The 227,736-nt window shown below is 60.5% G+C and carries 211 protein-coding genes, 1 tRNA gene and 1 pseudogene (2 of these 213 cut by a window edge); 92 read left to right on the plus strand and 121 right to left on the minus strand.

What is annotated here, in order from left to right; translation table 11 throughout:
- The 23 genes from ACZ5VE_RS09200 to ACZ5VE_RS09310 all read right to left on the minus strand — a co-directional run.
- Positions 1–93, minus strand: partial view of a DUF2818 family protein gene (locus tag ACZ5VE_RS09200; protein WP_464454890.1) — the start only. 210 nt of this gene lie to the left of the window's left edge; the window shows 93 of its 303 coding nt (coding positions 1–93); its start codon is at positions 91–93; its stop codon lies beyond the left edge, outside the window.
- A 10-nt stretch (positions 94–103) separates the two neighbouring features.
- Positions 104–1,591: an NADH-quinone oxidoreductase subunit NuoN gene (gene nuoN, locus ACZ5VE_RS09205; RefSeq protein ID WP_464454891.1), complete on the minus strand. Its 1,488-nt coding sequence runs from the start codon at positions 1,589–1,591 to the stop codon at positions 104–106.
- A gap of 50 nt (positions 1,592–1,641) precedes the next feature.
- Positions 1,642–3,117, minus strand: coding sequence for an NADH-quinone oxidoreductase subunit M (locus tag ACZ5VE_RS09210; protein WP_464454892.1), 1,476 nt, complete (start codon positions 3,115–3,117; stop codon positions 1,642–1,644).
- 22 nt (positions 3,118–3,139) lie between these two features.
- The gene (gene nuoL / locus ACZ5VE_RS09215) at positions 3,140–5,167 is read right to left on the minus strand and encodes an NADH-quinone oxidoreductase subunit L (RefSeq protein ID WP_464454893.1); all 2,028 of its coding nucleotides are present in this window, start codon (positions 5,165–5,167) and stop codon (positions 3,140–3,142) included.
- Positions 5,168–5,174: 7 nt separating this feature from the next.
- A complete protein-coding gene (gene nuoK / locus ACZ5VE_RS09220) occupies positions 5,175–5,483 on the minus strand; it encodes an NADH-quinone oxidoreductase subunit NuoK (RefSeq protein WP_108287861.1) in 309 nt (102 codons plus the stop codon).
- Entirely contained in the window at positions 5,483–6,118 is a 636-nt protein-coding gene (locus ACZ5VE_RS09225; protein ID WP_464454894.1) for an NADH-quinone oxidoreductase subunit J, read from the minus strand. Before ACZ5VE_RS09225 ends, nuoK begins: the two co-directional genes overlap by 1 nt.
- Positions 6,119–6,155: 37 nt before the next feature.
- A complete protein-coding gene (nuoI, locus tag ACZ5VE_RS09230) occupies positions 6,156–6,656 on the minus strand; it encodes an NADH-quinone oxidoreductase subunit NuoI (RefSeq protein WP_019428578.1) in 501 nt (166 codons plus the stop codon).
- Positions 6,657–6,678: 22 nt separating this feature from the next.
- Positions 6,679–7,761 carry an NADH-quinone oxidoreductase subunit NuoH gene (nuoH, locus tag ACZ5VE_RS09235; protein ID WP_464454895.1) on the minus strand — a complete coding sequence of 361 codons (1,083 nt, stop codon included), beginning with the start codon at positions 7,759–7,761 and terminating at the stop codon, positions 6,679–6,681.
- A complete protein-coding gene (nuoG, locus tag ACZ5VE_RS09240; protein ID WP_464454896.1) occupies positions 7,758–9,866 on the minus strand; it encodes an NADH-quinone oxidoreductase subunit NuoG in 2,109 nt (702 codons plus the stop codon). The genes nuoH and nuoG overlap by 4 nt, the downstream gene beginning before the upstream one ends.
- The gene (gene nuoF, locus ACZ5VE_RS09245) at positions 9,859–11,259 is read right to left on the minus strand and encodes an NADH-quinone oxidoreductase subunit NuoF (protein ID WP_464454897.1); all 1,401 of its coding nucleotides are present in this window, start codon (positions 11,257–11,259) and stop codon (positions 9,859–9,861) included. The genes nuoG and nuoF overlap by 8 nt, the downstream gene beginning before the upstream one ends.
- On the minus strand, positions 11,259–11,747 hold the full coding sequence (nuoE, locus tag ACZ5VE_RS09250) for an NADH-quinone oxidoreductase subunit NuoE (protein WP_464454898.1): 489 nt from the start codon (positions 11,745–11,747) through the stop codon (positions 11,259–11,261). The genes nuoF and nuoE overlap by 1 nt, the downstream gene beginning before the upstream one ends.
- The gene (locus ACZ5VE_RS09255) at positions 11,744–12,997 is read right to left on the minus strand and encodes an NADH-quinone oxidoreductase subunit D (RefSeq protein WP_464454899.1); all 1,254 of its coding nucleotides are present in this window, start codon (positions 12,995–12,997) and stop codon (positions 11,744–11,746) included. The genes nuoE and ACZ5VE_RS09255 overlap by 4 nt, the downstream gene beginning before the upstream one ends.
- A 1-nt stretch (position 12,998) precedes the next feature.
- Positions 12,999–13,607: an NADH-quinone oxidoreductase subunit C gene (locus ACZ5VE_RS09260; protein WP_464454900.1), complete on the minus strand. Its 609-nt coding sequence runs from the start codon at positions 13,605–13,607 to the stop codon at positions 12,999–13,001.
- 13 nt (positions 13,608–13,620) lie between these two features.
- Positions 13,621–14,100: a NuoB/complex I 20 kDa subunit family protein gene (locus ACZ5VE_RS09265; protein ID WP_019428571.1), complete on the minus strand. Its 480-nt coding sequence runs from the start codon at positions 14,098–14,100 to the stop codon at positions 13,621–13,623.
- 43 nt (positions 14,101–14,143) lie between these two features.
- On the minus strand, positions 14,144–14,503 hold the full coding sequence (locus ACZ5VE_RS09270; RefSeq protein WP_464454901.1) for an NADH-quinone oxidoreductase subunit A: 360 nt from the start codon (positions 14,501–14,503) through the stop codon (positions 14,144–14,146).
- A 65-nt stretch (positions 14,504–14,568) separates the two neighbouring features.
- Positions 14,569–14,653 (minus strand) — tRNA-Leu (locus ACZ5VE_RS09275).
- Positions 14,654–14,796: 143 nt separating this feature from the next.
- Complete coding sequence (secG, locus tag ACZ5VE_RS09280; RefSeq protein ID WP_464454902.1) at positions 14,797–15,183, minus strand: preprotein translocase subunit SecG; 387 nt, start codon at positions 15,181–15,183, stop codon at positions 14,797–14,799.
- A 38-nt stretch (positions 15,184–15,221) separates the two neighbouring features.
- Positions 15,222–15,968 carry a triose-phosphate isomerase gene (gene tpiA / locus ACZ5VE_RS09285; protein ID WP_464454903.1) on the minus strand — a complete coding sequence of 249 codons (747 nt, stop codon included), beginning with the start codon at positions 15,966–15,968 and terminating at the stop codon, positions 15,222–15,224.
- 5 nt (positions 15,969–15,973) lie between these two features.
- Positions 15,974–16,984 (minus strand): NAD(P)H-quinone oxidoreductase, encoded by a 1,011-nt coding sequence (locus ACZ5VE_RS09290; protein ID WP_464454904.1) that lies wholly within the window; start codon positions 16,982–16,984, stop codon positions 15,974–15,976.
- Between the two features lie 51 nt (positions 16,985–17,035).
- Positions 17,036–19,141: a polyribonucleotide nucleotidyltransferase gene (pnp, locus tag ACZ5VE_RS09295; protein WP_464454905.1), complete on the minus strand. Its 2,106-nt coding sequence runs from the start codon at positions 19,139–19,141 to the stop codon at positions 17,036–17,038.
- A 209-nt stretch (positions 19,142–19,350) separates the two neighbouring features.
- Positions 19,351–19,617: a 30S ribosomal protein S15 gene (gene rpsO / locus ACZ5VE_RS09300; RefSeq protein WP_019428565.1), complete on the minus strand. Its 267-nt coding sequence runs from the start codon at positions 19,615–19,617 to the stop codon at positions 19,351–19,353.
- A 224-nt stretch (positions 19,618–19,841) separates the two neighbouring features.
- Positions 19,842–20,624, minus strand: coding sequence for a DUF4344 domain-containing metallopeptidase (locus tag ACZ5VE_RS09305; protein ID WP_464454906.1), 783 nt, complete (start codon positions 20,622–20,624; stop codon positions 19,842–19,844).
- 20 nt (positions 20,625–20,644) lie between these two features.
- Complete coding sequence (locus tag ACZ5VE_RS09310; protein ID WP_464454907.1) at positions 20,645–21,835, minus strand: pyridoxal phosphate-dependent aminotransferase; 1,191 nt, start codon at positions 21,833–21,835, stop codon at positions 20,645–20,647.
- A 101-nt stretch (positions 21,836–21,936) separates the two neighbouring features.
- Here ACZ5VE_RS09310 and ACZ5VE_RS09315 point away from each other — a divergent pair, with 101 nt between their 5' ends.
- Positions 21,937–22,218 (plus strand): hypothetical protein, encoded by a 282-nt coding sequence (locus ACZ5VE_RS09315; protein WP_464454908.1) that lies wholly within the window; start codon positions 21,937–21,939, stop codon positions 22,216–22,218.
- Positions 22,219–22,309: 91 nt separating this feature from the next.
- Here the strand turns inward: ACZ5VE_RS09315 and recD are convergent, their stop codons facing one another.
- Genes recD through recC form a run of 3 tightly spaced genes read right to left on the minus strand, consistent with a single transcriptional unit; the run spans position 22,310 to position 31,661 of the window.
- Positions 22,310–24,427 (minus strand): exodeoxyribonuclease V subunit alpha, encoded by a 2,118-nt coding sequence (gene recD, locus ACZ5VE_RS09320; protein ID WP_464454909.1) that lies wholly within the window; start codon positions 24,425–24,427, stop codon positions 22,310–22,312.
- On the minus strand, positions 24,424–28,095 hold the full coding sequence (gene recB, locus ACZ5VE_RS09325; RefSeq protein WP_464454910.1) for an exodeoxyribonuclease V subunit beta: 3,672 nt from the start codon (positions 28,093–28,095) through the stop codon (positions 24,424–24,426). Before recB ends, recD begins: the two co-directional genes overlap by 4 nt.
- Positions 28,092–31,661, minus strand: a complete 3,570-nt coding sequence (gene recC / locus ACZ5VE_RS09330) for an exodeoxyribonuclease V subunit gamma (protein WP_464454911.1) — start codon at positions 31,659–31,661, stop codon at positions 28,092–28,094. Before recC ends, recB begins: the two co-directional genes overlap by 4 nt.
- Before the next feature lie 358 nt (positions 31,662–32,019).
- Here recC and ACZ5VE_RS09335 point away from each other — a divergent pair, with 358 nt between their 5' ends.
- Together ACZ5VE_RS09335 and ACZ5VE_RS09340 are read left to right on the plus strand one after the other, a co-directional pair.
- Positions 32,020–32,424 carry a 5-fold beta-flower protein gene (locus ACZ5VE_RS09335; protein WP_464454912.1) on the plus strand — a complete coding sequence of 135 codons (405 nt, stop codon included), beginning with the start codon at positions 32,020–32,022 and terminating at the stop codon, positions 32,422–32,424.
- 65 nt (positions 32,425–32,489) lie between these two features.
- Positions 32,490–33,125, plus strand: a complete 636-nt coding sequence (locus ACZ5VE_RS09340; protein ID WP_464454913.1) for a flavin reductase family protein — start codon at positions 32,490–32,492, stop codon at positions 33,123–33,125.
- 17 nt (positions 33,126–33,142) lie between these two features.
- On the opposite strand, the gene ACZ5VE_RS09345 is transcribed toward ACZ5VE_RS09340, so the two are convergent.
- The 3 genes from ACZ5VE_RS09345 to ACZ5VE_RS09355 all read right to left on the minus strand — a co-directional run bounded on the left by ACZ5VE_RS09345 (position 33,143) and on the right by ACZ5VE_RS09355 (position 37,170).
- The gene (locus ACZ5VE_RS09345; RefSeq protein ID WP_464454914.1) at positions 33,143–33,730 is read right to left on the minus strand and encodes a restriction endonuclease; all 588 of its coding nucleotides are present in this window, start codon (positions 33,728–33,730) and stop codon (positions 33,143–33,145) included.
- A 148-nt stretch (positions 33,731–33,878) separates the two neighbouring features.
- Positions 33,879–36,080 carry a TRAP transporter permease gene (locus tag ACZ5VE_RS09350; protein ID WP_464454915.1) on the minus strand — a complete coding sequence of 734 codons (2,202 nt, stop codon included), beginning with the start codon at positions 36,078–36,080 and terminating at the stop codon, positions 33,879–33,881.
- A 136-nt stretch (positions 36,081–36,216) separates the two neighbouring features.
- Complete coding sequence (locus tag ACZ5VE_RS09355; RefSeq protein ID WP_464454916.1) at positions 36,217–37,170, minus strand: TAXI family TRAP transporter solute-binding subunit; 954 nt, start codon at positions 37,168–37,170, stop codon at positions 36,217–36,219.
- A gap of 171 nt (positions 37,171–37,341) precedes the next feature.
- Between ACZ5VE_RS09355 and ACZ5VE_RS09360 the strand changes: the two genes are divergently transcribed.
- A complete protein-coding gene (locus ACZ5VE_RS09360) occupies positions 37,342–38,553 on the plus strand; it encodes a D-amino acid dehydrogenase (RefSeq protein ID WP_464454917.1) in 1,212 nt (403 codons plus the stop codon).
- A 21-nt stretch (positions 38,554–38,574) separates the two neighbouring features.
- On the opposite strand, the gene ACZ5VE_RS09365 is transcribed toward ACZ5VE_RS09360, so the two are convergent.
- From ACZ5VE_RS09365 to ACZ5VE_RS09375, 3 genes are read right to left on the minus strand one after another with little or no spacing between them, the layout of a single operon-like run.
- Positions 38,575–39,555, minus strand: coding sequence for a Bug family tripartite tricarboxylate transporter substrate binding protein (locus tag ACZ5VE_RS09365; RefSeq protein ID WP_464454918.1), 981 nt, complete (start codon positions 39,553–39,555; stop codon positions 38,575–38,577).
- 29 nt (positions 39,556–39,584) lie between these two features.
- Entirely contained in the window at positions 39,585–40,412 is an 828-nt protein-coding gene (locus ACZ5VE_RS09370) for a beta-keto acid cleavage family enzyme (protein ID WP_464454919.1), read from the minus strand.
- Between the two features lie 32 nt (positions 40,413–40,444).
- Positions 40,445–41,398, minus strand: coding sequence for a 3-hydroxyacyl-CoA dehydrogenase family protein (locus ACZ5VE_RS09375; RefSeq protein ID WP_464454920.1), 954 nt, complete (start codon positions 41,396–41,398; stop codon positions 40,445–40,447).
- Positions 41,399–41,486: 88 nt separating this feature from the next.
- On the opposite strand from ACZ5VE_RS09375, the gene ACZ5VE_RS09380 reads away from it, so the two are divergent.
- Positions 41,487–42,407 carry a LysR family transcriptional regulator gene (locus ACZ5VE_RS09380; protein ID WP_464454921.1) on the plus strand — a complete coding sequence of 307 codons (921 nt, stop codon included), beginning with the start codon at positions 41,487–41,489 and terminating at the stop codon, positions 42,405–42,407.
- Positions 42,404–42,751: a TIGR03643 family protein gene (locus tag ACZ5VE_RS09385; protein ID WP_464454922.1), complete on the plus strand. Its 348-nt coding sequence runs from the start codon at positions 42,404–42,406 to the stop codon at positions 42,749–42,751. Before ACZ5VE_RS09380 ends, ACZ5VE_RS09385 begins: the two co-directional genes overlap by 4 nt.
- 15 nt (positions 42,752–42,766) lie before the next feature.
- Here the strand turns inward: ACZ5VE_RS09385 and ACZ5VE_RS09390 are convergent, their stop codons facing one another.
- The 3 genes from ACZ5VE_RS09390 to ACZ5VE_RS09400 form a co-directional block, all read right to left on the minus strand.
- Positions 42,767–43,894 (minus strand): stealth family protein, encoded by a 1,128-nt coding sequence (locus ACZ5VE_RS09390; RefSeq protein WP_464454923.1) that lies wholly within the window; start codon positions 43,892–43,894, stop codon positions 42,767–42,769.
- Positions 43,895–43,993: 99 nt separating this feature from the next.
- On the minus strand, positions 43,994–44,860 hold the full coding sequence (gene cho, locus ACZ5VE_RS09395) for an excinuclease Cho (RefSeq protein ID WP_464454924.1): 867 nt from the start codon (positions 44,858–44,860) through the stop codon (positions 43,994–43,996).
- 167 nt (positions 44,861–45,027) lie between these two features.
- Positions 45,028–45,921, minus strand: a complete 894-nt coding sequence (locus ACZ5VE_RS09400) for an MBL fold metallo-hydrolase (RefSeq protein ID WP_464454925.1) — start codon at positions 45,919–45,921, stop codon at positions 45,028–45,030.
- Between the two features lie 90 nt (positions 45,922–46,011).
- Between ACZ5VE_RS09400 and ACZ5VE_RS09405 the strand changes: the two genes are divergently transcribed.
- Positions 46,012–46,689, plus strand: a complete 678-nt coding sequence (locus tag ACZ5VE_RS09405) for a transglutaminase domain-containing protein (RefSeq protein WP_464454926.1) — start codon at positions 46,012–46,014, stop codon at positions 46,687–46,689.
- A gap of 6 nt (positions 46,690–46,695) precedes the next feature.
- On the opposite strand, the gene ACZ5VE_RS09410 is transcribed toward ACZ5VE_RS09405, so the two are convergent.
- The 3 genes from ACZ5VE_RS09410 to tsaD all read right to left on the minus strand — a co-directional run bounded on the left by ACZ5VE_RS09410 (position 46,696) and on the right by tsaD (position 50,671).
- The gene (locus tag ACZ5VE_RS09410; RefSeq protein ID WP_464454927.1) at positions 46,696–47,934 is read right to left on the minus strand and encodes an MFS transporter; all 1,239 of its coding nucleotides are present in this window, start codon (positions 47,932–47,934) and stop codon (positions 46,696–46,698) included.
- A 76-nt stretch (positions 47,935–48,010) separates the two neighbouring features.
- On the minus strand, positions 48,011–49,282 hold the full coding sequence (locus ACZ5VE_RS09415) for a branched-chain amino acid ABC transporter substrate-binding protein (protein WP_464454928.1): 1,272 nt from the start codon (positions 49,280–49,282) through the stop codon (positions 48,011–48,013).
- Between the two features lie 345 nt (positions 49,283–49,627).
- Entirely contained in the window at positions 49,628–50,671 is a 1,044-nt protein-coding gene (tsaD, locus tag ACZ5VE_RS09420) for a tRNA (adenosine(37)-N6)-threonylcarbamoyltransferase complex transferase subunit TsaD (RefSeq protein ID WP_464454929.1), read from the minus strand.
- A gap of 88 nt (positions 50,672–50,759) precedes the next feature.
- On the opposite strand from tsaD, the gene ACZ5VE_RS09425 reads away from it, so the two are divergent.
- The 11 genes from ACZ5VE_RS09425 to ACZ5VE_RS09475 all read left to right on the plus strand — a co-directional run bounded on the left by ACZ5VE_RS09425 (position 50,760) and on the right by ACZ5VE_RS09475 (position 64,395).
- On the plus strand, positions 50,760–51,449 hold the full coding sequence (locus ACZ5VE_RS09425; protein WP_464454930.1) for a substrate-binding domain-containing protein: 690 nt from the start codon (positions 50,760–50,762) through the stop codon (positions 51,447–51,449).
- A 38-nt stretch (positions 51,450–51,487) separates the two neighbouring features.
- A complete protein-coding gene (locus ACZ5VE_RS09430) occupies positions 51,488–52,114 on the plus strand; it encodes an ANTAR domain-containing response regulator (RefSeq protein WP_464457466.1) in 627 nt (208 codons plus the stop codon).
- A 268-nt stretch (positions 52,115–52,382) separates the two neighbouring features.
- Positions 52,383–53,642, plus strand: coding sequence for a CmpA/NrtA family ABC transporter substrate-binding protein (locus ACZ5VE_RS09435; protein WP_464454931.1), 1,260 nt, complete (start codon positions 52,383–52,385; stop codon positions 53,640–53,642).
- A gap of 11 nt (positions 53,643–53,653) precedes the next feature.
- A complete protein-coding gene (gene ntrB / locus ACZ5VE_RS09440) occupies positions 53,654–54,562 on the plus strand; it encodes a nitrate ABC transporter permease (protein ID WP_464454932.1) in 909 nt (302 codons plus the stop codon).
- On the plus strand, positions 54,559–55,365 hold the full coding sequence (locus tag ACZ5VE_RS09445) for an ABC transporter ATP-binding protein (RefSeq protein ID WP_464454933.1): 807 nt from the start codon (positions 54,559–54,561) through the stop codon (positions 55,363–55,365). The genes ntrB and ACZ5VE_RS09445 overlap by 4 nt, the downstream gene beginning before the upstream one ends.
- 10 nt (positions 55,366–55,375) lie before the next feature.
- Positions 55,376–57,844, plus strand: coding sequence for a nitrite reductase large subunit NirB (nirB, locus tag ACZ5VE_RS09450; protein ID WP_464454934.1), 2,469 nt, complete (start codon positions 55,376–55,378; stop codon positions 57,842–57,844).
- Between the two features lie 126 nt (positions 57,845–57,970).
- On the plus strand, positions 57,971–58,360 hold the full coding sequence (nirD, locus tag ACZ5VE_RS09455) for a nitrite reductase small subunit NirD (RefSeq protein ID WP_464454935.1): 390 nt from the start codon (positions 57,971–57,973) through the stop codon (positions 58,358–58,360).
- A 101-nt stretch (positions 58,361–58,461) separates the two neighbouring features.
- Entirely contained in the window at positions 58,462–61,323 is a 2,862-nt protein-coding gene (locus tag ACZ5VE_RS09460; RefSeq protein WP_464454936.1) for a nitrate reductase, read from the plus strand.
- Between the two features lie 54 nt (positions 61,324–61,377).
- Complete coding sequence (gene ybiB / locus ACZ5VE_RS09465) at positions 61,378–62,277, plus strand: DNA-binding protein YbiB (RefSeq protein WP_464454937.1); 900 nt, start codon at positions 61,378–61,380, stop codon at positions 62,275–62,277.
- The gene (gene cobA / locus ACZ5VE_RS09470) at positions 62,274–63,059 is read left to right on the plus strand and encodes a uroporphyrinogen-III C-methyltransferase (protein ID WP_464454938.1); all 786 of its coding nucleotides are present in this window, start codon (positions 62,274–62,276) and stop codon (positions 63,057–63,059) included. Before ybiB ends, cobA begins: the two co-directional genes overlap by 4 nt.
- 103 nt (positions 63,060–63,162) lie before the next feature.
- On the plus strand, positions 63,163–64,395 hold the full coding sequence (locus ACZ5VE_RS09475) for a BaiN/RdsA family NAD(P)/FAD-dependent oxidoreductase (protein ID WP_464454939.1): 1,233 nt from the start codon (positions 63,163–63,165) through the stop codon (positions 64,393–64,395).
- On the opposite strand, the gene ACZ5VE_RS09480 is transcribed toward ACZ5VE_RS09475, so the two are convergent.
- The gene (locus tag ACZ5VE_RS09480) at positions 64,385–66,661 is read right to left on the minus strand and encodes a patatin-like phospholipase family protein (RefSeq protein WP_464454940.1); all 2,277 of its coding nucleotides are present in this window, start codon (positions 66,659–66,661) and stop codon (positions 64,385–64,387) included. The two genes, ACZ5VE_RS09475 and ACZ5VE_RS09480, sit on opposite strands and share 11 nt — an antisense overlap.
- Positions 66,662–66,929: 268 nt before the next feature.
- On the opposite strand from ACZ5VE_RS09480, the gene rpsU reads away from it, so the two are divergent.
- Both rpsU and ACZ5VE_RS09490 read left to right on the plus strand, forming a co-directional pair.
- A complete protein-coding gene (gene rpsU, locus ACZ5VE_RS09485) occupies positions 66,930–67,142 on the plus strand; it encodes a 30S ribosomal protein S21 (protein WP_019428257.1) in 213 nt (70 codons plus the stop codon).
- 109 nt (positions 67,143–67,251) lie between these two features.
- On the plus strand, positions 67,252–67,713 hold the full coding sequence (locus ACZ5VE_RS09490) for a GatB/YqeY domain-containing protein (protein ID WP_464454941.1): 462 nt from the start codon (positions 67,252–67,254) through the stop codon (positions 67,711–67,713).
- A gap of 22 nt (positions 67,714–67,735) precedes the next feature.
- Here ACZ5VE_RS09490 and ACZ5VE_RS09495 read toward each other — a convergent pair whose 3' ends face one another.
- A complete protein-coding gene (locus tag ACZ5VE_RS09495; RefSeq protein ID WP_464454942.1) occupies positions 67,736–68,626 on the minus strand; it encodes a DMT family transporter in 891 nt (296 codons plus the stop codon).
- 13 nt (positions 68,627–68,639) lie between these two features.
- Positions 68,640–70,118 (minus strand): metalloprotease PmbA, encoded by a 1,479-nt coding sequence (gene pmbA / locus ACZ5VE_RS09500; RefSeq protein WP_464457467.1) that lies wholly within the window; start codon positions 70,116–70,118, stop codon positions 68,640–68,642.
- Positions 70,119–70,140: 22 nt separating this feature from the next.
- Here pmbA and yjgA point away from each other — a divergent pair, with 22 nt between their 5' ends.
- From yjgA to ACZ5VE_RS09515, 3 genes are read left to right on the plus strand one after another with little or no spacing between them, the layout of a single operon-like run.
- Positions 70,141–70,797 carry a ribosome biogenesis factor YjgA gene (yjgA, locus tag ACZ5VE_RS09505; protein ID WP_464454943.1) on the plus strand — a complete coding sequence of 219 codons (657 nt, stop codon included), beginning with the start codon at positions 70,141–70,143 and terminating at the stop codon, positions 70,795–70,797.
- The gene (gene mog / locus ACZ5VE_RS09510; RefSeq protein ID WP_464454944.1) at positions 70,790–71,386 is read left to right on the plus strand and encodes a molybdopterin adenylyltransferase; all 597 of its coding nucleotides are present in this window, start codon (positions 70,790–70,792) and stop codon (positions 71,384–71,386) included. Before yjgA ends, mog begins: the two co-directional genes overlap by 8 nt.
- A gap of 15 nt (positions 71,387–71,401) precedes the next feature.
- Positions 71,402–72,295: an ion transporter gene (locus ACZ5VE_RS09515; RefSeq protein ID WP_464454945.1), complete on the plus strand. Its 894-nt coding sequence runs from the start codon at positions 71,402–71,404 to the stop codon at positions 72,293–72,295.
- A 92-nt stretch (positions 72,296–72,387) separates the two neighbouring features.
- Here the strand turns inward: ACZ5VE_RS09515 and ACZ5VE_RS09520 are convergent, their stop codons facing one another.
- Positions 72,388–72,510, minus strand: a complete 123-nt coding sequence (locus ACZ5VE_RS09520) for a hypothetical protein (protein ID WP_464454946.1) — start codon at positions 72,508–72,510, stop codon at positions 72,388–72,390.
- Positions 72,511–72,593: 83 nt separating this feature from the next.
- Between ACZ5VE_RS09520 and rpoD the strand changes: the two genes are divergently transcribed.
- Complete coding sequence (gene rpoD / locus ACZ5VE_RS09525) at positions 72,594–75,107, plus strand: RNA polymerase sigma factor RpoD (RefSeq protein ID WP_464454947.1); 2,514 nt, start codon at positions 72,594–72,596, stop codon at positions 75,105–75,107.
- A 68-nt stretch (positions 75,108–75,175) separates the two neighbouring features.
- Here rpoD and ACZ5VE_RS09530 read toward each other — a convergent pair whose 3' ends face one another.
- The 4 genes from ACZ5VE_RS09530 to ACZ5VE_RS09545 all read right to left on the minus strand — a co-directional run bounded on the left by ACZ5VE_RS09530 (position 75,176) and on the right by ACZ5VE_RS09545 (position 79,076).
- On the minus strand, positions 75,176–75,580 hold the full coding sequence (locus ACZ5VE_RS09530; protein ID WP_019430691.1) for a YkgJ family cysteine cluster protein: 405 nt from the start codon (positions 75,578–75,580) through the stop codon (positions 75,176–75,178).
- Between the two features lie 25 nt (positions 75,581–75,605).
- Entirely contained in the window at positions 75,606–77,651 is a 2,046-nt protein-coding gene (gene paaZ, locus ACZ5VE_RS09535; RefSeq protein WP_464454948.1) for a phenylacetic acid degradation bifunctional protein PaaZ, read from the minus strand.
- Positions 77,652–77,867: 216 nt separating this feature from the next.
- Positions 77,868–78,713 (minus strand): class III extradiol dioxygenase family protein, encoded by an 846-nt coding sequence (locus tag ACZ5VE_RS09540; RefSeq protein WP_464454949.1) that lies wholly within the window; start codon positions 78,711–78,713, stop codon positions 77,868–77,870.
- Positions 78,714–78,728: 15 nt separating this feature from the next.
- The gene (locus ACZ5VE_RS09545; protein WP_464454950.1) at positions 78,729–79,076 is read right to left on the minus strand and encodes a protocatechuate 4,5-dioxygenase subunit alpha; all 348 of its coding nucleotides are present in this window, start codon (positions 79,074–79,076) and stop codon (positions 78,729–78,731) included.
- 85 nt (positions 79,077–79,161) lie between these two features.
- Here ACZ5VE_RS09545 and ACZ5VE_RS09550 point away from each other — a divergent pair.
- From ACZ5VE_RS09550 to maiA, 7 genes and pseudogenes are all read left to right on the plus strand, one after another.
- A pseudogene (locus ACZ5VE_RS09550) lies at positions 79,162–79,311 on the plus strand (helix-turn-helix domain-containing protein); the annotation flags it as partial.
- A gap of 349 nt (positions 79,312–79,660) precedes the next feature.
- A complete protein-coding gene (locus ACZ5VE_RS09555; RefSeq protein ID WP_464454951.1) occupies positions 79,661–80,074 on the plus strand; it encodes a LysR substrate-binding domain-containing protein in 414 nt (137 codons plus the stop codon).
- A 103-nt stretch (positions 80,075–80,177) separates the two neighbouring features.
- Positions 80,178–81,386 (plus strand): 3-hydroxybenzoate 6-monooxygenase, encoded by a 1,209-nt coding sequence (locus ACZ5VE_RS09560; protein WP_464454952.1) that lies wholly within the window; start codon positions 80,178–80,180, stop codon positions 81,384–81,386.
- Positions 81,387–81,404: 18 nt separating this feature from the next.
- A complete protein-coding gene (locus ACZ5VE_RS09565; protein ID WP_464454953.1) occupies positions 81,405–82,442 on the plus strand; it encodes a cupin domain-containing protein in 1,038 nt (345 codons plus the stop codon).
- A 228-nt stretch (positions 82,443–82,670) separates the two neighbouring features.
- Positions 82,671–83,372: a fumarylacetoacetate hydrolase family protein gene (locus ACZ5VE_RS09570; RefSeq protein WP_464454954.1), complete on the plus strand. Its 702-nt coding sequence runs from the start codon at positions 82,671–82,673 to the stop codon at positions 83,370–83,372.
- Positions 83,373–83,478: 106 nt separating this feature from the next.
- Entirely contained in the window at positions 83,479–84,810 is a 1,332-nt protein-coding gene (locus ACZ5VE_RS09575; protein WP_464454955.1) for an MFS transporter, read from the plus strand.
- A 27-nt stretch (positions 84,811–84,837) separates the two neighbouring features.
- The gene (gene maiA / locus ACZ5VE_RS09580) at positions 84,838–85,473 is read left to right on the plus strand and encodes a maleylacetoacetate isomerase (RefSeq protein WP_464454956.1); all 636 of its coding nucleotides are present in this window, start codon (positions 84,838–84,840) and stop codon (positions 85,471–85,473) included.
- 23 nt (positions 85,474–85,496) lie between these two features.
- Here maiA and ACZ5VE_RS09585 read toward each other — a convergent pair.
- Positions 85,497–86,758 (minus strand): IS3 family transposase gene (locus ACZ5VE_RS09585; RefSeq protein WP_464454957.1). Its coding sequence is split into 2 segments (ribosomal slippage): positions 85,497–86,401 and positions 86,401–86,758, totalling 1,263 coding nucleotides; the frame shifts between segments, so codons are not numbered across the junction.
- A 386-nt stretch (positions 86,759–87,144) separates the two neighbouring features.
- On the opposite strand from ACZ5VE_RS09585, the gene ACZ5VE_RS09590 reads away from it, so the two are divergent.
- From ACZ5VE_RS09590 to ACZ5VE_RS09600, 3 genes are read left to right on the plus strand one after another with little or no spacing between them, the layout of a single operon-like run.
- Positions 87,145–87,831, plus strand: coding sequence for a GntR family transcriptional regulator (locus tag ACZ5VE_RS09590; protein WP_464454958.1), 687 nt, complete (start codon positions 87,145–87,147; stop codon positions 87,829–87,831).
- 51 nt (positions 87,832–87,882) lie between these two features.
- Positions 87,883–88,701 carry a phytanoyl-CoA dioxygenase family protein gene (locus tag ACZ5VE_RS09595; RefSeq protein ID WP_464454959.1) on the plus strand — a complete coding sequence of 273 codons (819 nt, stop codon included), beginning with the start codon at positions 87,883–87,885 and terminating at the stop codon, positions 88,699–88,701.
- Entirely contained in the window at positions 88,698–89,564 is an 867-nt protein-coding gene (locus ACZ5VE_RS09600) for a phytanoyl-CoA dioxygenase family protein (protein WP_464454960.1), read from the plus strand. The genes ACZ5VE_RS09595 and ACZ5VE_RS09600 overlap by 4 nt, the downstream gene beginning before the upstream one ends.
- 402 nt (positions 89,565–89,966) lie before the next feature.
- Here ACZ5VE_RS09600 and ACZ5VE_RS09605 read toward each other — a convergent pair whose 3' ends face one another.
- Complete coding sequence (locus tag ACZ5VE_RS09605; RefSeq protein WP_464454961.1) at positions 89,967–90,398, minus strand: DUF4148 domain-containing protein; 432 nt, start codon at positions 90,396–90,398, stop codon at positions 89,967–89,969.
- Between the two features lie 209 nt (positions 90,399–90,607).
- On the opposite strand from ACZ5VE_RS09605, the gene ACZ5VE_RS09610 reads away from it, so the two are divergent.
- Positions 90,608–91,558, plus strand: coding sequence for a LysR family transcriptional regulator (locus tag ACZ5VE_RS09610; protein ID WP_464454962.1), 951 nt, complete (start codon positions 90,608–90,610; stop codon positions 91,556–91,558).
- Positions 91,559–91,658: 100 nt separating this feature from the next.
- Here ACZ5VE_RS09610 and ACZ5VE_RS09615 read toward each other — a convergent pair whose 3' ends face one another.
- Positions 91,659–92,252, minus strand: coding sequence for a TetR/AcrR family transcriptional regulator (locus ACZ5VE_RS09615; RefSeq protein WP_066692010.1), 594 nt, complete (start codon positions 92,250–92,252; stop codon positions 91,659–91,661).
- 93 nt (positions 92,253–92,345) lie between these two features.
- Here ACZ5VE_RS09615 and ACZ5VE_RS09620 point away from each other — a divergent pair, with 93 nt between their 5' ends.
- From ACZ5VE_RS09620 to ACZ5VE_RS09640, 5 genes are all read left to right on the plus strand, one after another.
- On the plus strand, positions 92,346–93,764 hold the full coding sequence (locus tag ACZ5VE_RS09620; RefSeq protein WP_464447234.1) for a TolC family protein: 1,419 nt from the start codon (positions 92,346–92,348) through the stop codon (positions 93,762–93,764).
- A gap of 1 nt (position 93,765) precedes the next feature.
- On the plus strand, positions 93,766–94,734 hold the full coding sequence (locus ACZ5VE_RS09625) for an HlyD family secretion protein (RefSeq protein ID WP_464454963.1): 969 nt from the start codon (positions 93,766–93,768) through the stop codon (positions 94,732–94,734).
- 7 nt (positions 94,735–94,741) lie between these two features.
- Positions 94,742–95,914, plus strand: a complete 1,173-nt coding sequence (locus ACZ5VE_RS09630) for an ABC transporter permease (protein ID WP_464447236.1) — start codon at positions 94,742–94,744, stop codon at positions 95,912–95,914.
- A 1-nt stretch (position 95,915) separates the two neighbouring features.
- Positions 95,916–97,055 (plus strand): ABC transporter permease, encoded by a 1,140-nt coding sequence (locus ACZ5VE_RS09635; RefSeq protein WP_464454964.1) that lies wholly within the window; start codon positions 95,916–95,918, stop codon positions 97,053–97,055.
- Between the two features lie 336 nt (positions 97,056–97,391).
- Complete coding sequence (locus tag ACZ5VE_RS09640; protein ID WP_464454965.1) at positions 97,392–98,015, plus strand: tyrosine-type recombinase/integrase; 624 nt, start codon at positions 97,392–97,394, stop codon at positions 98,013–98,015.
- A 190-nt stretch (positions 98,016–98,205) separates the two neighbouring features.
- Here ACZ5VE_RS09640 and ACZ5VE_RS09645 read toward each other — a convergent pair whose 3' ends face one another.
- Positions 98,206–99,102 carry a LysR family transcriptional regulator ArgP gene (locus ACZ5VE_RS09645; RefSeq protein WP_464454966.1) on the minus strand — a complete coding sequence of 299 codons (897 nt, stop codon included), beginning with the start codon at positions 99,100–99,102 and terminating at the stop codon, positions 98,206–98,208.
- Between the two features lie 73 nt (positions 99,103–99,175).
- On the opposite strand from ACZ5VE_RS09645, the gene ACZ5VE_RS09650 reads away from it, so the two are divergent.
- Complete coding sequence (locus ACZ5VE_RS09650; RefSeq protein WP_464454967.1) at positions 99,176–99,823, plus strand: LysE/ArgO family amino acid transporter; 648 nt, start codon at positions 99,176–99,178, stop codon at positions 99,821–99,823.
- 12 nt (positions 99,824–99,835) lie between these two features.
- A complete protein-coding gene (locus ACZ5VE_RS09655) occupies positions 99,836–100,489 on the plus strand; it encodes an FMN-binding negative transcriptional regulator (RefSeq protein WP_464454968.1) in 654 nt (217 codons plus the stop codon).
- 367 nt (positions 100,490–100,856) lie between these two features.
- Here the strand turns inward: ACZ5VE_RS09655 and vapC are convergent, their stop codons facing one another.
- The 6 genes from vapC to ACZ5VE_RS09685 all read right to left on the minus strand — a co-directional run bounded on the left by vapC (position 100,857) and on the right by ACZ5VE_RS09685 (position 108,153).
- Entirely contained in the window at positions 100,857–101,267 is a 411-nt protein-coding gene (vapC, locus tag ACZ5VE_RS09660) for a type II toxin-antitoxin system tRNA(fMet)-specific endonuclease VapC (RefSeq protein WP_464454969.1), read from the minus strand.
- Positions 101,267–101,500, minus strand: a complete 234-nt coding sequence (gene vapB, locus ACZ5VE_RS09665; RefSeq protein WP_464454970.1) for a type II toxin-antitoxin system VapB family antitoxin — start codon at positions 101,498–101,500, stop codon at positions 101,267–101,269. The genes vapC and vapB overlap by 1 nt, the downstream gene beginning before the upstream one ends.
- Positions 101,501–101,698: 198 nt before the next feature.
- On the minus strand, positions 101,699–102,703 hold the full coding sequence (locus ACZ5VE_RS09670) for an aldo/keto reductase (protein WP_464454971.1): 1,005 nt from the start codon (positions 102,701–102,703) through the stop codon (positions 101,699–101,701).
- Between the two features lie 71 nt (positions 102,704–102,774).
- The gene (locus ACZ5VE_RS09675; RefSeq protein ID WP_464454972.1) at positions 102,775–106,392 is read right to left on the minus strand and encodes a DUF748 domain-containing protein; all 3,618 of its coding nucleotides are present in this window, start codon (positions 106,390–106,392) and stop codon (positions 102,775–102,777) included.
- 127 nt (positions 106,393–106,519) lie between these two features.
- Positions 106,520–107,890, minus strand: coding sequence for a helix-turn-helix domain-containing protein (locus ACZ5VE_RS09680; protein WP_464454973.1), 1,371 nt, complete (start codon positions 107,888–107,890; stop codon positions 106,520–106,522).
- A 44-nt stretch (positions 107,891–107,934) separates the two neighbouring features.
- Positions 107,935–108,153, minus strand: a complete 219-nt coding sequence (locus ACZ5VE_RS09685; protein WP_464454974.1) for a hypothetical protein — start codon at positions 108,151–108,153, stop codon at positions 107,935–107,937.
- A 744-nt stretch (positions 108,154–108,897) separates the two neighbouring features.
- On the opposite strand from ACZ5VE_RS09685, the gene ACZ5VE_RS09690 reads away from it, so the two are divergent.
- The 5 genes from ACZ5VE_RS09690 to ACZ5VE_RS09710 all read left to right on the plus strand — a co-directional run bounded on the left by ACZ5VE_RS09690 (position 108,898) and on the right by ACZ5VE_RS09710 (position 118,927).
- A complete protein-coding gene (locus ACZ5VE_RS09690; RefSeq protein WP_464454975.1) occupies positions 108,898–113,049 on the plus strand; it encodes a beta strand repeat-containing protein in 4,152 nt (1,383 codons plus the stop codon).
- A gap of 250 nt (positions 113,050–113,299) precedes the next feature.
- Positions 113,300–114,628, plus strand: a complete 1,329-nt coding sequence (locus tag ACZ5VE_RS09695) for a TolC family protein (protein ID WP_464454976.1) — start codon at positions 113,300–113,302, stop codon at positions 114,626–114,628.
- A gap of 4 nt (positions 114,629–114,632) precedes the next feature.
- Positions 114,633–116,912: a type I secretion system permease/ATPase gene (locus ACZ5VE_RS09700; protein ID WP_464454977.1), complete on the plus strand. Its 2,280-nt coding sequence runs from the start codon at positions 114,633–114,635 to the stop codon at positions 116,910–116,912.
- 17 nt (positions 116,913–116,929) lie between these two features.
- Positions 116,930–118,156: a hemolysin secretion protein D gene (locus ACZ5VE_RS09705; protein ID WP_464454978.1), complete on the plus strand. Its 1,227-nt coding sequence runs from the start codon at positions 116,930–116,932 to the stop codon at positions 118,154–118,156.
- A 21-nt stretch (positions 118,157–118,177) separates the two neighbouring features.
- Positions 118,178–118,927 (plus strand): class II glutamine amidotransferase domain-containing protein, encoded by a 750-nt coding sequence (locus tag ACZ5VE_RS09710; protein ID WP_464454979.1) that lies wholly within the window; start codon positions 118,178–118,180, stop codon positions 118,925–118,927.
- 58 nt (positions 118,928–118,985) lie between these two features.
- Here the strand turns inward: ACZ5VE_RS09710 and ACZ5VE_RS09715 are convergent, their stop codons facing one another.
- Positions 118,986–120,071, minus strand: a complete 1,086-nt coding sequence (locus tag ACZ5VE_RS09715) for a TadG family pilus assembly protein (RefSeq protein ID WP_464454980.1) — start codon at positions 120,069–120,071, stop codon at positions 118,986–118,988.
- 11 nt (positions 120,072–120,082) lie between these two features.
- Positions 120,083–120,514, minus strand: coding sequence for a TadE/TadG family type IV pilus assembly protein (locus ACZ5VE_RS09720; protein WP_464454981.1), 432 nt, complete (start codon positions 120,512–120,514; stop codon positions 120,083–120,085).
- A gap of 299 nt (positions 120,515–120,813) precedes the next feature.
- Here ACZ5VE_RS09720 and ACZ5VE_RS09725 point away from each other — a divergent pair, with 299 nt between their 5' ends.
- From ACZ5VE_RS09725 to ACZ5VE_RS09765, 9 genes are all read left to right on the plus strand, one after another.
- Complete coding sequence (locus ACZ5VE_RS09725; protein ID WP_464454982.1) at positions 120,814–120,993, plus strand: Flp family type IVb pilin; 180 nt, start codon at positions 120,814–120,816, stop codon at positions 120,991–120,993.
- Between the two features lie 29 nt (positions 120,994–121,022).
- Complete coding sequence (locus ACZ5VE_RS09730; protein ID WP_464454983.1) at positions 121,023–121,565, plus strand: A24 family peptidase; 543 nt, start codon at positions 121,023–121,025, stop codon at positions 121,563–121,565.
- Positions 121,566–121,593: 28 nt separating this feature from the next.
- A complete protein-coding gene (cpaB, locus tag ACZ5VE_RS09735) occupies positions 121,594–122,406 on the plus strand; it encodes a Flp pilus assembly protein CpaB (protein WP_464454984.1) in 813 nt (270 codons plus the stop codon).
- A 183-nt stretch (positions 122,407–122,589) separates the two neighbouring features.
- A complete protein-coding gene (locus ACZ5VE_RS09740; protein WP_464454985.1) occupies positions 122,590–124,164 on the plus strand; it encodes a type II and III secretion system protein family protein in 1,575 nt (524 codons plus the stop codon).
- A 14-nt stretch (positions 124,165–124,178) separates the two neighbouring features.
- Complete coding sequence (locus ACZ5VE_RS09745) at positions 124,179–124,502, plus strand: hypothetical protein (protein ID WP_464454986.1); 324 nt, start codon at positions 124,179–124,181, stop codon at positions 124,500–124,502.
- Between the two features lie 11 nt (positions 124,503–124,513).
- On the plus strand, positions 124,514–125,692 hold the full coding sequence (locus ACZ5VE_RS09750; RefSeq protein ID WP_464454987.1) for an AAA family ATPase: 1,179 nt from the start codon (positions 124,514–124,516) through the stop codon (positions 125,690–125,692).
- Between the two features lie 64 nt (positions 125,693–125,756).
- Positions 125,757–127,121, plus strand: a complete 1,365-nt coding sequence (locus ACZ5VE_RS09755) for a CpaF family protein (RefSeq protein WP_464457468.1) — start codon at positions 125,757–125,759, stop codon at positions 127,119–127,121.
- 3 nt (positions 127,122–127,124) lie between these two features.
- Positions 127,125–128,099: a type II secretion system F family protein gene (locus tag ACZ5VE_RS09760; RefSeq protein WP_464454988.1), complete on the plus strand. Its 975-nt coding sequence runs from the start codon at positions 127,125–127,127 to the stop codon at positions 128,097–128,099.
- Positions 128,100–128,139: 40 nt separating this feature from the next.
- Positions 128,140–129,084, plus strand: coding sequence for a type II secretion system F family protein (locus tag ACZ5VE_RS09765; protein WP_464454989.1), 945 nt, complete (start codon positions 128,140–128,142; stop codon positions 129,082–129,084).
- Positions 129,085–129,128: 44 nt separating this feature from the next.
- Here ACZ5VE_RS09765 and ACZ5VE_RS09770 read toward each other — a convergent pair whose 3' ends face one another.
- From ACZ5VE_RS09770 to ACZ5VE_RS09845, 16 genes are all read right to left on the minus strand, one after another.
- Positions 129,129–129,359 (minus strand): ATP-binding protein, encoded by a 231-nt coding sequence (locus ACZ5VE_RS09770; protein ID WP_464454990.1) that lies wholly within the window; start codon positions 129,357–129,359, stop codon positions 129,129–129,131.
- Entirely contained in the window at positions 129,340–130,461 is a 1,122-nt protein-coding gene (locus tag ACZ5VE_RS09775; RefSeq protein ID WP_464454991.1) for an HPP family protein, read from the minus strand. The genes ACZ5VE_RS09770 and ACZ5VE_RS09775 overlap by 20 nt, the downstream gene beginning before the upstream one ends.
- A gap of 111 nt (positions 130,462–130,572) precedes the next feature.
- Positions 130,573–131,454 (minus strand): sugar phosphate isomerase/epimerase family protein, encoded by an 882-nt coding sequence (locus ACZ5VE_RS09780; RefSeq protein ID WP_108312966.1) that lies wholly within the window; start codon positions 131,452–131,454, stop codon positions 130,573–130,575.
- 12 nt (positions 131,455–131,466) lie between these two features.
- The gene (locus ACZ5VE_RS09785; RefSeq protein WP_464454992.1) at positions 131,467–132,342 is read right to left on the minus strand and encodes a 4-hydroxyphenylpyruvate dioxygenase; all 876 of its coding nucleotides are present in this window, start codon (positions 132,340–132,342) and stop codon (positions 131,467–131,469) included.
- A gap of 107 nt (positions 132,343–132,449) precedes the next feature.
- A complete protein-coding gene (locus ACZ5VE_RS09790) occupies positions 132,450–133,283 on the minus strand; it encodes a shikimate dehydrogenase family protein (RefSeq protein WP_464454993.1) in 834 nt (277 codons plus the stop codon).
- Positions 133,284–133,307: 24 nt separating this feature from the next.
- Positions 133,308–133,748, minus strand: a complete 441-nt coding sequence (gene aroQ / locus ACZ5VE_RS09795; protein ID WP_464454994.1) for a type II 3-dehydroquinate dehydratase — start codon at positions 133,746–133,748, stop codon at positions 133,308–133,310.
- 31 nt (positions 133,749–133,779) lie between these two features.
- Positions 133,780–134,826 (minus strand): Gfo/Idh/MocA family protein, encoded by a 1,047-nt coding sequence (locus tag ACZ5VE_RS09800; RefSeq protein ID WP_464454995.1) that lies wholly within the window; start codon positions 134,824–134,826, stop codon positions 133,780–133,782.
- A gap of 78 nt (positions 134,827–134,904) precedes the next feature.
- Complete coding sequence (locus ACZ5VE_RS09805; protein ID WP_464454996.1) at positions 134,905–135,909, minus strand: DctP family TRAP transporter solute-binding subunit; 1,005 nt, start codon at positions 135,907–135,909, stop codon at positions 134,905–134,907.
- A gap of 91 nt (positions 135,910–136,000) precedes the next feature.
- Positions 136,001–137,278: a TRAP transporter large permease subunit gene (locus ACZ5VE_RS09810; protein ID WP_464454997.1), complete on the minus strand. Its 1,278-nt coding sequence runs from the start codon at positions 137,276–137,278 to the stop codon at positions 136,001–136,003.
- Between the two features lie 17 nt (positions 137,279–137,295).
- Positions 137,296–137,841, minus strand: a complete 546-nt coding sequence (locus ACZ5VE_RS09815) for a TRAP transporter small permease (RefSeq protein ID WP_464454998.1) — start codon at positions 137,839–137,841, stop codon at positions 137,296–137,298.
- Between the two features lie 100 nt (positions 137,842–137,941).
- Complete coding sequence (locus tag ACZ5VE_RS09820; RefSeq protein WP_464454999.1) at positions 137,942–138,634, minus strand: TetR/AcrR family transcriptional regulator; 693 nt, start codon at positions 138,632–138,634, stop codon at positions 137,942–137,944.
- Between the two features lie 109 nt (positions 138,635–138,743).
- Entirely contained in the window at positions 138,744–139,577 is an 834-nt protein-coding gene (gene aroE, locus ACZ5VE_RS09825; protein WP_464455000.1) for a shikimate dehydrogenase, read from the minus strand.
- A gap of 14 nt (positions 139,578–139,591) precedes the next feature.
- Positions 139,592–140,821: a CaiB/BaiF CoA transferase family protein gene (locus tag ACZ5VE_RS09830; RefSeq protein WP_464455001.1), complete on the minus strand. Its 1,230-nt coding sequence runs from the start codon at positions 140,819–140,821 to the stop codon at positions 139,592–139,594.
- Positions 140,821–141,306 (minus strand): MaoC family dehydratase, encoded by a 486-nt coding sequence (locus tag ACZ5VE_RS09835; RefSeq protein ID WP_464455002.1) that lies wholly within the window; start codon positions 141,304–141,306, stop codon positions 140,821–140,823. The genes ACZ5VE_RS09830 and ACZ5VE_RS09835 overlap by 1 nt, the downstream gene beginning before the upstream one ends.
- Positions 141,307–141,317: 11 nt before the next feature.
- The gene (locus tag ACZ5VE_RS09840; protein ID WP_464455003.1) at positions 141,318–141,731 is read right to left on the minus strand and encodes a VOC family protein; all 414 of its coding nucleotides are present in this window, start codon (positions 141,729–141,731) and stop codon (positions 141,318–141,320) included.
- A gap of 21 nt (positions 141,732–141,752) precedes the next feature.
- Entirely contained in the window at positions 141,753–142,679 is a 927-nt protein-coding gene (locus ACZ5VE_RS09845) for a ketopantoate reductase family protein (RefSeq protein WP_464457469.1), read from the minus strand.
- Between the two features lie 95 nt (positions 142,680–142,774).
- Here ACZ5VE_RS09845 and ACZ5VE_RS09850 point away from each other — a divergent pair, with 95 nt between their 5' ends.
- The 3 genes from ACZ5VE_RS09850 to ACZ5VE_RS09860 are packed head-to-tail and all read left to right on the plus strand — an operon-like array spanning position 142,775 to position 144,681.
- Positions 142,775–143,698: a LysR family transcriptional regulator gene (locus tag ACZ5VE_RS09850; protein ID WP_464455004.1), complete on the plus strand. Its 924-nt coding sequence runs from the start codon at positions 142,775–142,777 to the stop codon at positions 143,696–143,698.
- Between the two features lie 53 nt (positions 143,699–143,751).
- Positions 143,752–143,901 (plus strand): hypothetical protein, encoded by a 150-nt coding sequence (locus tag ACZ5VE_RS09855; RefSeq protein ID WP_464455005.1) that lies wholly within the window; start codon positions 143,752–143,754, stop codon positions 143,899–143,901.
- A 6-nt stretch (positions 143,902–143,907) separates the two neighbouring features.
- The gene (locus ACZ5VE_RS09860) at positions 143,908–144,681 is read left to right on the plus strand and encodes an IclR family transcriptional regulator domain-containing protein (protein WP_464455006.1); all 774 of its coding nucleotides are present in this window, start codon (positions 143,908–143,910) and stop codon (positions 144,679–144,681) included.
- A gap of 3 nt (positions 144,682–144,684) precedes the next feature.
- Here ACZ5VE_RS09860 and ACZ5VE_RS09865 read toward each other — a convergent pair whose 3' ends face one another.
- From ACZ5VE_RS09865 to ACZ5VE_RS09895, 7 genes are all read right to left on the minus strand, one after another.
- Complete coding sequence (locus ACZ5VE_RS09865; protein WP_464455007.1) at positions 144,685–145,434, minus strand: ABC transporter ATP-binding protein; 750 nt, start codon at positions 145,432–145,434, stop codon at positions 144,685–144,687.
- Between the two features lies 1 nt (position 145,435).
- The gene (locus ACZ5VE_RS09870; protein ID WP_464455008.1) at positions 145,436–146,182 is read right to left on the minus strand and encodes an ABC transporter ATP-binding protein; all 747 of its coding nucleotides are present in this window, start codon (positions 146,180–146,182) and stop codon (positions 145,436–145,438) included.
- A complete protein-coding gene (locus ACZ5VE_RS09875) occupies positions 146,179–147,153 on the minus strand; it encodes a branched-chain amino acid ABC transporter permease (protein WP_464455009.1) in 975 nt (324 codons plus the stop codon). Before ACZ5VE_RS09875 ends, ACZ5VE_RS09870 begins: the two co-directional genes overlap by 4 nt.
- Positions 147,150–148,025, minus strand: a complete 876-nt coding sequence (locus ACZ5VE_RS09880) for a branched-chain amino acid ABC transporter permease (protein ID WP_464455010.1) — start codon at positions 148,023–148,025, stop codon at positions 147,150–147,152. The genes ACZ5VE_RS09875 and ACZ5VE_RS09880 overlap by 4 nt, the downstream gene beginning before the upstream one ends.
- 123 nt (positions 148,026–148,148) lie before the next feature.
- Positions 148,149–149,279, minus strand: coding sequence for an ABC transporter substrate-binding protein (locus ACZ5VE_RS09885; RefSeq protein ID WP_464455011.1), 1,131 nt, complete (start codon positions 149,277–149,279; stop codon positions 148,149–148,151).
- 181 nt (positions 149,280–149,460) lie between these two features.
- Entirely contained in the window at positions 149,461–151,206 is a 1,746-nt protein-coding gene (locus ACZ5VE_RS09890) for an FAD-dependent oxidoreductase (protein WP_464455012.1), read from the minus strand.
- 1 nt (position 151,207) lies between these two features.
- On the minus strand, positions 151,208–152,014 hold the full coding sequence (locus ACZ5VE_RS09895; RefSeq protein ID WP_464455013.1) for a shikimate dehydrogenase family protein: 807 nt from the start codon (positions 152,012–152,014) through the stop codon (positions 151,208–151,210).
- Positions 152,015–152,111: 97 nt separating this feature from the next.
- Here ACZ5VE_RS09895 and ACZ5VE_RS09900 point away from each other — a divergent pair, with 97 nt between their 5' ends.
- The 5 genes from ACZ5VE_RS09900 (at position 152,112) to ACZ5VE_RS09920 (ending at position 159,438) form a co-directional block, all read left to right on the plus strand.
- Complete coding sequence (locus ACZ5VE_RS09900) at positions 152,112–152,945, plus strand: IclR family transcriptional regulator (protein ID WP_464455014.1); 834 nt, start codon at positions 152,112–152,114, stop codon at positions 152,943–152,945.
- A gap of 15 nt (positions 152,946–152,960) precedes the next feature.
- Positions 152,961–155,390, plus strand: a complete 2,430-nt coding sequence (locus ACZ5VE_RS09905) for an FAD-dependent oxidoreductase (protein ID WP_464455015.1) — start codon at positions 152,961–152,963, stop codon at positions 155,388–155,390.
- Between the two features lie 104 nt (positions 155,391–155,494).
- The gene (locus tag ACZ5VE_RS09910; protein ID WP_464455016.1) at positions 155,495–156,307 is read left to right on the plus strand and encodes a sugar phosphate isomerase/epimerase family protein; all 813 of its coding nucleotides are present in this window, start codon (positions 155,495–155,497) and stop codon (positions 156,305–156,307) included.
- Positions 156,308–156,333: 26 nt separating this feature from the next.
- Positions 156,334–157,494 (plus strand): acyl-CoA dehydrogenase family protein, encoded by a 1,161-nt coding sequence (locus tag ACZ5VE_RS09915; protein ID WP_464455017.1) that lies wholly within the window; start codon positions 156,334–156,336, stop codon positions 157,492–157,494.
- Between the two features lie 369 nt (positions 157,495–157,863).
- Positions 157,864–159,438, plus strand: a complete 1,575-nt coding sequence (locus ACZ5VE_RS09920) for an acyl CoA:acetate/3-ketoacid CoA transferase (RefSeq protein WP_464455018.1) — start codon at positions 157,864–157,866, stop codon at positions 159,436–159,438.
- An 85-nt stretch (positions 159,439–159,523) separates the two neighbouring features.
- Here ACZ5VE_RS09920 and ACZ5VE_RS09925 read toward each other — a convergent pair whose 3' ends face one another.
- The 10 genes from ACZ5VE_RS09925 to ACZ5VE_RS09970 form a co-directional block, all read right to left on the minus strand.
- Positions 159,524–159,961 (minus strand): acyl-CoA thioesterase, encoded by a 438-nt coding sequence (locus ACZ5VE_RS09925; RefSeq protein WP_464455019.1) that lies wholly within the window; start codon positions 159,959–159,961, stop codon positions 159,524–159,526.
- A 7-nt stretch (positions 159,962–159,968) separates the two neighbouring features.
- Complete coding sequence (locus ACZ5VE_RS09930; protein ID WP_464457470.1) at positions 159,969–160,958, minus strand: Bug family tripartite tricarboxylate transporter substrate binding protein; 990 nt, start codon at positions 160,956–160,958, stop codon at positions 159,969–159,971.
- Positions 160,959–161,004: 46 nt separating this feature from the next.
- Positions 161,005–161,838 (minus strand): shikimate dehydrogenase, encoded by an 834-nt coding sequence (aroE, locus tag ACZ5VE_RS09935; protein ID WP_464455020.1) that lies wholly within the window; start codon positions 161,836–161,838, stop codon positions 161,005–161,007.
- A gap of 68 nt (positions 161,839–161,906) precedes the next feature.
- A complete protein-coding gene (locus ACZ5VE_RS09940; protein WP_464455021.1) occupies positions 161,907–163,079 on the minus strand; it encodes an MFS transporter in 1,173 nt (390 codons plus the stop codon).
- 12 nt (positions 163,080–163,091) lie between these two features.
- Positions 163,092–164,048 carry a Gfo/Idh/MocA family oxidoreductase gene (locus tag ACZ5VE_RS09945; protein ID WP_464455022.1) on the minus strand — a complete coding sequence of 319 codons (957 nt, stop codon included), beginning with the start codon at positions 164,046–164,048 and terminating at the stop codon, positions 163,092–163,094.
- A 106-nt stretch (positions 164,049–164,154) separates the two neighbouring features.
- Entirely contained in the window at positions 164,155–165,033 is an 879-nt protein-coding gene (locus ACZ5VE_RS09950; protein WP_464455023.1) for a class III extradiol dioxygenase subunit beta, read from the minus strand.
- A 2-nt stretch (positions 165,034–165,035) separates the two neighbouring features.
- On the minus strand, positions 165,036–165,473 hold the full coding sequence (gene ligA / locus ACZ5VE_RS09955) for a protocatechuate 4,5-dioxygenase subunit alpha (protein ID WP_464455024.1): 438 nt from the start codon (positions 165,471–165,473) through the stop codon (positions 165,036–165,038).
- A 3-nt stretch (positions 165,474–165,476) separates the two neighbouring features.
- Entirely contained in the window at positions 165,477–166,415 is a 939-nt protein-coding gene (locus ACZ5VE_RS09960; protein ID WP_464455025.1) for an amidohydrolase family protein, read from the minus strand.
- 10 nt (positions 166,416–166,425) lie between these two features.
- Positions 166,426–167,109, minus strand: coding sequence for a 4-carboxy-4-hydroxy-2-oxoadipate aldolase/oxaloacetate decarboxylase (gene ligK / locus ACZ5VE_RS09965; protein ID WP_464455026.1), 684 nt, complete (start codon positions 167,107–167,109; stop codon positions 166,426–166,428).
- A gap of 132 nt (positions 167,110–167,241) precedes the next feature.
- Entirely contained in the window at positions 167,242–168,270 is a 1,029-nt protein-coding gene (locus ACZ5VE_RS09970) for an amidohydrolase family protein (protein WP_464457471.1), read from the minus strand.
- A 167-nt stretch (positions 168,271–168,437) separates the two neighbouring features.
- Between ACZ5VE_RS09970 and ACZ5VE_RS09975 the strand changes: the two genes are divergently transcribed.
- Complete coding sequence (locus ACZ5VE_RS09975; protein WP_464455027.1) at positions 168,438–169,349, plus strand: LysR substrate-binding domain-containing protein; 912 nt, start codon at positions 168,438–168,440, stop codon at positions 169,347–169,349.
- An 18-nt stretch (positions 169,350–169,367) separates the two neighbouring features.
- Here ACZ5VE_RS09975 and ACZ5VE_RS09980 read toward each other — a convergent pair whose 3' ends face one another.
- The 10 genes from ACZ5VE_RS09980 to ACZ5VE_RS10025 form a co-directional block, all read right to left on the minus strand.
- Positions 169,368–170,321, minus strand: coding sequence for an AEC family transporter (locus ACZ5VE_RS09980; protein ID WP_464455028.1), 954 nt, complete (start codon positions 170,319–170,321; stop codon positions 169,368–169,370).
- Positions 170,322–170,331: 10 nt separating this feature from the next.
- Entirely contained in the window at positions 170,332–171,312 is a 981-nt protein-coding gene (locus ACZ5VE_RS09985) for a Bug family tripartite tricarboxylate transporter substrate binding protein (RefSeq protein ID WP_464455029.1), read from the minus strand.
- A gap of 107 nt (positions 171,313–171,419) precedes the next feature.
- Positions 171,420–171,728, minus strand: a complete 309-nt coding sequence (locus ACZ5VE_RS09990) for a 2Fe-2S iron-sulfur cluster-binding protein (protein ID WP_464455030.1) — start codon at positions 171,726–171,728, stop codon at positions 171,420–171,422.
- The gene (locus ACZ5VE_RS09995) at positions 171,725–172,777 is read right to left on the minus strand and encodes a Rieske 2Fe-2S domain-containing protein (RefSeq protein ID WP_464455031.1); all 1,053 of its coding nucleotides are present in this window, start codon (positions 172,775–172,777) and stop codon (positions 171,725–171,727) included. The genes ACZ5VE_RS09990 and ACZ5VE_RS09995 overlap by 4 nt, the downstream gene beginning before the upstream one ends.
- A 24-nt stretch (positions 172,778–172,801) precedes the next feature.
- Positions 172,802–173,533, minus strand: a complete 732-nt coding sequence (locus ACZ5VE_RS10000; RefSeq protein WP_464455032.1) for an ABC transporter ATP-binding protein — start codon at positions 173,531–173,533, stop codon at positions 172,802–172,804.
- Positions 173,526–174,293, minus strand: coding sequence for an ABC transporter ATP-binding protein (locus ACZ5VE_RS10005; RefSeq protein ID WP_464455033.1), 768 nt, complete (start codon positions 174,291–174,293; stop codon positions 173,526–173,528). Before ACZ5VE_RS10005 ends, ACZ5VE_RS10000 begins: the two co-directional genes overlap by 8 nt.
- An 8-nt stretch (positions 174,294–174,301) precedes the next feature.
- Entirely contained in the window at positions 174,302–175,282 is a 981-nt protein-coding gene (locus tag ACZ5VE_RS10010) for a branched-chain amino acid ABC transporter permease (RefSeq protein WP_464455034.1), read from the minus strand.
- Between the two features lie 13 nt (positions 175,283–175,295).
- Complete coding sequence (locus ACZ5VE_RS10015; RefSeq protein ID WP_464455035.1) at positions 175,296–176,171, minus strand: branched-chain amino acid ABC transporter permease; 876 nt, start codon at positions 176,169–176,171, stop codon at positions 175,296–175,298.
- Positions 176,172–176,365: 194 nt separating this feature from the next.
- Positions 176,366–177,532, minus strand: coding sequence for an ABC transporter substrate-binding protein (locus ACZ5VE_RS10020; RefSeq protein ID WP_464455036.1), 1,167 nt, complete (start codon positions 177,530–177,532; stop codon positions 176,366–176,368).
- Between the two features lie 36 nt (positions 177,533–177,568).
- Positions 177,569–178,360, minus strand: a complete 792-nt coding sequence (locus tag ACZ5VE_RS10025; RefSeq protein WP_464455037.1) for a GntR family transcriptional regulator — start codon at positions 178,358–178,360, stop codon at positions 177,569–177,571.
- 238 nt (positions 178,361–178,598) lie between these two features.
- On the opposite strand from ACZ5VE_RS10025, the gene ACZ5VE_RS10030 reads away from it, so the two are divergent.
- Complete coding sequence (locus ACZ5VE_RS10030) at positions 178,599–178,976, plus strand: hypothetical protein (RefSeq protein ID WP_464455038.1); 378 nt, start codon at positions 178,599–178,601, stop codon at positions 178,974–178,976.
- Positions 178,976–180,331 carry a chromate efflux transporter gene (gene chrA / locus ACZ5VE_RS10035; RefSeq protein WP_464457472.1) on the plus strand — a complete coding sequence of 452 codons (1,356 nt, stop codon included), beginning with the start codon at positions 178,976–178,978 and terminating at the stop codon, positions 180,329–180,331. The genes ACZ5VE_RS10030 and chrA overlap by 1 nt, the downstream gene beginning before the upstream one ends.
- A gap of 120 nt (positions 180,332–180,451) precedes the next feature.
- Here the strand turns inward: chrA and ACZ5VE_RS10040 are convergent, their stop codons facing one another.
- The 3 genes from ACZ5VE_RS10040 to ACZ5VE_RS10050 are packed head-to-tail and all read right to left on the minus strand — an operon-like array spanning position 180,452 to position 182,927.
- Complete coding sequence (locus ACZ5VE_RS10040; RefSeq protein ID WP_464455039.1) at positions 180,452–180,922, minus strand: acyl-CoA thioesterase; 471 nt, start codon at positions 180,920–180,922, stop codon at positions 180,452–180,454.
- 24 nt (positions 180,923–180,946) lie between these two features.
- The gene (locus ACZ5VE_RS10045; RefSeq protein WP_464455040.1) at positions 180,947–181,930 is read right to left on the minus strand and encodes a Bug family tripartite tricarboxylate transporter substrate binding protein; all 984 of its coding nucleotides are present in this window, start codon (positions 181,928–181,930) and stop codon (positions 180,947–180,949) included.
- Positions 181,931–181,940: 10 nt separating this feature from the next.
- Positions 181,941–182,927: a Bug family tripartite tricarboxylate transporter substrate binding protein gene (locus ACZ5VE_RS10050; protein WP_464455041.1), complete on the minus strand. Its 987-nt coding sequence runs from the start codon at positions 182,925–182,927 to the stop codon at positions 181,941–181,943.
- 74 nt (positions 182,928–183,001) lie between these two features.
- On the opposite strand from ACZ5VE_RS10050, the gene acnA reads away from it, so the two are divergent.
- The 4 genes from acnA to ACZ5VE_RS10070 are packed head-to-tail and all read left to right on the plus strand — an operon-like array spanning position 183,002 to position 188,371.
- On the plus strand, positions 183,002–185,641 hold the full coding sequence (gene acnA, locus ACZ5VE_RS10055) for an aconitate hydratase AcnA (RefSeq protein ID WP_464457473.1): 2,640 nt from the start codon (positions 183,002–183,004) through the stop codon (positions 185,639–185,641).
- 40 nt (positions 185,642–185,681) lie between these two features.
- Positions 185,682–186,578 (plus strand): GntR family transcriptional regulator, encoded by an 897-nt coding sequence (locus tag ACZ5VE_RS10060; protein WP_464455042.1) that lies wholly within the window; start codon positions 185,682–185,684, stop codon positions 186,576–186,578.
- Positions 186,575–187,309, plus strand: a complete 735-nt coding sequence (locus tag ACZ5VE_RS10065; RefSeq protein ID WP_464455043.1) for an ABC transporter substrate-binding protein — start codon at positions 186,575–186,577, stop codon at positions 187,307–187,309. Before ACZ5VE_RS10060 ends, ACZ5VE_RS10065 begins: the two co-directional genes overlap by 4 nt.
- Before the next feature lie 9 nt (positions 187,310–187,318).
- The gene (locus ACZ5VE_RS10070) at positions 187,319–188,371 is read left to right on the plus strand and encodes a lactonase family protein (RefSeq protein WP_464457474.1); all 1,053 of its coding nucleotides are present in this window, start codon (positions 187,319–187,321) and stop codon (positions 188,369–188,371) included.
- Between the two features lie 185 nt (positions 188,372–188,556).
- Here ACZ5VE_RS10070 and ACZ5VE_RS10075 read toward each other — a convergent pair whose 3' ends face one another.
- From ACZ5VE_RS10075 to ACZ5VE_RS10130, 12 genes are read right to left on the minus strand one after another with little or no spacing between them, the layout of a single operon-like run.
- Complete coding sequence (locus tag ACZ5VE_RS10075) at positions 188,557–189,525, minus strand: Bug family tripartite tricarboxylate transporter substrate binding protein (protein ID WP_464455044.1); 969 nt, start codon at positions 189,523–189,525, stop codon at positions 188,557–188,559.
- Between the two features lie 24 nt (positions 189,526–189,549).
- Entirely contained in the window at positions 189,550–190,884 is a 1,335-nt protein-coding gene (gene gudD / locus ACZ5VE_RS10080) for a glucarate dehydratase (protein ID WP_464455045.1), read from the minus strand.
- A gap of 25 nt (positions 190,885–190,909) precedes the next feature.
- Positions 190,910–192,382 carry an aldehyde dehydrogenase (NADP(+)) gene (locus tag ACZ5VE_RS10085; protein WP_464455046.1) on the minus strand — a complete coding sequence of 491 codons (1,473 nt, stop codon included), beginning with the start codon at positions 192,380–192,382 and terminating at the stop codon, positions 190,910–190,912.
- A gap of 29 nt (positions 192,383–192,411) precedes the next feature.
- Positions 192,412–193,533 (minus strand): L-talarate/galactarate dehydratase, encoded by a 1,122-nt coding sequence (locus ACZ5VE_RS10090; RefSeq protein WP_464455047.1) that lies wholly within the window; start codon positions 193,531–193,533, stop codon positions 192,412–192,414.
- Between the two features lie 9 nt (positions 193,534–193,542).
- The gene (locus tag ACZ5VE_RS10095) at positions 193,543–194,520 is read right to left on the minus strand and encodes a Bug family tripartite tricarboxylate transporter substrate binding protein (RefSeq protein ID WP_464455048.1); all 978 of its coding nucleotides are present in this window, start codon (positions 194,518–194,520) and stop codon (positions 193,543–193,545) included.
- Positions 194,521–194,576: 56 nt separating this feature from the next.
- Complete coding sequence (garD, locus tag ACZ5VE_RS10100) at positions 194,577–196,154, minus strand: galactarate dehydratase (RefSeq protein ID WP_464455049.1); 1,578 nt, start codon at positions 196,152–196,154, stop codon at positions 194,577–194,579.
- Positions 196,155–196,167: 13 nt separating this feature from the next.
- Positions 196,168–197,463: a glucarate dehydratase family protein gene (locus ACZ5VE_RS10105; protein WP_464455050.1), complete on the minus strand. Its 1,296-nt coding sequence runs from the start codon at positions 197,461–197,463 to the stop codon at positions 196,168–196,170.
- A gap of 9 nt (positions 197,464–197,472) precedes the next feature.
- Positions 197,473–198,762 carry a TRAP transporter large permease gene (locus ACZ5VE_RS10110; protein WP_464455051.1) on the minus strand — a complete coding sequence of 430 codons (1,290 nt, stop codon included), beginning with the start codon at positions 198,760–198,762 and terminating at the stop codon, positions 197,473–197,475.
- 2 nt (positions 198,763–198,764) lie between these two features.
- Positions 198,765–199,253, minus strand: coding sequence for a TRAP transporter small permease (locus ACZ5VE_RS10115; protein ID WP_464455052.1), 489 nt, complete (start codon positions 199,251–199,253; stop codon positions 198,765–198,767).
- Between the two features lie 56 nt (positions 199,254–199,309).
- The gene (locus tag ACZ5VE_RS10120; protein ID WP_464455053.1) at positions 199,310–200,272 is read right to left on the minus strand and encodes a TRAP transporter substrate-binding protein; all 963 of its coding nucleotides are present in this window, start codon (positions 200,270–200,272) and stop codon (positions 199,310–199,312) included.
- Positions 200,273–200,328: 56 nt separating this feature from the next.
- Positions 200,329–201,240, minus strand: coding sequence for a 5-dehydro-4-deoxyglucarate dehydratase (gene kdgD, locus ACZ5VE_RS10125; protein WP_464455054.1), 912 nt, complete (start codon positions 201,238–201,240; stop codon positions 200,329–200,331).
- A 57-nt stretch (positions 201,241–201,297) separates the two neighbouring features.
- Complete coding sequence (locus tag ACZ5VE_RS10130; protein WP_464455055.1) at positions 201,298–202,101, minus strand: NAD-dependent epimerase/dehydratase family protein; 804 nt, start codon at positions 202,099–202,101, stop codon at positions 201,298–201,300.
- An 89-nt stretch (positions 202,102–202,190) separates the two neighbouring features.
- On the opposite strand from ACZ5VE_RS10130, the gene ACZ5VE_RS10135 reads away from it, so the two are divergent.
- A complete protein-coding gene (locus ACZ5VE_RS10135; RefSeq protein ID WP_464455056.1) occupies positions 202,191–202,937 on the plus strand; it encodes a FadR/GntR family transcriptional regulator in 747 nt (248 codons plus the stop codon).
- A gap of 36 nt (positions 202,938–202,973) precedes the next feature.
- On the opposite strand, the gene ACZ5VE_RS10140 is transcribed toward ACZ5VE_RS10135, so the two are convergent.
- Entirely contained in the window at positions 202,974–203,978 is a 1,005-nt protein-coding gene (locus tag ACZ5VE_RS10140; RefSeq protein ID WP_464455057.1) for an SMP-30/gluconolactonase/LRE family protein, read from the minus strand.
- Positions 203,979–204,072: 94 nt separating this feature from the next.
- Between ACZ5VE_RS10140 and ACZ5VE_RS10145 the strand changes: the two genes are divergently transcribed.
- Entirely contained in the window at positions 204,073–204,411 is a 339-nt protein-coding gene (locus tag ACZ5VE_RS10145) for a zinc ribbon domain-containing protein YjdM (RefSeq protein WP_464455058.1), read from the plus strand.
- A 69-nt stretch (positions 204,412–204,480) separates the two neighbouring features.
- Here ACZ5VE_RS10145 and ACZ5VE_RS10150 read toward each other — a convergent pair whose 3' ends face one another.
- The gene (locus ACZ5VE_RS10150) at positions 204,481–204,963 is read right to left on the minus strand and encodes a DUF4148 domain-containing protein (protein ID WP_464455059.1); all 483 of its coding nucleotides are present in this window, start codon (positions 204,961–204,963) and stop codon (positions 204,481–204,483) included.
- A gap of 147 nt (positions 204,964–205,110) precedes the next feature.
- Here ACZ5VE_RS10150 and ACZ5VE_RS10155 point away from each other — a divergent pair, with 147 nt between their 5' ends.
- Both ACZ5VE_RS10155 and ACZ5VE_RS10160 read left to right on the plus strand, forming a co-directional pair.
- A complete protein-coding gene (locus ACZ5VE_RS10155; protein WP_464455060.1) occupies positions 205,111–205,452 on the plus strand; it encodes an ATPase with chaperone activity in 342 nt (113 codons plus the stop codon).
- A 39-nt stretch (positions 205,453–205,491) separates the two neighbouring features.
- Entirely contained in the window at positions 205,492–206,853 is a 1,362-nt protein-coding gene (locus tag ACZ5VE_RS10160; protein ID WP_464455061.1) for an MATE family efflux transporter, read from the plus strand.
- Positions 206,854–206,866: 13 nt separating this feature from the next.
- Here the strand turns inward: ACZ5VE_RS10160 and ACZ5VE_RS10165 are convergent, their stop codons facing one another.
- Together ACZ5VE_RS10165 and ACZ5VE_RS10170 are read right to left on the minus strand one after the other, a co-directional pair.
- Positions 206,867–207,223 (minus strand): hypothetical protein, encoded by a 357-nt coding sequence (locus tag ACZ5VE_RS10165; protein ID WP_464455062.1) that lies wholly within the window; start codon positions 207,221–207,223, stop codon positions 206,867–206,869.
- Positions 207,224–207,349: 126 nt separating this feature from the next.
- Positions 207,350–208,222, minus strand: a complete 873-nt coding sequence (locus ACZ5VE_RS10170; RefSeq protein ID WP_464455063.1) for an amidohydrolase family protein — start codon at positions 208,220–208,222, stop codon at positions 207,350–207,352.
- Positions 208,223–208,482: 260 nt separating this feature from the next.
- Between ACZ5VE_RS10170 and ACZ5VE_RS10175 the strand changes: the two genes are divergently transcribed.
- The 11 genes from ACZ5VE_RS10175 to ACZ5VE_RS10225 all read left to right on the plus strand — a co-directional run bounded on the left by ACZ5VE_RS10175 (position 208,483) and on the right by ACZ5VE_RS10225 (position 220,930).
- Positions 208,483–209,232 (plus strand): crotonase/enoyl-CoA hydratase family protein, encoded by a 750-nt coding sequence (locus ACZ5VE_RS10175; RefSeq protein ID WP_464457475.1) that lies wholly within the window; start codon positions 208,483–208,485, stop codon positions 209,230–209,232.
- Between the two features lie 21 nt (positions 209,233–209,253).
- Positions 209,254–211,104 (plus strand): feruloyl-CoA synthase, encoded by a 1,851-nt coding sequence (locus tag ACZ5VE_RS10180; protein ID WP_464455064.1) that lies wholly within the window; start codon positions 209,254–209,256, stop codon positions 211,102–211,104.
- 101 nt (positions 211,105–211,205) lie between these two features.
- Positions 211,206–212,456 (plus strand): thiolase family protein, encoded by a 1,251-nt coding sequence (locus tag ACZ5VE_RS10185; RefSeq protein ID WP_464455065.1) that lies wholly within the window; start codon positions 211,206–211,208, stop codon positions 212,454–212,456.
- Positions 212,457–212,571: 115 nt separating this feature from the next.
- Entirely contained in the window at positions 212,572–213,336 is a 765-nt protein-coding gene (locus ACZ5VE_RS10190; RefSeq protein ID WP_464455066.1) for an SDR family NAD(P)-dependent oxidoreductase, read from the plus strand.
- A gap of 9 nt (positions 213,337–213,345) precedes the next feature.
- On the plus strand, positions 213,346–213,765 hold the full coding sequence (locus ACZ5VE_RS10195; protein WP_464455067.1) for an acyl-CoA thioesterase: 420 nt from the start codon (positions 213,346–213,348) through the stop codon (positions 213,763–213,765).
- Positions 213,766–213,842: 77 nt separating this feature from the next.
- Positions 213,843–214,976 (plus strand): ABC transporter substrate-binding protein, encoded by a 1,134-nt coding sequence (locus ACZ5VE_RS10200; protein WP_464455068.1) that lies wholly within the window; start codon positions 213,843–213,845, stop codon positions 214,974–214,976.
- 90 nt (positions 214,977–215,066) lie between these two features.
- Complete coding sequence (locus ACZ5VE_RS10205) at positions 215,067–216,107, plus strand: branched-chain amino acid ABC transporter permease (RefSeq protein ID WP_464455069.1); 1,041 nt, start codon at positions 215,067–215,069, stop codon at positions 216,105–216,107.
- Between the two features lie 2 nt (positions 216,108–216,109).
- On the plus strand, positions 216,110–217,891 hold the full coding sequence (locus tag ACZ5VE_RS10210; protein WP_464455070.1) for a branched-chain amino acid ABC transporter ATP-binding protein/permease: 1,782 nt from the start codon (positions 216,110–216,112) through the stop codon (positions 217,889–217,891).
- 1 nt (position 217,892) lies between these two features.
- Positions 217,893–218,621 (plus strand): ABC transporter ATP-binding protein, encoded by a 729-nt coding sequence (locus tag ACZ5VE_RS10215; RefSeq protein ID WP_464455071.1) that lies wholly within the window; start codon positions 217,893–217,895, stop codon positions 218,619–218,621.
- A gap of 15 nt (positions 218,622–218,636) precedes the next feature.
- Positions 218,637–220,355 carry an acyl-CoA dehydrogenase family protein gene (locus ACZ5VE_RS10220; protein WP_464455072.1) on the plus strand — a complete coding sequence of 573 codons (1,719 nt, stop codon included), beginning with the start codon at positions 218,637–218,639 and terminating at the stop codon, positions 220,353–220,355.
- A gap of 32 nt (positions 220,356–220,387) precedes the next feature.
- Positions 220,388–220,930: a MarR family winged helix-turn-helix transcriptional regulator gene (locus ACZ5VE_RS10225; RefSeq protein ID WP_464457476.1), complete on the plus strand. Its 543-nt coding sequence runs from the start codon at positions 220,388–220,390 to the stop codon at positions 220,928–220,930.
- A 47-nt stretch (positions 220,931–220,977) separates the two neighbouring features.
- Here ACZ5VE_RS10225 and ACZ5VE_RS10230 read toward each other — a convergent pair whose 3' ends face one another.
- Positions 220,978–221,628 carry a YiaD family glycine zipper/OmpA-like lipoprotein gene (locus ACZ5VE_RS10230; protein WP_464455073.1) on the minus strand — a complete coding sequence of 217 codons (651 nt, stop codon included), beginning with the start codon at positions 221,626–221,628 and terminating at the stop codon, positions 220,978–220,980.
- Between the two features lie 200 nt (positions 221,629–221,828).
- Here ACZ5VE_RS10230 and ACZ5VE_RS10235 point away from each other — a divergent pair, with 200 nt between their 5' ends.
- From ACZ5VE_RS10235 to dnaJ, 6 genes are all read left to right on the plus strand, one after another.
- Positions 221,829–222,998 (plus strand): fumarylacetoacetate hydrolase family protein, encoded by a 1,170-nt coding sequence (locus ACZ5VE_RS10235; protein ID WP_464455074.1) that lies wholly within the window; start codon positions 221,829–221,831, stop codon positions 222,996–222,998.
- A gap of 79 nt (positions 222,999–223,077) precedes the next feature.
- Positions 223,078–223,428 (plus strand): FKBP-type peptidyl-prolyl cis-trans isomerase, encoded by a 351-nt coding sequence (locus tag ACZ5VE_RS10240; protein WP_464455075.1) that lies wholly within the window; start codon positions 223,078–223,080, stop codon positions 223,426–223,428.
- Between the two features lie 11 nt (positions 223,429–223,439).
- Positions 223,440–224,171, plus strand: a complete 732-nt coding sequence (locus tag ACZ5VE_RS10245; protein ID WP_464455076.1) for a hypothetical protein — start codon at positions 223,440–223,442, stop codon at positions 224,169–224,171.
- A gap of 75 nt (positions 224,172–224,246) precedes the next feature.
- A complete protein-coding gene (gene grpE, locus ACZ5VE_RS10250) occupies positions 224,247–224,795 on the plus strand; it encodes a nucleotide exchange factor GrpE (RefSeq protein WP_464455077.1) in 549 nt (182 codons plus the stop codon).
- A 95-nt stretch (positions 224,796–224,890) separates the two neighbouring features.
- On the plus strand, positions 224,891–226,819 hold the full coding sequence (dnaK, locus tag ACZ5VE_RS10255) for a molecular chaperone DnaK (RefSeq protein WP_464455078.1): 1,929 nt from the start codon (positions 224,891–224,893) through the stop codon (positions 226,817–226,819).
- Positions 226,820–226,965: 146 nt separating this feature from the next.
- Positions 226,966–227,736, plus strand: partial view of a molecular chaperone DnaJ gene (gene dnaJ / locus ACZ5VE_RS10260; protein WP_464455079.1) — the 5' portion only. Its footprint extends 372 nt past the window's final position; the window shows 771 of its 1,143 coding nt (coding positions 1–771); its start codon is at positions 226,966–226,968; the stop codon falls past the right edge of the window.

Raw genomic sequence — 227,736 nt, forward strand, 5'->3', positions numbered from 1 at the left:
ACCGACCCACAAAATGCGCTGATTGGCAAATGGCAAGTTGGCCGCCAGCAATGCCAGCACCATCAAGAAACCAATTTGCCAAGCGGAGATCATGTGCTTGTGATCAAACAGCCAACATGCGGGCAATGGCGTCTGCACACAGGGCCATCAAGGCACCCGGCACGATGCCCAACACCAACACCAACAACCCGTTCACCGACAAGACCACGCGCACATCGGTGGTGGCTGATACGGTGGTGGCCGTGACGGGTTCGTCAAAGTACATCACCTTGACCACACGCAGGTAATAGAAAGCGCCGATCAAGGACATGATCACGGCGAAGATGGCCAGACCGATGTAGAAGCTCTGTCCCGACACGATCAAGGATTGCAGCACAGACAACTTGGCGTAGAAGCCCACCATCGGCGGGATACCGGCCATGGAGAACAGGCAGATCGCCATCACGCCCGCATACAGCGGGCTGCGCTGGTTCAAGCCAGCCAGGTCGGTGATTTCTTCGCTCTCAAAGCCTTGACGCGCCAGCAACATGATCACGCCAAAGCTGGCCAATGTGGTCAACACATAAGAGACGATGTAGAACATGGCCGAGCTGTAGGCGTTGGCCGCCAGTGTGGTCTGGCCGTTGATCACGCCAGCCACAAAACCGAGCAGCACAAAGCCCATTTGCGCGATGGTCGAATAAGCCAACATGCGCTTGAGGTTGGTCTGTGCAATCGCGGCCAAGTTACCCACCACCAAGGAGCCAATGGCCAGGAATGACAACATTTGCTGCCAATCAAACGCCAGAGGCAACAAACCTTCGACCAGCAAACGGACCATGATGGCGAATGCGGCCAACTTGGGGGCACCACCAATCATGAGGGTGGCTGCGGTTGGGGCACCTTGGTAGACGTCGGGAATCCACATGTGGAAAGGCACTGCACCGATCTTGAAGGCCAAGCCGGCCACGATGAACACCAAACCAAACACCAGCACCTGGTGGTTCACATGACCAGACGCAACGGCCTTGAAGACAGCCGACAGTTCCAGGCTGCCCGTGGCACCGTACATCATGGACATGCCGTACAGCAAAAAACCAGAGGCCATGGCACCCAGCACAAAGTACTTCATGGCCGCTTCGGTGGCTTGGGTGTGGTCACGGCGGAGCGCCACCAAGGCATAGCTCGACAAAGTCAACAGCTCCAGGCCCAGGTAAATCACGATGAAGTTCTGACCCGAGATCATGAAGCTCATGCCCAGCAAGGCGAACATGCTCAGGCTGAACATCTCGCCACCACGCAACATGTCGCGGTCTGCCGCATAAGGGCGCGAATAAACCAGGGTGACCATGACGGCGATGGCGGCAAAACACTTGAGCCAATGGCCCATCGGGTCACTGACCACTAAGCGGCCAAAGCCGTAAAGCGTCTGGCCTGCGTCGGCGTACATGGCGTGCAGCCAGGCCACACCGCCCAGTGACAACAAGGTCAGGGCATAGGTGGCTGTGCGCTTGGGGCTTTTCACGAAGAGGTCGGCCAGCGCAATCACGCAGGCCATGACCAGCAACACGATCTCCGGATAAATCGTCATCCAGCTGGAGGTGTCCATCATGTGTGTTCTCTCAATTCTTCTAATCAGGCGAAACGTTCAATGTCGGTTGCTCAAGGCAACTTGGACATGGCAACGTGCTTGAGCAAGTCGGCCACCGAAGTGTCCATCACGTCGGTGAAGGGTTTGGGGTACACGCCCATGTACAGCACGGCAGCAGCCAACAAGGCCATCACCAGGAACTCGCGTGCATTGATGTCGGTCAAGGCCTTGACGTCGTCGTTGGCCACAGGGCCGAGGTACACGCGCTTGAACATCCACAGGGTGTAGGCAGCGCCAAAAATCAGGGCCGATGCCGACAAGGCACCGATCCAGAAGTTGAACTTGACCGCGCCCAGAATGACCATCCACTCGCCCACGAAACCAGCGGTGCCTGGCAAGCCGCAGTTGGCCATGGAGAAGAACAAGGCAAAGGCGGCAAACTTGGGCATGGTGTTGACGACGCCGCCGTAGCTGGCGATTTCACGCGAGTGCACGCGGTCGTACAACACGCCGATCGACAAGAACATGGCGGCCGACACAAAGCCGTGCGCGATCATTTGCACAATGCCACCGGACACGCCCAGCGGGTTGAAGATGAAAAAGCCCAAGGTGACAAAACCCATGTGCGCCACCGACGAATAAGCCACCAGTTTCTTCATGTCTTGTTGCACCATGGCCACCAGACCCACGTAGACCACGGCCACCAAAGACAACACGATGATGAACATGCCCCACTCGCGCGCCGCATCGGGTGCGATAGGCATCGAGAAACGCAAGAAACCATAAGCCCCCAGCTTGAGCATGATGGCGGCCAGCACGGCAGAGCCGCCTGTGGGCGCTTCGACGTGCACGTCGGGCAACCAGGTGTGAAATGGCCACATGGGCACTTTCACAGCAAAGGCCGCAAAGAAGGCAAAGAACAACAGTGTTTGCACGGTGCCCGACAACTGCAGTTTGTGCCAAGTCAGGATGTCAAAGCTGCCATTGGAGGCGGTGTACAGGTAGATGAGCGCAATCAGCGTGAGCAAGGAGCCCATCAAGGTGTACAGGAAGAACTTGAACGCCGCGTAAATCTTGTTTGGGCCACCCCAGATGCCGATGATCAGGTACATCGGGATCAAGGTCGCCTCGAAGAAGACATAGAACAAGATGCCGTCCAAAGCACTGAACACGCCGATCATCAGACCCGACAGGATCAGGAAGGCGGCCATGTACTGGTTGACTTTGCGCGTGATGACTTCCCAGCCTGCAATGACCACGATCACGTTGATGAACGCCGTCAACAACACAAGCCACAGCGAAATGCCATCCACACCCAGGTGGTAGTGCACATTGAAGCGCTCGATCCACGACGCTTTTTCGACGAACTGCATGGCCGAAGTACCGAGTTTGAAACCCGAATACAAAGGCAATGTGACCAGGAAACTGACGACGGAGCCGATGAGGGCCAACCAGCGCACGGCGCGGGCTTGGCTGTCACGACCGAAGGCCAGCAAGACGACGCCGAAAGCAATCGGCATCCAGATGGCAAGGCTTAACAATCCCATTTTTATATCGTCCTCAAAATCGTTAAGCGAGCCAGACGAAATACGTCATCAGCACAAACACACCCAGGATCATGACCAGGGCATAGTGGTACAAGAAGCCCGACTGGAACCAGCGCACCACGCCAGACACCATGCCCACGACTTTCCAGGAACCATTGACGAAGAAGCCGTCGATGATGGCGCGGTCACCCACCTTCCACAGACCCAGACCCAGACCTCGGGCCCCTTTGGCCAGGATGTTCTCGTTGATCCAGTCCATGAAGTACTTGTTTTCCATGACCACGATCAGCGGGCGCAATGTGCGGGCAAAGAATGCCGGCACTTTGGGGTTGACCAAGTACATGTACCAGGCGGTCACCACACCGGCCAAGGCCAACCAGAATGGTGCAGTCGTCAGCGCGTGCTTGGCCATGGCCACAGGGCCGTGGAAAGCTGCGGCCATTTCGACCATCACCGGGTGCTTGTCGGCGTTCACAAAGATCACATCTTTGAAGAAGTCGCCATACAGCATGGGCTCGATCGTCATGTAGCCAATCAGCACCGACGGGATGGCCAGCAGGACCAAGGGCACCGTCACCACCCAAGGCGACTCGTGCGGTTTGTCGTGGCCATGGTCATCGTGACCGTGGTGGTCATCGTGGTGCGCATCAGGGTTCTGGTCGTAACGCTCTTTGCCGTGGAAAACCAGGAAATACATGCGGAACGAATAGAAGGCGGTCACAAACACACCGGCCAGCACGGCGAAGTTGGCAAAGCCAGCGGCGGCCAAGTGGCTTTCGTGCACGGCTTCGATGATGCTGTCCTTCGAGTAAAAACCCGAGAAGAACGGCGTACCGATCAGGGCCAACGAACCCAGCAAGGACGTGATCCAGGTGATGGGCATGTACTTGCGCACGCCACCCATCCAGCGGATGTCTTGGTTGTGGTGCATGCCCATGATGACGGAACCAGCCCCCAGGAACAGCAAGGCCTTGAAGAAAGCGTGCGTCATCAGGTGGAACACCGCCACCGAGTAAGCCGAGGCGCCCAGCGCCACGGTCATGTAACCGAGCTGCGACAAAGTGGAGTAAGCCACCACGCGCTTGATGTCGTTTTGAATGATGCCCAAAAAGCCCATGAACAAGGCGGTGATGGAGCCGATCACCATGATGAAGTTCAAGGCCGCATCGGACAACTCGAACAGAGGCGACATGCGGGCCACCATGAAAATACCGGCCGTCACCATGGTGGCTGCGTGGATCAAGGCAGAGATGGGCGTTGGGCCTTCCATCGAGTCAGGCAACCACACATGCAGCGGGAACTGGGCCGACTTGCCCATGGCACCGATGAACAGGCAAATGCAGATCACGGTGATCAACATGCCGTCCAAGCCAAACACATACCAGGGGAAGTTGATGGCGGCCAGCTCGTTGGCCTTGGCAAACAACTCGGTGTAGTTGAGCGTGCCGGTGTAGGCCACGATCAGGCCAATGCCCAGAATGAAGCCGAAATCACCCACACGGTTGACCAGAAACGCCTTCATGTTGGCGAAGATGGCGGTGGGTTTGTTGTACCAAAAACCGATCAGCAAATAGGACACCAGACCCACGGCTTCCCAGCCGAAGAACAACTGCAGCAGGTTGTTGCTCATGACGAGCATCAACATGGAGAAGGTGAACAGCGAGATGTAAGCGAAGAAGCGGTTGTAGCCTTCGTCTTCTTCCATGTAGCCGATGGTGTAGAGGTGCACCATCAGCGACACGAAGGTCACGACGCACATCATCATGGCGGTGATGCTATCGACCAAAAAGCCAACTTCCATCTTCAGACCGCCAACCACCATCCAGGTGTAGAGGGTCTCGTTGAAGCGGGCACCGTCGATGACGCTCTTGAGTGTCATGGCCGACAGGATGAAGGCCACCAGCACACCCAGAATGGTCAGCGTGTGTGACAGACGACGGCCAATCCAGTTGCCACCGAATTGGGTACCGAGGACACCGGCCAGCACCGAGCCCACCAGGGGCGCGAGGGGCACAACCAGCAGCGTGCTTGCGTTGAGGGTTTGACTCATATTCTTATTAACCCTTGAGCGAATTGAGTTCGTCCACGTTGATGCTGTTCTTGTTGCGGAACAACAGCACGAGGATGGCCAGGCCGATGGCCGATTCAGCCGCCGCCACCGTGAGGATGAAGAACACGAACACTTGACCGTGCATGTCACCCAAGTAATGCGAGAAAGCCACAAAATTCATGTTCACGGCCAGCAACATCAATTCGATGGCCATGAGCAAAACGATCAGGTTTTTGCGGTTCAGGAAGATGCCGATCACGGCCAATGCAAACAGCATGGCGCCGAGCGACAGGAAGTGTCCCAAGGTCAGTGTCATCATTTGCTTTCCTCCACAGGTGCCACAGGCGCGGGCGCCGGTTGTGTGGCATCCATCTTGACCAATTTCATGCGGTCTGCCGCACGCACTTTGACCTGGATGGACGGGTCAATCGCCTTGCTGTCCTTGCGCTCGCGCAATGTCAGGGCAATCGCCGCGATCATGGCCACCAGCAAGATGGAGGCAGCGATCTGGATCGGCATCAGGTATTCGGTGTAGAGCAAGATGCCCAAAGCTTTGCCGTTGTCGACAGGCAAAGCACCCGCAACCATCGCCGGGGCTTGCGCCAAACGGAAACCCGACAAGAGCACGGCCGCCATTTCAAGGGCCACGATGGCCCCCAAGGTTGCCGCCAGCGGGAAGTTTTTCCAGAAGCCCTTGCGCATGGTGTCGATGTTGATGTCCAGCATCATCACCACGAACAGGAAGAGCACCATCACGGCGCCCAGATACACCAGCACCAGCACGATGGCCAGGAATTCGGCGTTGAGCAGGAACCACACCGCGGAGGCTTGTGAAAAAGCCAGCATGAGGTACAGCACAGCGTGCACGGGGTTGCGCGCAGTCACCACCCGGAAGGCTGCAAACAGCAGCACCACCGAGAAGAGGTAGAAGAAACCGGTCTTGACGTCCATAGGTCTGTCTTTTTAAATGTTCAGGACTGCGTGGCGTTCAACGGTAAGGAGCATCGGCAGCCTTGGCGGCGGCGATCTCTTTTTCGTAACGGTCGCCCACGGCCAGCAACATGTCCTTGGTGAAGTACAGGTCACCGCGTTTTTCGCCGTGGTATTCAAAAATGTGCGTCTCGACGATCGAGTCCACCGGGCAGCTTTCTTCGCAAAAGCCGCAGAAGATGCACTTGGTCAGGTCGATGTCATAACGCGTGGTGCGGCGTGAACCGTCTTCGCGCTGACCGGCCTCGATGGTGATGGCCATTGCAGGGCAAACGGCTTCGCACAGTTTGCAGGCGATGCAGCGCTCTTCACCGTTGTCATAACGGCGCAGGGCGTGCAGGCCACGAAAACGTGGCGACAGCGGTGTTTTTTCTTCCGGGAATTGCACCGTCACCTTGCGGGCGAAAGCGTAGCGTCCGGTCAGGGCCATGCCCTTGAGCAACTCCACAAGCATGAAGCTCTTGAGGAAGTCCTTGATCGAGAAGGAGGAAGCAGTCATTGTTGTCATGGTCGTGAGCCGCTTATTTCCAGATGTTCCAGGGTGAGAACAGCCAAGCGCCCACCACCAGCAGCCACACCAAGGTGACCGGAATGAAAATCTTCCAGCCCAGACGCATGATCTGGTCATAACGGAAGCGCGGGAAGGTGGCACGGATCCAGATGAACATGGACACGACCAGGAAAGTTTTCAGGCCCAGCCAGATCCAGCCCGGAATCATGTTGAACAAGGCGCTGTCGATCGGGGACAACCAACCGCCCAGGAACATGATGACGGCCAGGATGGACACCAACCACATGCTGGCGTATTCGGCCAGGAAAAAGATGGCAAAGCCCATGCCCGAGTATTCGACCATGTGGCCGGCCACGATTTCGGCTTCGCCTTCGACCACGTCAAACGGGTGACGGTTGGTTTCGGCCACGCCAGAGATCAGGTAGACGACAAAGATCGGCAGCAGAGGCAACCAGTTCCAGGACAAGAAACCCAGACCCATGTGGGCCATCTGGCCCTTGCCTTGTGACAAAACGATTTCGGTCAGGTTCATGCTGCCCGACACCATCAAGACCACCAAGAAGCAAAAGCCCATGGCGATTTCGTAGCTCACCATCTGGGCCGATGCACGCAGCGCACCCAAGAAGGCATATTTGGAGTTGGACGCCCAACCCGCAATGATCACGCCGTACACCTCGATCGAGGTGATGGCCATCACCAGCATCAGGCCGGCATTGATGTTGGTGAGCGCCACTTCAGGGCCGAAAGGAATCGCCACCCAAGCTGCCAAGGCGGGCATGATGGCCATGATTGGACCCAAGCGGAACAAGCCGAGGCTGGCTGCAGATGGGTTGATCAATTCCTTGGTCAACAACTTGAGCGCATCGGCAATCGGTTGCAGCAGACCCATGGGGCCCACGCGGTTGGGACCGTGGCGCACTTGCATGAAGCCCAGCAGCTTGCGCTCCCAGAGCGTCAGATAAGCCACAGCACCCATCAGCGGCGCGAGGATGGCGACGATCTTGAGCAGGATCCACAACACAGGCCAGACCAAAGTGGCCCACCATGTGGCAGCAACCAGGTTCAGGCCGCCGTTGTACAGAGCGTCAATCATGGGGCCACCTCCTGGCGTGCGTCTGCGGTCAACTGCAAAGACGGTGCGCGGCGCACGATGCCATCCAGTTGGTAAATGGCGGCGACCGCAGGCGTACCCGCTGCTGCAGCCACATTGATCGCAGCGCGTGTGGCGTTGGATGCCGTCAGCGGCTTGGCTGTGGCACGGACCAACACCTCTTGCGAAGTCTCAAAAGCCACGCCCGGAATCTCGAGCAAATTGGCCAAGACGCGCAACACTTTCCAGGCGGGACGGGTTTCAGCCAAAGGCTTGACCACCGCATGGAAGCTTTGCAGACGGCCTTCGGCATTGACGAAGCTGCCCGATGTTTCGGTGAACGGTGCGGTCGGCAACAACACGTCGCTGAAAGCCATATTGGCTTTGAATGGACTGAGCGTGACAACCATCTCGGCCTGGCCCAAGGTCTGCGCAGCGGCAGCACCTGCGGCGCTGTCGAACTCAGGTTCAGTGTTCAGCAAGATCGCGGCTTTCAGGCCACCGGCCAGCATCTGACCTGCATGCTTGCCACCGGTCTGAGGCTGTGCGCCGACCCACTGAGCCCCCACGGTGTTGGCCGCTTCGGTCAGGTAACCCACGCTGGCACCGGTTTGCTCGCCGATCCAGTTGGCCAGGGCCAACAAGGACGAAGCGTTGGCGTGGTGCGCTGCGGCATTGCCCAGCAACACGGCTTTGCGCTCACCGCCCAACAAGGACTTGGCGATGGCTTGAGCCTGCGTTGTTGCATTACCAGCAGCAGGTGCTGCAACGCCCTTCTCTGCTGCAATCGCGGCGGCCACATCGGCCAGGGTTTGAGCCCAAGCCGAAGCATCGGCCAGCACCGCTTGTGCCACGGGCATGGCCCAGGCGTCGGCGTGGCTGAAAGCCGCTGGCGATGTGATGACGTTGAGCTGAGCGCCATGGCGCACGGCGTGGCGCACGCGCAGGGCAAACAGCGGATGGTCTTTGCGCAGGTTAGAGCCCACGACCAGCACGCGTTGCAATGTGCTCAGCGATGCGATGGACGCGCCCAGTGTGCGGATACCTTCGGCAGCGCCAAACTCGGCGTTGCGCAAGCGGTGGTCAATGTTGTCAGAACCCAGGCCGCGCACCAAAGCGCCTGCCAGATACAACTCTTCGACGGTGCTGTGCGGGCTGACCAATGCGCCGATGCTGTTGGCACCGTGGTCGCGCTGGATGTTGCGCAAGCCATTGGCCACGTATTCAAGCGCGGTCTGCCAGTCGACTTCTTTCCACTCGCCGCCCTGCTTGAGCATGGGTTGGGTCAAACGGTCAGAGCCGTTCAAGGCTTCGTAAGAGAAACGGTCGCGGTCGGCAATCCAGCACTCGTTGACGTCTTCGTTCTCGAGTGGGACGACGCGCATGACCTGGTTGTTCTTAACCTGCACGATCAGGTTGGCACCCGATGAATCGTGTGCGGCGACCGACTTGCGGCGCGACAATTCCCAAGTGCGGGCGTGGTAGCGGAAAGGCTTGCTGGTCAAGGCGCCCACAGGGCAGATGTCGATCATGTTGCCCGACAACTCGGAGTCGATGGTCTGACCCAGGAAGGTTTCAATCTCGGCATGCTCACCACGGTGAGACATGCCCAGCTCCATGGCGCCAGCCACTTCTTGGCCAAAGCGCACGCAGCGTGTGCAGTGGATGCAGCGGCTCATCTCTTCCATCGAGATCAGCGGGCCAACTTCCTTGTGGAACACGACGCGTTTTTCTTCTTCGTAACGCGATTGTGTGCCGCCGTAACCGACGGCCAAGTCTTGCAACTGGCACTCACCGCCTTGGTCGCAGATGGGGCAATCGAGTGGGTGGTTGATCAGCAAAAACTCCATGACCGACTTCTGAGCGGCAATCGCCCGGTCGCTCTTGGTGCGCACGATCATGCCTTGCGTCACGGGCGTGGCGCAGGCGGGCATGGGCTTGGGGGCCTTTTCGACCTCGACCAGGCACATGCGGCAGTTGGCCGCGATGGAGAGTTTCTTGTGGTAGCAGAAATGCGGGATGTAGGTGCCGGCTTTTTCAGCGGCATGCATCACCATGCTGCCTTCGACAACTTCCACTTTCTGACCGTCGAGTTCTATTTCAACCATGGGTCTTCACCGTTGACACATCGGCACCGACCATGCAGGTCTTGTGTTCGATGTGGTGTACAAATTCGTGACGGAAATGCTTGAGCATGCCGCGCACCGGCATGGCCGCTGCGTCGCCCAAGGCGCAAATCGTGCGGCCCATGATGTTGCCGGCCACGCTGTCGAGCATGTCGATGTCGCTGGCACGGCCCTGGCCGTTTTCAATGCGGTCCACCATGCGCCAGAGCCAGCCTGTGCCTTCGCGGCAAGGGGTGCACTGACCGCAGGATTCGTGCGAGTAGAAATATGACAGTCGGGCCAAGGCCTTGACCATGCAGCGCGTCTCGTCCATGACGATCACGGCGCCCGAACCCAACATCGAACCGCCCTCTTTGGCGATGCTGTCGTAGTCCATGGTCAGTGTCATCATCAAATCGGCAGGAACGACCGGCGAAGACGAACCGCCAGGGATCACGGCCTTGAGCTTGCGGCCACCGCGCACGCCACCGGCGAGTTCGAGCAGCTTGGCAAACGGTGTGCCCATGGGCACTTCGTAGTTGCCGGGGCGCTCCACATCACCGCTGACCGAGAAGATCTTGGTGCCGCCGTTGTTGGGCTTGCCACATTCCAGATACGCCTGACCACCGTTGCGGATGATCCAGGGCACGGCCGCGAAGGTTTCGGTGTTGTTGATCGTGGTGGGCTTGCCGTACAGGCCAAAGCTGGCCGGGAATGGCGGCTTGAAACGTGGCTGGCCTTTTTTGCCTTCCAGCGATTCGAGCAGCGCGGTTTCTTCACCGCAGATGTAAGCGCCAAAACCGTGCGATGCGTGCAGCTGGAAGCTGAACGACGAACCCATGATGTTGTTGCCCAGATAACCTGCTGCACGGGCTTCTTCCAGAGCCGCTTCAAAGCGCTCGTAGGTGTGGAAGATTTCGCCGTGGATGTAGTTGTAGCCCACGCTGATGCCCATGGCATAAGCGGCGATGATCATGCCTTCGATCACCGTGTGGGGGTTGTACTCCATGATGTCGCGGTCTTTGCACGTGCCCGGCTCGCCTTCGTCCGAGTTGCAGACCAAATACTTTTGACCGGGGAACTGGCGGGGCATGAAGCTCCACTTCAGACCCGTGGGGAAGCCCGCACCGCCGCGACCGCGCAGGCCGGATTCCTTGACGGTTGCGATCACCTGGTCTTGGGTCATGCCCGCCACGCCAGTTTCGGCGTTCGGCGCACTGCCATCTTTGCCCAAGATTTTGCGCAAAGCGGCATAACCACCGCGCGCTTCGTAGTCTTTGATACCCCAGTTCTGACCGTTCAGACCGGCATAGATTTGCGGGTTGATGTGACGGTCATGGAAGCAGGTTTCCACGCCCGTGGCCTGGAATTGGCTCAGGATTTGTTCGACTTTCATCAGGCGGCCTCGGCTTTCTTCAGGCTGTCGACGAGCTGGTCGAGCTTTTCGTGGCTCATGAAGCTGCACATGTGGCGGTCATTCACCAGCAGCACGGGCGCATCGGCGCAAGCACCTTGGCATTCGCTGGGCTGCAAAGTGAACAGGCCATCGGCCGTGGTTTCACCGGCGTGCACGCCCAGTTTGCGCTCCAGATGTGCCAGCGCCTGGGCACCGCCACGCAACTGGCAAGGCAAGTTGGTGCAGACGTTCAGCTTGAACTTGCCCACCGGCTTCTGGTTGTACATGTTGTAGAAGGTGGTGACTTCGTGCACGGCCATCACGGGCATACCCAACACCTCGGCCACGACTTGCTCACTGTCGGGGCTGACCCAGCCGAGTTCTTGCTGCACGATCGACAGACAGGCCATGACGGCCGACTGCTTTTGATCCGCAGGGAACTTGGCGACTTCACGCGCAAAGCGTGCTTTGGTTGACTCAGAGATCATCGGTCAATCTCTCCAAAAACGATGTCCATGGTCCCGATGATCGCGACCGCATCGGCCAGCATGTGGCCACGGGCCATTTCATCGAGGGTGGCCAGATGGGCAAAGCCCGGGGCACGAATTTTCAGGCGGTACGGCTTGTTGGCACCGTCGCTCACCATGTAGATGCCGAACTCACCCTTGGGGTGTTCGACAGCGGCATAAGCCTCGCCTTCGGGCACATGAAAACCTTCGGTGAAGAGCTTGAAATGGTGGATCAAGTCTTCCATGTTGGATTTCATGCCTTCACGGGCAGGCGGTGCCACCTTGTGGTTGTCGGTGATGACCGGACCAGGGTTGGCGCGCAACCAGGCCACGCACTGCTGGATGATGCGGTTCGATTCGCGCATCTCAGCCATGCGAACGAGGTAACGGTCGTAGCTGTCGCCCGTCTTGCCCACGGGCACGTCGAATTCGACTTTGTCATACGCGTCGTAAGGCTGCTTCTTGCGCAAGTCCCAGGCGAAGCCGGAGCCACGCAGCATGGGGCCGGTCATGCCCAGGTTCAAGGCACGCTCGGGTGGCACCACACCGATGCCCACGGTGCGTTGCTTCCAGATGCGGTTGTCGGTCAACAGGGTTTCGTACTCGTCCACGCATTTGGGGAAGCGCTGCGTGAAGTCGTCAATGAAGTCCAGTAAGGAACCATTGCGGTTGCTGTTGAGCTGCTCGATGGCCTTGGCGTTTTTGATCTTGCTGACCTTGTACTGCGGCATGCTGTCGGGCAGATCGCGGTACACACCACCGGGACGGAAGTAGGCTGCGTGCATGCGGGCGCCGGACACGGCTTCGTACATGTCGAACAGGTCTTCACGTTCACGGAAGGTGTAGATCAAGATGGTAGAGCTGCCGCAATCGTTGCCGTGCGAGCCGAGCCACATGAGGTGGTTCAAGATGCGGGTGATTTCCGAGAACATCACGCGGATGTACTGGGCGCGCATGGGCACTTCCAGACCCAGCATCTTTTCGATGGCCAGGCAGTAAGCGTGCTCATTGCACATCATCGACACGTAATCCAGGCGGTCCATGTAAGGCAGCGACTGGATGTAGGTTTTGCTTTCGGCCAGCTTTTCAGTGGCACGGTGCAACAGGCCAATGTGCGGATCGGCGCGTTGCACCACTTCGCCGTCCAACTCGAGCACCAGACGCAGCACACCGTGCGCGGCCGGGTGCTGGGGTCCAAAGTTCAGCGTGTAATTCTTGATTTCGGCCATATCAGTTCAGGCCTCCATAGTTGTCTTCGCGAATGATTCGCGGCGTGATTTCGCGTGGCTCAATGCTCACGGGTTCATAAATCACGCGCTTGCGCTCGGCGTCGTAACGCATTTCAACGTGACCCGACAGCGGGAAGTCTTTGCGGAACGGGTGCCCAATGAAACCGTAATCGGTCAGGATGCGGCGCAGGTCGTTGTGGCCTTCGAACACGATGCCATACAGGTCAAACGCTTCGCGTTCGTACCAGTTGGCCGAGTTCCAAAGCTCATTGACCGAAGCCACCAAAGGAAGATCATCGTCAGGGCACAGCACTTTGACACGCACGCGCTGGTTCAGGCTGACCGACAACAAGTGCACCGTGACGCCAAAACGGGGGCCGTCGGTGCCGACGTCGCGGTAAGTGGAATAGTCCACACCAGCCAAGTCGATCAATTGTTCAAATTGGCAACCAGCAGCATCGCGCAGGATCTGCATCACGCCAAGGTATTGGACTGCACTGACATGCGCTGTCACTTCACCCAAGGCGATGGTGATGCTGCTCACGCGGTCACCCAAAGCCGCAGCCAGGGTGTCTTGCAGGTCTTCGGGGCGAATGGCGAAATCGGTCATCGTCTTCTTTCCCTCAAGCACGCGCAATGGTGTGGGTGCGGCGGATTTTTTGCTGCAACTGGATGATGCCGTAGATCAGCGCTTCGGCTGTCGGCGGGCAACCCGGCACATACACATCGACCGGCACAATGCGGTCGCAACCGCGCACCACGGAATAGCTGTAGTGGTAATACCCACCGCCATTGGCGCATGAGCCCATCGAGATCACCCAACGCGGCTCAGACATCTGGTCGTAAACCTTGCGCAAAGCAGGTGCCATCTTGTTGCACAAGGTACCGGCCACGATCATCAGATCGGCTTGACGGGGGCTGGCACGGAAGACCTCGGCACCGAAACGGGCCAAGTCATAACGGGCTGTCGCCGAGTGCATCATCTCAACCGCGCAGCAAGCCAGACCAAAGGTCATGGGCCAGAGCGAGCCGGTTTTGGCCCAATTCACCACCGAGTCGTAACTCGTGGTGATGAAGCCTTCTTTCATCACGCCTTCAATCATTTTGAGTCCTTAAGCAGGCTGAATGCTGTTGTGTGTACCACGATCATTCCCAGTCCAGGGCGCCTTTTTTCCACTCGTAGACAAAGCCCACGACCAGAATGGCCAGGAAAATCACCACGGCAACAAAGCCCGCCACACCCACCTCCTTGAGCGCTACAGCCCAAGGGAACAGGAAAGCGATTTCCAGATCGAACAAGATGAACAAGATGGCCACCAGGTAGTAGCGCACATCGAACTTCATGCGAGCGTCTTCGAATGCTTCGAAGCCGCATTCATAGGGGGAATTTTTTTCCGCGTCAGGTTTGTTGGGGCCGAGGATATAGCCCAAAACCTGGGGAATGATGCCGACAGAAATGCCGACCAAAATGAACAAGAGAATGGGGAGGTATTGTTCGAGGTTCATCTTGAGACTGACGGTATCACCGAATGAATAGCCCAGGCCTTGCAACCTGGGCTTTTCTGTTTGTCTGGTGCCGTCGGCGAGACTCGAACTCGCACAGCTTTCGCCACTACCCCCTCAAGATAGCGTGTCTACCAATTTCACCACGACGGCAGGATACTTTTGCCCAGGTTGCATGAGGCGCATCAAACGATGCATTTAGCTCTCCGGACAATCCCGTAGTTTACTCTGAAAACCCTGCCATTTCCTTTCAGAAAACGGGAAATTTGTGCAGAGCAGCAAAGCTGAATGTCAGCTTACTTGACAGGTGCCGGAGGCACGCTGTTGTCAGGCTTGGCTGTGGGGGCATTGCCCGGAATTTGCGCTGCAGTGCTGCTGTCCGCAGGCGCTGCGGGTGCAGTCACGGCAACACCTTCCAGAACGCTGCCTGTGGGCGCCGCTGGACGGACATTGCTGAAATAAGCCAACAACAAAGTGCACACAAAAAACACCGCAGCCAAAACGGCCGTGGTGCGCGACAGGAAGTTGGCACCACCGGTGGCACCAAACAGGCTGCCCGAGCCGCCACTGCCAAAGGCCGCGCCCATGTCAGCACCTTTGCCGTGCTGGATCAGGATCAAACCGATCATGGCCAAAGCCGACAACATCTGCACCACCAAAATCAAAGTCAACACCATGCTCATCTGTATCTCCAAAAATCAATAAAAAGTGAGCCAAAGAATCAGCGCGAAGCTGTCTTCAACATGGACAAAAAGTCAGGCGCTTTCAGCGCTGCGCCACCGATCAGGCCGCCATCCACATCGGGCAGGGCCAACAATTCGGCAGCGTTGGCGGCATTCATGCTGCCGCCGTACAAAATCGACACGCGATCCGCATGTGCCGTGGCCGCTTGCAACTGTGCCCGCAAAACCGCATGCACGTGTTGCGCTTGCTCTGGAGTGGCCGTCAATCCAGTGCCAATGGCCCAAACCGGCTCGTACGCCACCACGATTTCACTGATGCAATGACCATTGGCATGGATTACCGCAGCCAACTGGCGCTTGACCACCGACTCGGTCTGACCCGCTTCGCGCTCTGCCAGGCTTTCGCCAACGCAGACGATCGGGGTGATGCCCGCAGCCAATGCGCGTTGCACCTTGGTGGCCACCAGCAGATCCGATTCGGCATGGTACTGACGGCGCTCCGAGTGACCCACGATGCAGTAACGCACCGCAAAATCACGCAGCATATCGACGGACACCTCACCTGTGTAGGCACCCACGTCATGAGCCGACACATCTTGCGCACCCACATCGATGGACGAGCCCGCCAGCAAGCTTTGCAGTTGCGCCAGATAAACCGAAGGCACACAGACAGCCGTGCGGCACTTGACAGTGGCCATGCCCGCCAAAATATCGGCGACCAAAGACGCATTGGCAGCCAAGCTGCCATTCATCTTCCAGTTGCCGACCATCAACTTGGCTAACATCGTGGTCACCAGGTCATCACCAATTTGCCCACATGCTGGTTGGTCTCCATCAGGGCATGGGCTTGCGCCGCACCCGAGGGCAAACCACCACCCGCCTCCACCGCGCCAAACACGCTGTGGATAACCGGCTTGATGCGGCCAGACTCGATCCAGGGCCAAACCGTTTTGAGCAACGATTGGGCAATGGCCGCTTTGAAAGCCACCGGACGTGGCCGCAGCGTGGAGCCGGTTATCGTCAAACGGCGGCGCAACACCATACCGGCATTGAACTCGCTCTTGACACCACCTTGCACCGCGATGATGACCAAGCGGCCATCTTCGGCCAAGGCCTCGACTTCACGCGCCACATAGTCGCCCGCAACCATGTCCAAAATCACATTCACACCCACGCCGCCCGTGAGGCGCTTGGCCTCGGCCACGAAGTCGGTGGTTTTGTAGTTGATGGCGTGGTCTGCACCCAATGCCAGGCAAGCCTGGCATTTGTCGTCCGAGCCAGCCGTCGCAATCACGGTCGCGCCTGCAGCCTTGGCCATCTGGATGGCCGTGACGCCGATGCCGCTGGTGCCACCCTGAATCAACAAGGTCTCACCCGCTTGCAAACGCCCACGGTCAAACACATTGCTCCAGACCGTGAAGAAGGTCTCGGGCAGCGTCGCAGCCTCGGTGTCGGTCAGGCCTTTGGGCACTGGCAAACATTGGGCCACAGGGGCTACGCACAACTGCGCGTAACCACCACCGGCCACCAAGGCGCACACACGGTCACCCACGGCCAAGCCGGCTTCGGCCATGGCTGCTGCATCACCCGACACCACCACACCGGCCACTTCGAGGCCCGGAATGTCCGAGGCACCCGGTGGCACGGGGTAATTGCCCGTGCGTTGCAGCACGTCGGGGCGGTTGATGCCACTGGCTGACACGCGAATCAGCAACTCCCCTGCCCCGGCCACTGGGTCGGGACGGGAGCCAGGCACCAACACCTCGGGGGCGCCGTAGCTTTGGATTTCAATGACGTTCATGGTGAATCCACGTGACTTCGGGTGATCGCTGACCACCCGAAGCAGCGCTGTTTAGCCCTGGGCTGGACGGTCCAACAAAGCCTTCATCGACAGCTTGATGCGGCCTTTTTCGTCGGTTTCCATGACCTTGACTTTGACGATCTGGCCTTCGCTCAGGTAGTCGGTCACTTTTTCGACGCGCTCGTGGGCGATCTGGCTGATGTGCAGCAGACCATCCTTGCCGGGCAGCAGGTTGATCAGAGCACCGAAGTCCAGAATCTTGGTGACCGGGCCTTCGTAGACCTTGCCGATTTCGACTTCAGCCGTGATCTGCTCGATGCGTTTTTTGGCTATTTCGGCCTTGTCACCGTCGGTGGCAGCGATCGTGATCGTGCCGTCTTCGGAGATATTGATCTGGCAACCAGTTTCTTCGGTCAAGGCACGGATGGTGGCGCCGCCTTTGCCGATCACGTCACGGATTTTCTCGGGGTTGATCTTCATGGTGAAAAGCTTGGGCGCGAAATCAGACACTTCGGTGTTGGCTTCGCTCATCGCTTCTTGCATCTTGCCCAGAATGTGCATGCGGGCTTCTTTGGCTTGGGCCAAAGCGACTTGCATGATTTCTTTGGTGATGCCCTGGATCTTGATGTCCATCTGCAAAGCGGTGATGCCGTTGGTGGTACCGGCCACTTTGAAGTCCATGTCACCCAGGTGGTCTTCGTCACCCAGGATGTCGGTCAACACCGCAAAGCGGTTGTCTTCCTTGATCAGGCCCATGGCGATACCGGCCACGTGGGCTTTCATCGGCACACCAGCGTCCATCATCGACAGGCAGCCGCCGCAGACCGAAGCCATGGACGAGGAACCGTTCGATTCGGTGATTTCAGACACCACACGCAGGGTGTAAGGGAACTCTTCTTTGCTTGGCAACACAGCGGCCAAAGCACGCTTGGCCAGACGGCCGTGGCCGATTTCGCGGCGCTTGGTGCTGCCCATGCGGCCCACTTCGCCTGTGGCAAAGGGAGGCATGTTGTAGTGGAACATGAAGCGGTCTTCAAACTCACCAGCCAAAGCATCGATGCGCTGTGCATCGCGCTCGGTGCCCAAAGTGGTGATGACCAAAGCCTGGGTTTCGCCACGTGTGAACAGGGCAGAGCCGTGTGTGCGGGGCAGCACGCTGTTGCGGATTTCGATGGGGCGCACAGTGCGTGTGTCGCGGCCGTCGATGCGGGGCTCACCGGCCAGGATCTGGCTGCGCACGATGCGCGCTTCGATCTCGAACATCAAGCCGTCGAGCTTGACGCTGTCGAATGCAACACCTTCTTCAGCCAAAGCCACTTTGACCGAAGCGTAGGCTTCGCGGCAAGCGTGTGTACGGGCTTGCTTGTTGCGGATCTGGTAAGCAGCACGCAGCTTTTCTTCAGCCAAAGAAGCCAGCTTGGCTTCGAATGCCAAATCGCGGGCAGGCGCTTGCCAATCCCACACCGGCTTGCCAGCTTCGCGCACCAACTCGTGGATCGCATTGATGGCAATGGCCGATTGCTCGTGGCCATACACCACACCGCCCAACATGATTTCTTCGGACAGTTGCTGGGCTTCGGATTCGACCATCAACACAGCGGCTTCGGTACCGGCCACCACCAAATCCATCACGCTGTCTTTGCGCTGGGTCTGGCCAGGGTTCAGGACGTATTCGCCATTGATGTAGCCCACGCGTGCGGCACCGATGGGGCCGTTGAACGGGATGCCCGAGATGGACAAAGCGGCAGACACGGCGATCATCGCGGCGATGTCGGCGTCAACTTCAGGGTTCAAGGACACGGTGTGGATGACCACGTGCACGTCGTTGTAGAAACCTTCAGGGAACAGAGGACGGATCGGACGGTCGATCAGGCGGCTGGTCAGGGTTTCGTGTTCGCTGGGCTTGGCTTCACGCTTGAAGAAGCTGCCGGGGATCTTGCCTGCGGCGTAAGTCTTCTCGATGTAATCGACTGTAAGCGGGAAAAAGTCTTGACCGGCTTTGGCGATCTTGGAACCCACGACGGTGGCCAGCACCACGGTGCCTTCCATGTCGAGCAGCACAGCGCCGCCGGCTTGGCGAGCGACTTCGCCGGTTTCCATCTTGACCGTGTGCTGGCCCCACTGGAATGTTTTGGTGACTTTATTGAAAATAGACATGTTCAGAACTCCTGAAAACAAAAGCGCATGAGGCTGCACTGTGGGCCCGGAAGATGACTTTCTGAACTCGATGCCATTCCACAAAACCTTGACTTAAAAGCCTTGTGGAATGACACAGCGCGGGTTCGTAAGGACAAATTCCGACTAAAAAAAGAATAAAGCGCCTGAGCTAGTGAACTAACTCAGGCGCTTTTCATCTGGAGAGACGATTACTTACGCAGGCCAAGCTTGGCGATCAGCGCAACGTAACGGTCAGCATCACGGGACTTGAGGTAGTCCAACAGTTTGCGGCGACGGCTCACCATGCGCAGCAAACCGCGACGACCGTGATGGTCTTTGGCGTGTGTTTTGAAGTGAGGTGTCAGCTCGTTGATACGGGCTGTAAGCAAAGCCACTTGGACTTCTGGGGACCCAGTGTCGTTGGCTGCACGTGCGTTGGCCTTGACGACCTCTGCCTTGATTGAAGATGCAATCATGGTATTTCCTTGTTGTTTCGCTGGTGTTCAGTGACGAATTTCAGCGGGTTAATGACTTGCGCCAACTGCCGGAAAAGCGGATGGCGTGCGCTTTGCAAATCGCAAAACAGGCGGATTATAGCCCGAAAGCGGACGCAATCCGCAACTAGACGTTGGAACTTTCGAATGAGAACAGTGTGTGTACTCGAACAATCGAGGCGTCATTTTTAATTAATTTTTTGCAGTCATCGAGTCACGCTTCGCAACAAATCACGGACGGAACGTTCTAGTTGGGCATACTCGTCTGCACAGCGACTTGCCCGCTGGTTCGAAACACGAGCAGCGTGCATTGCCCAAACGAATCGAGCAGGGGCTTTTCCGTAGGCTGCACAGGCGAGATTGACCGCTCGTTGCGGGTTCAACCCGTGCTCATCCGACAAATGACGCTGGCTAAAAAATCCAGGAATTAACGATGTCGGTTTGCCAAAAAAGAACATTCCTCCAGCGATACCACTGTCAGCCAGCGCGGGCTCCTGAAGAATCAAGTAAGTAGAGATCATGTCCGCAGCATCTTCATTACGCCCAAGAACCGGCAGCCTCTCGATATCAATGATTGCGTGCCCGAGTTCATGAAACACAATAAAAACCAATGCCCCTGCAACAGTGTTATTTAAAGTTTCTCGATCGAGCCGTGCACCGCGCTCTCGAACTATCCGACTCACAAGATCTGGGATCAGTTCAAGACACAAAACAATCGCTTGTTTATCCGGTCGATAGAACGCATTGGACGCACCACATTCACCAAGTCCAATTTTCAGAGGTTTACTCAACGTGAACTGACGTGAAAGTTGATTGGTCAACCCCTCAAGCAGCTGATTACGCTGCCAATCCTGCTGCAATTGCTTTAACTCAACACTCCGAATTTGGGAAATTGGTTGATAAGACGCTGAAAAGCTTTGAGCAACAGCAGAGCCAGTCAGAATAAGTAAAAAAGAGAAGCGTATTAAAAATGACATCTTGAGTTGCATCCTAAATCAATATCTTTAGGCTATTTCGCCAGCCAAGCAGTCAATCTATCTACTCCCTGCGAGAGCCGCGACAGGTCTTTGGACGCGAAGCACCAGCGCAGCCAACCTGCTGCTTCGGGCGCAAAGGCTTCACCGGGAGCCAGACCCAAGCCCGCTTCGGCCACCAGCCGCTTGGCGGTTGCCACCGAATCGGGGTGCCCTTCGAGCCTGAAAAATGCGTACATGCCCCCTTTGGCCGGGGCCAATTGGACACCGGGCACGGCCTGCAGCAAAGGCACCAGGGTGTCGCGGCAGGCTTTCAGGTGCGCCACCACCCGGGGCGTGATGTCGGCGGTGTTTTGCAAGGCCACCACCCCGGCGCGTTGGGTAAAAACCGAAGCACACGAGGTGTTGAACTCGATCAGTTTGCCCATGTGGGGCGTCATGGCAGCGGGCATCACCAGCCAGCCCAGGCGCCAGCCGGTCATCAAAAAGCTCTTGGAAAAGCTGTGCACCACGACCAAGCGGTCGTCCGGCTCGGCCACATCCAGAAATGAAGGCGCGCAGCCATTGGCCGTGTCGGTTTCATAATACAAACGCTCGTACACCTCGTCAGCCAGCACCCAGGTGCCGGTGCTGCGGCAATGCGCCAGGATCTCGGCCTGCTCGGCACGGCTGAGCGTCCAGCCCGTCGGGTTGTTGGGCGAATTGACAATCAACATGCGCGTGGCGGGCGTGATCGCGGCTTTGAGCGCGGCCATGTCCAGCTGCCACTGGCCATTGACCGGGCGCAGTGACAGGCATTTCAAATTCGCGCCCATGACCAGCGCCTGAGCGGTCAGGTTGGGCCACACGGGTGTCACGGCGACCACTTCGTCGCCTGCATTGATCAGCGCTTGCGCGGCCAGCATCAGGGCATTCACGCCGCCCGAGGTGATGGCCAGCCGGTCCACGCCTATCGCTTGGGTTTGGCCATGCAAAGCCGACATGTAGTCGGACACCGCTTGGCGCAGCTCGGGCAGGCCCAGGTTGTGCGAGTAAAAGGTTTCGCCTTTTTGCATGGAATCGATGGCCGCCTGGCGCACGATGTCGGGCGTGACCTCGTCGGATTCGCCAAACCAGAAAGCCAGCACATCGGGCCGGCCCATGCCCGCGTTGGCAACTTCGCGGATGCGGGACTCTTCCAGGTCCATGACGGCCTGGCGCATGAAAGGAGCAGTATTGGATTTCATGCCGCCATCCTAACGGCTGACCTGAGCTGCAGGTGTCACCCCTTGCACAAGCGCTGCGCCTGCCTATGATGAACGGCACAACAACAGACAGGGAGACCGCCATGACATCACGGTATTTAAGGTCAACGCTCGCCAGCGTGGGATTGGGGCTTTGCTTGCTGGCCATGCCGCCCGCCAGCGCAGCAGCAGACAACTTCACAGCTGTTACCGCCGCAGACAAGCCCGAAAAATCTGCAAAGCCAAAAAAACCGAAACAAGCCAAAGCGCCCAAGCCGCAGGTCAACCCCAGCACGGGTGAAAGCAAGGCCGAGCGCGACAAACGCCTTTTGCGCGAATGCCGGGGCAAGGCGAATGCGGGGGCTTGCGAGGGCTACGCCAATTGATGCACCGCTTTGCAGGCGCCAGTCTGCTGGCGATGGGGCGCTTGCGGTCTGCAAGCCATCGCTTGCAGGCAAGCTCCTACAAAGAAGTTATTTATTCAGCCCACCACTGCGCCAGGCCACTGGCCCGCACGCTGGGCTTGGCGATGGCCGCTTCGAGCAAGCCCTCTTCAGCCTCGACCAAGGTGAACTGCTTGCGCGCCCGGGTGATGCCCGTGTAGGCCAGCTCGCGGCTCAGGACTTCGGCACCGCCCGGTGGCAGCACCAACGCGGTGTGCTCGAACTCCGAGCCCTGGCTCTTGTGCACCGTCATCACAAACGCCGTCTCGACCTGCGCCAGACGCATCACGCTGACGGAACGCAAGGCCTCACCATCCAGGAACCAGACCTTGAGCTTGCCCTCGGTGTTGGGCAACACCACGCCCACGTCGCCGTTGAACACGCCCAGCTGCGCGTCGTTGCGCGTGACCATGACCGGGCGCCCGGCAAACCATTCGCCTGTGACTTTGAGCAGGCCCTTGTCGGCCAAGGCTTTTTGCACGGCGGCGTTGAGCCCTTGGGTTCCCCAGTCGCCTTGGTGCACCGCACACAGAATGCGAAAGCGCTCAAAAGCCTTGAGCACGCTGGACACCCAAGCGCTGTGGGGTTCAGCGTCCTGGACTGCGGGGCCGGTTTGCATGAGGCGCAGGTAATCGGCGTAAGACGGCTTGCCTGATGCGCCAAGCGCCAGGTCGCAGACGGCCTGGGGGCTTGAGGGTTGGAGCGCGAGCACGGCGCTGGGTTCGTTGGGGCTGGCGTCTTCGGCGGGCATTCGCGAGCGAGGGCTCGCTCCCACAGAAGTCAGGAGGGTTGCGCGGGCGGCAACGGCGTCACCCCGGTTCACGGTCAAGGCCAATTGGCCGATGGCGCCATCAAAGCGGCGGCTTTTGCGCAGCATCACGGTTTGTTGGGCGAGCACGGGTGTAGCGCCCGTAGACAGGTATGGCGCGGGCAAGGTCTGCCCTGCCACGGTCTGCACAAACTGCGCGGTATCCGCGCTGTAGCGGCCTGCTGCGGCGTCGCGACACAAATCGCCCAGCACCGCCCCGGCTTCGACCGAGGCCAGCTGGTCCTTGTCGCCCAGCAGCACCAGCCGTGCCGTGGGCGGGAGCGCCTGCAGCAGCGCGTCCATCATTTCAAGGTGCACCATCGAGGCTTCGTCCACGATCAGCACATCCACATCGAGCGGGTTGGCCGCGTGGTGGCGGAACTGGCGTGTGTCGGGCCGCGCACCCAAAAGCGAATGCAGCGTGCGCGCCGGGCCCATGCGGGTGATCAGTGCGTTCAAGTCCAGGTCGCCGCCTTCGGGCACCTGCTTTTGCAGGCCGGTCAGTGCGTTGTCGATGGATTGCTTGAGCCGCGCCGCCGCCTTGCCCGTGGGTGCCGCCAGCGCCACGCGCAGCGGGTTTTCGCCTTCGTGCAGCGCCAGCAACAAGGCCAGCAAGCGTGCAGCGGTGTAGGTCTTGCCCGTGCCCGGTCCGCCCGTGATGACCGACAAGCGCGCACGCAGCGCCACGGCACAGGCCACTTTTTGCCAGTTGGTGTCGGCAAGTGCCTCAGCGTTGGGCACAAAGAAGCGGTCCAGCCAGCGGCGAGCTGCCGCAGCGGGCACAGCCAGCGGTTCGCTGGCCCGCTGCAGCAAGCCCTTGCCCACGCGCTGTTCGTAGCCCGCATAGCGGCGCAGGTACAAAAGCGGCGCATCCGCAGTGCCGCCCAGCACCAGCGGCTGACCTTGATCGGGTGCATCGCTCAGACGCCAACATGCACTGGAGGTGTTGCCTTGCAAAGCGGCTTGCCAGTCGGCCAGCGTGGCGGGCAAGTGCGCCCAAAGCGCTCGCAAACCTTGCGGCCCGTCCACTGCCACGGCGGGCCAGCCCAGCAGCGCCACAGTGGGGTCGCACAGGTCGGCCAAGGGCAGGCAAGTGTGGCCACGCCCCTCCATTTGCGCGAGCAGCGCTGCGGCCACCAACAGCGCGGGGCTGGCTTGGCCATCGAGCCTCAGCAGCTGTGCCGCGAGGGCGCTGTCGATGTGGCGCAACAGGCCTTGCTCGGTCCACAACTTCAGCCATTGCAGCGTTTGCGCGGCACTCAGGCCTTGGGCTGGCAGGTCGTTGAGCCAATCCATTTGGGCGCTAGAAACAGACAACATGCGCGAGGGCTTTTTGAAACTCATGCTTTCACCTCGGCATTGAGCATGGCGTCCAAACCGTCAAGCAATTCGATCGGCGCAGGCAAGGTGCAGCAACCGCCCGCTGGTCCGTCGATGCCGCGCAAAAACAGGTACACCGCACCGCCGAGTTGCTGCACAGGATCGTAGGCACTGCCCAGGCGGGCGCGCAGCAGACGGTGCAGCGCCAGCATGTAGAGCGCGGCCTGCACCTCGTAGCGGTGATGGACCATGGCAGCATCGAGCGCCTGCGAGGTGTAGGCCGCGTCATCTGCACCCAAGTGGTTGGATTTGTAGTCGAGCACCCAGTAGCGGCCCTCGTGCTCGAACACCAGATCGGCAAAGCCCATCAGCATGCCGTGCAGCTGCGCGTCGGGCAGTTGTGGGCGGCTCACGCCGGGCAGCAGATGGTGCTGGCACAGGGCATCCACCTCACGGGCGTGCAGCCGCTCGGCAGGCAGCCAGAACTCCATCTCGGGCAGCAAGTTGCCCAGCGCGTTCAGCGGCGCACCGGGTCCGCGCAGGGGCTGCGCCACCACACGGGTGAGCCACTGCACCACGTCGCCCGCCTGGGCGGTGTAGCCTGCGTTGTCGCAGCGCTTTTTCAGGCGCTCGGCCTTGGGTGCGTCGAGCACGAAACCATCGGCGGCCAGCCATTCAAGCTGGTCGTGCAAAAAGTTGCCTGCGCTCGGGCCTTTGGCAAAGCCATGCCAGGGGGCCAACGAGCCCATGGGGGTAGTGGTTGCGGACAGCGCCTGCACGTCTTCGGGCGGCTCATCGTCAGCCGGACGCGGCGTGGCCATGTGCATGCTCATTTGTGCAAGAGGCTGCGAAGACAGGTCACGCGTCAGGCGCGAGAAGCTCGCGATGGTCCACGACTTGTCGATGCGGGCGGTGCAACTCAGCGCTTCGCGCAGCTCGGTGGTGTGGGCGGGCCGCAGCCAAACAGTGAGTGGCACGTCGTCGCTTGCAAGTACGAGCTGCACCGACAAGCGCTGCTCTTTCGCATTTTTTTCAAGCGCTTGCAACTTGGGCAACCAGCCCGCTTCGTCCATGGCTTCACCGCCGCCCAACAAATGGCCCGCTGCGCTGTCGTGGTTCACACAGCTTTTGCCCGAGCCCCGCGTGACCGGGCTCCAGCCCACCCACAGCGCATGGCGCGCACGCGTGAGCGCCACATACCAAAGACGCAAGTCTTCGCGCAGGCGGTCACGGTCGGCCAGCTTCGTGTCGTCTTTGTCAAAGCCCAGCGTCCAGTGGCGCTCGCCCTCGCCTTCATCCCGTTGCAGCACCGGGGTTTTGTGCGCTTCCATCATGCGGTGGCTGTGCGCAAAGGGCAGGCACACCACCGGGTATTCCAAGCCCTTGCTGGCGTGGATGGTGATGACCTTGACCAGGTCTTCGTCGCTCTCCAGCCGCACGGTCTGGTCTTCACTGTCGCCTGCACTGCCCGACTTCACCTCGTCGATCTGCTGGGCCAGCCAGCGGATCAGGGCCTGCTCGCCATCGAGCTGGCTGCTGGCGGTTTGCAGCAGTTCGGCCAGGTGCAGCACATTGGTTAGGCGGCGTTCGCCGTCGCTCTGGCCACGCCAGCGCCCGGCCAGTTGCAAGACATGCAGCGACTGGCGCAGCATGGCCAACACGCCCTGACCCTCCCATACCGAATGCAAATCACGCATTTGCTCGGCACGTTGGTCCAGCAACTCATCTTGTGTGGCCAGCTCGTACAACTCGGCCAGCGACAGGCCCACTGTGCGCGTGCCCAAAGCAGCACGCACGCGGCGCATGTTTTGGGGCTCGGCCACGCCACGCAGCCACAGGCACAGGTCCTGCGCTTCGTCGCTGGCAAACACCGAGTCGCGGTCCGACAAGTAGACCGAGGCCACGCCCCGCACACGCAAGGCGTCACGCACGGCAGAGGCCTCTTTGCCTGTGCGCACCAGCACGGCGATGTCTTTGGGTTGCAGCGGCTTGTCGCCCTTTTGTGGATCAACAAAACGGGCCTGCGAATCGCTCAACCAGGCCACGATCTGCTCGGCGCACAGGGCCGACAGGTGCGTTTGCGCATCACGCTGGCTGCGTAAGGTGGCGTCGTGCACCAGGGTCATGGCGCTCACAGGGCCACTGCTGAGCTGCAGCACTTCGCTGCGGCCCTTGGCCTCTACGGGCTTGAAAGGCAACGGGTCATCGCCCTCCTGGCGGTAACCAAAAGCATCGTCTGAAATTTCAAACCAGCGGTTGACCACACCGACCACCGCCTGAGTCGACCGGTAATTGGTGTCCAGCACATGGTGGCGGCCTGCGGTGGCACGGCGTGCGGCCAGGTAGCTGTGGATGTCGGCCCCACGAAAGCCGTAGATCGATTGCTTGGGATCGCCGATCAGCAGCAGCGCAGTGCCAGGGTCGTTCGTGACCGTGCGGTAGATGCGGTCAAAAATGCGGAACTGCAGCGGCGAGGTATCCTGGAACTCGTCGATCATCGCCACCGGGAATTGATCGCGCAGACGCTGCGCCAGGCGCTCACCCGCTTCGGGGTCGGCCAGCGCCACATCCAGGCGCTGCAGCATGTCGGCAAAACCAAACAGGCCGCTGCGGCGCTTGAGATCGGCCATGCGCTGCAGCACATGGGTGCGGGCGTGCAGGCGGGCGGCCTGAGCGGGTTCGGGCAAGGCGTCCAATCCTTCCAGCAGTTGCGCGTAAGCCTGGCTCTCAGGAGGCAAATCCACCACATCGCCGTCTTTGCGGCACGCCAGAAGACCTTCAGGCGTGAAGCGGTTCCAACCACTGCCCATGGCCTCTTTCAAAGCACTGAAATCCCCATTGTTTTGAGCCCAGGCTTTGAGTGCATTCAGCCAGTTTTCAGAACGCCCCAGCTGGAGCAGCCGTCCATTCCAGCCGTGTTTTTTCGGAACCAGTTGGTCTTTGACCCATTTCAACAAGTTGTCGGCTTTATCGTCCCAGCCCTGCTTAAGCGCCGAAAGCTGCGCATCGCGCTCGGCCAGCGCCGCGCTGAAGACCTGCGCCAGCGTGCCGGGCGCGGCGTCTGCCAGAGGCACCGCCATCAGGGCGCGCATGTCTTTTTCGAGCGCGGGCACATCGTGCCAGACGCTCTGCACCTGCGCCACCAGCGGTGTGGCCATGGGGTAGAGCTGCTGACGCCAATAATCCTGCACAGCTTCGAGGCGCAACGCGGCTTCGTCGCCCACCAGGTTTTCTTCAAACAGGCTGCCACTGTCAAAAGCGTGCTCGCGCAGCATGCGCTGGCACCAGGCGTCGATGGTGTAAACGGCCGCGTCGTCCATGGCCTGTGCGGCCAGCGCCAGCCGATACGCCGCTTGTTCGCGGGGCTCGCCTTCGTCGTATTCGCTCTTGAGTTGCTGCAGGAAGGCGTCGTCGGTTTCGGCGATGCCCCGAAACACCTGCGCCGCCTCGGTCAGGCGGGCACGGATGCGGTCTGACAGCTCGCGGGTGGCGGCGCGGGTGAAGGTCATCACCAGCACGTCTTGCGGCAGCATGGGGCGCACGGGTGCAGTGCCTTCGCTGCCATGGCCCAACACCAGGCGCACATAGAGCGCGGCAATCGTCCAGGTCTTGCCCGTGCCTGCGCTCGCCTCGATCAGGTGGCTGCCGCGCAGCGGAAAACTGTGGGCATTCAGGGCGTGTGCGGTGCTCATGCCTCATCTCCTTCATCATCTGCGGAGGCATCGGGCAAGGTCTCGACTTGCGCCTGCGCCGCCCAAGCTTTGAGCGGCGCATACACCGCCTGGGCCAACCGATCAAGAGCGCCAGTGGCAAGCAAATCTTCCAGCGTGGGGTAAGTGCGGGCCAGGGCCGGGTCTTTGTCTTTTTCTGCACTTTTGAAGTCGCTGCCCTCGTAGGCATCGGCCAGCGCGTTGAGGTTCTTTGGGTCCTTGAGCCACTGCATGGCCACGCCGGGCGGCAATGGCAGCGGCCAGCGCATGCCCTCGGCCCAGGTTTCCAGCAGCACCTGCAACTGGGCGCGGGCGGCGTCAGGGTCTTGCTCTGGCACCCGCACCACAGCGTTGCGGCCCAGCACCACACAGCGCAGCGGCTGGTCCATGGCGGCAGCGGCCAGCGACTGAAGCCAGATGTCGATCAGTTTTTCAGGCAGTGCCGTCGCCTTGCCCGCTTTAGAAATGCTGACCAGCTTGTTGGCACGCAAGCTCAAGAGGAGTTGCCCGCCCTCGCCCGTGAGCACGCCGCCCAGGGCATCCTGCAGGCCGACCTGCGGGTGCGCTTGGTCGACCAGCACGCGCTCGGCGGCATCGGGGTAGGCCTCGCGCTCGCGCAGCGCAGCAGCCAGCTGGGTCTGCAGGATGTGGGTGAGCTTTTGCGCTTCGAGCGTGCCCACACCCGCCAGCGGCAAGGCCCCGGCCTGGCGCAGATGCTGCACCACGCGCGCGGCATGGGCAGGCAATTCGTCTGCACTCAGCTGCGCAGGCACATGCTGCAGTTCGTGGTCGAGCAACTGGTACAGATCCAGCCCGCCCAGACCAAACAGCTCTTCATCGTGCAATTCGCTGCGCTCGTCTTCCAAGTGCACCTGCAGCCGCTCGCGGAAGAACGCACCCACGGGTTTGCGCAAGAAGCGCGCGAGTTGGGCGAGCGAAATGACGGGCGTGCCCTGGGCCGACTCCAGGGGCGGCAACAAGCCAAGGCCCTCTGGACCCGCTGAACCTGTGGGAGCGAGCCCCTGCTCGCGAATGTATGCAGGGGCCATTGAAGTCGGGGATTCGGCCGCAGGGGCAGCCTCCCACTGAAGCCCGAACTGTGAAGATCGCTCTATTTGCGCTGCCCGCCACTCCTTGGCATAGGTCTGCAAACCACTGCCCGCTTCAAAGTAAGCTCGGCTGAAGGGTTGCAGCGGGTGCACGGTGGTCAAGTTCTTGGCGGTGTCTTTGCCCCAAAGCAGGTCGATCTCGTCGCGCAGCTGCGACACCAGCACCGAGGGTGGTTGCTCGCTGTTGTCGCGCACGCTGCGGCCGCTCCAGCTCACGTACAGCACCTGCCGGGCCGACAGCAGGGCTTCGAGCATGAGCTGGCGGTCATCGTCGCGGCGCGAGCGGTCGCCGGGGCGCGTCATGCCCGGCAGGCCCATCAGATCGAAGTCGGCACGCGGGCTGCGGCGTGGGTAATCGCCGTCGTTCATGCCCAGCAGGCACACCGCCTTGAAGGGGATCGCCCGCATCGGCATCAGCGTGCAAAACGTCACACCGCCCGCGCGAAAGCGCTGCTCCAGCCGAGGTGCCTTCAAGGCTTCGAGCCAAGCAGATCGGGCCACGGCCAGCGGCACGGCCTCGGCAAAGCCCGCTTCGTCGCAGGCACGGACCCAGTCGCTCAGCGCCTGGTCGAGCGCCGCCAACGCGTTGCGGTCGTTGTCGTCACGCGGCTTGAACAGGGCCGCCAGCAAGGCACGGCAACGCTCGGCCCACTGTGCGGGCGTGGCGCTTTGTGTGCAGGTTTGCCACCAGTCAATCAGGGCCTGCAGCAGGTGCGCGAGCGACCCTGCCAGCTCGGCGTCGAGCCCGCCCACCTCTGCATAAGGCGACACGCCCGATGCAACGCCATCTGCATCAACAGGGTCAGCCCCGCAGGCGTAGCCCATGAGCATGCGCTGCACACCAAACAGCGCCGAGTTGTCGTCGCCACACACGCCCAGCCCCAAGCCCGCACGGTGGTCGGCCGACAGGCCCCAGCGGATACCCGAGCCTGCCATCCAGCGCGTGAGCGTGGGCAGGTGTTCGTCTTTCAAACCAAAGCGGGCTGCGAGCGCGGGCACTTCGAGCAGCTCGACCAGCTCGCTCATGCGGCTGCGCTGCTGCGGCAGGGCCAGCAGCCATTCGACCGCGTGGATCAGCGGGCTGATGGCCTGCGCGCCCAGATCGGCAATGTCATACGGGATGAAGCGTGCATCGCTGCGCTTGTATTGGCCAAACACAGCGCGGATCGCCGGGGCCATAAGCTCGATGTCGGGCACCATGACCACCACGTCGCGCGGCGATAACGGCTCGCCGGGTGGCGTGTGGAACCATTGCAGCAGCTGGTCGTGCAGCAGTTCGAGTTCGCGCACCGGGCTGTGCGCCACGCTGAACGTGACCGAAGCGTCACCCTTTCGAAAAGGCTGGACTGGAGTCCCGCCGCTCGACGGCTCCAGGTCGCGGATGCGCCGCTGCAGCTGCGCCAGCAAGCGGGTGCCGTCTTCACCAGGCACATCGTCAAAAAAATCCAGCCGATTCAGCTGCGTGAGCGTCAATGCCGCCTGCACATCGTCAAAGGCGTCGAGCTGGCGGATGAAGTCGCGCCCCTGTCGCCCCCAGGCAGCCAGCAGCGTGGGCGCATGCGTGTGCATTTGCGCCAACTTCACGTCAGAAAGTGCTTTCCCTTGGCTGGGCTTGCCTCGGACATGCAGTCGCTTGAACAATTCGCGCCCGTCGATGATGTCGCCCCAGTGGTACTGGCAAGGATTGGGCACGGCCAGCAGCACCTGGCTGTGTGCGGACAGCGCCGCCAGCATCTCCAGCAGCTGCCCGGGCATGTGGCTCATGCCGAACACCGACACGCGCCGCGCCACGGGGCTCGCCAACGGCTGGCCCGACTGCAGGTGCGCCAGCGCCCGTGCATGCAGCGCCGGGCGGGTGGCTTGGCGTTGGGTGTCGTCGAGCGTGGCAAGCACGCGCCGCCAGAGTTCGGCCTGCCACAGCTGGTCTTCGCCCAGCTCATCTTGCCCAGCGGCCCAGTCCTGCAACCAATCGGGGCGGTAAATCTGGTACTGGTCAAACAGGTCGGCCAGACGGCTGGCCAGTTGCAGCAGGCGGTCAGGTTCCGGACCTGCCTCTGAATTCCCGCGCAAAAAACCCGCTACGGGTTTGAAGACAGGGTCTTGCAAGCAGCCGGGCAACAAGGCCATCAGCCGCCAGGTCATGGGCAATTTGTCGAGCGGCGAATCGGGCGGCACGTTGTGCGTGCCGAGCACCTGCCGGTAGGTGCGCCACAAAAAGCGCGAGGGCAGCTCCACCCGCGTGGCTGCGCATACGCCGCCTTGGCGGGCGAGTTCGATCTTGATCCACTCGGCCATGCCGTTGCTCTGCACCAGCACGACTTCGCTCTCGAGCGGGTGCAGAGGGTGCGCACGCAGCCAACCCGTGAGGGTGTCGGCCAGCACCTCGGAGCGGTGGCTGTGCAGGGCGATGAAGCCCGGAGCGATCAAGGAGGTGGTCATGCGGTCAGCGGTCAGGGCATCCACCCTGAAAAACAAGGCGTCGAAAGAGCGTGCGAAGCAACAAGAATAGCCGCAAAACAAGGCCTCAAAGACTGAATCGAAGTGCTTGAACCGAACAAAGCAACTGCTGCTTTTTTAGGCACACGCCGCCAGCCCAGCAGGCATGCGCCCTGACAGGCTTGTTCAAGGACTTATCCACAGCTTTGGGCACGGGGTTTGGGGATACCCTGATGGGCCCTCACCGAGGGTCAACGAGACGGGGCCTTTCGCCACCCATCACCGTCATCGTCCACCTGAGCCACGGCACATGCAAAATGAGAGACGTCTCTGCTCTGATATCCACTGAACGAGAATCACCATGATGCAACTCCTCCACCGCTTCACCACCGCCCTGCTCCTTCTAATCCTGCTCCTCCCGGCCGCCTTTGCCCAACGCATGTACGACGGCAGCGGCAGCCCGATTGGCCGAGTGGACGGGGAGCGTTATTACAACGCCTCTGGCCAACCGATTGGCCGCGTGGACGGTGAGCGGGTCTATGACGGCTCCGGGCGGCCGCTGGGCCGCATTGATGGGGATCGGGTTTACAACGCTTCGGGCAGCCCGATCGGTCGCATCGATGGTGATCGCCTGTACAGCGCTTCGGGCTCGCCCATGGGCCGCATGGATGGCGAACGGCTCTACGATGGGTCCGGACGCCCGATTGGCCGCGCCGATGGCCTGCGGCGCATGCAGATGGTCGTTTTCTTCTACTTCTTCATGTGAGCCGCCCAGGGGGCTTTGTCATGCGCATGACTGGCGTGGCACCGGCCTCACTTTAAAGTGCAGCCATGATGCATTTCTACGAACCCCACCTGGGCCATGGCCTCAAGCACGACCCATTCAACGCCATCGTGGGGCCCCGCCCCATTGGTTGGGTGTCGAGCCGCAGCGCCAGCGGGGTGCTGAACCTTGCCCCGTACAGCTTTTTCAGCGCCTTCAACTATGTGCCACCCGTGATCGGTTTTTCGAGCATCGGGCGCAAGGATTCACTCAACAACATCGAGGCCACGGGCGAGTTTGTGTGGAACCTGGTCACGCGCGATCTGGCCGAGGTGATGAACCAGACTTGCGAGGCCGTGCCGCCCGAGGTGAGCGAGTTTGACCTGGCCGGGCTGACGCCCGAGGCATCACGGGTGGTGGGCGTGCCGCGTGTGGCGCAAAGCCCGGTGAGCTTTGAGTGCCGCTGCACGCAGATCCTGCAGTTGCAAGACCTGCAAGGCCAGAAGATCGAAACCTGGATGGTGTTTGGTCAGGTGGTGGGCGTTCACATTGACCAGCGTTTGCTCAAGGCAGGGGTGTACGACACGGCCAACGCAGGGCACATTTTGCGTGGCGGTGGCGCGGCGGATTACTTCAGCATCGGGCCGGAGCAGCTGTTCAAGATGTACCGCCCCGAGAGCGGCGCACGCGATTTGCCCAAATAAGCATTGGGGTCAGCAGATCAACGACCCAGCGATGCACCCTGGGCATTGGCCCCATCGTGCATGAGTTGCGCGATGTTGGCCGAGCCCAGCAACTGAATGGGGCTTTGGTGCGCCAGATCAATCGCGGCCTGGCTGAAGATGCCCAGGCTCATGCAGGTGCATGAAAAGGCTTGCTGGCTTTCTCGAGCGGCCAACAGTTCGCGCAGGTGCTCTGCGCCCACTGTGGCGGCTTTCCAGCGTTTGGCACTGACCAAGGTGATGCGGCCATCCTTTTCAATCTGAAAATCTGCCGGGCCGTTGCTGAGGCGGCTGACCTCAAAGCCTTGTTGGCGCAAAGCTTCTTCGACCAGGATGGCAAAGTCCCGCCAGGCCATGGTGCGGGCTTGCTCCACCAGCGCAGCGATGCGGTCTGCAGAAATGGCGTTGCGCTGTCGCCAGGCGGCCATGATGCCGATCACCAAAAATGGAAACGCACCCAGCATGCCGGGGATTTTGTAGGCATCGGGCAGCAGGGCCCCAGCCACCAAAGCCACGGCCAGCATCAACAAAAAGCTCACCCACCAAGGGGCGCGCAACAAAGCCGCAAACAGCGACCTTTCAGACATTTTGAATTTCATGAACAGTCAAAAATGAAAGTGCGCCCCGATCGGCAACGGGGCCACACCAAATGTGGCTGGGAATCAGCGCCCGCCAGTGTAGTGGTTCACACCACCCCTGCAGAGCAGGGTGCGCAAAGCACCCTGCTTTTTCCTGTCATGCCGCTGCAGTTGCCCCCGCGGCCTTGCGCGCGGCCCACTGGTTCACCAGCACGGGCAGCATCAACACAACACCGAGCAAACTGATTTTTAGGCCCGGCGCAATCAGGCACAGGGCACCCAGGGCGCACAGCGTGCGTTCCCAGCGCTTCATCTCGGCCATCAGGTATCCGCTGAGCGCGGCCGCCAGCGCCACAATGCCCAACACGCAGCCGATGAAGGTGACCGCAAAATCGCCCCAGTTGAAGCCTTTGGCCACCAACAACAAGGAGGGAGAAAACACGAACACGAAGGGCACCAATGCTTTGGCCAGCCCCAACCTGAAGGCCATGTTGCCGGTTTTGAACGGGTCACTGCCAGCCATGCCCGCAGCCGCATAAGCGGCCAGCGCCACGGGTGGCGTGATGTCGGCCAGCACCCCGTAATAAAACACAAAGAAGTGCGCCACCAAGGGCTCCACACCCAATTGCACCAAGGTGGGGGCAGCCACGGTGACCATGATGATGTAGTTGGCCGTGGTGGGGATGCCGCAGCCCATCAAAATGCAGACAATGCCGGTCATGAACAGCGCCGCCAGCAGCGTCAAGGACTTCGCATCGGCCATGAAAGCGGGCAGCCAGTCCATCATGAAGGCGGCGATCACTTGCGCCCAGCCGGTGATGATGAAGCTGATCTTGAAGCCCACACCCGTGAGTGTGACCACGCCGATCACGATGCCCACAGTGGCCGCTGCTGCGCCCACGGCCAGCGCGTATTTGGCCCCTGTCTCAAAGGCCTCCAGCAGCACGGCGTTGTCGATCCGACCGATCACGCCCAGCCACTTTTGCCCAGCCCAGACGGCCGCCACGCCCAAAGCCAAAAAGCCCAGTTTGATGGTTTCGCCGTCACCGCCCCAATCGACAAACGCGATCAAGGCCAACAGCACATGCAGTCCGATCATCAACACCCAATTGGCGCTGCGGTTGCCGCGCACCGAGGTGCTCAAGCCCACAATCATGCAAGAGGTGATGCCGGTGAACGCCGCCAGATAAGGGGTGCGGCCGGACACCAAAATGGTGATCAACAAAAACAAGGGAATGAGCGTGGGCCAGCGCTGCTGCAAGGACTCGCGCAGTTTGGGCATTTCTTCTTCAGTCAGGCCACGCAGGCCGTAGCGCTTGGCCTCGAAGTGCACCTGCATGAACACACCAAAGAAGTGCATAAAGGCCGGAACAATGGCCGCAGCCACGATGGTCTGGTAGGAGACGTTCAAAAACTCCACCATCAAGAAGGCTGCCGCGCCCAGCACCGGCGGCGTGATCTGCCCCCCGGTGGATGAAGCGGCTTCGACCGCGCCTGCAAACTCGCGGCGGTAGCCCACCCGGATCATGGCCGGGATGGTGAGCGAGCCCACTGTGACCGCATTGGCCACCGACGAACCGCTGAGCATGCCGAACATGGCCGAGCCGAAGACACTGACCTTGGCCGGGCCACCGGCATAACGCCCGGCCACCGTAGAGGCAATGTCCAGAAACAACTGGCCCAAACCAATGCGCGTGGCCAGCACGCCAAACAACACAAAGTGGAAAACATAGGTGGCCACCACGCCCACTGCCACGCCATAAATGCCTTGGCTGGTCAGGTACTGGTGGTTGATCATCTGGCTCCAGTTGGCCCCCGCGTGCTTGAGCAAACCCGGAAAGTAAGGCCCCGCCAACGCGTAGGCGGTGAAGCCCAGCGCAATCAAGGGCAAAGGCCAGCCCATGGAGCGGCGGGTGGCTTCGAGCAAGGTGATGAACAGGATCGAGCCCATGACCACATCGATCGTGTCCGGATTGCCGACCCGGAAGGCCAGATCGTCAAACACATAGGGGATGTACATGACGCTGGCCGCACAGGCCAGGCCCAGCAACCAATCCACCAGCGGTACGCCGCCGATGCTGAAGCGGCCATTGGACACCTTGGTCTCTGCGTCGGATTTGAAGGCCGCAAACACCAGAAAAATCAAGCCCAGCACAAAGGCCAGGTGCACACCCCGGTGGGTGGTCTCGCGCAACAGGCCAAAGCCCGCCGTGTAGTAATGGAAGCCCGACAAGATGATGAGCAGCCATTTCACGATCACCGACGCTGGGGGCAGCGTGGGTCTGAAACGCATTTCGGGGTCGAACTTTTCTTCGAGTTCCTGCAAATCGCGCATGTCGCGCTCGCGGGCTTCGGTCATACCTGTCCTTCAAAAAACACAGCGCATGGGCGCTTTGTTCAAAACACAGGGCGCAGATGCGCCCTGTTGAAACTTCAGGCGCTCACGCGCCTTTCAAAAACCCACACAGAACGCCGCAGCGCCCCATGTGAAGCCATCACTTCAGCACACCGGCTTCTTTGTAGAATTTCTCGGCACCGGGGTGAAAAGGAATGCCCACGCCCTTGACGGCGTTTTCCTTGGTGATGAATTTGCCTTTGGCATGACCGGCCGCCAAAGCATCCTGAGCGGCTTTGCTGTAAAGCGCCTTGGTGATCTGGTAGACGGTTTCGGTGTCGGCCTTGGCGCTGGTCACCCATTGGGCACCCATGGCCATGGTCTGCACCGCTGGCACGTCCTTGTAAGTGCCGGCAGGAATGGTGTCGACCGCCAAATAAGGGTTGGTCTTGCGCAAGGCCTCGGCCTGCGGACCGGCCAAAGGCACCAATTCGATGCCTGCGCCGCTGGAAGCCAGCTCGGCAATCGCACCCGCTGGGGCACCACCCACAAAGAAGAAGGCGTCCAATGCGCCATCTTTGAGCTTGTCACCGGCCTGGTTGGGCTTGATGTATTCGGGCTTGATGTCGCTTTCTTTCACACCATAGGCTGCAAGCACCGTGCGGGCATTGACCAGGGTACCCGAGCCCGGCTCGTCCAGCGCCACGCGCTTGCCCTTGAGGTCGGCCACCGACTTGATGCCCGACCCTTTTTTGACCACGAGGTGGATGCTCTCGGGATACAGGTTGGCGATCATGCGCAGATCGGCGACTTTGGGTTTGCCTTCGTAAACGCCGGTGCCGGTGTAGGCCCAAGTGGCCACATCCGACTGCGAAAAGCCCGACTCCATGGCACCACCGGCCACGCCGTTGACGTTGGCCACAGAGCCGTTGGTGGCCTGTGCGGTGGCCACGATCTTGCCGGGTTGGCTCACCGCGTTGGCGATCATGCCGCCCACAGGGTAATAAGTGCCAGCGGTACCCCCGGTGCCGATGCGGAAAAATTGCTGTGCTTGCACGGGTGCTGTCATGGCTGCAGCCAAACCCAAGACCCAAAACAGATTGCGACGCTTCATGTGATTCCTCGTTGAAGGGTTGAAAAAACCAGACCTACTGTGTAGCACAACTTGTGCCTGATTTGCCCCTGAATCGGGTCAGGCTCAGGGTAGACTCTGATATCGATGCCCCTAATGACACGGGTCAGGCGCCTGTATAAACCGGGGCATTTCACTGCACAAAGGAAACCCATGCACGTGTGCGTATTGGGCGCTGGCATCATCGGCCTGAGCACCGCTTATGAGTTGACGCAACGGGGTCACCAGGTCACCGTGGTCGACCGCACGGCACCTGCCGCAGGCGCCAGCGGGGGCAACGGTGCACAGCTCAGTTATTCCTATGTGCAGCCTTTGGCCGACCCGGGCATCTGGGCGCAATTGCCCAAACTGCTGCTGTCGCCTTCTTCTGCACTCAAGATCCGCCCCCAATGGGACACGCGCCAGTGGATGTGGGTTTTGCAATTTCTGCGCGCTTGCAATGCGCAACAGTCACAACACACCACTTCGCAGCTGCTGACCCTGGCCGCGCAAAGCCGGCAGGTATTTGACGCGCTGCGCGAACGCGAAAACATCCACTGTGATTTTGCGGCATCGGGCAAGCTGGTGCTGTTTCGCACAGAAGCCTCGTTTACTGCCGCACGGCAGCAGATGGTGTTGCAAAAGCAATTGGGAGGCGCTGCACAACGGGCGGTCACAGCGCCTGAGGCCTGCGCCATCGAACCCGCTTTGGTGCATCAACAGGAACCGTTTTCGGGCGCGATTTACACCGACAGCGAATGCGCGGCCGATTGCAAACAAGTGTGCGAGGCCTTGGCGCAGATCTTGATCACACGGGGTGTGGCCTTGCGCTTCGGTCAAGACATCCAAGGCTGGGTCAACTCGGGCGACAAAGTCGCTGCAGTCAGCCTGGCCAATGGCGACGAAATTTCGGCCGATGCTTTTGTGCTGTGCACTGGCCACAATGCACCTGTGCTGGCCGCAGCGGCAGGCGTGCACTTGCCGGTTTATCCACTCAAGGGTTACAGCATCACGGTTGCCACCGATGGGCAAGGCTTGGCACCCCAAGTCAGCATCACCGACAGCACCCGCAAGATTGTCTTTGCACGCTTGGGGCAACGGCTGCGGGCAGCGGGCATGGTGGAGTTGGTGGGACAGGATGCCCGCGTTCAGGCCCGCCAGATTCAAACTTTGCAGCAAGCCACGCAAGCCCTTTTCCCGGATTGCTCGCGCTACACCGACATCCAGCCTTGGGCGGGCATGCGACCAGCCACGCCCACAGGCCTGCCCATCATCGGCCACCAAGCCGCAGGGCCGCGCAATCTATTCATCAACGCCGGGCAAGGCGCCTTGGGCTTCACTTTGGCGTTTGGGTCTGCGGTTCAACTGGCAAACGCGCTCAGCTGAACCGCTGCTTTGCGGGGGCGATCAATCCACCGTGACGCCCGCGTTTTTGACCACTTGACCCAAACGCGTTGTTTCTTTGCGGATCAACTCGCCAAACTGCTGGGCTGTGCCGCCCACCACCGGGGTGCCAATGGCTTCCCATTTCTTCTTGAACTCCGGCTCACTGAAGATGGCGTTCAAGGTGGTGTTGAGCTTTTGCACGATGGGTGCGGGTGTGCCCGCACGCACCGCAATGCCGTGCCAGCCCGTGATTTCATAACCGGCAATGCCCGCTTCCATCATGGTCGGGATGTTGGGCAACGAGGGATGGCGCTTGGCCGAGGTCACGGCCAGGGCCTTCAACTTGCCGCCCTGAATGTGCGGCAAGGAGCTGCCCAAAATGTCGAACATCACCTGCACTTGGCCGCCGATCACGTCGTTGAGCGCAGGGCCTGCACCGCGGTAGGGAATGTGCGCGATTTTGGTGCCCATCTGGGTGTTGAAAATCTCGCCCGCCAAGTGCTGTGGCGTGCCATTGCCCGCCGAGGCAAAGGCCAGTTTGCTGTCTGACTTTTGGGCCAGGGCGACCAGATCCTTAACGGTATTGACCGGCACGCTGGGGTGCACTTCGAGCACCAGCGGGAAAGACGAAATCTGGATCACGGGTGCCAGATCGGTCATGGGCGCAAAAGGCATGCTACGGTAGAGCGTGGGGTTGACCGCCATGGGGCCACTGGCCGCCAGCAGCAAGGTGTAACCATCGGCGGGGGCTTGTTTGGCCACATCGGCGCTGCCCAGGTTACCGCCTGCGCCGCCTTTGTTGTCGATGATCACCGTGACGCCCAAGCGGGTGCTCAGTTCACTTTGCAGCATGCGGGCCATCAGGTCGGTCGGACCGCCCGGTGGGTAAGGCACGACAAAGCGGATGGTTTTGCTGGGGTAGTTGTCCTGGGCCAGCGCAGGCAAAGCGGTGGCGGCCAAAAGGGCGGCTGAGAGTGCTGCGACGAATGTGCTGCGTTTCATGATGTTGTCTCCGGTAAAAATAGGAAGGCTCAAGCGGCAAAAAATGCTTCTCGCGCCTGCTGCGCGGTGTAGAGGCTGCGGCCCAGCACGCGGGCCGAATCGGCCACCTGACGCACCAGCGCGGCGTTGTCGGGGGCGACTTGCCCGTTGTTGAGCAAGAGGTTGTTTTCAAAGCCCACACGCACATGGCCGCCCAAGGCGGCGGCGGTGGTGGCGCAGGCGTGTTCGCCCGCGCCAAAGGCGCACATGGACCAAGGCTCTTGGCCGGTGTGGGCCATGACAAAAGGCAATAGGTCTTTGGCTTCCGACGTTTGCCCCACCGAATAACGGCCCAACACAAACAAGAGCGACCAGGGCGCATCCGGGATAACGCCTTTTGCACGCAGGGCTTGCCAACGCTGCAGGTCGGCCACGTCGTACACGATGACCTGGGTCATCACGCGCTCTTTGGCCAGCCAGCCAAAGAACTGCGCCAGCCCCGCTTCGCCGATCTCGGGCTGGTCCACTTCGCGCAGGCCCACCGACACAGCTTCGGGTTGGAGCGCGGTGACCATGGCGATTTGCTCGGGCGCTTTGTACACACGGGCGGCTTCGCTGGTGACTTGGATGATCATCTCGTCGCCCACTGCGGCCTTGACCGCCTGCTGCGCGTCGCGGTAGCCCTGCACGTCCAGGCTGTGGCGGCCTTGTGCATCGCGGATGTGCATGTGGATCATGGCCGCGCCGGCATCGAGGCACAGCTTGGCGGTTTGGCCCAGCTCGGACGTTGTGATGGGCAAAGCCGGATGGTCAGGCCGCTGCTTGTAGGCGCCATTGGGCGCGACGGTGATCAACAGGGGATGCGAAAAAACAGCCATGGGATGCCTTTTAAAAATCAATCGGGAGGGAGTCAATCGAGGGGATGAAGGGGCGGCAACTCAGACGCCAACAAATCCAGCCCCTGACGCAGCAAGCGGTCGTAGCGCTCGCGCTCGGCCTTTTGGGTTTCGGGTGTCCAGCTGAAAAAGCCCTGCCCGGTCTTCATGCCCAAGTCGCCCCGGGCCACGCGCTCTTGCAGCACGCGGGCGGGCTCGGCGTTCACCGCCAGGCTGGGGTACATGCTGGCAGCCGCCGCCGTGTGCACCTCCAGGCCCGCGTGGTCGCGCTGCATGACCGGGCCTGCGGCCAGAAATCGAAAGCCAAAACCAAAGCGCACAGCCGCGTCCACGTCTTCGGGCGAGGCCACGCCTTCGTCGATCAGGGCAAAGGCTTCGCGCGCCAGGGCGTGCTGCATGCGGTTGGCCAAAAAGCCCGGCTTGTCCTTGCGCACCAGCACCGGCACGCTGCCGCAGCCGCGCATGAAGCCGCACAACTGCTCGGCTTCTTGCACATCCGTCTTTGGCCCCAGCACCACCTCGACCAGCGGCACCAAATGCGCGGGCATGAAAAAGTGCAGACCCAGCATGCGCTCGGCCGTGGGCAGGCCTTGGGCGATGGCGCTGATCGGGAAACTGGAGCTGTTGCTGCACAGCAAGGTATCGGGCGCGGCCAACTGCGCCAGTTGCGCAAACAGGGCCTGCTTGAGGGGCAGTTTTTCAGGGATGCACTCGATCAACACGCTCACACCGGGCCAGGCCACATCGGCCAAGTCGGCCACGGATTGCACGCGCTCGGTGCGGTGGGCCATGCCCAGAGCATCCAGGTTGTGACGCACATGGGCGGCCAGCGCTTGGCGTTTAGTAGCATCGGGCTCGACCACAGTGACCTGGCTGCCGCCACGGGCCAGCACGATGGCCACGTCCATGCCCATGGTGCCGCCGCCCACCACCACGGTGCGCGCTTGAGAAGGGTGAGAAGAAATCATGGTTCCTGCCGCCATCAAAGAGAATGAGCCGAGTCTAGAAAGACCCCATTGCTTCGTCCAGCCGTATTTTTCTATAAACTGATCTGATATGCAGATCAATGCGCAACCCAACTGGACGCCCCGCGACCTGGACATTTTTTTGGTGCTCGCCGAAACCGGCAGCTTCAGGCGCACCGCCACGCAGGTGCATTTGTCGCAATCGGCCGTGTCCGGGGTGATTGCCCGGCTTGAAGAGGCTCTGGCCACGCGCCTGTTTGACCGCACCACCCGCAGCGTGCACCTGACAGCCGCAGGCCAGGTGTTTGTCGAGCAAGCCAAACTGCTCAACGCCCAAACGCAAGAAGCCGTGCAGCGGGTGCAGCACATCACGCAGGTGCAGACCGGCAAAGTGAGCCTGGCGGCCCTGCCCTCGCTGGCGGCCACGGTGGTGCCACAGGTCATGGCCCGCTTTGCCACGCAGTACCCGCAGATTGCGCTGCAATTGCACGACACTTTGTCTGGCCCGGCGTTTGACCTGGTGCGCGCTGGCACGGTGGACTTTGCGCTCACCGCTGCCAACCCCGACTACGCCGATCTGGACTACACGCCGCTGTCGGCCGATGGTTTTGTGCTGCTGATGCCGCTGGGCCACCGCTTGGCCAAGGGACGAGGCGCTTTGAACTGGCTAACCGTGGCCGAGTTGACCCACATCTCCATGCCGCTGCCCGCCAGCGTGCGGCAATACGCCAACGCCGCTTTCATGGAACACCGCATCGCGTTCCAACCCCGCTATGAAGTCGAGCACATCGCCACCATCCACGCCATGGTCAAAGCCGGTTTGGGCGTGGCAGCCCTGCCCGAGCTAGCCGCCGCCTTTGTGCAACAAGATGGCGTGGCCACCCGGCGCCTGACCGGCCCCGACATCCAGCGCCCCATTGGCGTGGTCACTCGGCGCAACCGCAGCCTGTCGCCCGCCGCACAAGAAATGGTGCGCATGCTGAGACAAGAAACCACCGCCTTGCTGCCATGACCTCCAAACACAGCCCACACAGCGCACTGTCCGAAGCCGATGCATCGGCCATCATGGCCATGGCCTGGCAAGACGACACCCCGTTTGAAGCCATTGCCCAGCAATTTGGCCTGCAAGAGCCCGAGGTGATTGCCTTGATGCGCACGGCATTGAAAGCCCGGTCATTCCGGGTCTGGCGCATGCGGGTTCGCGGCCGCACGGCCAAACACCAAACTCGGCAGCAGAGTAAGCACCGCGTTCAAAACCACGAGGCGTCGGATGCCACCCTCACGCAAGCGCTGTCGGACGCACAAGCAGAGTTTCCCCTGCCCCCTTCACCGCTCACGCCCCAATCGTTGCGCTGAGGACAGGCGGGTCACTCAAGCTCGTTGCTGCAGACCCGATGCATTGGTAGGGTGCAGCGCATCAGCAGGACTTGAATGCGCCTTGAAACCGGACAAGGCCGCTGGATCGGATGGCACCGTTGCAGGCGTGCCCGACACCGCAGCCCGGTTTTCAAAGCACGAGGGCGTGGGCAAGATCGACTGCAACACGCTCAGCACGTTTTGCAGACGCGGGTCGTTGGTGTGTGCATCGTCGGTGGTGTCATTGATGCAAAAAAATTCGAGCGAGCCGAACTCGGCCACCAGCGCTTGCAGCTGCGCGTTTTGATCGGCCTCGCCCGTTGACACATAGCGGTGGCGATAAGTCCGGATGCTGGCCACGCCATGCGCCAAGGCCCAGCGCAGCACGAAGTCCGACACGATGGTCGGCTTGTCCCAGCTGCGAAACACCGTCGACCGGACAGCGGCAAACAGCTCGGGGGCTGTTTCTTCCAGCTCCAGCAGGATCGACTTGAGCATGGGCCGGGGCGAATGCGCAAACGTGCGGAAGGTGCTCTGGTACAGCGGGTCTTGCTCGCGCAGGGCGGGCGTGCCTGAGCGGGCTTTGTCGGTGAGCCACTGAATGGACAGGCGACAGGCGTTTTCGAGCGACGTGGCGTCCATGCGCATGGCTTCGTCGGTGACCACCGGATCGTCCGACCAGGTGACATGGAAGCCATCGTAATGGAACCAGTCATCGACGCTGACCGGGGCACCAAAGAACACATCGTCGTTGAAGTAAAAGTAACGCTCGGACAAGCCGGGAATGTGGTGAATCCAGGACTCGATGTGCCCGGAATCAAAGGTGGGCAAGGATGCCTCGGGGATCAGTTCGCGGTGGTCCACCAGCGTCAAGCGGTCCGAGGGGCGCAGCCAGTCGGGGGCCTGGGCATCGGTGACGATGTAAACATGGCCGTGGTCTGGGAAAAACTTCTCCAAGGCCCGCAGGCTGTAACGCAGCTCGTGGTTGTCCCGAAACCGGCCTTCCACATTGCTGTAGCGGGCCATGGCGGCACTGGAATCGCTGGGGAGTTGCTGCAGGGCGGCCTGGCGTTTGGCCCGCCAGGTCGAATCATTCCCGTCAACCCACAAATAAACGATGTCGATGGGCGAATCGTGAGGCATGTCTGCGTTGGATTTTTTGAAGAGGCTGAGTCTAGCAGTGGGTCTGCGCAAGCGTTGGCAATAACCGCCTTGACCTGAGGGCCACTGAGGGGCCCGGTGTCAGGCGGCGGACAAAACCTGAACTTCCACGCTTTGTGTCAGCAGCGGTCGGCACAGGATCTTGTAGCCATCGGCGTCAAAGCCTGAAGCCACCTGACTCAGTTGGCGAGCTTCGCCGATGGTGGGCGCGCTGCCCAGGTAGCACCAATGGTTGACCACATGGATTTGCGTGAAGGCTTCGTCGCGCTCGACCAAACCCACCGCACCGGGGTAAGGCCAGCACGCCACGCGCTGCGCCAGCAGGCTGCTGAACAGCCGTTCACGGTGCTCGGCTGGGCTTTCATCCCCCCGGCACACGCCCGCACATTGGCGGATGGCGGCCCGAAAGCAGGCTTTGCCGGGTGGCAGTTTTTCGAGGCCCAACGGGCCATAGCAGAGCTTGTTCTGGTCGGCGATGGCCCTCAGGGCATCGAGCGCGGCGTGGCGGCTGGCAAACAGACCATACAAATCAGGCTCGCTCGCAAAATCAATGTCCTTGGAATAAACCACTTGGGGCACATCACCCGCCATTTGCAAGCTGCACAGCTGTTTGTTGCGGCGCAATTTCTGGTTGAACAGCGGGTGTTGGGCTTTGATCATTTGCGCTTCCAGCAGCAAAGCCCCGATCTCGCCCGCCGTGCGGATGTGGCTGATGCGCTGGGTCTGGCGCAGCATGCGGGCTTCGTCGGGCGTGCGCAAGTGCGACAGCAGCCGGGCGCGGATGTTGATGCTTTTGCCGATGTACAGCGGCAAGTCGCCGTCTTGGCCATGAAAGGTGTAAACACCTGCTCCGGTGGGGGCGTCTTCGATGGCTTCGCGCAAGTGCTGCGGGTATTCGTAAACCCGACTGTCTTCAAAGTCATCGCGGCGGCGTCTTGGCAAAGGCATGGCGTTCAATGGGTGGGCAAACTCAGAGGGGTGCAAAGTACTGTTTATATTTACAGTATACTGATCTGGTCATGCTTCCTGCAGTTGCCTGACATTTTGTTCTTTGGCGCCCCCGGCCTTGCGGCTTGGGGCGTTTTTTTATGCCTTGGGCTGTGCTACTTGTCGGCTCAAACCACCCCAAAGCGACCATCGTCCTGGTGGCTGATTTGCCCTTGCGCCAGCAACTCGGCCAGGTGCATGCCAATGGTGTTGCGCTCGGCGCAGGGCACAAAGGGCACATCGTAGCCTTGGGGGTACAGCAGGCGTCGGCTGACTAACTCATCCAGACTCTGCGGGGTTTGCAGGTAAGCCAGCAGCTGGTCGCTGCGTTCGTCGAGCTTGCTGGCGTAACGCGCCAGATCGCGCAAAAACTGCACTCGGTCAGTGACCACCGCCTTGTGATGCGAGGTGACCCAGATGCGGGCCTCCAGCTGCGCCACTTTTTTCAGGCTTTGCCGAAAGTCACTCAAGCTGGAAGTCGCATCGCCGTAATAGGGGCCAAAGCCGGTCAGGTCGATGTCGCCAATGAAGGCCAGGCCTTCGCTTTCAACCACCAAGGCGCAGTGGCCCGATGTGTGGCCCGGCAGGTGGTGTGCACGCACGCGCACCCCGCCGCCCAAATCCCACGACGCGCCATCGCTGTAGCCGGTGGCGTCGGGTCGGGGCTGGTAATGAAAATCCTTTTGCACGATCTGGTGCATCGCATCAAGCACGTCTTGCGGGTAACCGTAGTGCTGGCACATGCCAGCCCACGATTGGGCTGCGGCCAGATCGGCCTCGTGCACCTGCACCCGGGCGTGCGGGAGGCGGTGCAGCCCGGCCATGTGGTCTTCGTGCACATGGCCCAGGATGACCAGGTCCACCGTGTCCAGTTCGGGGCCAATCCGGTTGGCCACCTCGGGGGTGTCAAACGCCACCCGGGTGTCGGCCCCCTGCACGATGAGCTGATTGCCGTCGGGGTATTTGCCCGATTTTTCTCCCAAGTGCACACGCACCGCACCAAAATTCAACACCGACGCCATGACATGCTTTCCTGATCAACCCCAAGGGCAATAGAGGCCACTATAGCCAGCGTGACAGCCCCGCGCTGCCGCACAGGCTACAGTGAACGCATGAACACCCGCCCCTCTGCCGCCACCCTTGCAGCCACCGCCCTGATCGACAGCGACCACCCGGCCGTGATCGCCTTTGCCAGTGAGAACGCGCAAGGCCAAGACGACCGTGAACGTGCCGTGTCGCTTTATCTGGCGGTGCGCGACCAGTTCCGATACGACCCGTACCGCATCGACCTCGCACCCGAAGGCATGCGGGCCAGCTCGGTCATTGCCCAAGGCGCTGGCTGGTGCGTGCCCAAAGCGGCCTTGATGGCCGCAGCCTGCCGTGCGGTGGGCCTGCACGCACGCCTGGGCTATGCCGATGTGCGCAACCACCTGAGCACCGAGCGCTTGCGCCAGACCATGCAGACCGATGTGTTCATCTGGCATGGTTATGCCGACATCTGGCTGGAGGGCCAATGGGTCAAGGCCACGCCCGCTTTCAACATCGGGCTGTGCGACAAGTTTGGTCTGTTGCCTTTGGAGTTTGATGGGCGAAACGATTCGATCTACCACCCGTTTGACAAGGCGGGCAACCGGCACATGGAGTACGTGAACCAGCGCGGCAGCTTTGACGACATGCCGCTGGCGCAGATCGTGGCCGACTTCAAGACCGTCTACAGCGGCTGGATGGCCGAACACGACTCGCTGCAAAACGCCAGTTTTGAGCAAGACGTGACGCGCGAGACGCGCTGAGGGCCATCAGGCGCTCACGACCGCCGCCCGCTTGACGCGCCACAGCAGCCACAAGGCCACGCTCAGGTTGAGCGCGTTCCACAACACCCCGTTGATGAAAGCCGCGTGGTACGAGCCCGTGAGGTCAAAAACCTTGCCCGACATCCAGCCGCCCAAGGCCATGCCGATCAGGGTGGCAAAAATCACCGCCCCCACGCGTGAACCCGCTTCCTTGGCCGGGAAGTACTCGCGCACGATGATCGCGTAAGCGGGCACGATGCCGCCTTGAAACAGGCCAAACAAGGCCGAGATGACGTAGAGCGACACCAGGCCGTTGAAGGGCAAAAACAGCAGCAAGGCCACGCCTTGCAAAACCGAGCCCAGCACCAGCGTGCGCAAGCCGCCAATGCGGTCGCAAATCAAGCCCGAGATGAGCCGGCTGGCAATGCCGCTGGCCAGCATGAGCGAAAGCATTTCGGCCCCGCGTGCAGCGCCAAAACCCAGGTCGGTGCAATAAGCCACGATGTGCACCTGCGGCATGGCCATGGCCACACAGCAAGCCACGCCCGCCACGCACAACAAAAATTGCGCTTTGTTCAGGCTCAAGCCAAAAGGCCGCTGCGACTGCTGTGCCTGGGCACTGCCCGCCACCGGGGTTTGCAACAGCGGCGGCCGCTGGCGCATGAGCAAGCTGAGCAGCGCCATGCCGATGCCGCAAAACAGCCCCAAAGCAACATAGGTGCTGCGCCAGCCCACGGTCTCGACCCCGTGCTGGGCCAAAGGCGGCCACAAGGCCCCCGCCACGTAGTTGCCGCTGGCGCACACCGCCACCGCAATGCCACGTCGTTTTTGCCACCACAAGGACGTATCGGCCACCAAGGGCGCAAAAGTGGTTGAGCTGCCGATCAAGCCCAACAGCAAACCGTGCGCCAACGCAAACCACCAGATATTGGTCGAAAAACTGGCCGCAATGAACCCGAGGCCCGTGCCCACGCCCCCCAACAACAACGGCACATGCACACCCGATCGGTCGGCCCAGCGGCCCATATAAAGACCACCCAGACCAAAACCCAGCATCATCAGGGTGTAGGGAATGGACGCATCGGCCCGAGTGACCCCGAACTCGGCCTGTACAGCCGGCAAGACCACGGCCACCACATACATGCTGGCGCCCCCCAGGGTCATCAGGGCCAGGGTGACCAGCAAACGCCGCGCGGCATAAGCAGAGTCGATCAGGTGTTCGGAGGCGGCGGTGGATGAGCTCATGGGCTCAGATTAGCAGGCCAGAGCCGGTCCGATTGGCAAATGCGGGACAAGGCCCCCACCGCATGGCAAAGCCCGATCAGCCGGGGCGCACCATCTTGCAGGTGCTGGGCAAGCGGGCTTGCTCGGCCTTGATCTGGCGCACGACCTTGAAGCCGTAGCCCGAGCCCTCCACATCAAAAGGCACGCCGGGGCTGCCCTGGCGTTCCATCACCCCCACCACCAGCGGCTGCTGGAACTGGTGGTCTTCGGTGCGCATGAAACCGGTTTGTCCGGCCATGCTGACGCGGACTTTTTCAAGGGCCAACGCCACAGCCACAGGTTCGGTGCCGCCCGCTTTTTCAATAGCCTGGCCCAGGGCCTCGACCATCAGCTGCATGCGCACATGCACATAGTCTTCCGACGGCTTGGCAAAGCGCTGGCGGAACGACTGGTAGAACTGTTCGCTGGCCTTGCCCGGCACATTGGGCAGCCAGTCGGCCACCGCGATCACGCGGCCCACACCGGCATCGCCCAGTGCAGCGGGCGCGCCCAGCGCATTGCCGTAAAACGTGTAGAACTTGCCTTCGTAACCGGCTTCGCGGGCGGCCTTGACCAGCAAGGTCAGGTCGTTGCCCCAGTTGCCGGTGATGACCGCTTGTGCGCCACTGGCCTTGATCTTGGCGGCATAGGGCAAAAAGTCTTTGACGCGGCCCATGGGGTGCAACTCGTCGCCCACCACCTTCACGTCCGGGCGCTGGTCGGCCAGTTGGCGTTTGGCCTCGCGCAGCACCGCTTGGCCAAAGCTGTAGTCCTGCCCGATCAGGTAAACCGACTGAACCTTCTTGTCTTCACGCAGGACCTGCATCAGCGCTGTCATGCGCATGTCGGCGTGGGCATCAAAACGGAAATGCCAGAAGCTGCATTTGTCGTTGGTCAGCGCCGGATCAACCGCCGAATAGTTGAGGAACAGCACCCGCTTGGCCGGTTCGCGCTCATTGTGTTTGTTGATCGCGTCAATCAGCGCCGCCGCATTGGCCGACGAATTGCCTTGCAGCACCACCTGGGCACCATCGTCAATGGCCGATTTCAAGGCCGACAGGGCTTCTTCGTTCTGGCCCTTGCTGTCGTAACGCTCCAGCACCATCGGGCGCTGGCCTTGCGCGGTCTTGACGCCACCCCGAGCATTGACCCGCTCCACCGCCCAGGCGATGTTGCGCACCACCGCCTCACCCGTGTTGCCAAACGGGCCACTCAGCCCCTCGATCAAAGCCAGTTTGATGGGGGCTGGCGACTGCGCCCACGCAGGCGACAACAGCAGGGTTACAGCCAGCGACACGACGGCACGACGAGAAATGAAGGGCAAACGCATATCAAAAATAGAACCCGCGCAAAGGCAGGTTGAAGCTGAGAAGGGGCGCAGTGTAACTGCCCTGCAGGACACGCACGATGGCCGCTGAGCTGAATGGTTTTTGTGGGAGACCGCCCCTGCGGCCGAATGTCTGCTGGCCGGGCGCTTTTGAATGGGTGTTGTGGTTTGCACACCTTCGCGAGCAGGGGCTCGCTCCAACAGAATCAGGCCATGATCATGGGCGAATGGGCCAATTTTGTGGGAGGCCGCCCCTGCGGCCGAATGCCTGATGGGCCCACAACAAGTGCTTTAACCACCATTCGCGAGCAGGGGCTCGCTCCCACAGGGGAAGCACACAACAGCGGCTCAAGCCAGCTCGTGCAGGGGCCAGCGGGGTTTCACGTCAAAACTGTAACGCGCCTCGGCGGCTTGCGCGCCAGCTTGCAAGCGCATGGCTGCCGCCATGGCGATCATGGCGCCGTTGTCGGTACACAAATGCAGCTCGGGGTAATGCACACGCACCCGGGCTTTGGCGCAAGCGGCGTTGAGCTGCGTGCGCAGCTCGCGGTTGGCCCCCACGCCCCCGGCCACCACCAGGCGCTTCATGCCGGTGGCTTTCAGCGCATTCATGGATTTTTTGACCAACACTTCCACAATCGCCGCCTGGGTCGAGGCAGCCAGGTCGGCACGTTCGGGTGCGCCCTCGGTGTGGGCGGCAGGGCCAATTTTCTGGCTCTGCGTGAGCACGGCCGTCTTGAGGCCCGCGAACGAAAAATCAAAGTCGCCACTGTGCAGCAAAGGGCGCGGCAACTTGTAGGCGGCCGGGTTGCCCTGCTCGGCCAGACGCGACAGGCCCGGGCCACCGGGATACGGCAAGCCCATGAGCTTGGCCGACTTGTCAAAGGCTTCGCCTGCGGCGTCGTCAATGGTTTCGCCCAGCAACTCGTAGCGGCCCACGCCGTCCACCCGCATCAATTGCGTGTGACCGCCCGACACCAGCAAGGCAATGAACGGAAACTCGGGCGGATCGGCGCTCAAAAACGGTGAGAGCAAATGCCCTTCGAGGTGGTGCACACCCAGCACCGGCTTGCCAAGCGCCGCCGCCAGCGCACAGGCCACGCCCGAGCCCACCAGCAAGGCCCCGGCCAGGCCCGGCCCCCGGGTGTAGGCCACCACATCGACATCGGCCAAAGCGGTCCCGGCCTCGGCCAAAACCTGGCGCGTGAGCGGCAGCACCCGGCGGATGTGGTCGCGGCTGGCCAGCTCGGGCACCACACCGCCATAGGCCTGGTGCATTTCAATCTGGCTGTAGAGCGCATGCGACAACAGGCGCGGCAGTGCATCGCCGTTGGTTTCCACCAGGGCCACACCGGTCTCGTCGCAAGAAGATTCGATACCCAAAATTCGCATAACAGGTAGTTTAAGCGGGGCATGGGTGATGGCATGAGGCTTGGCCATAATCCTTTGCAGGAACGCCCTACCATTTCAAAGCCCACTCATGACCACACTCCGACTGATTTCCTCCATGGCCACCAAGCCGCTGCTGGCCGATCTGGTGGCGCTTTACCAAGCGCAGACCCCTGGCGTTCACATTCAGGTCGAGTCGGTCGGCGGCGTCGATGCCGCCAAACGCGTGCAGGCGGGCGAAGCCTTTGACGGCGTGGTGCTGGCGAGCGACGCCATCGACAAATTGGTCGCCAGCGACCATTTGCTGGCGGGCAGCCGCGCCGATCTGGTGCGCTCGGGCGTGGCGGTGGCTGTGCCTGCGGGGCAGCCCGTGCCCGACATCTCGACCGAAGCCGCGCTCAAAGCCGCCATCCTGGCCGCGCCCACGCTGGGCTATTCGACCGGCCCGAGCGGCGTGCAACTGGCCAAGAAGTTCGAGGCCTGGGGCATCGCCGAAACCATCGCGCCGCGCATCGTGCAGGCCAAGCCGGGCGTGCCCGTGGGCTCGCTAGTGGCCCTGGGGGAAGTGGCGCTGGGCTTTCAGCAACTGAGCGAAATGCTGGGCGTGCAGGGCATCACCATCGTGGGCGGCTTGCCACCCGAGGTGGAGATCATCACCACCTTCTCCGGCTCGGTGGCCGCAACCTGCCTCCAACAGGACGCCATGCGTGCGCTGCTGGCCTTCTGGCAGTCCCCTGCGTGCGATGCGCTCAAGCGCCAGCACGGCATGGCTCCGGCCTGAATTAGGTACTTCGGCGCGGTTCTTGCATGACACAAGTCATGCAGGAAGCCTTGAGAATCGTTGTTATCATTTCAGACCCCACCTTAGTGGCCGAGGGGGATGAACAGGCGCAGGCCATTGAAGAGCGCTCGCGCCTCTTGCGCATTGGCCTGCTGGAAGCGGGCTACAACCTGGTGGCCACCCTGCCCGCCGATGTGTTTTTGACCGAGCGCCTGGCACAGTTGCAGGTCGACATGGTGATCGTGGACGCCGAGAGCGATGCCCGCGATGCGCTGGAGCATGTGGTCATGGCCACGCGCGATGCGCGCCACCCCATCGTGATGTTCACCAACGACAGCGACACCCGCCCCATGAACGAGGCCGTGGCCGCAGGCGTGACGGCCTACATCGTGGCCGGGCTGGCGCCTGAACGCATCCACCCGATCCTGACAGTGGCGATGGCCCGCTTCAAGCACGAACAAGCTTTGCTGGCCGAGCTGGACAACACCCGGAGCGAATTGCAGGATCGCAAGCTGATCGACCGGGCCAAAGGCCTGCTGATGCAGCGCCAGGACTTGAGCGAGCCAGAGGCCTATGCCCGTCTGCGCAAAGCCGCCATGAACAAGGGCGTGAAACTGGCCGACATCGCGCAGCAGATGATCGAGATGGCCGAGTTGCTGGGCTGACAACACGGCACCAGCCAAGTGCCATCGCACCACAAAGGTGCAAATCCAGGCACCAAACCCGAGTAATTCACGACACGTCCCCAGGAAAACCCTGGCACGCGGCTTGCAATACACGTACCAAGACCAACGAAGATCAAACGTGAGATCACCCAAAGGCGGGTGAACCCACACCGGACAAAGGCGTCCCCATGCGTTCGCGCCTTGCACTGCAGGCGCGGATGACATGAGGATGCCTTTTTTGTTTTTTCATCCCGCAAGGAGCATCGCCATGACCGACCTTCTCAAAAACAGTCTGACCCGCCGCAACGTGTTGCAAGCCGCCGCCGTGGGTGCTGCCGGCATTTCGCCCGCGCTGCGTTCCATGGTCTATGCCGCAGGCTCGGACGCCCCCGAGAAAAAGGAAGTCAAGATCGGCTTCATCCCGCTGACCGATTGCGCGAGCGTCGTCATGGCCTCTGTGCTGGGCCTGGATGTTAAGCACGGCGTGAAGTTCGTGCTGAGCAAGGAAGCGAGCTGGGCCGGTGTGCGCGACAAGCTGGTCAACGGCGAGTTGGACTTTGCCCATGTGCTCTACGGCCTGGTCTATGGCGTGCACCTGGGGCTGTCAGGTCCCAAAAAAGACATGGCAGTGTTGATGACGCTCAACCACAACGGTCAGGCGATCACCCTGTCCAAAAAGCTGGCCGAAAAAATGCCGTCAAATTCTGGCGCCGTCGATGGCGCAGGTCTGGCCAAACTCATGGCCAGCGACAAGCGCGAATACACCTTTGCGCAGACTTTCCCCACCGGCACCCACGCCATGTGGCTGTACTACTGGTTAGCGACCTACGGCATCAACCCGATGAAAGATGCCAAAGTCATCACCGTGCCGCCACCGCAAATGGTCGCCAACATGCGTGTGGGCAATATGGATGGGTTCTGCGTGGGCGAGCCCTGGAACCACCGCGCCATCATGGACGGCATCGGGGTGACAGCCGCTACCACCCAGGACATCTGGAAAGACCATCCTGAAAAAGTACTGGGCACCACGGCCGAGTTCACCAAGAAGTACCCCAACACCGCCCGCGCCGTGACGGCCGCCATCATCGAAGCCGGTCAGTGGATCGACGCCAGCTTGCAAAACAAACTCAAGATGGCCGAGACCGTGGCCGACAAATCGTATGTGAACACGGGTGTGGATGCGATCAACCAGCGCATCCTGGGCCGTTACCAAAATGGCATGGGCAAGACCTGGGACGACCCCAACCACATGAAGTTCTACAACGACGGTACGGTGAACTTCCCCTACCTGTCGGACGGCATGTGGTTCATGACGCAGCACAAACGTTGGGGCTTGCTCAAGGACCACCCTGACTACCTGGGCGTGGCCAAGCAAATCAACCAGATCGCGCTCTACAAAGATGCGGCCACCTCCGTCAAGGCCCCTGTACCCAAGAGCGAGATGCGCAGCCACAAAGGCATCGACGGTGTGGTCTGGGATGGCAAAGACCCCAAGAAATACGCCGACGGTTTCAAAGTCAAGGCGTGAAGGAGAACACCATGGTCAGCGCCGTTTTCCATTCACCCACCGGGGGCAAAACGGCCCCTGTGAAGCTTGTGCCGCCAACCCCTGCAGAAGTCGCTGCTGCCACAGCTGCTGCCGCCGCGCAAATGCAACGCGCCCGCCAGTGGCACAACTTTTGGATGGCGGTCTTGCCGCCGCTCATGGGCCTGGGGCTGTTGATCGGTCTGTGGGCGCTGGTGTCCATCACCACCAAGGGCAGCATCCCCAGCCCCTACGACACCGGCCTGCAGGCCATCGACATCTTCAGCGATCCGTTCTACCGCAAAGGCCCCAATGACCAAGGCGTGGGCTGGAACGTGCTGATGTCGCTCGAACGCGTGGCCGTGGGCTTTGGCCTGGCGGCGCTCGTCGGCATCCCGGCAGGCTTTGTGATCGGGCGCTTCACCTTCCTGTCGCGCATGTTCAACCCGCTCATCAGCCTGCTACGCCCGGTCTCGCCACTGGCGTGGTTACCGATCGGTTTGCTGGTATTCAAAGGGGCCAACCCGGCCGCCATCTGGACGATTTTCATCTGCTCCATCTGGCCCATGGTCATCAACACCGCCGTGGGTGTGCAGCGCGTGCCGCAGGACTACCTGAACGTGGCCCGCGTGCTCAACCTGTCGGAATGGAAGATTGCCACCACCATCCTCTTCCCCGCAGTGCTGCCTTACATGCTGACCGGTGTGCGCCTGGCCGTGGGCACCGCGTGGCTGGTGATCGTGGCGGCCGAAATGCTGACCGGCGGCGTGGGCATTGGTTTCTGGGTCTGGGACGAGTGGAACAACCTCAACGTCAAGAACATCATCATCGCGATTTTTGTGATCGGCGGCGTGGGTCTGATCCTCGAATACGCCCTGATCCGCATCGCCACCGCCTTCACCTTTGAGGATGTCAAATCATGAGCAACGACCACAAGTACATCCAGATTCAAAGCGTCGAGCAGACCTTCAAAACCAACAAGGGTTTGTTCCCGGCGCTGCGTGACATCCACCTGGACATCGCCAAGGGCGAGTTCGTGGCCCTGATCGGCCACTCCGGTTGCGGCAAGTCCACCTTGCTCAACCTGATCGCCGGGCTGACCACACCCACTGCTGGCGTGCTGCTGTGCGCCAACCGCGAGATCGCAGGCCCCGGCCCCGAGCGTGCGGTGGTGTTCCAGAACCATTCGTTGCTGCCCTGGCTCACCTGCTTTGACAACGTGCACCTGGGCATCGAGCGCGTGTTTGGGGCCACCGAAACCAAAGCCCAACTGCGCGCCCGCACCGACGCGGCGCTGGCCATGGTGGGCCTGAGCCACGCCGCGCAAAAGCGCCCCGGCGAAATCTCGGGCGGCATGAAGCAGCGCGTGGGCATTGCCCGCGCCCTGGCCATGGTGCCCAAGGTGCTTTTGATGGACGAGCCCTTTGGTGCGCTGGACGCCCTCACCCGCGCCAAGCTGCAAGACGAGCTGCTGGAGATCGTGGCCCGCACCCAAAGCACCGTGGTCATGGTCACGCACGACGTGGACGAGGCCGTGCTGCTGTCCGACAAGATCGTGATGATGACCAACGGTCCTGCCGCCACGATTGGCGAGGTGCTGAGCGTGGACCTGCCCCGCCCGCGCCAGCGCGTGGAGTTGGCCGAAAGCGCCGACTACCAGCGTTACCGCAAAGCGGTGATCGACTTCCTCTACACACGCCAGGCGCATGTGGAAAAAACCGCTTAAGGAGAAGACCATGGACATGCGTGTCAACACCAAAGAGAAAATGAAACTGGTCATGGTCGGCAACGGCATGGCTGGGGTCCGGGCCATCGAAGAGCTGCTCAAGCTCGCCCCTGACCTGTACGACATCACCGTGTTCGGAGCCGAGCCGCACCCCAACTACAACCGCATCCTGCTCTCGCCCGTGCTGGCCGGTGAGCAGACGCTGGAAGAGATCGTGCTCAACGACTGGGCCTGGTACACCGACAACGGAATCACGCTGCATGCGGGCTTCAAGGTCACGCAGGTGGACCGCGTCAAGCGCGTGGTCACCGCACAAAACGCGGCTGGCGAGACGCTGACCACGCCTTATGACCGCCTGGTGATCGCCACCGGCTCCAACCCCTTCATCCTGCCCCTGCCTGGCAAAGACCTGCAAGGCGTGCTGGCCTACCGCGACATTGCCGACACGCAGGCCATGATCGACGCGGCTGCGCAGTACAAGCATGCGGTCGTCATCGGTGGCGGCCTGCTGGGGCTGGAGGCGGCCAATGGCCTGATGAAACGCGGCATGCAAGTGACGGTGGTGCATGTGAGCGATTGGCTGATGGAGCGCCAGCTCGACAAGGTGGCGGCGCAGATGCTGCAAGCCTCACTCGAAGCACGCGGCATGCAATTCCGCATGAGCGCACAAACCGCTGCGCTGGTGGGTGATGACAGCGGCCGCGTTTGCAAAGTTGAATTCAAGGACGGCACCCATGTGCCCGCCGACTTGGTGGTCATGGCCGTGGGCATCCGCCCCAACACGGCGCTGGCCGAGAGCATGGGCCTACATGTGAACCGCGGCATCGTGGTGAGCGACACCCTGCAAACCGTGACCGACCCGCGCATCTGGGCGGTGGGCGAATGCGCGGCGCACCGAGGCATTGCCTATGGTCTGGTGGCCCCGCTGTTTGAGCAAGGCAAAGTGCTGGCCAACCACCTGGCCGAGTTCGGCATTGGCCGCTATCTGGGCTCGCAGACCTCGACCAAGCTCAAGGTCACCGGCATTGACCTGTTCAGCGCGGGCGATTTCATGGGCAGCCCGGAATGCGAAGAAATCGTGATGAGCGACCCTGCAGGCGGCTTCTACAAAAAGTTGGTGCTCAAGGGCGACCAGCTGGTGGGTGCCTGCCTGTATGGCGACACGGTGGACGGCAGCTGGTACTTCAAGCTGCTGCGCGACGGCCGCAGCGTGGCCGACATCCGCGACAAACTGATGTTTGGCGAATCCAACATCGGCGACGTGGGCCACCAGGGCCAGAGCAAAGCTGCTGCCATGGCCGACACCGACGAGGTCTGCGGCTGCAACGGCGTGACCAAGGGCGCGATCTGCAAGGCCATCAAAGACAAGGGCCTGTTCACGCTCGACGAAGTGCGCAAACAGACCAAGGCCAGCGCCAGCTGCGGCTCCTGCACCGGTCTGGTTGAACAAATCCTGATGTTCACCGCCGGGGGCGATTATTCGGCCACACCCAAGCTTAAGCCCATATGCAGTTGCACCGAGCACGGCCACCAGGCAGTTCGTGATGCCATTCGCCAGCACAAACTGCTCACGGTGGGTGGTGTGTTCAAGTTCATGGAATGGCGCACGCCCAACGGCTGCGCCAGCTGCCGCCCGGCCGTCAACTACTACCTGATCAGCACCTGGCCCAAAGAGGCTCAGGACGATCCGCAAAGCCGCTTCATCAACGAACGCAGCCACGCCAACATCCAGAAAGACGGCACCTACAGCGTGATCCCGCGCATGTGGGCGGGCGAGACCACCGCCGCCGAGCTGCGCCGCATCGCCGATGTGGTGGACAAGTACCAGATCCCGACCGTCAAGGTCACGGGCGGCCAACGCATCGACTTGCTGGGCGTCAAAAAAGAAGACCTGGTGGATGTATGGAAAGACATCGGCATGCCCTGCGGCCACGCCTATGCCAAAGCGCTGCGCACAGTGAAGACCTGCGTGGGCAGCGAGTGGTGCCGCATGGGCACGCAAGACAGCACGCAAATGGGCAAGGACCTGGAGAAAGCCATGTGGCGCATGTACGCGCCGCACAAGGTCAAGTTCGCCGTGTCAGGCTGCCCGCGCAACTGCGCCGAAGCCGGCATCAAGGACGTGGGCATCATCGGCGTGGACAGCGGCTGGGAGATGTATGTCGGCGGCAACGGTGGCATCAAAACCGAGGTGGCGCACTTTTTCACCAAACTCAAGACCGCCGAAGAGGTGCTGGAGTACACGGGTGCCTTCATGCAGCTGTACCGCGAAGAAGGCTGGTACCTGGAGCGCACGGTGCACTACATCAACCGGGTGGGCCTGGACTACGTGAAGAAAAAGATCCTGGAAGACGCCTCGCTGCGACAGGCCCTGTGGGCCAAGCTGCAAGCCGCGCTCGATGGTGAGCCCGATCCGTGGTTTGAGCTGCAAGAAGCCAAGGTGGACACCCGCCAGTTCACGCCCCTGACCACCGCCTGAGCTCTTGTGTAGGAGCTTGCCCTGCAAGCGATGACGCGCCAACCGCAAAGGCTTGCATCGCCAGCAGGGCTGGCTCCTACACAACCAAGGGTCAGCGCCACAACTGCAACAAACCAAGGATTGAAAATGACCGCATGGAAAGAAATCTGCCGCATCGAAGACATCCCGGTGCTGGGCTCGCGCCGGGTGGCGCGGGACCAAGGCCTCGATGTGGCCGTGTTCCGCAACGACGCCGACGAAGTGTTCGCCCTGCTCGACCGCTGCCCGCACAAGGGCGGCCCGCTGTCGCAAGGCATTGTGTTTGGCACCAGCGTGGCCTGCCCGCTGCACAACTGGACCATCGGCCTGTGCGACGGCCAGGCACAAGCGCCCGACGAAGGCTGCACGCCGCGCTTTGAAGTCAAGGTGGAAGCGGGCGTGGTGTTTTTGAAAGCCGACGAGTTGGTGGGTCACGCCACCGATCTGACGCGGCCCATTGCGGGTCCGGTGTCGCGCAAAACCGAGAGGACCTCGTAGGTCGGTGGCTTCAGCCCCGACAAGAGCCTTCGCTGAACCGGCCATGTCGGGGCTAAAGCCACCGACCTACAAAACCCCAAAACCCAACACCCTCATTGCCCATGATCCCGATCACCAACGAAACCAAATCCACCTGCCCTTATTGCGGCGTGGGCTGCGGCGTGGTCATCACATCGCAGGGCGCGCAGATCACCGGCGTGCGCGGTGACCCGGAGCATCCGGCCAACTTTGGCCGCCTGTGCACCAAGGGCCAGTCGCTGCACTTGACAGCCGCGCCCCAGGTCACCGAACAAACTCGCCTGCTCACGCCCCAATGGCGGCCTGTGCGGGGTGAAGGCACGCAAGCGATGGACTGGAACGACGCCATGGACATGGCCAGTGGCCGCCTGGCCGCCATCGTGCGCGACCACGGCCCCGATGCCCTGGGCTTTTACATCTCGGGCCAACTGCTCACCGAGGACTATTACGTCTTCAACAAACTGGCCAAAGGCCTTTTGGGCACCAACAACATCGACAGCAACTCGCGCCTGTGCATGAGCAGCGCCGTGGCGGGCTACAAGATGACCTTGGGGGCCGACGCCCCGCCTGCCTGCTACGAGGACATCGCGCACGCGCAGTGCCTGTTCATCGCGGGCAGCAACGCGGCCTGGGCGCACCCGATTTTGTTTCGCCGCATCGAAGACGCCAAACGCGCCAACCCGGCGCTCAAGATGGTCGTGGTCGACCCGCGCCGCACCGACACCGCCGACATGGCCGACCTGCACCTGGCCATCCAGCCCGGCACCGATGTGATGCTGTTCCACGGCCTGCTGCACATCATGCTGGCCCAGGACTGGACGCAAGCCGCCTACATCGCCACCCACACCCACGGCTTTGAAGCCCTGCAGGCCCTGGTGGCCGAGTACACGCCGCAGCATGTGGCGCAGATTTGCGGTGTGCCCGAAGCCGACCTCTACACCGCCGCCCGCTGGTTTGCAGGCGTGCAAGAGGGCAGCATCATGGGGGCAAGCGCTGACCGCACCCCCACCCTCAGCCTGTATTGCCAGGGCCTGAACCAGTCGAGCAACGGAACCGCCAAAAACGCGGCGCTCATCAACCTGCACCTGGCCACGCAGCAAATCGGTCGCCCCGGCGCAGGCCCCCTGTCACTGACTGGCCAGCCCAACGCCATGGGTGGGCGCGAAGTCGGCGGCATGGCCAACCTGATGTCGGCCCACCGCGACCTGGCCAACCCGCAGCACCGCGCCGAAGTGGCTGCGCTCTGGGGCGTGGCCGATGTGCCCGCCAAGCCGGGCCTGACGGCGGTGGAGATGTTCGAGGCAGCCGCCGATGGGCAAATCAAAGCCCTCTGGATCGCCTGCACCAACCCCGCACAGTCCATGCCTGACCAGAAAACCGTGCGCCGCGCCCTGCAACGCGCCGAGTTCGTGGTGGTGCAAGAGGCCTTTGCCACCGCTGCGACGTGTGACTACGCCGACCTGCTTTTGCCCGCCACCACCTGGGGCGAAAAAGAAGGCACTGTGACCAACAGCGAGCGCCGCATCAGCCGCGTGCGCGCCGCCGTGGCGGCACCTGGGCAGGCCCGCGCCGATTGGGCCATTGCAGCAGACTTGGGCCAGCGCCTGGCCGTGGCACTGGACCGGCCCAAAGACGCCCACCTTATGAATTACCCCACGCCCGAGTCGGTCTGGAACGAACACCGCGAAAGCACCCGGGGACGCGACCTGGACATCACGGGTCTCAGCTACGCCCAACTGGAAACCGCAGGCCCTGCCCAATGGCCGCTGCCCGAAGGCAACAGCACCGGGCCAGCACGCCTGTGTGCCAATGGCCAATTCCCGACCGCCGATGGCCGCGCCCGCTTTGCCGCTGTGAGCTGGCAACCCGTGGCGGAAGAGCGCGTGTCGCAGTTCCCGTTTTCGCTGACCACCGGCCGCCTTCGCGACCAGTGGCATGGCATGACGCGCACCGGCACCGCAGGCCGCTTATTTGCGCACAGCCCCGAGCCCTGCGTGCAGATGAACCCACAAGACGCGCAGCGCCTGGGCCTGCAAGATGGCGAGCTGGTGCAGGTGCGCAGCAAACGCGGCAGCTTGGTGTTGCCGGTGCAGGCCAGCGCGCAAGTGGCGGCTTCGCAAGCCTTCATCGCCATGCATTGGGGCCCCGAGGTGCTCAGTGGCCGCGATGCCCAAGGCGAAGCCGGGCTGGGCGTGAATGTGCTCACCACATCGAGCTACTGCGCCACCTCCAAACAACCTGAGTTGAAACACGCTGCAGTGCAGATCACACGGGGTGCCCTGTCGGCCAATGCCACCTGGCAAGTAGCAGCCATGGCCTGGCTGCCCAGCGACGCGGTCTGGACGGTGCGCCAGCAGTTGCAAAAGCTGTTGCCACAATTCGACTTTGCCTACCTGGTGCCATTCACCGACCCCGGCGAAGCTTTGGCCGATCAGGCCCCGCGCACCGGCTTGCTGCTGCGCGCAGCCTGCAGCCAGCCCGCCGATGCGGCGCTGCTGCACACCGTGGCCGAGGCCCTGGGGCTGAACAGCTCGGACACCCTGCACTACCAAGACGCTGTGCGCGTGCAGCGCCGCTCGGTGAAGCTGAGCACACCCAACACCGAAAGCCAGCGCAAGCTGCAAGGCTTTCTGGTCGCAGGCGACAGCCGCTCGGGCCGCTGGCTCAAGACTTTGCTGCAGGAAGGCACGCCGCTGAACTGGCCTGCACGCCAGTGGCTGATGGCGTCCGACGCACCGCCCGAAGGCGCAGCGCCGGTCAGCCGTCAGGTGTGCAGCTGCCTGAATGTGCGCGAAGACGCCATCACCACCTGCCTGCAAACGCAAGCGGGCTGTGAAGACCAGCGCCTGGCCGGGCTGCAGGGCCAGTTGCGCTGCGGCACCCAGTGCGGCTCGTGCGTGCCCGAGCTGCGCAAGATCATCCGGCTCGTGCCCCAGCCCGCCTGAAGCGCACATACCCATATAACAAACAGTTATCTGACTTCCTTCACAATCACGCGCATGGGCATCGGTCACTACATCAAAGACATCGGACGCGGCAAGGACGGCGCGCGTGCGCTCGGCCGCGAGCAAGCCGCCGACCTGATGGGCCAGGTGCTCGACCAACAGATCAACGACCTGGAACTGGGCGCGTTTTGCATCGCCATGCGCATCAAGGGCGAAACGCCCGAGGAGATGGCCGGTTTTCTGGACGCCACGCATGCGCGCCTGAGCAAGGTCCACACGGGCCAAGTGCCCACGGTGGTACTGCCAAGCTACAACGGTGCACGCAAACTGCCGGTGCTCACACCCCTGCTGGCCCTGCTGCTGGCGCGTAAAAGCGTGGCGGTGGTGGTGCACGGCAGCGCCACCGAAGACAAGCGCGTGAGCAGCCAGACCGTCTTGGCCAATCTGGGCATTGCCGCTTCTGGCCCCTCACCCCAGGTGAAAGCCGGTGAAGTGGTGTTCATGCCCACAGGCGTGCTGCACACTGGGCTGGAGCGTCTGCTGGCCGTGCGCCGTGTGGTGGGCCTGCGCAACCCGGGCCACAGCCTGGTCAAGCTCATGACCCCCTGCGATGGCCCTGCCCTGGTGGTGAGCAGCTACACGCATCCCGAATACCTGCTGTCCATGTCGGCCACCTTCGCCCTGACCGGCCAACACGCCTTGCTGCTGCGGGGCACCGAAGGCGAGCCCGTGGCCGATGCACGGCGCACACCGGCCATGGATGTTTTCAGGAACAGCCAGACCCTGCGCGTGCAGGAACAGCAGGAAGGCTCACTCGCCAAAATGCCCGAGCTGCCTGGCACCGACGCAGCCGCCACAGCGGTCTACATCGAACACGTTTTGCAAAACCTGCTGCCGGTGCCCGAGCCGATTGCACTGCAAGTCCAACACATCCTGCGCGAGGTGAAAGCATGAACACACCCCTTCAAGGCCGCTGCACCCTGGTCGGTGCAGGCCCGGGCGACCCGGAGCTGCTGACCCTCAAAGCCGTCAAAGCGATTGCCAGCGCCACCGTGCTGATGGTGGACGACTTGGTCAATGACGCGGTGCTGGCCCACGCCTCGCCCACCGCCCGCATCGTGCATGTGGGCAAGCGCGGCGGCTGCAAGAGCACGCCGCAGGCTTTCATCGACAAGCTGATGATCACCGCCGTGCAAGACGGCGAGCATGTGGTGCGCCTCAAGGGCGGCGATCCGTTCATCTTTGGCCGGGGCGGTGAAGAAGTCGAACACTTGCGTGCCGCAGGCATTGATGTGCAGGTGGTCAATGGCATCACTTCGGGGTTGGCCGGCCTGTCCAGCCTGGGTGCCCCTTTGACCCACCGTGAACATGCACACGGCGTGGTGTTTGTGACGGGCCACGCCAAACCCGGCGACAGCGGCACCAACTGGGCGCAGCTGGCCACCACCGCATGCCAAGCCAAACTGACGCTGGTGATTTACATGGGCGTGAGCAGCCTGGAGCACATCAGCCAGGGCTTGATGCAAGGCCTGCCCGCCCACACGCCGGTGGCCATCGTGCAACGCGCCAGTCTGCCCGAGCAACGAGAAGCCTTGACCACGCTGGGCCAACTGGTGGACACCGTGCAGCGTGAACAGCTGCAAAGCCCGAGCATCATCGTGGTGGGCGATGTGGTGCAAGGTGCACGGGCGTGGCAAGCGCAACAGCAGCACCTTGTAGCGCAACGGGTTGCCTGACCCCGTAGGAGCCAGCCTGCTGGCGATGAGCGCAGGTGATCTGCAGGAAATCGCTTGCAGGGCAAGCTCCTACATTAAGCCCCTCCCCTTACACTCCTGACCCATGAATACATGGGATGTCGTGATCGTGGGTGCCGGGGCTGCCGGTTTGTTTTGTGCCGGTGTGGCGGGCCAGCGCGGGCTGAAAGTGCTGGTGATCGACCACAGCGACAAGATTGCCGAAAAAATCCGCATCTCGGGTGGTGGGCGCTGCAATTTCACCAACCGCTTGCTCGACGCATCGGCCCCGCAAAAGCACTTCATCAGCCAGAATCCGCATTTTTGCCGCTCGGCCCTGTCGCGCTACACACCGCAGGACTTCATCGACCTGGTGCAAAAGCACGGCATCGCTTTCCATGAAAAGCACAAGGGTCAGCTGTTTTGCGACCACTCGGCCGAAGACATCATCCGCATGCTGCTGGCCGAGTGTGAAGCCGGGGGCGTGACGCTGTGGTCCGGCTGTGGCGTGAAGTCTGTGCAGCACCACACACAAGACCCTCAAACCACGCACTACGTCCTGGAGACCGACAAAGGCCCTGTGCAAACCACCTCGCTGGTGGTGGCCACTGGCGGCTTGTCGATTCCCAAGATCGGGGCCACAGGCTGGGGTTACGAGGTGGCTGCGCAATTTGGCCTGCGTCTGGTGGAACGCCGCCCCGGCCTGGTGCCCCTGACTTTTGACGGCGCCGCCTGGGCGCCTTATGCCCAACTGGCCGGTCTGGCTTTGCCCGTGGGCATCGAGACCGGCGAAAAGAAAAACCGCATGCACTTTGACGAAGACCTGCTCTTCACCCACCGGGGCCTGTCAGGCCCGGGCGTGCTGCAAATCTCGAGCTACTGGCAAGAAGGCACGCCCATCCGCCTGAACCTCGCCCCCGAGGTGAACCTGCCCGAGCGCTTGCAAGACGCCAAGTTGCGCTCCAAAAAACTGCTGGGCAACGAATTGGCCACGCTGGTGCCCAGCCGCCTGGCCGAAGCCTGGGTCAGCCAGGACCCGGCTTTGCAACGCACCTCAGCCGAAGTACCCGACAAGGCCTTGAACAAGCTGGCCGAAGCGCTGTCCAACTGGACGCTCACCCCCACCGGCAGCGAGGGCTACAAAAAAGCCGAGGTGACGCTGGGCGGGGTGGACACGCGCGATGTATCTTCGCAGACCATGGAGTCCAAGCAGCAGGGGCTGTACTTCATTGGTGAGGTGATCGATGTGACCGGTTGGCTGGGCGGCTACAACTTCCAGTGGGCTTGGGCCAGTGCGCATGCTTGCGCGCAGTCTTTGCCCGCCACGGTCAAAAGCTGAAGCGCCGACCCAACTGCAAAAACAGGTTGTAGGCATTGCCTGTGCCTCTGGCGGCACCCAAGTAGATGTCACCGATTTTGCTGTCCACCGCCACAAAGAGCGTGCCGCTGTAGCGCCAGCGCATGGCATCGCCCTTGTACCAAGCGTCCCCGGCTTCGAGGACCGTGCCCACATAGGTTTTCTGGTTGAACAGTCCGCCGTCGTTCAGACGGTACATGTAGGTGGTTTGCAAATGCGCCAATTGGTCTCCAGACAATTGGCCCATGCGGTAAGCCCCCATGTTCTGAAAACCACCCAAAATCAACTGGCTGGGAGAACGGCACTTATCGCAATCGAGCATGACGCGATCCTGCGCCAGATTGAAACCCAAATTGAAAATATGAGGCCCCACCGAATGGGCCCACTTGGCGGTCAGGCGTCCACCGCTGTAAATAGCGCCTGAAACCCCTTGCTCCAGACTGGCCCCCAGAAAGTACCCCCGAGTCGGGAAGCTCAAGGAGTCGAGTTGGTCGATCTGAAACTGCGCCTTGACGCCGTTGTACTTGACCAAATCGGTGTTCGATATTTCCTCTAAATCCGTTGTGGTGTCGAAAGTTCTGCGGATCGCACTGGAGGTGACCCCCATCTTGATGTTGGCCTTGCGTTCAAAGTCATAGACCAGCTGTGCGTCCAGACTCTGCACGGTCTGGTTGAAATAGGCCAGCTTCTGGTTGCCCTCTTCGCCCCTGAAAATGGCACTTCGGTACAAAGGCAAATAGTTGCGGTCCCATGAGGCCCCCGCTTCCAAACTCCACCCTCGCGACAAGGGTTGGTACAGGCGCGCAGCCAGTTCAGACTGAGTCCCCATGCGTGCATCCAAGGAGAACTCCAGACCGGAAGGTGTCAACCAGGGGCGCCGGTAACCGAAGCCGATGGTGAATTGCGTGACACCATCGACCTCGGTAGAAAAACCCAGTGTGCTCTTGAAGAAATGGGGGCTATAGGGCTTTTCACGCACCTTGACAATCAGTTTATACCGCTCACCCCGCTGCTGCTCCAGTGTGTAACTGACCAGGTCAAAGTACCCGCTGGTGTAAAGCTCATCCATGTAGCGCTCGGCCTGCTGGGGCGAGAACTCTTGCCCCAGCATGGGCGAAAGCATCGCCTGGATATAGGTCTCCGGCACATCTTTTTGGCCTTGCGCCTCGATGGCCACGATGCGTTTTTCGCGCTGGTCAAACGACAGACGCAGGGTCGCTGTTGGCAAAGACTGTGTGGCAAATGCAGCACCCAATGCCGTCAGCCTGTCTTGCACAAGCACAACGGCCTGCTGGCCACGCTGGACAATTTCTGTGGCGCGATTGAAATCGGCAAATCCGATGTCGCGCACCATGGGCTGAACCAACACATCCCCGGGTCGCAGAAGGGCCATGTTGCGTTTTTCGTTTTGGCGAATCAGGATGTCCAGCATCCGGTTGGCCACCACCAGGGCGTGGCTGGCTTCTTCCGTCTTGTCTTCGTCGACACCGCCGCCCAAAAAAGAAGCAACGATCACATCGGCCCCTTCACGCAATGCCACCTCAATCGGCAAATTGGCAACCAAGCCGCCGTCCACATAGGTCTCCCCATCGACCTCGACCGGTGCAAAAACTGCGGGTGCCGCCATGCTGGCGCGAATGGCCAGATGCAAGGCCCCTTGGTCGAAAACTTTCATTTCGCCGTCACGGTAACGGGTGGCCACAGCACGAAACGGAATCTTCAAGTCATTGAAATGGACATTCGGCGGTACATGCGCCGTCAAGGCCTGCAGCAAGGCCAGAAAACGCTGGCCGTCGCTGACCCCACGGGCAAAGCTCACGCCGCCATCCTTGATGCCGAACTCCAGCTCGACCGGGTATTTTTGTTGGTATGCACGGGTGCGCGAGGGCAACTCCAGGCGGTTCAACTGGTCCAGCGCCACCTTGGACGGGTCCAGTCCCCCCACCATGCGCTCAATGTCGTCGGTGGACATGCCGCTGGCATACAAACCACCCACGACAGCCCCCATGCTGGTGCCCACAATGCGGGCAATGGGAATGCGGTCTCGCTCCAACTGACGCAACACCGCCAAGTGTGCAAAGCCTTTGGCACCACCCCCCGCCAAAACCACCACCACCGATGGGGCAACAGATGGCACCGAAGGCGCCGTCTGCCCCCAACACCAAGGGGCCATCAAACCCCAAACAAGTGCGGCAAAGCGTTGGGTTCGAGTCAAGCGGCTGGATAAATTGGTGAAAAAGGGCTTCATTTGTGTTGCATTTTAGGTACTCCGCCCTCTTGGAGGCCCGACGATGCATGGACCGGCTGCTGGGCCGTTTCAACATTTCCCTAAAGATGTGCTTTAGGACACGCAAAGTCAGCAAGACTTTGTCGTGCAGACGCTATAATCTCAGGCTTTGCTGGCAAACCCCCGTCTGCCAAATACTAGTTCGTGACGGGGAACCGCCGAAACTGGGTTTCAAGGGCCCGATCTCCCTTGTTGCTGCAGCCGGCACATTTTTTGGAAAATTGATTCAATGACCACCATCCGCGTGAAAGAAAACGAGCCGTTTGACGTTGCCCTGCGTCGCTTCAAGCGCACCATCGAAAAACTCGGCCTGCTGACAGACCTGCGTGCCCGCGAGTTCTACGAAAAGCCAACAACCGAGCGCAAGCGCAAGAAGTCGGCTGCCGTCAAGCGTCACTACAAGCGCGTTCGCAGCATGCAATTGCCCAAGAAGATGTATTGATCTTCTTCTTTGTATGACCCGCAAGGGTCTGCAAATAAGCCCGCTGGAGGACGCTCAGGCGGGCTTTGTCGTTTATGCCTCCCCACTTTGACCACCCCAGGAGCCTCTCATGAGCCTGAAAGAACAAATCACCGAAGACATGAAAACAGCCATGCGGGCCAAAGACGCCGAGCGTCTGGGCACCATCCGCTTGCTGTTGTCGGCCATGAAGCAAAAAGAAGTCGACGAGCGCATCGAGCTCGACGATGTGGCCGTGGTGGCCATCGTGGACAAGCTGATCAAGCAGCGCAAAGACTCGATCGCCGCGTTTGAACAGGCTGCTCGCCAAGACTTGGCCGACAAGGAAAAGGCCGAAATGGGAGTGTTGCTGGCGTATCTGCCCGAGCGCATGTCGGCCGAAGAAGTCACGGCGGCCGTTCAAGCCATCGTGGCCGAACTCGGCGTAGAACTGGGTCGAAATGTGGGCCCCGGGGACATGGGCAAAGTGATGGGCGCAGTCAAAGCCAAACTGGCCGGCAAAGCCGACATGGGCCAAGTGTCGGCAGCGGTCAAAGCCGCGTTGGCAGGCTGACCGCCCAAGGTCTGATCGAGGATCAGGCCCCCAAGATCATGGCCGAACCCAAGACGGCCATGGCAGCACCACCCCAGGCCCCCCAAGCGGGGCTGCGTCGGTAAACCCCCCACAACAGCGGCAGCAGCAAGATGGGGGTGAGCGACGAGAAAATCCCCACCAGATTCACTTGCCCGGTTTTCAGGGCCTGCAAGATCAAGGTCATGCCCAAAGCCATCGCCACGGCGGCACTGGCCCAGGTGTTCAAGAGGGTTTTGACGTGCAACGGGTTTTGCACCCGGGCCACCTGTGCGCCCACCCAAAGCAGCACCAAATGGGCCAGAAAACTGGCCGATGTGCGCACCGCAGACGCGGCCACCGCATCGACACCTGAAGTCATCAAGGGCTTGATCATCAAAGTAGCAACAGACTGACACGCGGCAGCCAGCAAGCCCAGCAACACCCCGGTCATCAAGGTGCCCCGTGTCTTTTCCCAAGCGTGGGTTTCGCTCTCGCGACGGCCCCATACAATGGCCACCATCACACCCGAGACCAGCAAACTGCCGCCCAGCAAGGTCCAGCCCCACAAGGTTTCGCCCAGAAACACCCAAGCCAAAAAGGTGGAAAAAATGGCATGGGTGGCAAACAGCACCCCACTGCGGCGAGGCCCCAGCCGGTTCATGCAGGCAAACAGGGCCGTGTCTCCGATGAAAATGCCAATGAAACCCGACAGCGCCAGCAACGCGACGTTCGAGCTGTTCAGACTGCGCCACTGCCCGGTGAACAGCGCCAACGCCCAGAGCAAGGTCAGCGCAAAAAACAAACGCCAGCGGGTGAATGCGAACGCGCCCATTTGGCTGGCCGCTGCGGCAGAAAACAAACTGCCCACCGCCCAAGACAAAGCGGCCAGCGCCGCAAGGAGTTCAGCCTGCACAGCGCTGCAAGCCTCAACTGCCCGCCAGCTTCATGCGGTTAACCAAGATGGAGCCCGTGGTTTTGGCTCCCATGTTGTAGGCATCCGAGCCAATCGCCTCAATGCCCATGAACATGTCCTTGAGGTTGCCTGCGATGGTAATTTCGTGCACCGGGTAGGCGATCTCGCCGTTTTCGACCCAAAAACCGCTGGCCCCGCGTGAATAATCGCCTGTGACGTAGTTCACGCCCTGGCCCATCAACTCGATCACGAACAGACCTGTGCCCAATTTTTGGAGCATGGCATCCAGGTTGTCACCCGCCTGCGTCAAACGCGAAGTCAGCGTCAGGTTGTGCGAGCCACCCGCATTGCCAGTGGTCTTCATGCCCAGCTTGCGGGCTGAATAGCTGCTCAGGAAGTAGCCTTCCACACGCCCGCCCTTGACCACCTTGCGGGGTGCCGAGCGCACGCCTTCGTCATCAAAGGGCGAGCTGCCTTTGCCACGCAACAGGAACGGGTCTTCATCGATGTCGATGTGTTTGGGGAAAACTTTCTTGCCCAGCGAGTCGAGCAAGAAACTGCTTTTGCGGTACAGCGCGCCTCCACTCACGGCCTGCACAAAACCACCCAGCAAGCCAGCGGCCACGGGCGATTCGAACAGCACCGGGCATTCGGTCGTGGCGATCTTGCGCGCCCCCAGTCGCGACAAGGCGCGCTCGGCGGCATAACGGCCCACCGCTTCGGGCGATGCCAGCTCGTCAGCCGAACGCATGGAGGTGTACCAGGCATCGCGCTGCATTTCGGCGTTGCGGCCAGGCAACTTGGCGATCGGCGCCACCGACACACTGTGGCGCGAGCTGGCATAGCCACCGCGAAAGCCATGCGTGTGGGCACTGAAAAAATGGCTTTGCTGGGCCGACACGGCCGCGCCATCGCTGTTGGTGATGCGGCGGCTGGTTTTGAGGGCCGCGGCTTCACACTGCAAAGCAATACGGGCGGCCTCTTCGCTGTTGATCGACCAGGGGTGGAACAAATCCAGATCGCGGTGCTTCGTTTCGATGTCGGCCTCGTCGGGCAAACCGGCGGTGGGGTCTTCGGCCGTAAAGCGGGCGATGTCGTAGGCGGCTTGCACGGTGCGCTCGATCGCAGCCTTGGAGAAATCCGAAGTACTGGCGTTGCCACGGCGGTGGTCCACATAGACCGTCACGCCCAGGGATTTGTCGCGGTTGCGCTCCACGTTTTCCAGCTCGCCCTTGCGCACGCTGACCGACAGACCACAGCCTTCGGAGGCCTCGGCACCGGCATTGGTGGCACCCAATTTTTTGGCATGCTTCAAGGCAATGTCGACCAGATCTTCAAAATGGTCACGCGAATAGCTGAAGCCGTCGTGCGGTTGTGAGGAAGGGGCTTTGGCAGAGGCGGTTTTTTTCACGGAATGGTTCTCGCAGCAGAGGGCGAACGCGCAGCTCGCAGTGGCAGCTATGATACTTGCCACCCAGCCCCTGCGCTGCATCAGAGAACGAGTTCCCCCAGTCATGTCCCGTAAACCCAAAAAAGGCTATTTCGTCCGTGGTCAATTTGTTGCCGAAGGCAGCGAACTCGACCTGGAGTACAAGCGCGAGCTCAAAGGTGGGCTCGACGGCCCCAGCCGCACCGAACTCAAACGCGAAAGCACCGAACTGCAAGAACTCGGCACAGCCTTGTTGACCCTGCGCAAAGACCTCATGGAGGGTCTGGCTCTGCCCGACAAACTGGTGGACGGCCTGGCCGAAGCCAAACGCATCACCAACTTTGAAGGCAAACGCCGCCAGATGCAGTTCATCGGCAAGCAAATGCGTTTGCTCAGTCCCGAAACCCTGCAAGCCGTGCGCGAGGCGCTGGACATTCAGCGCCTGGGCAGCGCCAAAGACACGCAAGCCCTGCACCTGGCCGAGGCCTGGCGCGACCGCCTGATCACCGACGATGCTGCCGTGAGCGAATGGATCGAACACCACCCGCAAACCGACATCCAGCAGCTGCGTGCCTTGGTGCGCCAGGCCCGCAAAGACGCGGTGCCGGTGACCAATGCGGCCGTATCGCAAGGCCTGGCCCCGCGCCAAAGCCGGGCCTACCGCGAGATGTTCAAACTGGTGCGCAGCATTCTGACCGACGGCGCAAGCGACGAAACCCCCGACGAGACCGAAGATGAGTGAAGCCTTGTTTGACCCGATCAAGATCGGCATCGTATCCATCAGCGACCGGGCCAGCACCGGCGTTTACGAAGACAAAGGCCTGCCTGCGCTGCAAGAGTGGCTCACGAAAGCCCTGCACAACCCCATCACCTTTGAGCCCCGCCTGATCCCGGACGAGAAAGACCGCATCAGCGCGACCCTGATCGCGCTGGTCGATGCCGGTTGCAGCCTGGTGCTGACCACCGGCGGCACAGGCCCGAGCCTGCGCGACGTGACGCCTGAAGCCACGCTGGCGGTGGCCGACAAGGAGATGCCAGGGTTTGGTGAGCAAATGCGCCAGATCAGCCTGAAGTTTGTGCCCACCGCCATCTTGTCGCGCCAGGTGGCCGTGATCCGTGGCCAAAGCCTGATCATCAACCTACCGGGCCAGCCCAAGTCGATTGCCGAAACACTGGAAGGCCTGAAAGACGCCGAGGGCAAAGCCGTGGTGCACGGCATTTTTGCGGCCGTGCCCTATTGCGTCGATCTGATAGGTGGCCCCTACATGGAAACACGCGACGAAGTCTGCAAGGCCTTTCGCCCCAAAAACGCCATCCGCCCGGCCCGCTGAAGTGTCCCGCGTCCGATGAGCCCTGTACCACCCGCTCCAGTTGCCCCGTCAGCGGCAACGTCAGCGTCCGCGCTTTCCGGCTGGCGTTTGCGCTGGTACACCGTCATTTTTGAAGCAGACACCGCCGCTGGCCGACGCTTTGACTTGCTGCTGATTGCGCTGATCCTGTGCAGCATCGGCGTGGTCATGGCCGACAGCATGACGCACTTGCACCAACGGTACAGCTTTGCCTTCGCATCGGCAGAGTGGCTGTTCACCGTCTTGTTCACGCTGGAATACCTGGCCCGGCTGGTCTGCAGCCCCAAGCCCTGGCGTTATGCCACCAGTTTTTTCGGCGTGGTGGATCTGGTGTCTGTCTTACCCACGTATCTGGCGCTGTTCTTTCCGGAGCTGTATGCCCTGATCGATGTGCGGGTGCTGCGGCTTTTGCGGGTGTTTCGCGTGCTTAAACTGGCAGCTTACGTCAGCGAATACCAGTCACTGGCCAATGCCCTGATCTCCAGCCGCCGCAAAATTTTGGTGTTTTTGTCGGCCGTGCTCATGGTGGTGGTGGTCATGGGCACCGTCATGTACGTGGTCGAAGGCCCTGCCAACGGCTTCACCAGCATCCCCACCTCGGTTTACTGGGCCATCACCACCATGACCACCGTGGGCTTTGGCGACATTACCCCGAAAACAGATTTGGGACGGCTGATCTCCTCGGCCATGATGCTGTTGGGCTGGGGCACACTGGCGGTGCCCACTGGCATCGTGACGGCTGAAATGACCAGCCACAGACTGGGCCACAAGGGCCAGCCCACCACCCGCACTTGCCACCAATGCCTGAGTGAAGGCCACCTGGTGAACGCGCAGTATTGCTTCCAATGCGGCGCACGTTTGCCTGACTACCAGCACGAAGAACGGGGCTAACAACTGCCCCGTTCTGGGCCTTTTGGCAAGGGATCGCCTTGATCTTTGGGTATAATCCATTTTCTCAGCAAGAGCGACAGCAGCACCTCCGGCTAGACCACCGCCATCAGCGCGATGCCCCCATGCGGGCCGGTCACCGTTCCGCAAGGACTGCATTCCAAATGTTCGCCCACCATCTTGCCATTGCAAATTTGACGCCCATATAGGGTGTTCATTTGTGTCCTACAAGCCCGCGCCGGGATGTATTTGGCGCTGACTGTGTCCGTTTCCTTGTCTGTTTTGATGTTCTGAGGTGTTCATGCCTGCTCAAAAGTCGAAGAAGCCTGCCCAGGCCCCTGCCAAATCCAAAACCGTTGCCAAAACCGCCGTTGCCAAAAAAGCCCCCGCGCCCGTCGCCAAGCCCAAAGCAAGCAGCAAAGTGACTGCCAAAGCACCCGCCAAGAAGCCCGCCCCCGTGGTGAGCAAGGCCAAGGTGGCTGCCAAACCGGCAGCAAAACCAGCAGCCAAAGCAGTCCCCAGTGCGGTCAAAGCAACGGCAACCCGGGCGACTCCTGCCCAGCCTGTGAAGAAAGCCGCCTCCGTGCCCGCCAAGAAATCTGAAGTGATCGAGAAAAAAACCACCGCCAAAGCCAAAGAGGCCGTTGCCGAAGTGGAAGTGAAGAAAACTGCCAAAGCAGCCAAAGCCGCTGCCCCGGCTGCAGACAAAAAACCCGCAGCCAAAAAAGCCGTGACCGGCGCCAAGCGCGGCCCCAAGAAAAAAGGCAGCATTGCCGAGCCGAGCCTAGACGACGATCTGGACATCGAAGCCGACCTTGAGGGTGAACCCGTCGTCGAAGCGGGCTCCGAGACCGCTGAAAAGGTCAAGCCCCTGCGCATGAAGATCAGCAAGGCGAAAGAACGCGCCTTGATGAAGGAATTCGGTCTGGACGAAACCGTCCTGACCGAAGCCGAAATGAAGCAGCGCCGCGACCGTCTGAAAGCCCTGATCAAGCTGGGCAAGACCCGTGGCTACCTGACCAACGGCGAAATCAGCGACCACTTGCCCGACAAACTGGTCGATGCCGAAACTCTGGAAGTGGTGATTGCCACCCTGAACGACCTGGGTGTGGCGGTGTACGAGCAAACGCCCGACGCCGAAAGCCTGATCATCACGGACAACGCCCCCACGGGCTCGACCGAAGAAGAAGCCGAAGAAGCCGCCGAAGCAGCACTGTCCACCGTGGACAGCGAATTCGGCCGCACCACCGACCCCGTGCGCATGTACATGCGTGAAATGGGCACCGTGGAACTGCTGACCCGCGAAGGCGAAATCGAAATTGCCAAGCGCATCGAAGGTGGCTTGATGGACATGATGGCCGCGATCAGCGCATCGCCTGCCACCATCGCCGAAATCCTGCGCATGGCCAATGAAATCCGTGAAGGCAAGGTCGTCATCTCCACCGTGGTGGACGGTTTCGCCAACCTGAACGAAGCCGATGACTATGTGGCCGAAGAAGACTTCGACGAATTCGACGAAGCCGATGACGACGATGGCAAAGGTGGCTCCAAGGCCCTGACCAAGAAGCTCGAAGAGCTGAAAAACCAGGCCCTGGAACGCTTTGACCGCATCACCGAATACTTCGAAAAAGTGCACAAGGTGTACGACAAAGAAGGCTGGGGCACGCCCGCCTACGTCAAAGTGCAGACCGCATTGTCCGAAGAGCTGATGACCATCCGCTTCACCGCCAAGACCATTGAAAAGCTGTGCGACATGGTGCGCGGCCAGGTGGACGACGTGCGCAAAAAGGAGCGCGAACTGCGCCGCATCATCGTGGACAAATGCGGTTACCCGCAAGAGCAGTTCATCGCCGACTTCAGCGGCCGTGACAAAAACGGCAAGCGTGTCGAATCGCAATTGCTCAACCTCAAGTGGATCGAAAAGCAAGCCGCAGCGGGCAAGAGCTGGAGCGCCGTCATGGGCCGCAACATCCCGCCCGTGCAAGACCTGCAGCAAAAGCTGATGGACCTGCAATCGCAGGTGGTGGTGCCGCTTGACGAGCTGAAAGACATCAACAAGCGCATGAACGCCGGTGAACGCTCGTCACGCGATGCCAAGAAAGAGATGATCGAGGCCAACTTGCGCCTGGTGATCTCGATCGCCAAGAAGTACACCAACCGCGGTCTGCAGTTCCTCGACTTGATCCAGGAAGGCAACATTGGCTTGATGAAGGCCGTGGACAAGTTCGAATACCGCCGTGGCTACAAATTCTCGACCTACGCCACCTGGTGGATCCGTCAGGCCATCACCCGCTCGATCGCGGACCAGGCCCGCACGATCCGCATCCCGGTGCACATGATCGAGACGATCAACAAGATGAACCGCATCTCGCGCCAGCACTTGCAGGAATTTGGCTTCGAGCCCGATGCCTCCATCCTAGCCGAGAAGATGGAAATCCCTGAAGACAAGATCCGCAAGATCATGAAGATCGCCAAAGAGCCGATCTCCATGGAAACGCCAATCGGTGACGACGACGACAGCCATTTGGGCGACTTCATCGAAGACAGCACGCACACCGCGCCCATCGACGCGGCCCTGCAAGCCGGTCTGCGCGACGTGGTCAAGGACATCCTGGACAGCCTCACGCCTCGCGAAGCCAAAGTGCTGCGCATGCGGTTCGGCATCGAGATGTCCACCGACCACACGCTGGAAGAAGTGGGCAAGCAGTTCGACGTGACCCGCGAACGCATCCGCCAGATCGAAGCCAAGGCGCTGCGCAAGCTCAAGCACCCCAGCCGCTCAGACAAACTGCGCAGCTTCATCGACACGATGTAAGCCGGCTCAGCCGCCAAAAACCAAAAGCCTCCCGACTGCAAAGTCGGGAGGCTTTTTAACTGGTGCACTCAGCGCGACTGGGCTTTGTTGCCGTAGGGGCAATGGTTGGGGCGAGGCCCCACCTGCGGGTGCAGGCGGCAGGTGTTGGGCCGTTTGTCGTACACCGTGCAACGGCGGGTCTTGGCGTCCAGAAACTGGCAATCGCCACTGGCGCGACGTGCCAGGCTGAAGATGCTGTTCTTGAAATTGAAGTGCTCGATCAGCCCGGCTTTGCTCAGCCGTTTGGCGATCTGCTTGGGGTCTTCGTGCTCGGCCTCAAACGGATCCACCAACTCGAGCCGAACCAAGTCGGCCAGCTTGACCTCGACCGGCATGGTGCAGCAGTTGGCCGCGCAGGTGTCACACAAGCCGTTTTTGTAACGAGTCCAGGTTTCGCAACGGTCAACGTCCACAACGGCAATAGGAGATCTCATGCCGGGGATTATCCCCGGATGTGCATCAGCCCTTCTTGGCCACCAGCGTCAGGATGTCGTAACTGGCCACCACCTCGCCCAGCTGGTTGGTGACTTCCACATCCCACGCCACCACGCCCAGCCCCACGCCGTTGGCGTCTTTCTTGTTGCGGTCGATCTTGCGTTTGGCCGTCAGGCGCGCCTGGATGGTGTCGCCAATGCCCACGGGCTTGACGAAGCGCAGGGTGTCGAGGCCGTAGTTGGCCAGCACCGGGCCGGGCGCGGGCGAGACGAACAGGCCCGCAGCGGCCGACAGCACAAAGTAGCCGTGCGCGATGCGCTTGCCAAAAGGCGACTCTTTTGCGGCGATCTCGTCGAAGTGCATGTAGAAATAATCGCCCGACAGGCCGCCAAAGGCCACGATGTCGGCCTCGCCCACGGTGCGGCGGTGGGTGAGCAGGCTCTCGCCAATTTGCAACTCTTCAAAGTACCGGCGGAAAGGATGAACCTCGGACTCGATCAGCTTGGCGCCGCGCATGTACTCACCCGTCACAGCGGCGATCATGGTGGGCGAGCCCTGCAACGCGGTGCGCTGCATCAGGTGCTTGACGGCGCGGATGCCACCGAGTTCTTCACCACCACCGGCGCGGCCAGGGCCGCCGTGTTTGAGCGGAGGCAGCGGCGAGCCGTGGCCGGTCGATTCCACCGCCGATTCGCGGTCGAGGATGTGCAGGCGGCCATGCAAGGCGGCAGCCACCGGGATCATGCGGGCGGCGGTTTGCGGGTCTTTGGTCACCAGTGTGCCGACCAAGCTGCCCTGACCGCGTGCGGCCAGTTGCAGGGCTTCGTCGATGCCGTCGTAGGGCATGAGGGTGCTGACCGGGCCGAAGGCTTCCACGTCGTGCACGCTGTCGGTTTGCAGGGGCTTTTGGCACAGCAGCAGCGTGGGCTGGAAGAAGGCACCGCCTTCGACGCCCTGTCCCACCGGTTTGAAATCGGCACTGCCGCCAAACACCAACTCGGCGCTTTGGCGCAGCAAGGCCACGCGCTCGGCCACGTCGGCCTGCTGCGCGTGCGAGGCGAGCGCACCCATCTTCACACCCTCGACGGACGGATCGCCCACCACCACTTTGGCCAGACGGGCTTGGAGTTTTTCGGCCACAGCGTCCAGGTGCTGACGCGGCACGATGGCGCGGCGGATCGCGGTGCACTTCTGGCCGGCCTTGACGGTCATCTCGCGGGCGACTTCTTTGACGAACAGGTCGAACTCTTCGTCATCGGGCGTCACATCGGGCGCAAGGATGGCGCAGTTGAGCGAGTCGGCTTCGGCGTTGAAGGGGATGCTGTGTTTGACCACATTGGGGTGCACGCGGAGCATGGCGGCGGTGTCGGCCGAACCGGTGAAGGTCACCACGTCCTGGCCATTCAGGCGGTCGAGCAAGTCACCGGTGGAGCCGATCACCAGCTGCAGCGCGCCCGCAGGCAGGATGCCCGACTGCTCGACCAGGCGCACCATGGCCTCGGTCAGGTAGCTGGTGGACGACGCAGGCTTACCGATGCAAGGCATGCCCGCCAAAAAGCTGGGCGCGAACTTTTCGAGCAGGCCCCAGATGGGGAAGTTGAAGGCGTTGATGTGCACCGCGATGCCGCCACGCGGCACCAAAATGTGCGTGCCCGCAAAGCCACCTTTTTTGCCCAGCGGGAAGGCCGGGCCTTCGTGGATCAGGTTGCCGCTGGGCAGCTCGTTGCTGCCCATGCCCGCATAGGCGAACAGCGTGCCCGCGCCGCCCTCGATGTCGACCCAGCTGTCGGCGCGCGTGGCCCCGGTGTGGGCCGAGATGGCGTAGAGCGTTTCCTTGTGTTCGCCCAGGTACTTGGCCAGGGCTTTGAGGCGCTGGGCGCGCTCCTGAAAATCCATTTTCAGCAAATTGGGCAGGCCCACGGTGCGGGCGTAGTGCACCGCGTCACCAAAATCGATGGCCTCGGCATGGGTCTGGGCCACAGTGGCACCGTTGATGGCGCTGCGCAGGGCTTGCGCGCCTTGCTGGCCGATCCACTGGCCACCGATGAAACTTTGCAGGACTTGGGACATGGGAAATGCTTTCTGAAAAGAACAAAGCCCGGTCCACAAGAATTAACCAACCGAGCGGTCGGGGAATTCTAGTCGGTTTGCCTGCCCTGCCCAAGCCCCCTTTAGACAGGGCTTTCCCTTGTGTTGTCCCGCTCCTTGAAATTGTGGGAGGCTGCCCCTGCAGCCGAATGTGTGAAGTGGCTCTGGCCACCCTTCGCGAGCAGGGGCTAGATGCCCTCAAGCCACCTCGAACGCCATCAAGCCGGTGGCTGTGTTGGAGATCGGGATGTGGTAATTGCGGTGCACTTCCTTGACGCTCGGGCCTGCGGCCGTGAGCGCCGCGCGCATGGCCAGCCACATCAGCAGCTCCACACCCTGCGTGCCGGTCTTTTCCACCAGATCGAGCGTGCTGAACTGGGTGGCCCACTCCGGGTTGCTGACCAGGCTGTCCATGAACTGCAGGTCAAACGCCTTATTGATGAAGCCTGCGCGCTCACCGTCGAGCTGATGGCTCAGGCCCCCCGAGGCACAGACCACGACTTTCTTGCTGCTGTCCCAGGCCGCAATGGCTTCGCCCACCGCCTTGCCCAGGGCATACACCCGTTTGGCGGACGGCAGCGGGAACTGCACAGTATTGATGTTGACCGGCACGATGGTCACGGGCGCTTCGCCCTCGGGCCAGAAGAGTTTGAGCGGCAAGGTGCAGGCATGATCCACCAGCATGTCCTGGCAGGTCACGATGTCGAAGTCTTTGCCCACCAGGGTGTTGATGATCTGCCAGGACAGGTCCACTTCGCCCTTGAACGGCGGCAGCGTGGGGATGCCCCAGCCTTCGTCGGCGTTGTTGTATTGGGCTGCCGCACCGACAGCAAAGGTGGGCATCTTGTCGAGGAAAAAGTTCAGGCCGTGGTCGTTGTAGAACATGACCACCACGTCGGGCTTTTGCGCGCCCAGCCACTGTTGCACGGGTGGGTAACCGGCAAAAAACGGGGCCCAGTACGGATCGTTTTGCAGGCCTTTGTGGATCGCGTTGCCGATGGCAGGGATGTGGGATGTGGCGAGACCGCCGATAAGTTGGGCCATGGTTTTTCCTTTTAGTCAGTCCGCGTAAGCCTTGAGCTTGGCCTTGAATTCGTCTTTGGTCATGCCGGTTTGCTGGGCACCGATGTCCTGCATGTCCAGGCCGAAGATGCCCGCGAACTTGGCCAGGTAATAGGCGTTGCCGCCTGTGGCAATCAAGTCAAGCACCTGGCGCGAGCGAATCGCGGCTTTTTGTGGTTCGGTCAGCCCGTATTGGGTCATGTAGGCCTCTTCGTCGTTTTTGAACGCCGCACGGTTGTCGGCCGAATTGAACGAGAAACACATCTTGTTGAGGGCATAGCCTTTGCGGGCCATGTCGCCGTCAAACGGCGTGGTGCCTTCGATCTGGCGGGTGGGGTGGGTCATCGCAATTTCTCCAAAATAGCTGTGAATGGCTTGAAGTATCGGGATACCATTGCCACAAATAAACAGATGAATACTCATATAACCCATGAACAATTTAGATTGGTTGAATCTGGACGCCAAACTGCTGCGCCTGCTGGTGACGGTGGTGGATACCGGCTCGATCACGGCGGCCGCCCAGCGCCTGGGCGTGACCCAGTCGGCCGTAAGCCACTTGCTGGACAAGCTGCGTGGCATCACCGGCGATGTGCTGTTTGCCAAATCGGGCCGGGGCATCGTGGCCACCGCCCGAGCCGAGGCGCTGGCCGCACGGGCCCGAACGCTGCTGGAAGAGCTGGAGCGTTTCGCGCACTCGGACAACTTCGATCCGGCCCAATGGCGCAGCACCGTGACCATCGCCGCGAATGACTTCCAGCGCGATGCCCTGCTGCCTGCGCTGATGCAGCACCTACGGCAAGCGGCCCCGGGGCTCAGTTTGCGGGTGATCCCGTCAGACGTGCCCACCCCCGAGATGCTGCGCCAGCAGCAATGCCAGCTTCATCATCAGCCCGCGCCCGCCCGAGGGGGCAGACATCCTGCAAAAGCGTTTGTTTGCCGACCGCTACCGCGTGTTTTACGACCCGGCCCTGCGCAGCGCCCCAACCACGGCCGACGACTACCTGGCCGCCGAACACGTCACTGTGGTCTATGCGCCGCAGCGCCCGCTCGACCTGGACGCCTTGCTGCTTTCACGCGGTGTGGTGCGGCGCTTTGCAGTGCAGGTGCCGGGCTTTTCGGGGCTGCCCTCGTTCATTGCGGGCACGCCATGGCTGGCCACCGTGCCCGGCTTGCTGCAAAACCACCTGATGCGCGATCTGGCCAGCGCCCCGGTGCCAGTGCCCTGCCCCGAGATGCCGATGTACATGATCTGGCACCAGCGCCACCAGCAAGACCCGGCCCACCAGTGGCTGCGCCAGCAACTTGAAGCGGTGGCCCGGCCTTTGGTCACACCACTCAAATAAGGGTTTTCACTTAGCAAATGGCTGGCCTAACAGGGTTTTGTGAAATTAATATGTATGCATATAATCTCACCACTTTCTTCACCGTCAACTTGTTGGAGTCCCCATGAGCACTGCGCCCTCTCAACTTCCCGTCATCGTCGCTGGCGGTGGCATCGGCGGCCTGGCGGCCGCCCTGGCTTTGGTTCGCCAAGGCTTTCAGGTCACCGTGCTGGAACAAGCGCCCGAGATCGGCGAGATCGGCGCGGGCATCCAGCTCGGCCCCAACGCCTTCCACGCCTTTGACGCTTTGGGCGTGGGCGACAAGGCCCGCGGCCGCGCTGTCTACACCGACTACATGGTCATGCACGACGCGCTTGACGAGTCGCAGGTCGGCAAGATCGAAACCGGCGAAGCCTTCCGCAAGCGCTTTGGCAACCCCTACGCCGTGATCCATCGGGTCGACGTGCACCTGTCGCTGCTGGAAGGCGCACAAGAAACCGGCAAGGTCGAGTTCCACACCAACACCCGCATCGTCTCCATCGAGCAGGACGAAGCGAACCAAACGGTGACCGCCATCGACCAAAACGGCAAGCGCTGGACTGGCCAGGCCCTGATCGGTGCCGACGGCGGCAAGTCGGTGGTGCGCCAGCAGTATGTGAACGATCCGCCCCGCGTGACCGGCCATGTGGTGTACCGCGCCGTGGTCGAGAAAAAAGACTTCCCGGAAAACCTGCAATGGAACGCCGCAAGCCTCTGGGCTGGCCCCAAGTGCCACCTGGTGCACTACCCGCTGCGCGGCGGCGAGCAGTACAACGTGGTCGTGACCTTCCACAGCCGCCAGCAAGAAGAATGGGGCGTGACCGATGGCTCCAAGGAAGAAGTCGAGAGCTACTTCCAGGGCATCAGCCCCAAGGCGCGCCAGCTGATCGAGCTGCCCAAGACCTGGAAGCGCTGGGCCACGGCCGACCGCGAGCCGATTGGCACTTGGGTATTTGGCCGCGCCACCATTTTGGGCGACGCCGCCCACCCCACCACGCAGTACATGGCGCAAGGCGCCTGCATGGCGATGGAAGACGCTGTCACGTTGGGCGAAGCCCTGCGCGTGAACCACAACGACTGGACGAAAGCCCTGGCTTTGTACGAGCGTTCACGCGTGGCGCGCACCGCCCGCATCGTGCTGTCGGGCCGCGAAATGGGCCGCCTGTACCACGCCGCTGGCGTGGAGCGCCTGATCCGCAACTCGCTCTGGAAAGGCCGCACGCAAGAGCGCTTTTATGATGCGATCGAATGGTTGTATGGCTGGAACGTCAACAACTGCCTGGCCCAGGACTGAACCCCAAGGAGACCTTTCATGCAAGAACTCGGAAAACTCGAAGACCTGCCCAAAGACTATGTGCAGGACCTGCGCGACCTGAACCTGGTGCCCCTGTGGCCCAGCCTGCGCGGCGTGCTGCCCCCCAAAGTGCCCACGCGCCAGACCCAACCCACCTGCTGGGCCTACAAGGACATCAAGCCACTCTTGCTCAAGGCGGGCGAGCTGACCCCGATTGAAAAAGCCGAGCGCCGCGTGCTGGTGCTGGCCAACCCCGGCCACGGCCTTGAAAAAATGCAGGCGTCTGCCGCCATGTATTTGGGCATGCAGCTGCTCATGCCCGGCGAGTGGGCCCCCAGCCACCGCCACACGCCCAACGCGGTGCGCATGGTCGTCGAGGGCGAAGGCGCCTGGACCACCGTGGACGGCGAAAAATGCCCGATGAGCCGAGGCGACTTGATCCTCACGCCCACAGGCCTGTGGCACGAACACGGCCACGACGGCACCGAGCCCGTCATTTGGCTCGACGTGTTGGACCTGCCGCTGGTCTATTACATGGAGGCCAGTTACCACATCAACGGCGAACGCCAAACCGTGGTGCCCGGCCAGGGCGACAAGCAGTACGCGCGTGGCGGCGTGGTGCCCAGCCATGTGTTTGAGCGCAGCAAGAAGGCTTACCCCATGCTGCGTTACGCCTGGAAAGACGCCAAGGCCGCGCTCGAATCGCTGGCGGCTGACGCTGCCGGTTTGGAACAGGTGCAGGTCACTTACACCAACCCCGAAACCGGCGGCGACGCCGAAAACATCCTGGGCTTTTACGCTCTGATGCTGCGCCCCGGCCAGACGCTGCGACTGCCCGCGCGTTCACCTGCCCAGGTGTTCCACGTCATCGAAGGCGCGGTGCAAGCGGCCATCGTTGACAAGACCTTCACGCTGGCCGAAGCCGACACCTGCTGTGCCCCCGGCTACGAAGCCGTGACGCTGACCAACCTGAATGCCAACCAACCGGCCTTCATCTTCATCGCCGACGAATCGCCACTGCACCGCAAGCTGGGTGTTTACGAAAACCGGGGTTGATGCACCCGCCCCGCCTCATGTAGGAGCTTGCCTGCAAGCGATGGTTGTGGGCCGCAAGCACCGCAATCGCCAGCAGGCTGGCTCCTACAAAAAAACCAAACGCCAGCTCTGTAACAACTTTTCACCCCCTGTAGGAGCTTGCCTGCAAGCGATGGTCTGTGGACCGTAAGCACCGCAATCGCCAGCAGGCTGGCTCCTACAAAAAACCTTCAACTTCGCATAGACATCATGACCCAATACCTCTTCAATCCCCCCACCGTTCAGTCCCTGCCCATTCGCGGACAAACCGAGCGCTTCCCGATCAACCGCATCTTCTGCGTGGGCCGCAACTACCACGCGCACGCCGTCGAGATGGGCCGCCCTGTCGACAAGAGCGTCGAGCAGGCCTTTTATTTCACCAAGTCACCCCAGACCCTGGTGGAAAGCGGTGCGACCGTAGCCTACCCTCCCCGCACCAGCAACTACCACTTCGAGATGGAACTGGTGCTGGCCATTGGCAAAGAAGGTTTTCGCGTGAGCGAGGCCAACGCGCATGAGCTGGTCTATGGCTATGCCGCAGGCCTGGACATGACCCGCCGCGATCTGCAACTGGTGGCCCGCGACAAGGGCCGTCCTTGGGACACGGGCAAAGACATCGAAGAAGGCTCGGTCTGCTCCGAGATCGTGCCCATGCCCGGGGTGGTGATCGAGCACGGGGCCATTGCGCTCGAAGTCAACGGCGCCACCAAGCAGTCTTCCGATGTGGACAAGCTGATCTGGAACATCCGTGAAATCATCGCCGACCTGTCCACCTATTACCACCTGCAGCCTGGCGACCTGATCTACACCGGCACGCCAGAAGGCGTGGGTGCTGTGGTCACTGGCGACAAGATCACCGGCCGTGTCGAAGGCGTGGCCGAAGTGGCGCTGACCGTCGGCGCTGCCGAGTAAGCCGCACCCATTTCATTTTGAAGCCTTCCCCGCCATCGCTTGCGATGGCGGGCTGGCCTGTTTCACGCCTGCACTTTTTAAAAAGTGCACTCGACACCGACTTTCCATGACAACGACAAACGATTCCGGGCAGCAAGCCCTTCGCCAGCGCACCGTCCGTTGGGTGCTGGTTCTGGCCACCGTGGGCCTGATTTTTGATGGCTACGACCTGGTGGTTTACGGCGCAGTGGTCTCCACCTTCTTGCGCGATGCCAGCCAGATCGGCACCGTCACGCCGGGCATCGCCGGTATTTTGGGCAGCTACGCCCTGTTTGGTGTGGCCCTGGGCGCACTGTTGGCCGGTTCGGTCGGCGACATCGTGGGCCGCCGCAAAGTGATGCTGGCCTCTTATGCCTGGTTCTCGGTGGGCATGGCCCTGACGGCCATGTCCGCTACCGCCCGCGAGTTCGGTTGGATGCGTTTTGTCACCGGCCTGGGCATTGGCTCGCTGGTCGCCACCACGGCCGCCTTGGTGTCCGAATACGCCCCCAAGGACCGCAAGAACCTCTACATCGCCATCAGCAACGGCGGCATTCCGCTGGGCAGCATGCTGTCGGCGGTGCTGGCCATTGTGCTGATGGAACACATCGGCTGGCGCGGCATGTTCTGGATCGGCGCGCTGCCCATGGTCACCTTGCTGCCGCTGGCGTATTTCAAGATGCCCGAATCGGTGGCCTGGCTGGCCGCACGGGGCCGCATCCAAGAGGCGCGTGCGCTGTCAGAGCGCACTGGCGTGCCCATCCCGACCGTACAGACCGCCAACAGCAGCATCGAGGCCACGGGCAAATCCGGCTTTGCAGGCCTGTTCAGCAGCCACTACCTGTTCCCCACTTTGGTGCTCGGCTGCATGAGCGCCACCGGCTTGTTGCTGGTGTACTCGCTCAACACCTGGCTGCCCGAGCTGATGCTGCGCGCAGGCTACAACGCCAAAGGCTCGCTGTCCTTTTTGGCGGTGCTCAACGGCGGCTCGCTGTTTGGCGCGCTGGCCGCATCGCGTGCGGCCGACCGTTTTGGCCCCAAGCCGGTCGTGGCGGCCAGTTTTGCCACGGGTGCGGCGGCGCTGGTGGTGCTGACCTTCAACTTCCAGTTGGCGGCGCTTTTGGCGATCGTGGCAGTGGTGGGCTTGGGCACCAGCGGCACACAAACCCTGATTTACGGCTTTGTGGCCAATTACTACCGCACCAATGTGCGGGCGGCGGGCGTGGCCTGGTGCGCGGGTTTTGGCCGCATCGGTGGCATTGGTGGCCCGATGCTCGGGAGTTTCCTGATCGGCGCAGGCCTCGAACTCGACTACATTTTCTATATCCTGGCCGGGCTGGGTGTGATGGGCGTCATGCTCACACTGCTGGTGCCACTGTCGCGCAGCGCATTGGCCACGCCCACCAACCCCGAAATCTGACCCGTCATTCGCACCAAGGACGACACCATGAAGCTCTACAACTTTTTCCGAAGCGGCACCTCGCACCGCCTGCGCATTGCGCTCAACCTCAAAGGCATTGCCACCGACTACGTGGCGGTCGATCTGCGGGTGGAAGAACACCTGAAAGACGCCTTCAAATCGGTCAACCCGCAGCAGCTGGTGCCCGCGCTCGACACAGGCGAACAGGTGCTGATCCAGTCGCCCGCCATCATTGAATGGCTGGAAGAAAAATACCCCACACCCGCCCTGCTGCCCGCGGGGGCTGACCAGCGCGCCCATGTGCGTGCGCTGGCGGCGATTGTGGGTTGCGACATCCACCCGATCAACAACCGCCGCATTCTGGAAACCCTGCGCAAGCAGTTCGGTGCCAACGAAGACGCCATCAACGCCTGGTGCGCCACCTGGATCAGCGCCGGCTTTGACGCCTACGAAGCCCTGATCGCGGCCGACACACAGCGTGGCCGCTTCAGTTTTGGCGACACGCCCACCCTGGCCGATGTGTACCTGATTCCCCAGGTCGAAAGCGCTCGGCGCTTTAAAGTAGATCTAACGCAATGGCCGCACATCATGGCGGTTGAAAAGGCTTGCATGACACTGGAGGCCTTTCAAAAGGCTGCGCCGGGTCAGCAACCGGATGCCTGAGCGACACACTGACCCGTCCTGAATTAGGTTGACACCTGGGACGATGACTCAAGCCGACAAATGTCGGCCAAAGACGCCCGATGCACCACATCGGGCGTTTGCATTTTCAGCGATAAATGAGGGCGCTCGTCGTTATAGATCTGCACTGACTCTCGCACCATGCGCCGCGCTTGCTCCAGATCAGCGGGGCGCTGCAACAACAACTCGCCTTTGAGAATGCCGTTGACCCGCTCTGCCAGCGCATTCTGGTAACAGTCATAGCCATCGGTCATCGAGCACAGCAGGCCGTGGCGCTGATGAATGGCTTGGTAGTAGTTCGAGCAGTACTGGATGCCCCGATCCGAGTGATGCACCAAGCGTTGATCGCTTTGACGTGTACGCAAGGCCATTTTCAAGGCTTGTGCTACCGGCTCGGTTTGCAAGCTGTCGTGCACATGCCAGCCCACAATCTTGCGCGAGTAGGCATCAGTGACCAAGCTCAGGTAGACAAATTTGTCGTTCGTGGGCAAGTAGGTGATATCGGCTACCCATACTTGCTCGCTGGCTGTAGCGCACAGTTGCTGCGCCCCCGCCTTGAGCAAGTTCGGATGGCGACGAAACCGGTGATGGCTGTCTGTGGTCTTGTGATACGCACGTCGCTGCGGCACCAGCATGCCAGCGTTGCGCAGCACATCAAACATCGCATCGCGCCCCAGTTCAATGCCCGCCTGCGCCAGAGGATCACGCAGCACATGGTGCAGCTTGCGTGTGCCCAGCCGGAGCTGCCTGACACGCCAATCTCGCACCAACCTCACCACCGCCTGGCCTCGACTCTCACGCTGGGCGTGACGCCGCTGGCCCTGATAGTAAGCTTGGCGACTCAATCCCATATGTCGGCAAGCCCTCTTCACACTCAGCCCTTGGACGAGTTGCTGCGAGAGGACTTGCCCAAAGGCTTTTTTACGACGCGCACCCCATAGTCCTTCTTCAGGACGTCCAGCACTGCCTCGAACAACTGGGCCTTCTCGTTGGCCTCCTTAAGTTGAACTTGCAAGGCCTTGATCTGTTGCTCGGGTGTTAGAGATGTGGGTGTTTTTTCTCGGGGCATGGCTGCCGATGATGCCTGAATGCCCCAGCTTTGGCGTCCATGCTTGCGCATCCACACCAGCACCGTCGAGCGTCCTTGGATCCCATACCGTTGCTGCGCTTGTGTGTAGGTCAGCTCGCCTTTTTCTACTTGCTCGACCACAGCCAGTTTAAAAGCCAGCGTGTAGTCTTTCTGAGTTCTCTTGATGCCTGATTCCATTTGACTTGCCTTTTCTTTCAAGAAAAGGTGTCAACCTCTGGCAGGATGGGTCACACCTCAAAAGCAAGGGCCCCCCAGGGGCCCTTTTTTGATGGAGTGCTGGGAAGCCAATTCTGCTTTGCAGCGATTGCGGCCGGTCGTGTTTCAGCTCCAGCTTGAAGCAGAGTTGGTAAGCGGACTCTCACGCGAGATCATTTCGATCAAGTCCGATGTCCGGTCCGGGGGGTACTGCCGACATTGACAAATAGCACCTCACAAATTCCCAACCGAACGTCCGCTCTCTTCGCCTCCGACCGGGTGAATTCGACCCAATGCAGTCATACAACTGCCCTAAATGCCTGATGGACTTGCCGCTTCAGGGTTCTACTTGTGGCACCATATTGATCATGACCAGCCACCCCCGCGCACCCTCGAAACCGCCAACTCCTGGCCAGGAGCCTCCCTCACTCAACGAGGAAGCTTATCGCCGCATTGAGGAGATGATCGTGACTCTTGAGCTCGCGCCAGGCAGTGTGGTGTCGGAGGCCACGCTAAGCGAACGAATCGGCATTGGACATACGCCGATCCGTGAAGCTTTGCAGCGTCTGGCACGTGAACACCTTGTTCAGATCCTGCCCCGTCGTGGTGTGGTGGTGACCGCCATCGACGTGGGTCATCAACTCCAGATATTAGAGACACGACGCGAACTCGACCGACTTATTGCTCGTTCGGCAGCCGTGCGTGCCACACTGGCTGAGCGCGAAGCCATGGCTGCTGTTGCTCAGCGCATGGAAGCTGCCGTGAAGTCTGAAGACCTTGTTTCATTCCTGCAGTGGGACAACGAAATGAACAGGCAGTCTGCACTAAGCGCTCGAAACATGGTGGCTGCTGCGGCCGTGTCCGCCCTTCACTCGGCCTCACGGCGTTTCTGGTTCTACCATCATCATGGCCAAGTCAACGCGACACTGCGTCTGCATGTGGCCCTTGCGCGTGCGATGGCCTCCGGCAAGCCTGAGAAGGCTGCCGAGGCCAGTGATCGGGTGATTGATGATCTTTTTGATTTCGCCCACAGGACCCTGATTACCCGTACTTGACAACTGGCATACCAGTCACATACCATGAACTCCCGTTTAAGGAGTTTGCCTGTGCGCCTCACCCATCTGCAGATCGAAACCTACCACCGAGATGGATTCCTTACCCTCGATGGCCTTTTTTCCGCCTCCGAAGTAGCGGCCATGAGAGCCGAGCTTGAGCGAATTCAAGAGATCGACACGGATCACCTGGTACGGGAAAAGGGCAGCAATGTTGCCAAAACCATCTACCGGGTTCATGAGGCGGACGGCCCAACGGCATCACCGGTGTTTCATGCCTTCTCGCGTACTTCACGCGTGCTCGAGCCCGCACAGGATCTGCTTTCCGAGCAGCAGTTGTACATCCATCACACGAAATGCAATTTGAAGTCCGCGATTGACGGCTCGGTGTGGGCGTGGCACCAGGATTACGGAACCTGGAAGCGAGATGGCATGCCTGAGGCACGTCCAACTACTGCGCTGGTCATGTTGGACGAGCCCACAGAGATGAACGGCTGCTTGTACTTTATTCCGGGCAGCCACAAGGAGGGCAGTCTGGAGCCTGAATTCAACGAATCTACGGGCTACAAGTTTTATGTGACCCCGAAGGACAAGCTGTTAGAAATCATGGCACGCAGCCCCGAACCGGTGGCGATCACTGGCAAGCCCGGCACCGTGGTGTTCTTTGACTGCAACATCCTGCACGCCTCGGGACATAACTTGTCCCAGCACAATCGTTGGGCGATTTATGTGGTTTACAACCCAGTAACCAACCGGTGTCGCGATGTTCCCAACCCACGGCCTGATTACGTCCGGTCGACCAATACAAAACCACTCATCAAGGGAAGCGACCATATTTTCCCGCTTGCAAGCTCGACGCAGGAGGCCCGATGAATACCAGTCATCAACGCATCCTTTCCCCTGAGCAGATCAGGGACTACCGCGATACGGGTTATCTCAATCTCCGTCAGGTACTTGATCCTAAATTGCTTGCGAGGCTGATCGCGACCACCGAGCGACTGTACGATGAGGGCCGATCACTCCAGCAAAAGTCAAAACATTACGACCTAGAGCCTGCGCATACCGCCCTAGCGCCGCGTATCAGGCGTATCTCCAGCCCGACGGAACTAGATTTGGTGTATGTTGAAGCCGCTTTCGATTCGATCCTGGGTGACATTGCCGCAGACCTGCTTGGTGGAGCGGTCAAGTTTTACCACTCTAAGATCAATTTCAAACTGCCCCATGGAGGTGCAGAGATTGGCTGGCATCAGGACTGGCCGGTGTTTCCTCACACCAACACCAATCTTGTCGCTCTGAGCGTACCTTTGAATGCGTCCCGCGCCATCAATGGCTGCCTTCAGACGATCCCCGGCAGCCACAAGTTGGGGCCGCGCAGTCATTGGGAAAACGGCATTTATAAACTCAATTGCAATCACACAATGACGCCGCAGGACTTTGCGAACGTAGTCGATAACGAGTTGGATGTGGGAGATGTGGTGGCACATCACGGCCTCGCAGTGCACGGCTCCAGTCAAAACCGCTCGGACACCTTGCGCACAACCTACATCATTCAGTACGCTGCTGCTGACTCATTCGCCTATACCGCACCCGTTGTAGACAGCATCCATCGCAATCAGATGGTCAGGGGCGAGCCGGCTACTCATGCACGCGTAGAAGCTGGAGTGATCGAATTACCACCGGATTTTTCGGCGGGATATTCAGGCATATACGCTTTGCAGACGGCTGGGAAGAGCTAGGGCTTTTCGATGAGTACACCGGTGGAGCCACTTCCAGCAATGATCTACAGCACCCGACCCGATGCGGTCGTCGACGAACCCACAATGAACTTCCGCTCCTGGTTAATAGCGAAGTTCAGAACAGGCGTTCGGCCGCAAATCAGCGGACCTGCAAAAGTCCTAGATTTCCCCGGAGATGCCAAAGCAGGTATGCAGGCAGGCCGAACTCGTGCATCGGCGCGCCCAGCACGACATGGCCATGTGGCTGCATCTCAGCGATCTAGCATCATCCCGAACCATCTATGCGGCTTGCCCGGCTCCAGTGAACGCGGCGCTGAGCGCCGAATTCACTGATTTCAATGACCCCGGCGTGGACTGCGTGCATTCACACCGAAGTCATGCTGCCCGATGGCAGTGGTCAGTTCAGTAGGTGATGACCGGCATTTGGCCGGTGCGGATGGCTTCGGCCAGTTCGATCTTGACCTGTTCGCGTGTCTTGCCCTGGGCCACCGGTTTGGCCGGGTAGCGGCCAGGGAAAAGTTCATTGGCTTTCTTGCCGCTCTCTTGGTCGATCACGATGTCGCCGGTGCGGATGGCTTCGGCCAGCTCGGCTTTGACTTGCTCGCGGGTCTTAGCTTCGACGACCGGTTTGGCCGGGTAGCGGCCAGGGAAAAGTTCATTGGCTTTCTTGCCGCTCTCTTGGTCGACCACGATGTCGCCGGTGCGGATGGCTTCGGCCAATTCAGCCTTGACCTGTTCGCGGGTTTTGGGGGCCGAAGCATCAAAGGCCAGGGCATGGCCAGCGGACAGGGCTGCCACGGCAAGGGTCAGGGCGGAGAGGGTATAGCGGTTCATGATCGGTTTCCTTTCGGTTTCAAGAAACGGCCGATCTGTCAACATGACAGAGCTTCTGGCCGGGTCGATGGACCTTCGTGTGGAAAGCACTGCATCGATGGGATGAACTTTAAAATTTCTGATTCGAGGGAAAAACAGCCAATAAAACATTGGGTCATTTCTAAAAGAGAAATAATGATGGCTCTTGAAGAGCCTGCAAGGAGCGCTGGATGGACCGACTGCAGTCGATGCGTGTTTTTGAGAGCGTGGTGGACGAGGGCGGCTTTGCCGCTGCAGCGCGGGCGCTGGACATGTCGGCCCCCGTGGTCACCCGGCTCGTGGCCGACCTGGAAGAACACCTGGGCACGAGGCTGTTGCAGCGCTCGACTCGGCGCCTCTCACTCACCGAGGCTGGCCAGCAATACCTTAGCCGCATACGCCACATCCTGCAGGACATCGATGAAGCCGATGCGATGGCGAGTTCGCACACCACCGAGATGGCCGGCGTGCTGCGAATCCAAGCGCCGCCCCTGCTGGCCACCTATGTTGTCGCGCCTTTGCTGGGCCGCTTTCACAGGCAGTACCCTGCGGTGCGGATCGAGCTGCATGTGTCGCCCGTGACCGAGCAAGCCATTGAGGACTTCGACATCACCTTGCTCGGCACCGATGACAACTTCGACGCTGACATCGTGGCGCGCAAGGTCATCGAGTCAGAAGCTTTACTGGTCGCTTCGCCGGCTTACCTGCAGCGCCGGGGGGAGCCACGCAGGCCAGAGGAGCTGGCGCACCATGATTGCCTGAGATCGAAATCGCCCCAAACCCGACCACGCATTTGGCGTTTGTGGAGTCCTCAACGAGAAGAACAATGGCAGGATGTGGAAGTTCAGCCTGTTTTGTTGTCCAACCATATGGACACGCTGTTGCGCGCTGCGCTCGATGGCGCCGGCATCATGTCTTTGCCCTTGGATATCGCGGCACCTTACCTCTCACAAGGCACTTTGGTTCGGGTGCTCTCGCCCTGGATCACAGGGCGGCTGGCCTTGTATGCGGCATTGCCGAGCCGTAAGTTCATTCCCGACCGGACACGGGTTTTTCTGGAGTATCTGATCGAGCAAACAAAGCTTCAGACCGACAAGGCCTTGAAGGCATTCACTTCAACGAAAGCGGATTCCGTTGGTTGAGCCACCGACGCACGCGGGCCGCGGTTCAGCCTGAAATTTTCAGATGCCTTCAAATGGAGAAAGCGTGTCGATGGACGCCTGCAGACTGACCATCGACGGGCTAGGTCGGTTCCATCACACGGGTTTGGAGTGCGTTTTTCATGAATGCGGCGGCTTGGTTGCTCAATCGGGGCAAATGGGCAATCTGGTCTTGCTCGATGTGCTGCAGCACCATTTCGTTGATTCCACCAATCAGCCCAGTGGCCAGCCATTGCGGGATCGGAGTTGAGCGATGGTTGGCGGCGGCCGCCAGAAGTACCCCCGCTAGTCTTTCCATTGCCAAGCGCCTGGCGACCAGCCCAGCAGGTCCAAGCGCAAGGATCTCCACAAACAACGCGCGCAGTAGCAGGGGATTGGCGGCCAAGGTCTCCAGATAGAGCCTGATGGTCAGATCAATCTGCGAACTCCAATCTCGCTTGGGATCGATGCTGGCACGCAGCGTGGCCTCGATCTTTTGCGCAGAGTGGTTGAACAGCGCGATCAGGCAGTCGGTCTTGTCCTTGAAGTATTGGTAGAAGGTCCTCTTGGACACATTCGCCTCGCGAACGATGTCTGAAGTCGTGAGTTGCGCGTACCCGTGAGCAGTGACCGCGCGTGCCATTCCCTCCAGCAACCGGGTGCGGTGTTCATCGTCAGGGATCTGTGGTCGGCTCATGGTTCGAGTATCTCATGCTCGGTACTTGACAGTACCGAAAATCGGTGTAGAATTTTGATTATGGTACCGATTGGTACCGAACTAGAGAATGCCATGTTGAATCAACAAAATCGATTGCTTGCCAGGCTGACACTCAGTGCCTTGATGGGGGTGGCAGCTTGCCTTCCCACGCTGACACATGCCGAAGCTCTCAACTTCGAAGAAGCCGCCCATCGACTGCAAGCCAATTCAGATCGCCTGGCAATGACTCGCTTTTCTGTTGAGAGCGCACAATTAAAAGAGCAGGCCACTCGGCATCTGGGTGGTCCCGTGGTGACCGCAGGAGCTGCGGCTTTCCGCTTCCAGGGCGCTGTACAGGGCATTGATCTGACCCCCCTGACGCACACGATCGGTTCGTCGATTGCAGCGTTGCCGGCGCCGCTGGCTACCGGTTTGGCACACTTGCCGCCACTTCCGAACAGCCTCGATCTGAGCACGCAGCGCAGTGGCAATACCTCATCCGTCTCGGCCATATTGCCGATCTACACCGGTGGCGCCACCACGGCAATCAAACAGGCCTTGCAAGCCAAAACCGAAGAGGCCCGGGCAGACGGCCGCCAGGTACAACAGGAAGTGTTCAATGAGTTCGTGCAGCGCTACTTCGGCGCCCAACTGGCTGAACGCGCCGCCGGATTGCGTGAAGTGGCCTACCGGACCGTCCTGGAGCATGACGCCGCCACGCAGCGAATGCTGGAAGCAGGCCTTGTCGCACAGGTCGAGCGACTCCAGGCTCGCGCAGCGATGGAGGATGCCAAGCGTAACGCCCTGAAGGCCCGGGATGACGCTGAGTTGGCGTCGACGGCGTTGGCCAGAACCCTTCGCAACGCTGAGCGGATTCAACCGATGAGCCCGCTGTTCGTGATCAGTTCGCCGATCGAGCCGCTCGGCTACTTCACTGACGCTGCCCTGGAACGTCACCCGGGATTGGGCAAGGTGTCTGCCAAGAAGCATGAAGCCGAGCAAATTCATGCGCTGGAAGAATCGCAGAAGAAGCCTGCGGTATTCGCCTTCGGTCAACGCCAACTGCGCTCCTCTGACCAGGCCAACTGGGTTGTGGGCGTCGGGGTCAGCTGGAGGTTGTGGGGTGGCGTGGACCGTTCCTTGATGAGCGAAGCCTCTCACCGGCTCATCGAGATGGCGGACAGCCAGGACAAGCAAGCCCGAAATGACATTGCCTTGCTGGTCGAGAAACGCTGGATGGCCGTCGAGCAAACACGCCGCCAGTTCCTTGCGCTGACCCCGAGTCTGGAGTTGGCCAATGCAGTCCTCCAACTCAAGACCAAGGGCCAGAAGGCGGGTACCAACTCCACGCTGGAACTGATCGACGCCGAAGTGAACCTGGCCAAAACCAAAACGGAACAGGCGCAAGCGGCTTACGACTATGTCAAGGCGCTCGCCGATCTCCTTGAAGTGTCTGGCCTGTCCGATCAATTCGGCAGTTACATGGCTCGTGCCGATCTGAAAGTGCAATGAAATGAACAAGAAATCAACCACCACTCTGGCCATCGTCGGCGCAGTCACACTTCTCAGCGTGGGCCTATGGAAGGCCAAACAGCCTGGCGCCGAGGCGTTCCAGGGGCAAATGGAGGTTCAGGAAGTAGACGTCGCTTCCAAGGTCAGTGCCCGGATCGCGGACATCTTGGTCAAGGAAGGGGATGTCATCACGGTCGGCTCGCCGCTGATTCGCCTGGACAGTCCTGAGGTGAGCGCAAAACTGGCGCAGGCCACTGCGGCCCAGGAGGCTGCGCAGGCCACCGCGGCCAAGGCACAAAATGGCGCCCGCCCCCAGGAGGTGGAAATCGCCCGTCTGAACTGGCAGCGCGCAGTGGCTGCAGCGGACCTGGCGCAGACATCGTTCAAGCGGATAGATGGATTGGCCAAGGAAGGCTTGATCGCTGCGCAAAAGCGCGACGAGGCCGAAGCCAATTTCAAGGCAGCCCGCGATCAAGCCCTCGCTGCACAGGCCCAATTCGAGATGGCTCGCGACGGGGCACGTGCCGAAGACAAGCAAGCTGCTGCCGCTCAGGCGCGTCAATTGGCTGGAGTCGTAGCTGAAGTCCAGGCGGCCAAGGCCGAGACGGAACTCAAGAGTCCAGTGGCCGGCGAAGTCGTCAAGGTGCTGGGGCGCGTGGGTGAAATTTCGCCCCAAGGCGTCCCCGTGGTCACGGTTGCCAACATGGCAGATCAGTGGGTGGTGCTCAACGTGCGCGAAGACAAACTCGACAAGTTCGCCGTCGGCAAAGAATTCGATGCCACCTTGCCTGCCCTGAAAGGCAGTAAGGTTCGCTTCAAGGTCTACCGGGCAGCAGTCCTGCCTGATTTCGCCACGTGGCGTGCCACCAGGTCCGATCAGGGCTTTGACATCAAGACCTTCGAGGTGCGTGCCCGCCCGTCCCAAATGATTGAGGGCGTTCGCCCTGGCATGTCCGTGCTGGTCGAGTGAATTGACCATGCGCCACTTCTTCAACAGCACCAGGCGGGAGGTCCATCGCCTTGGTCAAAGTCCCTGGGACTTGGCGATGGTGACGTGGGTGCCTGTATTGGCCGTGGTGTTGATCGTTTGGATATTCTCAAGCGCCATCCCCAGGAATCTGCCTGTTGGCGTGATGGATGAAGACCATTCCGCGCTATCGCGACAACTGGTCCGCATGCTCAACGCCTCGCCTGGCATGCAAGTGGTGGACGAATTCGACAGCGAGTCCTCGGTCCAACTTGCCCTAAGAGAGGTGCGGGTCTACGGGATGATCAACATCCCCCGGGACTTCGAGAGAGACATCAAGCGTGGGATAAAGGCGGAGGTCATTCTGCGTCACAACGCTCAGTTCGCCACGCATTCGAGTCTGCTGCAGCGGGATGTACGCACGGTGGTTGGGACCCTGGCCGCCGGCATCGAAATGTCTGCACGAAACAAGCGAGGTGAATCGGCCCAACAGGCCAAGGTCAGTTTTAACCCGATCCAAATCCAATCGATCGCACTGTTCAACGGGTCTGGCAACTACGAAAAGTACCTGACTGCCGCCGCGATCCCCGCCATCCTTCACATCCTCGCGATGACGGCTGGGGCTTGGGCGGTCGGCCGTGAATTCAGGGACAGGACGCTGGGGCAGTGGCTGCAGCACGGGGGGCCGCGGGCCGTCGGAGCAGCCTTGCTGGGCAAGCTGGCGATTCCCTGGGTGACCCTGACCAGCGTGGGCGCCGCGGCGCTCTGGTACATCACGACCGGGCGTGGCTGGGACATCCCTGGGAGCCTTCTCTGGATCTTCTTGGCCATGACCTTACTGATGGCGCTATCGCTGGCCGCGGGTGCAGCGGCGGCCACTCTGACCAAGTCCTTGCGCACTGCGTTGTCCGTCACGGGGCTTTTGACCGCCCCGGCATTCGCGTTCAGCGGTATGAGTTTCCCGCTGAGTGCGATGCCTGACAGTGCTCGGATGTGGGCGACCTCCATGCCGTTCACCCACTACATCCGATTGCAGACCGAGCAATTGCTGATGGGCTTAACCTTCGGCGCGAGTGCCGCCACACCTGCTGTATTCCTGCTGGCCACCCTCGGGTTGCTCGGGCTGGCGGCCTTGGGCTTGGTCCAGGCTCGCGACAAGCCATCGACCTGGGGAGCGCGTTGACATGACCTCGCACCATCCCACTTCGCTGAGGTCAGGGTTCGTCGCAACGCTGAGGGACGTCTTGCGCGACAAGGGCGCATTGATGATCTTTGTGGCTGCGCCCCTGTTCTATGCTTTCTTCTACCCCTGGTTCTTTGGCCCGGAGGTCGTGACCCGGATCCCGGTGGCGGTTGTCGACCAGGATCACTCGGCGCTTTCACGCTCGATTCATCGTCTGGCACTTGCCAATCCTCGCATCGAGGTCAAGGCAGTGGGGGCGGATGAGCGAGCCGCGCAAGCCGCCATGAGTCGTGGTGAGATTGATGGCTATCTGGTCCTGCCCGACGACCTGAAAGCCCATGTTGCCAGGGGAATGCCCGCTATGGTGACCGTGGTCTCGAACGGGGCCTATCCCCTCATCAGCAAGGCAGTTCAGTACGGCTTTTCTGAGGCCGTGGGCGCAGCCTCGGCAGGTGTTGAGATCAGGCAGCGAGAGGCCAAAGGACAGAGTCCCCGCCAAGCCGGCGAGAGCCGCACTCCCGTGGATTTCCGGGCCATGGCGCTGTTCAACCCTACAGAAGGCTATAGCAGCTTCATTGTTCCTGCCGTTGCCTTGTTCATCATGCACCAGACCCTCCTGATGGGCGTGGGTATGCTGGTGGCGACCTGGGTCGAACGAGGCGCGGCTTATGCCAGTCCAATGGCCTGGATCGGGCGCTGGCTGGCATTCCTGTTGCCGGGATTGGTGTCTGGCCTGTTCTATTTCGGATGGGTCTTTTGGCTCTACGGTTACCCTCGCGCTAACAACGTGGCTGGCTCCCTGGTTTTCCTGGTCCTGTACGTGTCGGCCATCGTGACGCTGGGGTCACTTGTGGGCCTGTGGTGTAGAGATCGCGAACGGGTCCTTCAAGTCCTGCTTTTTTCGACATTGCCGATGGTGTTTCTTGCCGGATTTTCCTGGCCGCCAGAAGCGTTGCCGCTCCCGTTGCAGTATCTGCGGTGGTTGATACCGACAACGTCTGGAGTGCAGGCTGCATTGCGCCTGAATCAAATGGGAGCCCCTCTGCATAGCGTGATGCCCTATCTCGGTTGCCTGTTGGCACTGACCGTGGTGGCCGGCAGCTTCGTCTTGAAATTCGGCGGTAAGCCGCAGGGCGATTGAGGACGGAGATACTTGCACACGCGCAGGCAATGGGCTGCTGTGAAGGCACGCTGCTGGTTCGAGGAAGAGCCACGCGTCGACTTCATCCGCAATATCGCCCCCTGGGACGCCGACGATCTGGACGCTGATCGCAGCCGAGGATTGCGATTGGACTCTGAGCGGCCGTTGATCAAAGTTCTGCTGACGGCAGCTTTTGGCCGATAGCGCTGGTTTGCCACCCCACTCGTTTGCAGTCACCCGTACCGCTCGAGTGCGCTTTCCTGAATTGACGCAGCGCAATATGCTGGTGCCTCACAAGCGCATGCTCAGGGACCCTCAACTCGATGGGAGACCATCATGGAAACCTCAGGCATTACTGTTCATCATGAGCCGTGGAACAAGGACAAGATCGTCGGGCAAAAGGCTCCCTTCAAGGTGAAGGACATCTGGGCCCTGCGAGTACGTCTTCAGATGGAAGGTCGGGTCCGTGAGCTCGCACTCTTCAACCTCGGCATCGACAGCAAGCTTCGCGGATGTGACCTGGTTGCGCTCAAAGTGCGTGATGTGTCTCATGGTGACCAGGTGGCCACCAGAGCCATCGTCATGCAGCACAAGACCAAGCGCCCTGTGCAATTCGAGATCACGGCAGTCACCAGGGAGGCCTTGCAGGCGTGGATCAAGCAGGCGGCATTGAAATCCGATGACTACCTTTTCCCGAGCAGGCTCCACGATTCGCCCCACTTGGGAACTCGGCAGTACGCCCGGATACTTGGTCACTGGGTTGATGAACTGGGCCTTGACCGTGCCGAGTACGGGACACATTCGATGCGAAGGACAAAGGCGACGCTGATCTATCGACGCACCAAGAACCTCCGAGCCGTGCAACTTCTGCTCGGCCACTCCAAGCTGGAGTCGACCGTGAGGTACCTGGGTATCGAGGTCGACGACGCTCTTGAAATCTCCGAACAGACGGAAATCTGAGGTGGTCTTCGGAGGCGGCCTTGATTCCGGGACCGGGGAGGCCGCCTTCAATGGCAGCTATGTGGGGACCGTCAAGAGCGGGACTATCGGCCAGAAGGCGTCGTTGACGTGTCCGTCCTGTGTGTCGGGTTTTGGCTGGAAGCGGATATTGCAACTTGCAATTTGGTGTTCCCTGAGCTGACATTCAAATCTAGCGCCGCAAGAGCGCAGCATTGGCTGCCGAAAGCACTTCGCGTGTCAACCCATCCAACAGGGATGAAGCAGCCCGGGCCTGCTGCCAGTACAAAGGCACGTCCAATGATGTGTTGGGTACCAATTCCTGCAGGGTGCCGCTCTTGAGATGCTGGCTGATTAAGGCCTCTGGATGCAGACCCCAGCCCATTCCGGCAAGCGATGCGGCGACAAAGGCTTGCGGCGAGGGTAATGTGTGGCGTGGCAACTCTACATGGCGGCGACAAAGGCGCCGCACCCAGCGAGACTGCAGTTCATCCTTGGGATTGAATACCAGGCTGGGCGCCAGGGCCAGGCTGCCTGCGCCAACTCCCCTGGCAAAGAATCGCTGCACAAAGGCAGGGCTGGCCGCCGCCAGATAGCGCATGGCGCCCAGGGGGCGGCTATTGCAACCGGTGGCCGCACGCGCAGTGCCGGTCACGGCTGCCAGCACCTTGCCGGAGCGCAACCATTCGGACGTGTAGTCTTGGTCATCCACCGCTACCTCCATCAGAACCGGCGCAGTGGCTGCGAAGGCCGTAAGCGCAGGTGCAAACCACGTGGCCAGGCTGTCGGCATTAACTGCGATGGGCAATGGCACACGGGTGTCTGCATCCTGTTCCAGGGTCGGCACTTCGCCATTGAGCTCATGCTCCAGCAATCGCACCCGGTCCACATGCTGGCAGAGTCGCCTCCCTGTCTCGGTGGCATGGCAGGGCTGTCCGCGCACTACCAAGGCACAGCCAATGCGCTCTTCCAGCAAGCGAATGCGTTGGGAGACGGCCGAAGGCGTCACGTGCAGTGCGCGCGCAGCCCTCTCGAAACTGCCCTCGCGCACCACGGCGGCCAGAGCTGAAAGCGATGCGTAGTCCAGCATGAATTTAGTTTTCCTTAATCTACTGAAGCAATGATAGTTTGTCTTCATCTGCGAAGGCTGGCAATCTCGGGGGATGTCAAACCTGCTGGACACCTTTTCCATCATCGCCCCGGCCTTTGTGCAGGGCCTGGCCTTGAGCCTGGGGCTCATCGTCGCCATTGGCGCACAAAATGCCTTTGTGCTGCGCCAGGGTTTGCGCCGCGAGCACGTGGGCAGCGTGGTACTGTTCTGCGCCTTGGCGGACGCCGTGCTGATTGCAGCCGGTGTCCTGGGAATGGCGCAGGCCCTAGGCGAGCACCAGGAATTCGCACGCGCACTGGCCTTGGCTGGCGCTGTGTTTCTTGCGGTCTATGGTTGGAAGGCACTGCGCCGTGCCCGGCAATCCAACCAACTTCGTGCAGAGGAATCTGGCACGGGTTTACGCCTTGCCGGTGTCATGGCCCAGGCCGCTGCCTTTACCTTGCTCAATCCCCATGTGTACCTGGATACCGTGCTGCTGGTCGGCAGCATTGGTGCACAGCAACCTTTTGCATTGCGGCCGTGGTTTGTGGCGGGAGCGAGCTTTGCCAGCCTGCTCTGGTTTGGCATGTTGGGATTTGGTGCGCGCTGGTTGGCACCATGGTTTGCCAAGCCCAAAGCATGGCAAGTGCTTGATGGCCTGATAGGCTTGACCATGTGGGTTTTGGCACTCCTGTTGGTCAGGCATGCGCTGGCAATTTGATAAGGAGAATTCGTGTACATCAAAAAGCATCACCAACTCAATGACCGCGACGCAGTCCTCGCCCTCATGGAAGCCCATCCACTGGGTGCTTGGGTCTGCCATGCAAAGGAAGGACTGATTGCAAACCACGTGCCGTTCTTTCTGGACAGAACGCGTGGCCCCTATGGAACGCTGCTGGGCCACGTTGCACGTGCCAACAGTGTCTGGCGAGTGCTGCCGCCTGACACGCCTTCTGTCGTGATGTTTCAAGGCGCCCAGTCTTACATCACACCCGGTTGGTATCCCGGAAAAGCTGAACATGGGAAGGTCGTACCCACCTGGAATTACGTGGTCGCTCATGCGCACGGGACGGCACGCGTGATTGAGGACCCGACCTGGATGCTGAATATGCTCAATCGGCTGACGGATTCCCAGGAGTCCGGGCAAACACTGCCTTGGCGCGTGGAAGATGCCCCGCCAGACTACATTCGCAAACTGATGCGTGGAATCGTTGGAATCGAAATTCGGATTGCCCGGGTGGATGGAAAACTGAAGGCGAGTCAGGACGAGGATATGCAGGACAGGCACGGTACGGTCAAGGGCTTGCAGTCGAACCATAGCCAGCAATCCCAAAATATGGCGGAGCTAGTGTTGGGCGCTTTGACAAGTGAGGCACCGCAAAGCTGACACCCCCGACCGGCAGCAATCGCTGCAATCCGGCCACTCACGTACTTCGACCGAACGACAGTGGTGGGTCGATTGCGCCAGTTCAGCCACATGAAAGCGGTCATTCATGCATGCATGCTTTGCGGCATTGAACAATGAGTGTCCGGTCTCAGCGGTAGAGCAGCCATAGGCGTCACCATTTGCTGGGTGTCCGGTATTGGTCGGGGCAGTCGTATCGATAGCAGAAGCCGAGTGACCCAGATCAGCCTAGAGCTGTCGGCGTGGCAATCACGTCAAAGGTCAGTGGCTGGCCAGCCGCAGCTATCGCGGCAAACTTGGCGTGGCAGTCGATGCACTTTTGTGCGACTGATGCACGACAACTCGTCAATTACTGGGCTGTGTGGACCCAGTTCTCTGCTTCCAGCGCAGGCACCCGTGCGAACTCCCCCATGTTGTTCGTCACCAGCACCAGGCCTTCGCTGCGGGCATGCGCTGCAATGTGCATGTCGTTCACCCCGATAGGCTGGCCGAGTTTTTCCAAGGCAGCGCGAATGGCTCCGTAATGCTGCGCGGCTTTAGGGCCATAGGGCAGAACTTCTAGGCGACTGCAAAAGTCCTCGATAGTGTCCAGATTCTCGCTCACGCGGCTGCTTTTCTCTGCTCCGTGCAAGAGTTCGGCGAGGGTAATGGAGGAAATTGCCATGCGGCTGGCGTTGGCGTTGAAAGTGGAAAGCACCTCGACAGGTCGCCGCTTCAACACGTAGATGACGATGTTGGTGTCCAGCAGGTAACGCAGCATCAGAGTGCCTCCCGCTCCGGCTGGTGCTGGGTGGCGCGCTCGGGCAGGAAGTCGTCGCTAACTGTGGGGCCACCCAGAAAGAAGCTGTCCCAGGTTTGGCCTAGGGGTGTGATGACGCGCTCGTTACCTTTGACGCGTATCTCTACCTTTTGGACACCCTCGGGTAGACGCACGTCCAAAGGGAGACGAACGGCTTGGGTACGGTTATTGACGAAAACAGTGCCGATGGACATGATGACCTCTTAAGGGGGAAGGCGCGTATATGGCGATTGTATATAGCGCTTCCGCAATAGTCAATTGCGGCGTTTTACAAAGTCAAATTAGGAATGTCTGAGTTCAGCCTTAAACAGCCCCCATACCCAAACCAGCCCATTGCTTAGTCAGTCATGGGACCATGGCTCCTCGGGTCAAGCCCGAGGATGACTGATCCATCAGCCAAACACCTCGGTGTCCACTTCGCTGTTGGCCTGCGCGTTGTAGCGGTTGCCCAGCACCGTGTTCTGGTTGATCAGCGCTTCCAGACGGGCCATCAGACCGGCGTCGAGCTGCACATCCACCGCCCCCAGATCGTCCAGCAGGTGCGCCACCGAAGTGGTGCCGGGGATCGGGATGATGTTGTCGCCCTTGTGCAGCAGCCAGGCCAGCGCCAACTGCGACGGGCTGCAACCGGCTTCTTGCGCCAGCGCCTTGTAGGCGGGCAAGAGCTTCAGGTTCGCCGCATAGTTGTCGGGCGTAAAGCGCGGCATGCTACGGCGGATGTCTTTGGCGTCGAAGCTGGTCACGTCCAGAGGCGCACCGCAAAGGAAACCGCGCGCCACCGGACTGAAAGCCACAAACGCCACGCCCAGCTCGCGGCAAGCCTGCAGCACCGCGATCTCGGGGTTGCGCGTCCACAGCGAATACTCGGTCTGCACCGCTGCAATCGGGTGCACGGCATGGGCCTTGCGCAGCGTGCTGGCCGACACCTCGGACAAGCCAATCGTCTGGATCTTGCCCTGACGCACCAAGTCGCTCAGAGCACCCACACTGTCTTCGATGGGCACTTTCTTGTCCCAGCGGTGCAGGTAATACAGGTCGATCACATCCGTCTGCAGGCGGCGCAGCGCGTCTTCAAAGGTCTTTTTGATCGTCTCGGGGCGGCCATCGATCACGCGGACCTTGGTGCCGTCGTTTTGCGTGACCCCTTGCATGCCGCATTTGCTGGCCAGGGTGAATTTCTGGCGGTGCGGCTTCAGGACTTTGCCCACCAGGGTTTCGTTGGCCCCAAAGCCGTAGAGCGCAGCCGTGTCGAAAAAGTCCACACCCTGGTCGAGCGCGGCCAGCAGCACCCGCTCACCCTGCTCGGCAGAAACGGGCGCGCCATACGCGTGGCTGAGGTTCATGCAGCCCAAACCAATGGCGCTGACGTTGAAGGAGGCAATTTTTCGGGTTTTCATGGTGCTTATCTTAGACGGACGAACCCGGGGGCTGCCCGAACCAGTTCGGGGCATGCCGACCGATCACAGCATCATTCGGTTGACACGATCAGGGCCGCCTGGGGCACAAACGGAGATTTGCGCGCAGCGTCAGCCACCACAGGTGCCCCCAGAAACAACTGCCCTGCAGGCACGTTCAAGACCGCCAATGCTTCACGGACTTTTTGGGCGCGGGCTTGCGCCAATTCCCGCATGTCAGACGCATCCACAGACAGGGCCGCAAGCAGCAAGGCTTCCATGTCGGCTTGCGGCAGATCTTTGACCAAACCCAGCAGATTGCGCGGTTTGGGCACCGTGGAGCGTCGGTAAGCCGATTTGAGCAAGGCCGGATATTCATCACTGCTGACCTCAATCACCGCCAATGCATCCTGCCCGTCCCGAGACAGGCGTCGGCGCTTTTCTGCGGCGACCAGATCATGCAGTTTTGAGCGGCGTAAAGCCTCTTGCTCCGTCGCCAGGTCAGCCTCGCCCGCAATGGTCAAACGCAGGGATGGCTTGTCAAGCAAGCGTTTGGCCACAGCATCCAGCTTCTGCCGGGTTGAATCGTCAAGATCAGCACGACCGGGCTGAAAAACGATCTGCTGCAGTTGGTCATCGCCCGAAAAAGCGCCAGAAATCAGGCTGAAAGGCGCAATGATCGCTTTGCCAATCAGATTCAAAACCATTTTCCAGACGATGGCACCGACCCGGAAATCGGGGTCATTGACGGACCCGCTGACCGGCAAATGGATGTCAATCACCCCATTGCCATCTGCCAACAAAGCCACTGCCAACTTCACGGGCAAATTGGGGGCATCCACGCTGTCCGAGCGTTCGCCAAAGCGCAGCTGGTTCAAAATGATCTGGTGGCTGGCGCGCAACTGGCCATCTGCATCAATGCGGTAATTCACCTCGGCCGAAAGCTTGCCTCGCTCAATGCCATACCCGGCGTATTTGTTGCTGTAAGGCGAAAGCTGCGGCAACTCCAGATCACGGACTTTGCCACGCACATCCAGCGCCAGAGGACGCGTCAAGGGGTTGATGCGACCATTGACCTCCAGGCTGGCAGAACCGGCAACCCGCCCACGCATGTTCAGATCGGCCAATGGGGCAGGGTTGGCATCAGTGCTCTTGTTTGAAAAAGCCCCCAAACTGCCCACCAGCTCAGTCACATCGGCCGAGTAATTGGGCCGAATGTAATGGTCAGAAAACAAGACCCGGCCATTGACCACCGCAATGGGGCCCAACTCCACCAAGGGCGTCACAGCAGCAGCGCTTGCAGCCGCAGGCGGCGTCGCCCCTTTGGCTGCGGGCGGTTTCAACAGATGCTGCAAGTTGAGATGCCCACTCGCATCAATGGCCACACGGGCAAAGAAATCGTTGAAGGCTGTTTCGGAAATTTTCAGGTGCTCCAGCGCACCGGATTGGAAGCCAAGATCCAGCCCCCGCAGATTCAAGGATTTGATGTCCAGCAAATCCTCTCCGTCGGGCTTGTTGATGGCCCGAAGATTTTCAACCGACAAATTTCCCTGCAAGCCCAAACCCATGCCGGCATCGGGCAGCGCCAGATCAAGACCGCCAACATAACTGAGGTCGGCTCTTTTCAAATCGAAATTGAGCCGATCAGCCAAATAGGCACTCAACTTGTGCACCGGCAAACGCGTCAGTTGCAAGCGTCCTTTGATCTGCAAGGGCGTCGCTTGCGCAGAGGATGCGATGGAAGGCAAGCTGAAAGCCCCTTCAAACCCCATGCTACCGGCCTCACGGCGTTGAGTCCCTGTGCGCAAGTCCAATTTGACCGGCGTCATCTGAGGCCGAAGGGCAAACGGCTGCCATGGGCCTGTGCTGAGGTTCACATCCAGCACATCCAGCACATCCAGCTTGGCGGCACCTTCCACAGAAAGATCGTCCAGATGGATCGCGCCCCCATTGATTTGCAACTGGCGCAAGTCCAGGAGCCAGGGGTTGGGCACACTGGCGGACGGTGTCGCCGAAGTCTGGCCATCGCCGCCCTTGGACCAGTCTTCGAACATCCAGCGCCCCTGCTCACGCCGGGACAACTGCAGCATGGGCCGCGTCAAGGCCACACGCCCCACGCGTGCCTGGTGCTTGAAAACATCCACTTCAGCCTGATCAATGGTGAGCTCGGCCAACGCCGCCTCGGGCTTGGCGGGCAAGCCCAACGACACACCGGTCACACGGATCTGCGGGGCCTTGACCACCAGACTGGCGGGCTCGGTGCCCGCTGCCGCACGCCAGTCCAGATTCAGATCGGCAACAGACTGCCCGGACAATTCAGGTCGAAACAGCTCCGCCCAATAAGGTGCGGCGATTTTCAAAGACAGATCACGCCACTGCAAGCGCACTTGCGCGCTCTTCAGATCGGTCGTGCCATCCCAAGACAGGCTCGCCCCCTGAAGACCCGCTTTGCCCTGCAGGGTCGCCACTTGCGACGCAGGCCAGCTCAGGTTGTCGCTTTGAAAATCAAGATCATTCAAGCTCACGTCAGCGGGCAGCGAAGTCGCGGCATCCTGCCAGTGCACTTGGCCACCGGAGATACGAAGGCGATTCAAAGTCAGGCTGGCACCCGACTTGGCAGGCGCAGAGCCCTGTCCAGCACGGTCACCCGGTGCAAAGAACCGTTGCAAGCGTGCCCAGTTCAACTCACCAGCACGGTCACGCCGCAGATAGACGACGGGTTTTTCCAAACTCAGAGAATCCAGTTTGAAGATGGACTCCAGGGGGTGCCAGGCATCGACCTTGATGTCCAGACCACCCAACTGCACCAAAGGCAACTCTGCCGTAGTGCCTGCTTTTTCGTTGAGCTTCAGACTGGTCAGCGCCACATGGCCGGACACCAACACTTCGGGGGCGGCTTGTTGCCGAAAATTCAGGGTAATGTCCAGCGCCAAGTGACCGTCTGCCAAACGAGCAGGCCATGCTGCAGGCCAATAAGGCAGATAAGGTGCCACATCGAATGCCTTGATCTGAAAGCGGGCTTGGGTGTGCCGGTCTTTGGCAAAGGGTGCAGTTTCTGCATCGGTGTCAAAGGCCGCACCGTTGAGCTTGAAGGCCAGTCGCGGGCGGGTCGCCACATCGCGTCTACCGCCAATATTGCTCAAAAACGGGATGTCCAGCTGCACCTCGCTCAGCGTGTGGGTGACCAACTTGGGTTCATCGCGGAACTCAACGGCCCCTCCAGCAATCTGGATATTGAACAAGGACAAGCGAGGGATGCCCGATCCTTGAGAGCCACCCCCACTGAAACGGCTCATGACATCGTCGATGTCAAAACGGCCCTCACCCAGATGCGTCAAATGCAGCTGCGGGTGGTGCACAAGCACCGCATCGGTGACAGGAGCCAACAGAACCAAGGACTGCAGCGCCGCGTTGACTTCGATTTCGTCAACGGTCAATTGCGGATCAGCCGCCGTGTCTGCAGATCCGGCCTTGCCGATGCGCAAGCCCCGCAAAATCAGCGCCATCGACCAGGGCCTGAACGCCACTTGCTCGAGCGTGACCACACGCCCCAGCATCCGGGCACCTTGCTTTTCGACTTGCCACTGAACCAAGCGAGGAACCGCTGCCCAGCTGATCACCCACAACAGCGCCATGCCGAGCAGAAAAAACAAGGCCCAGCGCTGCCAGCGCTTGAGGAGGCTCAAATTCATGATCAACTCTTGGTAAAGAACAAGAATCGATTTTCGGCGATCTCAAGGCCTCATTTGTAACGCCACTGATACAAATTTTCGGTATCACCACCACCGCAATCCTTGCCAGAGATGACATGCCCCCCAATCAGCCCACCCTGCCCGAAGAGTGGGAAGACTGCAGTGAATCCCCCGTGAAGCTCACGGGCATGCTGTGAAGATCGATCTTTTCAAGGGCGGCATCTGCTGCAAAGTGACGCCAGTCCTCGACCAAAGTGGCGTTGGCAGAAATCAGCCGCCCATCCTGGTCTTTGAACCACAGCATGAAGGGCTGTTTGACCAACATCTCCTGCTGCTGACGTTCACGCTCCAATTCCTGTGCCGCCAACTTTTTCTCTTGCGTCACATCGATCATCACCAGCCTGCATTCATCACCCATTTCGTCCAGTGTGGCATCAATGCGCACCACCATTTCAGAGCGATGGTCTGTTGCTGACAATGTGACCTCGCAATAGCGGCGGCACTTGCCGCTCAAGACTTCGCGATGGAAATCAGCAAATGAAGCTTGGTCCGACGCTTTGATGAAGCGCACAAATGGCCCAGGGCTGCGCTGCGAACGCTGTATGTCCAACATGATGGCACCCGCCAAATTGGTTTGGACCACCTGCCCCTGTGTATCCAGGCTCACAAAACCCACCGGCGCAAAATCATAAGCATCTTGGTATTTGTGCAAAAGAGCATGGTCACTTCCAAACACCACCGCATTCACACCATCCGATGCCTCAGCAGCCTCTGCCATATTTTCAACACGCGCATACAAACGCTGCGTCTCTGAATTCACCAGAGAAAAGCACTCGCACACACAATCGGTCAAGCCATCACGGTCCAGGATATTGATCTTGCCTCGGCCACTGGCCACGAGTCCGGTCAACTGCAACTTGCCAAGTGCCTGCGTGATCGACTCACGGCGAACGCCCAGCATGTTGGCAATCGTCTCATGGGTCACCTTCAATTGATCCATGCCCAAGGCGTCCCGGTTAAACAGCAACCAATAACAAAGCCGCTCACTGACGGAATGGTGACCAATGCACACAATGCTTTGCGCCATTTGCGTGATCAACGCCTGCACATAGCAAAGCGCCATCTGTTGCAATTCGCGGCAACGTGTCAATTCAAGCTGAAACACATCGGCCGGCATTCTGAATGCCTGACCCGCGCATTGCACCACCACACGGTGATTCATCGAGCCACTGCCCAACACCAAAGAAACACCCACCATGCCATCACGCCCCGTCATGGCCAACTCCGAGCTGTCGCCATCTGCCGTGTGCGAAACCAGTGAAGTGGTGCAGCTTGTCGGGAAATAAACAAAATCCAGTGCTTCACCCGATTCACAAATCACCTGCCCTGCCGCCAAATCAACCGGTTTCAGATGTTCAGACAATCGGGCGTAGTGAATCAATGGAACACCCGCCAGAATTCTGTTGTGACGGGCACTTTCAAGCATGGGATAAGACATACCAATCCTTTCTCGCGTCTGAACGCTGTAATCAGGCTATGAAATCAAATAGACACCAAGGCAGATGACACTGCTTTGGCAGACATGTTCACGCTGAGCCCTTGCAGCGCCAGATCCATGGCAGGCCCAACCGAATCAGTCCCCTCCGAAGAGGGATTGCCATCCATATCGGGAAATATCCCGAACAGCAAGGCCTCTGTCTCTTCAAGGGTTAAAAGTGGTTTCAACAAGGGTGATGGCAAAAACATGGTCAATCCAGTCATTCATTTTTGGAAATCGGTGTGAAAAAATCCAACAACCGACCACTGGACTTCATGTTGTTTCAATTGATTCGGGATAACCACTGATCAAAAGATTTGATTGCGTATGCATGCCGAAATACACCTTTCGATCAAATGCCAAATCACACCTTGGTCTACCCCAAAAAGATAATCAGAAAACGGTAATGGATGAATCAAACAAGCAGCAAAAAACGTTTTTTATGTAGCGCAAAACTGCTTGATGAAAATATTCCGACTGACTGAATATCAAGACTGCAAAAATCAAGGCTGGAAAAGGCATCTTTCAATTGACATAGACAGTCAGCGCGTCAGATGCATATCCACCGAACTACAACAACGGTCCATTCAAAACACGCCCAATGCTGAATGGTCATAAAACGTGTGAATGACGAACATCCTTGTACTGCAAGCCAGAAGCTTGTGGTTCCCTGATCGGGAAACAGATCAAGATTTGTCGACCTGAAACAGGCTCGACACAACAAGGAGTTCATGATGGCCAAGCCAAGCACCTTCGGGAAAAAAACTTTTTCATTGCAAGCTGAGCATGACGATACCGATGCATCAGACGCATCGCTTTACGGACATGTCACTGCGTTGAATTCGCTGGAAACAGCAAACACGCACACCGTGAAAGCCCATTCCAACCCGGCATTCACCACTTCATCCAGTTCTGAATCTTTTGAAAGTGCCACGGGAAGATTTTCATCAACGACAGCAGAGTCGTCCTTGACAGCCGCGCCTACGCCCAGCGCCATCACCTACCCGAGCACCAGCATCAGCAAGGTCTACCAGCACTGGGCCGATGGCGACGCAGCCAAGGGCAGCACGCCCGGGTGGAACAACAACATCCTGTCCGACGGCAAATCGGATTACTTTGAAGGCGAGGTGGTGCCCCATGTCTACTTCTACAAGGCCAGCAACAACACCCCGCTGATCAATGGCCAAACGTACTCTTTCAATGTCACCTACAACTACTACCAGGCCAACACCAATGCGGGGGGCTTTGTCTACATGACATCGCCCAACGCAGACCGCGCCCCCACCAGCTTTGCAGGCGGTGATGCGCAAGCCGACAGTACCTTCACCAACGGTGGCGGCATGCAGGGATCGTTCAACACGGTGAACGCCAACATCACAGCCGTCAGTGGCGTGACCTACGACGGCGATCCGGGCAGCTCCCTGTCTGGCAAGGTGACTGTCACCTTTGTCTACACCGGCCCCAACACCACCTCGGGCGGTGCCGAAATCCAGTACGGCCTGATGATCGCGGCACCGGGCGATGTGCCCGACCAGGGGCATGGAATGACCGATGGTGCCAATGCATGGACAGGCGGCTCCCTGCAAACCACAGTGGACATCGGTGGCAGCGGCGCCACATCCATTCAGCTGGCACCCTCGGCCATCATCGTGGGCGAAATCACCGGCACGAAATTCAGCGACTTGGACGGCAACGGCGTTCGCGATGCCGATGGCGTCGACAACCAGTTGGGCACGGCCGATGACGAAGTCGGCCTGGCCAACTGGAAAATCTACATTGACCAGGACAAGGACGGCGTTTGGGATTCGACCGAACAGTTCGCCATGACCGGTGCCGATGGCAAGTACGCCTTGTCGGTGGTCCCTGACTCGGACCGCACCGACCCCGACAACGACCCCTACATCGTTCGTGAAGTACAGCAATCCGGTTGGACGCAAACCACCGCCAACCCGGCGCCCATCGTCATCACGGCACTGGACCCCACAGAGAAGAATGTCGACTTTGGCAACATGCAGCTCAAGCCGGGCTTGAACATCATCAAGGATGCCAGCGTGCCCGGAGGCACCGCTGACACCGCAGGCGAAGTCATCAGCTACACCATCGCCGTTCAAAACACCGGCAACCAGACCCTGACGGGCGTGACTGTGAACGACCCCTTCATCAGCAACCTGACCTTGGTGGCCGATGCAGCATCGGCCGATGGCGAGCTGGATGTGGGTGAGACCTGGAGCTACACCGCCAGCCATGTGGTCACCCAAACCGAGATCGATGCCGGCGGCAACATCACCAACATTGCCACTGCCGATTCGGACCAAACTGGCCCCGACACCGACGATGCCTCTGTGCCCGTGGCGCAAAACCCCGCACTCAACATCATCAAGGATGCCAGCGTGCCTGGCGGTAGCGCCGACTATGCCGGAGAGGTCATCAGCTACAACATCGCTGTCCAAAACACCGGCAACCAGACCCTGACGGGCGTGACCGTGAACGACCCCTTCATCAGCAACCTGACCTTGGTGGCCGACGCGGCATCGGCCGACGGTGAGTTGGATGTGGGTGAGACTTGGAGCTATACCGCCAGCCATGTGGTCACCCAAACCGAGATCGATGCCGGTGTCAACATCATCAACCTCGCCACCGCCGACTCGGACCAAACCGGCCCCGACACCGATGACGCCGCCATCCCGGTCCTTGCGGACCCCGGCCTCAATATCGTCAAGGAAGCCAGCGTGCCCGGTGGCAGCGCCGACTATGCCGGTGAGGTCATCAGCTACAACATCGCCGTTCAAAACACCGGCAACCTGACCCTGACCGGCGTCACCGTCACCGACCCCTTCATCAGCAACTTGGTCTTGGTGAACGATGCAGCTTCTTCTGATGGTGAGCTGGATGTGGGCGAGACTTGGCAGTACACCGCCAGCCATGTGGTCACTCAAGCCGAAATGGACGCGGGCAGCAACATCACCAACATCGCCACGGCCGACTCCAACCAGACCGGCCCAGATACCGATGATGCATTCGTGCCAGTGACCCAATTACCCGCCATTGCGATTGACAAGGTGATCGTCAACGTCACCGGCGGCAACGGCAACGGCACGCTGGATACGGTGAACGACGTCATCAACTACGCCGTCGTGGTGAGCAACCCCGGCAACGTGACGCTCAACGGTGTGACGTTAAGCGACCCCTTTACCCAGTTGGACATTTCGGGTGAAACTTTGGCGCCCGGTCAAAGCAAAACCTTCTACACCAGCTACACACTCACACAAGACGATCTGGACACCAACGGCGGCGGCGATGGTTTCATTGAAAACACAGCCACCGCTGACAGCCAGGAAACCGGCCCGGTCAGCGACACCGAAGAACTCGAAATTTTCGGACTCAAGGCTTTGTACATCAACAAGACACTGACCAGCATCACCAATGGCAATGACAACACCGTGGCCGATGCAGTCGATGATCAGCTGAATTACCTGGTCACGGTGTCTAACCTTGGTGCGCTGACCTTGACAAACGTGAGCGTCGTCGATCCCAGCACCGGGCTCTACCACACCGGCTTGACATTGAACCCCGGTCAAAGCCTGTCCTACAACACGTCCTACGCCTTGACGCAATCCGATCTGGACGACAACGGCAAGGGCGATGGTTACATCGACAACATCGCCACCGCAGATTCGGACCAGACCGAAGCCATCAGCGACAACGAAGCCACTCCTTTGCAGCGCTCGGTGGGCCTGGGGGTGGAAAAGAACGTCACCGACATCGCAGGTGGCAAGTTCTATGTCGATGCCGCAGGCCAGGTCATCACCTACGGTATCAAGGTCTACAACGCCGGCAGCGTGACCTTGACCGATGTGACGGTCACCGACCCACTGACCGGGCTGAACGACTTGATTCCCTCACTGGCCCCCGGGCAGATCGTCAACTACACCACGACTTACAAGGTCACGCAGGATGATCTGAACAGCAACGCCGGGGGCAATGGCGTCATCGAAAACATCACGGTGGCCGACTCGAACGAGACCAATGCTGTGAGCGACGACGAAACCGTACCCTTGCTGGCCAGGCCTTTGTTGTACCTGAACAAGACCTTTGTCAACGTGACCGGGGGCAACGGCAACAACCTGGCAGATGCCGTGGACGATCAGCTCAACTACCTGATCCTGCTGGCCAACCCCGGCAACGTGACCCTGACCGATGTGTCCGTGTACGAACCGCTGACCCATCTGAACCTGACCGGTTTGACGTTGGCCCCCAACCAGACACTCACTTACCAGACCTCTTACTTGCTCACGCAAACTGATCTGGACAACAACGGCGGGGGTGATGGTTACATCGACAACATCGTTTTGGCCGACAGCGCTCAGACACCGCAGCTCAGTGATACCGAGTCCGTGCCGATCCTGCGCAAGATCGCCCTGTCATTTGACAAGGAATTTGTCGACGTGACAGGAGGCAACGGCAACACCCTGGCCGACCATGCCGGTGATCAATTGAACTACAGCTTCACGGTCACTAACCAGGGCACCGTGACCCTGACCCACGTGCAGGTCACCGATGCGCAGACCGGTCTGGACCAGACGCTGGCCTCCATGGCCCCTGGCGCTACCACCGTCTTGACCTCCAGCTACACCTTGCAGCAATCGGACCTGGACACCAATGGTGGTGGCGATGGCCGGGTTGAAAACACCGCCACGGTCGTCTCGGATCAAACCCTGGCCGTGACGGACGTGGAAGGCGTGACGGTGATCTATGACGCACAGATCGATCTGACGAAGTACGTCTCGGTCGACGGCGGCTTGACTTGGGAGGATGCCAACTTGCCGACAGGCCCCAGACTGTCGGCTGCAGCAGGCATCGACCCCCTGTTCAAGTACACCGCCTTGAACGATGGCACTGTGACGCTGAATGACGTCTTGCTGACCGACCCACTCTATGACCTGAATGGTGGCGCCGCCGGAGCCAGCATGAATTTGGGCACCCTGAATCCGGGACAAATGGCCGAGTTCATCTTTGAAGCGCCTTTCATGCTGGGTCAAAACTCGGGCGACGCCATTGTCACGGCCACAGCATTGGCCCCTGTGGTGGATATCGACAACGCCTACTACCTGGGTGTTTAAGCCAGCATAAGCAGAACCATCTGCAGCACTTGAACAGAGGCTGCACCATGCATCTGCTCTGAAACGGGTAAGCCTTGCGGCTTACCCGTTTTTTTTGGGGCTACTGCATTGAAAGTAGCCCCGCTATCGGTTTCACAGGATATCCCCAGTGACCACATCGACCTACGCTGTCTCATGAAGATCATCACGGGCATACGGATGTGTGTCCCTCAAGCCATTTGAATCGCCACCAGAACACCGCAGGAGGTTTATGCATCTCTCAAGAACACACACATGGTGCCTGGCTGCGGCCATGGTGCCCATGGGGTGCACAGCGCAAAGCCTGCAAGAGGCCGTCATGATCGCGCTGACCGAATACCCCAGCATCAGTGCTGCCAAATACAAAACCGAAGCGGCACAGGCAGACGTTGTCAGGGCAAAAGGCCCGCACTGGCCACAACTGACTTGGTCTGGCACCTACAACGATTACCGCAGCAGCAGTTTGTCCAACCGGTGGGTGCAGTCACCCACTTTGAGCCTGAACCTGTGGTCAGGCGGGCGAATTCAGTCGGATGTAGAACGCTCTGAGGCCTTAGAAAAAGCCAGTCAAAAGCAACAAAGCATCACCCGTGACGATGTCGCCCTGCTCAGTAGCGAGGGCTATTTGCAATGGGCACACCATCAAAACATGGTGGCACTCGCCGAAGAAAATTTGGCAACACACGAAAAAATCCTGAGTGATTTTCAAAAAATCACGCAAGTCGATCCCGGGCGGCGCATTGATCTGAACCAGGCACTGGTGCGTTACGAAAACGCCAAAATCATCTTGTTGAAAAGTGAGACCGAGATGGCCGCCGCCGCACAACGGGTCAGCCGCATGCTGACGGCCCCCGCGCCCGAGCAACCCACGGGGCTGGACTTTGCCCCCACCATTCCCCACGCCACCTTGGCACAGGCACTGGACAGCCTGAATGACCAGCATCCCGTGATTGGCAACTTGCTGGCCCAACGCGACGCGGCACAAGCCAGTGTGCGATACGCACAGGCGCAAAACGCCCCGACAGCCAACCTGGTGCACACCAAAGTCACCACGCCAGGCCTGGTCGATGGGCAATATGTCACTCAGCTTCAACTGAACTTGCCTCTTTTTGATGGCGGTAGCGCACGGGGCGCTGTGGGTGTGGCCCAAGCCAATCTGCAGGCTTTGGAATCCACACTGAAAGAAACACGCTTGGTCTTGAGCGAGCAACTCAGCACCCACTGGTCTGACTGGTTGTCGTCAAGTCACCGCGCAGCAATGGGGCAACAACAAACGCAGACCGCCAAAGAACTGGCTTATGGCTATGGTCAGCAGTTTCGGGTAGGTCGACGTTCTTTGCTGGACTTGTTGAATATCCAGAGCGACTTGTACACCTACCAAAGCAATGCCGCGACGGCCATGCACGAATCCCGGATTGCGCAGGAACGGATCATGGCAACCCTCGGCCAGTTGGCCAACGCCTACGTTCAAGCGAGCGCTACACACGTGGCCAAGCCAGCAACCACCCTCTCTTTGCGCCTGATGGCTGCAACCCCAAACCCTGCATCTTGGAGTGAGTAACCCCATGGACCAACGCGCCCCTCATGAATCCGGTGCCCACAGCACACGCCACCCAACCCCCAACGCCCAGTCAGCACCCACAGCAGAGGACCGAGACCCTTTGTTGTTCTGCCTGGCCTTGACCGCCAAACGCATCGATCGGGAAGTTCATTTGTCTGCATTGCGTGCCGGTTTTGCGGTCGATGAAGAAGGCCGCATTCCCATGAACGCCTACCCCGACTTGGCTCGGCTGCACGGCATGGTCGCGGTCTGGTCACGCACCCATCTGCACGAATTGCCCAGTTATGTCTTGCCTGTCATCGTGCCCTTGGTCGATGGCCGTGCTGCCGTGCTGGTGTCAGTGACCGGGCAAACAGCCAAAGTCTTGATGGCCGAAACGGGCATGACAGAAATCTCCATGTCCATGGACGAACTCCAGAGGCTGGGCTATGGCGAAATTCTGGTGGTCAAACCCGCTACACAAAAATCGGCCAATCAAATGGTCCCGTTCAAGGGCGAAGCACTCGCCTGGTTCTGGAACACGGTGTGGCGGTACAAAGGCTTTTACATGGAGTCGATGATGGCGGCGGTGGTGGCGAACATCCTGACACTGGCCGCCGTTTTCTTTGCCATGAACGTGTACGACCGTGTGGTGCCCACCCAAGCCTATACCTCGTTGTGGACCTTGGCCATCGGCACCACGGTGGCGATATTGCTGGAATTTGGCACACGCTGGCTCAAGGCCAGGCTGGTTGATCTGGCTGGTCGAAAAGCCGATCTGAGCTTGAACGCCACCTTGCTGCGCGAGATCATGGCCATCCGGCTGGAACATCGGCCGCAATCGATCGGCATCTTTGCCAGCTCGATGCGGGACTTTGAATCGCTGCGCGACTTCATGTCATCGGCCTCCATGGTGATGGTGGTGGACATGCCTTTTATTTTGATGTTCCTGGTGCTGATCGGCATCATTGGTGGCCCCATCGCCTGGATTCCTGCGGCAGCAGTGCCCATTCTGGTCATCGTGGGTTTGTGGGCACAAAGGCCACTGATGCGGGCCATGCGCGAGAACATGAAGGAAAGTGGCGACAAGCAAAGCGTGCTGGTCGAATCACTTTTGAATCTGGAGATGTTGAAAGCCCACAACGCCGAAAGCTACCTGCAAAGGCGATGGGAAGCGGCCAACCTGGCAACCACCGATTCGTACAAAAAAATCCGCTCATTGACCAATCTGATGCTCGGACTGACGGCTTCCCTTCAGCAGCTGGTGACCGTGGGCATGGTGGTGTATGGCGTTTACCTGATCGGAGACAACAACCTCACACTGGGTGGCCTGATTGCCTCGGTCATTCTGGCGGGACGTGCCATTTCGCCGCTGGGCAGTGTGATGGCGCTGGCCGCCCGATTTCAGCAAGCGCGCAGTTCGTTGGACACACTGGACGCTCTGATGAAGCGTCCGCGCGATCGCGATGGTTCACGCCGCTATGTGGTGCCCGAAAAAATAGCCGGCGGCCTGAGCGCCGAATCACTTGAATTTGCCTACCCCGGAGAGCACAAAATCCCGGTGATCCGAAAGCTGTCATTGCAACTGGCAGCCGGCGAACACCTGGCTTTGCTGGGCCGCATTGGCAGTGGCAAGAGCACCTTGCTGCGTTTGTTGGCTGGTTTGTACACGCCGCTGGGCGGCAGGATTTCGATCGACGGTGTGGACCTGCAGCAAATCGAGCCGGCCGAATTGCGCAGTCGCCTCGGTTATGTGGGGCAGGATGCGCAACTGTTTCTGGGCAGCCTGCGCGATAACCTGGTGTTGTCCGACAGTTGGATCAGCGATGCACGTGTGATCGATGTGCTGAAAAAACTCGATCTGTACAACGTGGTGGCAAGCCACCCACGCGGGCTGGACATGCCCTTGACCGAAGCGGGCGGCGGTCTGTCGGGCGGCCAACGCCAATTGCTGGCCATCGCCCGGATGATGTTGCGCGACCCGGCACTGGTGTTTCTGGACGAACCCACATCGATGATGGACCAAGCCACAGAAGCCAAAGTCATCGAGGTACTCGGTGTCTGGCTCAAAGGCCGTACCCTGGTTTTGTCGACACACCGCTTGCAATTGCTGGTGTGGGTGGAACGCATCGCCTTGATGGATCAGGGCCGGATTTTGCTCGAAGGTCCGCGTGAAGAGGTTCTCACAAAACTCTCAACGGGCGTGGCCCCAAAAGAAGGCCACAGCAGATCGTCCAAGTCACCGGCCAATCCGGATGCAAACGCCCCCTTGTCCAACCCGCCTTTGGCATCTGCCGCTGTTTGACGACCTCAGGAATACGCATGTTCAACTTCAAAAAAAACCCAAAGTCACTCGCCGTCCCTGCAGGCATGAGCATTGAGGACGATGAGCGTCGCACCAGCCGCAATCTGGTCAGGCTCATGACCATGGCCTTGGTGGCGGCGCTTTTGTGGGCAGCGACTTTCAACCTGGATGAGGTCACCCGTGGCACCGGGAAAGTCATTCCCTCCAGCCGCGAGCAAGTCGTTCAGAGCCTGGATTCAGGGGTATTGGCCGAGCTGCTGGTGCATGAAGGCGATGCAGTTGTCAAAGACCAGGTCTTGCTGCGCATTGACGATGCACGTTCTGGTCCGGTTTTTCGCGAAGCACGTGAAAAATGGATTGCCCTGTCGGCGCAAGCAGCACGCCTGCAAGCCGAAGCCTATGGCACGCACTTGCAGTTTCCGCCCCATGTACAAAATGCCCCCGAAGTCATGAAGCGCGAAACCCAGGCCTACCATGCACGCAAACGCGCGCTGTATGAGCAAATGATCCCCATGCACGAATCGCTTGAGCAACTGTCCAGAGAATTGGCATTGACCACGCCCTTGGTGGAGCAAGGCGTCATGTCCGAGGTGGAGTTGCTGCGGCTGAAACGGCAATACGCAGACATGCAATCGCACATGGCCGAGCGAAGCAACCGCTACCTGACCGATGCCAGCAACGAATGGGTACGCGTTGAATCAGAGTTGTCTCAAACTCGCGAGAACACACTGGCCCGCGAAGACGCCTTCAAAAAAACAGTGATCCGGTCTCCGATGGACGGGATTGTCAAAAATGTGCAGCAAACCACCCTGGGCGCAGTCATCCAGAGCGGTCAGAGTATTCTGGAGATCGTGCCTGTGAAAGACGACATGCTGGTGGAAGCCTATGTCAAACCTTCTGAGGTGGCATTTCTGAAGGTCAACCAAGCGGCTGTGGTCAAGCTGAGCGCTTATGACTTCAACAAATACGGCGGACTCAACGCCGTGCTCGAACACATCAGCCCCGACACGCTGCGCGATGAAAACAAACCGCGCAAACCCGGCAGCGCCCCCATTGATCTGGAAGAAGGCTACTACCGCATCCTGGTGCGCATCACCGACACCCGATTGAGCCGGCATGGCATGCGAATGAATGCCACGCCTGGCATGACCGCGACGGTAGAAATCAAGACCGGACAAAAAACAGTTCTGGAGTATTTATTGCGCCCACTTCAGTCCATGACACAAGCCCTGCGCGAGCGTTGAAGCACCAGCTGGAGAACAGGCATGAGCGGCATCATGGGCATGGTTGCAACCCACAACATCTTTCCTTGCTTGCTGCAAGGCATGCATCAGATGCATCGTACGGACCACAATGCCTGTGGCTTGGTGGTACATGGCCACCAAGGTGAATCCATCAGCCCTGCCCGGTTGCACAGGCACCGACGGGCTCAAGGGGTGGCTGGATGGATCGACACGCTGGCTCGAACCGGACACACAGGGCCAGCAGGCCTGCGTGGTTTTTCGGGCATGGGGTACACCGGTCATGAAACCGAACACGGCAACCGATCCCTTCAATTGACACTGCCCCAGTTGAGCCAAGGCCCCAAAGCGGACCTGAACAGTCCTGCCCGTGTAGCCGTCGTGATGCGCGGGCATCTGCATGACCCACAGGATCTGCGCGAAGTGCTGAAGCAGCGCGGCTACCTTGTCAAAAGCCAAAGCGATGCAGAACTCATGGCACATCTGATCGATGCGGTCCATCAGGGCAATCCAGTACAGGCGCTGCACAGAGCACTGAACATGTTGACAGGCATTTTTTCGATGGGTGTGATGTTCCATGACCACCCTGATCGCCTGTTCGCGGCCCAAAAAGGCACATCGCTGCATTGGGGGAAGGGGGCCACTCACATGGCCTGGGCCAGCGAGGGCGCAGCCATGCCCTCGGATACCCAGACGCTAGGGGCTTTAGCCGATGGCCATGTGCTCGATGTCCACCACCACGCCGAGCAGATCATGCACACCATGCATCCCTGATGCATGACCGCTCGCGCGATTGGAATAAATCTCTGGCCATGACATTGAAAAATGGGATTCATCGAAACAAACTGGGTGGTGTCACCACCCCATAGTTGGGCCCCACCCCGCCTGCAAATGGCGATTGGCATTGGCTGCTCATTTGGACCAGGATGTATTTCAGATTGCTGCCGTCTGCGCCCAAAATCTCCAAACAAGCAAACCCACGAATCGTTGCAAATGTGCCTGACTGCACCTGACTCAGAACCGGCATCACGACAAAATGGCAAGGATTCACTGTGGCAGTGGGGCACTTGTTCACTGCATCGTAAATGTTTGTTTTGGCACCTGACTCCATGAAAACCGCATCGCCTATGGACAAGTTCTGGGGCGGAGGATTGAACAGCGACGGATCATGCTGAATGATTTTTAGAATCAGATCAGCGCCTTTGCTTTCATTTTGCAAGGAGATGTTCAGCTTGGTCCACTGTCCTGACTCGCAATTTGCATATTGGTACAAGGAACCGATTTTGAAGACATAGGGCTTGCCTGTGGCCGAGTCAATCCGTGGCGCTGCAGGCTGTGCGGCCGTGTTCCAGAACTTTTGGTACATGCATTCCGACATGCCAACAGGAAACAAGCCCGCTGGATTGACACTGCCAGGACTGGTCACGCCCGCCACTGCCGTGGCCTGAACAGGTCTGGAATTGACTCCCCAGATGCGAGCGAGGAATGTGCTTGCAGGCCCTTGGTTTTGGCCATCACTTTTGGACACATTCACCTGCACGGCTGGCGCATCGTGAATGCCCGGCGTCATGGGCAAAGCCTGGAAGCCCGATGTCGCCTGCGTCAGGTCCCAATAGCCGACTTGAACCTGCCCATCGGACAGCGCGTGGCCTGCCGCACGGTTCAAGGTGATGGCGTTGCGGGCCGCGTCTGATGCCGAAGACCAGACAAGGCTGGATGTGCTGTTTTTATAAAGTGTGCGTGCACCGGCCAACGCCGCGGCATCGGCATCGTTTTGCAATTCATTGCGCACCACATGCAAGTGGGCCAAGTCCACCGCCAAAGCAGCCGCCCCCAGCATCACGGGCAATGTCAGCGCCACCAACAAGGTGACTGCGCCCTTTTGTGAGTTTGACCGAAGTCCGATATTTTTTTTCATGTCTGTATCTTTCATTCGTAGACCATCACGGTGCTTGACTTCAGTACCCAAGGCTGGCCCAGATTGCTGAACAAGCTGCCCAGTCCAATGCCCTGAAAGGTGTAACTGACCGAGACTTTCAGCGTCGGATCAACGCCCAGGCTGCCATGTTCAACACTCACAGCGGGCAGCGGTTTGGTTGATCCGAAATGAAGCAAGGCATCCTGGGTGTGCGCCAGAACCACTTGGCGGATTTCGACTTCACTGACTTGCGGCATGCGCACCACAATGCCCGCCCTGGCCCCTTCACGGCTGGCATTGGTGATGACGGCTTTGTCGTACAGGGCGATGCTCAGATCGATGCTCCCTATCAACAACAGCAAAAGCAAGGGCAGGATCAAGGCGAACTCGACGACAGCGGCGCCGCGTTGAGATTGACTGGAATCTTCTGAAAATCGGACCATCGGCAAGCTCCTGAAATGGGCCATGCACGGCCTGTTGAAAAGTAAAGACCTTAGAAAAAAAACAGCGTTGCATCGGTGCGTTCAAGCACAGCCCAACGCACACCAAGCACTTATTTCTCATGTGTGCAGCAGCCCACTGTGGGCGACATGAATACTTTCTAAATTCGACCTTCGGTTTTGAGAAATCAACACCGCTGCAAAGCCAAGAGGTTGCGGGTTGAAGCCACGGTCAGTGTGCACAACCAGTGACCTCAAACGCTTGAAGTCAACTTTCACTTTTCAACTCAGGAGTTCCCAACATGAATCATTTTTCCAAATCATTTCAAGCATTCTGTGCCGATGAGCATGGCGCTACCGCCATCGAATACGGCTTGCTGGCATCGTTGATTGCGGTGGCCATCATCATCCCTGTGACCGCGGTTGGTGAGGAATTGAAAGTTGTTTTTGATACGGTCACAACCGCTTTGAAAGGTGCTTGAACCGAGTCCATGACCGCTTGAAACCCACTATGCCCTTCAGCCTTTTTGACTGGACGCATCTCGCTGCATTGGCGACCATGCTCATGGTCGCCATGTGGCAAGACGCCACGGCGCGCCGGATTCCCAACGCTCTGGTCTTGTGGGGAGGCATGACAGCCTTGGGGCTGTCACTGTCGCCCTACGGCATCGGATTGGGGTCGGCAGTCGCAGGGGGCATGGTGGGCTTCTTTGGCTTTTTGGTGCTGTATTTACTGCGCGCAGTTGGCGCCGGCGATGTGAAACTGGCCGGTGCCACAGGTCTTTTTGTCGGCCACCCCGACATGTTGTGGGTGAACCTGCTGATCTTGCTGGCAGGGGGCGTTCTGTCCATCCTCTGGGCACTGTGCACCTCACAACTGGGTTCTGTCTTGCAGAACCTCAAAACCGGTTTGACCCGGATCTGGCTGAACCGCCAGCATGGCCATCTAAACACCCCGAACACATTCCCCGTTGGCCGTGCGCGCATGCCGTATGCGGTGGCCATCGGTTTGGGCACCGCTTTCCATGTGTTGAACACATGGCCGATGCCTTGAGCTTTGATGACTTTGCAAGGAAAAATTCATGAGAAACATTCGTCCTGTCGGTGTGCTGTTGCTTGCCCTCGCTTTAGGGCTGACCGCTGCGGCCTACGCCGCAAGCTGGATCAAACAACAAGGTGCCACAGCCACCTTGCAAGTGATCGTGGCCAAGCGCGACTTGCAAATGGGCACGCGGCTGCTGCCCGAGATGCTGGAGACCATTCAATGGCCCAAGGCAGCGGCGATCAGAGACCCACTGACAGCGCTTGACCATGCCGTGGACCGCGTCATTCGCATGCCCATCTTGCGCGGCGAACCCTTGCTGATGAGCAAACTCGCGCCCATGGGGGACAAAGGAGGACTGTCTTCTGCGCTCAGTGAAGGGCAGCGTGCCGTGACCGTCAAAGTCAACGAAATCGTCGGCGTGGCGGGTTTTGCCTTGCCCGGCAACTATGTCGATGTGATGGTCAACACGCCTGACAACCAGAACCAGCCTGTGTCCAAGATCGTCATTGAACGCATCCAGGTGCTGGCCGTTGCACAGGACGTGTCCAGCAGCGAAAACAAACCCCGGGTCGTGAACGCCGTAACCCTTCAGGTCACGCCCCAGCAGGCCGAGCAAATTGACTTGGCTCGCAGCGTGGGCACCTTGTCATTGGTGTTGCGCAGCCAAAGCGACAACACCCCGGTACTGACGGCAGGCGCACGCAAACTGGATTTGCTGCAAACAGCAGCCAGCACCAAAGCTCCCCCACAAGCGATTCTCACCAAGCCTGCCAAGGCCGTACCAAGCAAGCCCATTGCAGAGCCACCGCGACTCGAAATCATCCGGGGGATGTCGCTGTCCCAAGAATAAAACGGCCTTGCACAGTTGCCGTCCCTGCGTTTGCCCATTCGTCACTTCAAAGAGAGCCTCATGCCATCCACACTGATCGCACCCCCACAATGCGTCCGTCCAGTCGCGCCCTGTTTTCATTCATCTCGTCCATGTGACAAAAGCGCCAACAGGCCATTGGCGCTATCGCTTGCCGCCAAGTCCATGCAAAGCTGGCGCACATTCATGATCGCTTTGGCCACGTCCTTGCCCTTCGTCTGGCTGATGCCGCAAACCGCCTCAGCAGCCGAACCCGGAACCACCTCGGCGGCCGCAAGCAAAACGCCACCACGCACAGCCCCCAAGTCGTCCAGCAAGCCCGAGATCATGACCCAAGGCCCGGTCAGGATGGAGGCTGCTCTGCGCTTGACCGCAGGCAAATCAATGCTGCTGCAACTGCCTGAAAATTCAGCCCGATTGTCCGTCGGCAACCCCGATGTGGCCGATGTCGTGTTGATCAACCCACGAGAAATCTACCTGCTGGGAAAAAAAACAGGCCAGACCAACTTGTTGGTCTGGACGGCCCAAGGCAGCACCAGCTTGCGCGACATTTCGGTCGGCACGGACACCGACGCCCTGCACGCCAAGCTGCGCGAATATGTGCCCAGCGCAGAAAACCTGCGTGTCGACACCGTCGCCGACAGCCTGATTTTGAGCGGGCGCGTGAGCGACGGCATGAAGGTACAACGACTGATGGCACTCACCGAGGCTTTCAATGGGGGCGAAAAAGTCATCAACATGCTGCGTGTGCACGGCGCACAGCAAGTGATGCTCGAAGTCAAGGTGGCCGAGGTCTCCAAGACCTTGCTCGATGAACTGGGGGTAGACCTGAACCTGACACGCGCCATTGGCAACACCTCGGTCAACTTGCTGTCACGGTTTCTGAGCGAAGGGTCCACCGCAGTCACTGCCACACGTGGCAATGGCCGAAGCATCATCACGCTGACCGCCGAAATGAAAAAAGGCCTCGTCAAAGTACTGGCAGAACCGACCATCACCGCCGTCAGTGGCCAAGAGGGCTCATTTTTGGCAGGCGGCAAGATTTTCATACCGGTGCCTCAGACCAGCGCCACGGGCAGCACCACCATCACGCTGGAAGAAAAAGAGTTCGGCGTGGGCCTGCGGTTTTTACCCACCGTGCTGGAAGACGGTCTGATCAACTTGCGCGTGACGCCTGAAGTCTCGGAGCTGTCGCAAGTGGGCACCACCGTCAAAGGTCTGGGCGACCAAAGCAGCTTGCTACCCTCCATCACCACACGCCGCGCTTCGACCACGGTCCAGCTGCGCGATGGAGAAAGCTTTGCCATCGGAGGCCTGGTCAAGAGCAATGTGACCGAAGCCATCAAGGCTTTTCCACTGCTGGGCGAATTGCCTGTGCTTGGAGCCTTGTTTCGCAGCACGGCTTTCCAGACCGAAAAATCAGAGTTGCTGTTTGTGGTGACACCTCGTTTGGCCAAGGTGCTGCCACCTGACTACGCGTTGCCAACGGATGCCTTCATCCAGCCCACACGTGCCGAATTCATTCTGAACGGTCAATTGGAAGGTCAGGCCCCGGTCAAGGCGACATCCCCCACACCTCCAACGCATCAGGCACCCGGCCATGCCAAGCCCATGTCCGAGATACCGAACACCTCTCTCACGACAAGCCAGGCCACACCGGAACCCCAGCCCCTGCCGGAACCCCCACCTGAATCCCCGATAGAAACGGCCCGCCGTGAAACCGCCCACCCCACAGATTGAGTCAGGAGACCTCCATGAAAAAAACAAGCTTCAAGCACATGCGCCGCACATGGCTCGGCACAGGGCTGTGCCTGGTATTGAGTGCCTGCAACACGGCCCCGACGGCCGTTGACCTTCGCTTTGGTGATGCCGTGAAACAAGCGCAAGAACAACAAAGCCTGCACACCGAACCACGACCTTGCATGCACTGCATGGGTCACCACGGCCAGCGCCATCCGGTGGACACCGATGGCGTGTCCGCGCAGGCTGCCGTGGACCGGTACCAGGACAGCTTCAAGAGCCCGCCCATCCCCGCGCCTGTTTTCAACATCGGTTTGGGCGCTACAAGCACCCGCTAGAAAGGCCATGCATGTCCACCTTTGTGATCGCATCCAACGAAACACTGATCAACACCCTGCGCAGCAGCATCCTGCAAAGCCAGTTGCGCCTGAACAGCGCTGTGCTGAGGCAGCCTGGGCAAGCGTTACTGCCCTTCTTGAATGGCATCGACAGCGGAATCTTGCTGCTAGACAGCACTGCAGGCCAATTGACCGATGATTTGACGGCGCTGGAAAACTGGCTGCGAAACAAACCCCAGCTCAATGTCCTGCTGCTCAGCGAAGACAGCAGCAAAGCATTGTTGATGCGGGCCATGCGGGCAGGTGTGCGTGAAGTACTGCCTCTGCCTCCCAACCCGCAAGAGCTGACACTCAGCCTGCTGCGCTGGTCAGAAAGCCCGGTCACGGCCCCCAGCAAACCAGCCGCTGCGGCACGACTGGTCGCCTTCATGGGCTGCAAAGGGGGCAACGGCACCAGCTTTGTGGCCGCCAACATGGCGCACATCATGGCCACTGAATACGATCTGCCATGCGCTTTCGTGGACCTTGACCTGCAGTGCGGTGACGCTTCTTTTTACCTCAGCAGCGGCGCCAACAAAAACACATTGAGCGACCTGACCCGACAAATTGACCGGCTCGATGCCCAATTGCTGGACAGTTGCATGCATGCGGTCACCCCCCGACTCAAGCTGTTGGCAGCCCCGCATGACTTGGAAAGCGCCATGGCCATCAGTGCGCAGGACATCGAAAAAGTATTGACCATGGTGCGTAGCCTGCACAAGCATGTTCTGGTCGACCTGCCTCGCAGCCTGAATGCCTTGTCCCTCAAAGTCCTGGACATGGCCGATGTGGTCTACATCGTGATGCAAAACAACACGCCCGATGTACGCGATGCCCAGCGGCTGATCAACACGCTGCAATCCCTGGGTTACAGCGACGACAAATTGCGTTTGTTGGTGAACCGCTTTGAACCGGACGGCTGGGTCAGCCTGGCCGAGCTGGAAAAGACCGTGGGGCTGAAAGTCAACCAGACCATCCCCAACAACTCGCAATGGGTGGGTGAGTCGTTGCACACAGGCCAACCCCTGTCGGCCATACACGACCACAACGCCGTGATCCATGCGCTGCGTGAAACAGCAGGAGAGTTGCTGGACACACGGCCCCAGAAGCGCCGCCGCTGGATGCAGCGCTGGATGGGTGTCGCCGCATGAGCCATGCCATTCACATGTGTGTCTGGACCTTAAGCGCCCATCTCAACAGGAGAGTTTTGTGAATCTGAATCTGCGATCCCAATTTGAAAAATCAACCCCTGTTGCCGCTTTGCTCAACGCCAGCCTGATGACCCCGAACACAGGGCGGTCAACGGCCGTTCCTGTTGACGAGATCAAGTCGCAAATCCACCAGGAAATTCTTTCGCTGATGGATTGGCAGCGCATGGAAACCATGGCCCCCGAGCGCCTCAGGTCCGAACTCAAAACCCTGACTGAAAACCTGATCGCCACACACAATCTGGCGCTGAACGAAACCGAGCGGCGACTGATCATCCAGGCCATTCAGGACGAGATGCTGGGCTTGGGGCCCATCGAGCCCTTGTTGTCCGATCCATCCGTATCGGACATTCTGGTCAACGGCCCTTATCAGGTGTTTGCCGAGCGACGCGGCAAGATCGAAGCCACCGACATCCAGTTCGACAACGAAGCGCATTTGCTGCGGGTGATTGACCGCATCGTCTCACGCATCGGGCGGCGGGTGGATGAGATGAGCCCCATGGTGGATGCCCGATTGCCCGATGGTTCCCGCGTCAATGCGGTGATACCGCCCTTGTCGATCGACGGCCCCTTGCTGTCCATTCGTCGCTTTGCAGTAGTGCCCTTCACCGTGAAAGATTTGATCGATTTCGGGGCCTTGACGCCCGGCATGGCCGAACTGATTCAAGGCCTGGTCAAGGCCCGACTCAACTTGCTGGTTTCAGGTGGCACGGGCAGCGGCAAAACCACCTTGCTGAATGTGATGTCGGCCAGCATCCCAACCGACGAACGCATCATCACCATCGAAGATGCCGCCGAGTTGCAACTGCAGCAACCGCATGTGCTGCGCATGGAGTCGCGCCCCCCCAATATCGAAGGCAAGGGCGAAATTTCACAGCGCGATTTGCTGCGCAACAGCCTGCGCATGCGGCCTGACCGCATCATCATGGGCGAGGTGCGTGGTGCCGAAGTGCTGGACATGCTGCAGGCCATGAACACCGGGCACGATGGCTCTATGACCACCATCCATGCCAACTCAGCGCGTGACGCACTCACCAGGCTCGAACACATGCTGGGCATGGCGGGCCTGAAAGCAGAGTCGCGCTCGATGCGCCAGCAAATCGGTGCGGCCCTGTCGGTGGTGATTCAGGTTTCCCGCCTGTCCGACGGACAACGCAAAGTCACCAGCCTGCAAGAGATCACGGGGCTGGAAGGCGATGTCATCAGCATGCAGGAAATTTTCAAATTTGACCAAACCGGCTTGTCCGCCGAGGGTGCTGTGCAAGGCCAGTTTGTGGCCACCGGCATCCGGCCCAAGTTCGCGCAGCGCCTGAGCACCCGGGGCATTGCCCTGAGCGATGACTTGTTTGAACCGACCCACCGCTGGAGCTGAAGCATGGACACGCGTTACTGGACCTTTCTGGCCCTGGCCGCCCTGAGCATCGGATGTCTGGTGTGGGGGCTGCACGGTGTGTGGCGGCAATATCTAGACCCTCGGCAGCGGGCGCTTTCGCAGCGGCTGCAACCATTCAACCAGGCTGCGCAGTCCGAGCCGTCCTTGAAGTTGCGCGAGGAACGCCTCTTGAGTGCGACACCCCAATTGGCCGCATGGCTGCGAAAAGTGCCTGGCACAGAGGCCTTGGACCGTTTTTTGGTACAGACCGGCATGGCCTGGAGCGTTGCGCAAACCCTGGCATGGGCCCTAGGTCTTGCGGTACTGGCCCTGGCTGTCGGCACCAGTTTGGCTTGGCCTGCGCTGCTGACTCTGGCGGTGGCACTGTTGGGCGTGTTGGCATTGGCAGCCTACTTGCAGAATCGCCGCCGCCAGCGCATGGTGTTGATCGGACTGGCACTGCCCGATGCACTGGAGCTGATTGCGCGTTCCATGCAGGCAGGTCATGCGTTCACCAGTGCCTTGCAACTCGCCGCCAAAGACAGCTCGCCCCCGTTGTCGCAAGAGCTGCGCACGGTGTTCGAAGAAATCAATTTTGGGGTGGGCACCGCGCAAGCGCTGCAAGCCTTATCGGCACGGGTGGCCAGCGAAGATGTGCAGTATTTCGTGGTGGCGGTGGTGATCCAGAGCGAAACTGGCGGCAACCTGGCTGACATTCTGAAAAACACTGCCCACCTGATACGGGAACGCCAGAAAATTGCTGGCGTGGTGCGTGTGCTGTCGGCCGAAGGACGCATTTCGGCGCTTGTGCTGTCGATTTTGCCTTTTGCGCTGGCCGCCTTCATGAGCTTGCTCAACCCGGGCTTCGTCTCCAAATTGTGGACCGACCCCATGGGCCTGCAGCTGGTCTATTTCTCTTTGGCCTTGATGGCGATCGGTATCTTGTGGATGTGGAAGCTGATCCAGATCCGCGTCTGAACCCCGGTCACATGAACTTCATTTCGACGACAGGCACACCATGACACTCTCACCCCTTGTTTTTGCCGCGCTCATCTTCGCTCTGGTCGTCACCATCAGCTACGCCCTGTTGACGCGCTGGCTGCCCAACCCGGGCAAAGCGCGTTTATCCCAACTGAAGGCACCGGCTGGTCAGGCCGATCCAACACACTGGAAAAACCTGAAACAACGGCTGGTCAGTGCCTTGTTGTGGTCCAGCCCCTGGACTGCTGCCATGTCGGGTGGTGACAGTGAAACACCTTCTGAGCTGCGGGTCCGTTTCTGGCATGCAGGCTGGCGCTCGCCCATGGCCTTGCAAATTTACTTCACCAGCAAAACGCTGCTGACCTTGTTGTTACCGACCATCGCCTGGGGACTGATCGAACTGAGCTCTTGGCACCCACAAGGCATTCAGCGCTTTGCCCCCATCCTCTTTGGTGCGGCAATCGGCTACTACCTGCCCGACTGGGTATTGCACTTGCAGACAGGACGCCGCCAGAGAGCATTGCTACATGCCTTTCCGGATGCGCTGGATTTGCTGCGGGTGTGCGTGCAGGCAGGCTTGGGCCTGGATGCCGCCATCGAACGGGTGGGCAGAGAAATTCGTCTCGCCCGCCCTGAATTGTCAGAAGAGCTTGCATTGACAGGCATGGCTTTGCGAGCGGGATCTTCAAGAGCCGAAGCCCTGCGCAACTTGTCCGTGCGCATCGGCCTCAAAGACATTGATGCGCTGGTGTCCATGCTGATCCAGGCAGACCGTTTTGGCACCAGCGTGTCCGAGTCTTTGCAGGTGCATTCAGATACTTTACGTACGCAACGCCGTCAGCGGGCTGAAGAGGCTGCAGCCAAACTACCTGTCAAGCTGTTGATTCCGCTGATTTTCTGCGTCTTTCCGTCTTTGCTGACGGTACTGCTGGGGCCTGTTGTGATCACACTGGCCAGGCAGCTGATTCGAACCCCTGGTTAAAACAGGGCCCCATGGGGTTTCAAATTCAAGTGCCCATCAGCGCCTCAGCGCCCGAGCCCAGCAGCATCCGCTGTCTGCCGCACCATCGCGATCGCTCCGAACGGGCAGCGCCGCTCGCATTGGCTGCAGCCTGTACAGGCTGGCACATCGTGCAGCACCGAGGTTTTCTTGAAATTCTGAACCTGCAAACTCAGCACATGCGGCGGACACACCGCCACACACCAACCACAACCGGTGCAGCGGGCCGGATCGATCTCAGGCAGCAGACGGCGCATCGGCGTGTTCAGGACGAGCCACCACCCGGCTCAGTGCCCGCACCAGGTCGGTCTGGGTCAGGATGCCGACCAGGCACTTGTCGGCATCAATGACGGGCAGATGATGGTGCCCGGCTGAAGAAAACAAAGGCAGCAAATCGAGCGCATGGCTGTCGGCACTGGCCACCCGAACCTGCCGCGTCATGACCTCGCCAACGGTCAACAGCGGCAAGCGCTGTCCCCCGTCACGGGTTTGCCGCCAGACATCGGTGCGGGTGAGGATGCCCACCACATGCCGCAACTGATCCACCACCGGCAAGGCTTTGATGTTCAATCGCTGCATGCGCTCACCCGCATCGGCCAACGAAGCCCGAAAATCCACCACCGCCGGATCGGGTGTCATGATGTAGCGGCACATCAAGGTGTTCCACAAGCGCGCTGATGCGGCCCCCTGCGCCTGACGCAGCAAATGGGTCAATTCGTCGGGGGCCACATCCAGCACCTGACCGTAACGGGCCATGGCGGCCTCTAGGTCGACCCGTTCAATCTGCCCCGGCGCGTCGGGCAAGGCCGAAGGGGATGCAGAGGCCGCAAGGTGCGGATAAGAATGGCCTCTGAGGTGGTTGTAAAGCATGCCGGACAAAACCAGCAGAACCGAATTGGTCAGCACCGGAAACAGGGCAAAATGCCAGCCCGGATCGGGCATCAACGCCACCAGCAAGGCCACCGCCCCGCCCGGTGGATGCAGGCAACGCAGCGCCATCATGACCGCGATGGCCGCTGCCACAGCTACCGGGGCAGCCAGCACCGGCCCGGGCAGCCAAGTGGCGCAACCCAGCCCCACCAGCGCCGACACCGTGTTGCCCGCCACCACCGACCACGGCTGCGCCAGCGGACTGGCCGGTGCCGTGAACACCAGCACCGCACTGGCCCCCACGGGCGCGATCAACCACACGGCATCGCCTGCCGACAGCAGACGGCTGAACACGGCCGCACACAAAATGCCCAAAAAAGCCCCCGCCACCGCCAGCCAACGCTCGGTGCGTGAAGTCAACAAGGCTGGCGGAAACCAGCGCCCCAGCCAGGAAGGCAGGCGAGAAGGCGTCGGGTGATCAGGGTTCATGGGGCAATCCGGGCAAAGCAGTTCGCAGATTTTGCACGGTCACCCCGGCAGCAGAAGGCGTGTGCTGCAGGAGCCATTGCTTGCAAGGGCAAGCTCCCACCAAAGAACCGCTCAGGCGCGCTGACGCGCCCACTCTGGCAGCGGTGCCGATTTGTGCAGCACATCCTGGTGCAGCCAAGTCGCGCTTTTGCGGGCGCGCTCGGCCACGGTTTCCAGCGGCAGTTGCTGGTAATCGTCGTTGAAGACTTCAAAGCTGTAGTCACCCCGGTAACCGATGCGGTCCAGGCGCAGCACCAGGTCGGCCAGTTGTTCGCTGTGCACGCCCTCGCCCGGGAACACGCGGAAGGTACGGGCGGTGGTCATGCGTTCTTCAAAGGTCGGGGTTTCCTGCCACATGAAGTCCGACAGTTGCACCAGGAAGATTTTGGATGGGTCCAGCTCTTCGATCGCGTCGAGTGGCGTCTTGGCGGCAAAAATGTGGAACGAGTCGAGGCCGATGCCCAGATTGGGGCAATCGGCCCGACAGACCACATCCCAGCTGGTGGGAAATTCGTTGACCGTGCGGCCCCAGGACAAGGCTTCGTAGGCCACCTTGATGCCCAGCGGCACCGCCAGCATGGCGAGTTTTTTTAGATCAGCAGCGATCTGATCGAGGTCTTGCGTAGCATGGCGCGAGGTGGACGAACAGGCCAGCAAGACTTTGCTGCCGGTGGCCGCGCACATCTCCAGCATCGACTTGGCGATGTCGAGCTTGTAGCTGTGCAGGTGGCCAGACAGGCCTTCAAAATCGCGCAGCACCTGAAAACCGGTGGGCCGCATGCCGCTGGCATGCACTGCCGCCACGGCGGCTTTCACGCCACCGGGGTGGGTCACCAGATCACGGGCCATCAGCATCACCTGGGAAAAGCCTGCACCCTTCATGGCGGCCAACTTGGCCTCCAGGGTGCCGGCCATGGTGATGGTGTCCATGCCGTAGCCGTCGAGCAAGTTCATACCGGCTTCCTTTTACTTGTGGACGAGTTCAAAGGCCACGGAACCCAGCGCAGCGCGGGTCAGCGCACCCCGGTCTTCGGGGTGCAGGCGGGTCGATTCGACAAACTCCACGCCACGGGCCTTGAGTGCCGTCACGGCCTCGGCCACATTGGGCACGCCAAAGCCGATGCGTTGCAGGCACTCGGGGCTGTCGTCACCGTCCATCCAGACATCGGGCTCCACCAGCTGCCACAAGAAAGTACCGCAAGGACTTTTCATCAGCTTGCCCTTTGGCAAGATGCCAAAGCGCTCTTCATCGGGAATGCTGCTGAAGTCGAACATGTGTTCGTAATAAGTCTGCCAGTCGGCGCTGCGGGCCGCGCCGATGTACTGCACCACGCCAAAGTAGCTCATGCCCGCCAGCGCAGGCGGGTTGGGGTCCACCGTGGGAATGGGTTTGAAGTCGATGTCGTAGATCGAGAACTCTTGCCAGCGGTCCACAAAGTAAAAGCGGCTGCCACCCGGGCCATGGATGGCGGGAATGTGCAGCTCCATGGCCTGCGCGTGGCTGCCGACGCTCCAAGCGCCCAAGTCCAGACAACGGGTGTGCGCCTTTAGTGCATCCTGCACGCGGAATGCCACGGCCGAAATCACGGGCTGGCCATCCACGGTGCTGCTCACGCGCGCATCATCGGGGTTGGCGTTGACCACCAGGTTCATGCCGCCCTGACGGTACAGGGTCACTTCACGCGAACGGTGGCGGGCGACCGGGCGAAAGCCCATGTTCTCGAGCACCTGGCCCAGTGCCTGCGGACGGCTGGTGGCGTATTCGATGAATTCAATGCCGGCAATGCCCAAGCGGTTGGGCATTTCGGGAACGGCTTCGCGGTCAACTTTGTTCAGGGGCATGGGGACACTCCAGTTTTCAATTCCAGGAACCCACCCTGTGGGCGATGGGCGCGGCGCGCACCCTTAACAACCATCGCCCACAGGGTGTGGCTCCTACAGGGACAGATTCAATAGCTCAGTTTAGCCACACGGCGCAGCACATCGGCCGTCGTCGTGGGCAAGCCGAAATATTCCAGATAAGCCGGGATTTGCTCGTACAGCATGTCGGTGCCCACCTGGGTGCGGCAGCCACGCGCTTGCGCAGCCGCCAAAAACGCCGTCGTCTCAGCCTTCATCACGACTTCACCCACAAAGGTGTCAGGCGACAGGCGCGACACATCCATGGGCAGCGGGTCACCTTCGTTCATGCCCATGGGTGTGGCATTGACCACCAAGTCGTGATCTGCCGGGTCGTTGGAGCCGGTGCGCACGTCGATTTGGGGGTAATTGTCTTTGAGACGTTTGGCCAGCGCTTCGCAACCCGCGGTGTTGACATCGAACAGACTGATGGCCGCAATGCCTGCGCCCGCCAGCGAGGCGGCAATCGCGCAGCCCACACCGCCCGTGCCCACCACCAGCACGCGCTTGGCCGTGAGGTCAAAGCCCTTGCGCTGCACGCCGCGCACAAAACCGGCACCGTCAAACATGTCACCCACCAGGCGACCATCGGCCAAACGTTTGACCGCGTTGCAGGCCCCGGCCACACGCACCGTGGCCGTCACTTCGTCGAGCAGGCCCACGGTGGTGACCTTGTGCGGCATGGTGATCAGCGCGCCCCGGATGTTTTCCAGCGTGAAGACCGCCTTGAGGAATGGCGGGTAGTTCTCGGGCTTGCAGCCCATGGGCACGACCACGGCGTTGATGCCCGCTTCTTCAAAGTACGGGTTGTAAATCATCGGCGACTTGAAGGTGTGCGTCGGGTAGCCGATGTGGGCGATGATTTCGGTGTTGCCGTTGATCATGTTAAAAAACTCAATCGCTCGGATTTAGGAGGTTTGCGCGGCCGTCACGCCAGCGCGCAAAGCCAGCAAATAACTGTCAGCGCCAAAGCCGCAAATCTGGCCTTTGACGATCTCGGCAAACACCGAGTGGTGACGGAATTCTTCGCGGGCATGGATGTTGGACATGTGCAGCTCCACCACGGGGCAAGTCAGCACGGCCAGCGCATCGCGGATGGCGTAGCTGTAGTGCGTCCAGGCACCGGCGTTGATCAGCACGGCATCGACGTTGTCAAAGTAGGCTTGGTGAATGCGCTCGCACATGTCACCTTCATGGTTGGTCTGATAGCACTCGACTTCGGCACCCAACTCTTTACCAAGCTTGTTCAGGCTGGCATTGATCTCATCGAGGGTGATGGTGCCGTATTGCTTGGGGTCGCGTTTGCCAAACATGTTGTGGTTCACGCCGTGGAGCATCAAGACTTTCATGGGGTTTCCTTTTGTGATTTTTAAAAAATATTCAAGCCAATTCAACAACGCGGCCACTTTGTGCAGCGTCCACAATGGCTTCGGTGATTTTCAAATTCAGCAGACCATCGCGGGCTGTCACCATTGGATCGGCTTCGCCACGCACCACGGCACCAAAGTGCGCCATCTGGTGCTTGAGCGGATCGTCACGCACCAAGCCCACCGTGCCCACTTCGAACGGTTTCCACCAGGAACGGTCTTCCGGGCGGGGATAGGTCTTCAGCCGCATGGTCGGCACCGACAAGCTGCCGTTGGTGCCCGCGATCACATAGCAATCTTCGTCGTCGTAGCTCGGATAGGCCTTGTTTTCCTGGCTGGTCTGTTCCCAGCTGCGCGGGCAGGCGGCGGTATCGCTCAGCATGAAGCTGCCGAGCACGCCATTGGCAAAGCGCAGGTTGATGGCGACCGTATCTTCCACGGCAAAACCGCGCGTGCCGTTGGATGAAAACGCCTGCACGGCCACGATGTCGCCGCACAGCATGCGCAGGTTGTGCACCTCGTGGATCATGTTGAGCAGGATCGGACCGCCACCAATTTCTCGGCGCCAGGGGCCTTCATCAAAGTAATGGTCGGGCTTGAGAAACGTCGCGCTGCCCATGACCGTGACCAAGCGACCCAACTGGCCCGACTCGATCACCTGTTTGGCTTTGGCCATGATAGGGCTGTGGGCACGGTGATGGCCGATCAGCACTTTGGCGCCCGTGCGATCCACGGCATCGACCAATTTTTGCCCTTCGGCCACCGTGGTGGCGATGGGCTTTTCAAGCAGGATGGGCAAGCGGGCATCGACACATTGCAGCGCCTGGCGCACATGCAAAGCATTGGGCGTGGCCAGCACCAGACCATCCGGGCGGTCTTTGGCCAGCAATTCGTCGATGGACGCATACAGAGGCACGCCCGCTTGGGCGGCCACAGCCACAGCAGCGGGAGAGGGGTCCACGATGGCAGACAGGCTGCAAGACACACTGGTCTGGACCACAGCGATGTGGGCCAGGCCGATGTAACCGGCACCGGCGACTGCAATACGGGTTTTGTTCATTTTCAAAGCACCAGTCGATACATGTCACATGACAAACCCTGCCAGAGTCCTGATCGGACCCAGGCAGGGTATGGGGCTTTACTTGCGCAGTTTGGCCAGTTCAGCCTGGACGTCAGCCACAGTCGAGCCCAGAGCGGCGCTGTGCTTGTCGATCACGGGCTTCATCTTCTCGCGCAGCTTGGCGATTTCAGCCGTGTTCAAGCTGGTTACATTCATGCCGTTTTTCTTGAGCAACTCAAGATTGGCAGCCAAAGCAGCACGGTTGGCCGTACGCTGCACCTTGACAGCATCATCAGCCGCGTCGTCAATGATTTTCTTTTCAGCAGCGCTCATGCCATCCCAGACCTTCTTGCTGAAGATCACGGACTGAGGGTTGTACTGGTGGTTGGTCAGCGCGATGTTCTTTTGAACTTCCCAGAACTTGTTGGCAGCGATCACGGCCACAGGGTTTTCCTGGCCGTCAATAGCGCCTTGCTCCAGAGCGGCGTACACCTCAGGGAATGGCAGAGGTGTGGGGTTGGCACCCAAAGCCTTGACCCAGTCCACGTTGATCGGGCTAGGGATCACGCGCAGCTTCAGGCCAGCAATATCTTCCACCTTGGTAATGGCTTTCTTGCTGGTGGTGATGTTGCGGAAACCCAATTCCCAATAGGACAAACCGATGATGCCTTTGTCAGCCAGCGAGGCGTGCATCTTCTGGCCAATAGGGCCGTCAGCGATCGCATCGGCTTCTTTTTCGTTGGCAAACAGGAAGGGGAAGTCAAAAATTTCCAGGGCCTTAACTTCGCTGGACAAGATGCCGGAGTTCATCACCGCCATTTCCACGGTGCCGCCCTTGACGGACGACAAGGTGGCCTGGTCGCTGCCCAGTGTGCCGTTCAGGAACAACTGGACCTTGATCTTGCCGCCAGATTTGGCTTCCACGGTTTCCTTGAACTTCTTCATGCCAGCGACAGCGGGATGGCCTTCAGGGCCATTCAGACCGAACTTGAGCGTGCGCTCCTTGATGTCTTGGGCCGAAGCCATGCCCATGGCGGCCACGGCCAAAGAAGCCAGAACAGATTTGATGAACAAACGTTTCATGAGTTGTCTCCTGAATGAAAGGGAAAGTTTTGGATGTACGCGTGAAAAGGTTTCCGAATCTGGCGTACCCAGTCAGATTCGGAATAAAAAATCAATAGAACCAGCGCGCAGGCACCATGACCAACTGCGGGAAAGCCACCATCAGGAACATGATGAGGAACTGCGCAATCATGAACGGCACCACACCTTTGGTCACCTCGTCCATGCTGATCTTGCCCGCACCTGCGACCGCATTGAGCACGGTGCCCACAGGTGGTGTGATCAAGCCAATCGCGTTGTTGATGATGAACAACACGCCAAAGTAAACCGGATCAATGCCAGCGGCCTTGACCACAGGCATCAGCACAGGGGTCAGCAGCAAGATGGTCGGTGTCATGTCAAGCGCCGTGCCCACCACCATGGTCAGCAACATGATGCACAGCATCAACAAGCGTGGACTGTCCAGCACAGGCGTGAGCAGTTCCACAATTTGACCTGGCAAATTGGCCACCGTGATCAACCAGGCGGACACCATGGCAGCGGCCACCAGAAACATGACCACCGCACTGGTCTTAGAGGCGGTGATGAAAAGGGGCACCAGCTTCTTGAAGTTCAGTTCACCGTAGATGACGGTCGACACAAACAACGAATACACAGCGGCCACCACAGCCGCTTCCGTGGGGGTGAAGATGCCGAACTTCAGGCCAAACACGATGATGAAGGGCAAGACCAGAGCCCAGGCAGCCAGACGCAAGGCTTCGAGGATTTCACGGAAGGTTTTGCGAGGTGGCGGCGTGATTTGCTCGCTGCGCACCAGCCACCACCAAGTAGCCACCAATGCCAGGGCCAACCAGACGCCAGGAAAAAATCCGGCCATGAACAGCTTGGAAATCGACACGCCACCGGCCACGCCAAACACCACAAACCCAATGCTCGGGGGAATGATGGGCGCAATGATGCCACCGGCAGCGATCAGACCTGCAGAGCGCGATTTGTCGTGACCGGCTGCCACCATCATGGGCAACAGCAAAGCCGTCAGCGCCGCAGCGTCTGCCACGGCCGAACCAGACAGCGACGCCATGATGACGGCCGCCACAATGGTCACATAACCCAAACCACCTTTGACATGACCCACCAAGGCCATTGCAAAGTGCACGATGCGGCGGGACAAGCCCCCTGCATTCATGATTTCACCAGCCAGCATGAAGAAAGGCACAGCCAACAAGGAAAAACTGTTAGCCCCTTCGAGCAGGTTTTGCGCCAAGATCTGGGCATCGAAGTTGCCCATGTGCACCATCAAGGCAACACCACACAGCAACAAAGAGAAAGCGATAGGGACACCCAAAGCCATGGCGGCCATCAGGGAGCCCAGAAAAACGATAACGGTCATGTTGTGTCTCGCTCTGATTATTTGGAAGAAGATGCGTCGGCGTCGCCATGAGGCGCTTCTTCCGACTCCTGGATCAGCATGAGGTGCTCATCGTCGATTTGACCCGTCACCAGGCGATACAGGTCCATCAACAAGATGGGAGCCCCCAAGACCGAGAAAACCATCGCACTGGCGTAAAACCAGCCCATGGAGGCCTCCATCACCGGGCTGTGTGAATCCACATTGACCTTGAACTGCTCATAAGCACCGCTGAACAGCAACCACAGGCAATACAACATCAAGCCCAAGGACAAGCCCATGCAAATGCGCTTGCCCAAGGGACTGAGCTTGCCCACCAGCATGTCAGTGCCCAAATGAGCGTTCTCGCGCAAAGCCACCACGGCACCCAAAAAGGTCAGCCAGACAAACAACCAGCGTGACAACTCTTCAGAGACGGTAAAGCCCGAATTGAAGCCGTAGCGCATCACCACGTTGCCAAACACCAAGGCCACCATCACGGCCATCGCGGCAGCGATCAGATAGCCGATGATGCGGCAATACCCTGCAATGAATTTCTGGATCACCTTGTATCTCCTCAAGTTAGGTTGCTGTTAATGTACGAACTGGTTAGTTTTTCAGAGTAAGTAGTTTCCCTAGTCGAAGAAATCACGTCACCGCTACCTGTTATGCCGAAATGTGATGACTCACAAAACGCAAGATCAAATCCACCACATGCTCCCGTTTGAGCGTATTGGCCTTGTCTAGGCTGGCCCGGTCCTGAAAGATCAGGCCAAAGGTATGGCGGTTCGAGACGTTGAAAAAGGTGAAGGCCGAAATCGCCGAGTGGATGTCCACCGGATCGAGCCCTGGCCTGAACACGCCCTGCCCCACGCCCCGGTCATACACAGCCCGCACCGACTGGATGGCATTGCTGTTCAGCTGTTGAATGCTTTGGCTCTGGCGCAAGTAGTCGCCCCGCTGGATGTTCTCACTCATCACCAGCCGAATAAAGTCTTCGTTGTCCCGGTGATGGTCGTAGGTGAACTCCACCAGCTTTTGCAAGGCCTGCACGGGCGGCAGGTCATCCAGGTGCAAATCGGACTCGATGGCGCGCATGCGGCGGTAAGCCTCTTCGAGCACCGCCAGATACAAGCCATCCTTGCTGCCGAAGTAGTAATAGATCATGCGCTTGCTGGTGCGCGTGGCCGCTGCGATCTCATCGATGCGTGCACCCGTCAGGCCTTTGTCGGCAAACTCGTGCGTGGCCACCGTGAGGATCTCGGCCATGGTGCGGGCCGGGTCGTTGGTGCGGCCCGTTTCCTTGGCTACCTCCAATGCGATGGGCTCGGGCTTCTCAAAATGTACCAACTGGTTCATTTCGCAAGTATAGGCGGCGTTATACCGCTTTCTTCTCAGGGCTTGCCCTGATACAGAATGGCTTGCCAACCTCGAACACGCCACACGCATACTTGTCACAACCTGCGACTCAAACCAACGGTACTGTCAATTGTGAGATCACGGCACGGGTGTCCGGGCGCACGCCCCGCCACCAGGCAAACGCCTCTGCGGCCTGCTCTGCCAACATGCCCACCCCATCGGCCAAGCGCTGAACCCCGGCGTTTTGCGCCAGACGCAAAAACGGGGTCAGACCTTTGCCATAAGCCAGCTCATACGCCAGCGCCCCGGGTGCAAACACAGTGGCAGGTACTGGCGGCAGTTCAGCCCGCAAGCTGGCCGAAGTGGCGTTGAACACCACATCAAAGCTGCGCCCCAACAATTGGTCAAGACCCAGCGCCAGCACTTGGGTCTCGCCATGCGTGTGCTGTCGGACCATGTCGCTCAATGCCTGCGCCTTGGCCACCGTGCGGTTGGCGATCACCAACACCGCCGGTTGTTCGGCCAAGAAGGGCAGCAAAGCCCCGCGCGCAGCACCACCAGCGCCCAACAGCAACACACGACGGCCTTTCATGGAACACGCCAGGTTGTGCACCACATCGCGCACCAGCCCCACGCCGTCAAAGTTTTCGACCAGCACGCGATCACCTTCAAACTTCATGGCATTGGCAGCACCGGCCAATTCGGCCGCAGGTGAACGCTCGGTGGCATAGTCAAACGCATCCAGCTTGAACGGCGCTGTGATGTTCATCCCCTGGCCACCCGCAGCGCGAAATGCGTCCACCGTGGCAGCGAACTCACCCAAAGGGCCCAGCACTTTGAAGTAGTCGATGTCTTGCCCAGTGACCTCGGCGAATGCCATGTGGATAAAGGGCGACTTGCTGAAGTCAATCGGGTTGCCGATCACGGCGTAGCGGTCAGTCATGTCCAATCTCCTATTCAAGCCGAATACAGCACACCATCTTTTTGCATGTCCGCGATCTGCTCGGCACTGAAGCCCACGCTGGCCGCGATCTCGGCGTTGTCTTGTCCCAGGTCGGGGGCGACCTGGTGGATGGTCGTGTCGCAACCCGAAAAGCGGAACGGCAGGTTGGGTAGCTTGATCTTGCCCAGCACCGGGTGGTCTTGCTCGACCACCATCCCACGCGCCTGGATCTGCGGGTCGGCCAGCACCTCGTCGATGCGCTGCACCTTGGCACCGGGCACATCGATGGCGTCCAGCAGAGCCAGCACCTGGGCCACCGGCTGCACCGCCACCCAGGGCTTGACCACTTCCAGAATGGCCAGCCGGTGGGCGTTGCGCCCGGCCGTGGTGTGAAACCGCGCATCGGAGGCAAAACCGGCCGGGCCGCCGTGCTGCTCCACCAGCGCGGCAAAGCGCTTCCAGGCATCGTCCACCTGCGCGGCGATCACCAGATCGCCGTCTTGCGCACGGAACACGCCATACAGCGTGGAGGTCGGCATGTCGTGCCCAGTCTGCACCGGCACCTCTTGGCCACCCGAGAGCGTGTAGCACTGCACCGCGTATTCGTGCATGGACACCAGCGTGTCGTACAGCGCCATATCGATGTGCTGACCCTGGCCCGACTTGACGCGCCCCAGCAAGGCCGCGTTGATGGCCGCCACCGCATGGATGCCGGTGTACATGTCACCCAGCGAGATGCGCAAGAGCGGCGGCGCTTCACCCGGTGTGCCCACCATTTGCATGATGCCGCTCTTGGCCTCGGCGATCAGGCCAAAACCGGCGCGGTGTGAGTCCGGCCCGGTGTGGCCATAGGCCGAGATCGAGCAATAGACCAGACCAGGATTGCGACGGGCCAGGTCTTCGTAGCCCAGGCCCATTTTGGCAAGCGCACCGGGGCGGTAGTTCTCGATGAACACGTCGGCGGTGTCCACCAGCTTTTCCATGAACTCGCGCCCACGCGGGTCTTTCATGTTGACGCAAACGCCCTTCTTGCCCATGTTGAGCTGCAAAAAATAGCCCGAATACTCGCCGTCTTCACCCACAAACCAGGCATGCTGGCGACCGGCGTCACCGGTCTTGGGCCGTTCGATCTTGATGACCTCGGCACCCAGGGCGGCCAGGCAACGGCCCACATACGGACCCGCCAGAAAGTGGCTGTAGTCAATGACGCGAAAACCCGCGAGGGGCAATGCTTGCTGGCTCATCAGAATGCTCCTGGACGGCGGGGGATCATCAAACGGTGTTCACCTTTGTGAACGACCTGGCCGTGCTGGTTGATCAGCTCGGACGGCAAGACCACGATACCCCAGCCAGGACGGCTTTTGGAGGCACGCAAACCGGTCACCGTGAAGCGCACATGCAGCGTGTCGTTGATCTTGATGGGCAGCAAAAAATCCCAGGTCCAGCCCAGCGACATGCCCGGCAAAAAACGGTATTCGCTCTGTGTCTTGAGGCCATCGGCAATCGACAGGCCCAGCAGGCCATGCGCCACGCGGGTGCCAAACGGAGTGGTTTTCGCGTAGTCCTCGTCAATGTGCACCGGGGTGTAGTCGCCCGTGAGCACAGCGTAGGCATTGATCCGTTCTTCGGTCACTTCATACGTGGGGCTGATGCACACATCGCCCTCGCGGGCATCGTCCCAGTATTTTTCGGGTGTCTTGAATTCAATTTTGGGCGCTTGCAGTTTCATGAAGAGTCCTGTTATTTCGCACGGGGGTTGATCGACAAGGCTTGTGCCACGCAGCCCGGGGCCGCCTGCATGAGTTCGACCGCCAGGCCATCGGGCAATTGCAGCCAGTTGCGCCCTTGCGGCAGGGGTTTCACACCCCAAGGCTGTGCAGCGGCAAGCGCAGCTTCGAGGTCATCAACCATCACCCCCAGGTGCGCCAACCAGCCTGCGTCGTTGCTGGGCGGGGCCTCAAAGTCGGGGCAGGCCATGAGCTGCATGCCGCCCAGCGTCCAGTACTGGCGCGGGTCGTCGGTGGGGCCGTCGATCTCGCGCACGTCCATGCCCAGCACCTCGTAAAAGAAGCGGATGTGCCAGTGGATGTCTTTGACGCGCACGGCAACGTGTTCGACATAAGCCCGGGTGGGCGGGGTGAAGGGTGTGTTCATGGGTGGGTGTCCTTGAAAAATTCAGTGTGGCAAAGCCGACTCGATGCCCTTGATGCAGGCCACCAGCGTGGCATTGACCGGGGTGGGCACACCCAGGCGCTGCCCCAGGCGCACGACCGCGCCGTTGATGAAGTCGATCTCGGTGACCGAGCCTTTTTCCAGGCTTTGCAGCATGGAGGTCTTGAAGTCATCGGGCAAACCCGCTGCGGCCTTGAGCCACGGGGCCTTGGGGTCGGTGTAGCTCAGGTGCACGCCACTGGCACGGGCCACATCCATGGCTTCCTGCACAGCGGCCACGGCCGTGGCCTCGACCTCTGCAATCTTGTACAGCGCGCCATAAGTGAGCCGGGTGATGCTGCTCAAGGCACCCGTGGCCACGTTGATCAGCAGCTTGTCCCACATGGTGCCCATGATGTTGTCGCTCACGGTGGTGGCCAGGTCTGCCTGGTTGAAAGCCTTGGCGATGCGCTGCGCACGCGGTGAGACGCTGCCGTCCAGCTCGCCGATCAGGGTTTCTTTGCCTGCAGTGCCCGCAATGATCCGGCCCGGCGCCAGCATCACGCCACCCACATAGGTCTTGCCCGCCAGCACATGGCTGCGGCCGACGATGTCGGCCAGGATGTCTTCGTGGCCCAGCCCGTTTTGCAGCGACAGCACCACCGTGTCTGGCCCGACCAAGGTGGTGGCCGCCTGCATGGCGCTGGCCGTGTGAAATGACTTGACCAGCACGATCAGCAGATCGACCGGACTTTGGCCTTCGGCGTTGACCGCCGCCCGCGCGCGCACCGTGCGCTCGCCTTGGGGGCCGCGCATGACCAAGCCGTGGGTGTTGATGGCCTGCACATGCGCCGCATTGCGGTTGATCAGCAAAACCTTGTGGCCCGCCTCGGCCAAGGTGCCGCCCATGGCGCAACCCAATGCGCCTGCGCCCAAAACTGCGATGTTCAAAATACGCTCCTGCATCCAAGTGCCTGCATCGTAGAAAACCCTGGACATTTCGTAAATTCAATAAATAAAATACATCACATTGAATTTATAAATACATGAAGCCACGCACCCCGCTGGATGCCCAGGGCATCGACCTCAAACTGCTGCGCCTGCTGGACGCCTTGCATGCCAGCCAAAGCGTGACCCGAACGGCCGAGCGGCTGGGTTTGTCACAACCGACCATCAGCATTGGTCTGGCCCGACTGCGCAAGATGCTGGATGACCCTTTGTTTGTGCGCACGCCCGAAGGCATGCAAGCCACCCCACGCACGCAAGCGCTGATGCCCGCTGTGCGGCAGGTGCTGGACGGCATGGACCTGCTGGCCAGCGTGACGGCCCAGTTCGATGCGGCCAGCAGCGAGCGGCGCTTTCGCATCTTCATGACCGATGCCAGCCATGTGACCCTGATGCCGCGCCTGTTTGCGCATGTGCGCGCACTGGCCCCCGGCGTGAAGCTGGAAGCCGCCACGCTCGGCCCCGACATGGCCCAGGCCTTGCAATCGGGCGAAGCCGATCTGGCGCTGGGCCTGATCCCCACGCTGGACCGTGGTTTTTACCAACAAGCCTTGTTTGACCAGGACTGGGTTTGCCTGTGCAACGCAAGCCATCCGCGCATTGGCGAAAAATTCCATCTCAAGCACTACCTGGCCGAAGCCCATGTGGGCATCGTCTCGGGCACGGGTGCGCAGCTGCTGGAGTCGGCCTTGCAAAAATTGGGCAAGCCGCGTCGGGTGCAGCTGGCCCTGCCGGGCTTTCTGGGCTTACCGGGCATCCTGTCCACCAGCGACCTGGTGGCCACCTTGCCCCGCCACATTGGCGAAACCCTGGCGCAGGCAGCCGGGCTGCGTGTGCTGCCCTGCCCTGTGGCCATTGAGGGTTTCACTGTCAAACAATACTGGCACACCCGCTACCACCAGGACCCGGCCAACCGCTGGCTGCGCGCTGTCTGTGCCGAACTGTTCTTGAACCCGCACCGCTGAAGTCAGCGAGTGGTTATATTTACCCAGAGACGTTTGAACCTTTGAAAGACCCCATGAAAACAATCGGCGTGAAGCTCTTGCACAACAACGTGTCTCTGGGCACGGTGACTTTGCTGGCCGAAGCGGCAGCCTGCCAAGAGGGCGATCCACAAGCCTTGGTGCCCGCGTTGATTGGGTTGCTGGTCAAGCGTCAAAAAGCCTGAACCTCCATGCCTACAAGCCAAGACACACTGGACCCTCGCGACTGGATCGCCGGGCTTGAAAAAGGACTTCATATCATCGAAGCCTTTGATGCCGCACACCCGCGCCTGACAGCCACCGAAATGGGCGAACGTTGCGGCATGACCCGTACGGCAGCCAGGCGTTACCTGAAAACACTGGCCCACTTGGGCTATGTGGGCACGGACGGCAAGTTCTATTGGTTGACACCACGCATTCTTCGGCTTGGGCACGCCTACATCGAGTCGGCACGCTTGCCACGCCTGGTTCAACCGTTCTTGCAACGCATCACATCAGGCACAGAAGAAATCGCCTACTTGGCGGTTCTGGACGGTGATGACACCATTTTCATTGCACGCAGTGGACTGCAACGCCACACCGCCAGCGGCTATATGCCTGGCAGCCGGATGCCGGCACAGGTGACTGCAGCGGGCATGGTCATGCTGGCCTGTGGTGAAGAAGATGAGATGGACCAATGGCTCCAGTCGCACGAACTGCGATCATTCACGTCATACACCACAGCGAGCAAAGTAGGTTTGCGTGAAAAACTGCTGGCTTTCAAACATCAGGGCTGGGCAGTGTCAGAACAACAACTTGAGCTGAATTTTCGCGGCATTGCTGTGCCCTTGTTTGATCGAAAAAATGTGGTTCATGGCGCCATCAGCATGACGATGCCGATCAACAAGGAAGAAACCGACCACGCACTCAACCGAATCTTGCCTGTCTTGCAGGAAGCGGCCCGAAGTCTGCGGCCTCTTCTCTGAAGATCATACGGCGGCTGTAGTGGTGTGCGCGCCGCCCAGGAACAGGCGTTCCATCTGCGGATCGGCCAGGATTTCGGCGGCCGACTTGTAGAGCACCAGACGGCCCGATTCGAGCGCGATGGCGTTGTCGGAGTACTTGAGGGCGCTTTTCACGTTTTGCTCCACCATCAGCACCGTGGTGCCCTGGTCGGCCAGTTTGCGCAGCAGCTTGAACACATCCTGCACCACCATGGGCGACAGACCAATCGACGGTTCGTCGATCAGCAAGACCTTGGGGCGCAGCAGCAAGGCGCGGCCAATCTCCAATTGCTTTTGCTCACCGCCCGACAAAGCCGAGGCACGGGAATTCATGCGCTCCTTGACGCGGGGGAAGAACTCCAGCACTTCCGGGATGCGTTCGTGCGTGGTCTTCATGCCCAGCGTGATGCCGCCGAGCTCCAGGTTTTCGTACACGCTGAGCTGTCCGAACAGGTTGCGCCCCTGGGGCACAAAGGCGATGCCATCGGCCAGCAAGGCTTTTTGGGTGGCGCCGGTGATGTCTTTGCCGTTAAGCAGGATCTTGCCTTGACGGGGCTTGAGCAAACCAAACAGGGTTTTGAGCACGGTGGACTTGCCCGCGCCATTGGGGCCGATCAGCAGCGTGATCGAGCCTTTGGGCACTTTGAAGGACAGGTTGTTCAGGATCATGAAATCCTTGTAGCCTGCGACCACATCGTCAAACTCGATGCAGGTGTCTTGTGTTTTTGCAGTCATCTCAGCTCCCCAGGTAGGCGTCCAGCACCTGCTTGTTGGCACGAATTTCCTCGGGTGTGCCAATGGCCATCACTTTGCCCTCGACCATCACCATGATGCGGTGGCACAGGTCCATCACGAAGTCCATGTTGTGTTCGATCACGACGAAGCTGCCCTTTCGGGTTTTGTTGAGTTCTTTCAGCAAGGTGCTGATGCCACCCACCAAAGACGGGTTCACCCCGGCGCATGGCTCGTCGAGCAAGACCAGATCGGGCTCGCTCATGAAGGCCATGGCGATGTCCACCAGTTTTTGCTGGCCGTAGCTCAACTCACCAGCTTTCTTGTCGGCCACATGGCGGATGTGGAACTGGTCGATCAGCGCATCGGCCTTGTCACCCAGACCGGAATCGGTGGGCGCAAACATGCGGCTGAACATGGACCCAGAGTGCTCTTGCGCGGCCACGATCAGGTTGTCGCGCACGGTCATCTTGCCAAACACCTGTAGCGTCTGGAAGGTGCGGCCCACACCACGGCGGTTCAGCTCCAGCGGGCCGAGTGTGGTCACGTCCTGGCCGTTGAGCTCGATTTTTCCCTCGTCGGGGGTGATCTGACCCAGCATGCTGTTGAACAAGGTGGTCTTGCCCGAACCGTTGGGCCCGATCACGCCGAAGATCTCGCCGGGGCGCACTTCGAAGGACACACCCCCGACGGCCTGGATCGCGCCGTAGGCCTTTTTCATGTTGGTGACTTTGAGGACAGGCTGGATCATGCTTTGACTCCTTGGGCAGCGCGGGCGGCCGAAGCTGCGCGCGATTGGCGGCGCGCCTTGATGCGGTCAGGGATGCTGAGCAAGCCATCGGGCAGCCAGATCATGAGCAACACCACAGCGGCACCAAAGACAAACAAATACCAGGCTTGCGCAAAGCGCAACCACTCGGGCAAGACCACGCCCACCGCCGAGCCCAGCACGGGGCCGAGGAAGTAACCCGGGCCACCGACCACCACCATCAGGTACATCATGATGGACGCGCCGACGGTGAACAAAGCGGGGTCGATGAACTGCACCTGCGAGGCATACAGGCCACCGGCCACACCGGCATAGACCGCGCCAATGGCGAAGCTCAGCAGGGTGTAGCTGCGGGTGTCGATGCCCAGACTCTCGGCTCGGATCGCGTTGTCGCGCAGCGCCGTGAAAGCCTTGCCCCAGGGCGAGCGCAGCAGGCCCCACAAGAGCAGCGCCAGCACGATGGTGAAACCCAGCACCAGGTAGTAATAAGCCAGGTTGCCATCAAAGCTGATGCCGCCCAGGCTGGGACGTGCGATGTTGTTGATGCCAAAGGTGCCGCCCGTGAGCCACTCTTCGTTGCGCATCACCAGCCACAAAGCGGTGTTGAAACCCAGCGTGGCAAAGGCCAGATAGATGGTCTGCACACGCAAAGCCGGAAAGCCCAGGGCCAGACCGACCACGAAGCAAAACAGGGCCGCCACCGGCAGGCCGAGCCAGAAGCTCAGACCGGCCTTGAGGAAAATGGCCACGGTGTAAGCCCCGATGCCAAAGAAGGCGGCATGGCCCAGCGACTTCTGACCGGCATAGCCCACAGTCAGGTTCAGGCCCATGGTGGCGATGATGAACACCAGCCAGGTGGTGAACATGTGGATGCCGTAGTTCTTGAGGAAGTTGGGCACCACAATCAATGCGGCCAGAGCGACCACAGCAAACAACAGGTTGAGCTTTTTCATACTTTGCGCTCCTCTTTCTTGCCGAGCAGGCCTTGGGGCTTGAACAGGATCACGACCATGAAGATGACCAGCGCGACCGCATCTTTGTAGGCGGGCGATATATAGGCCGCAGCCAGGTTCTCGCACACGCCGACCAGCAAACCACCCAGCAGTGCGCCACGCGAGTTGTTGAAGCCGCCGATGATGGCCGCAAAGAAGGCCTTGTTGCCCAGACCCTCGCCCATGTCGAACTTGGCCAGGTACGTGGGAGTCACCAGCAGGGCCGCTGCGGCCGCCAAAATCGCGTTGATCGCGAAGGTGTAGAAAATCATGCGGGGTACATTGATGCCCAGCACCGAAGCGCTTTCGGTGTTTTGCGCCACCGCCTGCATGGCGCGGCCGGTGACGGTTTTGTTCAGGAAGGACTGCGTCACCAGCACCAGCACCATGGCCAACACAAAGGTGCCCACATCGCCCGCTGAAAAGGTCACACCCATCACGTCAAAAATCACGTCGGGGAACACCTGGGGGAAGGGCTGAGGCTCGGCGCTGTAACCAGCGCGTACGCCATTGCGCATGGCGATCGACAGGCCGATGGTGGCCACGACGATGGGCATCATGCCGTACTTGAACAGAGGGTCCACCAGACCGCGCTTGAACAGCCAGCCCAAAATCAGCACCGACAGCACGATGGTCAGGGCAAAGGCCACATACAGCGACAGGCCCGAGCCCATCAGCATCACCATCATGAAGGCGGGCAGCATCACGAACTCGCCTTGCGCGAAGTTGATGGTGCCGGACGCCTGCCACAGCAAGGTGAAGCCCAGGGCCGCGAGCGCATAAATGCTGCCCGTGGCCAGGCCACTGAAGAAGAGTTGTAAAAAGTCGGTCATGGGTGAACTCCGAAAACGGGGGGTGCAGGCACTTCAAAGGCCGCCTGCCCGGGCTGATGCAGCCCGACGGGCCTGAAAAAAGGCGGACCCCGCAGGAGCCCGCCTTGTTTTCAACAACGCAAATTACTTCTTGGCGTTGAGCGCAGGCAAGGTGGCGTTGATCACGGGGTGACCATTCTTCACCTCGATCAGGAAGCTCTCGCGGTCCAGATCGCCCTTGTCGTCAAAGCACACGTCCATCAGGATGCCGGGGGTTTGCTTGGTGCTGAAGCAGCCATTGCGAATCGCTGCGGCCACGGCCTTGCGGTCGAGCTTGCCCACTTTTTCAATCGCGGCCTTGAGCACGTACATGCCGGTGTAGCCCTTGATGCCGTTGTGGTCGGACTCACTCTTGTATTCGGCCTTGTACTTGGCACCGAAGGCCTTGAACTGGGGCGCATCGACTGTCAAGCCAACGTGGGCTAAAGCGCCGTTGGCGGCTTCACCGGCCAGCTCGATCACTTTCTGACCGGTCAGGGTGGTTTCGCCGATCAGCATTTTCTTGACGCCTTGCTTGCGGAATTCGCGCAGGGCACGGGCCGATTCCTCTTCGTTGGTGTAGACAAAGATCGCATCGGCATCGGTCTGCTTGGCTTTGAGCACAGCCGCCGAGAAGTCCACCTGGCCTGCATCGGTGGAGATGTCGGCCACGATCTTGGTGCCCGTGCCTTCCAGCAGCTTGGTCAGGGTGTCACGACCACCTTTGCCGAAGTCGTTGTTCACGTAGACGATGGCCAGGGTCTTGGCTTTGGAGGTGATGAACTTGGCCAGCTTGGGGAAAGACACGCTCTGGCCAAAAGCGGTGCGGAACACGTAGGGGTTGCCTTGTGCCGTGATCGCAGCGGCTTCACCACCGGTGAAGTTGGGCGTTTCGCCACGCTTGGATTCGGCCATGGACACCATGATGGAGCCCGAGTACACCGGGCCGAAAATGGCAAAAGTGTCGTTGTCCACGGCCTTTTGCGTCAGGCCCTTGGCCACGCCAGGGTTGGACTGGGTGTCTTCGGTGGTGTAGCTGATTTTCTTGCCCAGGATACCGCCCGAAGCGTTGATTTCCTTGATGGCCAGCTCGACGCCATTTTTGAACACGGTGCCAGCGGTGGTGCCGGGGCCCGACAGTTCAACGATGTTGGCGATCTTGATGTCTTGGGCTTGAGCCAGGCCGGTCACAGCCAAAGCGGCGCAGACGGCCAGAGTTTTCAGGGTAGCTTTCACAGAGGTCTCCTCGTTGGTGGAATCAGGCCAGCTTGCACGGCCAGGGGGGGGTTGAAAACGGTGTCCCATGCAAGGCAAGGTGATGGGAATGTAGTGCTGAATTTCAGAAGCGATGCCAAGACAAAGTGTGTAAAAGTTCGACAATCGATCCAATTCGTTCAATGATCGAACGAATTAGGGGTTAAACCTGAGACCCACTGAAAGCGGTCAAAGCATGTTGCGTGGCCACAAAGGCAAACACCAGCCCCGGGCCAATCGTGATGCCGGGGGCCGGGTACACACCGCCCATGATGGAGTTCATGTCGTTGCCCACGGCGTACAAGCCCTCAATGGCCTGGCCTTGTGCGTTGAGCACCTGCGCGTGTTCGTTGGTCTGCAGGCCTTGCGCCGCGCCGATGTCACCGGGGTAGAGCTTGACAGCGTAGTACGGGCCTTCGCCCATTTCGCCCAGATTGGGGTTGCGGCCACCGGCCGCAGCATCGCCAATGTTTTGCTGGTAAGCCGTCACACCGCGCTGGAACTGGGTGTCGACACCGGTTTGGGCAAAGGCGTTGTTGTCGGCCACGGACCGGGCCAGGCCCTCGGCCGAGATGCACAGCTTGTCCGCCAGCTCGGCCAGACTCGCGCCTTCAGTGAGGTAGCCATCGGCCAAGAACGGTGCCAGGCCTTTGCCACCGGGGCGCACCATGCCCATGCCGTACTGGCGCAGGGCTTTGGCATCGGCCACCAAATAGGCGGGCACCGCCTGCTGGGCCGCCTGCATGCCCAGGGCAAACAGGTGGTACGAAGTGCTTTCGTTGACAAAACGCTCACCCGCCTGGTTGACAGTGATCATGCCGGGCTTGGCGCGGTCCATCACAAAGTGCGGAAAAATGGCGGTGCTGCCATCGGGGCGCTTGCGCAAAGACACCGGGGCCCAAAACGCGGGGCTTTGCGCGCCCTGCCCTTCGACAGCGCCCAGACTGCGCGCCAGGGCCAAAGCCTCACCGGTGTGACCGGGCGCGGCCGGGCACCACTCGGCGGGAATGCCAGGCAACTTCTGGGCACGCAAAGCCGGGTCGCGGTTGAAACCCCCACTGGCCAGCACCACCCCTTTTTTGGCCATCACACGGGCATTGCCGGTGGCGCTGCTCAAACGCACGGCGACCACTCGGCCACAGGCATCGCGCTCCAGCGCATCGACCGAGGACTTCAGCGCCAACGTGGCATGGGCATGATCCGACAAGGAATGCAGCAAGCGAGCCACCAGCGCATTGCCCATGACCAGGCGGGTGCCACGTGTGTGTGTCAGGCGATCACGCAGATGCCGCCACACGATGCCAACCGAGTGCTTGAGAGAAGCCCAGGACTTCGTCATGGCCAGCAAATGGTTGATGTCGGTGCGGTCCACCATCATGCCGCCCAGCACAGTGAACTCAGGAATCGGTGGGCGCAGCAAGGGGAACAGATCACCCAGCAAACGGCCATCAAAAGGCATGGGCTCCAAGGCACGACCACTCAATGTGGAACCCGGCAAATCGCTGATGTAGTCGGGGTGCTTCGGATAGGGCCGGTACTTCATTGAGGACTGGGCTTCGATCCTGGCCACGGCTTCAGCGCCGTTGTTCAAAAAGGCTTCACGCAATGCGGCGGGCGCTTGCTCGCCCACGGCGTGGTTCAGGTATTTTTCGGCTTCGGCCAGCGTGTCGGTCGGGTTGACCTTGCCCGCATGGTGCGTGCCCGGCACCCAGGTGGTGCCTGCCGACCAGGCGGTGGTGCCGCCCACAAACTCGGTGCGCTCGACCACGAGCACCTTAGCGCCGTCCATCGCCGCGAACACCGCAGCCGACAAGCCTGCGCCGCCCGCACCGATGACCACCAGGTCATATTCGCTGCCGTCTTTCAAACCACCTTCCAGACTGTTAAGACCGTTCTTCAGGACTTGCATGTCATTTCCCCATCAAGAATTCGACCATCAGGTCTTTCACCTGCGCAAACATGTCGGCACCCGTGAGGGTGTTGCACCCCAAAGCCCGCGCTGCCTCGATCATGGGCGGCACGGCGGGTGCCGTGATCACGCAGCCCACGAACATGGCGGGTGTGAATTTCGTTGAATCGATCGGGTACGGATCACCCGCTTTCATGCCGATCGGGGTGGCATTGATGGCGATGTCAAAACCTGTGGGGTCGCTACTGCCCGCCACCACGCGGCAGGGGCCCAACGAGGCCAGGCGCTGCACCAACGCGTCGCGGCGCGCCGTGTCTTCGTCGTGGATGGCCAGCTCGCGCACGCCGCCCGTGGCCAGCGAATACGCAATGGCTGAACCGGCACCGCCTGCGCCCACCAGCAAGGCCCTTTTGCCTTGCAGGCTACAACCCTTGAGCGCCAGCGCTTTGACATAGCCCATGCCATCGAACATGTCGCCATGCCAAGTGCCATCGGCGTTGCGGCGCAAGGTGTTGATGGATTTCAAAAAGGCCCCTCGCTCAGAGGTGGTGGCGCACAAATCAAAGTAGGCGAACTTGTGCGGCACCGTGACGATGATGCCGTCCACGTTTTTGGACAGCGACACGCCCGCCGTCCACGCCGCCAGATCGGCCGGGGCCACATGGGCCGGGATGCACAGGGCGTTCAGCCCGGCATCCTGAAAGGCCTGGCTCACGCCTGCGGGCGATTTGACCTGGGCAATCGGGTCGCCCACGATGAAATGGAGGCGCGAGGCGCCGTCGAGGTTCAAAGGCTTGGTCGAGTTCATGGCCGCGATGATACATAAAAACGGAATTTGATTCCACTTTTGAATTTATTTCCAAAAATCAATATACTTGTGCCCAGACCACTTCAAAAAAGCACACATGAGCGGCGTCCTCGAACGAACACTGGGCATCCTGGAATTGCTGTCGCAACACGGCGAAGGCCTGGAGCTGGCCGCCATTGCCGACCGGCTCGACATCCCCCGCAGCGGCACCCACCGCCTGCTGACCGACCTGGTGCGCCTGGGCTATGTGCGCCAGACACGCGGCCACGGCGACTACCTGCTGACCACCAAACTGGTCTCCATGGGCCTGAGCTATCTGAGCAACAGCGGCATTGTGGACATTGCCCAGCCGTTGCTCAACCGCCTGGCCGAAGTCTCGGGCGAGCTGGTGCGCCTGTCGGTGGTGGATGGCGAGCGCCTGACCTGGGTGGCCCGCGCACAGGGTGCCCGCCAGGGCCTGCGCTATGACCCCGACATGGGCAGCGATGCGCGCCTGTCGTGCTCGTCCTCGGGCTGGGCGCTGCTGTCAACGCTCAGCGACGACGACGCCCTGGCCCTGGTGGCCAAACAAGGCCTGGGCCTGCCCGAACAGTTCGGCCCCGCCGCGCCCACCAGCTTGCAAGCCGTGATGGACGCCGTGGCGCAAACCCGCGAACTCGGCTACAGCATGACCACCGACACCTACAGCCTCGGCCTGTCAGCCATGTCGGCCCCGGTGCGCTTTGCCGGGCAACCCGCGTTTGGCGTGCTGACGATCGCAGGCCCCACGGTGCGCTTCACGCCCGAAAAAATGCAAGCCCTCGCCCCCGAGCTGCTCAGCATCGCCCAGCAGCTGGCGGCGTCCAGCGGCGCATCGCCCTTCTTCAGCCTCACGGCCGAAACCGGCAGCGCCGCGCCCGCCGACGGACGCAAGCCGATTTACGCGGTCTGACCTCTCCCCATGTCCATGCCTTCACCCCTCCCACCTGACAACACCTGCGACCTGCTGGTCATCGGCTCTGGCGCGGGTGCGCTGTCTGCGGCGGTGACCGCTGCGCACCTGGGCCTCAAAGTCATCGTGGTCGAGAAAGACCCGCAATACGGCGGCACCACCGCCTGGTCGGGCGGCTGGATGTGGGTGCCGCGCAATCCCTTGGCCGTTGAAGCTGGCCTGCTGGAGCGCATCGAAAAACCCCTGTCTTATGTGCGCCGCGAACTGGGCGACAAGTTCGACGAATCCCGCGCCCTGGCCTTCTTGAACAACGGTCCACGCATGGTCGAGTTCTTCCGCCGTCAGACCGCGCTGCAGTTCATCGATGGCAACGCCATCCCCGACTTTCACGGCCACACGCCCGATGCGGCCCTGGGTGGCCGCTCGATTTGCGCTGCATCTTTTGACGCCCGCCAACTGGGTGCGCGTCTGCACGATCTAAAGCCGCCACTGAAGGAGACCACGCTGTGGGGCATGGGCATCGCTTCGGGCGCAGAGCTGCGCCACTTCTTGAACGCCCTGCACAAGCCAGCATCCTTTTGGTATGTCACCAAGCTGATGCTGCGCCACTGGCGTGACCTGCTGGTGCACCGCCGTGGCACGCGTCTGGTCAATGGCAACGCCTTGGTCGGGGGCTTGGCGAAGTCCGCCTTCGATCTGGGCGTTCAAATTCGCGTGAACAGCCCCGCGGTGCGCCTGCTGCAAAGCAGTGACCGGGTCACCGGCGCCGTGGTGCAAACGCCTGATGGCGAAACCCACATCCAGGCCCGCTGCGGCGTGGTGCTGGCCACCGGCGGCTTTCCGCACGACCCGACGCGCAAGCAACAACTGTTGCCACACGCCCCCACCGGCCACGAGCACTGGTCAGCGGGCAGCCGGGGCAACACCGGCGACGGCCTGCGCCTGGGCGAATCTGCAGGTGGCGTGGTGGCAGGCGATCTGGTGCAAGCGGCGGCACTCGCCCCCGTGTCTTTGGTGCCCCGAAAAAATCCGGGCAGTGAAGACGGCAAGGGCAGCGTGGCCCATTTCCCCCACCTGATCGAACGCGCCAAACCCGGCCTGATCGCCGTCACGGCACAAGGTGAGCGCTTCACCAACGAGGCCAACTCGTACCACGACTTCATGCAAGGCCTGCTGGCCGCCACGCCTGCAGGCCAAGCGCCGCAAGCCTGGTTGGTCTGTGACCACGCCTTCATCCGCTACTACGGCCTAGGTGCCGTCAAGCCCGCGCCCATGCCGCTCGGCCCCTGGCTGAAAAATGGTTACCTCAAGCGCGGCCAGACCCTGGCCGAATTGGCCCAGACCTGCGGCATCGACGCCCAGGGCCTGCAAGCCACGGTGCAGCGCTACAACGCGCTGGCGCAAGACGGCAAAGACCGCGACTTTGGCAAAGGCGAAACGCCCTACAACCGCATCCAGGGCGACGCCATCAACGCCACCCGGCGCGGCCTGCGCAACCCCTGCATGGGCCCCATCGAAAGCGGCCCGTTCTATGCCGTCAAAGTCGTCATGGGCAGCCTGGGCACCTTCGCCGGTTTGCGCGTGAACGACCACGCGCAAGTCATCGACGCCCAAGGCCAGGCCATCCCCGGCCTGTACGCCGGTGGCAATGACCTCAGCAGCATGATGGGCGGCCATTACCCGGCGGGCGGCATCACGCTGGGCCCGGCCATGACCTTTGGCTTCATCGCCGCGCACCACGCCGCAGGGCGTGATCCGGCGGCCACTTGCGAATACCCGATTTCAAACACTTCCACCGACACCTCGAAAGACCACACCATGTACTACGAACTCGCCACCATGACCCTGCCCTTTGGCACTGCAGGCCAGGCTGCCACGAATGTGCAGGCCTACGCCACCAGCACTGAGGCCCAAGGCGAACTGCTGGGCTGCTGGTTCACCGACATCGGCGTGCTCAACCAGATGATCGTGCTGCGCGGCTTTGCCACGCTCGACGCTTTGCAGGCCGAACGCGAGCGCACCCAGCAAAGCGCCAACCCCTTTGGCTGCGGCGAGATTTTCCAGACGCTGGAGCAGCACAGCTACAAAGGCTTCCCCTGGATGAAGCCGGTACGCCCCAGCGCTGAAAGTGGCATCACCGGCCCGGTCTACGAAATCCGCACCTACGGCATCAAGACGGGTGGCGTGCAGCCCACCATCGACCTGTGGGAGCAATACGTGCCCGCCCGCGACAAGCTCTCGCCCTGTGTGGTGGCCATGGTCGCGCTCGACGGTCCGCTGCGTTTCACCAACATCTGGGCCTACGACAGCCTGAACGCCCGCAGCCAGATCCGCGGCGAAGCCGTGGCCCAAGGCATCTGGCCCCCCAAAGGCGGCCCAGCCCACCTGACCACGAACATGGTCTCGACCATCGCCATGCCCACGGCGGTGTCGCCTTTGAAATAAATCCAATGCCCCTGGACCCCGTAGGTCGGCGGCTTTAGCCCCGACATGACTTCAGGTTGACAGCACATGTCGGAGCTGAAGCTCCGACCTACAAAACAGACGCCATGAGCCCACGCATTTACTCCCTCGCCTACCTCAGTTCGCACCGCTGCACGCCTGCACAAGCCATCCAGGTGGCCGCCCAAACCGGCTACAGCTTCGTTGGCCTGCGCCTGTGGCCCAACGCTGCGGGCGCGCCGCAGCAGCACCTGCTGGGCCAGCCTGAAGCCCTGCGCGAAACCCTGGCGGCTCAGCGCGACACGGGCGTGGGGGTGTTCGATCTGGAGATCATCCGCATCGGAGAACAGTTCGACCCGCACACCTGGGATGCCCTTTACGACGCCGGTGCAGCGCTCAAAGCCAAAGCCATTCTGGTGGCCGGTGACGACGCCAACGAAGCCCGCCTGACCGAGAACTACGCCCACCTGTGCGAGGTGATGAAGCCCTTTGGCATGACCGCCGATCTGGAGTTCATGCCCTGGACTGCGGTCAAAGACGCGGCTGCGGCGCTGCGCATCGTGAAGAACGCCGATATGCCGTCGAATGCGGGCATCCTGGTCGATGCGCTGCACTTTGGCCGCTCCACCACCACCCTCGATGACATCCGCGCCATACCGCGCGCGCTGCTGCACTACGCCCAGATTTGCGATGCCCAAGCCGGTCTGAACTTCAGCACCGAAGAGATGATCCACACCGCCCGCTGCGAACGCCTGCTGCCCGGCGACGGCACGATCGATGTGCAAGGCCTGTTTGACGCCCTGCCCGCTGACCTGCCGGTGAGCGTGGAGGTGGTGAACTTTGGCCGCGAAGCGAGCACATCGGTCCAGGACTGGGCCGCCGAATGTCTGGCCAAAAGCCGCCCGTTTGTGGAACGCTGAACCCTCAACATCCTCTGGAGCACCCCATGGACTTTTCCCTCAACGACGAACAAAAAATGATGATCGAAACGGTGCGCCGTTTCATCGCCGAAGAACTGCAGCCCCTTGAAGACGAGATCGAGAACCAAGGCTTTCTCGACAATGCCAAAGCGCAAGCCATCCACGACAAAGCCAAGGCACTGGGCCTGTACGGCATGAACATGCCTGAAGCGCTGGGCGGTGGTGGGTTGTCCAACCTCGACCGCATCCTGTGCGAAGAGCAGTTCGGCCACACCAGCGACATCCTGATCCGCCGCGCCTTTGGCAATGTGTACGAACCACTGCTGCACTGCAAGGGCGAGCAAATTGATCGCTGGCTCAAACCCGCCGTGGCGGGCACACGCACCTGCGCCATCACCATCACCGAATCGGGTGCGGGCTCGGACGCGGCAGGCATCAAGACCCACGCCAAAAAGAACGACCAGGGCTGGGTGCTCAACGGCACCAAGCATTTCATCAGCGATGGCGAGTGGAGCGACTTCTTCCTGGTGTCGGCCAAGACCGGTGACAAAGAAATCTCGATGTTCATGGTGGACAAAGGCCTGGCCGGTTTCACTGTGGGCAAAGACCAGAAGATGATGGGCCTGCGCGGCACACCGCACCTGGAATTGTTTTTTGACAATGTGCAACTCGAAGACGCCGCCTTGCTGGGCGAAGCCGGTCAGGGCTTCAAGCTGGCCATGGGCGCACTCAATGTGGTGCGGCTGGCGCAAGTGGGCGCACGCGCCGTGGGCAAGGCCACGCATGTGTGCGAGCTGATGGTGAACTGGGCCAATGAGCGCAAGCAGTTCAACAACAAAATCGGCGACTTCCAGATGGTGCAGCAGATGATCGCCGACAGCGTGATCGAGATCAACGCGGCCCGCTGGATGGTCTACCACGCCGCCTGGATGCTGGACCAAGGCATGGATGCCCGCGAGCAGATCGCCATGGTCAAGGTACACGCCGCCGAGACTTTGGGCCGCGTGGTGGACCGCGCGGTGCAGGTGTTTGGCGGCATGGGCTTTTGCAAGGAGCTGTCCATCGAGCGCTATTACCGCGATGCACGGATTTACCGCATCTTTGACGGCACGAGCGAGATCCACCGGGGCGTGATTGCCAAGAGCGCGCTCAAGAAGGGGGCTGTGCTGTTTGATGTGAACCGCTGATCAGGGGTCTGCTGGCGTACTGTGTCTTGGCGCAAGCTGAAAGGCCGGGATGGGCGGCCTCCTCATACTGGGGTACCAGAAATCGTCGGCCGCCCATCCCGGCCTTTCAGCGGGTTTGCATGGACATGAATACGCCCAATGCTTATGTAGGTCGGAGCTTCAGCTGCGACATGAGTTCCTGGAAGAAGGGCAACGTCGGACTCTGCGAGTACCGACCTACAAGAACTCTGCGAACCACCAACCCATCGGGGATGGCGTGGGGGCCGCGGCCGATTTCTGGTACCCCAGTATGAGGCCGCGGCCCCCACGCCATCCCCGATGCAGCACACCAAAAATCTGCAAGCCAACAAGCCATAAGAGACTCAAAAAATGCACACCAAATTCATGACCGCCAAAGAGGCGGCACAACTGATCCAAGACGGCGACACCGTGGGCCTCATGGGCGGCGGCGGTGGCCTGATGGAAGCGACGCACCTGTTTGAAGCGGTGCAAGAACGCTTCCTCTCCACGCAGCAACCGCGCAACCTCACCGTCATGCACGCCCTGGGCATTGGCGACAAGAAAACCAAAGGCATGAACTGCTTCGCGCACGAAGGTCTGGTCAAGCGCGTGATCGGTGGCCACTGGGTCTGGTCGCCTGCCATGCAACAACTGGCCTTGTCCAACAAGATCGAGGCCTACATCCTGCCCGGCGGCGTGAGCAGCCAGCTCATGCGCGAAATCGGCGCGGGCCGCCCCGGCCTCATCAGCCACGTGGGCCTGGGCACCGTGTGCGACCCGCGCCATGGCGGCGGGCGCATGAACGACGCGGCCAAAGACGATCTGGCCGAAGTCGTCACCATCGACAACCGTGAATGGCTGCGCTACAAGCCCTTCCCCATCCATGTGGCCATCGTGCGGGCCAGCAGTGCCGACGAAGACGGCAACATCAGCTTTGAACACGAAGCGGCGAACCTCGATGCCCAATCGCTGGCACTGGCTGCACGCAACAGCGGCGGCAAAGTCATCGTGCAGGTCAAGGAACGTCTGCCCAAAGGCGCACTCAAGGCCCGCGAAGTGCGCATCCCCTCGGCCTGGGTGGACGCCATTGTGGTCGATCCTGAGCAGTCCACCAGCTACGCCATCCCGTTTGACCCAGCCTTCAGCGGTGAGTTGACCGGCGCTGAACGTGCGGCCAGCGAAGCCGAAGACCATGCCCGCGAAGTGGCAGCCTCACAGGAAGCCTTCAGCGAACGCCAGGCTGTGGCGCGCCGGGCCTATCAAGAACTCTTCAAAACCGGCAAGGCGCGTCCCGTCATCAACTACGGCGTGGGCGTGCCCGATGCCGTGGCCAAGCTGATCGCGGCGCGCAACGAGCAACACCGCATTTACCAGACCATCGAACACGGCACCTACGGCGGCACGCTGATGGACGGCGTGCTGTTTGGCTATGCCCGCAACGCCACCGCCATGCTCGACGCCGCCACGCAGTTCGACTTTTACGGTGGGGGCGGTCTGGACATCGCCTTTCTGGGCCTTGGCGAGTTCGACGAAGCAGGCTCGGTCAACGTCTCGCGCCTGGGCGGCGTCACCGTGGGTCCAGGCGGCTTCATCGACATCGCGCAAAACGCCAAGAAAGTCGTGTTCTGCGGCACGCTGGCGGCCAAGGGTGTGAAGCTAGAGACCGGCAACGGTCAGATGCGCGTGGCCGCACAAGGCGCTGTGAAAAAGCTGGTCAAGCAAGTCGACCAAATCACCTTCTCAGGCCCGCAAGGCCTGGTGCGCAAGCAAGAGGTGCTCTACCTGACCGAGCGCGCCAGCTTTCGCCTTACGTCCCAAGGCATCGAGCTGTTCGAGATCGCCCCGGGTATTGACCTGCAACGCGATGTGCTCGACCAGATGGACTTTGCACCGCTGGTGGCGCAAGACCTGAAAGTGATGGACAGCGCTTGTTTCACGGCTTGAAACCGGGCCGGATCTCGCGCACCAGATCTACCGGGCACTCGGCCAGCGACCGGAGTTCATCCCCGCCGGAGGGTGGGCAAAGCGTTCAGACCATGGACAAGCCACCGGCCCGCGACACAAACTCCGCTGGCACCGTGGTCACCTTGCGGCTGATTCGGTCCACAAACACGATGCCGATCTTGCCGCGAGCGACTTCACGGGTGGTGTCCAGGCACTCCATGCGGTACACTAGGTCAAAGCCGTATTTGTTGTAGTCCTGCGGCACCATGCTCACGCGCATGGTTTCGCCATGAAAGCCTTCAGACTTGTATTGCGCGACCATGTCGCCCACCACAATGGGGTAGCCGGCGACATTGCCTTCGGTGTAACCCAAGGATTTGAAGAACCGCACACGAGCCTCGGACACCAGCGTCAGCAGTTGGGCGTTGTCGAGGTGCCCGCCCTGGTTGACGTGGCTGATGTAGATCTGGATGTCAGTGGCAAAAACAAAACGGTCTGGCAGCGAAAACTGAATGCGTGGCATGTGACGTTCAACCCATGCCTTCGGGTTTGATCTGCGCGCGGGCGATCACTTGCTTCCAGCGCGCCTGCTCGATTTTGATGAAGGCCTCGAACTCGGCACTGGTGTTGCCAACAGCCAGCGCGGTTTCCTGGGCCAGCTTTTCTTTGACCAAGCTGCTGCGGGCAGCCTTGATGGCTTCGGTTTCGAGTCGCGCCAGATGGGGTTTGGGCCACTTGGCTGGGGCCATCAGGCCATACCACTGGGTCATCTCGAAACCTTTGAAGCCCTGCTCGGCCACCGTGGGCACATCGGACAATTGGGGCAAGCGCTGAGACGTGCCCGTGGCAATACAACGCAGCTTGCCTGCCTTAATGAACTGCAGCAAAGCAGGTGCGCCCACCGATGCGGCCTGCAAGCGACCCGCCATCAGGTCAGTCAACATGGGGCCGGTGCCGCGATAAGGCACATGCAACACAAAGGTCTCGGTTGCCATCTTCAGGTATTCAAAAGCCAGGTGCCCAGCGCTGCCATTGCCCGCCGAGCCATAGTTCATCTGGCCGGGTTTGCTCTTGGCATACGCCACAAACTCCTTGAGGTTTTTCACCGGCAGATCGGGGTGCACCACATACAGACTGGGCACCTTGGCCACCAAGGTGATGGGGGCAAAGTCACGCGTCGCGTCGTACGGCAATTTGGGGAAGATGTAGGGGTTGACCGCCAGCGTGCCGATGTGGCCCAGGATCAGGGTGTGCTCATCGGTGCTGCCAGCAACCTCTTGCATGGCGATGTTGCCTGCCGCGCCGGGTTTGTTGTCCACAAACACACTCTGGCCAATGGTTTTGCTCAATTCACCGGCCACCGCACGGGCCACAATTTCCGAACTACCACCTGTGGCAAACGGCACCACCAAACGCAAAGCTTTGTTGGGCCAAGTCGGTTGCGCGAATGACTGAGGCAGCCACAAGCCAGCGACGGATGCGGTGCTGGCAGTCAGAAAATCACGGCGCTTGAAGTTCATAGGGTTCATGGTCTTTTCTTAAAAATACGAAGGTGAAGGAGCCGACTCAGACCAAGGGTATGGTGAGTTGCTCAATGACTCCGGCAGTGTCCGGACGCACGCCACGCCACCACGCGAAAGCCTCGGCTGCCTGTTCGGCCAGCATGCCCACGCCATCGGCCAGGCGCATCACGCCCGCTTGGCTGGCCAGTTTCAGGAAAGGGGTGAGGCCTTTGCCATAGGCCAGCTCGTATGCGAGACAACCCGATGCAAAGGCCGACGCAGACAAAGGGGGCAATTCGGCCGTGAGGCTGGCCGAGGTGGCGTTCAACACCACGTCAAAGCCCTGCCCACCCAGATCGGCATAACCGATGCCCCGAACCGGCACCGAACCGCTTTGGTGTTTGCGAGCCAATTCGACCAATTCTTGGGCCTTGGCCACGGTCCGGTTGACGATCACCAACTCGGCGGGTCCTTGCGCCAAGATGGGCAACAAAGCGCCCCGCGTGGCACCGCCTGCACCCAATATCAACACCCGACGCCCTTGCAAGGGGCAGCCCAGGTTGTGCACCAGATCGCGCACCAAGCCCACGCCGTCAAAGTTTTCGGCATACACCTTGTCACCTTCGAACTTCATGGCATTGACAGCGCCGGCCATCTGCGCACTGGGTGCAAGATCGGTCGCATAGGCAAAGGCATCGAGCTTGAAAGGTGCCGTCACATTCATGCCCCGGCCTCTAGATGCGCGAAACGCGTCCACCACCGCCGCAAAACCACCCAAGGGAGCCAGCAGCTTGGTGTATTCGATGTCTTGGCCTGTCACCTGAGCAAAAGCGGTGTGAATGAGCGGCGACTTGCTCTGCTCAATGGGGTTGCCGATGACGGCATAACGGTCGGTCATGAAAAGGTTCCAGCAAACGAGGCCGCCATCTTATCGCCTCAAGACGCAGACGAGCTGACTGGATGGGATCAGTGGCGTCCCACCAAGCGGTGCACAAAAAATCCCAGCACAGCCACACCCACAGCAGCCAGACTGAAGGCGTAAGGCAGCCAGCCTTGGTCCACGCTCTCGGCCATCAGCAGCACACCACTCGACTGCCCAAAGAAAAGCAGACAAGCAAACAGAGTGACCGCCGTGCCGCGTGATGCCGGGGCCATTTGGGTGGCCTGAACCTGCAGGGTGTTGTGCAACATGTAAAAACCAAAACCTGTTGCAAAACAAGCCAGCATGCCCAGGACCGGCTGGTGCGCCCAGCCCAGCGTGAACAAACCCAAGGCAATGCAGGCTGCGCCGGTTTTGACCAAGCCGCGTTCGCCGCCCAGCCAGCCCAGCCAGCGGCGTGCCAATTGGCTGTAGAGCAAGCCACCCACACCGTAAAGCATCATGACCGAACCGGCCAAAACAACGCTCATGTCAAATTGCTGGTGCAAATGGGTGGGGATGAAGGCCATGGCGCCAAAGACCAATGCACCTTCGATGGCCGTCACGGTGAGCACCTGCCGAACCCGCGCCACACGCAGCATCTGGAAGGTGTTGGCAAAGTATGCGGCGAAACTGGATGAGCCTGCCGCTTGAGCCGGCGTAGTGCGCAACTTGCGCCACAGCATGAAGGCCGCCAAGGTGAAGAGTGCGGACACCACTGCAAACGCCGTGCGCCAGCCAAGGTGTTCTGCCGCAAAGCCACCAAACCACAGCCCGGCCATCATGCCGCTCACGGTGTAACCCATGAGTTTGGCCAGGGTTTCCTGCCTGCGGTCATAGGCGACCTGGTCCCCGATCCAAGCCATGGACAAGGGGATGATGCCCGCCGCTGCCGCACCCATGAAGCCGCGCATGACCACCAGCAAGGTCAGGTCTGACGCCATGCTGGTGATGGCACTGAAGACGGCGCAAGCGAGTACAGCCAAGGAGATGACGCGCAACTTGCCAAAACGGTCACCCAACGGACCGTAAAACAATTGCAGCACGCCATAGGCCACGGCAAAGGCCGAGACCACGCGCGAAGCCTCGCCGGTGGTAACCTGAAACTCCTGCCCCAGCAGCACCAGCATCGGGTCGCACAGGCGCATTGAGGCCATGCTGGCAAAACCCGCCATGCCCATGACGCGCAAGCTGTTGCGCTCGGTTTGCGCTGCGCTCAACTCAGCTGCCTGTCAGCCATTGAGTTGCTGCTCCAGATCGTGCAAGACCTGGTAGCAAGGCAAAACTTGCGCGATGCTGGAATTGGGCTCGCGGCCTTCCTGGATCGCGGCGAAGAACTCGCGGTCCTGCAGCTCAATGCCGTTCATGGACACGGCCACTTGCGACACGTCGATCTTTTCTTCCTTACCGGTGTACAGGTCGTCGTAACGGGCCAGATAGGTACCGGTGTCGCCGATGTAGCGGAAGTAGGTACCCAGAGGGCCGTCGTTGTTGAACGACAGACTCAGCGTGCAAATCGCACCGTTGGCGGCCTTGAGTTGAATGCTCATGTCCATTGCGATGCCCAGTGCGGGGTGGATCGGGCCTTGCACCGCGTTGGCTTTGACGATGGGGCTGCCGCATTGGTAAGCGAACAGGTCCACCGTGTGGGCAGCGTGGTGCCACAGCAGGTGGTCGGTCCAGCTGCGGGCCTGGCCCAGCGCGTTCATGTTGGTGCGGCGGAAGAAGTAGGTCTGCACGTCCATCTGCTGGATGTTGAATTCACCGGCCTTGATCTTGTTGTTCACCCACTGGTGGCTGGGGTTGAAGCGACGGGTGTGGCCCACCATGGCCACCAGGCCGCTTTCCTTTTGCACACGCAGGACTTCCTGGCCTTCCTTGTAGACATCGCACAGCGGGATTTCGACCTGCACATGTTTGCCTGCCTTCAGGCAAGCCAGGGTCTGGCTGGCGTGCATCTGCGTGGGGGTGCACAGGATGACGGCGTCGACTTCTTTCAACGCCAGGGCTTCGTCCAGCTCCGTGCTGGCGTGGGCGATGCCGTATTGGGCTGCAACTTCTTTGGTTTTTTCGATGTCGCGGCTGATCAGCGAGACCACTTCCACGCCGTCGATGTTCTTGATGCCGTCCAGGTGTTTGATGCCAAAGGCACCTGCGCCCGCCAGGGCGACTTTGATGGTTTTGCTCATGGTTTTCTCCTCAGTTCATATGGGGTATTTTGTAGGAGGTCGCCCCTGCGGCCGAATGGTGGTTTAACAACAGCATTCGACCGCAGGGCCGACCTCCTACAGGGAATCAACTGTTTTCCAGAATCACGTGCCCCACCGCCGTGTTGCTGGCAGGTACATGGTAGAAGCGGTGGCGCAACTTGGGTGCAGGGCCAGTGGCTTTTCCGTCATGGATGTCGCTCATCGCGCCACGCGCGATCAGCCACATGACCAGCTCGATGCCTTCGCTGCCCGCTTCGCGTACGTAGTCGATGTGCGGTGTGGCGGCGGCAGCCACTGGGTCGTTGATCAGCTTGTCGAGCCAGGCGTTGTCCCACTCGCGGTTGATCAGGCCCGCACGCGCGCCCTGCAACTGGTGGCTCATGCCACCCGTGCCCCAGATGTGCACATTGATGTCTTCGTCGTAGCTCTCGACCGCCTTGCGAATGGCCTGGCCCAGGTTGAAGCAACGCTGGCCGCTGGGCACGGGGTACTGCACCACGTTGACCGCAAACGGGATCACCGGGCAAGGCCAGGCGTCTTTGACCGGGTCCAGTTCGCCGCACATCAGCGACAAGGGCACCGTGAGGCCGTGGTCTACGTCCATCTTGTTGACGATGGTCAGGTCAAAGTCTTGCTGGATGACCGACTGCGCGATGTGCGAAGCCAGCTCGGGATGGCCTTTGACTTTGGGCACCGGGCGTGGGCCCCAGCCTTCGTCGGCAGGCGTGTATTCAGCGGCCGTGCCAATGGCAAAGGTCGGGATCATGTCCAGGCTGAAGGCCGTGGCGTGGTCGTTGAACACCAGAAAAATCACGTCGGGCTTGTTGTCCTTCATCCACTGTTTGGAGAAGTCGTAGCCTGCGAACAGTGGCTTCCAGTAGTCTTCTTGTGTTTTGCCCAGGTCCATGGCCGCGCCGATGGCGGGCACATGCGAGGTGAAAACGGATGCGGTGATTTTGGCCATGGTTATGCTTTCTTTCCGGCTGCGCCTTGCGGCTGGTTCTGCGCCTGGGCATCGCCGTTTTCGCCGATGTAACGGTTGCCTTCGGCGCTGCGACCGCCTTTGATCATCATGTTGCGGTATTCCTCTTCGGTCATGCCGGTCATGGAGCCCGCCATCTGCTGGAAGCTCTTGCCATCGGTAGCGCCGATCTTGGCGAGGAAATAAATGTTGCCGCCCGTGCGCATGCACCAGTTGAGGTCGCGGGCCAGCACAGCCTGCTTTTGCTCCTCGGTCATCTGCCACTCGTCCAGATAGGCGCGCTCATTGGCCTTGAACCGTTCACGGTTCTCGGCTTTCATGAGTGACATGCAGAACTGGTTGATCCAGTAGCCTTTGCGCGATTGCTCGGCGTCAAAAATGATCGTGCCGGGCACGTCGGTGTAGGGTTTGTCGAGTGCCATGGTTCAGCCTTTCACTTCTTCTGGCCAGTACAAGCGCATCGGATTGTCCACCAGCAGCTTGCGTTGCAGCTCGGCGGTGGGGGCAATGTGCGGGATGAAGTCCACCAGCAGGCCATCGTCGGGCATGTGGTCTTTCAGGTTGGGGTGCGGCCAGTCGGTGCCCCACAGCACGCGGTCGGGGAACTCTTCCACGATGCGCTTGGCGAACGGGATCACGTCCAGATAAGCGTTTTGCTCACCGTTCAACGCCTTGGGGCCGGTGACCGACAAACGCTCCGGGCAAGACACTTTGCTCCAGACGTTTTTGTGCTCGCGCATGAACTTCTGGAACAGCGCAAACTGCGGGCCATCCACCGGCAAAGACACATCAGGGCGACCCATGTGGTCCACCACCACGGTGGTGGGCAGTGCGGTGAAGAAGTCCCACAGCTCGGGCAGGTCCACGGCTTCAAAGTAAATGACCACGTGCCATCCCCACTTGGCGATGCGGCTGGCGATCTCCATCAGCTCGTCTTTGGGCGTGAAGTCCACCAGGCGTTTGACGAAGTTGAAGCGAACACCACGCACACCGGCGTCGTGCATGGCCTGCAGCTCAGTATCGCTCACACTGCGCTTGACCGTGGCCACACCACGCGCCTTGCCGCCGGAGTTGACCAGGGCATCGACCATGGCGCGGTTGTCCGCACCGTGGCAGGTGGCCTGCACCACCACGTTGCGGGCAAAACCCAGGTGGTCGCGCAGCGCGTACAGCTGGTGCTTGGACGCATCGCAAGGTGTGTACTTGCGCTCGGGGGCGTAGGGAAACTCTGCGCCGGGGCCAAACACGTGGCAATGCGCATCCACAGCGCCAGCGGGCACTTTGAAAGTGGGCTTGGCCGGACCGGTGTACCAGTCCATCCAGCCAGCGGTTTTGGTGAAATCACCTGTTGTGGGTTTGGTCATGGTCTTTGCCTCAATCGATGTATTTCAAGCCCGCAGCGGCCAGCGGCTCGCGCATCTTGTACATGTCCAGGCCCAACACGCCCGAGGCGAGCTTGGCACGTTTTTCACCTTCGTTGGCTTCACGCGCTTGCGCGGTGGCCAGTGTCTTGGCGGCGATGGCTTGCGGCACACAAACCACGCCATCGTCATCGGCCACGATCACGTCGCCGGGGTTGACGATCATGCCGGCGCACACCACGGGGATGTTGACCGAACCGACCGTGGCCTTGATCGTGCCCTTGCTGCTGATGGCTTTGCTCCAGACGGGGAAGCCCATCTTGGTCAGCTCTTTCACATCGCGCACACCGGCGTCGATGATCAGGGCGCGGGCACCACGGGCCATGAAGGACGTGGCCAGCAGGTCACCAAAATAACCATCGGTGCATTCGGCGGTGATGGCCGCGACCACGATGTCGCCGGGCTGAATCTGTTCTGCGGCCACATGCATCATCCAGTTGTCGCCGGGGTGCAGCAGCACGGTGACGGCGGTGCCGGACACCTGAGCGCCGGCATAAATCGGGCGCATGTAAGGCTTCATGAGACCGACACGGCCCATGGCTTCGTGCACGGTGGCCGAGCCCAAAGCGGCCAAGCCATCGGTGGCTGCGCGGTCAGCGCGGGTGATGTTGCGGTAAACAACGCCGAGTTCGTACATGGTTTTCTCCTGATTCAATTCAATTTGGCCTTTTTGTAGGAGCCAGCCTGCTGGCGATCAACGCCGGTGGTCCACCGGCTATCGCTTGCAGGCAAGCTCCTACAACAAAGGGGGCAAGGACGATTCGTTGCCTTACTTGCCCTTGGCCGTCAACTGGTCGTCCAGGCGCTTGAACACGCGGCGGGCGTTGCCTTCAAAAACCATGTAACGCTCTTGCTCGTTCAGGTTGGCCGTGGCTTGCACATAGCGCTTGGTGTCGTCGTAGTAGTGGCCAGTTTCGGGGTCGATGCCGCGCACCGCACCGATCATCTCGGACGCGAACAGGATGTTCTTGACCGGGATGACCTTGGTCAGCAGGTCGATGCCCGGCTGGTGGTACACGCAGGTGTCAAAGAAGATGTTGTTCAGCAGGTGCTCGGACAACAAAGGCTTCTTCAGCTCTTGCGCCAGACCGCGGAAACGGCCCCAGTGGTAAGGCACGGCACCACCGCCGTGCGGGATCAAAAACTTCAATGTCGGGAAGTCCTTGAACAGGTCGCTGGTCAAGCACTGCATGAAGGCCGTGGTGTCGGCGTTCAGGTAGTGTGCGCCGGTGGTGTGAAAGCAGCTGTTGCAGCTGGTCGAGACGTGGATCATCGCGGGGATGTCGTACTCGATCATTTTTTCGTAAATGGGGTACCAGGCCTTGTCGGACAAGGGCGGCGAAGTCCAGTGACCACCCGACGGATCGGGGTTCAGGTTGATGCCGACGTTGCCGTATTGCTCCACGCACTTGACCAGCTCGGGGATGCAGGTGGCGGGATCGACACCGGGCGACTGGGGCAGCATGGCCGCAGGCACGAAGTGGTCAGGGAACAATTGCGCCACGCGGAAGCACAGCTCATTGCAAATGGCCGCCCAGGTGGACGACACATTGAAGTCGCCAATGTGATGGGCCATGAAGCTGGCGCGGGGGCTGAAGATGGTGATGTCCGAGCCGCGCTCTTTCATCTTGGCCAGCTGGTTGGTCTCGATGGTCTCGCGCAGTTCGTCGTCGCTGATCTTCAGCTCGGACACTTTGGGCATGGACGCGGGGTCTTTGATGCCCGCGATCTGGCGGTTGCGCCAATCTTCCAGTGCTTTCGGGGCGGTGGTGTAGTGACCGTGCACGTCAATGATCAAGGGGGTCGTTTGGCTCATGTCGGATTTCCTTGGTGGGGCGAATTTCTGTCAGTGATTGTGCAGGCTCGCCCCACGATGGCCCAGCCCCCTCACCATCTACCAGCTAGAACAATTTCGCATAACCAAGCCATGGATATGACAAAATAACGCCAACAGAAAGCCCCACCATGGACCTCAAACAGCTGGAATACTTTGTGCGCGTGGCCGAGCTGGGCAGCTTCACCCGGGCGGCCCAGGCCCTGAACATCGCTCAACCGGCGCTCAGCCGCCAGGTACGCCTACTCGAAGTCGAGCTGCGGCAAAACCTGCTGGTACGCAACGGGCGCGGGGCCACCCCTACCCAGGCCGGGCAGTTGCTGCTGGAGCATGGCCGGGGCATCCTGCATCAGGTCGAACGCGCCCGCGAAGAGCTGGGCCGAGTGCGCAGCGGCCTGACAGGCCGTGTGGCGCTGGGCCTGCCGCCCAGCGTGGCCCGTGTGCTCACGGTGCCATTGACCCGGGCCTTCCGCCTGAAGATGCCCGAAGCCCAACTGTCCATCAGCGAAGGCCTGTCGAGTGCCATGCAGGAAAACCTGCAAAACGGCCGGCTGGACATTGCCGTGCTCTACAACCCCAACCAAGTGCCAGGCATCGAACACACGCCGCTTGTGCAAGAAGAATTGCTGCTGGTGCAACCGCGCCCCCCCGGCCTGCAAGAAGACCCACCTCCGCCGCCCATCACGCTGCAAGAAGTGGCCACGCTGCCCTTGGTGATCCCGACGCGGCCCAATGCAATCCGCATGCATGTCGAGTCGGAAATGGCTTCGATCGGTTGCCGCCCGCAGATTGCGCTGGAGATCGACGGTGTAAGTGCCATCCTGGATTTGGTGGCGGACGGCGCGGGCTATGCCATCTTGTCGCGCAACGCGGTCATGCGCTCGGTGCGGCCATCGGCGTTTGCAGTGCGGCAAGTGTCCGAACCCACGTTGACCATCCCATTGACGACAGCCATCAGCTCACTGCGCCCCACCACCCTCACCCAGCAAGCCACCTTGGCTTTGATCGCGGAAGTCGCTCAGGAGTGGTTGGCGCCTCAATGAGCGTTCACAGCGGCATGCTCACAACGGGTGGTGCTGCAAGACCCAAAGCAAGCCACTGAGCGTGAAGAAAGACACCACCGTGGTCACCAGCAAAGCAGCCGCGCTGATGGCACCGTGGCCGTGGCGCTGACTCAAGATGGTGTAAATGCCCAGCATGGGCAAGGCCCCGGTGAGCAATGCGGCCGAGCGCAAAGCCGGGTCGGCAATGGGCACCAGCCACACCAGAACACCCCACATGAGCAAGGGGTGCAAAAACAATTTGCCCACCACAATTTGCGTGACCGGCCCCTTGAGACCCTCGGCCTTCAGGCCCACCAACGAGCCCCCAATCACGAACAGGGACAAGGCTGCACTGGCCTGCGCAAACAGATTGACGGTGCGGCCCAGCGGTGCGGGCATGGTCCAACCTGAAAGGGAAAACAAAAACCCGCCCACAATGCCCCAGATCATCGGGTTCCTGGCCAGGTTCTTGAGGGTTTGCCACAGCACCTGTTTCCACTGCCCGGGCTGACCACCCTGCACATCGGCCACGGCCAGCAGAAATGGAATCATCAACAGGTTTTCGACCACCATGTTGAGCGCCAAGGCCACGCCCGCCACCGGACCGAAGGTCAACAGCATGATCGGGTAACCCACAAAACCGCTGTTGGGGCAAGACATGCCCATGGCCATCATGCTGCTGTAACTCAGGCTGTGGCCTTGCACCTTGCGGGCCCAGAACAGCCCACCCAAAATAACCGCCATGGAGCCCAGCGCATAAGCCAGCAGGTACTGGGCGTTCAGAATCTCACCGATGCTGCGCTGCGACAGCGCGTTGAACAGCAAGGCCGGCAAAGCCAGGTTGATGGTGAATTTGCCAAACACCTGCATGTCGGCCTTGGCAAACACCCCTTGGCGGGTGGCCAGATAGCCCAGCGCAATGGCCAGATAAATGGGGCCGGTGATGCCCAGAATGTCGATTGCAGAATTCATGTCGCTCGCATCATTGTTTGGGAATACCGGCTTTTTGAATGACATCGCTCCAGCGGACGGTGTCCGCCTCCAGCAAACGCCTCAGTTGCTCGGGGCTGCTGTGTTTGGCGGTGACGTTCAGATCGGCCAATCGTTTTTTCACATCGGGGTGGTTCAGTGCCTTTTGCGCTTCCAGATTGAGACGGGCAATGACCGCAGCAGGTGTCCGCGCAGGAGCCGCCAAAGCGTTCCAGGAGGTCACATTGAAGTGGCTCAGACCCGCCTGACTGCTGACCAAACCCACACCAGGCAGGTCGGCAGGCCGGGTATCGCCCATCACCGCCAGTGCGCGCACAGCCTTGGCCTGGATCTGGGGCTTCATCGGGCCCAGAATTTCAACCGCTGCATCGATCTGTCCACCCCGCAAAGCGTTGATGACAGCAGGGGTGCCGTTGTAGGGGACAACTTGCGCAATGAGGTTGGCCTGAGACCGAAACAACTCGGCGGCCAGATGCTGGGTGCTGCCGATGTTGATGGTGCCCAGGTTCAGCTGACCGGGATGGGTCCGCCCCCAAGCCAATAAATCAGAGAGGCTTTTGTAGGGTGACGACTCAGGCACCAATACGGCCAGATCGAATTGCCCCAGCAAGGACACCGGGGCCAGATCACGCTGCGGATCAAACGGCAATTTCTTGAACAAGCCCGCGCTCACGGCAGTGCCGTTGGACATGAGGAACAGGGTGTAACCATCAGGCTCGGCTTTGACCACCGTCTCAGCCGCCGAAATGCCGCCAGCCCCCGGCTTGTTCTCGATCACGATGGGCTGCCCCAGCCCTTCGCCCATCTTTTGGGCCACGGTCCGCGCCGTGAGGTCGGCCACACCGCCTGCGCCAAAAGGCACGACGATGCGGATTGGCTTTGACGGGAAATCGGTCTGGGCCTGAGAGAGGCTGCTCACCATGCAAAGCGCAGCGCTCAGCAACTGAAGCAGGAAACGGCAAGGCATCGTCATGGCAAAGTTCCAAAGCAGTGGATCAAAGCCTTATTGTGATTCAAGCCGGGTCACCGCCGCCCCGGCTTGCGCTCTATCAGTTAGCGAAAAAATCGATACCGTGGGGCTCAAATGTCCAGCACCAACCTGGCGGTCTGGCTGCGTGAACAACACACCATCATGCAATCGCCTTTTTCCTGTTCCTCAGGTGTCAAGTACATGTCCCAATGGTCGGGTTGGCCCGCAACGACCTTGGTCAGGCAGGTGCCGCAAATGCCTTCAGAGCAAGAGAAAGGCACATCGTGCCCGGCGTCTTGCAGCACCTTGAGGATGGACTGGTCTTTGGTGACTTGCAGGGTCTGGCCGCTTTTTTGCAGCTGCACTTCAAACGTGCCGTCCGCTGCGATCGGGGTCCGGGTCAGATCAGGGGTGTTCATGCGGAGGCTCCGTGGGTGTTTTCTTCGGCAAGCAAACGGTCAATGATGCGACGCGACTGCACGCCCCCTGCGTCAATGTTGAGCATCAGGAGCTTGCGCTCAGGCCATTTGGTGATGTTGGCTTGCTGCAATTGCAGCATCTCCATGTCTTCATTGAAGATGCCGCCCTGGCCCGTGCGTATCTTGTCGGTCAGCGTCGCGTCTTCGGGCTTGAACTGACGCGCCATGCCCCAGTGGTACCAGTGCGAGGTTTCGGTCTCGGGCGTGATGAAGTCCACCACCACGCTGTAGGCCTTGTGCTCGGGTGCGGCGTCAAAGCCGCCTTTGCCCGCCAGCGCCACGCCCACGTCGATCATGATGTGGCTGGGTGGCGAAAAGCGGCAAATCTGCCAGCGGTCCACCTTGGCCTGCGGGTCCAGGCCGTTTGCGCTCATGGCCATTTGCCAGAACGGTGGCGCTTGAATACCTTCCATGTGACGCTGCAAGATGACTTTGTCGCCTTCCACCGTGGTGGTGCACGGCGTCTCGTCGATCTCGGGCTGGCCAATGCTGTTGGCGTGCACATAGGTCTCGTGCGTCAGGTCCATCAGGTTGTCGATCATCAGGCGGTAATCGGCCTTGACGTGGTACAGCCCACCGCCATAAGCCCAGGCCGGGTTGTCAAAGAATTCAAACACCGGCATCTGCGCCTCGTCGACCTTGGACTGGTCGCCGGGCCAGACCCAGACAAAGCCGTAGCGCTCGACCACAGCAAACGCCTTGACGGCCGGAAAGCCGCGCACGCGCTGGCCGGGCATGTGCACCGTCTTGCCTTCACAGCCCATTTCAAGCCCGTGGTAGCCACAGACCAGCTTGCCGTTGCAGACCTTGCCCAGCGACAAGGGTGCGCCACGGTGCGGACAGAAGTCTTCGACCGCTGCGACCTTGCCGTCCGGGCCTTTGAAAAACGCCATTTGCTCGTTGCAAACCGTGCGGCCCAGGGGCTTGTCGCCCAGGGCATTCAGTTCGTCCAGCGAGCAGGCCACATACCAGGTGTTTTTAATGAACATGTTTCACCTCTTTCGTCGTTCAAATCACAGCTTGCGGGCCACGCCCAGCAGGCGGTCCAGCAATTCGGGGTCTTGTTGCAAAGTGGCGGCATCGCTGGCGTGCACCACGTTGCCGTGGTCCAGCACCACCGCAAGGTGGCTGATCTTCAGGATGGCTTGCGGGTGCTGCTCCACGATGATGGCCGACAGGCCCTCTTCGCGGGTGATGCGGGCAATGGCACGCAGCAACTCTTCCACAATGATCGGGGCCAGGCCTTCGAGCGGCTCGTCAAGCAAGAGCAAACGCGGGTTGAGCACCAGCGCCCGGCCCACGGCCAGCATCTGCTGCTCGCCACCCGACAGCTGCGTACCCAGGTTGGTCTTGCGCTCGGCCAAGCGCGGAAACATCTCGTACACACGCTCGGGCGTCCAGGGGCGGCTGCCCCGGGTGTGGCGTCCGGGCCGTTCGACTGCGGTCAGGTTTTCGTGCACGGTGAGCGATTTGAAAATGTTGCGCTCTTGCGGCACCCAGCCGATGCCCGCCGCCGCCCGCTCGTGCGAGGGCAAGGTGTGCAGCGGCTGGCCGCCCAAAAAGATTTGCCCGCCGTGCTGACGCGTGGCCCCGGCCAATGTGTCCATGAGCGTGGTCTTGCCGGTGCCGTTGCGGCCCAGCAGCGCCAGGGTTTCACCCTCGCCCAGCGAGAAGCTGATGTCGTTCAGCACCACGGCTTCGCCGTAACCGGCGCTCAGGTTTTCAAGCTTCAACAATTCAGCCATAGGCCACCTCCTCGCCATGCCCCAAGTACACCGCCTTGACCTGCGGGTCGGCCGCGATCGCTTCGGGTGTGCCTTCGGTCAGCACCGCGCCATTGACCAGCACCGTGATGCAGTCGGCAAATTCAAACACCAGGTCCATGTCGTGCTCGATCAGCAAGACCGAGACTTCGGCGGGCAGCGCCGCCACAGTCTGCAAGAGTTCTTCGCGCTCGCCAGCAGGCACACCCGCCACCGGCTCGTCCAGCAGCAGCACCTTGGGCTCGCAGGCCAGCGCAATCGCCATCTCCAGCAAACGGCGTTTGCCATAGGCCAAATGCTCGGTGCGCTGGTGCATGACTTCGGTCAGACGGAACAACGCCAGCAAGGCTTCGCAGCGCTCGACCACGGCTTGGTCTTGACCCAACACCGACCACCAGCGGCCACCCAGGCCGCGCTGCTGCGAGACCACCATGGCCAATGTTTGCAAAGGCGTCATGCTGGCAAACAGCTGATTGATCTGGAAGGTGCGCACCATGCCCCGGCGCACCCGCTGGTGTGGCGCGAGCTGGCTGATGTCTTGCCCCAGCAGTTCGATGCGCCCGGCTGTGGGCGACAGCACGCCGGTCAGCAGGTTGATCAGCGTGGTTTTGCCCGCACCGTTGGGGCCGATCAAGGCATGGCGTGCGCCCAAGCGCAATTCAAGATTCACGTTGTCGGTGGCGGTGATGCCGCCGAATTGTTTGACAAGGCCCTGGGCTTTCAAAACAACAGGTGGGTTCATGGATGCGTTCATTGCGCACCGCCTTTCTCATCCGCAGCGCGGCCAAACCACAGCCAGGGGCGGATCAGGCGTTCGCGCCCGACCATGACCAACACCACCAAAAACAGGCCGATCCAGAAGGTCCAGTACTGCGGCGTGATGCCCGAGATCACGTCGTGCATGAGCTTGAACACCACCGCACCGACCACCCCGCCATAGAGCCAGCCCACACCACCGATGACCAGCATCAGCATCACGTCGGCCGAGCGCTCCAATGCGAACACATCCAGCGAGGCAAAGCCGGTGGTCTGCGCCATGAGCGACCCTGCGGCCCCGGCCAAAGCGGCCGCGACGGTGTACACCACGGCCAGGCGGTTGTGCACCGGAATGCCGATCGCCATGGCGCGCAGCGGGTTGTCGCGCACCGCCATCAACGTGGCCCCCCAGGGTGAATGCACAAAGCGCCGCGCCAGCACAAACAGCGCCAGCAAGACGGTGAGCGAATACCAGGCGGCCGTCTGCCCATACAAATCAAACTCAAAACGGCCCAGCACCGGACCCATCATCACGCCCTGCAAGCCGTCCGAGCCGCCCGTCAGCCAGTCCAGCTTGTTGGCCAGCTCCATCAATATCAAGGCCATGCCCAGCGTGACCATCAGGCGGGTCAGGTCGGTGCCGCGCAGGATGGTGAGCGAACACAGCGCACCCAAAGCCGTGGCACATGCCGTGCCCACCAACAAGCCGAGCAGAGGATCGGGCGTGATGTGCTTGGCAAACAGCGCCGCAGCATAGGCACCAAAGCCCAAAAACGCCGCATGGCCCAGCGACACGATGCCGGTGTAGCCCAGCACCAAGTCGAGCGAGACCGCGAACAAGGCGACGATGGCCACCTCGTTGACGATCAACGCGTGACCGGGCAACGCAAAAGGCAAGACAAAGGCCACCAGCCAAACCAGTGGTTCCCAGCCCCGCACGCGGGCTGCAGACAAAAGTTGTTGACGTGCGTTCATGCGAATGTCCATTTCAGCGGCCTCCCTTGCGCACAAACAGCCCTTGCGGACGCCAGATCAAAATCGCGATCATCAGCGAATACACGATGAAAGAACCGAGCTTGGGCATGTAGTACTTGCCCGCCACATCGGCAATGCCCAAGAGCAGCGCCGCCCACAGCGGCCCGGTGATCGACGAGGTGCCCCCCACGGCCACCACGATCAAAAAATACACCATGAACTTGAGCGGAAAAGTCGGGTCCAGACCCAGCACTTCGGCCCCCAAGGCCCCGCCCAAACCGGCCAGGCCCGAGCCCACCGCGAAAGTGGCGGCAAACACCAGATTGACGCGAATGCCCAAACCGGCCGCCACCCGGGCATCGTCCACGCTGGCGCGCAAGCGGCTGCCAAAGCGGGTTTTGGCCAGGATGAACTGCAAGCCCACCGTGAGCGCCGCACACACCGCGATGATGAACAGGCGGTAGTGGCCCATGCCTAATGAAAAGACACCGCCATCCCACAGCTCGGTGCGGCCACGCAGCCACTCTGGCAACTGCATGATCTGCTGCTGCGAGCCCATGAAGTAATCCATGCTGGCCACCGACATGAAGGCCAAGCCAATCGAGAACAGCACCTGGTCCAGGTGGGGCTTCTTGTACATGTGGCGGTACAGCATGCGCTCCAGCACCGCACCCAGCAAGGCCGTGCCCGCAAAAGCGATGGGCAGGCACCACAAAAAAGGCATATCCCAGCGCTGCATGAGCACCACCGTGAGATACCCGCCCACCATGGCAAAAGCGCCGTGTGCCAGGTTGATGAAGTTCATCAAGCCCATGGTCACCGACAGGCCCACGGCCAATATGAATAGCAGCATGCCGTAGGCGATGCCGTCGAAGAGGATGGTCAACATGTCATGCGTTTCAGGTTCACAAGGGCAACACAGGCCCGCCCCTTTGTAGGAGCTTGCCTGCAAGCGATGGCTGTTTCTGCAAGTGCCAAATTGCTGGCGGTGGCGTGGTGCCTAGTCTGCATGAGATCGCTTGCAGGCAAGCTCCTACAACAAGAGTCGACCTGCTGGCAAGCGGCCACAACAACCGTCGTGTCTTACTTGGTTTTGCCCGGGTCTTTCACGTCTTTGATGGTCGCGAATTCCTGGTTGTAGAGCTGGCCATTGACCTTCTCCACTTTGCGGATGTAGATGTTGTGCACCACGTCGCGGGTTTGCGCGTCGATGAACATCGGGCCACGGGGGCTTTCAAACACCTGGCCCTTCATCGCCTCCAGCAAAGCCTCACCGCCAGCGCCCTTGGTGGCCTTGGCCGCTTCGTAGATCACGCGCATGCCGTCATAGCCACCCACCGCCATGAAGTTGGGGCGCAGGCCGTTGTTGGCCTTCTCAAAAGCGGCCACAAACTTCTTGTTCAAAGGCGAGTTGTGCGATGCCGAATAGTGGTGCGAAGTGACCACGCCATTGGCCACATCGCCCATGCTGTTCAAGATATCGTCATCGGTGATGTCGCCGGTGCCAATCAGCTTGATGCCGGCCTTGTCCATGCCGCGCTCGGCGAACTGCTTCATCAGCGCTGCGCCTGCGCCCGAGGGCACAAACACATAAACCGCGTCGGGCTTCAAGTCACGCACTTTTTGCAAGAAGGGGGCGAAGTCGGGGTTGCGCATGGGCACGCGCAGCGTGTCGAGCACCTGGCCGCCGTTGAAGACCAGGCGGTCTTTGAAGAACTTTTCGGCATCGATGCCGGGGCCGTAATCGGCCACCAAGGTCACGACTTTCTTGATGCCGTTGTTAGGCGCCCAGTCGGCAATGGCCACTGCTGCTTGCGGCAAGGTGAAGCTGGTGCGAACGATGAAGGGCGAAGCCTGCGTGATGCTGGAGGTGGCGGCCGCCATCACCACCAAAGGCGTTTTGGATTGAGTCGCAATGGGCGCTGTGGCAAATGCCAGCGGCGTTAAGCCGAAGCCGGCCAACACGCTGACCTTGTCGTTCACCACCATTTCTTGTGCAATGCGCTTGGTCACATCCGGCGCGCTGGTGTCGTCTTTCACAATCAGCTCGACTTTTTTGCCTGCGACCATGTCGCCGTTTTGCGCCATGTACAGGCGGGCTGCGGCTTCAATTTGCTTGCCCGTGGAGGCAAAAGGCCCTGTCATGGGCAAGATCAGGCCGATCTTGAACTTGTCTTGTGCCATGGCCGCAGTGGCGCTGGCGGCCAGGGCAGCACAGGCGATGGCTTGAAGGAAAAATCGTTTTTGCATGCGGGTCTCCTGAGGTTGAACGTGAGGTGGAAAAAATTAGCGTTGAGAAATCGTGGTGCTTTTTTGTGCGCGAATGAGCTGCACACCCGGCATGCCCCCCTGCTGCGGGTTTTGCATGACCATGCCCAGGTTGTGTCTGGCCAGGCGCGAGTGCTCTCGCATCAAGGCTTCTGCGCGACCGGCTTCGCGCTGCGCAATCGCGTCCAGCACTTGCCGGTGCTGGTGCTGTGCCACCATCAGCATGTCGCGGGCATCCGGACTGTGGGCTTGCACCCCCACGAACCCTGAGGCCGAGGCAAAGGGCAGACTGGATGCACGCTCTATCTCGCGTGCCAGCACGGCGCTGTCGGCCATCCCGGACAACAGCTTGTGAAACTGGCCATTCAAACGCACATAAGCCGAAAAACTGTCGTCATCCAATGCGCCTTGGCGCAGCAGCTGGTCAATCTGGTCCAAGCACTCCCCGGCTTGCCTGAGCACCGCTGGCCGCACTCCTCGCTCTGCCGCTAGGCGGGCGGCCAAGCCTTCCAGCGTGCCCCGCAGCTCGATCGCATCGGCCACTTCGCGCTCAGAAAAAGTGCGCACCGCATAACCGCCACTGCTCAAGGCTTCGAGCAAACCCTCTTGCCCGAGACGCATCAAGGCCGCACGGATGGGCGTGCGCGACATGCCCAAGCGCTCCACCAGCGCCAATTCGGCGATGCGCGTGCCGCCGGGCAAATCACCCGCCAAAATCCATTCGCGCAGACGTTGCTGTGCCTTGACGGCGTGGGAGCCGCCTTCTTCGACAGCTTCAGAGTCCTGAATGCGAACGGGTGATGGGCACATGGGGCAGGTTGGTAAAAATGGCATTAAACCACCAACAAGCCCATTGCTGTATACAAGAAAACCCTTGAAACCCCATAAAACGCACAAATTTTAAGCAAATATGGCATTTATGTATCCCACTGAAAATCCCAAACGCTGAAGCCCAATGGCCAAAATGGCCTGGCCGCCCATGCACAGCACACCAGATCGGGCATGGCCCGCAGCAGCGACAATCGGGTTTGATTTTGGGAACGACCCGATGAATTTGCGATTACTGGACTTTGACCTCAGCGAAGATGCCGATGGCGTGGTGTGTTGGGATGCCTTGGCACAACCCCAAGCCGATCACACCAGCGCCTTGTTGCAAGAGGTGGCGCAGGTCCTGAGCTGGGCACACGGTTTCAGCCCCCAAGGCCCCGGCGCACTGGAAGACGGTGCCGACTGGGACTTTGACCTGCAGGCCAGCTGGCAACATAACGGGCAAGCGCCGCAAGCCGCGCACATCGCGTTCAACGCGGGCACCGGCCAGATCACCCTCACCCCCGCCACACCCCAGCACCGCCTGGAACTGAGCTTGAGCCTGAGCGGCACGCCCGGCTTTGCGCAAGCGTTTCGCGACCATTGGGGCGCACCATGATGCCGGACATCACCACCGACCAGACATCTTCCGCACACGCCCCATCGCCCATCGGTTTCAAGGAAGCGCTGAAATTCTGGTTTCAGCTGGGCTGCATCAGCTTTGGTGGCCCAGCCGGGCAAATTGCCCTGATGCACGAAGAGCTGGTGGTGCGCCGCCGCTGGATTTCTGAAAAACGCTACCTGCATGCCTTGCAATACTGCATGCTGCTGCCCGGGCCCGAAGCCCAGCAACTGGCCACCTACATCGGCTGGCTAATGCACGGCACGCGCGGCGGCATCGCAGCGGGTGCGCTGTTTGTGCTGCCCTCGCTGCTTTTGTTGATCGTGCTGTCTTGGGCCTACAGCGCCTGGGGCCAACACCCCTGGGGACAGGCCATTTTGTGGGGCCTCAAGCCCGCCGTGACGGCGCTGGTGATCCAGGCCGTGCACCGCATTGGCATGCGCACGCTCAAGGCGCGCTGGCTGTGGTGGGTGGCAGGTTTGTCCTTGCTGGGCATGATCTGGGACGTGCCCTTCCCGCTCATTGTGGCCGCTGCCGCATTCACCGGCTGGCACTTGCAAAAGCAACACGCCCTGCCCGCAGCAGCACCTGCGCACGGTGCCCCCAAGGCCACGGCGGCATCCGACGGCCCGGCCTGGCTGGACGACCACAGCCCTGCGCCCGCACACACGCGCTACAGCCATGACCGCTTGGTCAAAACCAGCGCCATCGGCGTGGGCTTGTGGGTGGTGACGCTGGGCGCACTGGCCCTGCTGCTGGGCGGTCACCACACCCTGACCCGCATGGGCGGCTTTTTCACGCAGGCAGCGCTGCTGACCTTTGGCGGTGCCTATGCGGTGCTACCCTTTGTAACGCACGCTGCAGTCTCGCAATACGGCTGGGTCACGGCCGCGCAAATGATGGACGGCCTGGCGCTGGGTGAAACCACGCCCGGCCCGCTGATCATGGTGGTGGCCTTTGTGGGTTTTCTGGGCGGTCACAGCCAGGCCATCACCGGCTACCCCTTGCTGGGCGGCATCATCGCCGCCTGCGTGGTGACCTGGTTCACCTTTTTGCCCTCGTTCGTGTTCATTCTGGCGGGCGGCCCCTTGGTCGAATCGACACGCCAGATGCCGTCGCTGCAAGGCCCACTGCAAGCCATCACGGCAGCGGTGATCGGCGTCATGGTGCAGCTGGCCGGTGTCTTTGCCCGCCAGACCTGGCTGCCCGGCGGCTGGCACATGCTGCCCGACTTCTGGGCCTTTGTGCTCACCGGCGTGGCGGCATGGCTGCTGATCAAGCAGCAGCGCAGCATCTATCAGGTGCTGGGGCTGTGCGTGGGGGTGGGCTTGGTGGTGCAGGCGTTGCGGTGACAAATTGAAGTCGCATTGGCGGATTCAAAAGCCATTTCATTCTGACTGCTTTGCAGCGCAAGCAGTCCTCAACTCAGGTCAGCTGGCAGGCTCCTGTCGGCCAGGAGCAGTCAGTGATCATCAGATTTCTGAAAACCGCTTTTCCATTTCACGTCGCATGGTCTTGCGGGTTTCTGCTGCTGAAAATCGTCGTTTTTCTTCTGGTGAAAATGGACGGATCTGTGGAACGCTCTGAGGCTTGCGCTCGTCATCCACAGCGACCATTGTGAAAAAACAGCTGTTGACATGGCGCTTCTCCTGCGTCCTGATGTTTTCGGCTAAGACCTTGATGCCAATTTCCATCGACGATGTGCCCGTGTGGTTCACCGAGGCCAGAAATGTCACAAGCTCACCCACATAGACGGGCTGCCTGAACATCACTTGGTCCACGCTGAGCGTGACAACATAGGCCCCGGCATACCTGCTGGCACACGCATAGGCCACCTGATCCAACAACTTAAGGATGGTGCCGCCGTGCACATTTCCTGAAAAATTGGCGGTGTCTGGTGTCATCAAGACGCTCATGGTCAATTGATGTGCAGGAAGTTCCATCTCTGTCTTTCAGCAATGCCAGATTTATTCAGGCTTGATGTTCAAAGACTTTACGATCGGGGCCCACCTGCGGCGTTCGCCCAGGATGAAACTCTTGAATTCCTCGGGGCTGCCACTGCCTACGATGTTGCCGGGACCGGCGATCTTGTCCTTGATCTCTGGCTGAGCCAAGGCTTTGTTAAAAACATCATTGAGCTTGTTGATCACAGCTACGGGTGTTCCTTTGGGTGCTCCCAGGCCCAGCCAGTTGTGCACCACCACTTTGGAATAGCCCAGTTCGCCCATGGTGGGCACATTGGGCAGGCTCGGCAGCCGTTTTTCAGAGGTGACTGCCAAGGCGCGCACTTTACCTGTCGCAATGGAGGGCAAGGCCGCATAGGTTTGCTCAAACATCAGGTCGATGTCTCCTGCCAACAAGGCCGTAGCGGCTTGACTACCACCTTTGTAGGGGACTGACAGGCCTTTGATGCCAGTACTTTGCATGAACAATTCCGCGCTCAGGTGGTGAGCACTGCCTGCACCGGCGTTTCCAAATGACAATTTGTCCGGATTCTTTTGACCAAAGCTCACGAGGTCCTTGAGGTTCTGAAATGGTTTGTCAGTGCGCGTCACCAACACCATCGGTGCTTTTTCAATGATGACGATGGGTGCAAACGATTCTTCGGGATCAAAGCCTAGTTTGGGGTAAACATAGGAGCTGACTGCCATTGATCCCATTGTGGCCAAGACCAAGGTGTGACCGTCGGGCGTGGCTTTAGCGACGTATTCATGACCGATGTTGCCGTTCGCACCGGGTTTGTTCTCGACCACGATAGGCACGCCCAGCATTTTGGAAACCGATGTGCCGAGCATTCGGGCACGTAAATCCACATTGCCGCCCGGACTGTATGAAACAACCAGAGAGATTTGTTTTTGGGGGTAGTCATCTCCGGTTTTCTGGGCATGACCGCTCAGAGCGGTAAGGGCAGCCAAACTGGCTGCGAGTGTTTGGCGTCGATTCAGCGTCATGGCGGTTTCCTTACTCGGCGGTGATCTTGGCGGTCTCGACAATGCGTTGGAATTGCAGCGATTCGGTTTTGATGAAATCACGGAACTGCTGCACGCTCATGGGTGCGGGTTCACCGCCCTGGTCTTGCAGCCGCTTGGCCAGGTCTGGTTCTTTGAGGGCTTGTGCCACTGCGGCGTTGATCTTTTGCAGGATGGGCTCGGGTGTCGCGCCAGGGGCAAACAGACCAAACCAGTTTTCCAATTGGTACTTGGCCAGGGGTTTGTATTCGGCAATGGCCGGAATATTGGCGTCAAACGATGCGCGTTTGGCCGATGTGACGCCCAATGCCTTGACCTTTCCGTCCTTGATGAACCCCCTGGCTGCTGCATAGCTCACGAAGGTCAGCTCCACATTGCCCGAGACCACATCCACCAGTTGGCCCGAAGCGCCTTTGTAAGGCACATGCACCATGTGGATGCCTGCCAGCTCTTCCAGCAATTCACCATTCAGGTGCTGAGGATTGCCCACACCGCTCGACGAATATGAGACCTTACCGGGGTTCTTTTTGGCATAAGCCACCAGCTCTTCGACGTTTTTCACGGCAAAGTTGGGAGCAGCCACCAGCACGTTGGGCACGCGCGTCACCAGTGTGATGGGGGCCAAATCTTTGGCTGGTTGGTACTGCATCTTGTTTTTATAGACAAAGGTGTTGATGGCGGTCTCACCAGCCGATCCCAGCAGAAGCGTGTGTCCGTCTGGCGCAGCTTTCACGACAGCCAGCGCACCAATCATGCCGCTGCCGCCAGCCTTGTTGTCCACCACCACGTTTTGCTTGAGCGAGACGCGCAGCTTTTCTGCGAGCAGGCGGGCCACAGTGTCCACCCCGCCGCCAGCCGAGAAAGGCACCACGATGGTGATTGTTTTGCTGGGGTACTCCTGGGCCATGACGGCGGGAGCCGCACCCAAGGCTGCGGCCATCAGGCTCGTGAGGATAATTTGACGGCGAGGTTTTTGCATGGGTGTCTCCAAAAGCAAAGGTTGATGCGAATTCGTGATTGCACTTTATCGCAGAAAAGTGCAAAATGCAAATCATGGAAAACACTTGTACTTTTTCGCCCGATGCCCTTCACCTTCAAGGGCAAACCCATGCCGTGGTGAATTTGCGTGCGGTTTGTGGCGCGCAATTGGACCGATTGCCCGTGGTTTTGCGCCTGCTGATGGAAAACGTGATTCGCAACACACAAGGCGCAGAGCGTGAGCAATCTGTCAAAGCGATCCTGACGTGGTTGCAAACGGGCAGCAGCGAAGATGAAATTGCTTTTCAGCCAGGTCGTGTGTTGATGCACGACACCACCAGCACGCCTGCACTGGTCGATGTGGCCGCCATGCGCGATGCATTGGCCGAAGCAGGCGTCGACCCGACCGTGCTCAATCCCGGATTGCAGGTGGATGTGTCGGTCGATCATTCGCTCGCGGTAGAGGCCTATGCCAAGGCGGGCGCTGCCACAGAAAACCTGCAACACGAAATTCGTCGCAACGCCGAGCGGTACCAATTCTTACGTTGGGCCTCTCAGGTGCTCAAAGGTGTTCGCATCAACCCACCGGGCACGGGGATCATGCACACCATCAACCTGGAGCAATTGGCCAAGGTGGTGACCAACGAGCAGCGCAAGGGCAAGAGCTGGCTGGTGCCCGACATGATGATCGGCACCGACAGCCACACGCCCATGGTCAACGGCATTGGCGTGCTGGGCTGGGGGGTTGGCGGACTCGAAGCTCAGACCGTGATGTTCGGCATGCCGACCATGCTGCGCATACCGGACGTGGTGGGGGTGCGTTTGGTGGGTCGGCTTTCGCCCGGCGTGCTGGCCACCGATCTGGCCTTGACCGTGACGCAGCGCCTGCGCCAAGTGGGGGTGACTGGGGAGTTCGTCGAGTTTTTTGGCCCCGGCGTCTCCTGCTTGAGTGCCGGTGAGCGCGCTGTGGTGGCCAACATGGCACCCGAATACGGTGCGACCACCGGCTACTTTCCGGTCGACCAGGCAACGCTTGACTATTTGCGCTCAACGGGTCGCACGCCACAGGACATTGAGCGTGTCGAGACGTACATGCGCCACACCAGCCTGTGGTTCAACCCCGATGCACAACCGCGCTACACCCAAAGCATCGAGATCGATCTGGCGCAGATCGGGATGCATGTGGCTGGACCCCAGCGACCGCAGGATTTGCTGGATTATTCGCAAACAGCCGAGGCGCTGGCCAAGGTGGGCTTTCAGTCCGCAGCGCAGGGCCAAGACATGCCCATTCACCCGGTGGCCATTGCGGCCATCACCAGTTGCACCAACACATCCGACCCTGCCTTGTTGATCGCCGCAGGCCTGTTGGCACGCAAGGCGCGAGTGCTGGGTCTGAAGGTGCCGTACTGGGTCAAGACCTCGCTGGGCCCCGGATCACCGGCTGCAGCCTCGTATTTGCAACGCGCCGGTTTGCTGGGTGATCTGGAGGCTGTGGGTTTTGGCATTGTGGGTTTTGGCTGCACCACCTGCATTGGCAACTCTGGCCCTCTGACGGCGTCCATCGTGCAAGCCCAAAATGCGGGCCAATCCAAGGCTGTGGCCATTTTGTCGGGCAACCGCAACTTCCCGGGTCGGGTGCATCCGGACATCGAGTTGAGTTTCATCATGTCGCCGCCATTGGTCATCGCCTTTGGCTTGGCAGGTGATGCGGCTAAAAATCTGGCGACCGAACCTGTTCAGACCGATGCGAACGGCAAGCCCGTGTATTTGAAAGACCTGTGGCCCACACACGAAGAGATTGCAGAATATTTGGCGCGGGGCCTTCAACCGAGCGACTTCCAACGTGATTTCGCCATCGCAACCGACAACCCACTGTGGCAAGCACTGGAAGCACCCACATCGGCTCGCTTTCCCTGGGACGAGAAGTCCACCATCTTGCGCCGACCACCGTTTGCTGCCGTGGACGCGGGCAGTCAGCTGGGGCATTACACGGCCTACCCCTTGCTGGTGGTGGGTGATGACGTGACCACCGATCACATATCTCCAGCCAGCGCGATCCCTACCGACTCCTTGGTGGCAGATTTTTTGGTGGAGCGCGGTGATGACCGGAACGATCTGAACGTGTTTGCCTCACGCCGTGGCAACTGGGAGGTCATGATGCGTGCCGCTTTCCACAGCAAGACGCTGGTGAACCTCTTGAAGCCGGGCATGCCGGTGGCCCATACCCTGCATGTGCCCTCGGGCGATGTGCAACCCATCTGGGATGTGGCTGAGCGCTACCGCGAGGCCGGGCAATCGGTGGTGCTGGTGGCGGGCGAACGTTATGGCATGGGCTCGTCGCGCGACTGGGCGGCCAAAGGCCAACGTCTGCTGGGTATTCGTGCCGTGCTGGCGGTGAGCTTTGAGCGGATTCACCGGTCCAACCTGATTGGCATGGGCATCTTGCCGCTGCGCTTGCCTGAAGGGGTGAGCCCGCAAACACTGCAGATCCGGCCGGGCGACCAGTTGGATGTGCAGGCCGATGCGCAGCGCCTGTCGCCACGCTGCAAGGTTCGGGTTCAGCTGCGGCGTCAAGGTGGGCAGATGGACACTTTTGAAGTGATGGCGGCGGTGGAGACGCAGCTCGAAGTGGACCTCTTGCGCGCGGGCGGGGTCATTCCACTCATCTTGCAGCAAACCCTGCAGGCGCATTCCCTCGAACCAGCACACCCCTGACATGCCGCTGCCCTTGCTTGCCGTGCAGAATGCTGGACTTATGAGTCCAGACAAAAACATTTCTGCCCGCTTGCTCGACCTGGTCCGCCAGGAAGGGCTGGCCATCGGTGACCATTTGCCAGCGCAATGGCTGGCAGACCAGTTGCAGGTATCGCGCACACCCATCAACGACGCCTTGGCCTTTTTGCACGACAAGGGTGTCTTGCGCCGTGAAAAAAATCGGGGCTATTTTCTGGTCAAGTCCGTTGATGTCGCCAACCCCGCCATGCGCAAAAAATTGGGTCTGGCCGAGTCGGATGCCATCACACGGGCTTATTTCGCCATGGCAGATGATCTACTCAAAGGGGAATTGCCCGAAACGGTTTCCGAGGTGCTGCTCAAGACCCGCTATGAACTGACAACTTCTCAGCTCCAATCCGTGCTGCATCGGATTGCACAAGAAGGATGGGCGCAAAAAAAGACGGGTTACGGCTGGACTTTTTCGGACATGTTGACCACGCCGGACAGTTTGTTGCAGTCTTACCGCCTGCGCATGGCGCTTGAACCGGCGGCCTTGATGGAGCCAGGCTACCGGCTGGACCCCAAAGTCATCGAAAAATGCCGTGCTGCGGAACACCATTTGCTCGATGGCGGCATTGAAACCGATACACCCGATCAGCTGCACGAACGTGGCGTGCGTTTTCATGAATCGCTGATCGAGGCCTCTGGCAACCCGTTTTTCATCGACACCATTCGGCGCGTGAACCGGGTGCGTCGCTTGATGTCTTACCGTTCCATGCAAGACCGCCAGCGCTACAAGGAACACTGCCAGCAGCACCTGCACTTGCTCGATCTGCTCGAAGCCGGTCGCAACGAAGATGCGGCCGACACCATGCGAGAACACCTCTCGCGCACCCTCAAGAACCACCAGAAAATCAGAAAACTCCTCAAGCCATGACTGCGACTCCCGACATCCTGCAAGCCTTCGCACCCACCGGAAAACTGCGCGCCTCCATCAATCTGGGCAACCCGATCCTGGCGAATAAAAACCCGCAAACGGGCGAGCCATTCGGCGTGTCGATTGACCTGGCCAATGCTTTGGCGAAACAGTTGGGGGTGGGCATCGAGCTGGTGGTGTTTGATGCCGCAGGCAAATCGGTCGAAGCAGTCCGGGGTGAGCAAGCCGACATCGGTTTCTTTGCCATCGACCCGTTGCGTGGCGAGGGCATCGCGTTCACTGCGCCTTATGTGCTGATTGAAGGCGCTTACATGGTGCCTGAGACATCCAGCATTCGAGCCAATGAAGATGTGGACCGCTCCGGCATCCGCGTCACGGTGGGCAAAGGCAGTGCCTATGACCTGTTCCTGACCCGTGAGCTGAAACAGGCCGAAATCGTGCGTGCGCCCACATCACCTACCGTGGTCGATGTGTTTGTAGAGCAAAAACTCGAAGTGGCCGCAGGCGTCAAGCAGCAACTTGAAGCCGATCAGGCCCGCTTTGCGGGGCACCGCATATTGCCTGGTCGATTCATGGTTATCCAGCAGGCCATGGGCACACCCAAGTCGCGTGGCCTCGAAGCTGCAGCTTATTTGACGCAGTTCGTCGAAGATATGAAAGTCAGCGGTTTTGTGGCGGATGCACTGCAGCGTCATGGCATCCAGGGTGCGTCTGTCGCGCCTGCAGCCTGAGGTGTGATGATGTTTGCCTATGTTGGTTCAAGAACCACCCGTGAGCGCAATGCTCGGGGTGATGGCATCAGTGTGTACCACTGTGATCCCGAAAGTGGAGCACTTGAACTGGTGCAGGTACAGGGCGACCTGGTCAATCCGTCGTTTCTGACACTGAATAAAGTCGGTGATCGGCTATATGCCGTGCATGGTGATTGCGAAGAGATCAGTTCGTTCACAGTTGACCGAGGCACGGGACGGATCAATTTCCTCAACCGCCAGAGTACACAGGGCAAGAATCCGGTGCACTTGGCGCTGGACCCTACGGAACGTTTTGTGGTGGTGTCCAACCACATCACCAGCAGCTTGGCTGTGTTGCCCATCGAAGCTGATGGATCGCTGGGCACACTGACACAACTTGTGAAGATCGAAGGCGAACCCGGTCCGCACCGCAAAGAGCAACCCTTTGCCAAGCCACACTTCAATCCATTCGATCCGAGTGGGAAATACGTGATGGTGCCTGACAAAGGTTTGGACAAGACCTTCGTGTTTCGGTTTGAAGACGGACAACTGCGCCCAGGTCAGTTTCGTGCGGCAATGGGCCGTGAGGCTTCCGGTCCCAGGCACATTGCATTCCACCCTGCCAAGCCATGGGCCTATATTGCCAATGAGCTGGACTCTACTGTGACGGCCTGCCGCTTTGATGTGAGCAGTGGTGAGCTGAGCCCCTTCCAAATCATCACAGGTTTGGCAGATACCTTTGTGGGCAATAGCCGTTCTGCCGAAATTGAAGTTGATCGCGTTGGTCAAACTTTGTATGTTTCCAACAGAGGGGAAGACACGATTGGTGTTTTCAGAATCGATCCGAACAATGGCCGGTTGGCCTTGATTCAAAGCCAGCCCTCAACGGGAAAAACCCCGCGATTCTTTGTTCTGTCGAAAGATGGGCGTTGGCTTTATGTCTTGAACGAAGAAAGCGATTCGATTGTTGTGTTTGCGGTGGACTCGGATTCGGGACAGCTGAGCCCTACTGATCTTCAGTATGCGAGTGGGAGTCCCGTTTGCATGGTGTTTTCGGATTGAGAACGCTTAGCGGCCTGACTTTTGGCAAGGGATAGACCGCTTTAGATAGATAACTGCCGGTCAGTTATCAATGCCAGAGACAGCCTGCAGACTAAACCGTCAATCACTGAATGCCCACTGCGGACAACCATTGACAACCTAAAACTGCAGCCACTGCATACGCTTCACGTCCCATCGAACGTCGCTCACTCCACAGTGATCTTCTCGTCCTTCACGATCTTCGCCATCGCAGGGATCTCGGCCTTGAGCCAGTTGCCGAATTCCGCCGGGCTCATGCCTGAAGGCTCTGCGCCCAGCGTGGTCAGACGTTCGCGCACGTCGGGCATGGCGGCAATGCGTTGCACTTCGGCGTGCAGCTTGTCGATCACTGCTTTGGGTGTGCCCGCCGGGGCCAGCAGACCCTGAAAACTGCCGGTCAAAAAGCCCGGCAGGATTTCGGCCACGGTGGGGGTGTCGGGCATTTGTGCGTTGCGTTTGGCGCTGGATATAGCAATCAGTTTGATCTTGCCTGCCTTCACATGCGGGTAGGTGGCGACCATGCCGTTGAACATGACGTCCACCTGGCCGCCGATCAAGTCGGTGATGGCTTGCGCGCCGCCTTTGTAGGGCACATAGCCCCACTCGATGCCGCTGCGCTGGGCGTACATGACGCCCGCCAGGTGCGAGGCGCTGCCCATGCCTGCGGCCACCGCGTAGTTGAGCTTGCCCTTTTGCGCTTTGGCGTAGGCCACCAGTTCAGCGGGCGTGTTGGCGGGCACCTTGGTGCTCACAGCCAGCAGGTGCGGTGAATACGCCACCATGGCCACAGGCGCAAAGTCATTGGCCACGTTGAAGGGCAGCTTGAACAAGGCCGGGCTGATGACCAGGTTGCCCACGTCCATCAGCACCAGGGTGTGGCCATCGGGTACAGACTTGGCCACCGCGTCGGCGCCCAGGTTGCCACTCGATCCGGGTTTGTTTTCGATGACCACCGGCTGACCCCAGCTTTCGGTCATCTTCTGCCCGATCATGCGGGCCAACACATCGGACGTGCCGCCTGCCGGGAAAGGCACCACGATCTTGATGGGCTTGGCGGGATACGTCTGCGCAACCGCTGGCAAAGCGATGGCCGTCAGCGCTGCGCTCAGGGCGATGGTGAAAAGGCGTTTGTTCATGTTTGTCTCCTGTTGTGTATGTGCTCAACGCACCATGCAAGGCCGCTTGTTGTCGAATGTCCAGCCGGGGATCAAATACTGCATGGCCTGCGCGTCGTTGCGTGCACCCAAGCCGTGTTGCAGGTACAGCTGGTGCGCGGCTTCGACTTTGAGCATGTCCAGCTCAATGCCCAAGCCCGGCTTCTTGGGCACTTGCACCATGCCGCCCACGATCTGCAGTGGCTCTTTCGTCAGACCCTGGCCGTCCTGCCAAATCCAATGGGTGTCGATGGCCGTGACCTTGCCCGGTGCAGCCGCCGCCACATGGGTGAACATGGCCAATGACACGTCAAAGTGGTTGTTGGAGTGCGAGCCCCAGGTCAGGCCCCAGTCGCGACAGGTTTGCGCCACACGCACGCTGCCCGCCATAGTCCAGAAATGCGGATCGGCCAGCGGGATGTCTACACTTTGCAAGCTCAACGCATGCACCATCTGACGCCAGTCGGTGGCGACCATGTTGGTGGCGGTGGGCAGGCCAGTGGCGCGGCGGAACTCGGCCATCACCTCGCGGCCACTGAAGCCCTGCTCCGCGCCGCAAGGGTCTTCGGCATAAGCCACCACGCCGTGCATGTCGCGCATCAGGCGGATCGCTTCTTTGAGCGACCAGCCGCCATTGGGGTCGAGCGTGATGCGGGCCTGCGGGAAGCGCTCGTGCAGCGCACGGATCGCATCGACTTCTTCCTCGCCACGCAGCACGCCACCCTTGAGCTTGAAGTCGTTGAAGCCATAGCGCTCATAGGCCGCTTCGGCCAGGCGCACGATGGCTTGGGGCGTCATGGCTTCTTCGTGGCGCACACGGAACCAGGCGTTGTCGGCATCGGGCTCGCTCGCATAAGGCAGGTCGGTCTTGTGGCGGTCGCCCACGTAGAACAGATAACCCAACATCTCCACCGCGTCGCGCTGCTGGCCTTCGCCCAGCAAGGCGGCCACGGGCACGTTGAGGAACTGGCCCAGCAGATCGAGCAAGGCCGACTCGACAGCGGTCACAGCGTGCACCGTGGTGCGCAGGTCAAAGGTCTGCAGGCCACGCCCACCGGCATCGCGGTCGGCAAAGGTCTGCTGCATGCGCTGCAACACGGCCAGGTGGCTGCCCAGTGGCTGGCCGATGACCAGTTCGCGGGCGTCTTCGAGTGTTTTGCGGATGGTTTCGCCACCGGGCACTTCGCCCACGCCGGTGTGGCCCAGGCTGTCGGTCAGCACCAGCAGATTGCGGGTGAAAAACGGCGCGTGCGCACCGCTCAGGTTGAGCAACATGCCGTCACGCCCAGCCACGGGGATGACGCGCATGGCGGTGATGACGGGGGTGGATGCAAGGGTCATGTCAATCTCTCGGAAAAATCAGTCATCAGCAAGGGCGGCCCTGGCGCTGCACCAGCCAAGCGGGCATGTCTTGCAAGGACACAGGGCGCAGGAAACGGTCCATGGCGGCATCGCCCACCGAAGTGGTCATGGGCTCGGTGGACGACGGCCAGGGGCCGCCATGCTGCTGCGCAGCTGTGACCGCCACACCAGTCGGCACACCGGCAAACAGCACACGACCGGCAATGGCCGTGGCACCGCGCACCAGGCGGCGCACTTCGGGCGTGTCTTGGTCCGCGCCCCAGAAAGTCACGGTGAGCGAGCCCCCCACGGCGTGCAGCACCTGCAGGGTCTGCTGCACCGAATCGGTCCAGACGATCAGGCTGGCGGGGCCAAAGACTTCTTCTTGCAACTGGTGGTCGGCCATGAAGGTGGCGGCATCGACTTCGGCCAGGAAAGGCTTAGGCGCGATGTCGGGCACGGGGTTGTTGAGCAGCGCCTTGGCACCTGCAGCGAGCTGCTTGGCCGTGCCCGCATCCAGCGCCTGGCGCATGCCTTGGGTCAGCATGGCGTGCGGCTGGATGGCCTTGAGCGCTTCGGTCAGTGCCGCTACAAAAGCCTGGCTTTCGGGGCTGCGCTGCAAGACCAGCAAGCCGGGGTTGGTGCAAAACTGGCCGCAACCCAAGGTGATGGAACCGGCCAGGGTCTGCACCAAAGCGTCGCCGCCTTTTTGCAAGGCCTCGGGCGTGGCGATGACCGGATTGATGGAGCCCAGCTCGCCATAAAAAGGGATGGGACGCGGACGGGCGCGTGCCGCATCGCGCAGCGCCGCGCCGCCACGGGTGGAGCCGGTGAAGGCACCGGCAGCAATGGTGGGGTGCTGGACCAGCGCCACACCGACTTGGCTGCCTGCGCCCTGCACCATCTGGATCAGGCCTTCGTGCAAGCCCAGCGCAGCGAGGGTTTGGCGCGCCAACTGATAAACGCGGGCCGAGGTGTGCAAATGACCCGAGTGGGCCTTGACCACCACGCTGCACCCGGCTGCCAGCGCCGAAGCCGTGTCACCACCCAGCACCGAAAACGCGAACGGGAAGTTGCTGGCCGAGAACATGGCGACCGGGCCCAGCGGCACGCGCACACGCATCATGGCCGGATGGCCTGCGGGCGGGGCACCGGCCACAGCCGGGTCGTCGGTGAACACGAAGGCGCCACCGCTTTGCGCGATGGTGGCAAAACGGCGCAACTGAAAGGCCGTGCGGTCCAGCTCGCCGTTCAGGCGCGGCAAGCCCAGGCCGGTTTCAGCATCGGCCAGCTCGACCAATTTTTCGCGATCCTGCTCCAATGCAGCGGCCAGGGCATTCAGCAAGTTGGCGCGGCTGGCGCCGTCACTGGCTTGCCAGCCGTCAAAAGCCTCACCGGCTTTGTCGATGGCCGTATTCAGTTCGGCGGTGGTGGTGGCGGGCAAGGCCGCGCCGTAGGCTTGGCCAGTGCGGGCGTTGAAGGATTGGAGAGTGGTCATGGGGTACTGCAAATGGAAAAGAAAACGGATCAGGCCGTGGCCTCGAAGCTGGCCGTGGTCCAGCGGCGGGCCTGCTCGCTGAGCGACACGCCCAAGCCAGGCAAAGTGGGCACCAGCATGCGACCGTCCTGGATCTGGATGCGTTCGTTGAACAGCGGCTCCAGCCACTCGAAATGCTCCACCCAGGGTTCGGTCTTGTAGTTGGCGGCCAGGTGGATGTGCAGCTCCATCGCAAAGTGCGGGGCCAGCATGACGCCTGCGTGCTCGGCCAGTTGGGCGATCTTGAGGAATGGTGTGATGCCGCCCACGCGGGGGCCGTCGGGCATCAGGAAATCGGCGGCGCGGTGGCGGATCAGGTCCCAGTGTTCCTGCACGCTGGTGAGCATCTCACCCGTGGCGATCGGGGTGTCGAACTGCGCGGCCAGCGCGGCGTGTCCTTCGTGGTCGTAGGCGTCCAGCGGCTCCTCGATCCAAATCAGGTTCATCGGCTCCAGGCGGCGGCACATGCGCTGCGCGGTCGGGCGGTCCCATTGCTGGTTGGCGTCCACCATGATCGGGAAACGGTCACCCAGGTGCTGGCGCACGGCGCTCACACGCTCGATGTCTTTGTCGCAGTCGGGCTGGCCCACCTTGAGCTTGATGCCGCCAATGCCATTGGCCACCGAGGCCGAGGCGTTGACCAGCAGCTGATCGAGTGGTGTGTGCAGAAAACCGCCCGAGGTGTTGTAACAACGCACGCTGTCTCTGTGCGTGCCCAGCAGCTTGGCCAGGGACAATCCGGCGCGTTTGGCTTTCATGTCCCACAGGGCCACATCGAATGCGCCAATGGCCTGCACGCTCAAACCGCTGCGGCCCACCGAAGCGCCCGCCCAGCACAACTTGTCCCAGAGCTTGGCAATGTCATTGGGGTCTTCGCCGATCAAGACCGGTGCAATTTCCTTGGCATGCGCAAACTGGCCGGGGCCACCGGCACGTTTGGAATAGCTGAAGCCCACGCCCTCGGCGCCGTCTTTCGTCTTGATTTCGACGAACAGGATGGCGATTTCGGTCATCGGCTTTTGCCGACCGGTCAGTACCTTGGCATCGCTGATGGGGTTGGCCAAGGGCAAGGTGCAGGCCGAAACGCGGACCCAGGAAATGGCGTCAGACATCGGAAATCCTTATTCGGCTTTGATGCCTGCGGTCTTGATGACGCGGGTCCACTGGTCCAGCTCGGACTTGAGGAACGGCACATAGTGTTTGCTGCCCGAGGGTGGCACCACAAAGCCGACCGAAGTCAGACGGTTCCTGAAAGCATCGGATTTCATGGCCTGGGTCATGCCCGCCTCGAGCTTGTCCACAATCGCTTGCGGTGTGCCTTTGGCCACAGAAATACCGGACCATGAAGTGGCCTCAAAACCCTTGTAGCCGGACTCCGCCACGGTGGGGGTGTCAGGATAGAGCGGGTTGCGCTCTTTGCTGGAGACCGCAATCGCGCGCAGTTTGCCCGCCTTCACATGGGGCAAGGCCACGTCCTGGTTCAGGAACACCATGGGAATGGTGCCCGCCAACAGGTCGTTGAGCATGGGGCCACCGCCCTTGTAGGGGATGCCGGTCAGGAAGATGCCGGTGGTCTGCTTGAACAGTTCCATCGCCATGTGACCCGAAGCCGCATGGGTGAAGCCGTAATCCAGTTTGCCCGGGTTCTTCTTGGCGTAGTCCACCAGATCCTTCACCGTCTTGAAAGGCTGGGAAGGATGCACCAGCAACACGTTAGGACCCGAGTTCACCTGCGACAGGTGGATGAAATCGGTCATCGAGTTGTACTTGAGGTTGGCATCCAAGCCGTGTGCCACCGCGTTTTGCCCCACCCCGGACTGGATCAGGGTATAGCCGTCGGCTGGCAGTTTGAGTGCACGGTCCATGCCCACGATGCCGCCGGCACCGGCAATGTTCTCCACCACGATAGGCTGCTTGAGCACCTTGCCCAATTCTTCCGCCACCAGGCGGCCCATCACATCGCTGGTGCCTCCGGGCGGGAAAGCCACGATCAGTTTGATCGGTTTGTTGGGGTAGTCGGCTTGCGCGAAGGCTTGGCTTTGGCTGAGCAGGCACAGACCGGCGAGACCGATCGAGAGCAAGAGTTGGCGTTTTTTCATGGTGTTTGTCTCCTAGATTTTTGAGGTTCGGTCACAGTTAAATGGAACGTGGGATTTCAGGTGATCGGTGCGGGGTTGAACAGCACCAGCGCGTTGTGCAGCTTCCAGTGCTCGGCCCAGGTTCGTTGGCCGCTGGCCGTTTCGAGCAGCATGCGAAACAGCGCCCAGCCTGCTTCTTCAATCGTCATCGCGCCATCGGCAATCTGCCCGGCGTTGAAATCCATCAGGTCGTGCCAGCGCCGGGCCAAGTCGCTGCGCGTGGCGACTTTGACCACCGGGCAGGCCTGCAGGCCATAGGGCGTGCCGCGACCGGTGGTGAACACGTGCACATTCATGCCCGCTGCCAGTTGCAGCGTGCCGCAGATGAAGTCGCTCGCAGGCGTGGCCGCAAACACCAGGCCTTTTTGGTCGGCCTTGAGTTTGTCGCCGGGGGCAAGCACGCTGGCAATGGCGCCGCTGCCGCTTTTGATGATCGAGCCCATGGCTTTTTCGGCGATGTTGGACAGGCCTCCGGCCTTGTTGCCCGGCGTGGTGTTGGCGGTGCGGTCCACGCGGCCGCGGTCCAGGTACTGGTCGTACCAGCCGAGTTCGCGCACCACGTCTTCGGCCACTTGTGGCGTGGCGGCACGGCGGGTGAGCTGCTCCACCGCGTCGCGCACTTCGGTGTTCTCCGAGAACATGACGGTGCCGCCAGCGCGCACAATGAGGTCGGCCATGTAGCCCACCGCCGGGTTGGCCGTCACACCCGAAAAAGCATCGCTGCCGCCGCACTGCACGCCCACCACCAGCGCGCTCGCGGGCACGGTCTGGCGTTGGCGGGCGTTCAGGCGCTCCAGGTGGGGTTTGGCGCGCTGCACGATGTCGTCGATCATGGACATGAAGCCGACATGCGCATCGTCTTGCAGGCACACCAGGTCGGGGCCTTGGTCCTTGCCCTTGGCGTCGTGGATCGGGAAGCTGCCGGGTGGCAACAAGCGAGAGGGTTGCAGCTTTTCGCAACCCAAGCTGACCACCATGACCTCGCCACCGAAGTTGGGATTGAGGCTGATGTGGCGCAGCGTGCGGATCGGGATCTCGGCACCCGGCGCGTCAATGGCGACACCGCAGCCATAGCTGTGCTCCAGCCCGACCACGCCATCGACGTTTGGATAGAGCGGCAACAACTCGCGTTCGATGCGTTCCACCGCAATCTTGACCACCCCCGCCACGCACTGCACCGTGGTGGTGATGGCCAGCAGGTTGCGCGTGCCGACCGAGCCGTCGGCGTTCACATAACCCTCAAAGGTGTGGCCGTCCAGCGGTGTCCAGGCCGGTGCAGGCTGGGTGGCCATGGGGAGGCCTTGCAATTCGCGTGCAGGTGGAATATCCAGCAGGCGCTCGTGCACCCAACTGCCTGCGGCAATCGCTTCGCGGGCAAAGCCCACCGGCACGTTGTAGCGCAGCACGGCAGCGCCTGCGGCGATGTCTTTCAGGGCCACCTTGTGGCCTTGTGGCACTTTGTCACGCAAGGTGATGCCCGCAGTGGGGCCTTCAGGCATGACGGTGCCTGCGGGCAAGCCGCCATCGTTGGCGATGATGGCCACGTTGTCATCTGCATGCATGCGGATGGCGAGGGGACGGGTAGGTGTGCTCATGTGTTCACTTCACTCAATAACGCGGCTGCTTGCCCGTGAAAGTGGGGTCGTATTTGCGCATCTGCCCCAGGTCATCGCGGTTGCGGATACCGCAGTGCAGGTAGTTGTCGTGCAGACGGGCCAGCGCTTCTGAGTCGATGCTCACGCCCAGGCCTGGCGTGCGCGGCACGCGCAGGCTGCCGTCTTCAAACTTCAGACGACCGCCCTTCACCACCTCTTCGTCTTGCCAGGGGTAATGCGTGTCGCAGGCATAGGCCAGGTGCGGTACCGAAGCGGCCAGGTGCGTCATCGCGGTCAGGCTGATGCCCAGGTGCGAGTTGGAGTGCATGGACAGGCCCATGTCAAAGGTCTGGCACAGGCGCGAGAGCTGCTGCGTGGTGCGCAGGCCGCCCCAGTAGTGGTGGTCAGACAGCACGATGCGCACCGGGCAGCCCAGGCGCACGTTGTCGGCAAACTCTTTGTAGTCGGTCACGACCATGTTGGTGGCCAGCGGCACATCACACTCACGTGCGACCGCAGCCATGCCGTCCAGCCCCGGGGCTGGGTCTTCGTAATATTCGAGCACGCCGCGCAGTTGCGCCACCGCCTTCAGGCTGGTGGCCACGGTCCAGTTGGCATTGGGGTCGATGCGCAGCGGTGTGCCTGGAAAGGCCTGGGCCAGCGCCAGCATGGCGGCCACTTCCTGCTCTGGCGGCAAGGCTCCGGCCTTGAGTTTGATGCTCTTGAAGCCATACTGCGCGATCATGCGACGCGCCTGCGCCACCAGCTGTTCGGGGGTGATGCCTTCGCCCCAGGGGTCGGGCAGGTATTCGGTACGGGTCTTGTCGATGTGCTCGGCATGTTTAAAAAACAGGTAAGCACTGAAAGGCACCGCATCGCGTGCAGCGCCGCCCAGCAGGTCCACCACCGGGGCATTGGCCAGCTGACCTTGCAGGTCAAGCATGGCCACCTCAAAAGCGCTGATGACCTTGGCCACGGTTTTGGACACATGCGTGCCGGGCGCCAAAGAAATCTGCTCACCCAAAAACTCGGAACCGGTTTTGGCGGGAGACACCAGCGCGGCCACCCGGGCCTCCATGGTGTTCAGGTCCCAAGGCGACAGGCCCTGCAATGCCGGTGCCGCCTTGGCCAGCGCGTCCAGCATGGGCAAATCGCCATAGGTCTCGTTGATGCCCACACGCCCACAGGCGGTTTCGATCTCGATGATCGAGCGCAGCGCCCAGGGCTCGTGGATGCCTGCCGCGTTGAGCAGCGGTGGATCACGGAATGCGATGGGCGTGACGCGGACGTGGCGGATGGCAAGGGTCATGGCACAGCTTTACTTGAGCAGATGGGGCAGCCACAGCGTGAACTGCGGCACATAGGTCACCAGCAGCATGGCCACGGTCAATGCGCCATAAAACGGTGCAATGGTACGCATGACCTGCCCCACCGAAATACCGCCAATGGCACAGCCCACAAACTGCACCGAACCCACAGGTGGCGTGTTCAAACCCAAGGCGCAGTTGATCAGCAGCATGATGCCGAACTGCATCGGGTCCATGCCGAAATGCATGGCAATCGGCATGAAGATCGGGGTGCAAATGAGAATGGTCGCCGCCATATCCAGGAAGGTGCCCAGAATGAACAACAAGATGTTGATCATCAAGAAGATGACCCAAGGCTCGCTGCTGACTTTTTGCATCAAGGCGCCGGTCATCTGCGGCACTTCATACAGCGCCATGAAATAACCGAAGGCGTTGGAGATGCCAATCAAGAGCAGCACCACACCGGTGGTCTTGCAGGCCTTGGCACAGGCTTTGAGGAAGTTGTGCAGCGTCAGCGTGCGGTACACGATCACGGTCACAAACAGCGCCCAGGCCACGGCAATGGACGCCGACTCGGTGGCCGTGAAGGCGCCTGACAAGATGCCGCCCAAAATGATGACCACCACAAACAGGCCCGGCAATGCCGCACCAAAAGCCTTGAACACTTCGAGCCAGCCGGGGAAGTTGCCGTGGATCGGATAACCACGGCGCACCGCCACCCAATAGGCCGCGCCCAGGTTGCACAGCGTCAAGATGATGGCAGGCACCAGCCCCGCCAAAATCAAACCCAGCACGCTCACCGAGGCCAGGCCAGAAGCTGCCAGCGTGAAGATGATCATGTTGTGCGAGGTGGGCATGATGGCCCCCACCAAAGCAGCATGCGTGGTCACGTTCACCGCGTAGTCGGCGTCGTAGCCTTCCTTCTTCATGAGCGGGATCATGACCGAGCCCATGGCCGACACATCGGCCAGCGGCGAGCCCGCCACCCCGCCAAAGATGGTGCAGCCGATCACATTGCTCATGCCCAGGCCGCCACGCACATGGCCCACCAGGCTGTTGGCAAAGCGCACGATGCGGTCGGCAATGCCGCCGTAGAGCATCAGCTCACCGGCAAACACAAAAAACGGAATGGCCAGGAAGGAGAACACCTGCATGCCGCCGACCATTTTCTGAAACACCATGGCCACGGGCAAACCGGCCACCACGATGGTGGCCACCGAGGACAGGCCAATGGCAAAGGCCACCGGCACACCCAGAATCAAGAGGAGCGTGAAGCTCAGTGCGAGGACGGTCAATTCCATGTTCACTCCCAGACAGGCTCAACCACTTCACCGCGCAGCAAGGCCACGATGTGCTCGATGGAGAACAACAAAATCAAAGCGCCCGCGATGATCACCGGCACGTAGTCGATGCCGTCGGGCACCGGCAGCATGGGCTTTTTCTCGCCCCACTTGGCACTGGCCCAGAGCCAGCCGCCCTGCACCATCAAAAAGCCGAACAGGCCCACCAGCGCATTGATCAGCACCTCGATGCGGTGCTGCCATTTTTCGGGCAACAAGACCACCAGAGACTCCAGACCAATGTGGCCTGCATCGCGCACGCCCACGGCCAGGCCAAAGGCGGTGACAAACAACACGATCAGCATGGCCAGGGCTTCGGCCCAGGTCGGCGTGTCGTTGAGCACATAGCGGCCAATGACCTGCCACTGCACGCACAGGATGACGGCGATCAGGCCGATGACCGCCAGCACCAGGCAGAGCTTGGAGACGGTTGCACAAAATTTGGTGAACATGAAAAGCTCCAGCCCCCGGCTCTGCACCGGGGGCATCAGGAAGGCCAATGACGGGATTACTTGGTGTCTTGGATGGCTTTGATCGCGCGCTTCATTTCAGGCGTGGTCATGAACTTGTCGTACACCGGGCCCATCACGGCCTGGAAAGACTTCTTGTCCACTTCGACGATCTCGGCACCTGCGGCCTTCACATTGGCCAGCGATTTGCTTTCGGCTTCGTCCCAGGCCTTGCGCTCCACCGCCACCGACTCTTTGGCCGCCTGACGGATCATGGCTTGCTCGTTGGCAGGCAACTTGTCCCACACCACTTTGGACATCACCAGAATTTCTGGCGCCATGGAGTGCTCGGTCTTGGAGTAGACCTTGACGGCTTCCACGTGCTTGGCGGTGTCAAACGAAGGGATGTTGTTTTCAGCGGCGTCGATCAGGCCGGTTTTGAGGCCGGTGTAGACCTCGCCATAAGGCATGGGCGTGGCGTTGGCGCCCATGGCACTGACCAGGGCCACCCACAGGTCGGACTGCTGCACACGGATCTTCAGGCCCTTGGCATCGGCCACGGTCTTGATGGCTTTCTTGGCGTAGATCGAACGTGCGCCGCTGTCATAAAAGGCCAAACCCACGTAACCCACCGACTCGCAGCTCTTGAGGATTTCGGCACCCACGGGACCGTCCAGAGAATGGCGCATGTGATCGACCGAGCGGAACAAGAACGGCATGGTGGGCACCATGGTCATGGGGCAGATGCCGTTCATGGGGGCCACGTTCACGCGCACCAGATCCAGCGCACCGATCTTCACCTGGTCGATGGTTTCTTTCTCGGAACCCAAAGCGCCTTTGTTGAAGACCTTGATCTTGTGTTTGCCGCCGGACAGCTTCTCCAGCACAGTGCTCATGTGCTTGACCGCGACCACGGTGGGGTAGTCGTCGGAGTTGTGGATGTCGGCGGAACGGAATTCGACGGCGTGGGCACTGAGCGACAGCGCGGCGGCTGCGGCCAACAAGGAAGTCTTGAACGTCATGAAATGTCTCCTGAGTGGTTGTTGAAAGGACTGCCGGGTGAAAAACGGGAAAAGGCTTATTGAGGACCCAAGGTCTTGATCAACGCATCCAGCTGCTCCATTTCGGCAGGCTTGAGGTCAGTCAGCGGTGCGCGCACAGGGCCTGCGTCGTGGCCCACCAGCTTGGCTCCGGCTTTGACGATGCTCACGGCATAACCGGGCATCTTGTTGCGAATCGCCAGATAAGGCATGAAAAATTCACGCAGCAGTTTGTGCTGCGTGGCCATGTCGTCATTGGCCACAGCGTGGTAGAACGCCATCGCGGTTTTGGGGATGAAGTTGAACACGGCCGATGAATACACCGGGGTGCCCAGCGCCTTGTAGGCAGCGGCATACACCTCGGCCGTGGGCAGGCCGCCCAGGTAAGCAAAGCGGTCGCCCATCTTCATGTAGATGGAAGACATCAGCTCGATGTCGCCCAGGCCGTCCTTGAAGCCGATCAGGTTGGGGCAGCGGTCGGCCAGGATGGCCAGCGATTCGGGGGTGAGCTTGCAGACGTTGCGGTTGTAGACGATGACGCCGAATTTGACGCTCTTGCAGACGGCTTCCACATGGGCGATCAGGCCTTCCTGACCGGCTTCGGTCAGGTAATGCGGCAGCAACAAAATGCCGTGGGCACCGGCACGCTCGGCCTCTTGGGCGCACTGGATGGCAAAGCGGGTCGGGCCACCGGCACCGGCAATGATCGGCACCTTGCCACGGCAAGTGTCCACAGCGGTTTGGATGATCTCGGGGTACTCCTCACCGGTCAGCGAGAAGAACTCGCCCGTGCCGCCTGCGGCAAACAAAGCGGTGGCGCCGTAGGGGGCCAACCACTCCAGGCGGTCGATGTAGCCTTGCTTGTTGAAGTCGCCGTTGGCATGGAAGTCGGTCAAGGGGAACGACAGCAGGCCGTGGGACATGATGGCTTTGAGTTCTTGCGGATTCATCTCGGAAGGTCCTTGTGAAAAGAGTGGGTGGTCAGAAAGAAAAAATAGGGGTGCGGCTCAGAACGGGCCGATCTTGACGAAGCCGCCGCCTTGGAACTGCACGGCAGGGTCGCTCAGATCAGGCTCGGGGGTGCGTGCGTAGACAGCCTCCCGGTAAATGTCCGAGCTGTCTTGCGGGCGGTAGCCGATGTGGCGCGCCAAGTGGTTGTCGTACCAGGACACACTGTTGTCAGACGTGCCGTAAATGATGCTGTGGCCCAGCACCGGCGTGGTCAGGCAAGCCGTGATCAGGCGGTGCAGGTCGTCGTAGCTCATCCAGCTGGCGAGCATGCGGCGGTCTTTGGGTTCAGGAAAGGAAGAGCCAATGCGCACACAGGCGGTCTCGATGCCGTAGCGGTCAAAGTACAGGCGCGACAGGTCTTCGCCAAAGGCTTTGGACAGGCCATACAGGCCATCCGGGCGTGGCGGGCTCAGGGCATCGACCACCTCGCTCTGGCGGTAAAAGCCCATTACATGGTTGGAGCTGGCAAACACCACGCGCTTGACGCCGTGGATGCGGGCCGCTTCGTACAGGTTGTAGGCGCCAATGATGTTGGCTTGCAAGATGGGGCCCCAGGGCTGCTCGGTGGACACGCCACCGAAATGCACGATGGCCTGACAGCCAGCGACCAGCGACTTGACCGCCTCGGCATCGGCCAGATCGGCCTGCACCACTTCTTCACCGGCCTGTGCGGGGGCCATGGTGCCAATGTCGCTCAGGCGCAGCACCTGGCAATTGGCCTGGAGCCTGGCGCGCATGGCTTGTCCGAGTCCGCCAGCGGCGCCCGTCATGAGCAGGGTGTGGTGGGAGGGGTGGGTCATTTGGAGGACATCCGCGAAGTTGTTAGTTGTCTGATGACTGGCAATTCTGTATGCTTGCACCACTGTTGTCAAGAACCGGGACGAAAAAAATGAACCTCCCTCCAACCCGCACCACCCCACCCGCCACGCGCAACCGCCGCGGGGGTCTGGTGCAGGAAGTGGTGCAGCACCTGCAGCAATTGATCCAGGCCGGGCAGATCAAGCCCGGCGACAAGTTGCCCACCGAATCGGCTGTGATGGATGAGCTGGGCGTCAGCCGCACCGTGGTGCGCGAGGCGATCTCGCGGCTGCAAGCGTCAGGACTGGTCGAAACGCGGCATGGCATCGGCACGTTTGCGCTGCAAGCGCCCACCACGCACAACTTCCGCATTGCCGAGCAGGACATGGCCACGCTGGACGACGTGATCGCCGTGCTGGAGCTGCGCATCAGCCTGGAGACCGAGGCCGCCGGTCTGGCCGCCCAGCGCGCCACCCCCGAGCAGCTGAGCACCATGGCTGCAGCCTTGCGCAGCTTTGCCAGCGCGATCCACAGCCAGTCGGATGCCGTGCCCAGCGATTTCCAGTTCCACATGGAAATTGCCCAGGCCACCGGCAACCGGCACTTTGCCGACCTGATGACTTACCTGGGCACGCACATCATCCCGCGCACCCGCATCAAGACGGCCGACGAGGCGCCCGAGGGCAGGCAAGCCTATCTGGAGCGCGTGCATGGTGAACACGAAAGCCTCTTCAACGCCATCCGCAACCACGACACCGAGGCCGCACGTGCGGCCATGCGCACCCACTTGTCCAACAGCCGCGACCGCCTGCGTAAGGCCCGCAGTGGGGGCCATTGAGCCCCTAAGTTGTACGATGTCTTGTCAATTCAAGGCTCAAGCGCCCCGAACCTCGACATAAAGCGCATACAGCGAATGGCTTGCTGCCATGAACAGGCGGTTTCGCCCTGCCCCGCCAAAACACAGGTTGGCACAGCGCTCGGGCAAATGGATGTGCCCGATCGCCTGACCTTGCGGGTTGAACACCCGCACCCCATCCGGCGCGTCTTCAGGTCGGGCGTCCAGGCTGCCATTGCTGCCCCAGCCACACCAGAGGTTGCCGTCCTCGTCCACCGCGATGCCGTCCAGCGCACCCGGACCCTGCGCGTCGATCACCAGACGCTTGCCAGACAGCGCGCCTGAGGCGTTCACGTCATAGGCCCAGACCTTTCGGTAAGGCTGAGCACGACTTTCAACGATGTAAAGCACTTGCCCATCAGGTGAAAAAGCGAGTCCGTTAGGGCCAAGCAGATCGGTCAGCACCTGCAGCAACGCCCCCGAGTCCGGGTCGATACGGTAAACCGCGTGCGGCAGCTCGGCTTCGGCCTTTTCACCTTCCCAGTGCCCACCAATGCCAAACGGTGGATCGGTGAACCAGATGGCGCCATTGCTTTGGCAAACGATGTCGTTGGGCGAATTCAGGCGCTGGCCAGCGTAGCGGTCAGCAAGGACGGTGATAGAGCCGCCGTATTCGGTGCGCGTGATGCGGCGCCCGCCGTGCTCGCAGGCCAGCAAACGCCCCTGCATGTCGCGGCTCAGACCATTGGCAAAGTTGGACGGCGCGCGAAACACACCCCAGGCCCCCGTGGCCTCGTCGTAACGCATGATGCGGTTGTTGGGGATGTCGCTAACCAGCAAATAGCGACCATCGCCAAACCAAACCGGCCCCTCGGCCCAGCGCATGCCGCTGCCCAGCATCTCCACGGTGCTGCTGAAAATGCGGTACTTCGCAAACGAGGGGTCCAGCACTTCGATGCGTGGATCGGGGTAGCGCTGACTGGGGGCAAAGGCAAAAGCCACACCAGGTGCAGCCGCATTCATCAATAAGGTCTGTTCGGTCATGCCGTGATGGTAATCGTGTTGATGCACGAAACAACGCAAACACGGTATCCAAAGGGTGGACAATCAACAGGTTTTACCGAAAGTCTGAACCTCCATGAGCACCCTGCCCCCCTGCCCGAAATGCCACGACGAATACACCTACGAAGATGGCAACCTGTTGATCTGCCCCAGTTGCGGACATGAATGGAACCCCGCCGAAGCACCCGCAGCCGAAGCCGCCAAAGTCTGGAAAGACGCGAATGGCAATGTGCTGCAGGACGGCGACACCGTCACCTTGGTCAAGGATCTGAAGATCAAGGGATCTTCGTCCGTCGTCAAAGTCGGCACCAAGGTCAAGAACATCCGCTTGATCGAGGGCGACCACGACATCGACTGCAAGATCGAGGGTTTTGGCCCCATGCAGCTGAAAACCGAATTTGTCAAAAAAGTCTGACCCTGAACACCACAAAACAGGCCTGTTTCCGCCCTGGAAAGCCCTGTCTTGCGGGTGTTCGAGCGCCCTTTATTTTTTAGGATACAGGTCCGGGTACATATCTTTGAGCATGCAACCCGATTCACCGTTGGCTGGCATGTTGCCTGTGCGTTGCGCCTCGGCCAGTTCCGCCTTGACCTCCTCACGGGTCTTGCAAGGCACCACCGGCTTGGGCGGATAGGCGGAAGGATTGAGTTCATTGAGCATACAGCCCGACTCTCCAGGCGCGATCATGCTGCCTGTGCGTTTGGCTTCTTCCAATTCGGCCTTGACCTGTTCGCGGGTCTTGCAAGGCACCGTCGGTTTGGGCGGGTAGGCAGAGGGGTTCACCTCGTTGCGCATGCGCCCGGTCTCATCATTGGCAGGCATGTTGCCCGTTCGGATGGCTTCTTTCAGTTCGTTTTTCACTTGCTCACGTGTTTTGGGGCCAGCAGGGTTTTGGGCCATGACCTGGCCCGCACACAGCGCAAGCAATGCCAAAGTCAGGGCAGAAAGTTGGGGAAGCATATGCATATCGATTTCCTTTCAAAGTGAATAACCCCGCCTGATCAGAACCGGTCACCAGCGACCGATATGCCGAGTGGGCAGCGTTGTCATCAATTTAAAAAGTCGCCGCGTTGGCGTCTGTGCGTTAATTCACCCCAGCAGCCATTGACCACCATGACCGAAGAATTCCAGATCCACATCCCGCCATCGTTCATGGCCCTTTACGTGCCGCCCGGCAAAATCAAACCCACCCTGGGACAGCGCGAGATGGCTGGGCGCTACGAACTGTGCGAAGACCTGGCCAATTTGCTGACCGAACAAGCGGCCAACATGCAGTTCACACTCGGCATCACCGAAGACTTGGTGCTGCAGCAATGCGAGCTGGGCCTGCTGACAGAGCCATCCGTGGTCATTCCCGCCGAAGCCCGCTGGGTGGTCTGCCGGCTGGCGGAATTGCTCAACTGGCCCATAGACCAGTTGCTGCAGACCACGCCGCCCGAAGCCCCTGTCGCATAAGTCCACCGCCTGGGCGGCGTCAGCTGCCAAGATGCGGCCATGACCTCACCGCACAACGACCTGCAGCGTCTGCTGACCGCCCCCATCTTGCCCACCCTCTTGCGCCTGGCGGCACCCAATGTGTTAGCCATGGTCATGACCGTGCTGGTGGGCATTGCAGAGACCTACTACGTGGGCCGCCTGGGGACTGCTCCTCTGGCCGCCATGGCGTTGGTTTTTCCGTTCGCCATGCTCACACAGATGATGTCGGCTGGGGCCATGGGCGGTGGCGTCTCGGCGGCCATCAGCCGCGCCTTGGGCGCATCGGACACTGAACGCGCCCAGACATTGCTGCTGCATGCCTTGGTGATTGGTGTGGGTGCTGGCGTGATCTACAGCGCCATTTTTCTGACTTTCGGTCCTCACTTGTACGAGCTGCTGGGTGGTCGCGGTGCCGTGCTCGAAGAAGCCGTGCGTTACTCAGGCATTTTGTTCACGGGTGCCCTGCTGGTCTGGTTGATCAACACGCTGGCTTCCGTCTTGCGCGGCACGGGCAACATGCGGACGCCCTCCGTGGCACTGGTGGCCACGGCGTTTTTGCAAATCATGTTGGGCGGCGTGCTCTCCTTGGGGGCCGGGCCGGTGCCCGCCATGGGCATGGTGGGCGTGGCACTTGGGCACATCATCGCCACAGCGGCTGGCGTGGTCTATTTCTTCTGGTACCTCGTCAGTGGTCAGGGCCGTTTGACGCTCCAGCTGAACCGCTTTGCGATGCAGCGCAGCATGTTTGCCGACATCCTCAAAGTGGGGGCTATCGCCTGCTTGTCGCCGGTGCAATCTGTGTTGGCCATTTTGATTTTCACCGGCCTGCTGGCGCAGCTGGGCACCGAGGCATTGGCGGGTTACGGCATCGGCCAACGGCTGGAGTTCTTGTTGATTCCCATCGCTTTTGGCATTGGCGTGGCCTCGGTCCCCATGGTCGGCATGGCCATGGGTTCGGGCAACGTGCGCCGTGCACGGCACGTGGCCTGGGTGGCAGGCGCCGTGTCGGCCTTCAACCTGGCCCTGATCGGGGCCGTCGTCACCCTGGCGCCCGATGTGTGGGCCCGGCTGTTCACGCAAGACGAAGCGGTGCTGAGCTACGCACGGCACTACCTGGTGACCGCAGGCCCGGCCTTTCCATTCTTTGGGCTGGGCCTCACCTTGTACTTCGCATCACAAGGCGCTGGGCAAGTCATCGGTCCAGTGCTGGCGGGGACCTTGAGGCTGGTTTTGGTGGCAGGTGCAGGCTACTGGTTGTCACAGCACCAAGGGACTGCCGACCGCTTTTATGCACTGGTGGCCGTGGCCATGGTGCTGTACGGTGTGGTCACCGCCGTCGCCGTGAAGATCACACCTTGGGGCTCGGCCCGCAAAAGCTGAGGAGATGACCCGCTCAGAAGGAGCGAACCACCACCAAACCAACAGATGTGCGGGTCACCACCGGCACCAAAAGGTACTTGTCGGTGGCCCAAGCCCCCAACGCCGAGCCCAAGGCATGCCAAGCCATGTCTTTGATCTGGCTATTGCGGTTGGCACCCCGCGAAATTTCATAACTTTGCTCCAGCACCACTGCGGCCGTGCTCACGGCAAAGCCTATCCAGGCGCGATTTTCCGATTCGCTGTAGATCTTGGTGATCGCACCGGCCAGCAATGCGCCGCCAACCGCATGGCTCAACTCACTGCTCAAACCGTCATAGGCGTGGCTGTGGGCTGAAAAAAACAACAGCACGATGGCCCAAATTTTTTTCATGGATTTGCCGCTTTCGCAAATGTGCCAGTCTAGGAGAGACTGCACAAACTGCAAGACAAGATGCCGAAAAGCTTGATCCAGATCAGTGCACCCGCACACCCTGCACAGCGGCGCAGGGCAGCGCGTTCAGGCGGCTTTGTCCAGCCCCAGCAAACGCACCGCGTTGTCTTTCAGGATGCAGGGCATCACCTCGGGGCGGAAACCGGCGACTTCAAAATCCTTCATCCAGCGCTCGGGCGTGATGAGCGGGTAGTCGCTGCCAAACAAAATGCGGTCTTTGAGCAAGGTGTTGGCGTACTGGATCAACTGCTTGGGAAAGTACTTGGGGCTCCAGCCCGACAGGTCAATCCACACATTGGGCTTGTGCGTGGCCACGCTCAGCGCTTCGTCTTGCCACGGAAAGCTCGGGTGCGCCATGACGATCTGCATGTCGGGCCAGTCGATCGCCACATCATCAAGGTGCATCGGGTTGCTGTAGGCCAGGCGCAAACCGCCACCGCAGCGCATGCCCGAGCCAATGCCGCTGTGGCCGGTGTGGAAGATCGCGGGCAGCTTGTGCTCGTTGATGACCTCGTAAATCGGCCAAGCCATCTTGTCGTAAGGGTGGTAGCCCTGCACCGTGGGGTGAAACTTGAAGCCCTTGATGCCCTCTTCCTTGATCAGGCGCTCGGCTTCGCGTGCGCCCATCTTGCCCTTGTGCGGATCGATGCTGGCAAAGGCCACCATCATGTCGCTGTTCTCGCGTGCGGCCTTGGCGATCTCTTCGTTGGGAATGCGGCGACGGCCCAGCTGTGACTCGCTGTCCACTGTGAACATGACCAGGCCGATTTTGCGCTCGCGGTAATAGGCCACGGTCTCCTCGATGGTCGGGCGGCGGTTGCTGCCAAAGAACTTGTCGGCGGCGCGGTCGTATTCCTCGCCATAGTTGTCAAACGGGTTCCAGCAACTCACTTCGGCGTGGGTGTGGATGTCGATGGCGATCAGGTCTTGGTGTTTCATGCGCTTCTTTCGCAGCAGGGTGGTGGGTGAACGATAGCCGATGCCTATGGCATTCGCCCTCGTTTGCAAGCCAGCTGCAAGAATTTTCCGGCCCAACCTAGGGAAACCACCAAGAAACAAAGTGCAACGACCTGCTCACAATATCGTTATCAATAATAACCTTCTTGACCTGACGGTCAAGTCTTTTGAGGGACGCCCCGATGACCAATCTGAACCAGCCCATTCTTGACCGCGCTGCCGCACACGGTGTTGCTTTGGAAATGCAAGGCGCTGTCGCCGTGGTGCGCCTGTGCCGCCCCGCCAAGCGCAATGCCTTGAACGATGGCTTGATTGAAGCGCTGCGCGATGTCTTTCAGAACCTGCCGCCTGAAGCCGGTGCTGCCGTCATCCACGGCGAAGGCGACCACTTCTGTGCCGGGCTCGATCTGTCCGAACTCAAAGAGCGCGACGCAGGTGAAGGCATTCACCACTCACGCGGCTGGCACGTCGCCCTCAACGCGATCGAGCAAGGCCGAGTGCCTGTGGTGGCCGCCTTGCACGGCGCGGTGGTGGGGGGTGGCCTGGAACTGGCCAGTGCCTCGCACATCCGAGTGGCCGATGAAAGCACCTTCTACGCACTGCCCGAAGGCACGCGTGGCATCTTCGTCGGCGGCGGCGGCTCGGTCCGCGTGCCCAAGCTGATTGGCGCAGCGCGCATGACCGACATGATGCTCACGGGCCGTGTCTACAACGCGCAAGACGGCGAGCGCGTGGGCTTTGCGCAATACCTGGTGCCCACCGGCACATCACTGGCCAAGGCCATCGAGTTGGCTGCACGCATCGCCACCAACGCACCGCTGACCAACTTTGCGCTGATGCACGCCTTGCCCCGCATTGCCGAACAGCCCGCCGATCACGGTTTCTTCACCGAAGCGCTGATTTCTTCGATTGCCCAGGCGGCCCCCGAAGCCAAAGCCCGCGTGCGCGCCTTTCTGGAAGGCAAAGCCGCCAAAGTGCAAAAAACCAACTGAGCGCGCTGGAGGAGACAAAAAATGAACGCCCCCAAATTCCGCCCCCTGAAGTTCGGTGTCACCCGCGTTACCTTGCGCGATGGCGTGCCCGGCACGCATTACCTGACGGCCGAGCAGCCGCTGCAGCCCTTTGCCGAGCGCATGACCGACCGTCTGCAGCACTGGGCAAAAACCAAGCCCGATCACAGCTTCATGGCGCGCCGCGTCAAGCAGGCCGATGGCACCACGGGCGACTGGAAGCACATCACTTACGCCCAGGCCTGGCAGACTGCGCGCAACATTGCGCAAGGCCTGATCGACCGCGGCCTGAGCGCCGAGCGCCCTGTCGTCATCCTGAGCGAAAACAGCCTGGAGCACGCCCTGATGGGTCTGGGCTGCATGCTGGCCGGTGTGCCTTTTGTACCCACCTCGCCGCCCTATTCGCTGGTGAGCGTGGACTACGACAAGCTCAAGCATGTGCTCAAGACCGTCACGCCGGGCATGGTGTTCGCATCAGACGCCCGCTATGCCAAAGCCATTGCAGCGACGGTGAGCGATGACATGGAAGTCGTCATGGTCGAAGGCGCCGTGGAGGGCCGCCCAGTTACCACGTTTGGCAACCTGTGTGCAACGGCTGCCACACCCGCCGTGGACGCGGCGATTGCCGCCACCGGCCCTGACACCATCGTCAAATTTTTGTTCACCAGCGGCTCAACCAAGCTGCCCAAGGCCGTCATCAACACCCAGCGCCTGTGGTGCGCCAACCAGCAGCAAATGGCGCAGTCCATGCCGGTGCTGGCCGAAAAGGAACTGGTGCTGATCGACTGGCTGCCGTGGAACCACACCTTCGGTGGCAACCACAACGTCGGCATGGTGATCTACCACGGCGGCACGCTCTACATCGACGACGGCAAGCCCACACCGGCGCTGATCGGCGAGACCCTGCGCAACCTGCGCGAGATCGCGCCCACGGTGTACTTCAACGTGCCCACCGGCTTTGAAGCGATTGCCAACGCCATGAAAACCGACGACCAGCTGCGCAAAACCCTGCTGTCGCGGGTGCAGATGTTCTTTTACGCCGGTGCCGCATTGGCCCAGCCCATCTGGGACAGCCTCTACGCATCGCAAGAGCGCGAAATTGGCGAGCGCATCGTCATGGGCACGGGCCTGGGCATGACCGAGTCCGGCCCGTTCGGCATCTTCGTGACCAACCCCTTTGTGCAGGCGGGCGATCTGGGCGTGCCCACCCCGGGCCTGGAACTCAAACTGGTGGACATGCAAGGCAAAACCGAAGTGCGTTACCGCGGCCCCAACATCACGCCCGGCTACTGGCGCGCGCCCCAAGAAACCGCCGAGGCATTCGACGAAGAAGGCTTTTTCAAAACCGGCGACGCGGTCAAGTGGATTGACGAAACCGATGTGCACCTGGGCCTGAAATTTGACGGCCGCATTGCCGAAGACTTCAAGCTGGCCACCGGCACCTTTGTGAGCGTAGGCCCGCTGCGCGGCAAGATCATCGCAGCGGGTGCCCCCTACATCCAGGACGCGGTCCTCACCGGCCTGAACATGAAGGAAGTCGGCGCGATGATTTTCCCGACACCGGCCGTGCGCGCTTTGAGCGGACTGGGTGCCGATGCCCCGATGGCCGATGTGCTGGCCTCGGCCCCGGTGCTGGCCAAGTTCCAGGAAATCGTCAACGCGCTGGCCAAAAATGCCACCGGCAGCGCCAACCGCATCGCCCGCCTGTGCCTGCTGAGTGAGCCGCCGACGATTGACAAGGGCGAGATCACCGACAAGGGCTCGATCAACCAGCGCTCGGTGCTCACCCACCGCGCCGACACCGTGGCGGCATTGCATGCCGACACGCTGCATTACATCGTCAAACCCCAATAAAACCACTCTCCTTGTAGGAGCCTGCCTGCAGGCGATGACTTCACCTTGTCAAAGGCTGATCGCCTGCAGGCAGGCTCCTACAAAAATACAGAAAGAACAACATGGCCTCCAAAGGATTTTTCAACGCTTTTGCCGATGTGTGGATGCACGAAGGCGTGCGCACGCCCATGGTCGATTACTGCGGTGCGCTGGGCCACATCTCGCCCACAGACCTCGGCATCAAGGCCGCCCGCGAAGCTTTGAAGCGCGCAGGCATCGCCGCCACCGAGATCGGCTCGGTCATCACCGGCAACATGGCCCCTGGCGACTTTGACCAGTTCTTCCTGCCCCGCCACATTGGCTTGTATGCCGGTGTGCCGCAGGAAGTGCCCGCCATCATGACCCAGCGCATTTGCGGCACCGGCTTTGAGCTGTTCCGCCAGGCGGGCGAGCAGATCGAAGCAGGCGTGTGCGATGCCGCCCTGGTGGTCGGCACCGAAAGCATGACGCGCAACCCGATTGCCGCCTTCGACCACCGCACTGGCTTCAAGCTGGGCGCGCCTGTGGGCTTCAAGGACTACATGTGGGAAGCACTGAAAGACCCGGCCGCTGGCATCAACATGATCCAGACCGCCGAAAACCTGGCCAAAAAGTACAACATCACCCGCGAAGAGGTGGACCAGTTCGCGTCCGACTCTTTCGCCAAAGCGGTGGCCGCACAGGAAGCCGGTTTCCATGCGGGCGAGATCGTGCCCGTGGTCACCGAAAAGTTTGAACTCGAAGGCTACAAAGCCCGGGGCATCAAACTGCAAGGCAAAGTGACCGAGGTCAGCACCGACACCCACCCCCGCATCTCTCCGCCTGAAGTGCTGGCCAAACTCAAGTCGGTCTACGAAGGCGGCGTGCAGACCGGTGGCAACAGCTCGGCCCTGGTCGATGCGGCAGCGGCCTGCGTGGTCACCTCGGGGGCCTATGCCAAAGCGAACAACAAAAAGCCGCTGGCCCGCGTGGTCGCCGCCGCCGCAGTGGGCGTGCCGCCCGAGATCATGGGCATCGGCCCCGCGCCCGCCATCCGCTTGCTGCTGGAGCGCACTGGCTTGAAGCTGTCCGACATTGGCCGCTTCGAGATCAACGAAGCGCAGGGCGCGCAGACGCTGGCCGTGGGCCGCGAGCTGGGCCTGGACTTGTCCAAGCTCAACGTCAACGGCGGCGCTATCGCCCTGGGCCACCCGCTGGCCGCGACCGGCGTGCGCCTGACGATCACGCTGGCGCGTGAATTGAAACGCAGCGGCTTGCGCTATGGCATCTCCAGCGCCTGTGTGGGCGGTGGTCAAGGCATTGCGCTCTTGATCGAAAACCCGGAAGGCAAGTGAACACATTAGAGGATTTGTAGGAGCTTGCCTGCAAGCGATGGCCTGAGGTCCATCACGGCCCCATCGCCAGCAGGCTGGCTCCTACAAAAAGACGAAACACAATAAAGGAAACGACATGAACATCCAAGGACAAGCAGCTCTGGTCACCGGCGGTGGCTCCGGCCTCGGTGAGGCCACCGCCCGCGAACTCGCCCGCATGGGCGCCAAGGTCGCGGTGCTCGACCTCAACATGGACAACGCCGAGCGCGTGGCCAAAGACATCGGCGGCATCGCCGTCAAATGCAACGTCTCCGATCCAGACAGCATGGCCCAAGCCATCGAGACTGCCGCAGCCGCTCACGGGCCCGCCCGCATCCTGATGCAGATCGCAGGCATTGGTTCGGCCAAGCGCGTGGTTGGCAAAGACGGCAACGCCGCACCGCTGGAAGACTTCGCCAAAGTGATCAACGTCAACCTGATCGGCACCTACAACGCAGCCCGCTTGTTTGCAGCCGCCTGCGCCAAGCTCGACCCGATGGAAGATGGCGCGCGTGGCGTGATGGTCTTCACTGCCTCGGTCGCGGCCTTTGATGGTCAAGTCGGCCAACAGGCCTACAGCGCCTCCAAGGCCGGTGTGGCAGGCATGACCCTGCCCATGGCCCGCGACTTGGCGCAACACGGCATCCGCGTGTGCACCATCGCCCCCGGCCTGTTCAAAACACCTTTGTTGGCGAGCTTGCCCGAGCCTGTGCAGCAGTCTCTGGCCGCCAGCATCCCCTTCCCTGCCCGCCTGGGCAAACCCAGCGAATTTGCCGAGCTGGCCTGCCACATCGTGCACAACGACCACCTGAACGGCGAAGTGATCCGCCTCGACGGTGCCCTGCGCATGGCCCCACGTTAAGAGAACACCATGAGCAAAACCGTTGTTTACGAAGTGCAGGTGATGTTCGGTGACTGCGACCCCGCAGGCATCGTCTTCTTCCCCAATTTCTCCAAATGGATGGATGCCTCATCCTTGAACTTCTTTGTGAAGTGCGGCGTGCCGCCCTGGCGCGAGCTGGTCAAGACGCGCGGCATCATCGGCACGCCGCTGTTGGAGATCAACACCAAATTCATCCGCCCCGCCACCTATGGCGAAACCATCCAGGTGCACACCAGTGTGCAGGAGTGGCGCGAAAAGGTCATCGTGCACAAGCACGTGGTCATGCGCGGTGACACTGTGCTGTGCGAAGGGACTGAAGTGCGCGCCTTCTGCATCAAGCACCCCGAAGACCCGGACCGCATCAAGGCCATCCCGGTGCCCGAAGACATCAAGGCCTTGTGCGCCTGATCCGGGCATTTGCGCTGTTCAACCCTTTCGTTTTCCCCTAACCTGTGTTTTCCAACCCACCCTCCGAGGAGACAAGCATGAAACTCAAGAAAACCCTGCTGGCTTTGGCCATCACCGCCGTGTCCAGCACCGCTGCGCTGGCCGACATCAAGATCGGCGTGAGCCTGGCCCTGACCGGCCCCGGCTCCGGCCTGGGCATTCCGATGCAAAACCAGTTCAAACTGTTCCCACAGACCATCGGCGGTGAAAAAGTCCAACTGATCGTGCTGGACGACGGCACCGATCCTGGCAAAGGCGCGGCCAACGCCCGCCGCTTTGTGACCGAAGACAAGGTCGATGTGATCATTGGCTCGTGCATCACTGCTGTGGCCGCAGCCATGACTGACATCGCCGCCGAAGCCGGTACCGTGCAACTGGCAGGCTCGCCTGTGGGTGTGCCTCCCGGCAAGGACAAGTGGCTGTTCCGCCTGCCCCAGTCCAACACCGTGATGGGCTACGCCGTCGTCGAGAGCATGAAAAAGCAAGGCATCAAGACCATTGGCTTCCTGGGCTACACCGACGCCTATGGCGAGCAGTGGCTCAAGGAAATCACCCCCATGCTGGACAAAGCCGGCATCAAGATCGTCGCGACAGAGCGCTTTGCTCGGACCGACACCAGCGTCACCCCACAGGCCCTGAAAATCACAGCGGCCAACCCCGATGCGGTGCTGGTGGTGGCCTCGGGCTCGGGTGCAGCCATGCCCCAGCTGGGCCTGCTCGATCGCGGCTACAAAGGCAAAATCTACCAGACACACGCAGCGGCCACCATGGACCTGATGCGCGTGGGTGGTAAGGCTGTGGAAGGCACTTACGTGGTCTCCGGCCCCGTGATCGCCCCCGACCAGCTGCCTGACAGCCATCTCTCCAAAAAAATGGCGCTGGACTTCGTGGCCAAGTACGACAAGGTCTACGGTGCTGGCAGCCACAACCAGTTTGCAGGCCATGCCTACGACGCTCAAGTGGCACTGGAAAAAGCCATTCCATTGGCACTGAAGAAAGCCAAGTCCGGCACACCCGAGTTCCGTGCAGCACTGCGTGACAGCTTGGAAACCATGGGCCGCACCACTTTCGCCCACGGCATCATGAACTGGACTGCAGCTGACCACTGGGGCTACACCATGGAAACCGGTGTGATGACCAAGGTCGTCGACGGCAAGTTCAAGGTCGAATAAGGCCTTGTCCACCCAGGCCCCGGGTCACCGGGGCCTGGCCGCACGGCGCAGCGGCATCTCTTTGTGCATTTCTCTCTTCAAGGTTCCATCATGGACTTCTCCATCGCCAGCATCTTGCTGCTGGACGGCGTGACCAACGGTGCGGTGTATGCCCTGCTCGGGCTGGCCACCGTGCTGGTGTTCACCGTCACCCGGGTCATCTTCATTCCGCAAGGTGAGTTTGTGGCCTACGGCGCACTCACCCTCGCCATGCTGCAAAGCGGCAAGACGCCGGGCACGGTCTGGCTGCTGTTGATCCTGTCGGTGGTGGCCGCCCTGATGGAGTTGGTCGAACGCTGGCAGCACCACGGCAATGCCGTGCGCGCTGCGCAATCGGCGCTCAAAACACTGGCTTTTCCGGCCCTGATTTCTGCGGTGTCCATCTGGGCTGCGCCCCAACAATTCCCGCTTGGCGTGCAAGCCGCACTCAGCTTGGCCATCGTCACCGCTTTCGGTCCACTGGTTTATCGCGTGGCCTACCAGTCGCTCGAAGCGGCCACCCCACTGGTGCTGTTGATCGTCTCGGTGGGCGTGCATTTCGCGATGACCGGTCTGGGCTTGCTGTTCTTTGGCGCCGAAGGCTTTCGCAACCCGCCCTTCTGGGACGAACGCTTCACCGTCGGCCCTCTGACACTTTCTGGCCAGACCGTGATCACCTTTGCCGTGTCGCTGGCCCTGATCGTGTTGCTGTGGCTGGTCTTTGAAAAGTCATTGCGCGGCAAGGCGCTGCGTGCCACAGCCGTCAACCGCACCGGTGCACGCCTGATGGGCATTTCAAGCCACACCTCAGGCCAACTGACTTTCCTGCTGGCGGCATTCATCGGTGCCCTGTCGGGCCTGCTGATCGGCCCCACAACCACCGTGTTTTACGACTCAGGCTTCCTGATTGGCCTCAAGGGCTTTGTGGCTGCGGTCATTGCGGGTCTGTCCAGCTATCCCGGCGCTTTGGTCGGTGCCTTGTTTGTGGGTACCGTGGAAGCCTTTGGTGCTTTCTGGGCCAGTGCCTTCAAAGAGGTGATTGTCTTCACCCTGATTTTGCCCATCCTGCTTGTGCGGTCCCTGCGTAGCGGTCACAGCGACGAGGAACACTGATCATGCTGAAAAAACAAAACATCGCTTTGCTCGTGCTGGCTGCGGCCGTCCCTGTGACCGCCCTGCTGCCGCTGCCGGACTTCTGGATCGCCCAGCTCAACTACATCGGCCTGTACGCCCTGGTCTGTCTGGGGCTGGTCTTGCTCACGGGCGTGGGCGGCCTGACCTCCTTCGGTCAGGCGGCCTTTGTGGGCATCGGCGCCTACACCACCGCCTGGCTCACGCTCAACACCGGCATGTCGCCCTGGCTGACCTTGTTCGTCGGCCTGGCCCTGACAGCCGCCAGTGCCCTGATCGTGGGCTTCATCACGCTGCGCATGTCGGGCCACTACCTGCCGCTGGCCACGATTGCCTGGGGCTTGTCGCTGTACTACCTCATGGGCAACCTCGACGCCTTGGGCAAATACGACGGCCTGCTGGGGCTCAAGAGCCTGTCCATTCCAGGGTTCAACGGCGACATCGACATCGGCCAAGGCCGTCTGTTTTTTGTGCTGACCTGGGCCATCTTGCTGGTCGGTGCCGTGGCTTTGCTCAACCTGCTCGACTCCCGCCCTGGTCGGGCCATTCGCTCGCTCAAGGGCGGCACGCAAATGGCCGAGGCCATGGGCATCAGCACCTTCCGCTACAAGGTCACGATCTTCGTGATTGCGGCCATGTTTGCCGCAGTGGCAGGCTGGCTGCTGGCGCACTTCCAACGCACCGTCAACCCGTCGGCCTTTGGCCTGAAGATGGGCATCGAATACCTGTTCATGACCGTGGTCGGTGGTGTGGGTTACGTCTGGGGCGCCATTGTGGGCGCAGGCCTCATCAAGCTGCTGGACGACCAGTTGCAAGTGCTGCTGCCCGCCCTGATCGGCACCAGCGGCAGCTACGAAGTCATTGTGTTCGGCATCGCCCTGGTGTTGGTGCTCAAGTACCTGCCGGATGGCCTGTGGTCGGTGGTGGCGCGCAAGCTGCCCAGCCCGCCACGTGCGGTCGACTGGCAAAACGCCGACGCCCTGCCCGAGCGCCGCAAGCCGCAATCGGGCGAGCGTGTGTTGTCGGTGCAGGCCATCCGCAAGCAGTTTGGCGGCCTGGTGGCGGTCAACGACATCAGCTTCAACATTGAAGCGGGCCAGATCGTCGGCCTGATCGGCCCCAACGGCGCAGGCAAATCCACCACCTTCAACCTGATCACGGGCGTGCTGTCCAAAACCAGCGGGCAGGTGAACTTCTGCGGCGAAGACATTGGCCACCTGCCCTCGCGTGCGATTGCGCGCAAAGGCATGGCGCGCACCTTCCAGCACGTCAAAATGATCGCCGACATGACCGTGCTCGAAAACGTGGCCCTGGGTGCCTACATGCGCGGCCGCAGCGGTGTGCTCTCGTCCATGCTGCGCACCAACAAAACCGAAGAGCAGCGCATGATGAAAGAAGCCCAGCGCCAGCTCGAACGCATTGGCATGGGCGCTTACCTGCACGAGCAGGCGGGCAACCTGGCCATGGGGCCACAGCGCCTGATGGAAATCGCCCGCGCCCTGTGCTGCGACCCTGCGCTGCTGCTGTTGGACGAACCTGCAGCGGGCTTGCGCCACAAGGAAAAGCAAGGCCTGGCCCAGGTGCTGCGCCAACTGCAAACTGAGGGCATGAGCATCTTGCTGGTCGAACACGACATGGACCTGGTGATGGACGTTTGCGACCACCTGGTGGTGATGGAGTTCGGCACGCTGCTGACCCAGGGCACCCCCGCAGAAATCCAAGCCAGCCCCGCCGTGCGTGCGGCTTACCTCGGAACGGAACACTGACATGTCTACCCCTCTCCTCAAAGTCACCGACCTGCGTGCGGGCTACGGCAAAGCCGAAGTGCTGCACGGCCTGAGCCTGCAAGCGGCCAAAGGCAGCGTGATCACCGTGATCGGCCCCAATGGCGCAGGCAAGTCCACTTTTTTGAACAGCCTGATGGGCATCCTGCCCGCCAAGGGCCAGATCGAGTTCAACGGCCAGTCGATCACCGACCTGACGCTCGAAGAGCGCGTGATGCAAGGCATCTCGCTGGTGCCCGAAAAGCGCGAGCTGTTCGGCACCATGAGCGTCGAAGACAACCTGGTGCTGGGCGGCTACCGCCAGATGCGCCTGGGCAACGCGCAGTGGCGCAGTCGCCTCGCCGACGTGTTCGACCTGTTCCCCCGCCTCAAAGAACGCCGCCTGCAGGAAGCGGGCACGCTCTCGGGCGGTGAGCGCCAGATGCTGGCCGTGGGCCGCTCGCTGATGTCGCGCCCCGCCTTGCTGATGCTCGACGAACCCAGCCTGGGCCTCGCGCCGCTGATCGTGAAGGAAATTTTCACCATCATCGAAACCCTGCGCCAAACCGGTGTAACCATCGTGCTGGTGGAGCAAAACGCCCGCGCCGCGCTGGCCGTGGCTGACGACGGCTATGTGCTGGAAATGGGTGAAATCGGCCTGCACGGCAAAGCCGCCGATTTGGCGAATGACCCGCGTGTGATCGACACCTATTTGGGTGCCGCGAAAAAGTAATTGACGGAACTGACCATGAATGCCTACCAACCCCGCACCGACGACATGCAGTTTGTGTTGTCCCGCGTGCTGAACGCGCCCGCCCAACTGCAAGCCCTGCCCGCCTTTGCCGAGGTGGACCCGGAACTCATGCAGCAGGTGCTCGATGAAGCGGGCAAGTTCGTGGGTGAAGTGATCGCCCCGCTCAACCGCGATGGCGACGAGATCGGTGCGCAGTGGAAAGATGGCGCGGTCACCATGCCGCCAGGCTTCAAGGACGCCTACCAGTCGTTCTGGCAATCGGGCTGGCCTGCGCTGGCCGCCAGCGCCGAAGACGGCGGTCAGGGCCTGCCCAGCGTGCTCGAAGCCATGCTGTACGAAATGCTGTCGGCCGCCAACCACGGTTGGACCATGGCCCCCGGCCTGCTGCACGGCGCTTACGAGTGCATCAAACACCACGCCAGCGACGAACTCAAAGCCCTGTACCTGGAGAAAGTCGCCACCGGCGAATGGCTGGCCACCATGTGCCTGACCGAGCCGCATGCGGGCTCCGACCTGGGCCTGGCCCGCACCAAGGCCGTGCCCCTGACCGATGGAACGTACGCCGTCAGCGGCACCAAGATTTTCATTTCGGGCGGCGAGCACGACCTGACCGACAACATCGTGCACCTGGTGCTGGCCCGCCTGCCCGACGCGCCGCCCGGCCCCAAAGGCCTGTCGCTGTTTCTGGTGCCCAAGTTCTACCCCGACGGCAGCCGCAGCCGCGTGCACTGCGACCGCATCGAAGAAAAAATGGGCCTGCACGGCAGCCCCACCTGCGTGATGCGCTTTGACGAAGCGGTGTGTTCCATCGTGGGTGAGCCCGGCAAGGGCCTGAACGCGATGTTCGTCATGATGAATGCCGCCCGCCTGCATGTGGCCCTGCAAGGCATTGGCCTGTTGGATGCCGCCTGGCAAAAAGCCGATGCCTACGCGCAAGAGCGCCGCCAGATGCGTGCCCCCGGCAAAGGCAAGAGCGCTGGCGAAGCCGACCTGATTGGCGAGCACCCCGCCATGCGCCGCATCCTCGACACGCAACGTGCCTGGGTCGATGCGGGTCGCGTGCTGGCCTACCGCACCGCGCTCGAACTCGACCTGATCAAACACAGCATTGACGCCGACACGCAAGCCGCCGCGCAGCGTTGGTGTGCCTTGGTCACGCCGGTCATGAAATCGGTCTTCACCCACCAGGCCTTCCATGGCGGCAGCGACTGCCTGCAGGTGTTTGGCGGCCACGGCTATGTGCGCGAGTGGGGCATTGAGCAGATCGTGCGCGACGCCCGCGTGGCCATGATCTACGAAGGCACCAACGAAATCCAGGCGATTGACCTGCTGGTGCGCAAGGTGCTGGCCGATGGCGGCACCGGCATGAATGCCCTGCTCGACACGGTCGCGGCCGACCTGCCCAAGGCAGCCAAAGCTGGCACCGCAGCACAAGCCCGCATCCAGACCCTGCGCGCCGTGACCGCGCAGATCGTCAAAGCCGCCCCGCAAGACGCGGCGCTGGCCTTCCGCGTGGCCGACGACTACCTGCGTGCCGTGGCCCTGGTGCTGATGGACTGGGCCTGGTTGCGCATCGAAGCCGGTGTCGATGCCGACACCCCGAATGCCGAAACACGCTGGCTGGCCCCGGCCAAGGCCCTGCGCAGCTGGGTGCTGCCCGAGTTCCAGATGCGCACCTTCATCATCGTGCAGCAGTGCACGGCTGTGGCCTGATCTCCCTCGCCATGTCCAGCCCCGAAAAGCCCATGGGAGCCGAACTCGCCGCAAGCTCGGCGAAGGCGCACACTCGCGCGAGACCAGCGCCGAAGGAAAAAGCACCACGCACAGCTTCGGCCAAGAAGCCCAGCGCGGGCGCTGCAATCGACAAGGTGGACACGGCTTATTTGCAAACCCTGATGGGCTACAACGCCCGCCGTGCAGCGCTGAGCATCATTGAATTGTTTTTGGAGCGACTGGCCCCCTATGGCCTGAAACCGGTGGACTTTTCAGTCATGTCCACCATCCAGCACAACCCTGGTGTGACTTCACGTCAGTTGTGCGCCACGCTCAACCTGCTGCCCCCGAACTTGGTGGGCTTGATCCAGTCACTGGAGTCTCGAGGCCTGATCGAACGCAAGCCTCACCCGCACGATGGCCGCGCCGTCGGCCTGCACGCCACCCCCAAGGGCAAGGCCTTGATGGTGCAAGCCGAGCAAACCGCCAGCGAGCTGGAAATCGAAAAAACCGCCAAGCTCACACCCGCTCAGCGCAAAACCTTGCTGGAACTCCTGCAAAAAATTTACCTCTGACCGTAACCTGCTTGCGCTTGTACAGGCGCGCACCGGTTCGTGCAGACTCAACGGCTTGCGGCGCGTTCTGCCAGGAAAATTTCGATGCGGCGGTTGCGCGCACGACCAGCCTCGGTGCTGTTGTCGGCGATCGGCTCACGTTCACCTCGGCCATCAATGGCAATGCGGCTGGCATTCACACCACGCGTCACCAAATAATCGCGCGCGCTTTGTGCCCGGTTCACCGACAAGGCATTGTTCTGGGCATCACTGCCCACGTTGTCTGTGTGGCCGATGATGCGCACCTCGGTGCTGGGCTGCTGCGACAAGCCTTGCGCAAACTGGTCGAGGATGGGACGCAGGTTCGGTTTGATGTCGTAGCGTCCCGAATCAAAAGAAATATCGTTCGGAATGCTGAGTTTGAGCTGGTTATCAGGCGTTTGCGTGACCACGGTGCCGGTGCCGGCAGTTGCAGCTTCCATGGCGCGCTTTTTGTCTTCCATGGTCTTGGACCAGACATAGCCGCCCAAGGCCCCCAAACCGGCACCAATGGCCGTAGATTTCGTGTCGCGCCCCAAAAGCTGCCCGGCAACCGCACCAATCAGTGCCCCGGTGCCCGCGCCTTTTTGCTCGGGTGTGGCCGTGGCGCAACCGGTCAACAAAATGGCAACGGCGCAAGTCGCAGCGCCAAAGGTTTTCAAGGAAATGTGCTGGTTCATTTGGAAGGTCCTTTCAATCCATGTCGCGAACTCTAAGCCGAATGCGTCGCCGTGACCGTACTGCAGCGCACAAGGTTGCAAGCAATTGCGACAAGCCCTCCGCCCCACCCCTTACCCCACCCCTCCCCCAGCCTGTGCGTGACAGCTCAAGCCTGGCCCATCTGGCAAGATATTCACCATTGATTTGCCAAATGAAACCCATGAACACCACTTTGCCCCCATCCAGTGACCATGCCTTGCTCATCGGCCGCATCTGGCAACCGGGCCTCGGTCCGGTCTTGGTCGCGGTCACACCCGAAGACGTGCTGGATCTGTCCAAATTGGCCCCCACCTGCAGCGATTTGCTGGAACACGATCAACCAGCTGCCAAGGTTCGGCAATGCATCGCTTCTGGCCAAGCTGTCCCATTGGCCAAAACCTCTGCCGTTTTGACAAACAGTGACGAACCAGGTCGCAACACGGCCTTGCCGTGGTTCATGGCACCTTGCGACTTGCAAGCCATCAAGGCGTCAGGCGTGACCTTTGTGGCCAGCATGCTCGAACGGGTGATCGAAGAGCAGGCCCGGGGCGATGCCAGCCGGGCCGAAGCCGTGCGACAGGCAGTGGTCGCGGTGATCGGTGACAACTTGCGCAGCGTGGTACCTGGCTCGCCCGAGGCCACCCAACTCAAAGAGGTGTTGCTCGCCCAGGGCATGTGGTCGCAATACCTGGAAGTGGGCATTGGCCCGGATGCCGAAATCTTCACCAAGGCACAACCCATGAGCGCGGTCGGCACGGGGGCGCTGGTGGGCATCCACCCGGGCAGCCAATGGAACAACCCGGAGCCCGAAATCGTGCTGGCCGTCAACTCGCGTGGCGAAGTGGTCGGCGCCAGCTTGGGCAACGACGTGAACCTGCGCGACTTTGAAGGTCGAAGCGCCCTGTTGTTGGGCAAAGCCAAGGACAACAACGCCAGTTGTGCCATCGGGCCGTTCATCCGCCTGTTTGACGCGCATTTCGGCATTGACGACGTGCGCCAATGCGATCTGAGCCTGCAAGTACAAGGCCCCGAAGGTTTTGTGATGCAAGGCAGCAGCTCACTGAGCCAGATCAGCCGCGACCCGTTGAATTTGGTGGCGCAAGCCATGGGCAAGTACCACCAATACCCGGACGGCATGATGCTGTTTCTGGGCACCATGTTTGCCCCCACCCAGGACCGCCATGGCCCAGGCCAGGGCTTCACCCACGTGGTCGGTGATGTGGTGAGTGTCTCCACACCGCTATTGGGCACTTTGGTCAACCGCGTCACGACCTCGGACCAGGCCGCGCCCTGGGTCTATGGCACTCGGCAATTGATGCGCGATCTGGCAGCGCGGGGGCTGCTGGCATAATTTCGGCTTTTCGCCCTGCGCCAACCCCATGGGACACCCCGCTTGAAGGCACAGGGCACCACTGAAAGAAAGCCATCCCATGAACACCACCCCCTCCGGCCTGCAATACGAAGACACCGTCGTGGGCGAAGGCGCTGAAGCCACCCCCGGTCAAGACGTCACCGTGCACTACACCGGCTGGCTCTACAAAGACGGCGTGCAAGGTGCCAAATTCGACTCCAGCCGCGACCGCCGCGACCCCTTTGTGTTCGGTTTGGGCGCAGGCATGGTCATCAAGGGCTGGGACGAAGGCGTGGCCGGCATGAAAATCGGTGGCCAGCGCACGCTGATCATTCCTTCCGAATTGGGCTACGGCGCACGCGGTGCTGGCGGCGTCATTCCAGCCAACGCCACCTTGAAATTTGACGTGGAATTGCTGGCTGTCGAGTAAATCGACAGCTCATGCCGCTTTCAGCAACACCCTGGCTGGGCGTGCGCGGTCTGTTGGCTGCGTTGGCGTGGATGTGTTTCGCGCCCGCCATGGCCGAAGCCATTCACGTGCCGTCGATTCCGCGTCCACAGTCAGCGCCCGCGTCCAAAGCCATAGCCAAAACATTGGCCAAAAGTCTGGCCGCCTGGGACAGGCAACAGCTGGCGATGGCCAAAGACTGTGCCAAAGATGTCGCCAGGGTCAATGCCCGCGAAAAAGGCCACACCTTGGTGGCTGAATTCGAGCTTCGGTATGAGGTGCTGCTGGACACGCCCCAAATCTACTCGCTCGCCCAATGGCTGAACATCAATTGCATTGGCCCCTATCCTGCGTTTGCAGAAAATGCCGTGGTGTTCGACATGGCCACAGGCCAACGTTACAGCCCCTTGAGGCTTTATGCCATCACGCGAAAAGGCCCCTATGGCGCCGAATTCCGGCCGGAAATTCGGACTCTGATTCGCCAAGCCCTGATCGCTGAGCGCAAGCCCATCGACAAAGACGACGAATGCATTCAGGTTCTGAAAAGTGACGAAATCAGGCTCCTTGAGGATGACACCTTGGGCTTGGGTGCCCAAGGTCTGCATGTCATGTATGCCGGGCCGCACGTGGTGCAGGCTTGCTACGGGGAAGTGGTGTTGCCCTATGCACGCCTGAAGAAATTTCTGAATACCCAAGAAGCCAAAAGAATCCATTGGGCACACTGATTTTTCAGATAACCCCTCTTGAAAACAGGGATTGGCACCCCCAGCTGCTTCCAATCATCGAAAAAACCTCCAAAAATGTCTGAATCCACCCAACCCACTCCCCAAGGCAACCCTGCCGAAGTGCCATCCAACGCGGCCGAAGCCGTACCATCACTCGACCCGCTGGCCGATGCCCAGGCTGAGCTGGCCAACCTGAAGGCGCAAAACGCCGACCTGGCCGACCAGTACCTGCGCGCCCAGGCCGACGTGCAAAACGCCCGCCGCCGTGCCGACGACGAAATCGCCAAAGCCCGCAAGTTCGCAGTGGAGGGTTTTGCCGACAGCCTGCTGCCCGTGCTGGACAGCCTGGAAGCCGGACTGGCCATCCCCAACGTGACGATCGAGCAAATCCGCGAAGGCTCTGAAGCCACCCTGCGCCAACTCAAGAGCGCCTTGGAGCGCAACAAAGTGATCGAAATCGCCCCGCCCGCAGGCACCAAGTTCGACCCGCACCACCACCAGGCCATCAGCGTGGTGCCTGCCGAGCAGGAAGCCAACACCGTGGTCACCGTGCTGCAAAAGGGCTACTCCATCGCTGACCGTGTGCTGCGTCCAGCATTGGTCACCGTTACCGCACCCAAATAAACAAAAACCTTTTTTGGCGTAAGGGGACTTGAAAAGTGCCCCGCCCGCCTCAACTGCAAGACATCTGCACTTTTACTTAATTTCGGAGCATCAAAATGGGAAGAATCATCGGTATTGACTTGGGCACCACCAACTCGTGCGTGGCCATCATGGAAGGCAACACGACCAAAGTGATCGAGAACGCCGAAGGCGCTCGCACCACACCGTCGATCATTGCTTATCAAGAAGACGGCGAAATCCTGGTTGGCGCATCGGCCAAGCGCCAAGCGGTCACCAACCCCCGCAACACCCTGTATGCGGTCAAGCGCCTGATCGGTCGCAAGTTCGCCGAAAAAGAAGTCCAAAAAGACATCGACCTGATGCCTTACACCATCGCCAAAGCCGACAACGGCGATGCCTGGGTGGAAGTGCGCGGCAACAAACTGGCCCCGCCTCAAATCAGCGCTGAAATCCTGCGCAAGATGAAGAAAACCGCCGAAGACTACCTCGGCGAAGAAGTGACCGAAGCCGTGATCACGGTGCCCGCTTACTTCAACGACGCACAGCGTCAGGCCACCAAAGACGCTGGCCGCATCGCGGGCCTGGACGTCAAGCGCATCATCAACGAGCCTACCGCTGCCGCTTTGGCTTTCGGCCTGGACAAAACCGAAAAAGGCGACCGCAAGATTGCGGTATATGACCTGGGTGGCGGCACGTTCGACGTGTCCATCATCGAAATCGCCGACGTCGATGGCGAAAAGCAATTTGAAGTGCTGTCCACCAACGGCGACACCTTCCTGGGTGGCGAAGACTTCGACCAGCGCATCATCGACTTCATCATCACCGAGTTCAAGAAAGAATCCGGCGTCGATTTGGCCAAAGACGTGCTGGCCTTGCAGCGCCTGAAAGAAGCCGCAGAAAAAGCCAAGATCGAGCTGTCCAGCTCGGCTTCGACCGACGTCAACCTGCCTTACATCACGGCCGACGCCACAGGCCCCAAGCACTTGAACGTCAAACTGACCCGCGCCAAGTTGGAGCAATTGGTCGAAGAACTGATCGAGCGCACCATCGCCCCTTGCCGCATGGCGATCAAGGACGCAGGCGTGTCGGTCGGTGACATCGACGACATCATTTTGGTCGGCGGCATGTCCCGCATGCCCAAGGTGCAAGAGAAAGTCAAAGAATTCTTTGGCAAAGAGCCCCGCAAGGACGTGAACCCTGACGAAGCCGTGGCCGTGGGCGCTGCGATCCAGGGCCAGGTCTTGTCTGGTGATCGCACCGACGTGCTGCTGCTCGACGTGACGCCTTTGTCTTTGGGCATCGAGACCATGGGTGGTGTCATGACCAAGATGATCACCAAGAACACCACCATCCCGACCAAGTTCGCACAGACTTTCTCGACCGCCGAAGACAACCAGCCTGCGGTGACGATCAAGGTGTTCCAGGGCGAACGCGACATTGCCAGTGGCAACAAATTGCTGGGTGAATTCAACCTCGAAGGCATCCCACCAGCCTCACGCGGCACACCGCAAATTGAAGTGTCCTTTGACATCGACGCCAACGGCATCTTGCATGTGGGCGCCAAAGACAAAGGCACCGGCAAAGAGAACAAGATCACGATCAAGGCCAACTCCGGTTTGTCCGAAGCCGAGATTCAGCAAATGGTGAAAGACGCCGAGCTGAATGCCGAAGAAGACAAGAAAAAACTGGAACTGGTCCAGGCCCGCAACGCCGGCGAAGCCGCTGTGCACAGCGTCAAGAAGAGCCTGACCGAGCACGGCGACAAGATCGAAGCGGCCGAGAAAGAAGCCATCGAAGCGGCAGCCAAGGAATTGGAAGAAGTTTTGAAAGGCGAAGACAAAGACGCCATCGAAGCCAAAACCGAAGCCCTGATGACGGCCAGCCAAAAGCTGGGCGAGAAGGTCTACGCCGAGATGCAAGCGCAGCAAGCCGCTGCGGGTGCAGGCGCGGCCGGTGCCGCCGAAGCCAAACCGCAAGATGACAACGTCGTGGACGCTGAAGTCAAGGAAGTCAAAAAGGGTTGATACCCCCTGTGATGTTGTGGGAGCGAGCCCCTGCTCGCGAAGGCATTCGGCCGCAAGAGCGGCCTCCCACACACCAACTGCAGCGTCCCGCGCATGGCCCGGGACGCTTTTTGCATGAAACGGCCTGAAGGCCAGGGTCCCAAGTCATGGCTACAAAACGAGATTTTTACGAAGTGCTGGGCGTTGCCAAAAACGCCACAGACGAAGACATCAAAAAGGCTTATCGCAAGCTGGCGATGAAGTACCACCCTGACCGCAACCAGGGTGAAGACGCCAAGGCCAAAGAAGCCGAAGCCAAATTCAAGGAAGTCAAAGAAGCCTACGAAATGCTGTCGGACGCGCAAAAACGCGCAGCTTACGACCAGCACGGCCACGCTGGTGTCGACCCCAACATGCGCGGCGGTGCCGAAGGCTTTGGCGGTTTCGGTGACGCGTTTGGCGACATCTTTGGTGACATTTTTGGTGGCCAAGGCCGTGGCGGTCGCGGCGCTGGACGCCAGGTGTTCCGCGGTGCCGACCTGAGCTACGCGATGGAAATCACGCTCGAAGAAGCGGCCAACGGCAAAGATTCGCAGCTGCGCATCCCGAGCTGGGACGCCTGCGACACCTGCAGCGGCACCGGCGCCAAGCCGGGCACCAGCGCCAAGACCTGCTCGACCTGCCATGGCCAAGGTCAGGTGCAAATGCGCCAAGGCTTTTTCAGCGTGCAACAGACCTGCCCCAACTGCCGTGGCACGGGCAAAATCATCCCCGACCCTTGCGGCACTTGCCACGGACAAGGCAAGCTCAAAAAGCAAAAGACGCTGGAAGTCAAAATCCCGGCCGGCATCGACGACGGCATGCGCATCCGCAGCGCAGGCAATGGCGAGCCAGGCACCAACGGTGGCCCACCGGGCGATCTGTTCATCGAAATCCGC

It is taken from the genome of Limnohabitans sp. INBF003, assembly GCF_055396645.1.

Excerpts from the sequence above, each read along its gene's own strand:
- nuoN (WP_464454891.1), bottom strand. The coding sequence starts at position 1,591 with ATGATGGACACCTCCAGCTGGATGACGATTTATCCGGAGATCGTGTTG.
- ACZ5VE_RS09210 (WP_464454892.1), bottom strand. The coding sequence starts at position 3,117 with ATGGGATTGTTAAGCCTTGCCATCTGGATGCCGATTGCTTTCGGCGTC.
- nuoL (WP_464454893.1), bottom strand. The coding sequence starts at position 5,167 with ATGAGTCAAACCCTCAACGCAAGCACGCTGCTGGTTGTGCCCCTCGCG.
- nuoK (WP_108287861.1), bottom strand. The coding sequence starts at position 5,483 with ATGACACTGACCTTGGGACACTTCCTGTCGCTCGGCGCCATGCTGTTT.
- ACZ5VE_RS09225 (WP_464454894.1), bottom strand. The coding sequence starts at position 6,118 with ATGGACGTCAAGACCGGTTTCTTCTACCTCTTCTCGGTGGTGCTGCTG.
- nuoI (WP_019428578.1), bottom strand. The coding sequence starts at position 6,656 with ATGACTGCTTCCTCCTTCTCGATCAAGGACTTCCTCAAGAGCTTCATG.
- nuoH (WP_464454895.1), bottom strand. The coding sequence starts at position 7,761 with ATGATTGACGCTCTGTACAACGGCGGCCTGAACCTGGTTGCTGCCACA.
- nuoG (WP_464454896.1), bottom strand. The coding sequence starts at position 9,866 with ATGGTTGAAATAGAACTCGACGGTCAGAAAGTGGAAGTTGTCGAAGGC.
- nuoF (WP_464454897.1), bottom strand. The coding sequence starts at position 11,259 with ATGAAAGTCGAACAAATCCTGAGCCAATTCCAGGCCACGGGCGTGGAA.
- nuoE (WP_464454898.1), bottom strand. The coding sequence starts at position 11,747 with ATGATCTCTGAGTCAACCAAAGCACGCTTTGCGCGTGAAGTCGCCAAG.
- ACZ5VE_RS09255 (WP_464454899.1), bottom strand. The coding sequence starts at position 12,997 with ATGGCCGAAATCAAGAATTACACGCTGAACTTTGGACCCCAGCACCCG.
- ACZ5VE_RS09260 (WP_464454900.1), bottom strand. The coding sequence starts at position 13,607 with ATGACCGATTTCGCCATTCGCCCCGAAGACCTGCAAGACACCCTGGCT.
- ACZ5VE_RS09265 (WP_019428571.1), bottom strand. The coding sequence starts at position 14,100 with ATGATTGAAGGCGTGATGAAAGAAGGCTTCATCACCACGAGTTACGAC.
- ACZ5VE_RS09270 (WP_464454901.1), bottom strand. The coding sequence starts at position 14,503 with ATGAACCTCGAACAATACCTCCCCATTCTCTTGTTCATTTTGGTCGGC.
- secG (WP_464454902.1), bottom strand. The coding sequence starts at position 15,183 with ATGAGCATGGTGTTGACTTTGATTTTGGTGGTGCAGATGTTGTCGGCT.
- tpiA (WP_464454903.1), bottom strand. The coding sequence starts at position 15,968 with ATGTTAGCCAAGTTGATGGTCGGCAACTGGAAGATGAATGGCAGCTTG.
- ACZ5VE_RS09290 (WP_464454904.1), bottom strand. The coding sequence starts at position 16,984 with ATGAACGTCATTGAAATCCAAAGCTACGGCGCCCCCGAGGTGTTGGTG.
- pnp (WP_464454905.1), bottom strand. The coding sequence starts at position 19,141 with ATGTCTATTTTCAATAAAGTCACCAAAACATTCCAGTGGGGCCAGCAC.
- rpsO (WP_019428565.1), bottom strand. The coding sequence starts at position 19,617 with ATGATTGCATCTTCAATCAAGGCAGAGGTCGTCAAGGCCAACGCACGT.
- ACZ5VE_RS09305 (WP_464454906.1), bottom strand. The coding sequence starts at position 20,624 with ATGCAACTCAAGATGTCATTTTTAATACGCTTCTCTTTTTTACTTATT.
- ACZ5VE_RS09310 (WP_464454907.1), bottom strand. The coding sequence starts at position 21,835 with ATGAAATCCAATACTGCTCCTTTCATGCGCCAGGCCGTCATGGACCTG.
- ACZ5VE_RS09315 (WP_464454908.1), top strand. The coding sequence starts at position 21,937 with ATGACATCACGGTATTTAAGGTCAACGCTCGCCAGCGTGGGATTGGGG.
- recD (WP_464454909.1), bottom strand. The coding sequence starts at position 24,427 with ATGAGTTTCAAAAAGCCCTCGCGCATGTTGTCTGTTTCTAGCGCCCAA.
- recB (WP_464454910.1), bottom strand. The coding sequence starts at position 28,095 with ATGAGCACCGCACACGCCCTGAATGCCCACAGTTTTCCGCTGCGCGGC.
- recC (WP_464454911.1), bottom strand. The coding sequence starts at position 31,661 with ATGACCACCTCCTTGATCGCTCCGGGCTTCATCGCCCTGCACAGCCAC.
- ACZ5VE_RS09335 (WP_464454912.1), top strand. The coding sequence starts at position 32,020 with ATGATGCAACTCCTCCACCGCTTCACCACCGCCCTGCTCCTTCTAATC.
- ACZ5VE_RS09340 (WP_464454913.1), top strand. The coding sequence starts at position 32,490 with ATGATGCATTTCTACGAACCCCACCTGGGCCATGGCCTCAAGCACGAC.
- ACZ5VE_RS09345 (WP_464454914.1), bottom strand. The coding sequence starts at position 33,730 with ATGTCTGAAAGGTCGCTGTTTGCGGCTTTGTTGCGCGCCCCTTGGTGG.
- ACZ5VE_RS09350 (WP_464454915.1), bottom strand. The coding sequence starts at position 36,080 with ATGACCGAAGCCCGCGAGCGCGACATGCGCGATTTGCAGGAACTCGAA.
- ACZ5VE_RS09355 (WP_464454916.1), bottom strand. The coding sequence starts at position 37,170 with ATGAAGCGTCGCAATCTGTTTTGGGTCTTGGGTTTGGCTGCAGCCATG.
- ACZ5VE_RS09360 (WP_464454917.1), top strand. The coding sequence starts at position 37,342 with ATGCACGTGTGCGTATTGGGCGCTGGCATCATCGGCCTGAGCACCGCT.
- ACZ5VE_RS09365 (WP_464454918.1), bottom strand. The coding sequence starts at position 39,555 with ATGAAACGCAGCACATTCGTCGCAGCACTCTCAGCCGCCCTTTTGGCC.
- ACZ5VE_RS09370 (WP_464454919.1), bottom strand. The coding sequence starts at position 40,412 with ATGGCTGTTTTTTCGCATCCCCTGTTGATCACCGTCGCGCCCAATGGC.
- ACZ5VE_RS09375 (WP_464454920.1), bottom strand. The coding sequence starts at position 41,398 with ATGATTTCTTCTCACCCTTCTCAAGCGCGCACCGTGGTGGTGGGCGGC.
- ACZ5VE_RS09380 (WP_464454921.1), top strand. The coding sequence starts at position 41,487 with ATGCAGATCAATGCGCAACCCAACTGGACGCCCCGCGACCTGGACATT.
- ACZ5VE_RS09385 (WP_464454922.1), top strand. The coding sequence starts at position 42,404 with ATGACCTCCAAACACAGCCCACACAGCGCACTGTCCGAAGCCGATGCA.
- ACZ5VE_RS09390 (WP_464454923.1), bottom strand. The coding sequence starts at position 43,894 with ATGCCTCACGATTCGCCCATCGACATCGTTTATTTGTGGGTTGACGGG.
- cho (WP_464454924.1), bottom strand. The coding sequence starts at position 44,860 with ATGCCTTTGCCAAGACGCCGCCGCGATGACTTTGAAGACAGTCGGGTT.
- ACZ5VE_RS09400 (WP_464454925.1), bottom strand. The coding sequence starts at position 45,921 with ATGGCGTCGGTGTTGAATTTTGGTGCGGTGCGTGTGCACTTGGGAGAA.
- ACZ5VE_RS09405 (WP_464454926.1), top strand. The coding sequence starts at position 46,012 with ATGAACACCCGCCCCTCTGCCGCCACCCTTGCAGCCACCGCCCTGATC.
- ACZ5VE_RS09410 (WP_464454927.1), bottom strand. The coding sequence starts at position 47,934 with ATGAGCTCATCCACCGCCGCCTCCGAACACCTGATCGACTCTGCTTAT.
- ACZ5VE_RS09415 (WP_464454928.1), bottom strand. The coding sequence starts at position 49,282 with ATGCGTTTGCCCTTCATTTCTCGTCGTGCCGTCGTGTCGCTGGCTGTA.
- tsaD (WP_464454929.1), bottom strand. The coding sequence starts at position 50,671 with ATGCGAATTTTGGGTATCGAATCTTCTTGCGACGAGACCGGTGTGGCC.
- ACZ5VE_RS09425 (WP_464454930.1), top strand. The coding sequence starts at position 50,760 with ATGACCACACTCCGACTGATTTCCTCCATGGCCACCAAGCCGCTGCTG.
- ACZ5VE_RS09430 (WP_464457466.1), top strand. The coding sequence starts at position 51,488 with ATGCAGGAAGCCTTGAGAATCGTTGTTATCATTTCAGACCCCACCTTA.
- ACZ5VE_RS09435 (WP_464454931.1), top strand. The coding sequence starts at position 52,383 with ATGACCGACCTTCTCAAAAACAGTCTGACCCGCCGCAACGTGTTGCAA.
- ntrB (WP_464454932.1), top strand. The coding sequence starts at position 53,654 with ATGGTCAGCGCCGTTTTCCATTCACCCACCGGGGGCAAAACGGCCCCT.
- ACZ5VE_RS09445 (WP_464454933.1), top strand. The coding sequence starts at position 54,559 with ATGAGCAACGACCACAAGTACATCCAGATTCAAAGCGTCGAGCAGACC.
- nirB (WP_464454934.1), top strand. The coding sequence starts at position 55,376 with ATGGACATGCGTGTCAACACCAAAGAGAAAATGAAACTGGTCATGGTC.
- nirD (WP_464454935.1), top strand. The coding sequence starts at position 57,971 with ATGACCGCATGGAAAGAAATCTGCCGCATCGAAGACATCCCGGTGCTG.
- ACZ5VE_RS09460 (WP_464454936.1), top strand. The coding sequence starts at position 58,462 with ATGATCCCGATCACCAACGAAACCAAATCCACCTGCCCTTATTGCGGC.
- ybiB (WP_464454937.1), top strand. The coding sequence starts at position 61,378 with ATGGGCATCGGTCACTACATCAAAGACATCGGACGCGGCAAGGACGGC.
- cobA (WP_464454938.1), top strand. The coding sequence starts at position 62,274 with ATGAACACACCCCTTCAAGGCCGCTGCACCCTGGTCGGTGCAGGCCCG.
- ACZ5VE_RS09475 (WP_464454939.1), top strand. The coding sequence starts at position 63,163 with ATGAATACATGGGATGTCGTGATCGTGGGTGCCGGGGCTGCCGGTTTG.
- ACZ5VE_RS09480 (WP_464454940.1), bottom strand. The coding sequence starts at position 66,661 with ATGAAGCCCTTTTTCACCAATTTATCCAGCCGCTTGACTCGAACCCAA.
- rpsU (WP_019428257.1), top strand. The coding sequence starts at position 66,930 with ATGACCACCATCCGCGTGAAAGAAAACGAGCCGTTTGACGTTGCCCTG.
- ACZ5VE_RS09490 (WP_464454941.1), top strand. The coding sequence starts at position 67,252 with ATGAGCCTGAAAGAACAAATCACCGAAGACATGAAAACAGCCATGCGG.
- pmbA (WP_464457467.1), bottom strand. The coding sequence starts at position 70,118 with ATGCAGCGCAGGGGCTGGGTGGCAAGTATCATAGCTGCCACTGCGAGC.
- yjgA (WP_464454943.1), top strand. The coding sequence starts at position 70,141 with ATGTCCCGTAAACCCAAAAAAGGCTATTTCGTCCGTGGTCAATTTGTT.
- mog (WP_464454944.1), top strand. The coding sequence starts at position 70,790 with ATGAGTGAAGCCTTGTTTGACCCGATCAAGATCGGCATCGTATCCATC.
- ACZ5VE_RS09515 (WP_464454945.1), top strand. The coding sequence starts at position 71,402 with ATGAGCCCTGTACCACCCGCTCCAGTTGCCCCGTCAGCGGCAACGTCA.
- ACZ5VE_RS09520 (WP_464454946.1), bottom strand. The coding sequence starts at position 72,510 with ATGAACACCCTATATGGGCGTCAAATTTGCAATGGCAAGATGGTGGGC.
- rpoD (WP_464454947.1), top strand. The coding sequence starts at position 72,594 with ATGCCTGCTCAAAAGTCGAAGAAGCCTGCCCAGGCCCCTGCCAAATCC.
- ACZ5VE_RS09530 (WP_019430691.1), bottom strand. The coding sequence starts at position 75,580 with ATGAGATCTCCTATTGCCGTTGTGGACGTTGACCGTTGCGAAACCTGG.
- paaZ (WP_464454948.1), bottom strand. The coding sequence starts at position 77,651 with ATGTCCCAAGTCCTGCAAAGTTTCATCGGTGGCCAGTGGATCGGCCAG.
- ACZ5VE_RS09540 (WP_464454949.1), bottom strand. The coding sequence starts at position 78,713 with ATGGCCCAACTTATCGGCGGTCTCGCCACATCCCACATCCCTGCCATC.
- ACZ5VE_RS09545 (WP_464454950.1), bottom strand. The coding sequence starts at position 79,076 with ATGACCCACCCCACCCGCCAGATCGAAGGCACCACGCCGTTTGACGGC.
- ACZ5VE_RS09560 (WP_464454952.1), top strand. The coding sequence starts at position 80,178 with ATGAGCACTGCGCCCTCTCAACTTCCCGTCATCGTCGCTGGCGGTGGC.
- ACZ5VE_RS09565 (WP_464454953.1), top strand. The coding sequence starts at position 81,405 with ATGCAAGAACTCGGAAAACTCGAAGACCTGCCCAAAGACTATGTGCAG.
- ACZ5VE_RS09570 (WP_464454954.1), top strand. The coding sequence starts at position 82,671 with ATGACCCAATACCTCTTCAATCCCCCCACCGTTCAGTCCCTGCCCATT.
- ACZ5VE_RS09575 (WP_464454955.1), top strand. The coding sequence starts at position 83,479 with ATGACAACGACAAACGATTCCGGGCAGCAAGCCCTTCGCCAGCGCACC.
- maiA (WP_464454956.1), top strand. The coding sequence starts at position 84,838 with ATGAAGCTCTACAACTTTTTCCGAAGCGGCACCTCGCACCGCCTGCGC.
- ACZ5VE_RS09590 (WP_464454958.1), top strand. The coding sequence starts at position 87,145 with ATGACCAGCCACCCCCGCGCACCCTCGAAACCGCCAACTCCTGGCCAG.
- ACZ5VE_RS09600 (WP_464454960.1), top strand. The coding sequence starts at position 88,698 with ATGAATACCAGTCATCAACGCATCCTTTCCCCTGAGCAGATCAGGGAC.
- ACZ5VE_RS09605 (WP_464454961.1), bottom strand. The coding sequence starts at position 90,398 with ATGAACCGCTATACCCTCTCCGCCCTGACCCTTGCCGTGGCAGCCCTG.
- ACZ5VE_RS09610 (WP_464454962.1), top strand. The coding sequence starts at position 90,608 with ATGGACCGACTGCAGTCGATGCGTGTTTTTGAGAGCGTGGTGGACGAG.
- ACZ5VE_RS09615 (WP_066692010.1), bottom strand. The coding sequence starts at position 92,252 with ATGAGCCGACCACAGATCCCTGACGATGAACACCGCACCCGGTTGCTG.
- ACZ5VE_RS09620 (WP_464447234.1), top strand. The coding sequence starts at position 92,346 with ATGTTGAATCAACAAAATCGATTGCTTGCCAGGCTGACACTCAGTGCC.
- ACZ5VE_RS09625 (WP_464454963.1), top strand. The coding sequence starts at position 93,766 with ATGAACAAGAAATCAACCACCACTCTGGCCATCGTCGGCGCAGTCACA.
- ACZ5VE_RS09630 (WP_464447236.1), top strand. The coding sequence starts at position 94,742 with ATGCGCCACTTCTTCAACAGCACCAGGCGGGAGGTCCATCGCCTTGGT.
- ACZ5VE_RS09635 (WP_464454964.1), top strand. The coding sequence starts at position 95,916 with ATGACCTCGCACCATCCCACTTCGCTGAGGTCAGGGTTCGTCGCAACG.
- ACZ5VE_RS09640 (WP_464454965.1), top strand. The coding sequence starts at position 97,392 with ATGGAAACCTCAGGCATTACTGTTCATCATGAGCCGTGGAACAAGGAC.
- ACZ5VE_RS09645 (WP_464454966.1), bottom strand. The coding sequence starts at position 99,102 with ATGCTGGACTACGCATCGCTTTCAGCTCTGGCCGCCGTGGTGCGCGAG.
- ACZ5VE_RS09650 (WP_464454967.1), top strand. The coding sequence starts at position 99,176 with ATGTCAAACCTGCTGGACACCTTTTCCATCATCGCCCCGGCCTTTGTG.
- vapC (WP_464454969.1), bottom strand. The coding sequence starts at position 101,267 with ATGCTGCGTTACCTGCTGGACACCAACATCGTCATCTACGTGTTGAAG.
- vapB (WP_464454970.1), bottom strand. The coding sequence starts at position 101,500 with ATGTCCATCGGCACTGTTTTCGTCAATAACCGTACCCAAGCCGTTCGT.
- ACZ5VE_RS09670 (WP_464454971.1), bottom strand. The coding sequence starts at position 102,703 with ATGAAAACCCGAAAAATTGCCTCCTTCAACGTCAGCGCCATTGGTTTG.
- ACZ5VE_RS09675 (WP_464454972.1), bottom strand. The coding sequence starts at position 106,392 with ATGAATTTGAGCCTCCTCAAGCGCTGGCAGCGCTGGGCCTTGTTTTTT.
- ACZ5VE_RS09680 (WP_464454973.1), bottom strand. The coding sequence starts at position 107,890 with ATGTCTTATCCCATGCTTGAAAGTGCCCGTCACAACAGAATTCTGGCG.
- ACZ5VE_RS09685 (WP_464454974.1), bottom strand. The coding sequence starts at position 108,153 with ATGACTGGATTGACCATGTTTTTGCCATCACCCTTGTTGAAACCACTT.
- ACZ5VE_RS09695 (WP_464454976.1), top strand. The coding sequence starts at position 113,300 with ATGCATCTCTCAAGAACACACACATGGTGCCTGGCTGCGGCCATGGTG.
- ACZ5VE_RS09700 (WP_464454977.1), top strand. The coding sequence starts at position 114,633 with ATGGACCAACGCGCCCCTCATGAATCCGGTGCCCACAGCACACGCCAC.
- ACZ5VE_RS09705 (WP_464454978.1), top strand. The coding sequence starts at position 116,930 with ATGTTCAACTTCAAAAAAAACCCAAAGTCACTCGCCGTCCCTGCAGGC.
- ACZ5VE_RS09710 (WP_464454979.1), top strand. The coding sequence starts at position 118,178 with ATGAGCGGCATCATGGGCATGGTTGCAACCCACAACATCTTTCCTTGC.
- ACZ5VE_RS09715 (WP_464454980.1), bottom strand. The coding sequence starts at position 120,071 with ATGAAAAAAAATATCGGACTTCGGTCAAACTCACAAAAGGGCGCAGTC.
- ACZ5VE_RS09720 (WP_464454981.1), bottom strand. The coding sequence starts at position 120,514 with ATGGTCCGATTTTCAGAAGATTCCAGTCAATCTCAACGCGGCGCCGCT.
- ACZ5VE_RS09725 (WP_464454982.1), top strand. The coding sequence starts at position 120,814 with ATGAATCATTTTTCCAAATCATTTCAAGCATTCTGTGCCGATGAGCAT.
- ACZ5VE_RS09730 (WP_464454983.1), top strand. The coding sequence starts at position 121,023 with ATGCCCTTCAGCCTTTTTGACTGGACGCATCTCGCTGCATTGGCGACC.
- cpaB (WP_464454984.1), top strand. The coding sequence starts at position 121,594 with ATGAGAAACATTCGTCCTGTCGGTGTGCTGTTGCTTGCCCTCGCTTTA.
- ACZ5VE_RS09740 (WP_464454985.1), top strand. The coding sequence starts at position 122,590 with ATGCAAAGCTGGCGCACATTCATGATCGCTTTGGCCACGTCCTTGCCC.
- ACZ5VE_RS09745 (WP_464454986.1), top strand. The coding sequence starts at position 124,179 with ATGAAAAAAACAAGCTTCAAGCACATGCGCCGCACATGGCTCGGCACA.
- ACZ5VE_RS09750 (WP_464454987.1), top strand. The coding sequence starts at position 124,514 with ATGTCCACCTTTGTGATCGCATCCAACGAAACACTGATCAACACCCTG.
- ACZ5VE_RS09760 (WP_464454988.1), top strand. The coding sequence starts at position 127,125 with ATGGACACGCGTTACTGGACCTTTCTGGCCCTGGCCGCCCTGAGCATC.
- ACZ5VE_RS09765 (WP_464454989.1), top strand. The coding sequence starts at position 128,140 with ATGACACTCTCACCCCTTGTTTTTGCCGCGCTCATCTTCGCTCTGGTC.
- ACZ5VE_RS09770 (WP_464454990.1), bottom strand. The coding sequence starts at position 129,359 with ATGCGCCGTCTGCTGCCTGAGATCGATCCGGCCCGCTGCACCGGTTGT.
- ACZ5VE_RS09775 (WP_464454991.1), bottom strand. The coding sequence starts at position 130,461 with ATGAACCCTGATCACCCGACGCCTTCTCGCCTGCCTTCCTGGCTGGGG.
- ACZ5VE_RS09780 (WP_108312966.1), bottom strand. The coding sequence starts at position 131,454 with ATGAACTTGCTCGACGGCTACGGCATGGACACCATCACCATGGCCGGC.
- ACZ5VE_RS09785 (WP_464454992.1), bottom strand. The coding sequence starts at position 132,342 with ATGCCCCTGAACAAAGTTGACCGCGAAGCCGTTCCCGAAATGCCCAAC.
- ACZ5VE_RS09790 (WP_464454993.1), bottom strand. The coding sequence starts at position 133,283 with ATGATCAACGGCAACACCGAAATCATCGCCCACATCGGCTACCCGACG.
- aroQ (WP_464454994.1), bottom strand. The coding sequence starts at position 133,748 with ATGAAAGTCTTGATGCTCCACGGCGTGAACCACAACATGTTTGGCAAA.
- ACZ5VE_RS09800 (WP_464454995.1), bottom strand. The coding sequence starts at position 134,826 with ATGAACAAAACCCGTATTGCAGTCGCCGGTGCCGGTTACATCGGCCTG.
- ACZ5VE_RS09805 (WP_464454996.1), bottom strand. The coding sequence starts at position 135,909 with ATGAAACGTTTGTTCATCAAATCTGTTCTGGCTTCTTTGGCCGTGGCC.
- ACZ5VE_RS09810 (WP_464454997.1), bottom strand. The coding sequence starts at position 137,278 with ATGACCGTTATCGTTTTTCTGGGCTCCCTGATGGCCGCCATGGCTTTG.
- ACZ5VE_RS09820 (WP_464454999.1), bottom strand. The coding sequence starts at position 138,634 with ATGAACCAGTTGGTACATTTTGAGAAGCCCGAGCCCATCGCATTGGAG.
- aroE (WP_464455000.1), bottom strand. The coding sequence starts at position 139,577 with ATGACTGACCGCTACGCCGTGATCGGCAACCCGATTGACTTCAGCAAG.
- ACZ5VE_RS09830 (WP_464455001.1), bottom strand. The coding sequence starts at position 140,821 with ATGAGCCAGCAAGCATTGCCCCTCGCGGGTTTTCGCGTCATTGACTAC.
- ACZ5VE_RS09835 (WP_464455002.1), bottom strand. The coding sequence starts at position 141,306 with ATGAAACTGCAAGCGCCCAAAATTGAATTCAAGACACCCGAAAAATAC.
- ACZ5VE_RS09840 (WP_464455003.1), bottom strand. The coding sequence starts at position 141,731 with ATGAACACACCCTTCACCCCGCCCACCCGGGCTTATGTCGAACACGTT.
- ACZ5VE_RS09850 (WP_464455004.1), top strand. The coding sequence starts at position 142,775 with ATGAAGCCACGCACCCCGCTGGATGCCCAGGGCATCGACCTCAAACTG.
- ACZ5VE_RS09855 (WP_464455005.1), top strand. The coding sequence starts at position 143,752 with ATGAAAACAATCGGCGTGAAGCTCTTGCACAACAACGTGTCTCTGGGC.
- ACZ5VE_RS09860 (WP_464455006.1), top strand. The coding sequence starts at position 143,908 with ATGCCTACAAGCCAAGACACACTGGACCCTCGCGACTGGATCGCCGGG.
- ACZ5VE_RS09865 (WP_464455007.1), bottom strand. The coding sequence starts at position 145,434 with ATGACTGCAAAAACACAAGACACCTGCATCGAGTTTGACGATGTGGTC.
- ACZ5VE_RS09870 (WP_464455008.1), bottom strand. The coding sequence starts at position 146,182 with ATGATCCAGCCTGTCCTCAAAGTCACCAACATGAAAAAGGCCTACGGC.
- ACZ5VE_RS09875 (WP_464455009.1), bottom strand. The coding sequence starts at position 147,153 with ATGAAAAAGCTCAACCTGTTGTTTGCTGTGGTCGCTCTGGCCGCATTG.
- ACZ5VE_RS09880 (WP_464455010.1), bottom strand. The coding sequence starts at position 148,025 with ATGACCGACTTTTTACAACTCTTCTTCAGTGGCCTGGCCACGGGCAGC.
- ACZ5VE_RS09890 (WP_464455012.1), bottom strand. The coding sequence starts at position 151,206 with ATGCAAGTCCTGAAGAACGGTCTTAACAGTCTGGAAGGTGGTTTGAAA.
- ACZ5VE_RS09895 (WP_464455013.1), bottom strand. The coding sequence starts at position 152,014 with ATGAACTCGACCAAGCCTTTGAACCTCGACGGCGCCTCGCGCCTCCAT.
- ACZ5VE_RS09900 (WP_464455014.1), top strand. The coding sequence starts at position 152,112 with ATGAGCGGCGTCCTCGAACGAACACTGGGCATCCTGGAATTGCTGTCG.
- ACZ5VE_RS09905 (WP_464455015.1), top strand. The coding sequence starts at position 152,961 with ATGCCTTCACCCCTCCCACCTGACAACACCTGCGACCTGCTGGTCATC.
- ACZ5VE_RS09910 (WP_464455016.1), top strand. The coding sequence starts at position 155,495 with ATGAGCCCACGCATTTACTCCCTCGCCTACCTCAGTTCGCACCGCTGC.
- ACZ5VE_RS09915 (WP_464455017.1), top strand. The coding sequence starts at position 156,334 with ATGGACTTTTCCCTCAACGACGAACAAAAAATGATGATCGAAACGGTG.
- ACZ5VE_RS09920 (WP_464455018.1), top strand. The coding sequence starts at position 157,864 with ATGCACACCAAATTCATGACCGCCAAAGAGGCGGCACAACTGATCCAA.
- ACZ5VE_RS09925 (WP_464455019.1), bottom strand. The coding sequence starts at position 159,961 with ATGCCACGCATTCAGTTTTCGCTGCCAGACCGTTTTGTTTTTGCCACT.
- ACZ5VE_RS09930 (WP_464457470.1), bottom strand. The coding sequence starts at position 160,958 with ATGAACTTCAAGCGCCGTGATTTTCTGACTGCCAGCACCGCATCCGTC.
- aroE (WP_464455020.1), bottom strand. The coding sequence starts at position 161,838 with ATGACCGACCGTTATGCCGTCATCGGCAACCCCATTGAGCAGAGCAAG.
- ACZ5VE_RS09945 (WP_464455022.1), bottom strand. The coding sequence starts at position 164,048 with ATGAGCAAAACCATCAAAGTCGCCCTGGCGGGCGCAGGTGCCTTTGGC.
- ACZ5VE_RS09950 (WP_464455023.1), bottom strand. The coding sequence starts at position 165,033 with ATGGCCAAAATCACCGCATCCGTTTTCACCTCGCATGTGCCCGCCATC.
- ligA (WP_464455024.1), bottom strand. The coding sequence starts at position 165,473 with ATGGCACTCGACAAACCCTACACCGACGTGCCCGGCACGATCATTTTT.
- ACZ5VE_RS09960 (WP_464455025.1), bottom strand. The coding sequence starts at position 166,415 with ATGACCAAACCCACAACAGGTGATTTCACCAAAACCGCTGGCTGGATG.
- ligK (WP_464455026.1), bottom strand. The coding sequence starts at position 167,109 with ATGTACGAACTCGGCGTTGTTTACCGCAACATCACCCGCGCTGACCGC.
- ACZ5VE_RS09975 (WP_464455027.1), top strand. The coding sequence starts at position 168,438 with ATGGACCTCAAACAGCTGGAATACTTTGTGCGCGTGGCCGAGCTGGGC.
- ACZ5VE_RS09980 (WP_464455028.1), bottom strand. The coding sequence starts at position 170,321 with ATGAATTCTGCAATCGACATTCTGGGCATCACCGGCCCCATTTATCTG.
- ACZ5VE_RS09985 (WP_464455029.1), bottom strand. The coding sequence starts at position 171,312 with ATGACGATGCCTTGCCGTTTCCTGCTTCAGTTGCTGAGCGCTGCGCTT.
- ACZ5VE_RS09990 (WP_464455030.1), bottom strand. The coding sequence starts at position 171,728 with ATGAACACCCCTGATCTGACCCGGACCCCGATCGCAGCGGACGGCACG.
- ACZ5VE_RS09995 (WP_464455031.1), bottom strand. The coding sequence starts at position 172,777 with ATGTTCATTAAAAACACCTGGTATGTGGCCTGCTCGCTGGACGAACTG.
- ACZ5VE_RS10000 (WP_464455032.1), bottom strand. The coding sequence starts at position 173,533 with ATGGCTGAATTGTTGAAGCTTGAAAACCTGAGCGCCGGTTACGGCGAA.
- ACZ5VE_RS10005 (WP_464455033.1), bottom strand. The coding sequence starts at position 174,293 with ATGAACCCACCTGTTGTTTTGAAAGCCCAGGGCCTTGTCAAACAATTC.
- ACZ5VE_RS10010 (WP_464455034.1), bottom strand. The coding sequence starts at position 175,282 with ATGAACGCACGTCAACAACTTTTGTCTGCAGCCCGCGTGCGGGGCTGG.
- ACZ5VE_RS10015 (WP_464455035.1), bottom strand. The coding sequence starts at position 176,171 with ATGTTGACCATCCTCTTCGACGGCATCGCCTACGGCATGCTGCTATTC.
- ACZ5VE_RS10020 (WP_464455036.1), bottom strand. The coding sequence starts at position 177,532 with ATGCAAAAACGATTTTTCCTTCAAGCCATCGCCTGTGCTGCCCTGGCC.
- ACZ5VE_RS10025 (WP_464455037.1), bottom strand. The coding sequence starts at position 178,360 with ATGTGCCCATCACCCGTTCGCATTCAGGACTCTGAAGCTGTCGAAGAA.
- ACZ5VE_RS10030 (WP_464455038.1), top strand. The coding sequence starts at position 178,599 with ATGAATTTGCGATTACTGGACTTTGACCTCAGCGAAGATGCCGATGGC.
- chrA (WP_464457472.1), top strand. The coding sequence starts at position 178,976 with ATGCCGGACATCACCACCGACCAGACATCTTCCGCACACGCCCCATCG.
- ACZ5VE_RS10040 (WP_464455039.1), bottom strand. The coding sequence starts at position 180,922 with ATGGAACTTCCTGCACATCAATTGACCATGAGCGTCTTGATGACACCA.
- ACZ5VE_RS10045 (WP_464455040.1), bottom strand. The coding sequence starts at position 181,930 with ATGACGCTGAATCGACGCCAAACACTCGCAGCCAGTTTGGCTGCCCTT.
- ACZ5VE_RS10050 (WP_464455041.1), bottom strand. The coding sequence starts at position 182,927 with ATGCAAAAACCTCGCCGTCAAATTATCCTCACGAGCCTGATGGCCGCA.
- acnA (WP_464457473.1), top strand. The coding sequence starts at position 183,002 with ATGGAAAACACTTGTACTTTTTCGCCCGATGCCCTTCACCTTCAAGGG.
- ACZ5VE_RS10060 (WP_464455042.1), top strand. The coding sequence starts at position 185,682 with ATGAGTCCAGACAAAAACATTTCTGCCCGCTTGCTCGACCTGGTCCGC.
- ACZ5VE_RS10065 (WP_464455043.1), top strand. The coding sequence starts at position 186,575 with ATGACTGCGACTCCCGACATCCTGCAAGCCTTCGCACCCACCGGAAAA.
- ACZ5VE_RS10070 (WP_464457474.1), top strand. The coding sequence starts at position 187,319 with ATGTTTGCCTATGTTGGTTCAAGAACCACCCGTGAGCGCAATGCTCGG.
- ACZ5VE_RS10075 (WP_464455044.1), bottom strand. The coding sequence starts at position 189,525 with ATGAACAAACGCCTTTTCACCATCGCCCTGAGCGCAGCGCTGACGGCC.
- gudD (WP_464455045.1), bottom strand. The coding sequence starts at position 190,884 with ATGACCCTTGCATCCACCCCCGTCATCACCGCCATGCGCGTCATCCCC.
- ACZ5VE_RS10085 (WP_464455046.1), bottom strand. The coding sequence starts at position 192,382 with ATGACCACTCTCCAATCCTTCAACGCCCGCACTGGCCAAGCCTACGGC.
- ACZ5VE_RS10090 (WP_464455047.1), bottom strand. The coding sequence starts at position 193,533 with ATGTCTGACGCCATTTCCTGGGTCCGCGTTTCGGCCTGCACCTTGCCC.
- ACZ5VE_RS10095 (WP_464455048.1), bottom strand. The coding sequence starts at position 194,520 with ATGAAAAAACGCCAACTCTTGCTCTCGATCGGTCTCGCCGGTCTGTGC.
- garD (WP_464455049.1), bottom strand. The coding sequence starts at position 196,154 with ATGAGCACACCTACCCGTCCCCTCGCCATCCGCATGCATGCAGATGAC.
- ACZ5VE_RS10105 (WP_464455050.1), bottom strand. The coding sequence starts at position 197,463 with ATGACCCTTGCCATCCGCCACGTCCGCGTCACGCCCATCGCATTCCGT.
- ACZ5VE_RS10110 (WP_464455051.1), bottom strand. The coding sequence starts at position 198,762 with ATGGAATTGACCGTCCTCGCACTGAGCTTCACGCTCCTCTTGATTCTG.
- ACZ5VE_RS10115 (WP_464455052.1), bottom strand. The coding sequence starts at position 199,253 with ATGTTCACCAAATTTTGTGCAACCGTCTCCAAGCTCTGCCTGGTGCTG.
- ACZ5VE_RS10120 (WP_464455053.1), bottom strand. The coding sequence starts at position 200,272 with ATGACGTTCAAGACTTCCTTGTTGGCCGCAGCCGCCGCGCTGTCGCTC.
- kdgD (WP_464455054.1), bottom strand. The coding sequence starts at position 201,240 with ATGAATCCGCAAGAACTCAAAGCCATCATGTCCCACGGCCTGCTGTCG.
- ACZ5VE_RS10130 (WP_464455055.1), bottom strand. The coding sequence starts at position 202,101 with ATGACCCACCCCTCCCACCACACCCTGCTCATGACGGGCGCCGCTGGC.
- ACZ5VE_RS10135 (WP_464455056.1), top strand. The coding sequence starts at position 202,191 with ATGAACCTCCCTCCAACCCGCACCACCCCACCCGCCACGCGCAACCGC.
- ACZ5VE_RS10140 (WP_464455057.1), bottom strand. The coding sequence starts at position 203,978 with ATGACCGAACAGACCTTATTGATGAATGCGGCTGCACCTGGTGTGGCT.
- ACZ5VE_RS10145 (WP_464455058.1), top strand. The coding sequence starts at position 204,073 with ATGAGCACCCTGCCCCCCTGCCCGAAATGCCACGACGAATACACCTAC.
- ACZ5VE_RS10150 (WP_464455059.1), bottom strand. The coding sequence starts at position 204,963 with ATGCATATGCTTCCCCAACTTTCTGCCCTGACTTTGGCATTGCTTGCG.
- ACZ5VE_RS10155 (WP_464455060.1), top strand. The coding sequence starts at position 205,111 with ATGACCGAAGAATTCCAGATCCACATCCCGCCATCGTTCATGGCCCTT.
- ACZ5VE_RS10160 (WP_464455061.1), top strand. The coding sequence starts at position 205,492 with ATGACCTCACCGCACAACGACCTGCAGCGTCTGCTGACCGCCCCCATC.
- ACZ5VE_RS10165 (WP_464455062.1), bottom strand. The coding sequence starts at position 207,223 with ATGAAAAAAATTTGGGCCATCGTGCTGTTGTTTTTTTCAGCCCACAGC.
- ACZ5VE_RS10170 (WP_464455063.1), bottom strand. The coding sequence starts at position 208,222 with ATGAAACACCAAGACCTGATCGCCATCGACATCCACACCCACGCCGAA.
- ACZ5VE_RS10175 (WP_464457475.1), top strand. The coding sequence starts at position 208,483 with ATGCAAGGCGCTGTCGCCGTGGTGCGCCTGTGCCGCCCCGCCAAGCGC.
- ACZ5VE_RS10180 (WP_464455064.1), top strand. The coding sequence starts at position 209,254 with ATGAACGCCCCCAAATTCCGCCCCCTGAAGTTCGGTGTCACCCGCGTT.
- ACZ5VE_RS10185 (WP_464455065.1), top strand. The coding sequence starts at position 211,206 with ATGGCCTCCAAAGGATTTTTCAACGCTTTTGCCGATGTGTGGATGCAC.
- ACZ5VE_RS10190 (WP_464455066.1), top strand. The coding sequence starts at position 212,572 with ATGAACATCCAAGGACAAGCAGCTCTGGTCACCGGCGGTGGCTCCGGC.
- ACZ5VE_RS10195 (WP_464455067.1), top strand. The coding sequence starts at position 213,346 with ATGAGCAAAACCGTTGTTTACGAAGTGCAGGTGATGTTCGGTGACTGC.
- ACZ5VE_RS10200 (WP_464455068.1), top strand. The coding sequence starts at position 213,843 with ATGAAACTCAAGAAAACCCTGCTGGCTTTGGCCATCACCGCCGTGTCC.
- ACZ5VE_RS10205 (WP_464455069.1), top strand. The coding sequence starts at position 215,067 with ATGGACTTCTCCATCGCCAGCATCTTGCTGCTGGACGGCGTGACCAAC.
- ACZ5VE_RS10210 (WP_464455070.1), top strand. The coding sequence starts at position 216,110 with ATGCTGAAAAAACAAAACATCGCTTTGCTCGTGCTGGCTGCGGCCGTC.
- ACZ5VE_RS10215 (WP_464455071.1), top strand. The coding sequence starts at position 217,893 with ATGTCTACCCCTCTCCTCAAAGTCACCGACCTGCGTGCGGGCTACGGC.
- ACZ5VE_RS10220 (WP_464455072.1), top strand. The coding sequence starts at position 218,637 with ATGAATGCCTACCAACCCCGCACCGACGACATGCAGTTTGTGTTGTCC.
- ACZ5VE_RS10225 (WP_464457476.1), top strand. The coding sequence starts at position 220,388 with ATGGGAGCCGAACTCGCCGCAAGCTCGGCGAAGGCGCACACTCGCGCG.
- ACZ5VE_RS10230 (WP_464455073.1), bottom strand. The coding sequence starts at position 221,628 with ATGAACCAGCACATTTCCTTGAAAACCTTTGGCGCTGCGACTTGCGCC.
- ACZ5VE_RS10235 (WP_464455074.1), top strand. The coding sequence starts at position 221,829 with ATGAACACCACTTTGCCCCCATCCAGTGACCATGCCTTGCTCATCGGC.
- ACZ5VE_RS10240 (WP_464455075.1), top strand. The coding sequence starts at position 223,078 with ATGAACACCACCCCCTCCGGCCTGCAATACGAAGACACCGTCGTGGGC.
- ACZ5VE_RS10245 (WP_464455076.1), top strand. The coding sequence starts at position 223,440 with ATGCCGCTTTCAGCAACACCCTGGCTGGGCGTGCGCGGTCTGTTGGCT.
- grpE (WP_464455077.1), top strand. The coding sequence starts at position 224,247 with ATGTCTGAATCCACCCAACCCACTCCCCAAGGCAACCCTGCCGAAGTG.
- dnaK (WP_464455078.1), top strand. The coding sequence starts at position 224,891 with ATGGGAAGAATCATCGGTATTGACTTGGGCACCACCAACTCGTGCGTG.